The 224,354-nt window shown below is 60.6% G+C and carries 216 protein-coding genes, 1 other RNA gene and 1 riboswitch (2 of these 218 only partly in view); of the genes, 125 read left to right on the forward strand and 92 right to left on the reverse strand.

Annotation, left to right across the window (positions count from 1 at the left end; genetic code table 11):
• A protein-coding gene (locus tag HBO23_RS04890) for an FTR1 family protein (RefSeq protein ID WP_017135237.1) crosses the window boundary here: on the forward strand, positions 1-815 show its end. It extends 1,081 nt beyond the left edge of the window; the window shows 815 of its 1,896 coding nt (coding positions 1,082-1,896); its start codon lies off the left edge, out of view; it ends in the stop codon at positions 813-815.
• A gap of 2 nt (positions 816-817) precedes the next feature.
• On the forward strand, positions 818-1,273 hold the full coding sequence (locus HBO23_RS04895; RefSeq protein WP_017135238.1) for a YaiI/YqxD family protein: 456 nt from the start codon (positions 818-820) through the stop codon (positions 1,271-1,273).
• 187 nt (positions 1,274-1,460) lie between these two features.
• Here the strand turns inward: HBO23_RS04895 and elbB are convergent, their stop codons facing one another.
• Complete coding sequence (gene elbB / locus HBO23_RS04900) at positions 1,461-2,126, reverse strand: isoprenoid biosynthesis glyoxalase ElbB (RefSeq protein WP_017135239.1); 666 nt, start codon at positions 2,124-2,126, stop codon at positions 1,461-1,463.
• Positions 2,127-2,242: 116 nt separating this feature from the next.
• Here elbB and HBO23_RS04905 point away from each other — a divergent pair, with 116 nt between their 5' ends.
• Complete coding sequence (locus HBO23_RS04905) at positions 2,243-3,478, forward strand: sterol desaturase family protein (RefSeq protein ID WP_017135240.1); 1,236 nt, start codon at positions 2,243-2,245, stop codon at positions 3,476-3,478.
• Here the strand turns inward: HBO23_RS04905 and HBO23_RS04910 are convergent.
• Positions 3,459-4,094 (reverse strand): DedA family protein, encoded by a 636-nt coding sequence (locus tag HBO23_RS04910; protein WP_026013544.1) that lies wholly within the window; start codon positions 4,092-4,094, stop codon positions 3,459-3,461. The two genes, HBO23_RS04905 and HBO23_RS04910, sit on opposite strands and share 20 nt — an antisense overlap.
• Before the next feature lie 208 nt (positions 4,095-4,302).
• Between HBO23_RS04910 and hemB the strand changes: the two genes are divergently transcribed.
• Entirely contained in the window at positions 4,303-5,316 is a 1,014-nt protein-coding gene (gene hemB, locus HBO23_RS04915; RefSeq protein WP_138450130.1) for a porphobilinogen synthase, read from the forward strand.
• An 18-nt stretch (positions 5,317-5,334) separates the two neighbouring features.
• Positions 5,335-7,557, forward strand: coding sequence for a polyphosphate kinase 1 (gene ppk1 / locus HBO23_RS04920; RefSeq protein WP_017135242.1), 2,223 nt, complete (start codon positions 5,335-5,337; stop codon positions 7,555-7,557).
• A 164-nt stretch (positions 7,558-7,721) separates the two neighbouring features.
• Here ppk1 and ppx read toward each other — a convergent pair whose 3' ends face one another.
• Entirely contained in the window at positions 7,722-9,224 is a 1,503-nt protein-coding gene (gene ppx / locus HBO23_RS04925) for an exopolyphosphatase (protein WP_056860774.1), read from the reverse strand.
• Between the two features lie 477 nt (positions 9,225-9,701).
• Here ppx and HBO23_RS04930 point away from each other — a divergent pair, with 477 nt between their 5' ends.
• The 4 genes from HBO23_RS04930 to HBO23_RS04945 all read left to right on the forward strand — a co-directional run bounded on the left by HBO23_RS04930 (position 9,702) and on the right by HBO23_RS04945 (position 14,240).
• Complete coding sequence (locus HBO23_RS04930; protein WP_017135244.1) at positions 9,702-10,358, forward strand: DUF1120 domain-containing protein; 657 nt, start codon at positions 9,702-9,704, stop codon at positions 10,356-10,358.
• Positions 10,359-10,527: 169 nt separating this feature from the next.
• Positions 10,528-11,196: a fimbria/pilus chaperone family protein gene (locus tag HBO23_RS04935; protein WP_170037038.1), complete on the forward strand. Its 669-nt coding sequence runs from the start codon at positions 10,528-10,530 to the stop codon at positions 11,194-11,196.
• Between the two features lie 43 nt (positions 11,197-11,239).
• Positions 11,240-13,678, forward strand: a complete 2,439-nt coding sequence (locus HBO23_RS04940) for a fimbria/pilus outer membrane usher protein (RefSeq protein WP_099550288.1) — start codon at positions 11,240-11,242, stop codon at positions 13,676-13,678.
• The gene (locus tag HBO23_RS04945; RefSeq protein ID WP_017135247.1) at positions 13,644-14,240 is read left to right on the forward strand and encodes a hypothetical protein; all 597 of its coding nucleotides are present in this window, start codon (positions 13,644-13,646) and stop codon (positions 14,238-14,240) included. Before HBO23_RS04940 ends, HBO23_RS04945 begins: the two co-directional genes overlap by 35 nt.
• Before the next feature lie 4 nt (positions 14,241-14,244).
• On the opposite strand, the gene HBO23_RS04950 is transcribed toward HBO23_RS04945, so the two are convergent.
• From HBO23_RS04950 to HBO23_RS04965, 4 genes are read right to left on the reverse strand one after another with little or no spacing between them, the layout of a single operon-like run.
• Positions 14,245-14,982, reverse strand: coding sequence for an amino acid ABC transporter ATP-binding protein (locus HBO23_RS04950; protein WP_017135248.1), 738 nt, complete (start codon positions 14,980-14,982; stop codon positions 14,245-14,247).
• A complete protein-coding gene (locus tag HBO23_RS04955) occupies positions 14,969-15,619 on the reverse strand; it encodes an amino acid ABC transporter permease (protein WP_017135249.1) in 651 nt (216 codons plus the stop codon). Before HBO23_RS04955 ends, HBO23_RS04950 begins: the two co-directional genes overlap by 14 nt.
• Positions 15,616-16,284 (reverse strand): amino acid ABC transporter permease, encoded by a 669-nt coding sequence (locus tag HBO23_RS04960; protein WP_017135250.1) that lies wholly within the window; start codon positions 16,282-16,284, stop codon positions 15,616-15,618. The genes HBO23_RS04955 and HBO23_RS04960 overlap by 4 nt, the downstream gene beginning before the upstream one ends.
• Before the next feature lie 14 nt (positions 16,285-16,298).
• Positions 16,299-17,084, reverse strand: coding sequence for a transporter substrate-binding domain-containing protein (locus HBO23_RS04965; RefSeq protein WP_017135251.1), 786 nt, complete (start codon positions 17,082-17,084; stop codon positions 16,299-16,301).
• Between the two features lie 256 nt (positions 17,085-17,340).
• On the opposite strand from HBO23_RS04965, the gene HBO23_RS04970 reads away from it, so the two are divergent.
• The 6 genes from HBO23_RS04970 to HBO23_RS04995 all read left to right on the forward strand — a co-directional run bounded on the left by HBO23_RS04970 (position 17,341) and on the right by HBO23_RS04995 (position 24,634).
• Positions 17,341-18,036, forward strand: coding sequence for an FCD domain-containing protein (locus tag HBO23_RS04970; protein ID WP_169988007.1), 696 nt, complete (start codon positions 17,341-17,343; stop codon positions 18,034-18,036).
• Between the two features lie 120 nt (positions 18,037-18,156).
• Positions 18,157-18,486, forward strand: a complete 330-nt coding sequence (gene trxA / locus HBO23_RS04975; protein WP_003213989.1) for a thioredoxin TrxA — start codon at positions 18,157-18,159, stop codon at positions 18,484-18,486.
• A gap of 235 nt (positions 18,487-18,721) precedes the next feature.
• Complete coding sequence (rho, locus tag HBO23_RS04980) at positions 18,722-19,981, forward strand: transcription termination factor Rho (RefSeq protein WP_003176825.1); 1,260 nt, start codon at positions 18,722-18,724, stop codon at positions 19,979-19,981.
• Positions 19,982-20,136: 155 nt separating this feature from the next.
• The gene (locus HBO23_RS04985; protein WP_017135253.1) at positions 20,137-22,140 is read left to right on the forward strand and encodes an acyltransferase family protein; all 2,004 of its coding nucleotides are present in this window, start codon (positions 20,137-20,139) and stop codon (positions 22,138-22,140) included.
• Positions 22,141-22,199: 59 nt separating this feature from the next.
• Positions 22,200-23,666: a 4-hydroxy-3-polyprenylbenzoate decarboxylase gene (ubiD, locus tag HBO23_RS04990; protein ID WP_017135254.1), complete on the forward strand. Its 1,467-nt coding sequence runs from the start codon at positions 22,200-22,202 to the stop codon at positions 23,664-23,666.
• Positions 23,666-24,634: a CDP-6-deoxy-delta-3,4-glucoseen reductase gene (locus HBO23_RS04995; RefSeq protein WP_056860765.1), complete on the forward strand. Its 969-nt coding sequence runs from the start codon at positions 23,666-23,668 to the stop codon at positions 24,632-24,634. The genes ubiD and HBO23_RS04995 overlap by 1 nt, the downstream gene beginning before the upstream one ends.
• Before the next feature lie 123 nt (positions 24,635-24,757).
• Here the strand turns inward: HBO23_RS04995 and HBO23_RS05000 are convergent, their stop codons facing one another.
• The gene (locus HBO23_RS05000) at positions 24,758-25,234 is read right to left on the reverse strand and encodes a hypothetical protein (protein ID WP_017135256.1); all 477 of its coding nucleotides are present in this window, start codon (positions 25,232-25,234) and stop codon (positions 24,758-24,760) included.
• A gap of 301 nt (positions 25,235-25,535) precedes the next feature.
• Between HBO23_RS05000 and HBO23_RS05005 the strand changes: the two genes are divergently transcribed.
• Both HBO23_RS05005 and HBO23_RS05010 read left to right on the forward strand, forming a co-directional pair.
• Positions 25,536-27,917 (forward strand): TonB-dependent receptor, encoded by a 2,382-nt coding sequence (locus HBO23_RS05005; RefSeq protein WP_170036748.1) that lies wholly within the window; start codon positions 25,536-25,538, stop codon positions 27,915-27,917.
• A 26-nt stretch (positions 27,918-27,943) separates the two neighbouring features.
• Positions 27,944-28,597: a gamma-glutamylcyclotransferase gene (locus tag HBO23_RS05010; RefSeq protein WP_017135258.1), complete on the forward strand. Its 654-nt coding sequence runs from the start codon at positions 27,944-27,946 to the stop codon at positions 28,595-28,597.
• Here the strand turns inward: HBO23_RS05010 and glpT are convergent.
• Both glpT and HBO23_RS05020 read right to left on the reverse strand, forming a co-directional pair.
• Positions 28,594-29,931 (reverse strand): glycerol-3-phosphate transporter, encoded by a 1,338-nt coding sequence (gene glpT, locus HBO23_RS05015; RefSeq protein ID WP_017135259.1) that lies wholly within the window; start codon positions 29,929-29,931, stop codon positions 28,594-28,596. The genes HBO23_RS05010 and glpT overlap by 4 nt on opposite strands.
• A 280-nt stretch (positions 29,932-30,211) precedes the next feature.
• Entirely contained in the window at positions 30,212-31,189 is a 978-nt protein-coding gene (locus HBO23_RS05020; protein WP_017135260.1) for an NADPH:quinone oxidoreductase family protein, read from the reverse strand.
• 150 nt (positions 31,190-31,339) lie between these two features.
• Between HBO23_RS05020 and HBO23_RS05025 the strand changes: the two genes are divergently transcribed.
• The gene (locus HBO23_RS05025) at positions 31,340-31,747 is read left to right on the forward strand and encodes a flagellar basal body-associated protein FliL (RefSeq protein ID WP_017135261.1); all 408 of its coding nucleotides are present in this window, start codon (positions 31,340-31,342) and stop codon (positions 31,745-31,747) included.
• Between the two features lie 94 nt (positions 31,748-31,841).
• On the opposite strand, the gene HBO23_RS05030 is transcribed toward HBO23_RS05025, so the two are convergent.
• The 4 genes from HBO23_RS05030 to HBO23_RS05045 form a co-directional block, all read right to left on the reverse strand.
• Positions 31,842-32,960 (reverse strand): ABC transporter permease, encoded by a 1,119-nt coding sequence (locus HBO23_RS05030; RefSeq protein ID WP_017135262.1) that lies wholly within the window; start codon positions 32,958-32,960, stop codon positions 31,842-31,844.
• The gene (gene rbbA / locus HBO23_RS05035) at positions 32,960-35,677 is read right to left on the reverse strand and encodes a ribosome-associated ATPase/putative transporter RbbA (RefSeq protein WP_170036750.1); all 2,718 of its coding nucleotides are present in this window, start codon (positions 35,675-35,677) and stop codon (positions 32,960-32,962) included. Before rbbA ends, HBO23_RS05030 begins: the two co-directional genes overlap by 1 nt.
• Positions 35,674-36,639, reverse strand: a complete 966-nt coding sequence (locus HBO23_RS05040) for an efflux RND transporter periplasmic adaptor subunit (RefSeq protein ID WP_099550436.1) — start codon at positions 36,637-36,639, stop codon at positions 35,674-35,676. The genes rbbA and HBO23_RS05040 overlap by 4 nt, the downstream gene beginning before the upstream one ends.
• Before the next feature lie 140 nt (positions 36,640-36,779).
• The gene (locus HBO23_RS05045; RefSeq protein ID WP_099550293.1) at positions 36,780-37,229 is read right to left on the reverse strand and encodes an EVE domain-containing protein; all 450 of its coding nucleotides are present in this window, start codon (positions 37,227-37,229) and stop codon (positions 36,780-36,782) included.
• 194 nt (positions 37,230-37,423) lie between these two features.
• On the opposite strand from HBO23_RS05045, the gene HBO23_RS05050 reads away from it, so the two are divergent.
• Positions 37,424-37,573 (forward strand): hypothetical protein, encoded by a 150-nt coding sequence (locus HBO23_RS05050; RefSeq protein WP_010207387.1) that lies wholly within the window; start codon positions 37,424-37,426, stop codon positions 37,571-37,573.
• Between the two features lie 9 nt (positions 37,574-37,582).
• Here HBO23_RS05050 and HBO23_RS05055 read toward each other — a convergent pair whose 3' ends face one another.
• The 4 genes from HBO23_RS05055 to HBO23_RS05070 form a co-directional block, all read right to left on the reverse strand.
• Complete coding sequence (locus HBO23_RS05055; RefSeq protein WP_099550294.1) at positions 37,583-38,212, reverse strand: 5-formyltetrahydrofolate cyclo-ligase; 630 nt, start codon at positions 38,210-38,212, stop codon at positions 37,583-37,585.
• 58 nt (positions 38,213-38,270) lie between these two features.
• Positions 38,271-38,449: non-coding RNA, 6S RNA (gene ssrS, locus HBO23_RS05060), on the reverse strand.
• Positions 38,450-38,479: 30 nt separating this feature from the next.
• Positions 38,480-38,797, reverse strand: coding sequence for a cell division protein ZapA (locus HBO23_RS05065; RefSeq protein ID WP_017135267.1), 318 nt, complete (start codon positions 38,795-38,797; stop codon positions 38,480-38,482).
• Positions 38,794-39,003, reverse strand: a complete 210-nt coding sequence (locus tag HBO23_RS05070; RefSeq protein WP_003177365.1) for a TIGR02449 family protein — start codon at positions 39,001-39,003, stop codon at positions 38,794-38,796. The genes HBO23_RS05065 and HBO23_RS05070 overlap by 4 nt, the downstream gene beginning before the upstream one ends.
• A gap of 138 nt (positions 39,004-39,141) precedes the next feature.
• On the opposite strand from HBO23_RS05070, the gene HBO23_RS05075 reads away from it, so the two are divergent.
• From HBO23_RS05075 to gcvH, 9 genes are all read left to right on the forward strand, one after another.
• Positions 39,142-39,699 (forward strand): YecA family protein, encoded by a 558-nt coding sequence (locus tag HBO23_RS05075; protein ID WP_017135268.1) that lies wholly within the window; start codon positions 39,142-39,144, stop codon positions 39,697-39,699.
• Positions 39,700-39,719: 20 nt separating this feature from the next.
• Complete coding sequence (pepP, locus tag HBO23_RS05080; protein ID WP_170036752.1) at positions 39,720-41,042, forward strand: Xaa-Pro aminopeptidase; 1,323 nt, start codon at positions 39,720-39,722, stop codon at positions 41,040-41,042.
• Positions 41,039-42,226 (forward strand): 2-octaprenyl-6-methoxyphenyl hydroxylase, encoded by a 1,188-nt coding sequence (gene ubiH, locus HBO23_RS05085; protein WP_170036754.1) that lies wholly within the window; start codon positions 41,039-41,041, stop codon positions 42,224-42,226. The genes pepP and ubiH overlap by 4 nt, the downstream gene beginning before the upstream one ends.
• Positions 42,219-42,704, forward strand: a complete 486-nt coding sequence (locus HBO23_RS05090) for a DUF4442 domain-containing protein (RefSeq protein WP_017135271.1) — start codon at positions 42,219-42,221, stop codon at positions 42,702-42,704. Before ubiH ends, HBO23_RS05090 begins: the two co-directional genes overlap by 8 nt.
• Positions 42,705-42,713: 9 nt before the next feature.
• Positions 42,714-43,931: a 2-octaprenyl-3-methyl-6-methoxy-1,4-benzoquinol hydroxylase gene (locus HBO23_RS05095; RefSeq protein WP_170037053.1), complete on the forward strand. Its 1,218-nt coding sequence runs from the start codon at positions 42,714-42,716 to the stop codon at positions 43,929-43,931.
• A gap of 160 nt (positions 43,932-44,091) precedes the next feature.
• Positions 44,092-45,096 (forward strand): extracellular solute-binding protein, encoded by a 1,005-nt coding sequence (locus tag HBO23_RS05100; RefSeq protein ID WP_017135273.1) that lies wholly within the window; start codon positions 44,092-44,094, stop codon positions 45,094-45,096.
• A 180-nt stretch (positions 45,097-45,276) separates the two neighbouring features.
• A complete protein-coding gene (locus tag HBO23_RS05105) occupies positions 45,277-46,893 on the forward strand; it encodes an iron ABC transporter permease (RefSeq protein WP_170036756.1) in 1,617 nt (538 codons plus the stop codon).
• A 156-nt stretch (positions 46,894-47,049) separates the two neighbouring features.
• Positions 47,050-48,132, forward strand: coding sequence for a glycine cleavage system aminomethyltransferase GcvT (gcvT, locus tag HBO23_RS05110; RefSeq protein WP_099550298.1), 1,083 nt, complete (start codon positions 47,050-47,052; stop codon positions 48,130-48,132).
• Between the two features lie 52 nt (positions 48,133-48,184).
• Positions 48,185-48,568, forward strand: a complete 384-nt coding sequence (gene gcvH / locus HBO23_RS05115) for a glycine cleavage system protein GcvH (RefSeq protein ID WP_017135276.1) — start codon at positions 48,185-48,187, stop codon at positions 48,566-48,568.
• Between the two features lie 73 nt (positions 48,569-48,641).
• On the opposite strand, the gene HBO23_RS05120 is transcribed toward gcvH, so the two are convergent.
• The 6 genes from HBO23_RS05120 to HBO23_RS05145 all read right to left on the reverse strand — a co-directional run bounded on the left by HBO23_RS05120 (position 48,642) and on the right by HBO23_RS05145 (position 53,900).
• On the reverse strand, positions 48,642-49,784 hold the full coding sequence (locus tag HBO23_RS05120) for a DegT/DnrJ/EryC1/StrS aminotransferase family protein (RefSeq protein ID WP_056860748.1): 1,143 nt from the start codon (positions 49,782-49,784) through the stop codon (positions 48,642-48,644).
• A 161-nt stretch (positions 49,785-49,945) separates the two neighbouring features.
• The gene (locus HBO23_RS05125; protein WP_017135278.1) at positions 49,946-50,260 is read right to left on the reverse strand and encodes a DUF2388 domain-containing protein; all 315 of its coding nucleotides are present in this window, start codon (positions 50,258-50,260) and stop codon (positions 49,946-49,948) included.
• 69 nt (positions 50,261-50,329) lie between these two features.
• Positions 50,330-50,776, reverse strand: a complete 447-nt coding sequence (locus HBO23_RS05130; RefSeq protein ID WP_017135279.1) for an NfeD family protein — start codon at positions 50,774-50,776, stop codon at positions 50,330-50,332.
• 10 nt (positions 50,777-50,786) lie between these two features.
• A complete protein-coding gene (locus HBO23_RS05135) occupies positions 50,787-51,707 on the reverse strand; it encodes an SPFH domain-containing protein (protein WP_017135280.1) in 921 nt (306 codons plus the stop codon).
• A 77-nt stretch (positions 51,708-51,784) separates the two neighbouring features.
• Positions 51,785-53,479, reverse strand: a complete 1,695-nt coding sequence (locus tag HBO23_RS05140) for a GspE/PulE family protein (protein ID WP_170036758.1) — start codon at positions 53,477-53,479, stop codon at positions 51,785-51,787.
• A gap of 82 nt (positions 53,480-53,561) precedes the next feature.
• Positions 53,562-53,900: a hypothetical protein gene (locus HBO23_RS05145; RefSeq protein WP_017135282.1), complete on the reverse strand. Its 339-nt coding sequence runs from the start codon at positions 53,898-53,900 to the stop codon at positions 53,562-53,564.
• Between the two features lie 127 nt (positions 53,901-54,027).
• On the opposite strand from HBO23_RS05145, the gene HBO23_RS05150 reads away from it, so the two are divergent.
• On the forward strand, positions 54,028-54,498 hold the full coding sequence (locus HBO23_RS05150; RefSeq protein WP_003195279.1) for an Lrp/AsnC family transcriptional regulator: 471 nt from the start codon (positions 54,028-54,030) through the stop codon (positions 54,496-54,498).
• Positions 54,499-54,808: 310 nt separating this feature from the next.
• Here HBO23_RS05150 and HBO23_RS05155 read toward each other — a convergent pair whose 3' ends face one another.
• Positions 54,809-56,176 carry a CYTH domain-containing protein gene (locus tag HBO23_RS05155; protein ID WP_170036760.1) on the reverse strand — a complete coding sequence of 456 codons (1,368 nt, stop codon included), beginning with the start codon at positions 56,174-56,176 and terminating at the stop codon, positions 54,809-54,811.
• Between the two features lie 158 nt (positions 56,177-56,334).
• Between HBO23_RS05155 and argE the strand changes: the two genes are divergently transcribed.
• Together argE and argA are read left to right on the forward strand one after the other, a co-directional pair.
• A complete protein-coding gene (argE, locus tag HBO23_RS05160) occupies positions 56,335-57,483 on the forward strand; it encodes an acetylornithine deacetylase (RefSeq protein WP_170036762.1) in 1,149 nt (382 codons plus the stop codon).
• Positions 57,484-57,618: 135 nt separating this feature from the next.
• A complete protein-coding gene (argA, locus tag HBO23_RS05165) occupies positions 57,619-58,917 on the forward strand; it encodes an amino-acid N-acetyltransferase (protein ID WP_017139545.1) in 1,299 nt (432 codons plus the stop codon).
• Between the two features lie 132 nt (positions 58,918-59,049).
• Here argA and tauA read toward each other — a convergent pair whose 3' ends face one another.
• Positions 59,050-60,036: a taurine ABC transporter substrate-binding protein gene (gene tauA, locus HBO23_RS05170; protein WP_169987991.1), complete on the reverse strand. Its 987-nt coding sequence runs from the start codon at positions 60,034-60,036 to the stop codon at positions 59,050-59,052.
• 370 nt (positions 60,037-60,406) lie between these two features.
• On the opposite strand from tauA, the gene HBO23_RS05175 reads away from it, so the two are divergent.
• The 8 genes from HBO23_RS05175 (at position 60,407) to HBO23_RS05210 (ending at position 67,676) form a co-directional block, all read left to right on the forward strand.
• Positions 60,407-61,762 carry an OprD family porin gene (locus HBO23_RS05175; protein WP_017139543.1) on the forward strand — a complete coding sequence of 452 codons (1,356 nt, stop codon included), beginning with the start codon at positions 60,407-60,409 and terminating at the stop codon, positions 61,760-61,762.
• A 292-nt stretch (positions 61,763-62,054) separates the two neighbouring features.
• Entirely contained in the window at positions 62,055-62,693 is a 639-nt protein-coding gene (locus HBO23_RS05180) for a peroxiredoxin (protein WP_017139542.1), read from the forward strand.
• 316 nt (positions 62,694-63,009) lie between these two features.
• A complete protein-coding gene (gene ssuE / locus HBO23_RS05185) occupies positions 63,010-63,603 on the forward strand; it encodes an NADPH-dependent FMN reductase (protein ID WP_170036764.1) in 594 nt (197 codons plus the stop codon).
• A 94-nt stretch (positions 63,604-63,697) separates the two neighbouring features.
• The gene (locus tag HBO23_RS05190; protein WP_138454184.1) at positions 63,698-64,666 is read left to right on the forward strand and encodes a sulfonate ABC transporter substrate-binding protein; all 969 of its coding nucleotides are present in this window, start codon (positions 63,698-63,700) and stop codon (positions 64,664-64,666) included.
• 25 nt (positions 64,667-64,691) lie between these two features.
• Positions 64,692-65,840: an FMNH2-dependent alkanesulfonate monooxygenase gene (gene ssuD / locus HBO23_RS05195; RefSeq protein WP_017139539.1), complete on the forward strand. Its 1,149-nt coding sequence runs from the start codon at positions 64,692-64,694 to the stop codon at positions 65,838-65,840.
• 9 nt (positions 65,841-65,849) lie between these two features.
• Entirely contained in the window at positions 65,850-66,638 is a 789-nt protein-coding gene (gene ssuC, locus HBO23_RS05200; protein ID WP_017139538.1) for an aliphatic sulfonate ABC transporter permease SsuC, read from the forward strand.
• Positions 66,635-67,441 carry an aliphatic sulfonates ABC transporter ATP-binding protein gene (gene ssuB, locus HBO23_RS05205; protein ID WP_017139537.1) on the forward strand — a complete coding sequence of 269 codons (807 nt, stop codon included), beginning with the start codon at positions 66,635-66,637 and terminating at the stop codon, positions 67,439-67,441. Before ssuC ends, ssuB begins: the two co-directional genes overlap by 4 nt.
• A 19-nt stretch (positions 67,442-67,460) precedes the next feature.
• The gene (locus HBO23_RS05210; RefSeq protein WP_003213899.1) at positions 67,461-67,676 is read left to right on the forward strand and encodes a TOBE domain-containing protein; all 216 of its coding nucleotides are present in this window, start codon (positions 67,461-67,463) and stop codon (positions 67,674-67,676) included.
• A 122-nt stretch (positions 67,677-67,798) separates the two neighbouring features.
• Here HBO23_RS05210 and HBO23_RS05215 read toward each other — a convergent pair whose 3' ends face one another.
• The gene (locus HBO23_RS05215) at positions 67,799-68,428 is read right to left on the reverse strand and encodes a TetR/AcrR family transcriptional regulator (protein WP_169987989.1); all 630 of its coding nucleotides are present in this window, start codon (positions 68,426-68,428) and stop codon (positions 67,799-67,801) included.
• A gap of 219 nt (positions 68,429-68,647) precedes the next feature.
• A complete protein-coding gene (locus tag HBO23_RS05220) occupies positions 68,648-70,024 on the reverse strand; it encodes a glutamine synthetase family protein (RefSeq protein ID WP_003213894.1) in 1,377 nt (458 codons plus the stop codon).
• A 278-nt stretch (positions 70,025-70,302) separates the two neighbouring features.
• On the opposite strand from HBO23_RS05220, the gene HBO23_RS05225 reads away from it, so the two are divergent.
• The 8 genes from HBO23_RS05225 to HBO23_RS05260 all read left to right on the forward strand — a co-directional run bounded on the left by HBO23_RS05225 (position 70,303) and on the right by HBO23_RS05260 (position 79,458).
• The gene (locus HBO23_RS05225; RefSeq protein WP_017139535.1) at positions 70,303-71,082 is read left to right on the forward strand and encodes a gamma-glutamyl-gamma-aminobutyrate hydrolase family protein; all 780 of its coding nucleotides are present in this window, start codon (positions 70,303-70,305) and stop codon (positions 71,080-71,082) included.
• A gap of 39 nt (positions 71,083-71,121) precedes the next feature.
• On the forward strand, positions 71,122-72,480 hold the full coding sequence (locus HBO23_RS05230) for a glutamine synthetase family protein (RefSeq protein ID WP_017139534.1): 1,359 nt from the start codon (positions 71,122-71,124) through the stop codon (positions 72,478-72,480).
• 58 nt (positions 72,481-72,538) lie between these two features.
• The gene (locus HBO23_RS05235; protein WP_099550304.1) at positions 72,539-73,903 is read left to right on the forward strand and encodes an aspartate aminotransferase family protein; all 1,365 of its coding nucleotides are present in this window, start codon (positions 72,539-72,541) and stop codon (positions 73,901-73,903) included.
• A gap of 195 nt (positions 73,904-74,098) precedes the next feature.
• Entirely contained in the window at positions 74,099-75,193 is a 1,095-nt protein-coding gene (locus HBO23_RS05240) for a polyamine ABC transporter substrate-binding protein (protein ID WP_026013874.1), read from the forward strand.
• A gap of 164 nt (positions 75,194-75,357) precedes the next feature.
• Positions 75,358-76,452 carry a polyamine ABC transporter substrate-binding protein gene (locus HBO23_RS05245; RefSeq protein WP_017139531.1) on the forward strand — a complete coding sequence of 365 codons (1,095 nt, stop codon included), beginning with the start codon at positions 75,358-75,360 and terminating at the stop codon, positions 76,450-76,452.
• A gap of 65 nt (positions 76,453-76,517) precedes the next feature.
• Positions 76,518-77,660 (forward strand): polyamine ABC transporter ATP-binding protein, encoded by a 1,143-nt coding sequence (potA, locus tag HBO23_RS05250; RefSeq protein ID WP_003195240.1) that lies wholly within the window; start codon positions 76,518-76,520, stop codon positions 77,658-77,660.
• Complete coding sequence (locus tag HBO23_RS05255; protein WP_017139530.1) at positions 77,657-78,577, forward strand: ABC transporter permease subunit; 921 nt, start codon at positions 77,657-77,659, stop codon at positions 78,575-78,577. Before potA ends, HBO23_RS05255 begins: the two co-directional genes overlap by 4 nt.
• Positions 78,574-79,458, forward strand: coding sequence for an ABC transporter permease subunit (locus HBO23_RS05260; protein ID WP_056860728.1), 885 nt, complete (start codon positions 78,574-78,576; stop codon positions 79,456-79,458). Before HBO23_RS05255 ends, HBO23_RS05260 begins: the two co-directional genes overlap by 4 nt.
• A gap of 131 nt (positions 79,459-79,589) precedes the next feature.
• On the opposite strand, the gene HBO23_RS05265 is transcribed toward HBO23_RS05260, so the two are convergent.
• Positions 79,590-80,231: an HD domain-containing protein gene (locus HBO23_RS05265; RefSeq protein WP_053258547.1), complete on the reverse strand. Its 642-nt coding sequence runs from the start codon at positions 80,229-80,231 to the stop codon at positions 79,590-79,592.
• A 256-nt stretch (positions 80,232-80,487) separates the two neighbouring features.
• Between HBO23_RS05265 and HBO23_RS05270 the strand changes: the two genes are divergently transcribed.
• On the forward strand, positions 80,488-81,453 hold the full coding sequence (locus tag HBO23_RS05270) for a GlxA family transcriptional regulator (protein WP_170036766.1): 966 nt from the start codon (positions 80,488-80,490) through the stop codon (positions 81,451-81,453).
• On the opposite strand, the gene HBO23_RS05275 is transcribed toward HBO23_RS05270, so the two are convergent.
• Complete coding sequence (locus HBO23_RS05275) at positions 81,431-81,784, reverse strand: carboxymuconolactone decarboxylase family protein (protein ID WP_017139526.1); 354 nt, start codon at positions 81,782-81,784, stop codon at positions 81,431-81,433. The genes HBO23_RS05270 and HBO23_RS05275 overlap by 23 nt on opposite strands.
• 99 nt (positions 81,785-81,883) lie before the next feature.
• On the opposite strand from HBO23_RS05275, the gene HBO23_RS05280 reads away from it, so the two are divergent.
• Complete coding sequence (locus HBO23_RS05280) at positions 81,884-82,792, forward strand: AraC family transcriptional regulator (RefSeq protein WP_170036768.1); 909 nt, start codon at positions 81,884-81,886, stop codon at positions 82,790-82,792.
• Between the two features lie 106 nt (positions 82,793-82,898).
• Here the strand turns inward: HBO23_RS05280 and HBO23_RS05285 are convergent, their stop codons facing one another.
• Entirely contained in the window at positions 82,899-85,253 is a 2,355-nt protein-coding gene (locus HBO23_RS05285) for a penicillin acylase family protein (protein ID WP_170036770.1), read from the reverse strand.
• A gap of 158 nt (positions 85,254-85,411) precedes the next feature.
• Here HBO23_RS05285 and HBO23_RS05290 point away from each other — a divergent pair, with 158 nt between their 5' ends.
• Both HBO23_RS05290 and HBO23_RS05295 read left to right on the forward strand, forming a co-directional pair.
• The gene (locus HBO23_RS05290) at positions 85,412-86,518 is read left to right on the forward strand and encodes a GNAT family N-acetyltransferase (protein ID WP_170036772.1); all 1,107 of its coding nucleotides are present in this window, start codon (positions 85,412-85,414) and stop codon (positions 86,516-86,518) included.
• The gene (locus HBO23_RS05295; protein WP_017139522.1) at positions 86,515-87,393 is read left to right on the forward strand and encodes a hypothetical protein; all 879 of its coding nucleotides are present in this window, start codon (positions 86,515-86,517) and stop codon (positions 87,391-87,393) included. Before HBO23_RS05290 ends, HBO23_RS05295 begins: the two co-directional genes overlap by 4 nt.
• Here HBO23_RS05295 and HBO23_RS05300 read toward each other — a convergent pair.
• From HBO23_RS05300 to HBO23_RS05315, 4 genes are all read right to left on the reverse strand, one after another.
• The gene (locus HBO23_RS05300) at positions 87,371-88,588 is read right to left on the reverse strand and encodes a DegT/DnrJ/EryC1/StrS family aminotransferase (RefSeq protein ID WP_170036774.1); all 1,218 of its coding nucleotides are present in this window, start codon (positions 88,586-88,588) and stop codon (positions 87,371-87,373) included. The genes HBO23_RS05295 and HBO23_RS05300 overlap by 23 nt on opposite strands.
• Positions 88,585-88,998, reverse strand: a complete 414-nt coding sequence (locus HBO23_RS05305) for an EamA family transporter (protein WP_017139520.1) — start codon at positions 88,996-88,998, stop codon at positions 88,585-88,587. The genes HBO23_RS05300 and HBO23_RS05305 overlap by 4 nt, the downstream gene beginning before the upstream one ends.
• Positions 88,998-89,354 carry an EamA family transporter gene (locus tag HBO23_RS05310; RefSeq protein WP_026013873.1) on the reverse strand — a complete coding sequence of 119 codons (357 nt, stop codon included), beginning with the start codon at positions 89,352-89,354 and terminating at the stop codon, positions 88,998-89,000. The genes HBO23_RS05305 and HBO23_RS05310 overlap by 1 nt, the downstream gene beginning before the upstream one ends.
• Before the next feature lie 94 nt (positions 89,355-89,448).
• Positions 89,449-90,027: a DUF6436 domain-containing protein gene (locus HBO23_RS05315; protein ID WP_017139518.1), complete on the reverse strand. Its 579-nt coding sequence runs from the start codon at positions 90,025-90,027 to the stop codon at positions 89,449-89,451.
• Positions 90,028-90,126: 99 nt separating this feature from the next.
• Here HBO23_RS05315 and HBO23_RS05320 point away from each other — a divergent pair, with 99 nt between their 5' ends.
• Positions 90,127-91,068 (forward strand): alpha/beta hydrolase, encoded by a 942-nt coding sequence (locus tag HBO23_RS05320; protein WP_170037056.1) that lies wholly within the window; start codon positions 90,127-90,129, stop codon positions 91,066-91,068.
• Between the two features lie 103 nt (positions 91,069-91,171).
• Here HBO23_RS05320 and HBO23_RS05325 read toward each other — a convergent pair whose 3' ends face one another.
• Entirely contained in the window at positions 91,172-91,924 is a 753-nt protein-coding gene (locus tag HBO23_RS05325; protein WP_138449639.1) for a DUF2059 domain-containing protein, read from the reverse strand.
• A gap of 131 nt (positions 91,925-92,055) precedes the next feature.
• Between HBO23_RS05325 and HBO23_RS05330 the strand changes: the two genes are divergently transcribed.
• On the forward strand, positions 92,056-92,688 hold the full coding sequence (locus tag HBO23_RS05330; protein WP_170037059.1) for a 2OG-Fe(II) oxygenase: 633 nt from the start codon (positions 92,056-92,058) through the stop codon (positions 92,686-92,688).
• Positions 92,689-92,690: 2 nt separating this feature from the next.
• Positions 92,691-93,173 carry a DUF523 domain-containing protein gene (locus HBO23_RS05335; RefSeq protein WP_017139514.1) on the forward strand — a complete coding sequence of 161 codons (483 nt, stop codon included), beginning with the start codon at positions 92,691-92,693 and terminating at the stop codon, positions 93,171-93,173.
• 65 nt (positions 93,174-93,238) lie between these two features.
• On the opposite strand, the gene HBO23_RS05340 is transcribed toward HBO23_RS05335, so the two are convergent.
• Positions 93,239-93,712 carry a transporter substrate-binding domain-containing protein gene (locus HBO23_RS05340; RefSeq protein ID WP_017139513.1) on the reverse strand — a complete coding sequence of 158 codons (474 nt, stop codon included), beginning with the start codon at positions 93,710-93,712 and terminating at the stop codon, positions 93,239-93,241.
• Between the two features lie 133 nt (positions 93,713-93,845).
• Between HBO23_RS05340 and HBO23_RS05345 the strand changes: the two genes are divergently transcribed.
• Positions 93,846-94,286, forward strand: coding sequence for a DUF4399 domain-containing protein (locus HBO23_RS05345; protein WP_017139512.1), 441 nt, complete (start codon positions 93,846-93,848; stop codon positions 94,284-94,286).
• A gap of 62 nt (positions 94,287-94,348) precedes the next feature.
• Here the strand turns inward: HBO23_RS05345 and serA are convergent, their stop codons facing one another.
• Positions 94,349-95,578: a phosphoglycerate dehydrogenase gene (gene serA, locus HBO23_RS05350; protein WP_017139511.1), complete on the reverse strand. Its 1,230-nt coding sequence runs from the start codon at positions 95,576-95,578 to the stop codon at positions 94,349-94,351.
• 225 nt (positions 95,579-95,803) lie between these two features.
• On the opposite strand from serA, the gene HBO23_RS05355 reads away from it, so the two are divergent.
• The 4 genes from HBO23_RS05355 (at position 95,804) to HBO23_RS05370 (ending at position 100,079) form a co-directional block, all read left to right on the forward strand.
• A complete protein-coding gene (locus tag HBO23_RS05355; RefSeq protein WP_017139510.1) occupies positions 95,804-97,198 on the forward strand; it encodes an FAD-binding oxidoreductase in 1,395 nt (464 codons plus the stop codon).
• 21 nt (positions 97,199-97,219) lie between these two features.
• A complete protein-coding gene (locus HBO23_RS05360; protein WP_017139509.1) occupies positions 97,220-97,885 on the forward strand; it encodes a fumarylacetoacetate hydrolase family protein in 666 nt (221 codons plus the stop codon).
• 241 nt (positions 97,886-98,126) lie between these two features.
• Complete coding sequence (locus HBO23_RS05365) at positions 98,127-99,050, forward strand: SdiA-regulated domain-containing protein (protein WP_017139508.1); 924 nt, start codon at positions 98,127-98,129, stop codon at positions 99,048-99,050.
• Positions 99,051-99,170: 120 nt separating this feature from the next.
• Complete coding sequence (locus HBO23_RS05370; protein ID WP_017139507.1) at positions 99,171-100,079, forward strand: SdiA-regulated domain-containing protein; 909 nt, start codon at positions 99,171-99,173, stop codon at positions 100,077-100,079.
• Here the strand turns inward: HBO23_RS05370 and HBO23_RS05375 are convergent, their stop codons facing one another.
• Positions 100,080-102,026, reverse strand: a complete 1,947-nt coding sequence (locus tag HBO23_RS05375; protein ID WP_170036776.1) for an autotransporter domain-containing protein — start codon at positions 102,024-102,026, stop codon at positions 100,080-100,082. It abuts the gene before it with no gap.
• Positions 102,027-102,390: 364 nt separating this feature from the next.
• A complete protein-coding gene (gene rpiA / locus HBO23_RS05380; protein WP_005792336.1) occupies positions 102,391-103,062 on the reverse strand; it encodes a ribose-5-phosphate isomerase RpiA in 672 nt (223 codons plus the stop codon).
• 137 nt (positions 103,063-103,199) lie between these two features.
• Between rpiA and ilvA the strand changes: the two genes are divergently transcribed.
• From ilvA to HBO23_RS05400, 4 genes are read left to right on the forward strand one after another with little or no spacing between them, the layout of a single operon-like run.
• On the forward strand, positions 103,200-104,714 hold the full coding sequence (ilvA, locus tag HBO23_RS05385) for a threonine ammonia-lyase, biosynthetic (protein WP_017139505.1): 1,515 nt from the start codon (positions 103,200-103,202) through the stop codon (positions 104,712-104,714).
• A gap of 41 nt (positions 104,715-104,755) precedes the next feature.
• Positions 104,756-105,169, forward strand: coding sequence for a DUF2269 family protein (locus HBO23_RS05390; RefSeq protein WP_170036778.1), 414 nt, complete (start codon positions 104,756-104,758; stop codon positions 105,167-105,169).
• A 4-nt stretch (positions 105,170-105,173) separates the two neighbouring features.
• Positions 105,174-106,427 carry an SDR family oxidoreductase gene (locus HBO23_RS05395; protein ID WP_170036780.1) on the forward strand — a complete coding sequence of 418 codons (1,254 nt, stop codon included), beginning with the start codon at positions 105,174-105,176 and terminating at the stop codon, positions 106,425-106,427.
• A gap of 24 nt (positions 106,428-106,451) precedes the next feature.
• Positions 106,452-106,919, forward strand: coding sequence for a DUF2269 domain-containing protein (locus HBO23_RS05400; RefSeq protein ID WP_017139502.1), 468 nt, complete (start codon positions 106,452-106,454; stop codon positions 106,917-106,919).
• Positions 106,920-107,021: 102 nt separating this feature from the next.
• On the opposite strand, the gene HBO23_RS05405 is transcribed toward HBO23_RS05400, so the two are convergent.
• On the reverse strand, positions 107,022-107,678 hold the full coding sequence (locus HBO23_RS05405) for an HAD family hydrolase (RefSeq protein ID WP_017139501.1): 657 nt from the start codon (positions 107,676-107,678) through the stop codon (positions 107,022-107,024).
• A 143-nt stretch (positions 107,679-107,821) separates the two neighbouring features.
• Here HBO23_RS05405 and HBO23_RS05410 point away from each other — a divergent pair, with 143 nt between their 5' ends.
• Entirely contained in the window at positions 107,822-108,301 is a 480-nt protein-coding gene (locus HBO23_RS05410; protein WP_003176750.1) for an RNA pyrophosphohydrolase, read from the forward strand.
• A 22-nt stretch (positions 108,302-108,323) separates the two neighbouring features.
• Positions 108,324-110,603: a phosphoenolpyruvate--protein phosphotransferase gene (ptsP, locus tag HBO23_RS05415; protein ID WP_017139499.1), complete on the forward strand. Its 2,280-nt coding sequence runs from the start codon at positions 108,324-108,326 to the stop codon at positions 110,601-110,603.
• Between the two features lie 97 nt (positions 110,604-110,700).
• Here ptsP and HBO23_RS05420 read toward each other — a convergent pair whose 3' ends face one another.
• Positions 110,701-111,447, reverse strand: coding sequence for an NRDE family protein (locus HBO23_RS05420; RefSeq protein WP_170036782.1), 747 nt, complete (start codon positions 111,445-111,447; stop codon positions 110,701-110,703).
• A gap of 212 nt (positions 111,448-111,659) precedes the next feature.
• On the opposite strand from HBO23_RS05420, the gene lgt reads away from it, so the two are divergent.
• Together lgt and HBO23_RS05430 are read left to right on the forward strand one after the other, a co-directional pair.
• Positions 111,660-112,472: a prolipoprotein diacylglyceryl transferase gene (gene lgt / locus HBO23_RS05425; protein WP_056857664.1), complete on the forward strand. Its 813-nt coding sequence runs from the start codon at positions 111,660-111,662 to the stop codon at positions 112,470-112,472.
• 53 nt (positions 112,473-112,525) lie between these two features.
• Positions 112,526-113,359 (forward strand): thymidylate synthase, encoded by an 834-nt coding sequence (locus tag HBO23_RS05430; protein WP_138452860.1) that lies wholly within the window; start codon positions 112,526-112,528, stop codon positions 113,357-113,359.
• A gap of 141 nt (positions 113,360-113,500) precedes the next feature.
• On the opposite strand, the gene cadR is transcribed toward HBO23_RS05430, so the two are convergent.
• On the reverse strand, positions 113,501-113,950 hold the full coding sequence (gene cadR / locus HBO23_RS05435) for a Cd(II)/Pb(II)-responsive transcriptional regulator (protein WP_017139495.1): 450 nt from the start codon (positions 113,948-113,950) through the stop codon (positions 113,501-113,503).
• Between the two features lie 85 nt (positions 113,951-114,035).
• Here cadR and HBO23_RS05440 point away from each other — a divergent pair, with 85 nt between their 5' ends.
• The 9 genes from HBO23_RS05440 to HBO23_RS05480 all read left to right on the forward strand — a co-directional run bounded on the left by HBO23_RS05440 (position 114,036) and on the right by HBO23_RS05480 (position 124,575).
• Positions 114,036-116,330: a heavy metal translocating P-type ATPase gene (locus tag HBO23_RS05440; protein WP_138450121.1), complete on the forward strand. Its 2,295-nt coding sequence runs from the start codon at positions 114,036-114,038 to the stop codon at positions 116,328-116,330.
• Positions 116,331-116,346: 16 nt separating this feature from the next.
• The gene (locus HBO23_RS05445) at positions 116,347-117,210 is read left to right on the forward strand and encodes a LysR family transcriptional regulator (RefSeq protein WP_017139493.1); all 864 of its coding nucleotides are present in this window, start codon (positions 116,347-116,349) and stop codon (positions 117,208-117,210) included.
• 224 nt (positions 117,211-117,434) lie between these two features.
• Positions 117,435-118,499, forward strand: coding sequence for a putative 2-aminoethylphosphonate ABC transporter ATP-binding protein (locus HBO23_RS05450; protein WP_170036784.1), 1,065 nt, complete (start codon positions 117,435-117,437; stop codon positions 118,497-118,499).
• A gap of 1 nt (position 118,500) precedes the next feature.
• On the forward strand, positions 118,501-120,225 hold the full coding sequence (locus HBO23_RS05455; protein WP_170036786.1) for a putative 2-aminoethylphosphonate ABC transporter permease subunit: 1,725 nt from the start codon (positions 118,501-118,503) through the stop codon (positions 120,223-120,225).
• Positions 120,226-120,247: 22 nt separating this feature from the next.
• The gene (locus tag HBO23_RS05460) at positions 120,248-121,264 is read left to right on the forward strand and encodes a putative 2-aminoethylphosphonate ABC transporter substrate-binding protein (RefSeq protein WP_017139490.1); all 1,017 of its coding nucleotides are present in this window, start codon (positions 120,248-120,250) and stop codon (positions 121,262-121,264) included.
• Between the two features lie 126 nt (positions 121,265-121,390).
• The gene (locus tag HBO23_RS05465) at positions 121,391-122,521 is read left to right on the forward strand and encodes a TIGR03364 family FAD-dependent oxidoreductase (protein ID WP_170036788.1); all 1,131 of its coding nucleotides are present in this window, start codon (positions 121,391-121,393) and stop codon (positions 122,519-122,521) included.
• Positions 122,518-123,078, forward strand: coding sequence for a phosphonate degradation HD-domain oxygenase (locus tag HBO23_RS05470; protein WP_017139488.1), 561 nt, complete (start codon positions 122,518-122,520; stop codon positions 123,076-123,078). Before HBO23_RS05465 ends, HBO23_RS05470 begins: the two co-directional genes overlap by 4 nt.
• A gap of 97 nt (positions 123,079-123,175) precedes the next feature.
• On the forward strand, positions 123,176-123,706 hold the full coding sequence (locus HBO23_RS05475) for a hypothetical protein (protein WP_017139487.1): 531 nt from the start codon (positions 123,176-123,178) through the stop codon (positions 123,704-123,706).
• 314 nt (positions 123,707-124,020) lie between these two features.
• On the forward strand, positions 124,021-124,575 hold the full coding sequence (locus HBO23_RS05480; RefSeq protein ID WP_170036790.1) for a hypothetical protein: 555 nt from the start codon (positions 124,021-124,023) through the stop codon (positions 124,573-124,575).
• Here HBO23_RS05480 and HBO23_RS05485 read toward each other — a convergent pair.
• Complete coding sequence (locus tag HBO23_RS05485; protein WP_170036792.1) at positions 124,562-125,944, reverse strand: DUF3482 domain-containing protein; 1,383 nt, start codon at positions 125,942-125,944, stop codon at positions 124,562-124,564. The two genes, HBO23_RS05480 and HBO23_RS05485, sit on opposite strands and share 14 nt — an antisense overlap.
• Positions 125,937-127,316 carry a DUF2868 domain-containing protein gene (locus HBO23_RS05490; protein WP_170036794.1) on the reverse strand — a complete coding sequence of 460 codons (1,380 nt, stop codon included), beginning with the start codon at positions 127,314-127,316 and terminating at the stop codon, positions 125,937-125,939. The genes HBO23_RS05485 and HBO23_RS05490 overlap by 8 nt, the downstream gene beginning before the upstream one ends.
• A gap of 69 nt (positions 127,317-127,385) precedes the next feature.
• On the opposite strand from HBO23_RS05490, the gene HBO23_RS05495 reads away from it, so the two are divergent.
• Positions 127,386-127,898: a dihydrofolate reductase gene (locus HBO23_RS05495; RefSeq protein WP_017139482.1), complete on the forward strand. Its 513-nt coding sequence runs from the start codon at positions 127,386-127,388 to the stop codon at positions 127,896-127,898.
• A 95-nt stretch (positions 127,899-127,993) separates the two neighbouring features.
• Here HBO23_RS05495 and HBO23_RS05500 read toward each other — a convergent pair whose 3' ends face one another.
• A complete protein-coding gene (locus HBO23_RS05500) occupies positions 127,994-129,385 on the reverse strand; it encodes an L-cystine transporter (RefSeq protein WP_017139481.1) in 1,392 nt (463 codons plus the stop codon).
• 241 nt (positions 129,386-129,626) lie between these two features.
• On the opposite strand from HBO23_RS05500, the gene HBO23_RS05505 reads away from it, so the two are divergent.
• Positions 129,627-130,685: a hypothetical protein gene (locus HBO23_RS05505; protein WP_017139480.1), complete on the forward strand. Its 1,059-nt coding sequence runs from the start codon at positions 129,627-129,629 to the stop codon at positions 130,683-130,685.
• Between the two features lie 177 nt (positions 130,686-130,862).
• Here the strand turns inward: HBO23_RS05505 and ilvD are convergent, their stop codons facing one another.
• From ilvD to HBO23_RS05520, 3 genes are all read right to left on the reverse strand, one after another.
• Entirely contained in the window at positions 130,863-132,704 is a 1,842-nt protein-coding gene (ilvD, locus tag HBO23_RS05510) for a dihydroxy-acid dehydratase (RefSeq protein WP_017139479.1), read from the reverse strand.
• Between the two features lie 228 nt (positions 132,705-132,932).
• Positions 132,933-134,093 carry an MFS transporter gene (locus HBO23_RS05515; RefSeq protein WP_170036796.1) on the reverse strand — a complete coding sequence of 387 codons (1,161 nt, stop codon included), beginning with the start codon at positions 134,091-134,093 and terminating at the stop codon, positions 132,933-132,935.
• A 202-nt stretch (positions 134,094-134,295) separates the two neighbouring features.
• Positions 134,296-135,492, reverse strand: coding sequence for a class I SAM-dependent rRNA methyltransferase (locus HBO23_RS05520; protein WP_003213799.1), 1,197 nt, complete (start codon positions 135,490-135,492; stop codon positions 134,296-134,298).
• Between the two features lie 285 nt (positions 135,493-135,777).
• Here HBO23_RS05520 and HBO23_RS05525 point away from each other — a divergent pair, with 285 nt between their 5' ends.
• Both HBO23_RS05525 and mutM read left to right on the forward strand, forming a co-directional pair.
• Positions 135,778-136,590 carry an HDOD domain-containing protein gene (locus tag HBO23_RS05525; protein ID WP_169987622.1) on the forward strand — a complete coding sequence of 271 codons (813 nt, stop codon included), beginning with the start codon at positions 135,778-135,780 and terminating at the stop codon, positions 136,588-136,590.
• Between the two features lie 21 nt (positions 136,591-136,611).
• On the forward strand, positions 136,612-137,424 hold the full coding sequence (gene mutM / locus HBO23_RS05530; protein ID WP_099550323.1) for a bifunctional DNA-formamidopyrimidine glycosylase/DNA-(apurinic or apyrimidinic site) lyase: 813 nt from the start codon (positions 136,612-136,614) through the stop codon (positions 137,422-137,424).
• 123 nt (positions 137,425-137,547) lie between these two features.
• On the opposite strand, the gene HBO23_RS05535 is transcribed toward mutM, so the two are convergent.
• From HBO23_RS05535 to HBO23_RS05555, 5 genes are all read right to left on the reverse strand, one after another.
• A complete protein-coding gene (locus HBO23_RS05535; protein ID WP_017139475.1) occupies positions 137,548-137,799 on the reverse strand; it encodes a YfhL family 4Fe-4S dicluster ferredoxin in 252 nt (83 codons plus the stop codon).
• Between the two features lie 226 nt (positions 137,800-138,025).
• Entirely contained in the window at positions 138,026-138,505 is a 480-nt protein-coding gene (gene coaD / locus HBO23_RS05540; protein ID WP_003176711.1) for a pantetheine-phosphate adenylyltransferase, read from the reverse strand.
• A gap of 103 nt (positions 138,506-138,608) precedes the next feature.
• Positions 138,609-140,204: a GMC family oxidoreductase gene (locus HBO23_RS05545; protein WP_017139474.1), complete on the reverse strand. Its 1,596-nt coding sequence runs from the start codon at positions 140,202-140,204 to the stop codon at positions 138,609-138,611.
• Positions 140,205-140,351: 147 nt separating this feature from the next.
• The gene (locus HBO23_RS05550; protein WP_017139473.1) at positions 140,352-140,897 is read right to left on the reverse strand and encodes a hypothetical protein; all 546 of its coding nucleotides are present in this window, start codon (positions 140,895-140,897) and stop codon (positions 140,352-140,354) included.
• Positions 140,898-140,925: 28 nt separating this feature from the next.
• Positions 140,926-142,353: a coniferyl aldehyde dehydrogenase gene (locus HBO23_RS05555; protein WP_099550326.1), complete on the reverse strand. Its 1,428-nt coding sequence runs from the start codon at positions 142,351-142,353 to the stop codon at positions 140,926-140,928.
• A 146-nt stretch (positions 142,354-142,499) separates the two neighbouring features.
• On the opposite strand from HBO23_RS05555, the gene HBO23_RS05560 reads away from it, so the two are divergent.
• Positions 142,500-143,171 (forward strand): TetR/AcrR family transcriptional regulator, encoded by a 672-nt coding sequence (locus HBO23_RS05560; RefSeq protein WP_017139471.1) that lies wholly within the window; start codon positions 142,500-142,502, stop codon positions 143,169-143,171.
• Between the two features lie 33 nt (positions 143,172-143,204).
• Entirely contained in the window at positions 143,205-144,059 is an 855-nt protein-coding gene (locus HBO23_RS05565) for a sulfurtransferase (protein WP_138450773.1), read from the forward strand.
• A 92-nt stretch (positions 144,060-144,151) separates the two neighbouring features.
• Here the strand turns inward: HBO23_RS05565 and HBO23_RS05570 are convergent, their stop codons facing one another.
• The 4 genes from HBO23_RS05570 to HBO23_RS05585 all read right to left on the reverse strand — a co-directional run bounded on the left by HBO23_RS05570 (position 144,152) and on the right by HBO23_RS05585 (position 148,785).
• Entirely contained in the window at positions 144,152-145,147 is a 996-nt protein-coding gene (locus HBO23_RS05570) for a hydrolase (protein ID WP_169987582.1), read from the reverse strand.
• Between the two features lie 182 nt (positions 145,148-145,329).
• Positions 145,330-145,947, reverse strand: coding sequence for a 16S rRNA (guanine(966)-N(2))-methyltransferase RsmD (gene rsmD / locus HBO23_RS05575; RefSeq protein ID WP_056857682.1), 618 nt, complete (start codon positions 145,945-145,947; stop codon positions 145,330-145,332).
• Positions 145,947-147,437, reverse strand: a complete 1,491-nt coding sequence (locus tag HBO23_RS05580) for a pitrilysin family protein (protein ID WP_170036798.1) — start codon at positions 147,435-147,437, stop codon at positions 145,947-145,949. Before HBO23_RS05580 ends, rsmD begins: the two co-directional genes overlap by 1 nt.
• Positions 147,430-148,785, reverse strand: a complete 1,356-nt coding sequence (locus HBO23_RS05585) for a pitrilysin family protein (protein WP_017139467.1) — start codon at positions 148,783-148,785, stop codon at positions 147,430-147,432. Before HBO23_RS05585 ends, HBO23_RS05580 begins: the two co-directional genes overlap by 8 nt.
• Before the next feature lie 338 nt (positions 148,786-149,123).
• Here HBO23_RS05585 and ftsY point away from each other — a divergent pair, with 338 nt between their 5' ends.
• From ftsY to rpoH, 4 genes are all read left to right on the forward strand, one after another.
• Positions 149,124-150,548: a signal recognition particle-docking protein FtsY gene (gene ftsY / locus HBO23_RS05590; protein ID WP_099550331.1), complete on the forward strand. Its 1,425-nt coding sequence runs from the start codon at positions 149,124-149,126 to the stop codon at positions 150,546-150,548.
• On the forward strand, positions 150,545-151,216 hold the full coding sequence (gene ftsE / locus HBO23_RS05595) for a cell division ATP-binding protein FtsE (protein WP_003213784.1): 672 nt from the start codon (positions 150,545-150,547) through the stop codon (positions 151,214-151,216). The genes ftsY and ftsE overlap by 4 nt, the downstream gene beginning before the upstream one ends.
• A complete protein-coding gene (gene ftsX / locus HBO23_RS05600; protein ID WP_170036800.1) occupies positions 151,213-152,235 on the forward strand; it encodes a permease-like cell division protein FtsX in 1,023 nt (340 codons plus the stop codon). Before ftsE ends, ftsX begins: the two co-directional genes overlap by 4 nt.
• A 129-nt stretch (positions 152,236-152,364) precedes the next feature.
• The gene (rpoH, locus tag HBO23_RS05605; protein ID WP_017139465.1) at positions 152,365-153,219 is read left to right on the forward strand and encodes an RNA polymerase sigma factor RpoH; all 855 of its coding nucleotides are present in this window, start codon (positions 152,365-152,367) and stop codon (positions 153,217-153,219) included.
• A 195-nt stretch (positions 153,220-153,414) separates the two neighbouring features.
• Here rpoH and mtgA read toward each other — a convergent pair whose 3' ends face one another.
• Positions 153,415-154,137, reverse strand: a complete 723-nt coding sequence (gene mtgA, locus HBO23_RS05610) for a monofunctional biosynthetic peptidoglycan transglycosylase (RefSeq protein ID WP_099550332.1) — start codon at positions 154,135-154,137, stop codon at positions 153,415-153,417.
• A gap of 74 nt (positions 154,138-154,211) precedes the next feature.
• On the opposite strand from mtgA, the gene HBO23_RS05615 reads away from it, so the two are divergent.
• The 4 genes from HBO23_RS05615 to trmB all read left to right on the forward strand — a co-directional run bounded on the left by HBO23_RS05615 (position 154,212) and on the right by trmB (position 156,456).
• A complete protein-coding gene (locus HBO23_RS05615) occupies positions 154,212-154,589 on the forward strand; it encodes a DUF423 domain-containing protein (protein WP_056857688.1) in 378 nt (125 codons plus the stop codon).
• A gap of 71 nt (positions 154,590-154,660) precedes the next feature.
• Positions 154,661-154,861 carry a sulfur carrier protein ThiS gene (gene thiS / locus HBO23_RS05620; protein WP_032865944.1) on the forward strand — a complete coding sequence of 67 codons (201 nt, stop codon included), beginning with the start codon at positions 154,661-154,663 and terminating at the stop codon, positions 154,859-154,861.
• Positions 154,862-154,926: 65 nt separating this feature from the next.
• Positions 154,927-155,721 (forward strand): thiazole synthase, encoded by a 795-nt coding sequence (locus HBO23_RS05625; RefSeq protein WP_017139461.1) that lies wholly within the window; start codon positions 154,927-154,929, stop codon positions 155,719-155,721.
• 9 nt (positions 155,722-155,730) lie between these two features.
• On the forward strand, positions 155,731-156,456 hold the full coding sequence (gene trmB, locus HBO23_RS05630; RefSeq protein ID WP_017139460.1) for a tRNA (guanosine(46)-N7)-methyltransferase TrmB: 726 nt from the start codon (positions 155,731-155,733) through the stop codon (positions 156,454-156,456).
• A 143-nt stretch (positions 156,457-156,599) separates the two neighbouring features.
• Here the strand turns inward: trmB and HBO23_RS05635 are convergent, their stop codons facing one another.
• The 9 genes from HBO23_RS05635 to HBO23_RS05675 all read right to left on the reverse strand — a co-directional run bounded on the left by HBO23_RS05635 (position 156,600) and on the right by HBO23_RS05675 (position 163,301).
• Positions 156,600-156,923 (reverse strand): DUF3392 domain-containing protein, encoded by a 324-nt coding sequence (locus tag HBO23_RS05635; protein WP_017139459.1) that lies wholly within the window; start codon positions 156,921-156,923, stop codon positions 156,600-156,602.
• A gap of 17 nt (positions 156,924-156,940) precedes the next feature.
• A complete protein-coding gene (gene hemW, locus HBO23_RS05640; protein WP_138450792.1) occupies positions 156,941-158,143 on the reverse strand; it encodes a radical SAM family heme chaperone HemW in 1,203 nt (400 codons plus the stop codon).
• Positions 158,140-158,736: an RdgB/HAM1 family non-canonical purine NTP pyrophosphatase gene (gene rdgB, locus HBO23_RS05645; protein ID WP_049711104.1), complete on the reverse strand. Its 597-nt coding sequence runs from the start codon at positions 158,734-158,736 to the stop codon at positions 158,140-158,142. Before rdgB ends, hemW begins: the two co-directional genes overlap by 4 nt.
• Positions 158,733-159,167 (reverse strand): DUF4426 domain-containing protein, encoded by a 435-nt coding sequence (locus HBO23_RS05650; RefSeq protein WP_138813460.1) that lies wholly within the window; start codon positions 159,165-159,167, stop codon positions 158,733-158,735. Before HBO23_RS05650 ends, rdgB begins: the two co-directional genes overlap by 4 nt.
• Before the next feature lie 20 nt (positions 159,168-159,187).
• Positions 159,188-159,808 carry a methionine biosynthesis protein MetW gene (gene metW, locus HBO23_RS05655; protein WP_016972957.1) on the reverse strand — a complete coding sequence of 207 codons (621 nt, stop codon included), beginning with the start codon at positions 159,806-159,808 and terminating at the stop codon, positions 159,188-159,190.
• Positions 159,809-159,815: 7 nt separating this feature from the next.
• Positions 159,816-160,955 carry a homoserine O-acetyltransferase gene (locus HBO23_RS05660; RefSeq protein ID WP_170036803.1) on the reverse strand — a complete coding sequence of 380 codons (1,140 nt, stop codon included), beginning with the start codon at positions 160,953-160,955 and terminating at the stop codon, positions 159,816-159,818.
• Between the two features lie 194 nt (positions 160,956-161,149).
• Complete coding sequence (locus HBO23_RS05665) at positions 161,150-161,737, reverse strand: YggT family protein (RefSeq protein WP_017139454.1); 588 nt, start codon at positions 161,735-161,737, stop codon at positions 161,150-161,152.
• Between the two features lie 25 nt (positions 161,738-161,762).
• Positions 161,763-162,581 (reverse strand): pyrroline-5-carboxylate reductase, encoded by an 819-nt coding sequence (gene proC / locus HBO23_RS05670; protein WP_017139453.1) that lies wholly within the window; start codon positions 162,579-162,581, stop codon positions 161,763-161,765.
• A 33-nt stretch (positions 162,582-162,614) separates the two neighbouring features.
• Complete coding sequence (locus HBO23_RS05675) at positions 162,615-163,301, reverse strand: YggS family pyridoxal phosphate-dependent enzyme (RefSeq protein ID WP_099550335.1); 687 nt, start codon at positions 163,299-163,301, stop codon at positions 162,615-162,617.
• A gap of 57 nt (positions 163,302-163,358) precedes the next feature.
• Here HBO23_RS05675 and HBO23_RS05680 point away from each other — a divergent pair, with 57 nt between their 5' ends.
• Positions 163,359-164,393, forward strand: a complete 1,035-nt coding sequence (locus tag HBO23_RS05680) for a type IV pilus twitching motility protein PilT (protein WP_138454277.1) — start codon at positions 163,359-163,361, stop codon at positions 164,391-164,393.
• Between the two features lie 130 nt (positions 164,394-164,523).
• Here HBO23_RS05680 and HBO23_RS05685 read toward each other — a convergent pair whose 3' ends face one another.
• A complete protein-coding gene (locus HBO23_RS05685) occupies positions 164,524-165,159 on the reverse strand; it encodes a C40 family peptidase (protein WP_017139450.1) in 636 nt (211 codons plus the stop codon).
• Positions 165,160-165,408: 249 nt separating this feature from the next.
• Between HBO23_RS05685 and HBO23_RS05690 the strand changes: the two genes are divergently transcribed.
• Complete coding sequence (locus tag HBO23_RS05690; RefSeq protein ID WP_138454259.1) at positions 165,409-165,837, forward strand: TM2 domain-containing protein; 429 nt, start codon at positions 165,409-165,411, stop codon at positions 165,835-165,837.
• Positions 165,838-165,982: 145 nt separating this feature from the next.
• Here HBO23_RS05690 and HBO23_RS05695 read toward each other — a convergent pair whose 3' ends face one another.
• The 7 genes from HBO23_RS05695 to gshB form a co-directional block, all read right to left on the reverse strand.
• Positions 165,983-167,254, reverse strand: coding sequence for a dihydroorotase (locus HBO23_RS05695; protein ID WP_099550338.1), 1,272 nt, complete (start codon positions 167,252-167,254; stop codon positions 165,983-165,985).
• Positions 167,251-168,255, reverse strand: coding sequence for an aspartate carbamoyltransferase catalytic subunit (locus HBO23_RS05700; RefSeq protein ID WP_056857699.1), 1,005 nt, complete (start codon positions 168,253-168,255; stop codon positions 167,251-167,253). Before HBO23_RS05700 ends, HBO23_RS05695 begins: the two co-directional genes overlap by 4 nt.
• Positions 168,256-168,279: 24 nt before the next feature.
• Positions 168,280-168,786 (reverse strand): bifunctional pyr operon transcriptional regulator/uracil phosphoribosyltransferase PyrR, encoded by a 507-nt coding sequence (pyrR, locus tag HBO23_RS05705; RefSeq protein ID WP_170036805.1) that lies wholly within the window; start codon positions 168,784-168,786, stop codon positions 168,280-168,282.
• 82 nt (positions 168,787-168,868) lie between these two features.
• The gene (ruvX, locus tag HBO23_RS05710) at positions 168,869-169,306 is read right to left on the reverse strand and encodes a Holliday junction resolvase RuvX (RefSeq protein ID WP_003195067.1); all 438 of its coding nucleotides are present in this window, start codon (positions 169,304-169,306) and stop codon (positions 168,869-168,871) included.
• Positions 169,306-169,875, reverse strand: a complete 570-nt coding sequence (locus tag HBO23_RS05715) for a YqgE/AlgH family protein (RefSeq protein ID WP_017139445.1) — start codon at positions 169,873-169,875, stop codon at positions 169,306-169,308. The genes ruvX and HBO23_RS05715 overlap by 1 nt, the downstream gene beginning before the upstream one ends.
• Positions 169,876-170,054: 179 nt before the next feature.
• Positions 170,055-170,960, reverse strand: coding sequence for an energy transducer TonB (locus HBO23_RS05720; RefSeq protein WP_017139444.1), 906 nt, complete (start codon positions 170,958-170,960; stop codon positions 170,055-170,057).
• Positions 170,961-171,037: 77 nt separating this feature from the next.
• A complete protein-coding gene (gshB, locus tag HBO23_RS05725) occupies positions 171,038-171,991 on the reverse strand; it encodes a glutathione synthase (RefSeq protein ID WP_099550340.1) in 954 nt (317 codons plus the stop codon).
• Positions 171,992-172,230: 239 nt separating this feature from the next.
• Here gshB and pilG point away from each other — a divergent pair, with 239 nt between their 5' ends.
• The 20 genes from pilG to madM all read left to right on the forward strand — a co-directional run bounded on the left by pilG (position 172,231) and on the right by madM (position 192,872).
• Positions 172,231-172,638, forward strand: a complete 408-nt coding sequence (gene pilG / locus HBO23_RS05730; RefSeq protein ID WP_010564379.1) for a twitching motility response regulator PilG — start codon at positions 172,231-172,233, stop codon at positions 172,636-172,638.
• A 46-nt stretch (positions 172,639-172,684) separates the two neighbouring features.
• A complete protein-coding gene (gene pilH, locus HBO23_RS05735) occupies positions 172,685-173,050 on the forward strand; it encodes a twitching motility response regulator PilH (RefSeq protein WP_017139442.1) in 366 nt (121 codons plus the stop codon).
• 12 nt (positions 173,051-173,062) lie between these two features.
• Entirely contained in the window at positions 173,063-173,587 is a 525-nt protein-coding gene (locus HBO23_RS05740) for a chemotaxis protein CheW (protein WP_017139441.1), read from the forward strand.
• Entirely contained in the window at positions 173,584-175,635 is a 2,052-nt protein-coding gene (locus tag HBO23_RS05745) for a methyl-accepting chemotaxis protein (RefSeq protein ID WP_017139440.1), read from the forward strand. The genes HBO23_RS05740 and HBO23_RS05745 overlap by 4 nt, the downstream gene beginning before the upstream one ends.
• Positions 175,636-175,794: 159 nt before the next feature.
• Complete coding sequence (locus HBO23_RS05750; protein ID WP_170036807.1) at positions 175,795-181,614, forward strand: Hpt domain-containing protein; 5,820 nt, start codon at positions 175,795-175,797, stop codon at positions 181,612-181,614.
• A complete protein-coding gene (locus HBO23_RS05755; protein WP_017139437.1) occupies positions 181,607-182,062 on the forward strand; it encodes a chemotaxis protein CheW in 456 nt (151 codons plus the stop codon). Before HBO23_RS05750 ends, HBO23_RS05755 begins: the two co-directional genes overlap by 8 nt.
• A gap of 814 nt (positions 182,063-182,876) precedes the next feature.
• The gene (locus HBO23_RS05760) at positions 182,877-183,506 is read left to right on the forward strand and encodes a nucleotidyltransferase domain-containing protein (protein WP_169987570.1); all 630 of its coding nucleotides are present in this window, start codon (positions 182,877-182,879) and stop codon (positions 183,504-183,506) included.
• On the forward strand, positions 183,469-183,903 hold the full coding sequence (locus HBO23_RS05765) for a hypothetical protein (RefSeq protein ID WP_169987568.1): 435 nt from the start codon (positions 183,469-183,471) through the stop codon (positions 183,901-183,903). The genes HBO23_RS05760 and HBO23_RS05765 overlap by 38 nt, the downstream gene beginning before the upstream one ends.
• A 234-nt stretch (positions 183,904-184,137) precedes the next feature.
• Positions 184,138-184,521: a polymorphic toxin type 44 domain-containing protein gene (locus HBO23_RS05770; protein WP_170036809.1), complete on the forward strand. Its 384-nt coding sequence runs from the start codon at positions 184,138-184,140 to the stop codon at positions 184,519-184,521.
• Positions 184,499-184,918, forward strand: a complete 420-nt coding sequence (locus HBO23_RS05775) for a hypothetical protein (RefSeq protein ID WP_170036811.1) — start codon at positions 184,499-184,501, stop codon at positions 184,916-184,918. The genes HBO23_RS05770 and HBO23_RS05775 overlap by 23 nt, the downstream gene beginning before the upstream one ends.
• Positions 184,919-185,243: 325 nt before the next feature.
• Entirely contained in the window at positions 185,244-185,474 is a 231-nt protein-coding gene (locus HBO23_RS05780; protein ID WP_110620276.1) for a DUF6124 family protein, read from the forward strand.
• A gap of 276 nt (positions 185,475-185,750) precedes the next feature.
• Positions 185,751-187,421, forward strand: coding sequence for a malonate decarboxylase subunit alpha (mdcA, locus tag HBO23_RS05785; protein WP_170036813.1), 1,671 nt, complete (start codon positions 185,751-185,753; stop codon positions 187,419-187,421).
• Positions 187,422-188,255: a triphosphoribosyl-dephospho-CoA synthase gene (locus tag HBO23_RS05790; RefSeq protein ID WP_138452413.1), complete on the forward strand. Its 834-nt coding sequence runs from the start codon at positions 187,422-187,424 to the stop codon at positions 188,253-188,255.
• A complete protein-coding gene (locus HBO23_RS05795; RefSeq protein WP_017139433.1) occupies positions 188,255-188,554 on the forward strand; it encodes a malonate decarboxylase subunit delta in 300 nt (99 codons plus the stop codon). The genes HBO23_RS05790 and HBO23_RS05795 overlap by 1 nt, the downstream gene beginning before the upstream one ends.
• Positions 188,547-189,389 (forward strand): biotin-independent malonate decarboxylase subunit beta, encoded by an 843-nt coding sequence (locus tag HBO23_RS05800; protein ID WP_170036815.1) that lies wholly within the window; start codon positions 188,547-188,549, stop codon positions 189,387-189,389. The genes HBO23_RS05795 and HBO23_RS05800 overlap by 8 nt, the downstream gene beginning before the upstream one ends.
• Entirely contained in the window at positions 189,386-190,156 is a 771-nt protein-coding gene (gene mdcE / locus HBO23_RS05805) for a biotin-independent malonate decarboxylase subunit gamma (protein WP_170036817.1), read from the forward strand. The genes HBO23_RS05800 and mdcE overlap by 4 nt, the downstream gene beginning before the upstream one ends.
• Positions 190,150-190,746 carry a malonate decarboxylase holo-ACP synthase gene (locus HBO23_RS05810; RefSeq protein WP_170036819.1) on the forward strand — a complete coding sequence of 199 codons (597 nt, stop codon included), beginning with the start codon at positions 190,150-190,152 and terminating at the stop codon, positions 190,744-190,746. Before mdcE ends, HBO23_RS05810 begins: the two co-directional genes overlap by 7 nt.
• On the forward strand, positions 190,743-191,642 hold the full coding sequence (mdcH, locus tag HBO23_RS05815; RefSeq protein WP_170036821.1) for a malonate decarboxylase subunit epsilon: 900 nt from the start codon (positions 190,743-190,745) through the stop codon (positions 191,640-191,642). Before HBO23_RS05810 ends, mdcH begins: the two co-directional genes overlap by 4 nt.
• Positions 191,643-191,709: 67 nt before the next feature.
• Positions 191,710-192,102, forward strand: a complete 393-nt coding sequence (gene madL / locus HBO23_RS05820; RefSeq protein WP_017139428.1) for a malonate transporter subunit MadL — start codon at positions 191,710-191,712, stop codon at positions 192,100-192,102.
• A gap of 5 nt (positions 192,103-192,107) precedes the next feature.
• Complete coding sequence (gene madM / locus HBO23_RS05825; RefSeq protein ID WP_026013868.1) at positions 192,108-192,872, forward strand: malonate transporter subunit MadM; 765 nt, start codon at positions 192,108-192,110, stop codon at positions 192,870-192,872.
• Positions 192,873-193,009: 137 nt separating this feature from the next.
• On the opposite strand, the gene HBO23_RS05835 is transcribed toward madM, so the two are convergent.
• A complete protein-coding gene (locus HBO23_RS05835; RefSeq protein ID WP_017139426.1) occupies positions 193,010-193,924 on the reverse strand; it encodes a LysR substrate-binding domain-containing protein in 915 nt (304 codons plus the stop codon).
• Positions 193,925-194,335: 411 nt separating this feature from the next.
• Between HBO23_RS05835 and HBO23_RS05840 the strand changes: the two genes are divergently transcribed.
• A complete protein-coding gene (locus HBO23_RS05840) occupies positions 194,336-194,953 on the forward strand; it encodes a hemolysin III family protein (RefSeq protein ID WP_017139425.1) in 618 nt (205 codons plus the stop codon).
• Positions 194,954-195,059: 106 nt separating this feature from the next.
• Here the strand turns inward: HBO23_RS05840 and HBO23_RS05845 are convergent, their stop codons facing one another.
• On the reverse strand, positions 195,060-195,962 hold the full coding sequence (locus tag HBO23_RS05845) for a LysR substrate-binding domain-containing protein (RefSeq protein ID WP_170036823.1): 903 nt from the start codon (positions 195,960-195,962) through the stop codon (positions 195,060-195,062).
• A 108-nt stretch (positions 195,963-196,070) separates the two neighbouring features.
• On the opposite strand from HBO23_RS05845, the gene HBO23_RS05850 reads away from it, so the two are divergent.
• Both HBO23_RS05850 and HBO23_RS05855 read left to right on the forward strand, forming a co-directional pair.
• Entirely contained in the window at positions 196,071-197,312 is a 1,242-nt protein-coding gene (locus HBO23_RS05850) for a D-amino acid dehydrogenase (RefSeq protein ID WP_170036825.1), read from the forward strand.
• A gap of 31 nt (positions 197,313-197,343) precedes the next feature.
• The gene (locus HBO23_RS05855; RefSeq protein WP_170036827.1) at positions 197,344-198,246 is read left to right on the forward strand and encodes a transporter substrate-binding domain-containing protein; all 903 of its coding nucleotides are present in this window, start codon (positions 197,344-197,346) and stop codon (positions 198,244-198,246) included.
• A gap of 131 nt (positions 198,247-198,377) precedes the next feature.
• Here the strand turns inward: HBO23_RS05855 and HBO23_RS05860 are convergent, their stop codons facing one another.
• Together HBO23_RS05860 and HBO23_RS05865 are read right to left on the reverse strand one after the other, a co-directional pair.
• Positions 198,378-199,097 carry a 16S rRNA (uracil(1498)-N(3))-methyltransferase gene (locus HBO23_RS05860; RefSeq protein WP_170036829.1) on the reverse strand — a complete coding sequence of 240 codons (720 nt, stop codon included), beginning with the start codon at positions 199,095-199,097 and terminating at the stop codon, positions 198,378-198,380.
• Positions 199,098-199,223: 126 nt separating this feature from the next.
• Positions 199,224-200,630 (reverse strand): adenosylmethionine--8-amino-7-oxononanoate transaminase, encoded by a 1,407-nt coding sequence (locus tag HBO23_RS05865; protein ID WP_170036831.1) that lies wholly within the window; start codon positions 200,628-200,630, stop codon positions 199,224-199,226.
• A gap of 273 nt (positions 200,631-200,903) precedes the next feature.
• Between HBO23_RS05865 and HBO23_RS05870 the strand changes: the two genes are divergently transcribed.
• Both HBO23_RS05870 and HBO23_RS05875 read left to right on the forward strand, forming a co-directional pair.
• Positions 200,904-201,455 (forward strand): cytochrome b, encoded by a 552-nt coding sequence (locus HBO23_RS05870; protein WP_017139419.1) that lies wholly within the window; start codon positions 200,904-200,906, stop codon positions 201,453-201,455.
• A 32-nt stretch (positions 201,456-201,487) separates the two neighbouring features.
• Positions 201,488-202,084 (forward strand): YceI family protein, encoded by a 597-nt coding sequence (locus HBO23_RS05875; protein WP_026013867.1) that lies wholly within the window; start codon positions 201,488-201,490, stop codon positions 202,082-202,084.
• Positions 202,085-202,145: 61 nt separating this feature from the next.
• Here HBO23_RS05875 and HBO23_RS05880 read toward each other — a convergent pair whose 3' ends face one another.
• Positions 202,146-203,030 (reverse strand): LysR substrate-binding domain-containing protein, encoded by an 885-nt coding sequence (locus HBO23_RS05880; protein WP_017139417.1) that lies wholly within the window; start codon positions 203,028-203,030, stop codon positions 202,146-202,148.
• A 127-nt stretch (positions 203,031-203,157) separates the two neighbouring features.
• On the opposite strand from HBO23_RS05880, the gene HBO23_RS05885 reads away from it, so the two are divergent.
• Complete coding sequence (locus HBO23_RS05885) at positions 203,158-203,532, forward strand: nuclear transport factor 2 family protein (protein WP_056857726.1); 375 nt, start codon at positions 203,158-203,160, stop codon at positions 203,530-203,532.
• Between the two features lie 61 nt (positions 203,533-203,593).
• Here HBO23_RS05885 and HBO23_RS05890 read toward each other — a convergent pair whose 3' ends face one another.
• The 4 genes from HBO23_RS05890 to ahcY all read right to left on the reverse strand — a co-directional run bounded on the left by HBO23_RS05890 (position 203,594) and on the right by ahcY (position 209,053).
• Positions 203,594-205,486: a DEAD/DEAH box helicase gene (locus HBO23_RS05890; RefSeq protein WP_017139415.1), complete on the reverse strand. Its 1,893-nt coding sequence runs from the start codon at positions 205,484-205,486 to the stop codon at positions 203,594-203,596.
• 221 nt (positions 205,487-205,707) lie between these two features.
• Complete coding sequence (locus HBO23_RS05895; protein WP_017139414.1) at positions 205,708-206,499, reverse strand: transporter substrate-binding domain-containing protein; 792 nt, start codon at positions 206,497-206,499, stop codon at positions 205,708-205,710.
• 129 nt (positions 206,500-206,628) lie between these two features.
• Entirely contained in the window at positions 206,629-207,474 is an 846-nt protein-coding gene (gene metF, locus HBO23_RS05900; protein WP_170036833.1) for a methylenetetrahydrofolate reductase [NAD(P)H], read from the reverse strand.
• Between the two features lie 169 nt (positions 207,475-207,643).
• Positions 207,644-209,053: an adenosylhomocysteinase gene (gene ahcY / locus HBO23_RS05905; protein WP_017139412.1), complete on the reverse strand. Its 1,410-nt coding sequence runs from the start codon at positions 209,051-209,053 to the stop codon at positions 207,644-207,646.
• A gap of 21 nt (positions 209,054-209,074) precedes the next feature.
• Positions 209,075-209,180, reverse strand: a riboswitch (S-adenosyl-L-homocysteine riboswitch).
• Between the two features lie 198 nt (positions 209,181-209,378).
• On the opposite strand from ahcY, the gene HBO23_RS05910 reads away from it, so the two are divergent.
• From HBO23_RS05910 to HBO23_RS05920, 3 genes are all read left to right on the forward strand, one after another.
• Complete coding sequence (locus tag HBO23_RS05910; RefSeq protein WP_017139410.1) at positions 209,379-209,777, forward strand: hotdog domain-containing protein; 399 nt, start codon at positions 209,379-209,381, stop codon at positions 209,775-209,777.
• Positions 209,778-209,863: 86 nt separating this feature from the next.
• Positions 209,864-210,748, forward strand: a complete 885-nt coding sequence (locus HBO23_RS05915; protein ID WP_017139409.1) for a formate/nitrite transporter family protein — start codon at positions 209,864-209,866, stop codon at positions 210,746-210,748.
• Between the two features lie 66 nt (positions 210,749-210,814).
• Positions 210,815-212,677, forward strand: coding sequence for a DUF3857 domain-containing protein (locus HBO23_RS05920; RefSeq protein WP_170036835.1), 1,863 nt, complete (start codon positions 210,815-210,817; stop codon positions 212,675-212,677).
• A gap of 42 nt (positions 212,678-212,719) precedes the next feature.
• Here the strand turns inward: HBO23_RS05920 and HBO23_RS05925 are convergent, their stop codons facing one another.
• Entirely contained in the window at positions 212,720-213,979 is a 1,260-nt protein-coding gene (locus HBO23_RS05925; protein WP_170036837.1) for a sodium:proton antiporter, read from the reverse strand.
• Positions 213,980-214,171: 192 nt separating this feature from the next.
• Here HBO23_RS05925 and HBO23_RS05930 point away from each other — a divergent pair, with 192 nt between their 5' ends.
• Entirely contained in the window at positions 214,172-214,558 is a 387-nt protein-coding gene (locus tag HBO23_RS05930) for an MAPEG family protein (protein WP_017139406.1), read from the forward strand.
• Between the two features lie 86 nt (positions 214,559-214,644).
• On the opposite strand, the gene HBO23_RS05935 is transcribed toward HBO23_RS05930, so the two are convergent.
• On the reverse strand, positions 214,645-215,832 hold the full coding sequence (locus HBO23_RS05935; RefSeq protein ID WP_170036839.1) for an MltA domain-containing protein: 1,188 nt from the start codon (positions 215,830-215,832) through the stop codon (positions 214,645-214,647).
• A 129-nt stretch (positions 215,833-215,961) separates the two neighbouring features.
• Between HBO23_RS05935 and HBO23_RS05940 the strand changes: the two genes are divergently transcribed.
• Entirely contained in the window at positions 215,962-216,411 is a 450-nt protein-coding gene (locus HBO23_RS05940; RefSeq protein ID WP_170036841.1) for a cytochrome c, read from the forward strand.
• Positions 216,412-216,417: 6 nt separating this feature from the next.
• Here HBO23_RS05940 and HBO23_RS05945 read toward each other — a convergent pair whose 3' ends face one another.
• From HBO23_RS05945 to HBO23_RS05965, 5 genes are all read right to left on the reverse strand, one after another.
• Entirely contained in the window at positions 216,418-216,813 is a 396-nt protein-coding gene (locus HBO23_RS05945) for a DUF1090 domain-containing protein (protein ID WP_017139403.1), read from the reverse strand.
• A gap of 69 nt (positions 216,814-216,882) precedes the next feature.
• On the reverse strand, positions 216,883-218,547 hold the full coding sequence (ligB, locus tag HBO23_RS05950) for an NAD-dependent DNA ligase LigB (protein ID WP_170036843.1): 1,665 nt from the start codon (positions 218,545-218,547) through the stop codon (positions 216,883-216,885).
• 95 nt (positions 218,548-218,642) lie between these two features.
• On the reverse strand, positions 218,643-218,990 hold the full coding sequence (locus tag HBO23_RS05955; protein ID WP_170036845.1) for a hypothetical protein: 348 nt from the start codon (positions 218,988-218,990) through the stop codon (positions 218,643-218,645).
• A 213-nt stretch (positions 218,991-219,203) separates the two neighbouring features.
• Positions 219,204-220,394 (reverse strand): methionine adenosyltransferase, encoded by a 1,191-nt coding sequence (gene metK / locus HBO23_RS05960; protein ID WP_099550362.1) that lies wholly within the window; start codon positions 220,392-220,394, stop codon positions 219,204-219,206.
• A 19-nt stretch (positions 220,395-220,413) separates the two neighbouring features.
• On the reverse strand, positions 220,414-221,409 hold the full coding sequence (locus HBO23_RS05965; protein WP_017139399.1) for a metalloregulator ArsR/SmtB family transcription factor: 996 nt from the start codon (positions 221,407-221,409) through the stop codon (positions 220,414-220,416).
• 259 nt (positions 221,410-221,668) lie between these two features.
• On the opposite strand from HBO23_RS05965, the gene tkt reads away from it, so the two are divergent.
• Complete coding sequence (tkt, locus tag HBO23_RS05970) at positions 221,669-223,666, forward strand: transketolase (RefSeq protein ID WP_017139398.1); 1,998 nt, start codon at positions 221,669-221,671, stop codon at positions 223,664-223,666.
• Between the two features lie 138 nt (positions 223,667-223,804).
• A protein-coding gene (gene epd, locus HBO23_RS05975) for an erythrose-4-phosphate dehydrogenase (protein ID WP_017139397.1) crosses the window boundary here: on the forward strand, positions 223,805-224,354 show its 5' portion. It continues 506 nt past the right edge of the window; 550 of the gene's 1,056 nt are visible here — the first part of the coding sequence; the start codon lies at positions 223,805-223,807; its stop codon lies beyond the right edge, outside the window.

Raw genomic sequence — 224,354 nt, forward strand, 5'->3', positions numbered from 1 at the left:
CCGGATTGTTGGGCAGTGATGGCCTGAGCTGGTCGCTGAGCTACATCTCTGGTTTGCTGATTCTGCTGCGCGAAGGCCTTGAGGCGATCCTGGTACTGGCGGCGATCCTGGCGTTCCTGCGTAACACCGGCCAGCAATCGGCGGTGCGCAGTGTCAACGTCGGCTGGGGTTTGGCGCTGCTGGCTGGCTTGGCGACCTGGGCACTGGCGGCATATGTGATCGACGTGAGCGGCGCCCAGCGCGAATTGCTCGAAGGCTGCACGGCGTTGTTCGCCAGTGTGATGGTGTTGTGGCTGGGCGTATGGATGCATGACCGACGCCACGCGGCGGCCTGGCAGGATTACATCAAGAGCAGCCTGGTCGGTGGCGGTGGCCGTTTCGGTTTCGCGATGCTGGCGTTTTTCTCGGTATACCGCGAGCTGTTCGAGGTGATCCTGTTCTACGAAACCCTGTGGCTGCAGGCGGGTCCTGCCGGACACAACGCGGTACTGGCGGGCGGCGCCACGGCGCTGGTGCTACTGGTAGGGTTGGCGTGGGTGATCCTGCGCGGCTCGGCGAAACTGCCGCTGGCGTTGTTCTTCGGTATCAACGCGGCGCTGCTGTGCGCGCTGTCGGTGGTGTTCGCCGGGCACGGCGTCAAGGCCTTGCAGGAAGCGGGCATCTTCGGCACACGGCCGGTGGCGTTCTTTGATTTCGACTGGCTGGGCATTCACGCCGATGCGTACTCGTTGAGTGCGCAGGCTGTGGCGATCCTGGCGATTGTGGTGCTGTACGGCCGCAGTCGCCTGGCCGAGAAGCGTCGAGTGGTGGCATAAGCATGCGGGTGTGGATCGATGCAGACGCCTGCCCGCGAGCAGCCAAGGACCAAGTGGTGAAGTTCGCGCTCAAGCGCCAGTTCGAAGTGGTGCTGGTGGCGGGTCAGAGCCAGATCAAGCCGAGCTTTGCCTGTGTGAAGCTGATCGTGGTGCCCAGCGGCCCGGACGCGGCGGATGACTATCTGGTGGAGCACGCCGTGCCCGGTGAGTTGGTGATCTGCAGCGACGTGCCGTTGGCCGACCGCCTGGTGAAGAAGGGCGTCACAGCCCTCGACCCCCGCGGCAAGGAGTTCAGCCCGGCGAACATGAGTGAACGGCTGGCGGTGCGCAACCTGTTCACTGACCTGCGTGAGCAGGGCCAGATGGGCGGCGGCCCACCGCCCCATGGGGAAAAGGACAAGCAGGCGTTTGCCAATGCGCTGGATCGTATCCTCACCCGATTAATGCGCCAGGCCTGACCTTGCAGTGAGTGGGTTTGTTGTAGCAGCTGGGCTTGTTGTGGCGAGCAGGCTTGCCCTGCGTTGGGCTGCGCAGCAGCCCTAGACCCCACAACCTCGCCCAGCCTGACACACCGCGCGGCCTGAATTGGGGCGGCTTCGCCACCCAGCGCAGGGCAAGCCTGCTCGCCACCCCATTTATCGCGGGTTAATCATTCTCGTGGGTCAGTTCCAGCACGCGATCCACCAACTTGTTGATGCCTGACGCCACCTCGCTGATGCGCTTGCCGAGCATGTAGGCCGGCGTGGTCACCAGCTTGCGGGCCTTGTCCTCGACGATATCCTCGACAGCGCACTCCTGATGAGTGGCGCCCATCTTGTCCAGGGCCGCCGCCGTGTCGGGGCAGTTGCCGATGGTGCAGGTCACGCCGGGGCCGTAGATTTTTGCGGCCAGGGCTGGCGAGATGCAGATCAGTCCCACAGGCTTGCCGGCTTCGGCAAAGGCTTCGGCCAGCTCCAGCACTTGCGGGTTGACGCTGCAACCGGCGCCCTCCACGGCAAAGTTCGAGAGATTCTTCGCTGCGCCAAACCCGCCAGGCACGATCAGTGCGTCGAACTCGTCGGCGTTGGCTTCACGAATGTCTTTCACCTCACCTCGAGCGATGCGCGCCGACTCCACCAGCACATTGCGCGACTCGGGCATCTCTTCACCGGTAAGGTGGTTGATCACGTGCAGCTGCGCAATGTCTGGCGCAAAACATTGGACCTGAGCGCCGCGCTGATCCAGGCGCAGCAGCGTGATCACACTTTCATGAATCTCTGCGCCGTCGTACACGCCGCAGCCGGAAAGGATCACTGCAATCTTTTTGCTCATGGGCATCTCTCCTGTTTTTGTGGCGTTAAATGTCTACTAATTTGTCACCTGTTGCCAATGGGATCTCCTGCGGCTACACCTAATCTTGATGTAACAAAAATACATCGGACTAGCCCATGGACTTCGTGCCTTACGCGGTACCGTTTTTTATTGCCTTGATCGTGGTCGAGCTGCTGGCCGATCGCTGGCGCGGTGAACGCAATTATCGGGTGGCGGACGCCATCAACAGCCTCAGCACTGGTGTGCTGTCCACCACCACCGGGTTGTTGACCAAAGGCGTGGGCCTGCTGACCTACGCGTTTGCCCTCAAGCACCTGGCGCTGATTGAGCTGCCTGCCCAAAGCGTGTGGACCTGGGTGTTCGCCTTTGTGTTTTACGACTTCTGTTACTACTGGCTGCACCGCTGCGGCCATGAGCGCAACATCCTCTGGGCTGCGCACTCGGTGCATCACCAGAGCGAGGACTACAACCTCACCACCGCGTTGCGCCAGACCAGTACCGGCTTCCTGCTGAGCTGGATCTTCTACTTGCCCCTGGCCGTCGTGGGCGTGCCGCTGGTGGTGTTTATCAGCGTGGCCTCGCTCAATCTCCTGTATCAATTCTGGGTACACACCCGTCACGTGCCCAAGCTCGGCTGGTTCGAGTGGTTTTTCGTCACGCCGTCCAATCATCGTGCCCACCATGCGCAAAACGCTCTCTACATGGATCGCAACTACGGCGGGGTGTTCATTATTTGGGACCGCCTGTTCGGCAGCTTCCAGGAAGAAGACGATAACGAGCCGGTGATCTTCGGCGTAACCACGCCGTTGGCCAGTTGGAACCCGCTATGGGCCAACCTGCAGTTTTATGCACAGTTGTGGAGTGATGCGCGGCGCACTGAGAGCTGGTGGGACAAGCTGCGTATCTGGTTCATGCGCACCGGCTGGCGCCCGGCGGACGTGAAAGCCAAGTACCCGATGGCCAAGCCCGACTTGAGCCAGTTCCGTAAATTCGAGGTGCCGCTGGACGCGCGCCAGCAGGTATATATCGCCCTGCAATTTGCAGCGTATGTAGGGTTTGGCAGTTACCTGATGAATTTCGGCGAGGGGCTGCCCACGGCGGCGCTGGTGCTGGGCTGGAGTGCGATGGCGCTGGGGCTGTTCACCTTGGGCGTGGCCCTGGAGAATCGGCCGTGGGCGCTGAAAGCCGAGCTGGTGCGCCTGGGACTGAATGTGCCGTTGGTGTGGCTGGCGCCGCTGGTCGGCTTGTGGCCGGCCAGCAGCCTGGGCTGGCTGGGCCTGGTGAGTTACAGCTTGCTCAGTGCGATCGGCCTTTACTGTTGCAGAAGCCGGCTTACTCGACTGGCGTCTTAGGCGGTTGCTCCGGCGCCTGCTCGGCAGCCAGCCGGGCCTTGGCCTCAGCACAGGCTTCGCGGGCGATACGCGCGTTCTTGAAGCGCCGGCGCAGCCACAGGCCAAAGCCCAACAATAGCAACGCGCCCAGCACCCACAGCTCGTATTTCTTGACGCTGCCGAGCATGCCTTCCAGCACCGCACCGAAGTGGTAGGCCGCCGCGCCCAAGGCCGCGGCCCAGATGGCGGCGCCGATACCGTTGAGGATCAAGTAGCGGGCCGGCGGGTAGCCCGACAGGCCAATCGCCACCGGCATCACGGTGCGCAACCCATAAACGAAGCGGAAGCTCAGCACCCAGATATCCGGGTGCTTGCGGATATGTTCCAGGGCCTTGTCACCCATCAATTGCCAACGCGGTTTGCGCGCCAGCAGCTTGCGCCCGTGTTTGCGCCCCAGGAAATACCACAGCTGGTCGCCGGCATAGCTGCCAAAAAAGGCAACGACCACCACCAGGTTGATATCCATGTAGCCACGGAACGCCAGGAAGCCTGCGAGAACCAAAATGGTTTCGCCTTCAAAGAAGGTGCCCAGGAAGAGCGCAAAGTAGCCGAAGTCATGCAGAAATTGTTGAAGCATGGTCTGGGGTGCTGGCGAAATGAACGCGCAGCCTACGCCTTCGTGAACATTCATGAAAGTATCGAGATGTGTCACGAAGTGAACAATTCCTACATAAACGACGAATGCGACTACAGGTCGCATCGATAAGCACAACTGTCATTCCTTCGTCATAATGGCCGCTTATAACTGCAACGCTCGCCCGTAAACGCGGGCTCAGGAGTCTGTCGTGAGCTTTACCCCTGCCAATCGCCTGTTCCCCGCCACCCGTCTGCGACGCAATCGCCGTGATGATTTTTCTCGCCGCCTTGTACGTGAAAATGTACTGACGCCGAATGATCTGATCCTGCCGGTGTTTGTGCTGGACGGCGAAAATCGTCGGGAGGCTGTGGCGTCGATGCCGGGCGTGGAGCGCTTGACCATTGATTTGCTGCTTGAAGAGGCAGCCGGTTGGGTTGAACTGGGGATTCCGGCATTGGCGCTGTTCCCGGTGACACCGGCCGAGCTCAAGTCCCTCGACGCCGCCGAAGCCTGGAACCCGGATGGCATCGCCCAGCGCGCCACCCGGGCCTTGCGTGAGCGGTTCCCGGAACTGGGGGTGATCACCGACGTGGCGCTGGACCCGTTCACCACCCACGGCCAGGATGGCATTCTCGACGAAGACGGCTATGTTCAGAACGACATCACCGTCGATGCGCTGGTCAAGCAGGCCTTGTCCCATGCCGCAGCAGGCGCCCAGGTGGTGGCACCGTCGGACATGATGGACGGCCGCATCCAGGCGATCCGCGAAGCCCTGGAACTGGCCGGCCACGTCAATGTGCGCATCATGGCCTACTCGGCCAAGTACGCCAGCGCCTATTACGGCCCGTTCCGCGATGCGGTGGGTTCGGCGTTGAACCTGGGCAAGGCCAACAAGGCCTCGTACCAGATGGACCCGGCCAACAGCCATGAAGCGCTGCACGAAGTGGCGGCCGACCTGGCCGAAGGCGCCGACATGGTGATGGTCAAGCCCGGGATGCCTTACCTGGACATCCTTTATCGGGTCAAAGAGGAATTCAAGGTGCCGACCTTTGTCTATCAGGTCAGCGGTGAATACGCCATGCACATGGCCGCGATCCAGAATGGTTGGTTGAGTGAAGGGGTGATCCTCGAATCCCTGACTGCCTTTAAACGTGCGGGTGCTGATGGCATTCTGACCTACTTCGCCGCCCGCGCTGCCCAATTGCTTAGAGAGCAACAATAGCCCTCACAGGAACACTCGATGAATACCGAAGGACTCTCCGAAGTTGCTGTAAAAGACGCTCACCCGGTGGTTGAACAAATCGCCGAAACCCCACCGGAGCTGGAGCCGGCTGCGCCTGCTGTGGTGGCTGAAGCGCCCGCGCCGGCCCCGGTGGCAGCGGTGACCAACCTGGATGACAGCAGCCTGTACATCCATCGTGAGCTGTCACAACTGCAATTCAACATCCGCGTGCTGGAGCAGGCGCTGGATGAGTCCTACCCACTGCTGGAGCGGCTTAAATTCCTGCTGATCTTCTCCAGCAACCTGGACGAGTTCTTCGAGATCCGCGTTGCCGGCCTCAAAAAGCAAATCACCTTTGCCCGCGAACAAGCCGGTGCCGACGGCCTGCAGCCGCATCAGGCCCTGGCGCGCATCAGCGAGCTGGTGCACGGCCATGTGGACCGCCAATACGCGATCCTCAACGACATCCTGCTGCCGGAACTGGAAAAACATCAGGTCCGCTTCATCCGTCGTCGTCACTGGACCACCAAGATCAAGACCTGGGTGCGTCGCTACTTCCGTGACGAGATTTCACCGATCATCACCCCGATCGGCCTCGACCCGACGCACCCGTTCCCGTTGCTGGTGAACAAGAGCCTCAACTTTATTGTTGAGCTGGAAGGCATCGATGCCTTCGGTCGCGATTCTGGCCTGGCGATCATCCCGGCGCCGCGTCTGTTGCCACGGATCATCAAGGTACCGGAAGAAGTAGGGGGCGCTGGCGATAACTATGTATTCCTCTCGTCGATGATCCACGCGCATGCCGATGACCTGTTCCAGGGTATGAAGGTCAAGGGCTGCTATCAGTTCCGCCTGACCCGTAACGCCGACCTGGCGCTGGACTCCGAAGACGTCGAAGACTTGGCCCGCGCCCTGCGCGGCGAGCTGTTCTCGCGGCGCTATGGCGACGCGGTGCGCCTGGAAGTGGCTGACACCTGCCCCAAACACCTGTCGGACTACCTGCTCAAGCAGTTCAACCTGGCCGAGTCCGAGCTGTACCAGGTCAATGGCCCGGTGAACCTGACGCGTCTGTTCAGCATCACCGGCCTGGACAGCCACCCGGAGCTGCAATACACGCCGTTCACGCCGCAGATCCCGAAACTGCTGCAAAACAGCGAGAACATTTTCAGCGTGGTGAGCAAGCAGGACATTCTGCTGTTGCACCCGTTCGAGTCGTTCACGCCAGTGGTCGACCTGCTGCGCCAGGCCGCCAAGGACCCGCATGTGTTGGCTGTGCGCCAGACCCTGTACCGCTCTGGCGCCAACTCGGAAATCGTCGATGCGCTGGTAGACGCTGCGCGTAACGGCAAGGAAGTCACGGCGGTGATCGAGCTGCGTGCGCGGTTTGACGAAGAGTCCAACCTGCAACTGGCCAGCCGCCTGCAAGCGGCCGGTGCGGTGGTGATCTACGGCGTGGTCGGCTTCAAGACCCACGCCAAGATGATGCTTATCCTGCGTCGCGAAGCTGGTGAGATCGTGCGTTATGCCCACTTGGGCACCGGTAACTATCACGCCGGCAACGCCAAGCTCTACACCGACTACAGCTTGCTCACTTCTGACGACGCCTTGTGTGAAGACGTCGGCAAGTTGTTCAGCCAGTTGATCGGCATGGGCAAGACCTTGCGCATGAAGAAGCTGTTGCACGCGCCGTTTACGCTCAAGAAGGGCATGCTCGACATGATTGCCCGCGAAACCCAGTTCGCCCTCGACGGCAAGCCGGCGCACATCATCGCCAAGTTCAACTCGCTGACCGATCCGAAGATCATCCGCGCGCTGTACAAGGCCAGCCAGTCCGGGGTGCGCATCGACCTGGTGGTGCGTGGCATGTGCTGCCTGCGCCCTGGCATTGTGGGTGTGTCACATAACATCCATGTGCGCTCGATCATCGGCCGCTTCCTGGAGCACACGCGGGTGTTCTACTTCCTCAATGGCGGCGAGGAGCAGATGTTCCTCTCCAGTGCCGACTGGATGGAGCGCAACCTCGACAAGCGTGTGGAGACCTGCTTCCCGGTCGAAGGCAAGAAGCTGATCATGCGGGTCAAGAAAGAGCTGGAAAGCTACCTCACCGATAACACCCACAGCTGGAGCCTGCAATCGGACGGCCGCTACGTGCGCAATACGCCAACCGGCAACCAGAACCCGCGCAGTGCGCAGGCGACGTTGCTGGAGAAGCTGGGTAGCCCGATTCTTGCGGTGAACTAAAAGCCTGCACAAACCTAATGTGGGAGCGGGCTTGCTGTGGCGAGGGAGCTTGCTCCCGTTGACTGCGCAGCAGTCTCCGGCTTTTTGGGGGCGCTACGCACCCCAGCGCAAGCAAGCTTGCTCGCCACAGCAAGCGCGCTCACACCTGTGTTTTGCAGCGCGCTTTAGCGCAAGTTCAGGCTGAACCCCACCCGCGTCAACCACTCCGCTTCCTGGGCAAAGTCCGCCTGGGTCAGCTGGTTTTCATCCAGCCAGCCTTTGGGGAACACCACGTCCAGGCTGTCGCCATGCGCGCGCAGGGTGACTTGGGGCATTTCCTGGGTGCCACGGATGTGGTGGAACAGGATCGCAAAGCGCAGCAGCACGCACAGGCGGATCAGCTTGATGCCTTCGTCGCCGAACTCGGCAAATTTGTCCTTGGGAATGTTGCGGCGATGGCCACGCACCAGCAGGGCGAGCATCTGTTGGTCTTCGCGGGAGAAACCGGCGAGGTCCGAGTGCTCGATCAGGTAGGCGCCGTGCTTGTGGTAATGGTAGTGGGCGATGTCCAGGCCCACTTCATGCACCTTGGCGGCCCAGCCCAGCAGTTCGCGCCAGACGCCGTCTTCCAGGTCCCAGTCCTCGGCTACCTGGTCAAAGGCGTGCAGGGCTTTGCGTTCCACCCGGGCCGCTTGTTCCAGGTCGACGTGATAACGCTCCATCAACGAGGTGAGGGTGCGCTCACGCACGTCTTCGTGGTGATGGCGGCCCAGCAGGTCATACAGCACGCCTTCGCGCAGGGCGCCGTCGCAGTGGTCCATACGTTGCAGTTCGAGGGCGTCGAAAATCGCTTCGAGAATCGCAAGGCCAGCCGGGAAGATGGTACGACGGTCGGGCTTGATGCCGTCGAAGTCGATTTTCTCGGCATCGCCCAGCTTGAACAGTTTGCGCTTGAGCCATGCCAGGCCTTCGGCGTTGACCTCACCGGTGCCATGGCCGCCGGCTTTGAGGGCCAGGCCGATGGCGCGGATGGTGCCGGACGAGCCGATGGCTTCATCCCAGGTCAAGCGGTGCAGCGCATGCTCGATGCTCATGATCTCCAGCCGCGCGGCCGTGTAGGCCTGGGCATAGCGTGCCGGAGTGATCTTGCCGTCCTTGAAATAGCGCTGGGTAAAGCTCACGCAGCCCATTTGCAGGCTCTCGCGCAGCAATGGCTCGAATCTTTGCCCGATGATGAACTCGGTACTGCCGCCGCCGATATCCGCCACCAGGCGCTTGCCGGGCGTGTCGGCCAGGGTGTGGGACACGCCCAGGTAGATAAGGCGCGCTTCTTCCCGGCCGGAGATGACTTCTACCGGGTGCCCGAGGATTTCTTCGGCGCGGCGGATGAATTCGACACGGTTGCGCGCCTCACGCAGGGCGTTGGTGCCGACAATTCGCACGGCGCCCAATGGCATGCCGTTGATCAGTTGGGCAAAACGCTTGAGGCAGTCGAGGCCGCGCTGCATGGATTCTTCATTGAGCTGGCGCTGGTCGTCGATGCCGGCAGCCAGTTGAACTTTCTCGCCGAGCCGCTCAAGGATGCGGATTTCGCCGTTCTGGGCCTTGGCCACGACCATGTGAAAGCTGTTGGAGCCCAGGTCGATGGCGGCGATCAGGGACAAATTCTTGGCTTGGGATTGCGGCATGGTTTGGGGGTCTCGGTCGATAACCCGACCATCGTGCCACGATCGACCGCTGGCGCCAACGCGTTGTGCTTCAGGAATCTTCCTGTCGGTGCGGGAGGCAATGCCTGTTGGAGATGTAGGGCGATTCTCCTTTGCTCTAGCGAATAAACTTAAGGCTAGGTACGAGGTATTAAATTTATGCCTATAAAAACTCTCGGGACTTTCCTTACAAGGGTTTTGTATTTGTTCTGCTCGGTTTTTTAGTTATGACTACTGATGCAGTTGAAAAGGGTGGTCATATTTTTGTTGTATTCGGACAGCAGTTGACGTGCTCTCCTATTCTTTTTTAGGTCACTTACAAGCGAGACTGCCCGTCGGCAATGATGCCGTGGTGTTATTTGTTTATGGCGTTTTATGTCAGGGAATGTCGTGTTTTAGAAGCGGAGCTTTTCAGCCTTTAATAAGTAACGTCTGTTAACTTCTAATGACGGGTAAAAGATGAAAAAAGTATTTGGTTTGGCCGTGGGGATTGCGTGCCTGTTTGCCAGTGTAGGCGCCTATGCAACTACCAACCCGACCGGCAACCTGATCGTCAAGGGCACCATTATTCCGGCGGCTTGCAGTATGAGCGTTAGCGCCGGCGGGGTTATCGACTATGGCACGATTCGAGCCAATCAATTGTCCCAGACGAATTTCAACCCACTTGCGGAGCGTTCCACTTCGCTGGTCGTCAATTGCGGTACTACACCTGCCAGGTTTTTCTTGTCTGTCACTGACTTGCGGGCCTCCAGTAAAGTTACTGGCATATTGGGCGCTGGCTACACCGAAGCCCAAAACTATGGTCTCGGTACGTATGGTGGCAGGCGCACCGGCGGCTATTCGGTCACCCTCAGAAACCTGACGTCCAACGGTGTGGCGCTCAACCCGATTGTACGGTCGAGCAAGGACGCAGCCTGGCAAGCCAGCGACGGTAAGGTTTCCCAGACACCTAACCAGCATTCCTGGCGTAACGGCGCTGTCAATGCGCCAGCTTCGATCTCTCAGCTAACCGGTGTTATTGCCGTCAAAGCGGTGATCAATCGCGCAAGTGATCTGAACCTTACCGGCAATATTGCGTTGGATGGTCACGCGACGCTGGTTCTGGATTACATCTAAACGTTTGAGCAACAGTCGATAGCGAGGCAGAGTCAGTCAGGGGGACTCTTATTAGTTATCGGCTGTTTTCATGTAGCTGTGCAATTACACGTACTCATTTGTTTGTGAATGTTCCAGGGAGAACTCGGTGAACGGTCTTTCAAGAATAATTGGTTTCATATCGTGTTGTATGGCTTTGTTGCTGTATAGCGTAGCCCATGCCGACGGTATGTTGCCTGAAACAACGGTTGTCATTCTTTATGAGGAGAATGGCGAAGCCACGATCAATATAAAAAACACTGATCCAACCCCTGCGTTACTGCACTCCGTCATAGAAAATGTGCCCGAGGATCTTGAAACCCTGTTGATCGTCACCCCGCCCATTGCTCGCGTGGAGCCAGGGGAAACGCAACTGGTCCGTTTTATCAGCACCCTGAAGTCGCCGCTCAAGACTCAACGCCTCAAGCGCGTGTCCTTCGAGGGGATTCCCCAGGCGCGTGAGCCCGGTGGTGCGACCATTGGTATCACCCTGCGTCAAAACTTGCCGCTGATCCTGCACCCGGCAGGTTTGCCCCGGCACCAGGCACCTTGGGAACTGCTCAAGTGGAAGCGCCAGGGTGATCGCTTGAGCGTGCATAACGACAGTGCCTATGTGGTGCGCATGGGATTGGAAGTGCAGCTTAATCCGCTGAAACAAACCGGCTTGCTGCCCCGCACTTATATCCTGCCGGGTGAGGTGTTGACGCTCAATACCCAAGGGCCTGTGGCCGAGGTGTCCTCGGTGGTGCTGCAGCCGGCCACGACCTTCGGGTTTGCTGTCGATGACTACCAGGCAGATGTTCTGGGTCATGGGCGCTAAGCGTTCGATGACTGGACTGACGGTTCGCCGCCCGGGGCTTTTCATGGGGTTGGCAGCCTTGTGGGGTGCTCCCGGTTTTGCTTTGGCAGTCGAGTTGGGAGAGGGCTTTGACCTGGCTGTCCTGGCCAGCTATGGCATCGACCCGAAGGTCTCCGACTACTTTCGCAGTGCGGCGCGGTTTCGTGAGGGCAGGCAGATAGTGGGGCTGCGGGTCAACGGGAATTCCCTGGGGTTGGTCGAGGCCCGTTTCGATTATCAGGGGCAGCTGTGTTTTACCCAGGGTTTGCTGGAGAAAGCTGGCCTTAAAGTGCCCTTGGCGATCGTGCAATCGGGCATCTCGGCGGATCAGGCCTGTCACGATTTCGTGGGTGAGTTCCCCGCGACCATCGTCAGGTTGCAGCCGGGCAGCGAAGAAGTGGTGCTGGTTGTGCCTACCCAGTCCTTGCGTGAGCCTGAATGGGAAGTGGGAGGTTTTTCCGAGGGCGGTGCGGCGGCGTTGTTCAACTACGATGTGCTCGGGTTTCAGACCCAGTCGCGCAGTGGCCCCAGCCGGTTCGTTTCGGCTTATACCGAGGCGGGATTCAACCTGGGTAATTGGGTGGTCCGCAGCCGGCAGTTCTATATTTCTGATAACGGCAAAAGCAGCAGCGAGCATGTGCAGGCCTACGCCCAGCGTGATATCGCGGCGTTGCAGTCAACTTTCCAGGTGGGCCAGATCTCTACCCGAAGCCCGGTGTTCGGTGGGATTCAGCTATCGGGGTTACAGCTGTTTCCTGATGGTGTCTCCCGCGCCGGCGCCAATCATGGTGTGGTGGTGGAGGGTTTGGCTCACAGCCAGGCGCGTGTCGAGGTGCGCCAGTCCGGTGCGCTGATCCATACCACGTTAGTGCCCGAGGGGCCGTTCAGCCTGACAGGCTTGCCTTTGCTCAATGGCACCAGTGACCTGGAGGTCAGCGTTATCGGCACGCGGGGCGGCACCCGCAGTTTCGTGGTGCCGGCGGCTTCCTTTGGTGCGGCTATTGCCGTAACCCCAGGCTTTGACTTCGCCCTTGGCAAGGTACGTGAACAGCTGAGCGAAGGCCGCGAGGCGCCGACTGTCGTCATGGGCAGCGGCACCTGGGGGCTTGGCCGGCAGTCATCCCTGGGGTTCGGTTTATTGAGTACAGATGAGTACCAGTCGGCCGGCGGCACTATGAGCAGTGTGTTTTTCCAGCGGGTTACCGTCAGTGCTCGGCAAAACATCTCGCGCGATGGTGAGGCGGGTGTGAACGGCAGCCGCAGTGCCGTATCCCTGGGCAGCCCGTTGGTGGCGGGTGTTGAGATGAGCCTGAGTGCGACGACCCAAAGCCCAGGTTATCGCGATGTCCTCGAGGCAGGCCCGGGTTTGAAAAAAAATGATCTGCAGACCCGTTTCCAGAATCAGTACACGGTAGGGTTCAACTGGGCAGAACCGACCTTGGGGGCTTTTTCAGTCAGCTACTCACGCAGTACGCAGTTTGATGGGCAGCTTGCCGAACATGTATTTGCCTCGTGGAACAAGGGGTTCAGGCAGGTGGATGTAGCGTTGATCGCCGACTCGCAGGTGGGCGCTTCGCGGCGGCGCAAGACCGCAAGCCGTGAGCGAGAAACACGTGATGAGGTCACGCCAGAGGGGCTGTCCTTGCGCCTGCAGGTCACGGTGCCCTTTGGAGAAGATCGCCGCCTGACGTCCTACGCCAGTCGCCGCAATGGCCGTGCCGATATGGGCACGGCATTGTCCGAGCGGGTCAATGAGTATGTGAACTACGAAGTGGGGGTTGAGCGGGATCTGCAGGAGCGCCAGCAAGCGGTTCGCGCGAATGTTGACGTGATGCCGCGCTACACCCGTGTGGGCCTGGGCGTGAACCGCACGCCCACGAGCACCAGCTACAGCGGGCAACTGCAGGGTGCCGTGGTGGCTCACGCGCGCGGCCTGACCTTTTCCCCCTACGCAGTGCAGGACACCTTTGGTGTGCTTTCGGTGGGGGAAGTGTCAGCGGCCAAGGTTACGACCCCACAAGGCCCGGTGTGGACCGATTACCGTGGGCATGCGGTGATTCCCGGCTTGCCGGCCTATACCACCAGCCACCTGGAGGTGCAGACCCAGTCCTTGCCCAAGCGGGTCGATCTCAAGAACGGCACCAAAATCCTCGCCGTCGGGCGCGGATCATTCAATACCGTGGATTTCCAAGTGGTGAATGTTCGCCGGGTACTGCTTGAGGTGCGCGATGAGCAAGGTACACCTCTGCCCCAGGGCTCTGCCGTGTTTGGCCCGGACAACACCTACCTGACCAATGTGGTGGGTGAGGGCCTGATCTTTTTGAACAACATGGATGACGGGCAAATCCTCAGCGTTTCGCCGCCGGGCTCTGCCCGCGCGTGCCTGCTGCATCTGAACCTTGAGTCGCAATCCCCAGAGGACAAGCTCTATGAAACGGCTTCGGCGATATGTCGTGCCCAATGAATCGGCGCAATACACCCTGCGTCGACTGTGCCTGGGCGTTAGCTTGTTGTTCATGCTCGCGATAGCGGCCCCGGAGGCTTCGGCGAATGACTGCCGCCTTTCCCTCAGCCAGCCAAGGGTCGACCACGGCGTGCTCCGGCGCGCGGAGTTGTTGGGCGAGCCGCTCGCAAGCCAGCCCATCATCCTGGGCAGGCGAACGCTGCAGCTGAGTGTCGTATGTGCCGAACCAGGGGCTGTCGCCTTGCGCTTTACGGGTGTTCCGGCGGGGACGCAAGGCTATCGATTCGGCCGACAGGGCAGCTTCACCCTGGCCCTCAAGCATGCCCAGGTCGATGGTCGCGCCGTTGAACTGAGTACGTCACAGCCCACAGAAACGGCTACCAGCGGGCACTTACTGCCCGGTCACGTGCTGATAGCCAAAGCCGGTGGTTTGCCGCTGACCGGCACACGTTTTTCAGCACAAGTGCAGATCGACACGTATTTACCGCCCGATGCCTTTTCAGTGCGCCACGAGACCGTCTTCGAAGGTCAGGGGCACTTTGAATGGTTGCCCGGCGGTTAATCGATCAGCCCGGCTGCTCCACCGAGCCGATGAAATTGGCGAACTCCGGCGTCTTTGGGTTGGCGAACAAGGTCTTGGGGTCGCCCACTTCATGCACCTTGCCCTGGTGCATGAACACCAGCTTGTCCCCGACTTCCCGGGCAAAGCGCATTTCGTGGGTCACCATGATCAGGGTCATGCCGTCCTTGGCCAATTGGCGCACCACACTGAGCACTTCATTGACCAGCTCCGGGTCCAGTGCCGAGGTAATTTCATCGCACAGCAGCACCTTGGGCGACATGGCCAGCGCACGGGCTATGGCGACCCGTTGCTGCTGGCCGCCGGACAGACGATCAGGGAAGGCATCAAATTTTTCCCCCAGCCCCACCCGCTCCAGCATCTGCCGGGCAAGCTGGGCGGCTTTGGCCTTGGGCACTTTCTGCACCACTTGTGGCGCGAGCATGACGTTCTCGCCCACGGTCAGGTGTGGGAACAGGTTGAACTGCTGGAACACCATCCCGACTTTCTGCCGCAGGCTGCGCAGGTCGGCGCGGGCGGCGTCGAGGTATTCGCCGTCGACCTCAATCACCCCGTCGTTGATCGATTCAAGGCCATTGAGGGTACGCAGCAAGGTCGACTTGCCCGAGCCACTGCGGCCGATGATCGCCACCACCTGGCCTTCTTCAACGGTCAGGTCGATGCCTTTGAGTACATGGTGATCGCCGTAATACTTATGCAGGGCGGAAATTCTAAGCAGAGGCATGCAGTCTCCTTTCCAGGTAGCGCGCACTGAGGGACAAGGGGTAGCAGAGCAGGAAGTAGCCGAGCGCCACCAGGCCGTAGACCATAAAGGGCTCGAAGGTAGCGTTGGCGAGCATGCCGCCGGTTTTGGTCAGTTCGGTAAAACCGATGATCGAGGTCACGGCGGTGCCTTTGACCACCTGCACCGAAAAGCCCACGGTGGGCGCCACGGCAATGCGCAGGGCTTGCGGCAGGATCACGTAGCGCAGTTGTTCAAGCGGGTTAAGCGCCAGGCTGGCCGAGGCTTCCCATTGCCCGTGGGCAATCGACTCGACGCAGCCGCGCCAGATCTCGGCCAGGTAAGCACTGGTAAACAGGGTCAAGGCAATCGCCGCCGCCAGCCAGGGCGAGATATCCACACCCAGCAGCGCGATGCCAAAAAACACCAGGAACAGCTGCATCAACAGCGGCGTGCCCTGGAACAGTTCGATATAGGTGCGCGCGAGATTGCGCGGGAAGGCTTTGCGGCTGATGCGCATCGTCATCACCAGTAAACCGATAACGCCGCCACCGACAAACGCCACCAGCGACAGCAGCAAGGTCCATTGCAAGCCGGTGGCGAGGTTGCGCACGATGTCCCAGAAGGAGAAATCACTCATCGGCTGTTCCTCATCACGTAGCGACGGCCGATCCAGTTGAGCAACTGGCGAATCATCAGCGCCATGCACAGGTACACCAGGGTGGTCAGTGCGTAGGTTTCAAACGCGCGGAAGTTGCGTGACTGGATAAAGTTGGCGGCAAAGCTCAGCTCTTCGGTGGCGATCTGCGAGCACACCGCCGAGCCGAGCATCACGATGATGATCTGGCTGCTCAGGGCCGGCCACACCTTGCCCAGTGCCGGCAACAGCACCACATGGCGAAACGCCTCGAAACGCGTCATCGCCAATGCCGCTGCGGCTTCCAGCTGCCCGCTTGGGACCGCCTGGATGCCGGCGCGAATGATCTCGGTGGAGTACGCCCCCAGGTTGATCACCATCGCCAGTACGGCGGCTTGCCACTCGGTGATTTTCAGCCCCAGGGATGGCAGGCCGAAGAAGATGAAAAACAACTGCACCAGAAACGGCGTGTTGCGGATCAACTCGACATACACCCCGAAGACCCAGGAAAACGGCTGGATCTTCCATGCCCGCACCACAGCGCCGACGGTGCCCAGGGCCACGCCGAGGATCGCGCCGATAGCCGTCAGCTCAAGGGTGAACAGCGCGCCGCGTAGCAGCAGGTCGGTATTGGCCAGCACCGGCACAAAGTCAAATTGATACGCCATGAATCAGCTCCGCATCAAAGATCGGCAGGCAGTGGCTCTTTAAGCCACTGCATCGCGTTCTTTTCCAGGCTGCCATCGGCTTTGGCCGCGACCAGGATCTGGTTGACCTTCTCCAGCAGCGCCGGCTCGTTCTTGTTAACGCCCACGTACACCGGCGAATCCTTGAGTTTCACTTTCAGCTCCAGCCCACGTTTATTACTGCGCTCGCTGATCGCCACCATCACCACGTTGCCGCTGGCGATCAGGTCGACCTGGCCGGCCAGGTAGGCGGCGATGGTTGAGTTGTTGTCTTCGAAACGCTTGATCGTGGCTTCCTTGGGCGCGACGGCGGTCAACTCGATGTCTTCAATGGCGCCGCGGGTCACGCTGATGGTCTTGCCCTTGAGGTCATCGGTGGTGTGGATGGCCGCATCAGGTGGCCCGAACACGGCCAGGTAGAACGGCGCGTAGGCCTTGGAGAAGTCGATGACCTTTTCGCGCTCGGCGTTCTTGCCCAGGCTGGAAATCACCAGGTCGACCTTGCCGGTAGTGAGAAACGGGATACGGTTGGTGCTGTTCACCGGGGTCAGTTCCAGCTTGACCTTGAGCTGGTCGGCCAGCAGCTTGGCGGTGTCGACGTCCAGGCCACGGGGTTTCATGTCCGGGCCAACCGAGCCGAACGGCGGGAAGTCTTGGGGCACGGCAACCTTGAGGGTGCCGCGGGCGACGATATCGTCCAGACCGTTGGCATGGGCGGGCGCCTGGCTCAGCATCAGGCTGGCAAACAGGGCAGTGAGCAGGGCGCTGTAGCGCTTGGTCATGGCAACTCTCCGGGGAAGGGCGCGGGAATATTCTGTTTCGAGCCATTGCACGGCCCATGCCATCACGGCGCCAATGGCCTGGAACGCTGGTATTTGTTGAGTTCTGGTGGTCTTACTGGTCTGAACAGTGAGCGAGTTTTTCGCACCTTTTTCGAGCGCCGATAAAACCTCGCGAGCCCCTTTGGGGCGCGGCTTGCCGCCGGCTGCGAATAGCTTTACAACTAGCCGCTCCGTTGACTGCAACCTTGAGTTTTCTATGAATTCCATCGCCCAAGCCGTACCGGAAGCGGCCCTGCAGGCCATCCGCAAACTGATCAAGGAACAGGGCTTTGCAGCGGGTGACGCGTTGCCGTCCCAGCGCGACCTGGCGGTACAGTTGGGCGTGAGTCGGGCATCGTTGCGCGAGGCGTTGTCGTCTTTAAGTGCATTGGGCGTGGTGAGTGTGCAGCCGGGTAAAGGCGTGTTTGTGCAAGAGGTGCAAGAAACGCCGGGGTTCGCCTGGCCCTTCGCTGCCCAGGCCACGCCCCTGGATATCTTCCAGTTACGCTACGCCCTGGAAGGGTTCGCCGCGGGGTTGGCGGCAGTGACGTTGACTCTCGATGAACTGGACAGCCTGCAAGACAATGTCGAGGCCATGCGCAAAGTGCTCAAGGCTGGCGACTTCGAAGCCGCTGCCCGGCTGGACTTCGAGTTCCATCAGCGGATCCTGCTGGCCAGCGGTAACCAGGCGATGGTGAGCATCCTGAGTGCCAGTGCCGAGGTGTTCCTGGAGAGCCAGAAGCTACCGTTCATCCGACCGGAACGGGCCATGGAGACTTGGCAAGAGCACCGCAAGATCCTGCGTGCCCTGGCCAGGCGCGCCAGTGCTGCGGCGCAGAAAACCATGCAGGAACACGTGCGCAATGCGGCATTGCGCACGGGCATCGCCTTCGTGACTCCCGTGACGCCGTGAGTGGGCTATACCCAAACTCATGCGACGCCATAGCAAGACTCAATCAGAGGCGGCTTCCTGAACGGGGGAAGGGCGGCTATGATGGGCCACGTTTTTTTTGCTTACAATCCGGAGACATCCATGAGCAACGATCTTATCAAGCACGTCACCGACGCGACCTTTGAGGCCGAAGTACTCAAGGCTCAAGGCCCGGTACTGGTTGACTACTGGGCTGAATGGTGTGGCCCTTGCAAAATGATCGCCCCTGTTCTGGACGACATTGCGACCACTTACGAAGGCAAGCTGACCATTGCCAAGCTGAACATCGACGACAACCAGGAAACCCCGGCCAAGCACGGCGTGCGTGGTATCCCGACCCTGATGCTGTTTAAGAACGGCAACGTCGAAGCCACTAAAGTGGGCGCGCTGTCGAAGTCCCAGCTGCAAGCTTTCCTCGACGCGAACATCTAAGCGTCGTCAAAAAAGCCCCGCAAAATAGCGGGGCTTTTTCGTGAAACAGGGCTAGACGCTCCGAAATTCAGGTGGTACATTCGGCCCCGCACTGGTTTCTCCACTGCCCCCTGCAAGCCGTCGCCGACGCATTCCTTTTCGATTAGTACGCGATCCTGTCGCCTTCTCTGCGGCGCGGCCTCATTAAGCCAAAAGCTTAATTTCCCCCCTCCATAAATGATTACGTCATTCCTATATGAATCTGACTGAACTCAAGCAAAAGCCGATTACCGACCTGCTCCAATTGGCCGAAGAAATGGGCATAGAAAATATGGCCCGTTCGCGCAAGCAGGACGTGATTTTCTCCCTGCTCAAAAAGCACGCGAAAAGCGGCGAGGAAATCTCCGGTGATGGCGTGCTGGAGATTCTCCAGGACGGCTTCGGCTTCCTCCGCTCTGCAGACGCTTCCTATCTCGCCGGCCCAGACGATATTTACGTCTCGCCGAGCCAGATCCGTCGCTTCAACTTGCGCACCGGTGACACCATCGTCGGCAAGATCCGTCCTCCGAAGGAAGGCGAGCGTTATTTCGCCCTGCTCAAGGTCGACACGATCAACTTCGATCGTCCTGAGAACGCGAAGAACAAGATTCTCTTCGAGAACCTGACGCCGCTGTTCCCGACCGTGCGCATGAAGATGGAAGCCGGTAACGGCTCCACCGAAGACTTGACCGGTCGTGTCATCGACCTGTGCGCCCCGATCGGCAAAGGCCAGCGCGGCCTGATCGTCGCACCGCCGAAAGCCGGTAAGACCATCATGCTGCAGAACATTGCAGCGAACATCGCGCGTAACAACCCGGAAGTTCACCTGATCGTATTGCTGATCGATGAGCGCCCGGAAGAAGTAACCGAAATGCAGCGCACCGTGCGCGGCGAAGTGGTTGCCTCGACGTTCGATGAGCCGCCAACCCGCCACGTGCAGGTTGCCGAAATGGTGATCGAGAAGGCCAAGCGCCTGGTCGAACACAAGAAGGACGTGGTGATTCTGCTCGACTCCATCACCCGTCTGGCGCGTGCCTACAACACCGTGATCCCAAGCTCCGGCAAGGTACTCACCGGTGGTGTCGATGCCCACGCCCTGGAGAAACCAAAGCGTTTCTTCGGTGCTGCGCGCAACATCGAAGAAGGCGGCTCGCTGACCATTATCGCCACCGCGCTGGTTGAAACCGGCTCGAAGATGGATGAAGTGATCTACGAAGAGTTTAAAGGTACCGGTAACATGGAACTGCCTTTGGACCGTCGTATCGCTGAAAAGCGTGTGTTCCCTGCGATCAACATCAACCGCTCCGGCACCCGCCGTGAAGAGTTGCTGACCGCCGACGACGAACTGCAGCGCATGTGGATCCTGCGCAAGCTGCTGCACCCGATGGACGAAGTAGCCGCCATCGAGTTCCTCATCGACAAGCTGAAAACCACCAAGACCAACGACGAGTTCTTCCTGTCTATGAAGCGTAAGTAATACTACGTTTCAGGTCTGAGAAAATGGTGCCCTTGAAGGGTGCCATTTTTTTTGCGCCAAACAGGGAGGTTTGTGTGCCGAGAGTGTCAGTAAAGAAACAAAAATGGCGAGTACGCCTACGCTCTCTTCAATTTGTATCAGGCTGATTACGATTTATGACCGCTCTTGCTTACCGAAGAGACATTGATGGCCTGCGCGCCATTGCTGTCCTGGCTGTGGTTTTGTTCCATTTTGGGGTTCCCGGCGTTACTGGCGGTTTTGTCGGCGTTGATGTGTTCTTCGTGATTTCAGGCTTCCTGATTACCTCGATCATCTGGCGCGAGCGTGAAGCGGGGCGTTTCAGCTTCGTCGATTTCTGGGCGCGACGGGCACGGCGTATCCTGCCGGCTTTGCTGGTCATGATGTTTACGTCATTGGTGGCTGGCTGGTTCTTAATGGCGCCCAAAGACTATTCGGAATTGGGACGCTCGATACACAACCAAGTGGTGTTCATCTCCAATCTGTTCTTCATGCGCCAGGACGGCTATTTCGACACGGCCTCCGACATGAAGCCGATGTTGCACACCTGGTCGCTGTCGGTTGAAGAGCAGTTCTACATTGCCTTCCCACTCTTGCTGGCGCTGTTGTCGAGCTGGCTGAAGCAGTGGCGCAGCGCCTTGTTTGTGTTGCTGCTGGTGTCGTTTGCGGCGAGCGTGTGGGCGGTGGCCAATGAGCCGGACAAAGCCTTCTTCCTGCTGCCCATGCGTGCCTGGGAATTGTTGGCCGGGTCCATGCTGGCTGTGATGCCAGTGCGGGCAGGGCGGGCAAGTCCCCTGTTGGCGCAAGCTGTGAGTCTGTTCAGCCTGGGCCTGATTCTGGTGGCGGTATTGGGCTACAACGCCAACACCGCGTTCCCTGGGGCGGCGGCTTTGTTGCCTGTATTGGGTGTGGTGGGGTTGATTTGGGCTAACGGCCAACACCCAACCTGGGTAGGGCGCTTGCTGGGCAGTCGCGTGCTGGTGGGCATCGGGCTGATTTCCTATTCGTGGTACCTGTGGCACTGGCCGGTGCTGGTGTTTGGCAAGTACGCGAGTATTTTTGGCCTGCCCTCCTGGGCGCTGGCGGGTCTGTTCGTCTTGAGCCTGGTGCTGGGTTATGTGTCCTGGCGGTTCGTCGAGGGGCCGTTTCGTGAGCGGCGCCTGCTGGCGGGTCGTCGGTCGATTCTGATCGCGGGCGTGGTCGGGCTCGCCGGCCTGGGTCTGATCGGCAAAGGCCTGGTGTGGTCGGATGGGTTTGCATCGCGGCTGTCGCCCCAGGCACTACAGTTTGCCCAAGCGTATACCTGGAGCCCCACGCTGATTAAGTGCCTGTCGGATGACAAGAAAGACCCGAACCGCAAACTTTGCCATTTTGGCCCGCAGGCGAGTGCTGCCCGCGCATTGGTCTGGGGCGACAGCCATGCCTCGGCACTCATCCCGGCGTTGAACGACGGCTCGCGCAAGTACGACTTCGGCATCACTCAGGCCGGTTACGCCGGGTGCCTGCCGTTCGACCGCAAAGAAAACACCCCAGGCTGCCGAGCGTTCAACGAGCGTGTCACCCAGTTGTTGAGCAAGGAACAGTTCAGTGATGTGGTGTTGGTAGCCCGCTGGAGCCTTTACGTTTATGGCCAGCGCTCCGGCGACACCGGCGCTTCCCTTCATGACCCGCAAACGGGCAAGTACGACCGCGCCGTCGCTGAACGACTGTTTGCCGAGGGTGTGAGTGCGCTGGTGCAGCAACTGCGTGCCAGCGGGCACAGGGTGTGGCTGGTCAAGGAGGTACCGCTGCAGGCTTTCAACGTGCCTTACCGGCTCAGCCGCCTGGCGATGCTGGGACGCCCGACCGACCGCGAAGGCTTGCCCCTGGCCGAGCACGTCGAGCGCCAGGCCTATATCAGCAGCGTTTTTGAGCGCATCGCCGCGGCAGACCCCGGTGTGCAACTCATGGACCCCGCGCCCAAGCTGTGCGAGACGAATGGCTGGTGCCGGGTCGAGCGCGATGGCCAGTCGCTGTATACCGATGACAACCACCTCTCGGCCGTAGGCACGCGTTATGTGGAAGGGTTCCTTGAGCCCTTCTTCCACACCATGCGTAATGAGTCCGTTGAGTCGGGTGTGAGTCGCAATGACGTGCAATAAGCTGCCAGCGCTCTTAAGAGCAGGTAGGATGTACGCCTATTTTACGGGTGGCATGGTTAATGAAATTCAAGGATCTTCGGGATTTCGTGCAGCAACTTGAGCAGCGCGGAGAGTTGAAACGTATCCAGGTGCCGGTTTCCCCGGTGCTGGAAATGACTGAGATTTGCGACCGTACCTTGCGCAACAAGGGCCCGGCGCTGCTGTTCGAAAACCCGACCGGCTTTGATATTCCGGTGCTCGGCAACCTGTTCGGCACGCCCGACCGTGTTGCGTTTGGCATGGGCGCCGAGTCGGTCAGCGAGCTGCGCGAGATCGGCAAGTTGCTGGCCTTCCTCAAGGAGCCCGAGCCACCCAAGGGCCTCAAGGACGCCTGGTCGAAGCTGCCGATCTTTCGCAAGATCATTGCCATGGCGCCCAAAGTGGTCAAGGACGCGGTGTGCCAGGAAGTGGTCATCGAAGGCGATGACGTCGACCTGGCCATGTTGCCGGTGCAGACCTGCTGGCCGGGCGATGTCGGCCCGCTGATCACCTGGGGCCTGACCGTCACCAAAGGCCCGAACAAGGATCGCCAGAACCTGGGGATCTACCGTCAGCAAGTGATCGGCCGCAACAAGGTGATCATGCGTTGGCTGAGCCACCGTGGCGGCGCGCTGGACTTCCGTGAGTGGTGCGAAAAGCACCCAGGCAAGCCGTTTCCCGTGTCCGTGGCCCTGGGCGCCGACCCGGCGACCATCCTCGGCGCCGTGACGCCGGTGCCTGACAGCCTGTCCGAATATGCCTTCGCCGGCCTGCTGCGCGGCAACCGCACCGAGCTGGTGAAGTGTCGTGGCAATGACCTGCAAGTGCCGGCCACCGCCGAAATCATCCTCGAAGGCGTGATTCATCCGGGCGAAATGGCCGATGAAGGCCCTTACGGTGACCACACCGGTTACTACAACGAAGTCGACAGCTTCCCGGTGTTCACCGTCGAGCGCATCACCCACCGCATCAAACCGATCTACCACAGCACCTACACCGGCCGTCCGCCGGATGAGCCGGCCATCCTTGGTGTGGCGCTCAACGAAGTGTTCGTGCCGATCCTGCAAAAGCAGTTCCCGGAAATTACCGACTTCTACCTGCCGCCCGAGGGCTGCTCGTACCGCATGGCCATCGTGACCATGAAGAAGTCGTACCCAGGCCATGCCAAGCGGGTAATGCTCGGTGTGTGGTCGTTTTTGCGACAGTTCATGTACACCAAGTTCGTTATCGTCACTGACGACGACATCAATGCCCGGGACTGGAACGACGTGATCTGGGCCATCACCACGCGCATGGACCCCAAGCGCGACACGGTGATGATCGATAACACGCCGATCGACTACCTCGACTTTGCTTCGCCGGTATCGGGCCTGGGCTCGAAGATGGGCCTGGATGCCACCCACAAATGGCCGGGTGAGACCACCCGCGAGTGGGGTCGGGTGATCGTCAAGGATGACGCTGTGACCGCACGTGTTGATGCGATCTGGAAAGAATTGGGAATAGATTGATGCGTGTAACCCTGCAACCTTCCGGCGCCGTACTGGAGCTGGTCCCTGGTGAGCGAATCCTTGAAGGCGCGCGTCGCCTGGGCTACGAATGCCCACAGGCGTGTCGCAATGGCGTGTGCCATGTGTGCGCCGCGCTGCTGGTGGAAGGCCGGGTGCAACAAGCCGGAGAGGTGCGCGACCATGGTGAGTTCTACACCTGCATCGCCGAGCCGTTGGAAGATTGCATTGTGTTGTGGGATGGCGTGCTGGCGCCGGGAGAGTTGCCGTTGCGCAAGTTGTCGTGCCAATTGAGTGAGTGCGTGGACGTCGGTGGCGATGTATGGCGCGTGCGCTTGCGTGCGCCGGCCGGGAAGGCGGTGCGTTACCACGCCGGGCAATACCTGATGATCGAGCGTGACAACGGCGATAAATCGGCGTTTTCCCTGGCCTCGGCGCCCCATGCCGGGCGCGAGCTGGAACTGCATGTGCTGGTTCGCGAGGACAGTGCGCGCAATTTGATCGAGCAGTTGCAGCGTAACCAGATGGCCCGTGTTGAACTGCCGTTTGGTGATACTCACTTGGCCGAACTGCCGGACGGGCCGCTGGTGTTGATCGCTGCCGGCACCGGCATGGCGCAGATGCACAGCCTGATCGAACATTGCCGCGCCTCGGGCTTCAAGCACCCTGTGCACCTGTATTGGGGCGTGCGCCGCCCGGAAGACTTCTACGAAATCGAACACTGGGAGCAATGGCAGCAACTGCCCAACCTGTTCCTGCACAAAGTGGTCAGCGACCTGTGCGGTTGGGAAGGGCGCTGCGGGCTGCTGCATGAGGCCGTGTGTGAAGACATCAGCGACCTCAAGGCGGTGCACGTTTACGCCAGTGGTTCACCGGCGATGATCTACGGCACGCTGGACGCATTGGTCGACGCAGGTATGGATGCACACCAGATGCGCGCCGATGTGTTTGCCTACGCGCCACGCCCTTGAAGCCTTGAGCTGAACCAGTGTGGGAGCTGGCTTGCCTGCGATAGCGGTGTATCAGTTGCAGGTGTGTTAGCTGACCCGCCGCTATCGCAGGCAAGCCAGCTCCCACATGGGTAGGCGGCGTTCCTAGAAACGCACGCCTGCCGTCAGCATCGCCGCATTGAACCCCAGTAACACCAACTCACTGGCCACCGGGCCGAAGTGAACCCCCACAGACGGAATGATCGCCGGTGCAACGCCATAACGGTTGAGCGGGATTTTGTCGCGGTACTTACCGCGATAGCCCTGTAGCGCGCCCGCGGTCACCTTCATATAAAACGGTGAGTCGCCAATATCGTAACGCTTGCCGGCGTAGACGTAATACGAGCGCTGGCTGAACGAGTTGCGAAACGTCGCCCCGCCATACACCAACCCCGACGCCTCGTTACGTTCCAGGTTGATCAAGTCCTGATTGTTGTTGTGCTTTGGGTCCGGCGAAAAATGCTTGGTGTAGACACTGGTCTGGGCGTACCAGAAACCTTTGTCGTCATTGGCGGCGGCCTCGGAAGCCAGAGCAGTGGTGGTTTGCAGCAAAAGCAGCAGACCGGAAAAAAGGTATTTCATGGTTCGACCTCGATAGTCGTTTGAAGAAGCGGCTAATGTGGGTCGCTAAACATCTGCAGTTTGGCGGCTTATGTTGGGCATGACCTGAACCAGCGCTGAAAACACGGCCGCCTATGCTTATGCAATTAAGGTATTTTAGATGTAGGAATAATCTCATTAAGCTATAAGGCGACGGACTACCGCCTTATCGTCAATAACCAGTAACTGACCGCTACCGCCCGCCAGCCGGACCGATCGTGTGAACTCAGAGCATTGAAGCTTTGATTTTTTGATTGCCGGGCTTGAATGGCAGGGGAGCGGTATGGGGAGTTACAAGAAACATGCGTACACAGCTATTTTGTCGGCCAATTTGCTGACTGCTGTGGGATTCAATCCGGTCTGGGCGGACGCAACAGCCGCCGATGCACCAAAACTCGACACCGTGATCGTCACCGGCACCCGTGCCCAAGAGCGCACCGCCAGTGCCTCGTTGTCGCCGATCGATGTCATTTCCGGTGACACATTGCGCAGCACCGGCTCCGATGAGCTGGGCGCGGTATTGGCGCGCCTGATTCCTTCCATCAACTTCCCGCGCCCCAGTCTGGTGGACGGTGCCGAACTGGTACGCCCGGCGCAGTTGCGCGGTTTGTCGCCGGATCAGGTGTTGGTGCTGGTCAACGGTAAACGCCGCCACACCAGTGCTTTCGTCAACCTGGGCGGGGCCGTGGGGCGCGGTTCGGCGCCAGCGGATTTGAATGCGATCCCGCTGTCGGCGGTCGACCATATCGAAGTGCTACGCGACGGCGCGTCGGCGCGCTATGGCTCGGACGCGATTGCCGGGGTGATCAACGTGATCCTCAAGCACGACGACCACGGCGGCTCTGTCTCGACCAAATTTGGCGAGTACAAGAAGGGTGACGGCATCCAGCGCAACGTCAGCGGCAACACCGGGTTTGCCTTGGGCGAAAACGGCTTTATCAACGTTTCGGGCGAAGGCGCCGACAACGACTACACCAACCGCGCCGGCGACGATTTCCGCCCTGGCAGCGTGGGTTCCACCACCTATGGTCAGCGCGTGTTCCGTCAGGGCGAGCCGGCCACCAATGAAGGCAAATTCCAGTTCAACTCCGAATATTCCTTCAACGATGCAGCCGAGTTCTACACCTTCGGTGGGTATAGTAAGCGTCGTGGCGAAACGGCGGCGTTCTATCGGGCGAGCAACGCGTCCAACAACATCCCGGCGCTCAACCCCAATGGCTACCTGCCGCTGATCAAGGGCAATCTTGAAGACACGTCCTTGGTGGTCGGCCTGCGCGGCTTGCTGGCCTACGATTGGCATTACGACCTGTCGGCCAACTATGGCAAGAACCAGTACGAACTGGGCACCGAAACCATCAACACCTCACTCGGCCTGGTCACTCCGCGCAAATTTAACAACGGTACCCTGAGCAACGATCAGCGCCAGGTTAGCCTGGACCTGTCCCGTGAGTTCGACGTGGGCTTTTTGCCGTACCCGGTGTCGTTGGCTTTTGGCGGCGAATACCTGCGCCAGGGTTATCAAATTGAAGCGGGCGAGCCGGCGTCCTACTACCAGACCGGCAGTTCGGGCCTGGGTGGGTTCCGTGATGCCGACGCCGGTAGCACCTCGCGGCACAACTGGGCTCAGTATCTGGACCTGGAAACCAACTTCACCGAAAAACTCAGCGCCTCAGCCGCCGTACGTCATGAGGACTACAGCGACTTCGGCTCCAACGTCAGCGGCTCGCTGTCGGCGCGTTATGACTTCACCCCGCACGTCGCCTTGCGTGGCAGCATTTCCAATGGTTTCCGTGCGCCATCCCTGGCCCAGCAGAACTTTGCCTACACCTCGTCACAGCTGATCGGCAACACCATCCAGGAAGCTGGCACCTTCCCGGCCAACAGCCAGGTCGCCCGCCTGTTGGGCGCCGAAGACCTGAAGGCCGAGAAGTCGCGCAATTACAGTCTTGGCCTGGTGCTGGAGCCGGCCGATGACCTGACCGTGACGCTCGATGTGTACCGCATCGACATCCGCGACCGCATCAGCTTGTCATCCAACCTCAATCTCAACCCGGCGACTATCGCCTACCTGCAAGCCAATGGCGTCGGCAACATCAACTACACCAGCGCCCGTTACTTCACCAACGCCACCGACACCAGCACCGACGGTGTCGACCTGGTGGCCAACTATCGCTACCCGTTCGATAACGGCATCCGCTGGAACAGCACCGTGGGCTACAACTACAACCACACCAAAGTCACCGACGTGAAGCCCAACCCGGCGATTCTGGACAGCCTGGGCGCCAACCTGGTGCGGGTAGACCGCCGTGAGCGCATTGGTTTGCTGGGCGATACCACGCCGCAGCACAAGCTCAGCCTGGGCAACGACTTCACCTACGGTCGTTGGGCGCTGCACAGCAACCTGGTGCGCTATGGGGAATTCACCAGCTACCAGGCCGACAAGGTCAACGACCAGACCTTCAAGGCCGCCTGGGTGCTGGACCTGTCGGCAGACTATAAGTTGAAGAACTGGACCTTCACGTTGGGCGGCGACAACATCACCGATAAATACCCGGAGAAGGTCAATGCCTACGCCAGCAGCGGCGGCAACCTCGCCTACAGCACTTTTTCGCCGTACGGTTACAGCGGCGCGTTTTATTACGGTAAAGTTGCTTACAACTGGTAACACGCAGGGGACCTAAGCGATCCGCCATGACCGTTATTGAAACCGATCTGTTGCAATTGGCTTACCCTCCGCGGCTCGATCTGGGGCCGCAACTGACTCACGAGCAATTAATGAGTTCGATGCAGGCCACCATGGCCAGGCATAAGGGCGGGCCGGTCTGGCTATTCGCTTATGGTTCGCTGATCTGGCGCCCCGAATGCTCGTCGACCCAGCGCATGCGCGCACGGGTTCACGGTTATCACCGGGGTTTGTACCTGTGGTCACATGAGCATCGAGGCACGCCGGAGTCGCCGGGGTTGGTGTTCGGCCTGGATCGCGGCGGTTCTTGCAGCGGGTTTGCCTACCGCTTGCCGGAAGACCAGCTTGAGGCCTCGCTTTATGCCTTGTGGCAGCGCGAGATGCCTTACCCGTCGTACCGACCGCACTGGCTCAGCTGCCGCCTGGAAGATGGCAGCCAAGTGCAGGCGCTGGGGTTTGTGTTGGAGCGGCACTTGCCCAGCTATGCTGGCAACCTGCCCGATATCGTGCTTAACCACGTATTGGAAAGCGCTTGCGGGCGTTACGGCACCACTCGCGATTATGTCGAGCAGACCGTGAACGCCCTGCGTAGCCACGCCATGCCAGATAAAAACCTGGAGGCGCGGCTCAAGCGTTGTGCCAAAGACTGCGGCGGGAATTAACGCGCCGCGCTGACGCTGTTGGTGTGCCACAGCGTCGGGATCAGGAACGCGATCGCCAACAGGCATGCGCCCACCAGCAACACAAACCCACCGTCCCAGCCGAAATGGTCCACGGTGTAGCCCATGGCTGCACTCGCTGCCACCGAACCACCCAGGTAGCCGAACAAGCCCGTGAAACCAGCAGCGGTGCCCGCGGCTTTCTTCGGCGCCAGTTCCAGCGCCTGCAGGCCGATCAGCATCACCGGGCCGTAGATCAGGAAGCCGATGGAGAACAGCGCAATCATGTCGACCATTGGGTTGCCTGGCGGGTTGAGCCAGTAAACCAGGGTCGCCACGGTGACCAACGCCATGAACACGATGCCGGTCAGTCCACGGTTGCCACGGAAGATCTTGTCCGACATCCAGCCGCACAGCAGCGTGCCTGGAATGCCCGCCCACTCGTAGAAGAAGTACGCCCACGAGGTTTTATCCACGTCGAAGTGCTTGGCTTCTTTGAGGTAGGTCGGTGCCCAGTCCAGTACGCCGTAGCGCAGCAGGTAGACGAACACGTTGGCGAAGGCGATGTACCACAGCATTTTGTTGCGCAGCACGTACTTGACGAAGATTTCCTTGGCGCTGAACTCGTCTTCGTGGCTGGCGTTGTAGCCTTCCGGGTAGTCGTTCTTGTACTGCTCGATGGGCGGCAGGCCGACCGATTGCGGGGTGTCGCGCATGGTGATGAAGGCAAATGCCGCCACGGCCAATGCCACGGTCGCCGGCACATAGAACGCTGCGTGCCAGTCGTTGAACCACGCCATACCCAGCAGGAACAGCGGGCCGATCAGGCCACCGCCGACGTTATGCGCCACGTTCCACACCGACACCACGCCGCCGCGTTCTTTCTGCGACCACCAGTGCACCATGGTGCGCCCACTCGGCGGCCAGCCCATGCCCTGTGCCCAGCCGTTGATGAACAGCAAAATGAACATCATGGTTACGCTGGACGTCGCCCAAGGTGCGAAACCGAAAATGAACATCACACCGGCCGATATCAACAGGCCAAAGGGCAGGAAGTAGCGTGGGTTGGAGCGGTCGGACACCAGGCCCATCAGGAACTTGGACAAGCCGTAGGCAATCGCGATGGCTGACATTGCCAGGCCCAGCTCGCCACGGGTGTAACCCTCGTCGATCAGGTACGGCATGGCCAGCGAGAAGTTTTTGCGCAGCAGGTAGTAGCCCGCGTAACCGAAGAAAATACCGGCGAAGATCTGCCAGCGCAGCCGTCGATAGGTACTGTCTATTTTTTCTTCAGGCAGGGGCGCCTGGTGTGCGGCAGGACGAAAGAAAGCAAACATTCAAGAGCTCCAAATTTCTTGTTTTGACTGCGGATGCGAATGTTACAGTTTCGTTACCGAAAATAGCATCGCCTCTTATCTGCAAACACAGGAAATTGGAGCGATTGCATGTTCTCTTACGAACATGTCGCTAATAGATAAGTGTGGGTCGGTATCAGGTCTTAAGACCTAAAGAGATCAACTGTGGGAGCTGGCTTGCCTGCGATAGCGGTCTATCAATTGCAGCTGTGTGAGCTGACCCACCGCCATCGCAGGCAGCCAGCTCCCACATGAACCGCATTCAGCGGGTCTGGACGACAACCTTTCCCACAGCCCTGCGCTGCCCCAGGTCATTGATCGCCTGCGCAGCCTGCTCAAGCGGGTAAGTCTGCGACACCAACGGCTTCAACTTGCCCTCGCCATACCAGGTGAACAACTGCTGGAAGTTCGCCGCATTGTCCTGCGGCTGGCGCTGGGCGAACGAGCCCCAGAACACCCCGACCACCGACGCACCCTTGAGCAGCGCCAGGTTTACCGGCAGTTCGGGAATGCGCCCGCTGGCAAAGCCCACCACCAGCAGGCGTCCGTTCCAGGCAATGCCACGCACGGCCTGGTCAAACAGGTCGCCGCCGACGGGGTCGTAGATCACATCGACACCATTGCCGTCGGTCAGGCGCTTGATCTCGTCTTTGAGGCTGGCTTCGCTGTAGTTGATCAGCTCATCCGCACCGGCCGCCTTGGCCACGGCGAGTTTGTCGGCGCTGCTGGCGGCGGCAATCACCCGGGCGCCCATGGCTTTGCCGATTTCCACCGCCGCCAGGCCCACGCCGCCGGAAGCGCCGAGCACCAGCAGGGTTTCGCCAGGTTGCAGGTTGGCGCGTTGTTTCAGTGCATGCATCGAGGTGCCGTAGGTCATGCTGAAGGCGGCGGCGGTGGTGAAATCCATGCTCGGCGGGATCGGCAGCACGTTATAGCCCGGCACCGCGACCTGTTCGGCAAAGCTGCCCCAACCGGTCAGGGCCATGACCCGGTCGCCGACGTTGAGGTGACTGACCTTTTCACCCACTTCGCTGACCACGCCGGCCGCTTCGCCACCCGGCGAGAACGGGAAGGGCGGCTTGAACTGGTACTTGCCCTCGATGATCAAGGTGTCCGGGAAATTCACCCCGGCCGCGTGCACGTCCAGCAGGATTTCGTTCTTCTTGATCGCGGGGCTGGCGATCTCTTCCAGCACCAGGGTTTCGGCGGGGCCGAAGGCTTTGCACAGCACAGCTTTCATCGGACTATTCCTTTTGGCGTCGTGGCCGATAAGTGTAGGAGGGTACGCCCGTGGGTCAACGAGCATGCCTGGCCCTGATAAGTCGCCATAAGCTTGTACTCAGCCTTGCTAGCGTTATGCTACCCGGCAACCGAATTCGAGGAATGAACTGTGAAAGCGTGGATCCTGTTGATGCTCGCCCTGACCTTGCCGTTGGCAGCCCAGGCCGAAGAAGCGAAAGAAGGCGAGGCGCCGAAGGTCAGCTATATCAGCCTGACCCCACCCTTTGTGGGCAATTACGGCCTGGATGGCACGGCAAAACTGCGGGTCTACAAGGCCGACATCGCCCTGCGCGTGACCGGGCCTGAAGCGGCTGCGGCCGTCAAAGCCAACGACCCGTTGATTCGTAACCAACTGGTGGCGCTGTTTACCCAGCAGACCAACGAAGCCATGAGCACGGTCGAAGGCAAAGAAAAACTGCGCCAGGAAGCCCTGAAGCAAACCCAGCAAGTCATGAATGACGAGACCGGCAAGCCGGTGGTGGAAGACCTGTTGTTCAACAACTTGATCATCCAGTAAGTCGCTGCGCGACTATCGCGGGCAAGCCCGCTCCCACAGGTGAATGCATTCCAACGGTGGTGGGCTTGCCCGCGATGGCGCCAGTACAGACGCTTCAGGAAGCCAGGCTTTTACGAAACCTGGCCAACGCCACCGCAAAAAACACCAACCCAATCCCCACCAACGCCAGCAAATCCGGCCACACCACACCCACGCCCGCATCACGAAACAGTATGGCCGCACTCAAACTCACAAAGTGCGTCGACGGTGAGCCCTGCATCACCCATTGCAACCACTCGGGCATGCTGTCCAATGGCGTACTGCCGCCAGACAGAAGCAGCATCGGAATAATCACCGGAATCGCCAGCAAGCCAAACTGAGGCGTCGAACGCGCAAGGGTGGCGAGGAAGATCCCCAGTGCCGTACTCGCAAACAGGTACAGCGCCGTCACCAGCAAAAACAGGCTCAAAGACCCGGCCAGCGGCACACCGAGCAAGCCTTTGACTACCAGCTCCAGCGACAGCCACGTACACAGCACCACCACCAGCATGTTGCTCCAGATTTTTGCCAGCATGATTTCCAGCGCGGTCAGCGGCAGCACCAGCAAATGGTCGAGCGTGCCGTGCTCACGCTCGCGCAGCAGCGCTGTGCCGGTGAGCACAATGGCCAGGATGGTGATGTTATTGACGATCTGGATCACCGCCAAAAACCAGCCGCCTTCCAGGTTGGTGTTGAACAACGCCCGTGTGGTCAGCCGCGCAGGCGTCTTGCCAGCCGCGTCGGTTTGCCCGCCGTAGCTTTGTAACTCACGCTGGAAAATCCGGCCAATATAGCCTGCGCCCATAAATGCCTGGCTCATCGCTGTGGCATCGACGTTCACCTGCACACCCGGCTGGCGCCCGGCCAACAGGTCGGCCTGGAAGTTGGCTGGCACATTGATCACGAAGGTGTACTCGCCGCTGTCCATGACTTTGTCCAATTGGTCGTAGTCCAGTGGTGCAGGCGGTTGAAATTCGGGCGGCTGCAGCGCCTCGGCCATTTGCCGCGACAGCGCGCTGTGGTCCTCATCAACAAACGCCACGCTGGCGTTGTGCACACCAATGACCGAGCCAGCGGCGGGCATGTAGATCGCGACAGTGAAGGCGTAGAACAAAAACAGCAGCAACACGCTGTCGTGACGCAGGCTGGTCAATTCCTTGAAGCCCAGGCGCAGGATATGAGCGAGCTTGTGCATCAGGCCTCCTGCTTTTTGAGCATGATCAGGCTCAGCCCAGTGAACCCGACGAAAAACCCGAACAGCGCCAGGCATTGCGGCCACAACTGGCGCAGGTCCAGGGCCTTGGTGAAGGTGCCCACTGCGATATCCAGAAAGTGCCCGGCGGGGAATAACGTGCCCATCAGCGCGGCCGCGCCTTCCAGGGACGAGCGCGGTACGATCAGCCCGGAGAACTGGATGGTCGGCAGACTGGTGATGATCATGGTGCCGAGGATCGCCGCGATCTGGGTGCGGGTGAACGCGGAAATCAGCAGACCCATGCTCGTCGTTGCGAGTACATACAACAGGCCGCCTACCGCCAGCGCCACGCCGCTGCCCTTGAATGGCACGCCGAACAGCCAGCGGTTCATCGCCACCAGCAGTGCCAGGTTCACCAGGCTAACGGCCAGATACGGCGCCTGTTTGCCCAACAGGAACTCCAGGCGCGTCAGCGGCGTGGCGTAGAAGTTGGTGATCGACCCCAGCTCCTTTTCACGCACGATGCCCAACGCGGTGAGCATTGCCGGGATAAACGCCAGGATCAGCGCCATCACGCCAGGGCCGATGGCGTTCACACTGACTACATCCTGGTTGTAGCGAAAGCGTGTTTCCAGCTTGGCGGCGGCTTGTGTGCTGCCGGGCAGGCTGCTCAGTTCGGCCAGTTGCTGGAGATTGCCTTGGTGCACCGCTTCGACGTAGTTACGGCTGGTTTCGGCGCGAAACGGCATGCCGCCATCGATCCACGCAGCCACGGTGGGTTGGCGGCCGGCGTACAGGTCGCGGCCAAAACCGGGTGGAATTTCCAGCGCCAGTTTGATTTCTGAACGTTGCAGGCGCCGGTGCAGTTCGTTGGCATCGCGGATGGGGGCTTGTTCGGCGAAGTAGCGCGAGCTGCGGAAGGCTTCCAGGTAGGCGCGACTTTGCGGAGTCTGGTCCTGGTCGTAGACGGCGAAGGCAAGGTTTTCCACGTCCAGGGAAATGCCGTAACCGAAGATCACCATCATGAACATTGCACCGAGCAGGGCGAAGGCCATGCGCACTTTGTCGCGCAACAGCTCTTTGCCTTCGCGGCTGGCCACGGCCAGCAGTCGGGCGATGCTGAAGCCGCGTTTGCTGACGGGCGGCGTGCTGCTTTCGCTGACAGTTTTGTTCGGTGCGGCAGGTTCGGGTTCGCCTTGGGCCTGTTCCAGGCAGGTGACGAACGCAGCCTCCAATGTGTCGCCGTGGAATTGCTGCTGCAACGCGTCGGGGGTGTCGCAGGCCAGCACTTTGCCCGCGTGCATCAGCGAGATGCGGTCGCAGCGCTGGGCCTCGTTCATAAAGTGGGTGGACAGAAAGATCGTCACGCCTTGCTCGCGGGACAACTCAACCAATAGCCGCCAGAAATCATCCCGCGCCGCGGGGTCGACGCCCGAAGTGGGCTCATCGAGAATCAGCACTTCGGGGCGATGCAGCACCGCCACCGCCAGTGACAAGCGCTGGCGCAGGCCCAGGGGCAACTCGCCGGAGGGTTGCTCGGCCACTTCATCGAGGTCGAAGCGCTGGATCAGCTCGTCGATACGCGGGCCGCTGTCGGCCTTGGGCAAGTCGAACAGTTGCGCATGCAGCACCAGGTTCTGGCGCACGCTGAGTTCGCCGTACAGCGAAAAGCTTTGCGACATAAAGCCCACGCGCTTGCGAGTGGCCAAATCCTTGGCATTCACCGGGTTACCCAGCAGCGTGGCGCTGCCTTCGGTGGCCGGCATCAGCCCGGTGAGGACTTTCATGGTGGTCGTCTTGCCGCAGCCGTTGGAGCCGAGGAAGCCAAATATCTCGCCGCGACCAATCGCAAAGCTGACCTTGTTCACCGCCGTAAAATCCCCAAAGCGCAGCGTCAGGTCGTGGGCTTCGATGGCGATATCAGTGTTGCCACTTTCGCGCGGCGGGATCACCAGCGGCTGGTTGTTGTGGGCGCTGTCACCCTGGAAATGAGTAAAGGCTTCATCGAGTTTGCCGCTGGGTGTAACGGCTGCCAGTTCGCGGCTCAGGCCGTCGGCGATCAGCTTGCCGCGATCGAGCATCAGGCAATGTTCGAACTGCTCGGCCTCTTCCATGTAGGCGGTGGCTACCAGCAGCGTCAGCTGTGGGCGCTCGCTGCGCACGGTGTCGACCAGCTCCCAGAAACGCCGGCGCGACAGTGGGTCGACGCCCGTGGTGGGTTCGTCGAGGATCAACAAATCAGGGTCGTGGATCAGCGCGCAGCACAGGCCGAGCTTCTGCTTCATGCCGCCGGACAATTTCCCGGCCGGGCGCTCGGCGAAGCGTGCGAGGTCGGTGGCCAGCAGCAGGTTGTGCATGCGTTGCTCGCAATCGGCTTTGGACAAACCGAACAGCGTGGCGAAGAACCGGATGTTCTCGCTGATGGACAACTCAGGGTAAAGGTTGCCGCCCAGGCCTTGGGGCATAAAGGCGATGCGCGGGTACAGGCTATTGCGATGGCGGCGATCTTCGATGGAGCCGCCGAGCACCTCAAGCTGACCTGCCTGAAGTTTTTTGACCCCGGCGATCAGCCCCAGCAAACTCGACTTGCCCGCGCCATCCGGGCCGATCAACCCGCAACGGGTGCCCGCCGGCAGGCTGAAGGCAATGTCGATTAGCGCCTGTTGCTTGCCGTAACGGTGTTGGATGCCGGTGGCGTGCAGCGCCAGGTCGGTCATTGCAGGTTGGCCGGCCAGTCGATATCTGCCGTGCGCACATAACCCGCGCCAGGCATGCCCGGTTTGGCTTGTGGTACGGCGCTGGGTTGGGTCAGGCGCAGCTTGACGCGGAACACCAGTTTTTGGCGTTCGTCGCGGGTCTCAACCTCTTTTGGGGTGAATTGCGATTTGGCCGCGACAAAGCTGATTTTCGCCGGCAACGGTTGCTGGGGCAGGGCGTCGAGCAGGATGCGTGCGTCGCTGCCGACGGTGAGGCGGCCGGTGACGGAGGCGGGCAGGTACAGGTTCATGTATTGATCATTCGGGTCAATCAGCAGTAACACTCTGCCGCCCGCGCCGAGCACTTCACCCGGTTCGGCCAGGCGCAATTGAATGATGCCGTCAATGGGCGCGCGCAGGCTGCTGTCGTCGATTTCGCTGGTGAGCTGGGCCACCTGGGCCTGCGCCGCGCCGATGGCTGCTTTCACCGCGTTGACCTGAGCCTGCGCTGCGATCACGGCCGCATTGCCGGTGTTCTGGCGTGCTTGCTGCTGGTCGATCAACTGGCTGCTGGCAAAGCCGCGCTTGTACAGCTCCTGGGTGCGCTTGAGTTCCTGATGGGCCAGCAATTGTTCGCTTTGGCGCAGTTGTACGTTGGCCTCGGCGGCGGCGAAGTTTTCCTTGGCGCGCAGCACTTCGGCTTCGGCCTGGGTGCGCTGGGCTTCAAGGGTGCGGGTGTCCATGCGTGCGAGCAATTGACCTTTGAGCACCTTGTCGCCTTCATCTACGCGCACTTCGGCCAGGCGCCCGGGGATCTTGGCGGCGATCTGCACTTCGGTGGATTCCAGGCGGCCATTGCCCATGCTCAGGCCTTCGGGCAGGCGGTCCTGAGTCGATCGCCAATAACCGAAGCCGCCGGCACCCAGCAACAAGGTGATGAGCGCAACGGCGAAAAGGCGCGACATAGTGTGATTCGTAGACATGACGGCATCCTGCGGCATTAGCATCCTAGTTTGACCGAAACCGCCCGAAGGGTCTTGATACCGGTCAAATGAAGCGCAAGCCTAACCCGCTTGGCGTGCAGATGCATGCATCACAGGTGTGACCGCAGGGTTCTGCCTTTTCAGCGCAGGGCGAGTACCGCTGCCCATTGTTCGGCCGTCACCGGCATCACCGACAATCGGCTGCCTTTTTGCACCAGCGGCAATTCGGCGAGGGCGGTTTGTTGTTTCAGGTAGCCAAGGCCCAGCACCTTTGCAAAGGTCTCGACGTGGGCCACGTTGAGTGCAGTCCACGGGTTTTTCTCCGGCGTGGCTTTGGCATCGAAGTAGTGGCTTTCGGGTTCCAGCGCGGTCGGGTCCGGATAGGCCGCCTCGACAATTTTGCCGATACCGGCAATGCCCGGCTCAGGGCAACTGGAGTGGTAGAAGAAAAACTCATCACCAACGGCCATGGCGCGCAAAAAGTTGCGTGCCTGATAGTTGCGCACCCCGTCCCAGCGCGTTTCACCGAGCTTTTCCAGGCCTTTGATGGAGAGTTCATCGGGCTCGGATTTCATCAGCCAGTAGGCCATTTTTGGGCTCCTGAAAAAGGCATTGGATAAGTTGTCAGGCAATTCCATGACAAACCGACAGTCGGTTGGCGTCAAGGTTTGCGTGTTGGGTCACGTTACCGCAGAATGCCCGCTTTTAAGCTTGACGCAGCTGCAACGGACTACTTTGGAACGTTGTTGTCATCGTGTACGAGGTGCCTGAAGGGGGGCAATCGATGCAACGTAAACCGGATTTACTATGGATTTTGGTTATTTTGTTTGGCCTGGGCGTCGTGACCACCGGATATGCCCAGAGCTTGTGGTCGAACAAGACCGATGCACCGGTTGAACTGGCTCAGCAGCAGCCACAACCGTTCAAGCGCTAACACTGCTTTTTAAGGCGTCGCTGGTTCCAGCGACGTTTCTGCGACATACCATTTTTTATCGGTGACCGTGCCAGCCAATGGCACATCCCAGCTTGCCTGTGCCAGGCGCTCGACCTTCTGACATTCATGGGCCAGGCCCAGCAGCGTGGGTTTTCGCCAGTTTTTGCGCCGAGCCAGGTAGGCCAGGCTGCGGTCATAAAACCCACCGCCCATGCCCAGTCGCCCACCCACATCATCGAAGCCCACCAGCGGCAACAGCACCAGGTCCAGCGCCCAAACTTGGCGCTGGCGGTTGGCATTTACGTGCGGCTCAAGGATGCGAAAGCGGTTGGGCAACAACTTATCTCCAGGCCGCACACGCTGGAACACCATCTTGGTGCGCGGCCAGGCACTGAGTACCGGCAGATAAGTGGCCTTGCCCCGGCGCTGGGCAGCGCGCAGCAGCAGGCGCGGATCGATTTCACCGTCCGTGGGCAGATATAAAGAGATATGTTTGGCCCGGCGAAACAACGGGTGCTGTGCCAGTTGCCGATACAGGCCGTGAGCGGCCTTGCGCTGCTCGCTCGGCGTAAGCGCGCGGCGGGCTTTGCGCAACATGCGTCGAAGTTGCGGACGGGAAAGCGGCGCAGGTTCGGTCATGGTTGTTCGGCTCATAAAACAATGCCAGTCCTGGGACTGGCATTGAGTTTGGGAATTCAGGCTCCCCGACAGAGCCGCTGTCGACTTAGCCCTTGAACCCGAAAGTTCAAGGTGGAAGATGCAGTAGGCTTTAAGGCTTTCCGTCTAGCGGACATGCACACCAGCCCAACGTGCAACTTCCAGGGTAGTGCGAATCGGCTCAGGGACATCGCCGACTGGCAAACACGCCAGGGAGTGGGGCGAGTATACCTTAAACAGACGCGTCAATCAGCCCTTGGGTGGCTCTGGCTCGGTAGAAAGTGCCAGATCCACGCGTTCGAGCAGGTCACGCACTTGCTCACGCGTCGAGCCGCTGGCCTGCACGTCAGGCCGTTCCTGCTTATGCAGCAGATCGTGGGTAATGTTCAGTGCGGCCATCACGGCGATACGGTCGGCGCCGATGACTTTGCCGCTGCTGCGGATTTCACGCATCTTGCCGTCCAGATAGCGGGCAGCACTCACCAGATTGCTACGTTCTTCCTGGGGGCAGATGATCGAATATTCTTTGTCGAGGATCTGCACGGTAACGCTATTGCTTGAACTCATGAGTCTTGCTCCAGGGCCTTCAGGCGCGAAATCATCGATTCGACCTTACGCCGGGCGATTTCGTTTTTTTCAATGAGGTGAGCGCGTTCCTCGCGCCAGGTCTTTTCCTGAGCTAATAGGAGTCCGTTTTGACTCTTAAGTTGCTCGACCCGATCAATTAGCAGTTCGAGTCTGGCCATCAGCGCTTGCAGGTCGGTGTCTTCCATTGGGTTCCACTGGATTTGTCTGATGAATGGCAACTTCAGGATAAACGATCTGACGCCCTCGATAGTCTTGGTACGTCTGCCGGTGCTAGGATACAGCGCTTCATTCTAGACATTGCGCCGTCTGGCGCCTAGCTCACCATGCCTATTCAGAACTCCCCGTACGACGCTTTTTCCAAACTGCTGAGCTCCAGCGGTCATCCTTGCTCGCCTGCCGAACTGCACGGCGTGCTGTTGGGCCGCAGCTGCACGGGCGTTGGCTTCGATGCCGACAACTGGCTGGCCGATGTGGCCGAGCTGCTGGAAACCGAACCTACCGAGAACGTGCGTAACGCGCTGATCGGCCTGCAAGAGATGGTTAAAGGCGAGCTGACCGGTGATGACGTCACCGTCGTTCTGCTGCTGCCGACCGACGATGCACCGCTCACCGAACGCGCCGCCGCACTGGGCCAATGGTGCCAGGGCTTCCTGCACGGCTTTGGCGTGAACGCCGGCGGCCTAGAGCTGAGCACCGACGCCAAGGAAGTGTTGCAAGACCTGGCGGCCATCTCCCAGGTGCAAGATGCCCTGGAAGAATCCGAAGACGGCGAAGGCGACTATATGGAAGTGATGGAATACCTGCGTGTCGCGCCGCTGCTGTTGTTCACCGAGACCAAAAAATCCGCTGAGCCCGCCGCACCCAAGCCGTCGCTGCACTAAGTAAGGAAGCCCATCTGCCCATGATCCATATCCCGAAAGCGGAATACACCCGTCGCCGCAAGGCGCTCATGGCGCAGATGGAACCCAACAGCATCGCGATCCTGCCGGCCGCCGCCGTGGCCATCCGCAACCGTGATGTCGAGCACGTCTACCGCCAGGACAGCGACTTCCAGTACCTGAGCGGCTTCCCTGAACCTGAAGCTGTGATCGTGCTGATGCCCGGTCGCCAGCATGGCGAGTACGTGCTGTTCTGCCGCGAGCGCAACGTCGAACGCGAACTGTGGGACGGCCTGCGCGCCGGCACCGAAGGCGCCATTCGCGACTTTGGTGCTGACGATGCGTTCCCCATCACCGATATCGACGACATCCTGCCCGGCCTGATCGAAGGCCGCGACCGGGTGTATTCGGCCATGGGCAGCAACGCCGAATTCGACCGGCATCTGATGGAGTGGATCAACGTGATCCGTTCCAAGGCGCACCTGGGCGCCCAGCCGCCGAACGAATTTGTTGCCCTGGATCATCTGCTCCACGACATGCGCCTGTATAAATCGGCGGCAGAAGTGAAGGTGATGCGCGAGGCTGCGCGAATTTCCTGTGCGGCCCACGTCAAGGCGATGCAGGCCAGCCGCGCGGGGTTGTATGAGTTCAGCCTCGAAGCCGAGCTGGATTACGAGTTCCGCAAGGGCGGCGCGAAGATGCCGGCCTATGGCTCCATCGTCGCCGCCGGGCGCAACAGCTGCATCCTGCACTACCAGCAGAATGACGCGCTGCTCAAGGACGGCGACCTGGTGTTGATCGACGCCGGTTGCGAGATCGACTGCTACGCCAGCGATATCACGCGCACGTGGCCGGTCAGCGGCAAGTTTTCGCCAGAACAAAAGGCGATCTACGAGATTGTGCTGGCCTCCCAGGAAGCCGCCTTCGCCCAGATTGCGCCGAACAAACATTGGAACCAGGCCCACGAGGCGACCGTGCAGGTCATCACCGCCGGGCTGGTGAGGTTGGGGCTGTTGCAAGGTAACGTCGACGAGTTGATCGCCAGCGAAGCCTACCGTGCCTTTTATATGCACCGCGCCGGCCACTGGCTGGGCATGGATGTGCACGATGTGGGCGAATACAAAGTGGGCGGTGAATGGCGAGTGCTGGAAGTGGGCATGGCCTTGACCGTGGAGCCGGGGATTTATATTTCGCCGGACAACCAGAACGTGGCAAAGAAATGGCGTGGCATTGGCGTACGCATCGAGGATGACGTGGTAGTGACCAAGCAAGGCTGTGAAATTCTGACCGGTGGTGTGCCTAAAACTGTCGCTGAGATCGAAGCGCTGATGGCGGCTGCCCGATGAGCCGGGTCAACCTGGCGATTATCGGTGGTGGCCTGGTGGGTGCCAGCCTGGCGTTGGCCTTGCAGGCCGGCGCCAAGGCGCGGGGTTGGAAGATCGTGCTGATCGAGCCATTTGCCCCAGGCGACACTTACCAACCGAGCTACGATGCACGTTCTTCGGCGTTGTCTTACGGTGCCCGTCAGATCTATCAGCGCCTGGGTGTGTGGCAGGACATCTCCCGCCGCGCCGAGCCGATCAAGCAGATCCACGTGTCTGACCGTGGGCGTTTCTCCACTGCGCGCTTGTCCGCCATGGAGGAGGGCGTGCCGGCCCTCGGCTATGTGGTGGAAAACGCCTGGCTCGGACAGTGCCTGTGGCAAGGCCTGGACAAAGAGGTGGTGAGCTGGCGCTGCCCGGCGGAAGTCACACGTATGGAGCCGCTGCCCGACGGCTATCGCCTGACCCTCAACGATGAAACCGTGCTGGACTGCGACCTGGCGGTATTGGCCGATGGCGGCCGCTCCGGTTTGCGCGAGCAGTTAGGTATTGGCGTGAAAACCCGCCCTTACAACCAGAGCGCGCTGATCGCCAACATCACCCCAAGCGAAGCCCACAACGGCGAGGCCTTCGAGCGTTTTACCGATGAAGGCCCGATGGCCCTGTTGCCGTTGCCGGACAACCGCTGCGCGCTGGTGTGGACACGCATCGGCATGGACGCCCAGCGTTTGGCCAGCCTCGATGAGCGCAGTTTCTTGAGCGAACTGCAGGGCGTGTTCGGCTATCGCCTGGGCACCCTCAAGCAAGTCGGCGCACGGCACCTGTACCCGCTGACGCTGGTGGAGGCCGAAGAACAAGTGCGCTCGCACCTGGCGATCCTCGGCAATGCCGCCCACAGCCTGCACCCGATTGCCGGGCAGGGGTTCAACCTGTCCCTGCGCGATGCCAATGCCTTGGCCGAAGCCTTGTTGGCCGGGCCGCAGGTGCCGGGAGACTTGGCGACCTTGCAGCGCTACCGCGAAAGCCAGCACCTGGACCAGAAGCTCACAGTGGGCTTCTCCGATCAAGTCACACGCCTGTTTGGCAGTGCCCAGCCGTTAGTGGCTTTGGGCCGCAACATGGGCCTGCTTGGCCTGGACCTGCTACCGCCGGCCAAACGCTGGTTCGCCCGTCAGGCCATGGGCTTGGGTACGCGCCCCGATGCGTAAGTGGTTGATCCAACGTTTGGGTAAAGCGCGGCTGTTGCGTTGGGTCATGACCCTTTATCCGCCTTATCTCGGGGCGGGGATAAGCGTGCAGCACATGAGCGCTGACTTTCGTCATGTCAAAGTGCGCATGGGCCTGGGCTGGTACAACCGTAATTACGTCGGCACGCAATTTGGCGGCAGCCTGTATTCGATGGTTGACCCGTTCTACATGTTGCTGTTGATGGAGAACCTGGGCCGCGACTACATCGTGTGGGACAAGGCCGCGAGCATCGACTTTGTGTCGCCGGGCAAAGGCCCGGTGTACGCCGAGTTCTCCATCGACGACGCCTTGCTGGACGAGATTCGCCGGCAAACCGAAGGTGGCGAGAAGTACCTGCCCCACCTCAAGGTCGAGATTCATGACGGCTCCGGCACCCTGGTGGCGCGGGTCGACAAAACCCTTTACGTGCGGCGCAAGCCGCCAGCAAAGCAGGCTTAAAGCATGGACATGCGCGCAGATGTGCTGATTGTCGGGGCCGGAATGGTCGGAAGCGCCCTGGCGCTCGCGTTGCAGGGCAGTGGCCTGCAGGTGCTGCTGCTCGACGGCAGCCCGCTGAGCGTCAAGCCATTTGACCGTGAGGCTGCCTTCGAGCCACGGGTGAGCGCGTTGTCGGCCGCGAGCCAGCGCATCCTTGAGCGCCTCGGCGTGTGGGACGGCATTGTGTCGCGGCGCGCCAGCCCTTATGGCGAGATGCAAGTGTGGGACGGCAGCGGCACCGGGCAGATCCACTTCTCGGCGGCCAGTGTGCACGCCGAAGTGCTTGGGCATATCGTCGAGAACCGCGTGGTTCAGGACGCGCTGCTCGACCGCCTGCATGACTGCGACCTGGGCCTGCTGGCCAACGCCCGCTTGGAACAGATGCGCCGCTCCGGCGATGACTGGCTGCTGACCCTTGCCGACGGCCGCACATTGCGTGCACCGCTGGTGGTCGCCGCCGATGGCGCCAACTCCGCCGTACGCCGCCTGACCGGCACAGCGACCCGCGAGTGGGATTACTTGCATAACGCCATTGTCACCAGCGTTCGCAGCAGCCAGCCCCACCAGCGCACGGCGTGGCAGCGCTTTACCGACACTGGCCCGCTGGCGTTTCTGCCATTGGTGCGCGAGGGGCAGGAAGACTGGTGCTCGATCGTCTGGTCCACCACACCGGCCGAATCCGAGCGCCTGATGGCGCTGGATGATGAAAATTTCTGCCGTGAGCTGGAGCGCGCCTTTGAAGGGCGGCTCGGCACGGTGCTCAGCGCCGATCCACGTGTGTGCGTGCCATTGCGCCAACGACACGCCAAACGCTACGTGGCAGAAGGCCTGGCGTTGATCGGCGACGCGGCCCACGTGATCCACCCGTTGGCGGGGCAGGGCGTAAACCTGGGTTTCCTCGATGCGGCGGTGCTGGCCGAGGTGCTGCTGGCAGCCAATGAACGCGGTGAGCGCCTGGCTGATGTGAAAGTTTTGAGCCGCTACGAACGTCGGCGCATGCCGCATAACCTTGCGCTGATGGCGGCTATGGAAGGGTTTGAGCGCCTGTTCCAGGCCGACCAGTTGCCATTACGCTGGCTGCGCAACGCCGGGCTGAAAATGGTCGACCAGATGCCCGAAGCCAAGGCCATCTTCGTCCGCCAGGCCTTGGGCCTGACCGGCGACCTCCCGGAGCTGGCCAAACCCTGAGGGCGCCTGAGTACCCTGTGGGAGCCGGGCTTGCCCGCGATGGGGCCATTGGCCCCAGCACAAATCCCAGCCATGCAACATCTCGTAACGCCTCCACCAAGCGCTACCAAATGTGAGTCCTTATCATTTGCCCTCTTTTTGCAAATGAGAGACCGCACCCATGTTGGCACCCAAGCGCCTCCTGACTGCCCTGGCACTCACCCTTATCGGCAGCACCACCGTGCAGGCAGCCGACGAAGTCGTGGTCTACTCCTCGCGCATCGACGAACTGATCAAGCCGGTGTTCGATGCCTACACCAAAAAGACCGGCGTGCAGGTGAAGTTCATCACCGACAAGGAAGCCCCGCTGATGCAGCGCATCAAGGCCGAAGGCGAGAACGCCACGGCTGACCTGTTGCTCACCGTGGACGCCGGCAACCTTTGGCAGGCTGAGCAAATGGGCATCCTGCAGCCGTTCACCTCGGCGGTGATCGACAAGAATATTCCGCTGCAATATCGCTCCTCTAACCACGCCTGGACCGGCTTGAGCCTGCGTGCACGGACCATCGCCTATTCCACCGACCGGGTAAAACCCGGTGACCTGACCACTTACGAAGCCCTGGCCGACAAGCAATGGGAAGGCCGCTTGTGCCTGCGCACGGCGAAGAAGGTCTACAACCAGTCGCTGACCGCCACCCTGATCGAAACCCATGGCGCGGCCAAAACCGAGGAAATCGTCAAAGGCTGGGTCAACAACCTGTCCACCGACGTGTTCTCCGACGACATCGCGGTGCTGGAGGCGATCAACGCCGGGCAATGCGACGTGGGGATCGTCAACACCTACTACTACGGCCGCCTGCACAAGCAGAAGCCAGACCTGGCGGTAAAACTGTTCTGGCCGAACCAGGGCGACCGTGGCGTGCACGTGAACCTGTCGGGCATTGGCCTGACTAAGCACGCGCCGCATCCGGAAGCGGCCAAGGCATTGGTCGAGTGGATGACCACGCCTGAGGCGCAGCAGATCTTTGCCGATGTGAACCAGGAGTTCCCGGCCAACCCGGCGGTGCCGCCATCAGCAGAAGTGGCGACCTGGGGCAAGTTCGTGGCTGACACCTTGCCGGTGGAAGTGGCAGGCAAGCGCCAGGCTGAGGCTATCCGCCTGATGGATCGCGCCGGCTGGAACTAACTACAATTTGCAGGCAAGCGCCGAACTAAATGTGGGAGCGGGCTTGTGTGGGAGCTGGCTTGCCTGCGATAGCATCACCCAGGTGTAACTGACACACCGAGGTGCTGCTATCGCAGGCAAGCCAGCTCCCACATTGCTTTGTGTTCACCTTGAATTTTTTACCAACCTGAGAGCTAGCCCTTGGCCCACCCCGCCCAACGCCGCTGGTACCTGCCGGTCTTCAGCGTCGCCGCCCTGGTGCTGTTGCCGCTGAGTGTGCTGTTGCTGTCCTGGCAAAGCATTGATGCGCAAATCTGGTCGCACCTGTGGGACACCCAGATGCCGCGCTTGATGGGCAATACCCTTACTTTGGTGCTGGGCGTCGGTGTGGGCGTGACCCTGCTGGGCGTGAGCCTGGCCTGGTTGACCAGCCTCTGCGAGTTTCCTGGGCGGCGCTGGCTCGATTGGGCCTTGATGCTGCCTTTTGCCATTCCCGCCTACGTACTGGCCTTTGTGTTTGTCGGCCTGCTGGATTTCGCTGGCCCGGTGCAAAGCCTGCTGCGTGAATGGTTCGGCACCGGCCTGCGGCTGCCGCGCGTGCGCTCCACCAGCGGCGTGATTATCGTGTTGGTGCTGGTGTTCTACCCCTACGTCTACCTGCTGGCGCGCACGGCGTTTCTTGCCCAGGGCAAAGGGCTGATGGAGGCGGCACGTGTGCTCGGGCAATCGCCCTGGCAAGCGTTCTGGCGCGTCGCGCTGCCCATGGCACGGCCGGCGATTGGTGCCGGCGTGGCCCTGGCCTTGATGGAAACCCTGGCGGATTTCGGCGCGGTCTCGGTGTTCAATTTCGACACCTTCACCACCGCCATCTACAAGACCTGGTACGGCTTTTTCAGTCTTTCCAGCGCTGCCCAACTGGCCAGCCTGTTGCTGCTGGTGGTGATGCTGGTGCTGTACGGCGAACGGCGAGCCCGCGGTGCCAGCCGCCCAAGCAACGAGCGGCCACGGGGCCAGGCGTTGTATCACTTGCGAGGGTTCAAGGCGGCAGCGGCCAGCACGTGGTGCGGGTTGGTGTTCGCCTGCGCCTTTGTCATCCCCATGCTGCAACTGGTCGCCTGGTTCTTGCAGCGCGGCCGCTTCGACCTGGATGAGCGCTACACCGGCCTGATCGTTCACACCCTTTACTTAGGCGGTATCGCGGCGCTGATCACGGTCAGCGTGGCGTTGATACTCGCCTTCGCCAACCGGCTGGCGCCGACACGGGCGATTCGCTCTGGTATCAGCCTGGCTAACGTCGGCTATGCCTTGCCGGGTTCGGTGCTGGCGGTGTCGATCATGTTGGCATTCAGCTACCTGGACCGAGAGCTGGTGGTACCGCTCTCGGGGTGGCTCGGCGGCGCGGGCAAACCCTTGCTGCTTGGCAGCCTGTCGGCACTGGTGCTGGCCTATCTGGTGCGCTTTCTGGCGGTGGCCTACGGGCCGTTGGAAAACAGCCTGGCGCGAATCCGCCCGTCGTTGCCGGAAGCGGCACGCAGTCTCGGGGTAAGCGGGCCACGACTGTTTTGCAAAGTGTATCTGCCGTTATTGCTGCCGGGCACGTTGAGCGCAGCGTTGCTGGTGTTCGTCGATGTGCTCAAGGAAATGCCCGCAACTTTGCTGATGCGCCCATTTGGCTGGGACACCCTGGCGGTTCGCATCTTTGAAATGACCAGTGAAGGCGAATGGGCGCGAGCCTCGTTGCCGGCGCTGACCCTCGTACTGGTGGGGTTACTGCCGGTCATCGGCTTGATCCGACGCTCTGCGAGGCAAATCGGTTAGGTGCCAGTCCTACGGCTTGCGGCTACAATGCGCGGCATTCGGTGCGCTTCGTCTTTCGGAGCGAGTCGCTGGGCGTGGCTGCAGGCCTTGTAATTCAAGGTGTTCAGCGCAAACAGCAGCTCCGCGCACCTTCGCCAAGCCCGGAAGGAGAAACCCATGGGACAGCGTACGCCTCTGTATGACCTGCATCTCGCCCTCGGCGCGAAAATGGTCGATTTTGGCGGTTGGGATATGCCTCTGCACTACGGCTCGCAAGTTGAAGAACACCATCAGGTGCGACGCGACTGCGGGGTGTTCGATGTATCTCATATGACCGTGATCGATGTCACCGGCCCTCAGGCCAAGGAATGGCTCCAGCACCTGCTGGCCAATGATGTCGATCGTTTGCATGGCTGCGGCCGTGCGCTCTACAGCGCCATGCTCAATGAGCAGGGCGGCGTGGTGGACGACATGATCGTCTACCGCACCGAAGCCGGTTACCGGTTGGTGGTCAACGCAGCCACCCGCGACCAGGACATGGCCTGGATGCAGGCGCAACTGGGCAACTATTCGGTGCAACTGCAGGAGCGGCCCGAGTTGGCCATGCTCGCCATTCAGGGTCCCCATGCCCGGCAGAAAATCGCCGAACTGGTCACCCAGTCGCGCAGCAACCTGATTCATCAACTCAAGCCCTTTGAAGGCCAGGCCGACGGTGACTGGTTTATCGCCCGTACCGGCTATACCGGTGAAGACGGCCTGGAAATAGTCCTGCCTGCCGATCAGGCGCCAGGCTTTTTCAACGACCTGGTCGGCGCGGGTATTTCACCCATTGGTCTTGGCGCCCGCGATACCCTGCGCCTGGAAGCCGGCATGAACCTGTATGGTCAGGATATCCACCAGGATGTTTCGCCCTTGGCGGCTAACATGGCCTGGAGCATTGCCTGGGAACCTGCCGGTCGCAACTTCATTGGTCGCAGCGCGCTGCAAGCAGAGTTAGCGGCGGGTGTGCAGTACAAATTGGTCGGGCTGGTACTGGAGGAGCGTGGGGTTTTGCGCGCTCACCAAGTGGTTCGTATCGCCAATGTTGGCGAAGGAGAGATCACCAGTGGTAGTTTCTCTCCTACGCTGAGCAAATCCATTGCCCTGGCGCGCGTACCGACGGCCACCGCCGATCGGGCCGAAGTGGAAATCCGCGGCAAGTGGTACCCGGTTCGAGTGGTCAAGCCGACCTTCGTACGCCATGGCAAAACCTTGATCTAACTATTTCCGGCAGGCCGAAGGCCGCTGACATTTCTTCTTGAGGACACAGATTATGAGCGATATCCCAGCTGACCTGCGTTTTGCCGAAAGTCACGAATGGGCCCGTCTGGAAGCCGACGGCACTGTGACCGTCGGGATTTCCGACCATGCACAGGAAGCGTTGGGTGATGTGGTGTTTGTTGAGCTGGCGGAAGTTGGCGCCCAGTTTGAAGCTGAAGGCCAGGCTGGCGTGGTTGAGTCGGTGAAGGCTGCTTCGGATATCTACGCCCCGATTGCTGGCGAAGTGATTGCCGTCAACGAGGAACTGAGTGGCAGCCCTGAGCTGTTGAACACCGACCCTTACGGCGCCTGGATCTTCAAGCTCAAGCCAAGCAACCCGGCCGATCTGGAAAAACTGCTGGATGCTGCGGGTTACAAAGCTGCCATCGGCGAGTAAACACGACACAAATCAATGTGGGAGCAGGCAAGCCAGCTCCCACATTGATTGTTGCAAGCCAACGCTTTTTTGTTTAACCCGCTTTCAATACCGCTTTAACCGCCGCAACCGACCGCTCTACGTCCGCCTCTGTCATCGCCGTGAACATCGGCAACGACACGATCAAACGCCCAACACGTTCCGACACCGGGAACATGCCTTCCTTGAAACCCTGTGCCCGATACAGGCTCAGCAGGTGGATCGGCGGGTAGTGATAGCCAATGCCGACGCCATGCGCCTGCATCTGTTCCATGAAGGTGGCGCGTGCCGGCTTGCCATCCTGACGCTCCGGCAATACCAGTTGGAACAGGTGCCAGTTGCTGTTTTCGAAGTCTGCCGGTGGCAGTTGTGCGCCGTATTGCGCTTCGAAATCACTGCCGAAGCATTTGAAGTAGTGGCGCGCCAGGTTCTGGCGATGGGCAGTGATCTTCTCGATATGAGCGAACTGGCCCAGGCCGATGGCTGCGGCAATGTCGGTCATGTTGAACTTGCCGCCCAACACATCTACGTCCAGGCCATCGAAACCCGTGCGGGTAACGCCCTGCAAGCGATATTTCTCGGCCAGGCGGGCTTCTTCGGCATTGTTCAATACCAGGCAACCGCCCTCGGAAGAGGTGATGTTCTTGTTGGCCTGGAAGCTGAAGGATACAAAGTCGCCGGTTGCGCCAATGCGTTCGCCATCCCAGCTGGAACCCAGTGCCTGGGCGGCGTCTTCGACGATACGCAGGTTGTACTTGTTGGCCAGTGCATACAGCATCGGCATGTCCAGGGGCAGGCCCGCCAGGTACACCGGAATGATCGCCTTGGTACGTGGGGTGATTGCAGCTTCTACTTGGGCCAGGTCGATATTGCGGGTTACCGGGTCGATATCGGCAAATACCGGCGTGGCACCGACTTCCAGGATCACGTTGGCAGTGGCGACCCAGGAGATCGGCGTGGTGATGACTTCGTCCCCTGGGCCAATCCCGGCGATGCGCAGAGCAATTTCCATGGTGCAGGTGCCGGAGTTGAACGTCCGCACCGGCCGGCCGCCAAAGTATTCCGACAGCTGTGCTTCGAACGCCTGCACTTTTGGCCCGCTGGTGATCCAGCCCGAGCGCAGTACATCGCCGACCGCCGAGATGGTGGCTTCATCAATGGTAGGTTTGGAAAACGGCAGAAAGGGCTGTTGGCTCATAACGACGAAGGCATCCGTTTCAGATAGGCGATGAGTAATAAACGTATCAGTACCGCATGGTTGCACGGTTCGACTGAATATAGCCTGTCACACGTGAATGAATCGTCATGTTACGAGCAAAAAAATGCCGCTCCCAAAGAGCGGCATTTTTTATGGGCGCTTTACTCGGTCACAGCGTTTTTCGCGAGGATAGCGTTGGCCAATTCCATATCGGTGGCCTTGAGGCCTGGGTTGTCAGCGCGGACTTTCTGCATGGCGGCTTCCAGGTATGGACCGCGGATGCCGCCGTCGCTGGCAACAAAGCTGCCTGCGTCGTCTTGGGCGGCGACCACCAGCTTGTGGTCCTTGAAGGTCAGGTACGTCGAGCCGGTAGTAGCGCCCGATGAAATGACATTACGCCAAAAGCTGTCGGCCATGGCTGAACCGACAGGAAGGGAAAGCACAGCGAGGGTTGCGACAGCATATTTGAAACGCATGATGGGTGACTCCGACTGGGTTATCTGAACAGTTTGATTGTAGTTAGCTCAGTCGAGTTCCATCACTGACTAAACAGTTTCGACCTGTAAAACCACGCCGTCCTGACCAATGACACGTACTTGAGCGCCTATCGGGGTATCCGGGCCAGTGGCCATCCACACGCCATCACCGACTTTTATCTTGCCCCGGCCATCGACGATGGCCTGGTGCACCACAAACGTGCGGCCAACCAGCTCCGAGCCACGCATGTTCAGCCCCGGCTGGTCGCTGACCTTGGCGCTGCTGCGTTGGCGTTTCCACCAATAGACGGCGGTCAAAATCGACAGCACGGCGAACAGCAGCAGTTGCCATTCCAACCCCAGCGGCGGCACCACGAACTTGATCACGCCTACAGCGGCAGCGGCGATGCCCATCCACAGCAGGTAACCGCCGGCGCCGAACACTTCAAGAATCAACAGCACCGTGCCCAGTGCCAGCCAATCCCAGAACGACAGATGCTGCAGGAATTCCCACATGGCAGTTGCCTCAGCCTTTCTTGTTGTCGAAGGTTGCCTTGACGATTTCGCCGATGCCACCGACGGCGCCAATTACCTGGCTGGCTTCCAGCGGCATCAGGATGACTTTGCTGTTGTTGGCCGATGCCAGCTTGCCCAGGGCATCGATGTATTTTTGCGCGACGAAGTAGTTAACCGCCTGCACGTTGCCCGACGCGATGGCCTCGGAGACCACTTGTGTGGCACGGGCTTCGGCCTCGGCCTGACGCTCACGGGCTTCGGACTCCAGGAAAGCCGCCTGGCGACTGCCCTCGGCCTCAAGGATTTGCGCCTGTTTTTTACCTTCGGCCGTCAGGATCGCCGATGCCCGCAGGCCTTCGGCTTCCAGGATCTGCGCACGCTTGATCCGCTCGGCTTTCATCTGGCCGGACATGGCGGCCATCAGGTCGGCAGGCGGGCTGATGTCCTTGATCTCGATGCGGGTGATCTTGATGCCCCACGGCGCTGTGGCTTCATCCACGGTACGCAGCAGCTTTTCGTTGATGCCGTCACGCTGGCTCAGCATGGCATCCAGCTCCATGGAGCCAAGCACGGTGCGGATGTTGGTTTGCAGCAGGTTGCGGATGGCGTGCTCGAGGTTATTGACCTCGTAGGCGGCCTGGGCGGTGTTGACCACCTGGAAGAAGCACACGGCGTCGATCTGCACGGTGGCGTTGTCGGCGGTGATCACTTCCTGCGGTGGAATATCCAGCACGCTTTCCATCACGTTTATCTTGCGACCGATGCGGTCCATGATCGGAATAATGATGTTGAGGCCGGGCTTGAGTGTGTTGGTGTAGCGGCCGAAACGCTCGACAGTCCACTGGTAGCCCTGGGGCACCACTTTAAAGCCCATGAACAGGATGGCAACGGCCAAACCCACGAAAAGAAGCAGTACGGTTCCGATCTGCATAGCGATTCCCTATCTGATGGTGTCAGTGATGCGACGTGTGGCCGATTGTAACGGCCCAGTCACGGATAAGGACGGTTTCACGGGCGAACAATCAAATCATTTGTTTCTGAATCCCCAGGCGTTACCCGTAATACCTCTGCCAGGGTGGTCAGCCCGGCGTTCACTTTGTCGATACCAGCCATGCGCAGGCTGCGCATGCCTTGCTCCACTGAGGCCCGGCGTAGAGCCTGCACGTCGGCACCTGGGGTGATCAGCGCCTTGAGCGCCTCGCTCATCGGCATGATTTCGTAGAGCCCGGCGCGGCCTCGATAACCACTTTCGCGGCATCCTGCACAGCCGACAGCTTCATGCGCGGTGCCCGGCGCGCCCACCGCGCGTTTGCAGTGAGGGCATAAAAGCCGCACCAAACGCTGCGCCATCACCCCTATAAGGGTAGCCTTGATCAAATAATGAGCAATGCCAAGCTCCTGCAACCGGCTGATGGCGCTGGGCGCATCATTGGTGTGCAGCGTCGACAGCACCAGATGCCCGGTCAATGCGGCCTGAATCGCCATTTCTGCGGTTTCCCGGTCACGGATCTCACCGATCATGATGATGTCCGGGTCCTGGCGCAGCAGGGCGCGGACGCCGCTGGCGAAGGTCAGGTCGATGTTGTGCTGCACCTGCATCTGGTTGAAGGCCGGTTCAATCATTTCAATCGGGTCCTCTACCGTGCACAGGTTGACCTCGCGGGTTGCCAGTTGCTTGAGCGTGGCGTAGAGGGTGCTGGTCTTGCCGGAGCCGGTTGGCCCGGTGACGAGGATGATGCCGTTGGCCTGGCCGGTCATGGCGTGCCAGCGTTGTTGGTCGTCATCTGACAAACCAAGCTGGTCAAAATCTTTCAGCAGCACCTGTGGGTCGAAAATCCGCATCACCAGTTTTTCACCAAACGCTGTTGGCAAAGTCGAAAGGCGCAGTTCCACCTCTATGCCCGCCGGGCTTTTGGTCTTGACCCGGCCGTCCTGGGGTTTGCGTTTTTCCGCGACGTTCATCCGACCCAGGCTCTTGAGGCGGCTGACCACCGCCATCGTGACCTGAGGCGGAAACTGATACACATCGTGCAGCAGCCCGTCGATGCGAAAACGCACGCGGCCTTGGTCGCGACAGGGTTCGACATGGATATCACTGGCCCGCTGCCCAAAGGCGTACTGCAACAGCCAGTCGACGATAGTGACGATATGCGCGTCATTGGCATCCGGCTCCTGATCGCTGGCGCCGAGGCTGAGCAGTTCGACATTGCCGGCCACCGTCGCCTTTTGATCGGCGCCGCTGACGGATTTGGCCAAGCGGTAGAACTCGCCGATGCAGCGCTCAATAGCCTTGGGGTTGGCGACCACGCGCTTGATCGAGCGCTTGAGCACCTGTGCCAACCCGGCTTCCCAGTCGCGGACATGGGGCTGGGCGCTGGCGACGGTGACGGTCTGCGCATCCACGGCCACCGCCAGGATCCCGTGGCGCTGTGCAAAGGCGTGGGACATCAATGGCACTACCGTTGCCACGTCTATCTTGAGCGGGTCGATACGCAGATAAGGCTGCCCGACCTGCGTGGCCAGCCATTGCGTCAAGGTTTCCAGGCACAGCCCGTGGGCTGCGATGCATGCCAGAGGGTGTTGTTGGGTAGCGGGCGCCGCCGCCAGTGAATGTGCCACCTCTGCGGTTATCAGCCCTTGCTCGACCAGCGTCGGCAGCAACTGATGCAGTTCCAGGCGGTGAGTGTGCAAGGCGGTAGGCATGGGCATTTCCTGGCAGGCGTCGGGTGTAAACCCAGGCTAGCCTGCCCCCGAACATCCACCTTCCCATGAGTATTGCCGGCTTTTACAGGCTGGCCGCCGTCATCGCTGCAGGCCGCAGAGAGTCAGCTCGCCACACTTCCAGCGAGCAGACGCTGATCAGGTTTCTAATCTTTTCACCGATCACCTGGGCGCGGTGCCAGCTCAAACCGTCCATGACGATATCAATGTTCAACAGGTCGTCTTCACGGCTCACATTGACCTGTTGCGGGGTCAGGAACTGCAAAGCGAAATAGTTGAGCACCCGGCACAGCACGTCCGGCTCGGCCTCGGCGACGATCTGATAATGCGCCTGGCAATGGGCGCTGTTGACAGCCCAGGCGTCGACGCGTGCGGGAGTGTGGGTGGTTTCGACGGCGTGCATGCTGACTCTCCAAATTCGACTGGAGAAATTTTTACATTCGCGGGCGGAGATTTCTTATCTAAGATGGGCCCTATCTGCGATTTATTGAATAGAACAATTCAGGATAAGCACATTCAAAGGTATTTTTATGCACAGTGAGTTGGACGCCTACGACCGCCGTATCCTGGCGCTGCTGCAAGAGGATGCTTCGCTGTCCAGTGCTCAGATCGCCGAACAGGTGGGCCTGTCCCAGTCGCCGTGCTGGCGGCGTATCCAGCGGCTCAAGGAGGAAGGGGTGATTCGCGGCCAGGTCACATTGCTGGACCGCAAGAAGATCGGCCTTAACACGCAGATTTTTGCCGAGGTCAAACTCAACGCCCACGGCCGTTCCAACTTCACCGAGTTCACCGAAGCGATTCGCGGGTTTCCGGAAGTGCTGGAGTGTTATGTGCTGATGGGTGCGGTGGATTTTCTGCTGCGCATCGTCACCTCGGACATCGAGGCGTATGAGCGGTTTTTCTTCGAGAAGCTGTCGATGGTGCCGGGGATTCAGGAGGTGAACTCGATCGTGGCTTTATCGGAGATCAAGTCCACCACCAGCCTGCCAGTCTTGCGTTGATAAGGCCTGCCTCATCGCGGCATAGGTATCTACACAACCGGTTAGTGGCCAGTGGGCTGTTGTGGCGAGCAGGCTTGTCCTGCGTTGGGCCGCGAAACAGCCCCAAACCCAGACACTGAATTCTTTCAGGAAAATTGCAGTGCCTTTACTGGGGCCGCTTCGCGGCCCAACGCAGGACAAGCCTGCTCGCCACAGGAGAAATCGGCTGCCTTCAGAAGTTGTGTAGATACCTATGCTCATCGCGGGCAAGCCCGGCTCCCACATTGGAATGCATTCCCCTGTGGGAGCGGGCTTGCCCGCGATAGCGATCTTACAGGCGCAGCAGGGTCTTCCAGGCCCGGTTCTGATACACCGCAATCGCCTGATGCATGCGCGCATCCAGCGATTCATCGGTGATCGGCTGGTTGGCCAGCAGCGCCAACTTGTTCAGTTCGCCGTACAAACGGTCCAGTTCCGGGATGTCCACCACGTTACGTGCGTGGTGCAGCCAGGCCTGGATGCGCTCGATGCGCGGCAGTTGCTCGGCCAGGTCTTCCGGTTGCTGCTGGTAGCGCGGCAGTTGCAGGGCGACGGCGTCGTCAGCCAGCAGGCGTGGCAGCCAGTTGGTGATTTGCGCGGCGCCCTGGCGGTTGCCACGCACATTGCGGTCGGTGGTCCAGGCGCGGGCCAGCAGCCAGCGCGAGGTGTTCAGCGAGAACAGGCCCCAGCGCACGTCTTCGAGTTCTTCGGCGAACTGTTCCGGCGCGGCTTTGCGGATGTCTTCATCGTCATCGCCAGCCTGTACCAGTGGGCGCCAGTCTTCCAGCAGTGCGTCCAGTGCACTGCGCAGTTCGCTGGTGGATTGACGCGGCGCGGCCTGGCCGAGGCTGCCGACCAGGGCGCGCAGTTCACCGAGGTTGTCGACCCAGTCCTGCAGCAGACGCCAATGACCGTTGAAACGGTATTGCTCAGCCAGACGCTGGCTGCTGCCCAACAGGTGCCACATGATTGCGGCGAAGGCGTCGTCCAACGGCATTTCGGCGTGGATCTGCGGGGCTGGCAGGCTCAGCGAGTAGCTGCTGGCGTCGTACAGGCGGTAGCCGCGCTCGGCCTTGCTGATATCGCACGGCATCAGCGCCAGGGTCGCGGCCAGTTCGGCGGCCAGTTCCAGCAGGGCAGCCGGTTCGCCTTCGCGCAGTTCCAGTTCCAGCTCGCAGATTTCTTCTTTCTGCTTGCCGACCACCACATGGCCCAGGTCCAGGGCGGCTTCGATCACCACCTTGGCCTTGCCACGGCCCCAAGCGATTTCGGCGCGCTCACGCACGAAATCGGTGGTGAAGATTGGCTTGAGGGTCTTTTTGTCCAGCTCGGCCAATTGCTCGGGCCAGCACTCGCCGTCGAGTTTCTTCACATCGAGCTTGGCTTTGGGCAGGTCCCAGTTGTATTCATTGCGTTCCGACAAGCCGGCGACGCTTTGGCCGCGGGTCTTGAGGGTCTGGATGATGTCGTCACCGTCCTTGCGCAGGCGCAGGGCGACTTTGGCCTGGGCCAGGTCGCGTTCAGGGGTGTCGAAGTACTGGTTCATCAACTCACGGCGTTCCCAGCCACTTTTGTTGCGTTTTTTCAGTAGCGGGTGCTCACGTAGCGCGGCGAGGGTTTCGCGGCTGACGCGGAGCTTGATTTCGGTTTCTTTCTGCATGGCCGGAAAATCCAGGATCGGGAGCGCAGCCGGGGAAATGTGTGGCTGCCAAGGTCGTGCAGTGTACAGGACTGAGCCCGGCAACGTGCCGCAACGGTTTATTGTGTCGTGCAGATGGTTCTATAGTGGGGCTCATCCGGGAAGTTGAGAGGCCGCGCATGCCGTTACCGTCCATGAAAGAGCAATTCGCCGCGCTGATTGCCGCGCCGTCGGTCAGTTGCACCCAAGCGTCTCTCGACCAGACCAACCGCCCGGTCATCGACCTGCTCGCCAGTTGGCTGGGCGACCTGGGTTTTGCCATCGATATCCAGCAAGTCAGCCCCGGCAAGTTCAACTTGCTCGCCAGTTTCGGCAGTGGCCCCGGCGGGCTGGTGCTGGCCGGGCATAGCGATACCGTGCCGTATGACGCCGCGCTGTGGAAGACCGATCCGCTTAAACTGACGGAAGTCGACGGCCGCTGGGTAGGCTTGGGCAGCTGCGACATGAAGGGTTTTTTTGCCCTGGCCATCGAAGCCTTGCTGCCCTTGCTGGATCAGCCGTTCAAGCAACCTTTGCTGATCCTCGCCACCTGCGATGAAGAAAGCTCAATGTCCGGTGCTCGTGCACTGGCCGAGGCCGGACGCCCGTTGGGCCGTGCGGCGGTGATTGGTGAGCCGACGGGGCTCAAGCCGATCCGCCTGCACAAAGGCGTGATGATGGAGCGCATCGATATTCTGGGCCAAAGCGGCCATTCGTCGGACCCAAGCCTGGGTCATAGCGCCCTTGAAGCCATGCACGATGCTATTGGCGAACTGCGTGGCCTGCGCCTGGCCTGGCAGCGTGAGTACCGCAACCCGCAATTCAGCGTGCCGCAACCGACCATGAACTTTGGTTGTATTCACGGTGGCGACAACCCCAACCGCATCTGCGGCCAATGCTCGCTGGAATTCGACCTGCGGCCGTTGCCGGGCATGGACCCGCAGGTACTGCGCGCCGCCATTCGTCAGAAGCTCGAACCCTTGGCGGAGCGTCATAAAGTCAAGATCGACTACGCACCGTTGTTCCCCGAAGTGCCGCCGTTCGAGCAGGCCGAAGATGCCGAGCTGGTGCGGGTGGCGGAACGATTGACCGGTCATCGTGCGCAAGCAGTAGCGTTCGGCACCGAAGCGCCTTATCTTCAGCGCCTTGGTTGTGAAACCCTGGTGCTCGGCCCTGGCGATATCGCCTGTGCTCACCAACCGGGCGAGTACCTCGAAATGTCACGCTTGACGCCTACAGTGCGTCTATTGCGGGAACTGATCGAGCATTACTGCCTGAAACCTGCATAAATTAACCCCTGCCTATTCGTACATAGAAGGAGAGCGAGCGTGTCGCCAAGCCTGTTCCGACGATAACCATCAGCCCGCTGTGCGCTTTCACGATTCATCCTTTTTTGGCTGCTTTTTATTACAGGCCCAGGTTTTATGCCCGAATACGTCAATTGGCTTCGTCACGCTTCGCCTTACATCAACGCCCACCGCGACTGCACCTTTGTGGTCATGCTGCCCGGCGATGGCGTGGACCACCCTAACTTCGGCAATATCGTCCACGACCTGGTGCTGCTCCACAGCCTGGGTGTGCGGCTGGTGCTGGTGCACGGTTCGCGCCCGCAGATTGAAACCCGCCTTGAAGCACGCGGCCTCACCCCGGCTTACCACGAAGGTTTGCGCATCACTGATGCGGCGACCCTGGAATGTGTGATCGACGCGGTCGGGCATCTGCGCATTGCTATCGAGGCGCGGCTGTCCATGGACATGGCCTCGTCGCCGATGCAGGGCTCGCGCTTGCGCGTGGCCAGCGGCAATCTCGTTACTGCACGGCCGATCGGTGTACTCGAAGGCGTGGACTACCACCACACCGGCGAAGTGCGCCGGGTGGACCGCAAAGGCATCAATCGCCTGCTGGACGAGCGCTCCATCGTGCTGCTGTCGCCATTGGGTTATTCGCCCACCGGCGAGATCTTCAACCTGGCCTGCGAAGACGTCGCCACCCGCGCCGCCATCGACCTGGGCGCCGACAAGCTGCTGCTGTTTGGCGCCGACCTCGGTTTGCTCGATGAGCATGGTCGCCTGGTGCGTGAGTTGCGCCCGCAACAAGTGCCGGCGCACCTGCAGCGGCTGGGTAACAACTATCAGGCTGAGTTGCTGGATGCCGCCGCCGAGGCTTGCCGTGGCGGAGTAGGGCGCAGCCATATCGTCAGTTATGCCGAAGACGGCGCGTTGCTCACCGAGCTGTTCACCCGCGACGGTGGCGGCACGTTGGTGGCCCAGGAGCAATTCGAACTGGTGCGTGAAGCGGCGATTGAAGACGTCGGTGGCTTGCTCGACCTGATCAGCCCGCTGGAAGAGCAGGGCATTCTGGTGCGGCGTTCGCGTGAGGTGTTGGAGCGTGAGATCGAGCAGTTCAGCGTGGTCGAGCGCGAAGGCATGATCATCGCTTGTGCGGCGTTGTATCAGATCGCCGATTCGGATGCCGGTGAGCTGGCGTGCCTGGCAGTGAACCCGGAGTACCGTCACGGCGCACGCGGTGATGTATTGCTGGAGCGCATCGAGACCCGCGCGCGGGCCCAGGGTTTGAAGACTTTGTTTGTCCTCACCACGCGCACCGCCCACTGGTTCCGCGAGCGCGGGTTTGTGCCGAGCAGCGTGGACCGCCTGCCGTCGGCACGGGCCTCGCTGTACAACTATCAGCGTAATTCGAAGATTTTCGAGAAGGCGCTGTAAGCCCGTTCTTTCGGCCCAATACAGAGCTGGCTCATGTGGGAGCTGGCTTGCCTGCGATGCAGGCGACTCGGTTTTTCAGATAAACCGAGGTGATGCAATCGCAGGCAAGCCAGCTCCCACAGGGGACTGCATTTATTCTTTGATGAATTTATCGGTCACAAAGGCCGAGTAATCCGGCAGCACCGTTTCGACCTTCCCCTGTTCCTTCAAAAACTTCGCCGTCTCCCCAATCGCCTTCGCGGTGCCGCCTTTAAGCAGTGCCTCGGTCTGCTGTGCCTGGGCATCCGGGAAGGTGGTGCCGGCCAACAGTTCAGGAATATCGGCGGCATTCGCACCTGTCAATTTGGCGATTTTTTGCACAGGTTCGGAATCGACGGTCCAGCGGTCTTTATGGGCCGCATAGTCAGCAAACGAATCCAGCGTGACCTTGGCAAACTTGGCCACTACGTCAGGATGTTTTTGCGCGAAATCCTTGCGCGCCACCCACACTTCGAACGTCGGCGCGCCCCACTGACCCACCTGGGCCGCGTCGGTCAGGGTTTTTCCGGTCTTGCGGATCTCCCCCAGCGCCGGTGACCACACGAATGCGCCGTCGATATCGCCACGTTTCCACGCGGCGGCGATTTCTGCCGGTTGCAGGTTCACCACTTTGACTTTTTGAGTGTCCAGGCCCCAGTGCTTCAGCGCACCGAGCAGGCTGTAATGGGAGGTCGAGACGAACGGGGTGGCGATGGTTTTACCCACCAGGTCTGCGGGTTTGTCGATGCCACTACCGTTGCGTACCACCAGGGCTTCAGAAGTGTTGATCTGCGCCGATACGATAAACGCCACGATCGGTAGATTACGTGACGCCGCTGCTGCAAGGGGGCTGGAACCGAGATTGCCGATTTGCACATCGCCGGAGGCGATAGCGGTGACCACTTCAGGGCCGCTGTTGAAACGGCGCCAGGCGATGTTCTCGCCGATGGCCTTTTCATAGAGGCCGTCAGCCTGGGGGACTTTGCTGGGGTCGATGCCGGTTTGATAGCCGATGGTCAAATCGGCGGCTTTGACACCAAAAGAAAGTATTAGTGACACAAAAACTGTAACAAATTGACGGGAGGATGTGCGTTTGGCCATGATGGCGTCGCCTTTTTGATCGTGGGTGACGTATGCAACAGTACGATCACACTAATCGATCTAAAAAAAGGCTGGTAAATACCCTTTAGGAATTAGCTTATGGAGCGGTTGATCTATGCTGATCGACTCACTGCCTGCTGAGGCTTATTCCTGAATCGTATGAAAAAGAATGAAACAATTCTTTTTGGGTGTATGAAAAACTCATTACCCTGCAGGGACCAAATCAACTGCGGTTAGACGAAGGTAGTAGACACACAAGGTTACGATTGACTTGGTAGTCACTATCTGGCGCTAATCGCGCATCTGTGGATCGAGGGCGTCAGACCCGAGACCAAAGAAATACAAAAATTAGAAATGAGAGGAGCGGTACATGAAGAAGTCCACCTTGGCGTTGGCTGTGACCCTGGGCGCAATCGCTCAGCAAGCAGGCGCTGCCGGTTTTATCGAAGACAGTAAGGCCACACTGGGCCTGCGTAACTTCTACATCAACACGGATAACCGTGATGGTGCTGCAGACCCGTCCAGGAACGAAGAATGGGGCCAAGGCTTCGATCTGCGGTTCATTTCGGGCTATACCCAAGGCACGGTTCAGTTCGGCGTTGACGCAATCGGCCTGTACGGCGTGCGCCTCGATTCTGGCCGCGGCACCAGCGGTAACATCACCGGTACTTCGTCCGGCGGTACTGTGTTCCCAAGCGACGGCAATCGCGCGGTCAACGATTTCGCCAGCCTCGGTGTGACCGGTAAGGTGAAGATCTCCCAAACCGAACTGAAACTGGGTACGTTGCAGCCTAAGCTGCCAGTTATCGTGACCAACGATGGTCGTATGCTGCCGCAAACCTTCCAGGGTGGCCAGATCACTACCAACGACATCAAGGATTTGACCCTGGTTGCCGGTCAGATTGAGCATGCCAAAGGCCGTAACTCCAGCAACAACGAAGGTTTGTCGCTGGGTGGTGCCAACGGTGGCTCGAACTACACCGCAGGCAAGTTCGTCAACAAGTTCTACTATGCCGGTGGTGACTACAAGCTCACCAAAGATCTGACCGCACAGTACTACTACGGCAACCTGGAAGACTTCTACAAGCAGCACTTCCTGGGTCTGACCCATAACTGGTCGATCGGCCCGGGCGTATTGAAGTCTGACCTGCGTTATTTCAACAGTTCTGACGACGGCCTGAACGGTAATACGGCTGCCTACTACACCAGCGGTAACTACAACGGTTTCCGTGCCGGTAAGGGTAAAGTCGACAACAACCTGTACAGCGGACTTTTCCTGTACTCCGTGGCCGGCCACACCTTTGGTGGCGGTTACCAAGTCAGCAATGGCAGCAGCGACTTCCCTTGGCTGAACCAAGGTGACGGCTCGTCGGCTTACATCACTACCGACATGCAGATCCAGAAGTTCGCCCGTGCTGGCGAGCGTACCTGGCAAGCTCGTTACGCTTATGACTTCGCCAAGGTTGGCGTACCTGGCCTGACGGCTGGCGTTGTGTACCTCAAAGGTAGCAACATCGACACCATCGCGAACACTAACGCACGTACTGAAACCACTGGCCAGTCCGAGTGGGAACGCGACATCACCGTTGCCTACGTGATTCCAGAAGGCCCGCTGAAAAACCTCGGCGTGGCCTGGAAAAACGCGATGTGGCGTACCGACCTGGCGAACACCCGTTCCCAGGACGAAAACCGTCTGATCGTCAGCTACTCGCTGCCACTGTTCTAGTAGTGTGAAGCTGTTGTAAGACTGTAAACCTTGCCCGGCGCAACGCCGGGCAAGGTGTCTTGCTTTTCAAGTCGGGCTCAACCCCCGCAAGCCCTTCCTGAAACCCCTCTTTGTACAGCGTCTCAAGGCCTTCTCGAACCTTGTGATGGATGTTGATCCTCGCCCGTTCCCAAGTCCAATGAACAGATTTTTAATATTCCTTTATCGTCTAGATAAATCGATATTTATTCTTTTTAAATAATTCCTAACCCATGCACAGTGGGCTCCATAAGCACTCACCAGGAGCCACACCATGAGCCTAAGACTGGGCGACATCGCCCCCGACTTTGAACAGGATTCCAGCGCCGGCAAGATTCGTTTCCACGAATGGCTGGGCGATAGCTGGGGCGTGTTGTTTTCCCATCCCGCGGACTTCACTCCGGTGTGCACCACGGAGCTGGGCTTTACCGCCAAGCTCAAGGACGAATTCGCGCAGCGTGGCGTCAAGGCCATTGCCCTGTCGGTCGACCCGGTGGACTCGCACCACAAGTGGATCGAAGACATCAACGAAACCCAGAACACCGTCGTCAACTTCCCGATCCTGGCCGATGCCGATCGCAAGGTGTCGGACCTCTACGACCTGATCCACCCGAATGCCAGTGACACGCTCACCGTGCGTTCCTTGTTCGTGATCGACCCGAACAAGAAGATCCGCCTGACCATCACTTACCCGGCCAGCACCGGCCGTAACTTCCACGAAATCCTGCGGGTCATCGACTCGTTGCAGCTGACCGACAACCACAAGGTCGCCACGCCCGCCAACTGGCAGGACGGCGATGAAGTGGTGATTGTGCCGTCGCTCAAGGACGAGGAAGAGATCAAGCAGCGCTTTCCGAAGGGCTACCGTGCGGTGAAGCCGTACTTGCGGCTAACCCCACAGCCTAACCGTTAACGCAGAACTAAATGTGGGAGCGGGCTTGCTCGCGAAAGCGGTGTGTCATTCAAAGATGCATCAACTGAAAGTCAGCATTCGCGAGCAAGCCCGCTCCCACATTTGTCGGTATTTCCAGTCTCACATAGCAGGGGTTTTCAGGCCGTTTCGACGGCCTTTTTTTTCGTCTTGAGATTTATATTCTCCATATGCATTTATAGAATAAACAAATGAAAAAATAAGATTTTAAGATATATAAATATGCTGATAGGGTCTGTTCCATCTTGGCGACATCGCCACCCAGCGAACCGCCGACACTTGCCCAAGGAATACCTGCATGCTGGTCGTAACACTTGGAGGCAGCCCCAGCCAGCGTTCGCGCTCCGGGGTCTTGCTGGAAAAAACCCGTCAGTGGCTGCAAGACAAAGGCGTGGAAGTGGTGAGTTATCAGATACGGGACTTCCCCGCCGAAGACTTGCTGCACGCCCGCTTCGACAGCCCCAAAGTCATCGATCTGTTGCAGCAAATCGCCAATGCCGACGGCCTGGCCATCGCCACGCCGGTGTACAAGGCCTCGTTTTCCGGCGCGCTGAAAACCGTACTCGACCTGCTGCCCGAGCGCGCCCTGGCCCACAAGATCGTGTTGCCAATGGCCACCGGCGGCAGCATCGCCCACATGCTGGCGGTGGACTACGCCTTGAAGCCGGTGCTCTCGGCCCTCAAGGCCCAGGAACTGCTCCACGGCATCTTTGCCGAAGACAGCCAGATCGCTTACGCCGAAGGCAGTGCCCAGGCGCAACTGGTGCCGGTGCTTGAGCAGCGACTGCACGAGGCCCTGGAGACGCTTTATGGCGCCATGGCCCGTCGCCCCAAACCGCTGGACCCCAATGTGTTGAATGAACGTTTGTTGAGTGCTCGCTGGAGCATTTAAGCCGTACCGAAATTTGTAGTACTCACCTTACTCAGCCGCCAACGGCCAAGCAGGTGCAGCCAACCCCCTCATCGCATTATTTGGAGAGAGCGCCATGCGCACTGTCATCTTGCGTCGTGGTCTGGTCGCACTGTTTGCTGCGGCTGTGTCCTTCGGCGCCATTGTTCAAGCCCAGGCCGCCGAGACGTTGCGGATCGGTTATCAGAAGTACGGCACGCTGGTGCTGCTCAAAGCCAAGGGCTCGCTGGAAAAACGCCTGGCCGCCCAGGGCGTGCAAGTGCAATGGACCGAATTCCCCGGTGGCCCGCAGTTGCTCGAAGGCCTGAACGTCGGTGCGATCGACTTTGGTGTCACCGGCGAAACGCCGCCCGTGTTCGCCCAGGCGGCGGGTGCAGATTTGCTCTACGTCGCCTATGAGCCACCCGCGCCGACCAGTGAAGCGATCCTGGTGCCCAAGGATTCGACGATCAAATCGGTGGCCGAGCTCAAGGGCAAGAAAATCGTGCTCAACAAAGGCTCCAACGTGCACTACCTGTTGGTACGTGCCCTGGAAGATGCCGGCCTCAAATACACCGACGTGCACACCATCTTCCTGCCACCCGCCGATGCCCGCGCCGCGTTCGAGCGTGGCAGCGTCGATGCCTGGGTGATCTGGGACCCGTACCAGGCAGCCGCCGAGAAACAACTGCAAGCGCGCACCCTGCGTGACGGCACCGGCATTGCCGACAACCACCAGTTCTACCTGGCCACCAAGCCCTACGCCACGCAGCACCCGGACGTGATCAAGGCGCTGGTGGAAGAAGTGCGCGCAGTGGGCGAATGGTCCAAGGCCAACCCTCAGGAAGTAACCGAACAAGTCGCGCCACTGCTCGGCTTGCCGGCGGACATCACCCTGACCTCGGTCAAGCGCCAAGGCTACGGCGCGCTGTTCCTGACCCCGGAAGTGGTCGCCGCCCAGCAGAAAATCGCCGACACCTTCTACCAGCTCAAATTGATCCCCAAACCCTTGAGCATCAAGGACGTGATCTGGACTCCATCCGCCGCCGTCGCCACAGCGCCGTAATCCGACTTCTTCAGGAGACAACTCCATGAGCCTCAATATTTTCTGGTTCCTGCCTACCCACGGCGACGGCCATTACCTTGGCACCGCCGAAGGCGCCCGCGCCGTCGATCACGGTTATCTGCAGCAAGTGGCCCAGGCGGCTGACCGCCTGGGGTTCGGCGGGGTGCTGATTCCTACCGGCCGCTCCTGTGAAGACTCGTGGCTGGTCGCCGCCTCGCTGATCCCGGTAACCCAGCGACTGAAATTCCTTGTCGCGCTGCGCCCCGGCATCATCTCCCCGACGGTGGCGGCGCGTCAGGCCGCGACCCTGGACCGTTTGTCCGGCGGGCGGGCTTTGTTCAACCTGGTCACCGGCGGTGATCCGGAAGAGCTGGCTGGCGATGGCTTGTTCCTCAGCCACGAAGAGCGCTACCAGGCCTCGGTGGAATTCACCCGCATCTGGCGCCGTGTGCTGGAAGGCGAAACCGTGGATTACGACGGCGAACACATCAGTGTCAAAGGCGCCAAATTGCTTTACCCGCCGATCCAGCAGCCACGTCCGCCGCTGTACTTCGGTGGCTCGTCTGAAGCCGCCCAGGACCTGGCAGCCGAACAGGTGGAAATGGTGTTGACCTGGGGCGAACCACCGGCCGCCGTCGCGGAAAAGATCGAGCAGGTGCGGGCCAAGGCAGCAAAACTTGGGCGCACCGTGCGCTTCGGTATTCGCCTGCATGTCATCGTGCGCGAAACCAACGATGAAGCGTGGAAAGCCGCCGACAAACTGATTTCCCATCTGGATGACGAAACCATCGCCCGCGCCCAGGCATCCCTGGCGCGTTTCGACTCGGTTGGCCAGCAGCGTATGGCCGCTTTGCACGGTGGCAACCGCGACAACCTCGAAGTCAGCCCCAACCTGTGGGCCGGTGTCGGCCTGGTGCGCGGCGGTGCCGGCACCGCACTGGTGGGTGACGGCCCAACCGTTGCGGCGCGGGTCAAGGAATACGCCGCGCTGGGCATCGACACTTTTATCTTCTCCGGTTACCCACACCTGGAAGAGTCGTATCGGGTTGCCGAGCTGTTGTTCCCGCACCTGGATATCGAGCGTCCCGAGCTGCCAAAAAGCGCCGGTTACGTCAGCCCGTTCGGCGAAATGGTCGCCAACGACATTCTTCCCAAAGCTGCGTCGCAGAGCTGAGGCGCCATTATGGATTTTGAAAAATTAAGTCATCGTGTTGCGCCCTGGGTGCTGCCGATTTTACTGCTGGCGGTGTGGCAGTTGTCGGTGTCGGCGGGCTGGTTGTCGACGCGCATTCTGCCGGCGCCCAGCGCCGTGATCGAAGCGGGCGTCAACCTGGTACGCAGCGGCGAAATCTGGACGCACCTGGCCATCAGCGGCTGGCGTGCCGGGCTGGGCTTTGTGATCGGTGGCAGCATCGGTTTGGCCCTGGGCTTTATCACCGGCCTGTCGAAGTGGGGCGAGCGCCTGCTGGACAGCTCGGTGCAGATGATCCGCAACGTGCCGCACCTGGCGTTGATTCCGCTGGTGATTTTGTGGTTCGGCATTGACGAGACCGCGAAGATTTTCCTGGTCGCCCTCGGCACGCTGTTCCCGATTTACCTGAATACCTACCACGGCATCCGCAACGTCGACCCGGCGCTGGTGGAGATGTCGCGCAGCTACGGTTTGTCCGGTTTCAGCCTGTTCTGGCAAGTGATCCTGCCGGGCGCGTTGCCTTCGATTCTGGTGGGCGTGCGCTTCGCCCTGGGCTTTATGTGGCTGACGCTGATCGTGGCGGAAACCATCTCGGCCAGTTCCGGCATCGGTTACCTGGCGATGAACGCCCGCGAATTCCTGCAAACCGACGTGGTGGTACTGGCGATTGTGCTCTACGCCATCCTCGGCAAGCTCGCCGACCTCGCGGCGCGTGGCCTGGAACGTGTGTGGCTGCGCTGGCATCCGGCTTACCAAGTGAATAAAGGAGGTGCGGCATGACCGCTCAACAACCTCCGCGCCTGCTCAAGGGCATCCCGCTGGCGGTGCGCAAATTGCGCAAGGCCTTTGGTGCGCGGGAAGTACTCAAAGAGATTGATCTGCACATTCCGGCCGGTCAGTTCGTGGCCGTGGTCGGCCGCAGCGGCTGCGGCAAAAGTACCTTGCTGCGTCTGCTCGCAGGCCTGGATAAAGCCAGTGGCGGCGAGCTGCTGGCCGGCTCCGCGCCGTTGAGCGAGGCGATTGAAGACACGCGGTTGATGTTCCAGGAAGCGCGTTTGCTGCCGTGGAAAAAAATCATCGACAACGTGGGCCTGGGCCTTAAAGGCAACTGGCGTCCCAAGGCATTGGAAGCGTTGGAGGCAGTGGGTTTGGCCGAGCGCGCCAATGAGTGGCCGGCGGCCTTGTCCGGTGGCCAGAAGCAACGCGTGGCTTTGGCTCGCGCGTTGATTCACCAGCCGCGCCTGTTGCTGCTCGATGAGCCGTTGGGGGCGCTGGACGCCCTGACCCGCATCGAGATGCAGCAACTGATCGAAAATCTTTGGCAGAAGCACGGCTTCACCGTGTTGCTGGTCACCCATGATGTCAGCGAAGCCGTGGCGATTGCTGACCGCGTGATTCTGATTGAAGACGGCGAAATCGGCCTCGACCTGATCGTCGATCTGCCACGCCCGCGTGCCCGTGGCTCACATCGCCTGGCCGCGCTGGAAGCTGAAGTGCTTAACCGGGTGCTGTCGCTGCCAGGCTCACCGCCGGAACCTGAACCTGTTTCACCGCTGCCTACGCAATTGCGTTGGGCTCAATAACGCATAGAGGAAAACCATCATGACTATCAAAGCCATCAACGTACGTAACCAGTTCAAAGGCACCATCAAGGAAATCGTCGAAGGCGACGTGCTGTCGGAAATCGACGTGCAGACCGCGTCCGGCATCGTGACTTCGGTGATCACGACTCGCTCGGTCAAAGAGCTGGAACTGGTGATTGGCAGCGAAGTGATTGCCTTTGTGAAGTCCACCGAGGTGTCGATCGCCAAGTTGTGATCACTCCACTGATCGTTCCCACGCTCTGCGTGGTAATGCATCCCGTGACGCTCTGCGTCACCGCAATGCAGGCGGGACGCGGAGCGTCCCAGGCGGCATTCCCACGCAGAGCGTGGGAACGATCAGCGCTTGGGCAAATACGCCGGCAAATAAAGCCCCACATACGCATCAAACACCCGCATCCCTTCTTCGGCCATGCGCGGCGTAATCTGCCCATGCTGATGCACCGAGCGCGCGTACACGCGGTCGCTCAACTCCAGCGCCAACGCGAACACGTCCACGTCGGTGGGCAAGGTCGGCACTTCGAAGTGGCGGTTGAACACGTCAAGCATTAAATCCCCCAGCTCCAAATCATGCTGACGGTCCGCCTGGGTCACTTCGGCAAGCCCGTGCTGCGCCAGGATCAACTGGCGTGCGGCCGCGTCGTTGCTGTAGATGCTGAGCATGCGTTGCTCGACGATAGAGGACAGGTCGCGCCACACCTTGAGTGAATCATGCTCGATGGGGGCCTGGATCGCCGCGCGGAAAGCGGCATGGACATCGGCGGTCAATGCCTCCAGCAGCGCCGGCACGCTGGCGAAAAAGTGATACACCGACGACGGTGGGATCTGCGCCCGTTCGGCCACGCTGTAGATCGACAAGCTCGCCACGCCTTCGCTCGCCAGCAAGGTGCGGGCGGCGTCGAGGATCGCATCGATCCGGGCCTGGCTGCGGGCGCGGGGTTTGCGAGTGGCGGCGGGGCGGGTGGGCATGGAAGTCTCCTACAAGGCAGAGCGCATTGTATGAGCAGGAGGGTGTGTTGTCTGCCAGGGCCTCATCGCAGGCAAGCCAGCTCCCACACTTTGATCTGTGAACGCATTCAAGTGTGGGAGCTGGCTTGCCTGCGATGAATACAACGCGGTCTACCGGAATAAACTCAAAAAAATTCCGCAGGCCATAAAGCCTGCGGCATTTTTTAAAGCAGCAACGGCTTACACCGTATGCAGATACCAGTTGTACTCAAGGTCGGAGATGGAGTGTTCAAACTCTTCCAGCTCACTTTCCTTACAGGCGACGAAGATATCGATGTATTTAGGATCGATGTACTTGGCCATCACCTCGCTGTCGTCCAACTCACGCAATGCATCGCGCAGGTTGTTCGGCAGGCTCTGTTCGTTCTGCTCGTAGCTGTTGCCTTCCACTGGAGCGCCAGGCTCGATCTTGTTGGTAAGACCGTGGTGCACGCCCGCCAAGACCGAAGCCATCAGCAGGTACGGGTTGGCGTCGGCACCGGCCACGCGGTGTTCGATACGCACGGCATCGGACGAGCCGGTGGGTACGCGAATGGCCACAGTGCGGTTATCCAGGCCCCAGCACGGCGAGTTCGGCACGTAGAACTGTGCGCCGAAACGACGGTAGGAGTTGACGTTGGGGCACAGGAACGCCATTTGGGCGGGCAGGGTCTCGAGCACACCGCCGATCGCGTGACGCAATGCGGCGTTCTGCTCGGGATCCTCGCTGGCAAAAATATTCTTGCCGTCCTTGTCCAAAATGGAGATGTGTACGTGCAAACCGTTGCCTGCCTGGCCTGGGTAAGGCTTGGCCATGAAGGTGGTGTCCATCTCATGGTCGTAGGCGATGTTCTTGATCAGGCGCTTGAGCAGTACCGCGTAGTCGCAGGCCTTGATCGGGTCGGCGACGTGGTGCAGGTTCACTTCGAACTGCGCCGGGGCACTTTCCTTGACGATGGCGTCAGCCGGGATGCCTTGCTCTTTGGCACCTTCCAGAATGTCCTGGAGGCAGTCGACGTATTCGTCGAGGTCGTCGATCAGGTACACCTGTGTCGAGTGCGGGCGTTTGCCGGAGATCGGCGAGCGGGGCGGTTGTGGGCGGCCGTTCACGTTCTCCTGGTCGATCAGGTAGAACTCAAGCTCGAAGGCGGCGCAGATGGTCAGACCGAGGTCGTCAAATTTGCTTACAACTTGGCGGAGCACTTCGCGAGGATCGGCGAAGAAAGGTTCACCTTCAAGTTCGTGCATGGTCATCAGCAGTTGCGCGGTTGGGCGCTTTTGCCAGGGTTCATTGCACAGGGTGTCGGGGATTGGATAACAGATTCGGTCAGCATCACCGATGTCCAGACCCAGGCCGGTGCTTTCCACCGTCGAGCCGTTGATATCCAGGGCAAATAAAGAGGCAGGCAGGTTAATGCCCTTCTCGTAAACCTTGTGGAGGCTGGTGCGTTCGATGCGCTTACCGCGCACCACACCATTCATATCCGCAATTAGAAGGTCTACGTACAGAACCTCAGGATGATCCTTAAGGAACGCGTTCGCTTCGTTAAGCTGAACGGCACGCGGGGGTACCGACATGATGCAACACCTTTGTTGTTAAAAATATCAATCATTGATCTTTTCTGGTTTCAGTCAACCCGAACGGCATGCCGAAGTCAAGCGAGGCCTTTTTTGCCCTAAAAAAGCGCCTTGAGGCCTTTTTTGGGGCTTTTTGGGGCGGTTTTTTGGGTTTGAAGGGCTTGGGACTAGCAGGCTAAAGCGGGCCGTGTTGTATTTTTTACGGGGGTGTTGTGTAAAAAAATGAACAAGGCTAAGCTCGATTCAAACCCATAACAGCAATAATACCGGGGTGCTTCATGTCTCGCCTGCCGTTAATCGGCGTCACCGCCTGCTCCAAACAGGTCGGTTTGCATGCTTATCACATCAGTGGCGACAAATACGTCCGTGCAGTCGCAGTCGCTGCCAAGGGCTTGCCATTGATCATTCCATCCTTGGGTGATCTGCTCGACCCGGCCAATATTCTTGACGGCCTGGATGGCATTCTCTTTACCGGCTCCCCGTCCAATATCGAACCCTTTCACTACGATGGTCCGGCCAGCGCGCCCGGGACTGCTCATGATTCTGCACGCGACCAGACCACCCTGCCGTTGCTGCGCGCCGCGATTGCGGCCGGCGTGCCGGTGCTGGGCATCTGCCGTGGCTTTCAGGAAATGAACGTGGCGTTCGGCGGCAGCCTGCACCAGAAGGTTCATGAAGTACCGGGCATGATGGATCACCGCGAAGACGAGACCCAGCCGCTGGAAGTCCAGTACGGCCCGGCGCACGCCGTGGCGATTACCCCCAATGGGGTATTGGCAGGCCTGGGTTTGCCGCCGACGATCCAGGTCAACTCGATTCATAGCCAGGGCGTTGATCGCCTGGCGCCGGGTATGCAGGTCGAAGCGACCGCACCCGATGGGTTGATCGAAGCTTTTTCTTACACGTCGGGCAAGGCTTTTGCTTTAGGAGTGCAATGGCACCCCGAATGGCAGGTAAGCTCTAACCCGCACTACCTCGCGATCTTCCAGGCCTTTGGCTCGGCTTGTCGAAAGCGGGCGATGCAACGCGACGCGGATGCTGCGTCAACCAACGCCTGACCTTTAATGGATGTCAGGAAACACAGCCCAGAGGCATTTATGAGTAACAACCTCGACCAGCTCACCGATTGGTTGAAAGACCACAAGATCACAGAAGTCGAATGCATGATTGGCGACCTCACGGGCATCACCCGGGGCAAGATCTCGCCGACCAACAAGTTCATCGCCGAAAAAGGCATGCGCCTGCCCGAGAGCGTTCTGTTGCAGACCGTGACCGGCGACTATGTCGAAGACGACATCTATTACGAATTGCTCGACCCGGCCGACATCGACATGATCTGCCGCCCCGACCAGAACGCGGTATTCCTGGTGCCTTGGGCCATCGAGCCCACCGCCCAGGTGATCCACGACACCTACGACAAACAAGGCAACCCCATCGAGCTGTCGCCGCGCAACGTGCTCAAGAAGGTACTCAAGCTCTATTCCGACCGGGGCTGGCAGCCGATCGTGGCGCCGGAGATGGAGTTCTACCTGACCAAGCGCTGCGAAGACCCGGACTTCCCGTTGCAACCGCCGATTGGCCGTTCCGGTCGCCCGGAGACGGGCCGTCAATCCTTCTCTATAGAAGCCGCCAACGAATTCGACCCGTTGTTCGAAGACGTCTACGACTGGTGCGAACTGCAGGAGCTGGACCTCGACACGCTGATTCACGAGGACGGCACGGCGCAGATGGAAATCAACTTCCGTCACGGCGATGCTTTGTCCCTGGCCGACCAGATTCTGGTGTTCAAGCGCACCATGCGTGAAGCCGCGCTCAAGCACAACGTGGCCGCCACCTTTATGGCCAAGCCGATGACCGGCGAGCCGGGCAGCGCGATGCACTTGCACCAGAGCATCATCGACATCGCCACCGGCAAGAACGTCTTCTCTAATGAAGACGGGACCATGAGCCAGCTGTTCCTGAACCACATTGGCGGCCTGCAGAAATTCATCCCTGAATTGCTGCCGCTGTTTGCCCCCAACGTGAACTCGTTCCGCCGCTTCCTGCCCGACACCTCGGCGCCGGTTAACGTGGAGTGGGGCGAAGAGAACCGCACCGTGGGCCTGCGTGTACCGGATGCCGGCCCGCAGAACCGCCGTGTCGAAAACCGCCTGCCAGGCGCCGATGCCAACCCGTACCTGGCGATTGCCGCCAGCTTGCTGTGTGGCTACATCGGCATGGTCGAAGGCCATAACCCCAGCGCACCTGTAGTGGGTCGTGGTTACGAGCGCCGCAACCTGCGCCTGCCGTTGACCATCGAAGACGCCCTGGAGCGCATGGAAAACAGCAAGACCATCGAGAAGTACCTGGGGCAGAAATTCATCACAGGCTACGTCGCGGTCAAGCGGGCCGAGCATGAAAACTTCAAGCGCGTGATCAGTTCGTGGGAGCGGGAATTCCTGCTCTTCGCCGTCTGATGCGCCGGGCGCGCGGGGCAACCTGCGCGCCCTTCACCGAAAAGTCTAGGAGACCGGTATGTCCAGCAACAACCCGCAAACCCGTGAATGGCAAGCCTTGAGCAATGATCACCACCTGGCGCCGTTCAGCGACTTCAAGCAATTGAAAGAGAAAGGCCCACGGATCATCACCAAAGCCCACGGCGTTTACCTGTGGGACAGCGAAGGCAACAAGATCCTCGACGGCATGGCCGGCCTGTGGTGCGTGGCGATCGGTTACGGTCGCGATGAACTGGCTGACGCCGCCGCCAAGCAGATGAAAGAATTGCCGTACTACAACCTGTTCTTCCAGACCGCGCACCCGCCGGTGCTGGAGTTGGCCAAAGTCATTGCCGATGTCGCGCCTGCCGGCATGAACCACGTGTTCTTTACCGGTTCCGGCTCCGAAGGCAACGACACCATGCTGCGCATGGTCCGCCACTACTGGGCGGTCAAGGGCCAGCCGAACAAGAAAACCATCATCAGCCGCAAGAATGGCTACCACGGTTCCACCGTGGCCGGCGCGAGCCTGGGCGGCATGACCTATATGCATGAACAGGGCGACCTGCCGATTCCGGGCATCACCCACATCGCCCAGCCGTACTGGTATGGCGAAGGCGGCGACATGAGCCCGGAAGAGTTCGGGATCTGGGCTGCCAACCAGTTGGAAGAAAAGATTCTGGAGCTGGGCGTGGACAACGTCGGGGCCTTTATTGCCGAGCCGATCCAGGGTGCCGGTGGCGTGATCGTGCCGCCTGAGACCTACTGGCCGCGCATCAAGGAAATCCTCGCCAAGTACGACATCCTGTTCGTCGCCGACGAAGTGATCTGCGGTTTTGGCCGCACCGGTGAGTGGTTTGGCAGTGATTTCTACGACCTCAAGCCGCACATGATGACCATCGCCAAAGGCCTGACCTCGGGTTACATCCCCATGGGCGGCCTGATCGTGCACGACGACGTGGTTGCCGTGCTCAACGAAGGCGGCGATTTCAACCACGGCTTCACCTATTCCGGTCACCCGGTGGCCGCCGCCGTGGCCCTGGAAAACATCCGCATCATGCGCGATGAAAAAATCATTAAGCGTGTGCACGAAGAAGCGGCACCGTATTTGCAGAAACGTCTGAGGGAACTGGCTGATCACCCGCTGGTGGGTGAAGTGCGCGGTGTGGGCATGCTCGGGGCGATTGAGCTGGTGCAGGACAAGGCCACGCGCAAACGTTACGAAGGCCGTGGTGTGGGCATGATCTGCCGCACGTTCTGCTTCGAGAATGGCCTGATCATGCGCGCCGTGGGCGACACCATGATCATTTCGCCGCCGCTGGTGATCAGCAACGCGGAAATCGACGAGCTGGTGACCAAGGCTCGCCACTGCCTGGACCTGACTTTGGCGGCATTGCAGGGCTAAGTGCTAGGCTCAGAACGCAGCGGCTTTCGGGCGCTGCATTCTGAGCAGCTATAAATGAGGCTTTGGTTGAAAGCCGGCCTCGGAACTTGCCAGACTGTCGCCCTGTTTTGTTGCCCTTTAGACGGGCCGCTTAACACTGTAAGAACGTGGCCCAAAAAAGAAAAATTGGAGCATCACCAAATGAAGGCATTAGGTTTGAAGAACGCTGGCAAGACCCTCCTCGCCTTGTCCCTGTTGGGCGCAATGGCGGGCGCGGCCCAGGCAGACGATAAAGTCCTGCACGTGTACAACTGGTCCGACTACATTGCACCGGACACCATCGCCAACTTTGAAAAAGAGTCGGGCATCAAGGTGGTGTACGACGTTTTTGACAGCAACGAGACCCTCGAAGCCAAGTTGCTGGCAGGCAAGTCCGGTTACGACATCGTCGTGCCGTCGAACAACTTCCTCGCCAAGCAGATCAAGGCCGGTGTCTATCAGGAGCTGGACAAGTCCAAGCTGCCTAACTACGACAACCTGAACAAATCCCTGCTCAAAGCCGTGTCGATCAGCGACCCGGACAACAAGCACGCCTTCCCGTACATGTGGGGCTCGATCGGCATCGGCTACAACCCGGAGAAGGTCAAGGCTGCACTGGGTATCGACAAGATCGACTCGTGGGACGTGCTGCTCAAGCCTGAAAACATCGCCAAGCTGAAAAGCTGTGGTGTGAGCTTCCTTGATTCGCCAACCGAAATGCTCCCGGTGGCACTGCACTACCTGGGCCTGCCGACCGACACCCAGAAGAAAGCTGACCTCAAGCAAGCTGAAGACCTGTTCCTCAAGCTGCGTCCATCGATCGGCTACTTCCACTCGTCCAAGTACATCTCGGACCTGGCCAACGGCAACATCTGCGTAGCCGTGGGTTACTCGGGTGACATCCAGCAGGCCAAGTCCCGCGCGGCTGAAGCCGGTGGCAAGGTCAAAGTGGCCTACGACATTCCGAAAGAAGGCGCCGGCAGCTTCTTCGACATGGTCGCCATCCCTAAAGATGCCGAAAACGTCGACGCCGCCTACAAGTTCATGAACTACCTGCTCAAGCCGGAAGTCATGGCCTCGATCACCAACAGCGTGCGATTCCCGAACGGTAACGAGAAGGCTACCGCACTGGTCGACAAAGACATCACCAGCGACCCGGGCATCTACCCGCCAGCCGATGTGCAGGCCAAGCTCTACGCCATTGCTGACTTGCCGGCTGCAACCCAGCGTGAAATGACACGCAGCTGGACCAAGATCAAATCGGGTAAATAAACGTTGAAACCTGTGGGAGCGGGCTTGCCCGCTCCTGCACAAACCCGTTCACAAAAATTAAATGACAGAAAGTTTTGCCGGATCGGTTTATCGAGGGTAAGTTGCGCGCCGGTTTTGTTGCCGGGCAACAACTTTAAGGCCCAACTATTTAAGAGGACCTCCACTTGCCAATTTCTTTATTTCGCAAAGCCATGCTGGTGGGTGCAGGTATCACGCTGGCTGTGAGCGTGCAGGCCGCACCGACGGTGCATATTTATAACTGGTCGGACTACATTGGCCCGGACACCCTGGCCAACTTTGAAAAGGCGACAGGCATCAAGCCCGTGTATGACGTGTTTGATTCCAACGAAACCCTGGAAGGCAAGTTGCTCGCCGGTCGTACCGGTTACGACGTGGTGGTGCCGTCCAACCATTTTCTCGGCAAGCAGATCAAGGCTGGCGCGTTCCAGAAGCTCGATAAGTCATTGCTGACAAACTATGCCAACCTCGACCCGGCGCTGCTGAAGCGCCTGGAAAAGAACGATCCAGGTAACCAGTATTCCGTGCCGTACCTGTGGGGTACCAACGGCATTGGCTACAACGTCGATAAAGTCAAAGAAGTGCTGGGCGTCGACCATATCGACTCCTGGGCCGTGCTGTTCGAGCCGGAGAACATGAAGAAGCTCGCCACCTGTGGCGTTTCGTTCATGGACTCGGCCGATGAAATGCTGCCGGCGGTGCTCAACTACATGGGCCTGAACCCCAACAGCACCAACCCTGAAGACTACAAGAAGGCCGAAGAGAAGCTGCTCAAAGTGCGGCCCTACGTGACCTATTTCCATTCTTCCAAATACATCTCGGACCTGGCCAACGGCAACATTTGCGTGGCGGCCGGTTTCTCCGGTGATGTGTTCCAGGCCAAGGCCCGTGCGGCCGAGGCTGGCAAAGGCGTGAACATCGCCTACACGATTCCCAAAGAAGGCGGCAATTTGTGGTTTGACGTGCTGGCGATTCCCAAGGACGCCACCAACGTCAAAGAGGCCCACGCCTTCATCAACTATTTACTGCAACCTGAGGTGATCGCTCAGGTCAGTGATCAAGTCGGTTACGCCAACCCTAACCCAGGCGCGGACAAACTGATGGAGCAATCGATACGCACTGACGCAGCGGTTTACCCACCGCAGGCGGTTCTCGACCGGACGTTCGTCAACTTCGAGCTACCCCCGAAAGTGCAACGTTTAATGACCCGTAGCTGGACCAAGGTCAAGACGGGCAAGTAAAGCTCAAACTATCCAAGGTTTTGCCCGTCTTGGGCGAACCTCAAATTTTGTTGGGAGTTTCGTAAATGGCAGTTGCCTCCGGCGCCTATAAGAAAGCCCTCGAGGGCGACCAGACACCGAAAAAGGTGTTGGTCAAAATCGACCGGGTCACGAAGAAGTTCGACGAGACGATTGCCGTGGACGATGTGTCCCTGGAAATCAAAAAAGGCGAGATCTTCGCCTTGCTCGGCGGCTCGGGTTCGGGCAAATCCACCCTGCTGCGCATGCTCGCAGGCTTCGAGCGCCCAACGGAAGGTCGCATCTACCTCGACGGTGTGGACATCACCGACATGCCGCCCTACGAGCGGCCGATCAACATGATGTTCCAGTCCTACGCCTTGTTCCCACACATGACCGTGGCGCAGAACATCGCCTTCGGCCTGCAACAGGACAAGATCCCCAAGGCTGAAGTCGACGCCCGCGTGGCCGAGATGCTCAAGCTGGTGCAGATGAGCCAGTACGCCAAGCGCAAGCCGCACCAGCTGTCCGGTGGCCAGCGCCAGCGTGTGGCGTTGGCACGTTCCCTGGCCAAGCGCCCGAAACTGCTGCTGCTCGATGAGCCGATGGGCGCATTGGACAAAAAGCTGCGTTCGCAGATGCAGCTGGAACTGGTGGAAATCATCGAGCGCGTGGGCGTGACCTGCGTGATGGTGACCCACGACCAGGAAGAGGCCATGACCATGGCCGAGCGCATCGCGATCATGCATCTGGGCTGGATCGCGCAGATCGGCAGCCCGATCGACATCTACGAAACCCCAACCAGCCGCCTGGTGTGCGAGTTCATCGGCAACGTCAACATTTTCGACACCCAAGTGGTGGACGACGCCGAAGGCCACGCGGTGCTCAAGTGCCCGGACCTGGACCGCGACATCTACGTGGGCTACGGCATCGCCACTTCAGTGGAAGACAAGTCGGTGACCTACGCGATCCGCCCGGAAAAGCTGCTGGTCACCACCGAAATGCCGACCTGCGAGCACAACTGGTCCAGCGGCAAGGTGCACGACATCGCCTACCTGGGCGGCCATTCGGTGTTCTACGTGGAACTGCCAAGCGGCAAGCTGGTGCAGTCCTTCGTGGCCAACGCCGAACGCCGTGGCCAGCGCCCAACCTGGGGTGACCAGGTGTACGTGTGGTGGGAAGACGACAGCGGCGTGGTACTTCGCTCATGAACATGAAGAAGTTCAAACGCCAGCTGCAACGAATAACACCCGGTGGCCGGCATGTGGTCATCGGGATCCCTTTCCTCTGGCTGTTCCTGTTTTTTGCGCTGCCGTTCTTCATCGTCCTGAAGATCAGCTTTGCCGAAGCCGACGTGGCGATCCCGCCTTACACCGAGATCTACACCTTCGTTGAGCAAAAGCTGCAATTGGTGCTCAACCTGGGCAACTACGCGATGCTCGGCGACGATGAGCTGTACATCGCCGCCTACCTCGGCTCGCTGAAGATGGCGTTTTTCAGCACGATCTTGTGCCTGTTGATCGGCTACCCGATGGCCTACGCCATTGCCAGCGCGCGCAAAGAGATGCAGACCGTGCTGGTGCTGCTGATCATGATGCCGACCTGGACCGCGATCCTGATCCGCGTGTATGCGTGGATGGGCATCCTCAGCAACAACGGGTTGCTCAACGGCTTCCTGATGTCCATCGGGCTGATCAACGAGCCGCTGCAGATCCTCAACACCAACATTGCGGTGTATATCGGCGTGGTCTATTCGTACCTGCCGTTCATGATCCTGCCGCTGTACGCCAACCTGGTCAAACATGACCAGAGCCTGCTGGAAGCCGCATCGGACCTGGGTTCGAGCACCTTCAACAGCTTCTGGAAAATCACCGTGCCGCTGTCCAAGAACGGCATCATCGCCGGCTGCATGCTGGTGTTCATTCCGGTAGTGGGCGAGTTCGTGATTCCTGAACTGCTCGGCGGCCCGGAAACCCTGATGATCGGTAAAGTGCTGTGGCAAGAATTCTTCAACAACCGTGACTGGCCGGTGGCGTCTGCCCTGGCGGTGGTGATGCTGGCGATCCTGATCGTGCCGATCATCCTGTTTAACCGCAGCCAAGCCAAAGAGATGGAGGGCAAGATATGAAGCGCTTCAGTTTCTCGAGTTTCATGCTGGTGGCGGGGTTGCTGTTTATCTACCTGCCGATGCTGATCCTGGTGATCTACTCGTTCAACGAATCCAAACTGGTGACGGTGTGGGGCGGTTGGTCGATCAAGTGGTACGTGGGCTTGCTGGACAACACCCAGTTGATGGGCTCGGTGGCGCGCTCGCTGGAAATCGCCTGCTACACCGCCGTTGCGGCGGTGGCATTGGGTACGCTGGCGGCGTTCGTGCTGACCCGTATCAGTCACTTCAAGGGCCGCACGCTGTTCGGCGGCCTGGTGACCGCGCCATTGGTGATGCCCGAGGTGATCACCGGTCTGTCGCTGTTGCTGCTGTTCGTGGCGATGGCGCAGATGATTGGCTGGCCCCAGGAACGTGGCATCGTCACCATCTGGATCGCTCACACAACGTTCTGTGCCGCGTATGTGGCGGTCGTGGTGTCGGCGCGCTTGCGTGAGCTGGACCTGTCGATCGAAGAAGCGGCGATGGACTTGGGCGCTCGGCCATGGAAGGTGTTCTTCCTGATCACCATCCCGATGATCGCGCCGTCCCTGGCAGCGGGCGGCATGATGTCGTTCGCGCTGTCGCTGGACGACCTGGTACTGGCCAGCTTCGTGTCGGGGCCGGGTTCGACTACGTTGCCGATGGAAGTGTTCTCGGCAGTACGTCTGGGGGTTAAACCCGAGATCAACGCCGTGGCCAGTTTGATTCTGCTGGCGGTGTCGCTGGTGACCTTCCTGGTGTGGTTCTTCAGCCGTCGGGCCGAAGAGATGCGCAAGAAGGCGATCCAACAAGCCATCGAAGAAGCGGCGGCGGACGGTTGGCAGCAACCGGACAAGCGCCGGGCGCCTGCGCCGGTCTAACTGGCGCAACACGTAAACAATGTGGGAGCTGGCTTGCCTGCGATAGCGGTGTGTCAGTCGAAGGATGAGTCGACTGACATGGCCTTATCGCAGGCAAGCCAGCTCCCACATTTGATTGCATTTCAAGTCAGCTATGCAGCCCACGGCGACTTGCGAATCACCTCGACAAAATTCATCGGCTTGAACCCCGGCTCCTGATCCACCAGCACATCGGTCTTCACGTTGCCAAACGTGGTCTGCGGGCGATGACGCAAGCCGTCGGCAAACGCGCAGATGATGCATTCCTTGAACCCTTCGCCGCGTGGATGCGCATGCACCACGGCTTCGCGCTGCACGCTGGAAAAGGCGGCGTAGTCCATGCCCAGCACATCCATCTCGACACCAGCGGTCACCAGCGCCACGGTCGGGCGCAAGTGCTGCGGTACACCCGGCGTGGTGTGCAGGGCGATCGACAGCCAGACTTGTTCGATATCGTCATCGCTCAGCCCGTAAGGCTTGAGGAATGCGGCCGCCGCGTTGGCGCCGTCCACTTCGAAACGCTCGTTGTTACTGCGATGGCCTTCGACCAGGCCCAGGTCGTGGAACATCGCGCCGACGTAAAGCAGTTCCGGGTTGTAGGCCAGTTGCTTGCGCTCACCGCTCAACGCACCGAACAGAAACACCCGGCGCGAGTGGTGGTAAAGCAAGTCGGACTCGACGTCGCGGATGTATTCGGTGGTGGCCTTGGCCAGGGCGCTGTCCGGGATCTGGATGCCTGCGATGGAGTTGCTCATGGTCGTTCTCCTCAACAAAGCGCCGGGGGTGGCGCCGATGAGTGAAGTCTGGTCGCGTGCCCGCGATGGGGCTATCGCGGCGAGGGTGCGATGTCGGCCAATGTGGCTCGATATCAAGCCACATGCGGTCAAATGTGGGAGCCGGCTTGCCTGCGATGCTGACGACTCGGTCTGTCAGTTAGACTGAGGGGAGGCCATCGCAGGCAAGCCAGCTCCCACAGGGGTTTATGTTCCTCCAGTAGAAGGTGTGTTGTTCATGGGCAAAACCGTCGCCATCCTGATCTTCCCCGGCGTCCAGTCACTGGACGTGACCGGCCCCATGGATGTGTTCTGCGAGGCCAACCGTTTCCTGCTGCCCGAAGACCATTATCAGCTTGAAGTGATCGGCCTGGGCCACGGTACGATGGCCGCCTCTAACGGCCTTTCATTGCAGGCCCATCGGCATTACCCCGAAGCCCTGCAAGCCTACGACTTGCTGCTGGTCGCTGGTGGCCCTCAGCTGCCCTTCGAGGATTTCGGCGCCCAGTTTGATGATTGGCTGCGCGGTGCCGCCGCCCGCGCACGGCGCTTTGGCTCGATCTGCAATGGCGCCTTCATGCTGGCGCGCGCCGGGTTGCTCGATGGCAAAACCGTCACCACGCACTGGAACGATGCCGCCGACCTGGCGCGCCTGTGCCCCTCGGCCCAGGTGGATGCCGACCGTCTCTACGTGCAGGACGGTAATCTCTACACCTCGGCGGGCGTCACGGCCGGCATCGACCTGTCGCTGTACCTGCTGGCCCAGGATCACGGCCCGGAAGTTGCGCTGAGCGTGGCCAAGCGACTGGTGGTGTTCACCCAGCGCTCGGGCGGGCAGTCGCAGTTCAGCCCGTTCCTCACGCCTCACGCCGAAAGCACTTCGGCGGTGGCGTTGGTGCAGCTTTACGTACTGGCGAACTTGACCGGGGATTTGACCATTGCCGATCTGGCCAAGGCGGCCAACATGAGTGCGCGTAATTTCTCTCGGGTGTTTGCTCGTGAGGCGCGCATAACGCCTGCCGAGTTTGTCGAGCGGGCGCGAGTGGACGCGGCGCGGGTGATGCTCGAAAGCAGCCCCGCACCGCTCAAGACTGTGGCCTATCAATGCGGTTTCCGTGACGCCCAGCACATGCGCAGTGTGTTCAACCGCCGGCTGGGCGTGACGCCGCAACAGTTCCGGCTTAACTTTGCGGCGCCGGTGTGAGCGTGTCGTAGGCTTCCAGCGCGCGCAGCGAATAGATGTACGCAGCACCGGCATTCAGCGAGATGGCGGTGGCCAGGGTGGCGGCAACTTCTTCTCGGGTCGCGCCGGCCTTGATCGCCGCGTCGGCATGCGCGGCGATACAGCCGTCGCAGCGCGTGGTGATGGCCACGGCGATGGAAATCAGCTCACGGGTCTTGGCGTCGAGTACTTGGTTTTCCTCGGCAGCCTCGCCCAGCGCCATGTAGGCTTTGACCATCTTCGGGTTGCTCTTGCCCAGCGCGCCAAAGGTTTTGTTTACGTTAGCAAGCAAGTTGGACCAGTTATTGAACATTGCGGTAACTCCTGAACGGGTTGGGTGTGAAGCCAGTCTGCGCGGTTCAGGTTTGGCGCTTTTGTTCGATCCACTCACCTTTTTGACCGATGCTCGCAAATGAACTCTATCGACACCCTGATTGCGTTGGCCAACCTGCGCGGCAGCCTGGACCTGCGCTGCCAGTTCCAGGGCGCGTGGGCCATGGACCACGAGCCTGAGCCGCTGGGCGTGGCGCCGTATCACATTGTGCTGGCGGGCACCTGCCACGCCGAGTTGTCGGGCGGCCAGCAGGTGACGCTGGAGGAGGGCGACATCCTGTTGATGCCCGGTGGCGCGACGCACCTGGTACGCAGCCAGGGCGCGCGGGTCAAGCCGGTGGCGCAGACCGTCATCGAGGGCGGCCTGTTGCCGATCCACCGCCTGGGAGGAGAGCAGCCGGACGTGGATATGCTCTGCGGCAACTTTCACTACAACCGCCAGTCGTTGTTGTTCAGTGCGTTGCCGGACTACCTGGTGGTGTCCAGCCGTGAGTGGCAGGGCGATGGGCAGTTGGCCGCGTTGATTGCTTTACTGCGCAGCGAAGCGGACGGCCAGCAACTGGGCGCACGCTCGTTTATCGACGCGCTGTCGTCGGCCTTGTTCACTCTGATCCTGCGCACCTGGCTGACCCGCCAGGCGCCGGTGGCGGGCACCTTCGCTTTGCTCGCCGACAAGCGCCTGAGCAAAGCCTGGCAGGCGATGCTGGCCGAGCCCGGCCATGAGTGGACCATCGACAGCCTGGCGGCAGCCGCCACCATGTCGCGGGCCACCTTCATGCGGGCGTTTGTGAAAGTCGCGGGCGTGTCGCCGTGGGTGCTGCTGACGCAGCTGCGCATGGAGCTGGCATTCAACCTGCTGCGCCAGTCGCGCCTGAGCCTGCTGGATATCGCGGCGCAGGTGGGTTACCAGTCCCAGGCGGCGTTCAGCAAGAAGTTCAAGGAAACCTATGGCGAGGCGCCGGGGCGGATGCGGGCGAACACAGACTAACTGCGATAGCATCAACTCGGTCTGCCTGATGGACCGAGTTGATGCTATCGCAGGCAAGCCAGCTCCCACACAAGCCAGCTCCCACATTGATCGGGTTTACAGGCTGTTACCGGGCAGGCAACAGCTTCAGCGTGCCACGGGTATTCGCCGTCACCTCTTCCTCACTGAAATGCGCCTGCTCGTACCCACCCTCGATATAGGTTTCCGCCTGGTCGCCATAGTGCGAGTCAAACGGCACCCCGCTTTGCCCCACGGGGTTGATGGTCAATGCATGGGCCGGGTCGGCAAAGTCGATCAGGCGCCGGGTCGACGGGCCATAGGTCACGGGCCACGGCGCAGGGCCGATCATGGCCGATTGGTTATTCGGAACTTCGTGGGTGCCGGGCGCCGGGAATGGGCCGACGTTGAAAATCTTGTCCAGTGGCTTCTGCATGCCCAACGGATGCCCATGGGTCAGGGTATGGGCCTTGCCCCACTGCCATTGCGACGGGTCATCGCCAAAGGTGGCCTTGAGGTGCGCGAGGCTGTTGTCCCAGGCGAGTTTTACCGTGTCCGCGCGCTTGCCGTTCCACCATGGCGAGTCCGCCGAGGCGGCCAGGCGTGGCAGTACGGCGTCGATCACCCGCGTGGTGATCAGGGTTTTGAACATCGCGTCGCCCAGTTTCGGGTGGAAGGCCGCGTCGGTGAGGTTGAACAGAAACTGGTTGAACAGCGTGGCGCTGGTGGAGTCCAGCGGGTAGTCGCCTTTCCAGCTTGCAAGCTGCTCCACCAGTTTCAACTGTGCCGGGTCCTTGACCACTTCACGCAGCACCGGCAACAGCGGCGCCAATAAGCGTGGGCCGTAGGCGGTGGTGGTGCCCAATTGCAAGGCCTGGCTGTTGTTCACGTCCCACTTCACGCTTTTGTCGCTCAACTGCGTGTTCAACTGCTGGCCGCGGTCGGCGAGGTTGTAGTAACCAGGAATCTCCATGCCAGTGGGCGAGGCCGGCTGGGCGTTGGCCGACACCACATAGCCACGGGCCGGGTTTTCTTCCTGTGGGTTGGCGCTGAACGGGTAGAAGCCCAGCTTGTCGGCTTGGGCGGTGCTGCCGTCGAGAATGAATGCCGGGTTCACGCCGGCCGGGCGGATTGGCAACTGCGCCGCCGCCCACCAGCCGATATCGCCCTTGGCATTGGCCCACACGATATTCAGGCCCGGCGCTGAAACCTTGGCAGCGGCGGCGCGCACTTTGGCCAGGGTGTCGGCGCGGTTGAGTTCGTAGAAACCTTCGAGGATCGGGTTTTCGGTGTCGAGGAACGCCCACCACATGGCAATCGGCGTGCTGCCGGCATTCTCGCCCAGCACGTCATTGATGATCGGACCGTGGGGCGACTGACGCAGGGTGAGCGTCACCGGCGCCTGGCCCTTGACCGCAATCTGCTGTTCACTGCTGGTCATGTTGACCCATTGGCCGTGGTACCAGACCTGGTTGGGGTTGTCCGGGTTGACCTTTTCGGCGATCAGGTCGAGGTCATCGTTCTGGAACATGGTCAGGCTCCAGCCGAAATCCAGGTTATGTCCCAGGAACGCCACCGGCACCAGTGCGTTGTGATAGCCGTACAGCTCAAAACCCGGCGCCGACAATTGCGCCTCGTACCACACCGACGGCACCGAGAAACGGATATGCGGGTCACCGGCCAGCAACGGTTTGCCGCTTTTGGTGCGGCTGCCGCTGATGGCCCAGGCGTTGCTGCCTTCGAACTGCGGCAAGCCATTGTCAGCCAGGGCCTTGTCGCTCAATGCGGCGAGGGCGCCAAGGGATTTCCAGTCACTGGCGGCCAGGTTGAGGGCGCCCTTGGGTTGCCAGTCGAGGTCGAAGACTTTCAGGTAGTCGCTGCCGAGCTGGTCGCGCACGTAAGTCAGCAGCGGCTCGGTACGAAACGCGGCCGCAAAGCTGTAGGCCATATACCCGGCAACACTGATGGTGTCCTCGGCGGTAAACCGTCGTTTAGGAATGCCCAGCACGTCAAACTCCACGGGGCTGGCGTGGCTGTCCTGATATTGGTTGATGCCATCCAGGTAGGCTTGCAAGGCCTTCCAGGCTGCCGAGTCGTGGTCCATGTGCTCGACGTAACTCAAGGCGCGCTCGCGAATGCGCAGGCTGCGAAACAGCTTGTCGGTCTCCAGCACCTTCGGCCCCAGCACCTCGGCCAGCTCGCCACGGGCCAGGCGCCGCATGATTTCCATCTGGAACAGCCGGTCCTGGGCATGCACATAGCCCAGGGCGCGGTACAGGTCGGTCTCGTTCTCGGCGCGAATGTGCGGCACGCCACGGTCGTCATAGCGCACCGTGACCGCGCCTTGCAGGTTGGCCAGTGTCTCGGTGCCCTGGCGGGTCGGTTGCTTGCTGTACACATACCAGCCGGCGCCGGCCAAGAGGGCGGCAATCAGGATAGCGAGCACGGTCAGGCTGCGTTTCATGGACGGTCCTTGAGTCAGTCACCTTGAAGGTCAACGGAGTCTAATCGGTTTGGCGAGAACTGCGGGAAATGCTGATATGCCGCAGCGACAGCCGAGGTTCAAGTGCCGAATGTGTCGAATACGCTACTATTGCGCCGGTCATCTTTGAGCTTTTTTCCATGACTTGCGCCACGCAACCTACCCCAGACTCCAGCCGCCCCGAGGTTGCCTACGCGTGCTGCCTGGAAGCGCCCTCGTTGATCGGCCGGTTTTTGCAGCTCCCGCCGGAGGGCTTTGACGCCCGGCTGTCCGCCCAGGGCCTGCCGTACTTCTTCACGCCATTTGACCTGCTGACGACGGCTGAAGACGAGTTCGTGAACCGTGTGCGCGGCTGGCCCGGGTTTGGTCTTTGGAATGCGTGGCTGCGTATCGACAGCTGCTTTGTCGGCACCACGGTCAGCGAATATTCGCCATTGCCCCGCAACGTGCCACCCCAGGACCTCGCGCAGTGGCTGCAAGAAGAGTGCGCGCCGCAGCGCAAACTCACAGTCGTCAAAGATCTGCCCTGTGACTCGCCGCTGCTCAGCGATGCAGACAACCGCTACGCCCAAGCCTTGATCGAGGACTGTACCCGGCGCGGCTTTATCTGCCTCGAAGGCCAGGCGCTGGCCTATGTGCCGATCAACTTCAGCACCATCGACGAGTACCTGGCGCGTTTGTCCCACAGCCGTCGACGCAATATCCGACGCAAACTGCGCAGCCGCGAGGCGTTGCGGGTGGAAGTCCTGGACACTGGCGATGCGCGCTTCAACGATGAGGCGTGGCTTGCGCAGTTGTACAGCCTGTACAAGGCGGTGTACGACCAGAGCGAGATTCACTTTGACCTGCTGACCCCGGCGTTTTTCCGCAGCTTGTTGCAGGACGCCGCCAGCAACGGGCGGGTGTTCTGCTACTGGCACTGCGACGAACTGATCGGCTACAACCTGTGCTACGTAGAGGGCGACAAGCTGCTCGACAAGTACATCGGGCTCAACTACCCACAAGCGTTGGAATTCAACCTGTACTTCGTCAGCTGGTTTGTGAACCTGGAATACGCCGTGGCCAATGGGCTGAAATTTTATGTGGCGGGTTGGACCGACCCGCAGGTCAAGGCCAGCCTCGGCGCCGACTTTACCTTCACCCGTCATCTGGTCTGGATCCGCAACCCGCTGCTGCGCAAGCTCGGCAACCGTTTCCGTCATCACTTTGAAAGCGATGCACAGTGGCAGCAGGAGAAACCCGAATGAGCCAGGACCGCGCGCCGCTGATCCTCGATTTCGACAGTGCCGTGAGTGATATTCCCGGCGCGATCACCTTGCCCATGCAGGCCTGGCAGGAAAAAATCCGCTTCGGTTGCCGCTGGGCGCAGTTCAAGGAGCTGGAAACCGCCCTGCACGCGCAGATGCCCAGCGATTACGGCTGTGTGTTCACCGGCAGCGGCGATTATCACCACCTCAGCCAGCTGCTGTTGAACCGCCTGCCGACGCAGCAGAAATTCCAACTGATCATTTGCGACAACCACCCTGACAACATGCGCTACCCGTTCGGCATCCATTGTGGCTCATGGGTTTACTGGGCCAGCCGTTTGCCACAGGTCGAGCATGTGCATGTGTTGGGCATCGGTTCCCAGGATATCGGCCTGGGCCATGCCTGGGAGAATCACTGGTCGCCGCTGCTCAAGCGCAAGCTGACTTACTGGAACGTCAACGTCGACACGCGCTGGATGAACTGGATCGGCGCCGGGCGCAGCAACCGTGCGTTCGGCAACGCCGATGAGCTGATGCGTGCGTTCCTCGCGCAGTTCGACCGTTCACTGCCGGTTTACCTGTCCATCGACAAAGACGTGCTGAGCCCCGAAGTGGTCAACACCAATTGGGACCAGGGCGAGTTTCTGGAGCAGCATTTGAACGACCTGATCGACGCTTGCCAGGGCCGGATCATCGGAGCGGACATCACCGGCGATGTCTCGGCTTACCACTATGAGAGCAAGTTCAAACGCTGGTTGAGTGCCTCCGATGGCCAGGAAGAACTGCCGCCGGCGCAGGTGCAGATCTGGCAACAGCAGCAGAACGAGCTGAATGGCCGGCTGGTGGCGCGTATCAATCAGGGGTGGCGACAATAGCTTTTAGCTGGGCGAATACGCGTTCGAAGTGTTCGTCCGTCAGCCAATGGCTGTTGCTGATCGACAGTGTGCGGCTGGCAAATGCCTGGGCCTGGCTAATGTCGCCGCCCGGTTGCAGCAAAGGGGCGACGGCGGGGTAGTCCGGCAAGGTGTGGATAAACAGGCGCGTCACGCCCAGCCCGGCCGTCCACAATTTCGCCATGGCGGCATCACGCGCCTGTGCAGACGGCATCAGCACCATCAAAAACGGCCAGGTGCCTTGCTGCCCCAGCCGGTCCATGATCACCGCGACGCCGGGTAAGTCATTCAAGCGCGCCGCCCGGCGTAAGGCGCGGGTACGGCCTTGTTGCAAGTAGTCGGGCAAGCGCGCCAGTGCGGCGGCACCGACCTTTTGCCGATAACCGCCGAGGCGGTGCAGCGGGATATCGTTGACCGAAAAATCATCACCCACGGCGGCCACTTCATCACCCTGTGCCAGCGCCGTGCGCAACGCCTTGCCATACACGTAGTGCAAGCCGCGCGGTTGGTAAAGCAGCGCGTAACCCCAGAGTTCGGCACTGCGTTGCAGCTCCCAGCGCAGGCTCAAGGGCAGGTCCTGCGCGCACTGGCGGTGCAATGCCTGATGCAGCACCGGGTCGCGGCTGAACAGCACGCCGCCTTCGGCCGTGGTCAGGCCTTTGCCCAGCGCCAGGCTGAAAAACCCCACATCGCCTTTGAGCCCGACGCTGCGGCCATCGTCGAGGGCGCCGAGGGCTTGTGCGGCGTCTTCGATGACGGCGGCACCGACTGATTCGGCAATACGCTTGGCGGCGTCCACATCCGCCACGCGCCCGGCCAGGTGGGTGACCACCACGGCCAGGGTACTGTCGTCGCACAGCTGCTTGAGGTGTTGCTCGTCGAGGTCAATGCTGCCGGGCTGCAAATCACAGGGCACCACACGCAACGGCGGGCAGTAATGCGCGGCCAATGCCACCAGCGGGCAGGTGTACGCCGGCACAATCAGCCGGGTGCGGCCGGGCATGCGTTGCTGCAACACGCGCAGGGCGATGATCAGCGCGGCGGTGCCGGAGCAGGGCAGTGCAGGCCGTGGAATCGAAAACTGGCGGGCCAGCGACTGGGCGAGGTCGCCCGATAAACTGAGCAAATCCCGCCCGCGCAAGGGCAGGCCGGCGGTGGGCGGGATTTCTTTGTTCATGACACCAGAGGCTGCGAAGGTTCGGCCTCGACGGTTTTGCTCTCTTTGTCTTCACTGCGCGCCAGGCACAGGATGCCCGCGATGATCAGTGCGCCGCCGATGATTTTCGGCCAGGTCAGGGTGTCATCGAACAGCCAGACCGAGATCAGCGTCACGCTGATCAACTCCAGGTGCGAGGCCGCAAACGCCGGGCCTACCGGCGCGTATTTGAGCAAGGTCATCCAGGTAAAAAACGCGCCGATATAGCCGACAAAGGCGCCGTAGATCCACGGTGCGCCAAACACCCGGGCCAGCCACGCGACGTCCATGGTCAACGGTTCAGCATGCACTGAGGCAAACTTGAAACTGACCTGCGCCAAGGTGTCGAAAATGATCAGCGCGAGAAAACCCAGGATATAAAAACGTTTCATCATTCAAACCCTACGACGGTCACGCCACAGGCGATCAGCATGATGCCGATCAACCGCCATTTGCTCAGGCTTTCCTTGAACAGGAAACGCCCGGCAATCATGATCACCACGATGTTGATCGAACCCAGCATCACGCCGACCGACAACGGCACCAGCGTCAGGAACGCCAGCCACAACACGAATTCGAAGACATAGCAGATCACCCCCAGCCAGATCCACGGGCGCTTGAGCATGTGTTTCCAGTGGGCGAGGCCGTCATGCTCGGCGCTGGCCGAGGCGGCGGCTTTGAACGCCAGTTGGCCGGACGTATCGACGATAACGTTGAGCATCCAGAGGATGATGGTTAACTGGCTCATGGAGTCTCGCGTCTGCTTGCAATGTCACTGGACGCTTACAATACAGGAGCCTGCCGGCCAGGTTATCGGAGTTTGCCGGTCAAACAGCCAGCGTTCAGTTTGACGCCTTGCTCCACTGGCAGTAGCAGCCCACCGCCAGGGTGTGGGTGGCATCGACTTCGCGCCCGGCCTCCAGGGCTTTGAGGATAGGCTCGATAAAGCTGTTGCTCGAATTGCACGTCAGCCCTTCGCTGTACGGCCCGAAGTACGCGAGTTTGCCGCTGCGATCCCAAATGCCTACGGCCGGAGTCGCCGGCACTTGGTCGGCGCCGAGCAGGGCATTGAGCGGTTTCATTTTGCGCAAATTGTCGGGCAGTTGGCCGTGGCTGCCGGCTTTTTGCAGGGCATAGAACTCGACGCCCTGGGGAGCGTATTGCTCGATCAGTTCGCCCAGGTGCTGCTGGTTGCCGACGTTGCAGGGGCAGGCCGGGTCCCAGAAGTGCACCAGGCGAATCGGGCCTGGGCCTGCCAGTTCGGCGGGCAGGCGCAGGGCATCACCGGAAAACACCGCGGTGTGTTCGCTGAATGCGCGCAAATAGCGGCCCTGGAACCAGTCATAAGCCGCCCACAGCACGCCGGCGCAGATGACCAACAGCAGGCCGGCAAACAAGGCGGAGCGGTAGGGTTGTCGCATTCGGAACTATCCTCGAAGGTCGCGTAGCTTGCCATGCTTGCCCTGACAGATGAATATCGCAGCTCGATATTCATCTTCACCGTCAGTCTGGAAGCCTTTATGCCTGTGAGTTTTGACCCCGATCATCTGCGCGAGAGCTTGCGGCCACTGGTGGATGCGCAACCGCTCAGCGCCGAGGCGCGGGTCTACCAGCGTTTCTATGGGCTGGACCTGGCGGCGCGCAAAGTACCCGTCGTGAGCCGTTTGGGCCGTTTTGAAGTGGATGGCTTCCAGGTGGTAGCGCAGGTGTGGTGGCCGTCTGCGCCGGTGGCGACAATGTTCATGTACCACGGCTTCTACGACCATATGGGCCTGTACCGGCATGTGGTGGACTGGGCGCTGGATCAAGGTTTTGTGGTGATCGCCTGCGACTTGCCGGGCCACGGTCTTTCCAGTGGCGAGCGCGCCAGCATTGACGATTTTGCGGTGTACCAGGACGTGGTGCAGGCGCTGTTTGCGCAGGCCCACAGCTTGCAACTGCCGCAACCGTGGCACCTGTTCGGGCAAAGCACCGGCGGCGCGGTGGTGGTGGACCATTTGCTCAACCACGGCGCCGACAGCCCGGCCCAGGGCAAGACCTTCCTGCTCTCGCCCCTGGTACGGCCGCGTGCATGGGGTTGGTCGCAGGTCAGCTATTACCTGCTGCGCCCGTTCGTCAACGGCATTGCGCGGCGGTTCAGCGAGAACACCCACGATCCTGAATTCAAACCCTTTCTGGAAGCCGACCCGTTGCAGCCGCGCCAACTGCCGACCGCGTGGGTGGGCGCGCTGGCGCGTTGGATCAAACGCATCGAAGCTGCGCCGCAAAGCCCACGGCGGCCGGTGATCGTGCAGGGAGAGGAAGATATGACGGTGGACTGGCAGCACAACTTGCAGGTGCTGCGGAGCAAGTTCGACCAGCCGCAGGTGCTGATGCTGCCGCGTGGTCGGCATCACTTGGCCAATGAGATTCCCGAGATTCGCGAAGAGTACTTCAAATTCCTGACGGATCATCTGAAGTAACACCGTTCAAATGTGGGCGCTGGCTTGCCTGCGATAGCGGTGTTAACTGACACGCCGCCATTGCAGGCAAGCCAGCTCCCACACAAGCCTGTTTCCACATTACTTATTGCGTCAGGCTGGAAGTGCTTTGACCTACTGCAAGTCCGGCGCGAATCGCGGCCAGCGCCGCCTTGTAATACGCCCGACCTTCAGGTGACTCCGCAAACGTGGCGAATTCTTCCAGTTCCGGGTCGGACAAATCTCGGTAGACGTACAGCAGCGTGTTGTTCAGGTCATTGCCGATCTGCTGCATCAGCCGCTCACGTTGGCCGTTCAACATGCCTTGCGCCTGACCGCCGCCCAACAGGCCGGGAATCATCTGGCTCAAACTGTCGGCTGCTACGCCGGCAATCGCCAGGCTGACTTCTGCGCCGGCTTCACGGGCCGGCAGCGCCTGGGCCAGGTGGCCGATGATCAGGCTGCGGGTGGCGTCGGCTTCGATGTGCGGCAGGCCCTTGGCATTTTTTGCCAACTGGTCGCGGCGCGTGGCCAGCAATTCAGCTGCAACGATTTTGCGACCCAACGGCGACTGGAAAAACGCCAGGGCAGGTTTCGGGTCCGCCAGGTTTTTGCGCAATTGCGCCTCGGCCCGCTGGTCCACGGCCTGGGCGGCGAAGCGTTTATTGCTGTTATCCACCAGCGCCTGGTACACCGCCGGCGGCAGGCTATTGCGATAGCGTTGCTGTGCGGCACTCAGGGCGTCATTAAAATGCGCACGTTGTTCGGCCCAGCCGGCGACCTTGTACAACTGGTCATGGCCGTCTGCCCAGGCGGGCAAAACGCAGAACATCAGCAAGGAAAAAAACAAACGACGCATAGGGACTCCTGTCAGTCGGCCACTATTGTCCGTGTCGGGCGTAGGATTTGTCGAGAAATCCTATCAGTCACCTGACTAAAGTGTGTTCAGACGCTCGGCGGCTCTGTCGGATTCATAGGCGTATGGATACTATGCGCGCCATGCAAATATCCCTCGATCATCCGCTGCTGCAACGCATTGTCGACGACCTGGCCGAAAAAGGTTGGTCGCAGCAGAACGGCTTCCTGCCCCAGGCTCTGACCCTGGAGTTGGCGGCTGAGTGCCGTAAACGTGCGGCTGAGGGTGAATTGGCCCCGGCGGCTGTAGGACGCGGCCCGGCGCAGGAGATACGCGAGGGTATTCGCGGCGACCATATCCAGTGGCTGGAGGAGGGCGACGCCGCTGTCTGCGAGAGCTACATGAGCGTGATGGACAGCCTGCGCCTGGCCATGAACCGCAGCCTGTTCCTGGGCCTGGAAGATTTCGAAAGCCACTTCGCGATGTACCCGCCAGGGGCGTTTTACCTCAAGCACCTGGACCGTTTTCGCGACGATGACCGGCGCATGGTCTCGGCAGTGGTCTATTTGAATGACGCCTGGTTACCTGAGCATGGCGGCCAGTTGCGCATGTACCTCAAGGGCGGCGTGGAATACGATGTGGTGCCCACCGGCGGTAGCCTGGTGGTGTTTCTGTCCGGGGAGGTGCCCCACGAAGTCCTGCCCGCCACGCGCGAACGCCTGTCCCTGACCGGCTGGTTTCGCCGACGCGGTAACGAGCCGTTTTAACCATGCAAAAGATTCTGATCAGCCGCTGCCTGCTCGGGCACAAGGTGCGCTACGACGGTGGCGCCAGCGGCCCCTTCGATCAATTGGCGGCCTGGCAGGCCGAAGGCCGGGTGGTTGCGATTTGCCCGGAAGTATCAGGCGGTTTGCCGACACCGCGTCCCTCCGCCGAGATCCCGGGCGGGCAGGGCATTGATGTGTGGGAAGGGCGTGCGCAAGTGCTGACGGCCGAGGGCGAAGACTTCAGCGCCGCCTTCCTCGACGGCGCCCGCCAGGCACTGGCGTTGGCGCAGCGGCATAACATCCGCATCGCGATTCTCAAGGCCAATAGCCCGTCCTGCGGCAATCTGCTGACCTATGACGGCACCTTCAGCGGCGTGAAGGTCAGCGGCGAGGGCGTGACGGCGGCGCTGCTCAAGCGCCATGGCGTGCGGGTGTTCAGTGAGCTGGAGTTGCCTGAAGCGGCAATTGCCCTGGCACAACTTTGAGGTTCAACCCAGATCAAATGTGGGAGCTGGCTCCCACACAAGCCAGCTCCCACATCGACGGTGTTTCACTCAGGTGCAAACCACTTCTGCGTCAGCGCCTTCAAGCGACCATCGGCCTTCACCCGCTGTAATGCATTGTCCAGGCTGCTTTTGAATGCCGGGTTGCCTTTTTGGAATGGAATGGCCAGCTCAGGTGTTTGCTTATAGGCCTCACTGAAATCGAACCGATCCTGCAGCGCGGCAGTCATAGCGATATGGTTGATGGCCACGTCGAACTTGCCGCTTTCCACACCCGGCAACAGGTCGGCGTCATCGACAGTGATGAACGAGGGGCGAACCTCCATTTCCTTGGCTAATTGTTCACCCAGCTCCACTTCAAAACCGGTTAGCTTGTCACCGTCCTTGAAGTTGTACGGCGGGGTGTTGGCCTCCAGGGCGATGCGCAGTTCGCCGCGATCAAACACGTCATCGATCAGTTCGGCGTGAGCCAGTGGGCTCAACAGGGGCAGTAAAAGTACAAGGCCAGGCACAAAGCGCATGGTCGCTCCTAAAGAATTTGTGCGTGCGAGGCGCCATTGAGCATCGCTTGCTATGGTGTTGAGTGCCTTGGACAGCAATTTGTCGCGAAGTTGTCATAACCCTACAGATTTCACCGTAAAACTGGAGAAGCGAATGAAAGCCCTTTTGTCCCGTGCAACCCTGGCCAGCCTCTTGCTGGGTGCTTCGATGTTGGCCACAGCCGCTGACGGTATCCCGCGCAGCGCACCACCGGAAGGCGCCAAAGTCTTTATCGTGTCGCCAAAAGACGGCGCCACCGTCGATAAAACCTTCACTGTGAAGTTCGGTATGGAAGGCCTGAAACTGGCGCCAGCGACCAGCCAGGACCCAGGCACCGGCCACCACCACCTGCTGATCGACCAGAAAGAACTGCCGGACGCCAGTGTGCCGATCCCGGCCACCGACACCGTGATCCACTACGGCAAGGCCCAGACCGAGACCGAGCTGACCCTCACCCCAGGCAAGCACACCTTGCAACTGGTAGCTGGCGACAAACTGCACATGCAGTTCAACCCGACTGTAGCCTCGAAAGTCATCACGGTTAACGTCAAGTAAGATTTGTTCAGACAAAAAAAGGGAGCCCGAAAGGCTCCCTTTTTTGTGCAGCGTTCAAAGCGTTAGAACAACACGCGGCTACGAATGGTGCCGTTGATGTGCTGCAGCTTCTCTTGCGCCAGGTCCGAGTACTCGGCGTCGACGTCGATCACCACGTAGCCAACCTTCTCGTTGGTCTGCAGGAACTGACCTGAGATGTTGATGCCGTTTTCTGCGAAGACCTTGTTGATCTCCATCATCACGCCAGGGATGTTCTGGTGGATGTGCAGCAGACGGTGCTTGCCAGGGTGAGCCGGCAGCGCCACTTCGGGGAAGTTGACCGAAGACACCGAGGTACCGTTGTCGCTGTACTTGACCAGCTTTTCCGACACTTCCAGGCCGATGTTGGCCTGAGCTTCAGCGGTGGAGCCGCCGATGTGCGGAGTCAGGATCACGTTGTCCAGGCCACGCAGCGGGCTTTCGAAGATGTCGTCGTTAGAGCGTGGCTCTACCGGGAACACGTCGATAGCGGCGCCGATCAGGTGCTTGTCCTTGATCGCGTCGGCCAGGGCGTCCAGCTTAACCACGGTGCCGCGTGCCGCGTTGATCAGGATGCCGCCCTTCTTGATGGCGCGGATTTCCTTCTCGCCGATCATCCACTGGGTTTCAGCGGTTTCCGGTACGTGCAGGGTGACGATGTCGGACATGCCCAGCAGCTCGGTCAGGCTCGCCACTTGGGTGGCGTTGCCCAATGGCAGCTTGGTCAGGGTGTCGTAGAAGAACACCTGCATCCCCAAGCCTTCGGCCAGCACCGACAACTGCGTGCCGATCGAGCCGTAACCGACGATACCCAGCTTTTTGCCACGGATTTCGAAGGAGTTGGCCGCGCTTTTGATCCAGCCGCCACGGTGGCAGGAAGCGTTTTTCTCAGGAATGCCGCGCAGCAGCAGGATCGCCTCGGCCAGCACCAGCTCAGCAACGGAACGGGTGTTGGAGTACGGTGCGTTAAACACCGCGATACCGCGCTCGCGCGCAGCGTTAAGGTCGACCTGGTTGGTGCCGATGCAGAAACAGCCGACAGCCACGAGTTTCTTGGCGTGGTCGAAGATCTCTTCGGTCAGCTGAGTGCGGGAGCGAATGCCGATAAAGTGCGCGTCGGCGATCTTTTCCTTTAACTGGGCTTCCGGCAGAGAACTGGTGATGTACTCAATGCTGGAGTACCCAGCGGCTTTCAGTACGTCGACAGCCGATGGGTGGACGCCTTCCAGAAGAAGGAACTTGATCTTGCTCTTATCGAGAGAAGTCTTGCTCATCTGCGTAAACCTGTATCCCGGAGAAAAATGGCAGGGAATCGAGCAGTTAGTGCCTTGAATCAGTGCACAAGAGCTGACCCGGACGGCAGGAAAGCCGTCACCGCAGAACGCCCTTGGGCTCTGTCCTGCGGGGGCGGTATGCTAGCATACGTGCCCCGCTAAACACCCATTCCTGCGACGTGAAGCGTTCTCAGGATGACCATGAATTGTTCGAGAGTTCCGTCGATGACCCATCCTGCCCTGATTGATGAGCTGAAGACCCTGGTTGAGCCTGGCAAAGTGCTGACCGATGCAGACTCCCTGGAGGCTTACGGCAAGGATTGGACCAAGCACTTCGCCCCCGCGCCGACCGCTATCGTCTTTCCCAAGACCATCGAGCAGGTCCAAGCCATCGTCCGTTGGGCCAATGAACACAAGGTGGCGCTGGTGCCATCGGGTGGTCGTACCGGTTTGTCGGCCGCTGCGGTGGCGGCCAATGGCGAAGTGGTCGTCTCATTCGACTACATGAACCAGATTCTCGACGTGAACCTCACCGACCGCACCGCCGTGTGCCAGCCGGGTGTGGTCACCAAGCAATTGCAGAACGTCGCCGAAGAAAAAGGCCTGTACTACCCGGTGGACTTCGCTTCGTCGGGTTCGAGCCAGATCGGCGGCAACATCGGCACCAATGCCGGCGGGATCAAGGTGATTCGCTACGGCATGACCCGCAACTGGGTGGCCGGCATGAAAGTCGTCACCGGCAAGGGTGACGTGCTGGAACTGAACCGCGACCTGATCAAGAACGCCACCGGCTACGACATGCGCCAGCTGTTTATCGGTGCCGAAGGGACGTTGGGCTTTGTGGTCGAAGCCACCATGCGCCTGGACCGTGCGCCGAAAAATCTCACCGCGATGGTGCTCGGTACCACCGATTTCGATTCGATCATGCCGGTATTGCACGCGTTCCAGAGCAAGCTGGACCTGACCGCCTTCGAATTTTTCTCCGACAAAGCCCTGGCCAAGGTCATGGGCCGTGGCGATGTGCCAGCTCCCTTTGAAACCGAGTGCCCGTTCTACGCGCTGCTGGAATTCGAAGCCACCACCGAAGAAGTTGCCAACCACGCCCTGGAAACCTTCGAGCACTGCGTAGAGCAGGGCTGGGTGCTGGACGGCGTGATGAGCCAGAGCGAAACCCAGCTGCACAACCTGTGGAAACTGCGCGAGTACATCTCCGAGACCATTTCCCACTGGACGCCGTACAAGAACGACATTTCGGTAACTGTCTCCAAAGTGCCAGCGTTCTTGAAGGAAATTGATGCGATCGTCGGCGAACACTACCCGGACTTCGAAATCGTCTGGTTCGGCCATATCGGCGACGGCAACCTGCACCTGAACATCCTCAAGCCAGAAAACCTGAGCAAGGATGAGTTCTTCGCCAAGTGCGCCACCGTGAACAAGTGGGTGTTCGAGACCGTCCAGAAGTACAACGGCTCAATCTCTGCCGAACACGGCGTGGGCATGACCAAGCGCGATTACCTGACCTACAGCCGTTCCCCGGTTGAAATCGAATACATGAAAGCAGTGAAAGCGGTGTTCGACCCGAACGGGATCATGAACCCTGGCAAGATCTTCGCTGTTTAACCGCCCTGAAGGAGTCGTTTCATGAGCTACCAGCACAAGTATGTCGACGGCACCAACATCCACTTTCCCTTGGGCAAAGTGGTGTGCATCGGGCGTAACTACGCCGAACACGCCAAGGAACTGGACAACCCGGTGCCGACCGAGCCGTTGCTGTTCATCAAGCCGGGCAGTTGCGTGGTCGCGCTGGAAGGCGGTTTCGCCATTCCGACCGAGCGCGGTTCGGTGCACTACGAAGCGGAAATTGCGGTGTTGATCGGCAAACCGTTGTCGACCAAGCCCAGCCGTGAAGAAGTGCTGGATGCCATCTCCGGCTTCGCTCCGGCCCTGGATTTGACCCTGCGCGATAAGCAAGCCGAGCTGAAAGCCAAGGGCTTGCCGTGGGAAATCGCCAAGTCTTTTGACGGCGCCGCCGTGATTGCCCCCTTTGTGGTCAGCAGCACCTTTGCCGACGTGACCGACATCGGCATTCGCCTGACCATCAACGGCGAAGTGCGCCAGGACGGCAATAGCTCGCAGATGCTCAACCCGATCGTCCCGATGATCCAGCACATGGCCGGCTGCTTCTCGCTGCAGGCGGGTGATGTGATCCTCACCGGCACTCCAGCCGGTGTAGGCCCGTTGAATGTGGGCGATGAGCTGGTGCTGGAATTGGGTGGCGGTAGCCGTTTCGAAAGCGTCGTTCGCTAAAGGCTGCATGCAATCAACTGTGGGAGCTGGCTTGCCTGCGATAGCCTCGCCTCGGTCTAACTGAAAGACCGAGTCGTCTGCATCGCAGGCAAGCCAGCTCCCACACAAATCCCCACACTGGTTTACGCGCGCTTGGTTTTGCATTTTTTTCACACGCCATCCGGATAATCCCCAGCCTCCTGCGCGCGGGCCTGTTGATCCTGTGCTATCACCTAAAGCTGACTCTGCGGAAAAGCGCTCAATGGCCGTGTCCCTGCCTACCCTCACTTCCAAGCCCCGTTCACGTTTTGCCCTGCGCTGGTATTCCTGGCTGTTTCTGGTCGGGGCCATTGTGTATGGCGTTGCCTGGGCGATGCATTGGGACGACCGTGGGGTGCTGTGGATCGCTGAGCGGTTCGAAACCCCGGCCGAACGCCAGGCCAGCGTCTGGCTGCCGGATTACCACGCGGTGATCGATGGCAAATTGCTGCCCGGCATGGAAAAGGACGAGGCTTCGGACCTGTCCTACAACCCGCAGACCAAAACCCTGTTTTCCGTGATGGGCAAAAACCCTTTCCTGGTTGAGCTGAACCTGCAAGGCGATGTGTTGCGCAAGATGCCGCTCAACGGCTGGAACAACCCGGAAGGCGTGACAGTGATGGAAAACGGCCTGATGGCCATTGTCGACGAGCGCATGCACACCTTGAGCGTGGTGAACGTCGACGCCAGCACCCAGCAACTGAACTATGCCGACTTCAAGCACTATGACCTTGGCCCGTCCAAGGACCAGAACAAGGCATTTGAAGGTGTGACCTGGGACAAGCGCAACCAGCAGATCGTGCTCGGGGAAGAGCGCCCACCGGCGTTGTTCACCTGGAAAAGCGATGGCGCCACGCTGACCGGCGATAAGCAGAAGATCGCCAGCACCGAGCTGGACATGCGTAACCTCTCGGCCCTGGCCGTCGACCCGCGCACCGGGCATTTGCTGGTGCTGTCGGCCGATTCCCACCTGCTGCTGGAGCTGGACGCGCAGGGCGAGCAAGTCAGCTTCATGACCCTGCTCGGCGGCTTCAATGGCCTCAAACACACCATCCCGCGTGCCGAAGGCGTCACCATGGACGAAGCCGGCACCTTGTACATGGTCAGCGAACCCAACCTGTTCTATCGTTTCGAGAAGCAGAAATAGCCGACGATTACGTCGGATACTTCGCTATCAGCGGCATTCGCCAGACAGTCGACTGCGTTTAAGTTTAAATTCAGACGGGCGTGATACTTATTCGCCACTTTTTGACTTTGAGCTTGCCTGATGCGTCGACTCGCCCGCCCCAAACCCGCGTTTTTTATCCTGTTGCTGCTCGCCCTGGTGATTGCCGGGGCGGTCGCGCAGAACTTTCGCTTGTTCGAGCGGGCCTGGTTCAACCTTCAACACTGGCGCCATCCTGCCGATGAGCGCTCCATTGGCCTGAATGATTACCGGGTAAGCCTGGAAGCCAAGGTCATCGAAGGGCTCGACGATGATGTCTCGGCCCTCACTTACGACCCGATACGCAAAAGCCTGTTTACGGTGACTAACAAAAACGCCGAGCTGATTGAATTGTCGCTGGACGGCAGGATTTTGCGGCGTATCCCGTTGGTGGGCTTCGGTGATGCCGAGGCGGTGGAGTTCATCAGCGACAACATTTATGTAATCAGCGATGAAGCCCAGCAGCGGCTGATCAAGGTGCACGTGAATGACGACACCCAATTTCTCGACGCCGCCGATGCGGAGCAGATGACCTTGGGCGTACACCTTGGCGGCAATAAGGGTTTCGAAGGGCTGGCCTATGACTCGGTGGGCAAGCGCTTGTTCGTGGCCAAGGAGCGCGACCCGATGCTGATTTACGAGGTGCACGGGTTTCCCCATTTCAAGCCGGAAAAAACCTACTCGGTGCATGTGATCAACAACCCCAAGCGCGATGCCGGGCTGTTTGTGCGCGACCTGTCGAGCCTGCAATACGACGAGCGCAGCGGGCATTTGCTGGCGCTGTCGGATGAGTCGTTCCTGGTGTTGGAACTGGACATCGATGGTCGCCCGTTGAGCAGTCTTTCCCTGCTCAACGGGCGCCATGGCCTGAAAAAACGCGTGCCTCAGGCCGAAGGGATCGCCATGGATGACGAGGGCTCGCTGTACCTGGTCAGCGAGCCGAACCTGTTTTACGTGTTCAAAAAGCCCTGATCAAAACATCCATTGCACGCCCAGGGAGTAGCCGGTCTGGCTGCCCTCGGCGTGCCCAAGGCGGCTGTTGACCTCGGCGTACACACCCAACTGCGGGGTGATCGCCAACTGGCTGCCGATTTGCGCGCGGCCAAAGCTTTTGTCCACTGAACCCAGCTTGGCGGTGCGCGCCTGGCCATCGGCGCGGGCGGTCAATTGCAGGTCATCGAGACGGCCATCGGCCAGCTCCTTGACCCAGGCGATGTCGGCATATGGCAGCAGGCTCAAGCCATAGGGCAGGGCGACGGCACCGCGCACGCGCCAGCCGAGGCTGGCTTCCAGGGAGTCGAAAGACTGTTCTTCGTACTCCAGCGCGGTGCGCAGGTTCTGTTTCTCGTGGAACTTGTCGATACGCGAATGGCTGTAGTCCAGGCCGGCAAACGGCCCGCTTTTGATTGCGCCGAAGTCGAAGTCATAACCGCCGAGTACGCGTGCGCCTAGGGACAGTGCGTCGGTGTTGCCGCTCAGTTGTTGATTGAGCAGCACCGGGCCGCTATTGGCTTGGATCAGCAGGTTGCGCTTGGCCTCAAAACGCGTATGGCCAATGCTCAAATCGCCCGCCAGCCAGCTTGGGCCGCCATCGTTGAGCAAGGCATAGACCGCGGCCTGCCAGGTGTCGCTGTCGAGTTTTCCGCGCTGCTGCAGCTTGTCACGACCATTGAGGTAGCTGAGGCTGGCGCCGATATTCAGGCTGGAGGTGAGCTGATAGTCGCCCAAGGCGTGTACGCCCAGGCGTCGGGCATCGCGGTTGAGCGGGCTGTCGAAGCCGCTGTCCGGGGTGTATTCGCCGTCCATGCCGATTTCGCCATCGAAGCTTCCGACCTCGCGGCTGGCCGCTTGCAAGGTCAACCAACGGCGATCATGCAGGCGCACCATTGCCTGATGCTGGCGTTGCAGGTGGTCCTGCATGTTGCGCGCAACGGCGCCACCCGAAGCGGTCGAGGCCAGCAGGTCGGCGTTGGTCAGTTCCAACACCAGGCGGCTGAGCAGGCGCGAGTAATCGCGCAGGCGCTGGTCGATGCGTTCCTGGCCGAAGGCATTGGCCAGCACGGTTTTGTTGTCTTCTGCCGGGTCGTGCCAGGTGGAGCCGCCGGGGATTTTCGGGTTGTTGGTCTGGGTGTAGCCGTCCAGATCGCCCAGCTCCCAGTTGGTGGCTTCGATATACAGAATCGGGATCTTCAGCGGTTCGAACGGCTCGCCATCACTGCAGCAGCCGGTGCCCTTGGGGTATTGCGGGTCCAGGCCGGGGTTGGTGAACAACGGGATGTTCAATTCCCTGGCGATCTGGAAGGTGTGTTCGCGCAGCGATGCCAGCGCGGGGTTGGCGGTGCTGTTCTGGCCTGCGTGGGCGTACATCATGTCGCCGGTGATCAGGCTGTCGAGGTTGATCATCGCCAGCATATTCGCGCGTTGGCTGGCGCTGAGTGAATCGACAAAGGCTTTGGAGCCGCGCAGGCCTTCCTCTTCGGCGCCGAAGGCGACCACTTGCAGGCCGTTTTCCAGCTGCAAGCCGCCGAGGTTCTTCGCCACTTCGGTCAGCACGCTGGCGCCGGAGCCGTTATCGTCCAGGCCTTGCAAGGTCGGGCGGCCGAAGTAGGTGTCGAAGTGCGCGCCAATCACCACGTATTGCGGTTTAGTGCCCGCAGCATAGGCCACCACGTTTTGCGCAGCGCGAGTGCCGTTGTTCCAGGTGAAGTTCTGTCGACTGAGGCTGTAGGCCGAACCCATCTGGCTTTGCATCCAATCTGCCGCGCCGGCGAAATTGGCCGTGCCGCGATACCGGCCGGGGTAATCGTTGATCAGCTTTTCCAGGGTGGTATTGGCGTGCTGGCCGTAATCGTAGGCCTGGGTTTGCGCCGACAGCAGGCTGCCGACCACGCTGATCGCGAGGGCGAGGGGCTTTATCACAAGGTCTTCCTTGAGGTGATTGAAGTTTTTCAGCTCAGACCCTTTGCACAATGCGCGCCTCATTCCCTGGGCGAGCGCGAAGTGGCGCATTGTTAAACGCTTGGGTCGCCTGGCTGTCATTTGTAACGGATTTGATACCAATAACGGCGTGGGATGCCGTGACATGGCGCACGGTTTTGGGCGGGGGTGCTGCGAAAAGTAGCGGTTTTGTTACATGGATCTTCTAAACGATGAGGCCTCCTGTGGGAGCTGGCTTGTGTGGGAGCCGGGCTTGCCCGCGATGCAGACGCCTCGGTCTTTAAGTCAGACCGAGGTGATGCTATCGCAGGCAAGCCAGCTCCCACATAAAGCCAGGCCTTGAGTTTTAGGCCTTGAGGGTTTTAACGCCTTCAGAAGTACCCAGCAGCAACACATCCGCCGGGCGCGCCGCGAACAGGCCATTGGTCACCACGCCAACGATCGCATTGATCTGCGTCTCCAGCTCCACCGGGTTGGTGATCTGCATGTTGAACACATCAATGATGATATTGCCGTTGTCGGTCAACACGCCTTCGCGGTACACCGGGTCGCCGCCCAGTTTCACCAGCTCGCGGGCCACGTGGCTGCGGGCCATGGGGATGACTTCCACCGGCAGCGGGAAGGCGCCGAGCACCGGCACCAGCTTGCTGGCGTCGGCGATGCAGATAAAGGTCTTGGCCACGGCCGCAACGATCTTCTCGCGGGTCAGGGCTGCGCCGCCGCCTTTGATCAGGTTCAGGTGCTCGTCGCTTTCATCGGCGCCGTCGACGTAGAATTCCAGGTCGCTCACGGTGTTGAGCTCATACACTGGAATGCCATGGCCCTTGAGGCGCGCGGCGGTGGCTTCGGAGCTGGCTACGGCGCCGTCGAAGGCACCCTTGTGCTGGGCCAGTGCATCGATAAAGCAGTTGGCGGTGGAGCCGGTGCCGACACCGACGATGCTTTTGTCGTCGAGTTTAGGAAGGATTAAATCGACGGCGGCCTGGGCCACTGCCTGTTTGAGTTGATCCTGGGTCATGCGGGCTCCGGAACGGGCGGGGAATTATCGAGGGCGGCGAGTATAACCCAACAAAACCTCGGGATTCGTGTGGTCGCCCGGCTAAACGCTGGGTTAGACTCCTTGGCCCTGCCCAACCCGCCCAGTGATGCTTTCCGATGCTTGAACAGTACGTCAAAAAGATCCTCACCTCGCGCGTTTACGACGTTGCCGTAGAAACCCCCTTGCAGACCGCGCGCCAGCTCTCCGAGCGGCTGGGCAACAAGGTCTGGCTCAAGCGTGAAGACTTGCAGCCGGTGTTCTCGTTCAAGATTCGCGGTGCCTACAACAAGCTGACCCAACTGAGCGCCGAAGAACGCGCGCGCGGCGTGGTCACCGCTTCGGCGGGCAACCACGCCCAGGGCCTGGCCCTGGCGGCCAAGGTGCTGGGGGTGAAAGCCACCATCGTGATGCCCAAGACCACGCCGGAGATCAAGGTCGAAGGCGTGCGCTCGCGTGGCGGCAAAGTGGTGCTGCACGGTGATTCCTTTCCGGAAGCCCTGGCCTACTCGCTGAAACTGGTCGACGAAAAAGGCTACGTTTACATTCACCCTTACGATGATCCACACACCATTGCCGGGCAGGGCACCGTGGCGATGGAGATTCTGCGCCAGCACCCTGGGCCTTTGGACGCGATTTTTGTACCCGTGGGCGGCGGCGGGCTGATCGCCGGGATTGCGGCGTATGTGAAATACCTGCGCCCGGAAATCAAGATCATCGGCGTCGAGCCGGATGACTCCAACTGCCTGCAAGCCGCCATGGCCGCAGGCGAGCGCGTGGTGCTGCCAACGGTCGGCATCTTTGCTGATGGCGTGGCGGTGGCGCAGATCGGCCAGCACACCTTTGATATCTGCAAAGACTATGTAGACGAAGTGATCACCGTCAGCACCGACGAAATCTGCGCGGCCATCAAGGACATCTACGACGACACCCGCTCCATCACCGAGCCTGCGGGTGCGCTGGGCGTGGCGGGTATCAAGAAATACGTGGAGACCCGTGGCGTGACCGGGCAGACCCTGGTGGCCATCGACTCCGGCGCCAACGTCAACTTCGACCGCCTGCGCCATGTGGCCGAGCGCGCCGAGCTGGGTGAAGGCCGCGAAGCCATCATCGCCGTGACCATCCCCGAGCAACCGGGCAGCTTCAAGGCGTTCTGCGAGGCCGTGGGCAAGCGCCAGATCACCGAATTCAACTACCGCTACCACTCCGGCCGCGAGGCGCACATCTTCGTGGGTGTGCAGACTCACCCGGAAAACGACCCGCGCAGCGCGTTGATCGCCAGCCTCACAAGCCAGGGTTTCCCGGTGCTGGACCTGACCGAAAACGAGCTGGCCAAGTTGCACATTCGCCATATGGTGGGTGGCCATGCAGCCAAAGTCAGCGACGAGCTGGTGTTTCGCTTCGAGTTCCCCGAGCGTCCGGGCGCGTTGTTCAACTTTCTTAACAAATTAGGCGGGCGCTGGAACATCTCGATGTTCCACTATCGCAACCACGGCGCAGCCGACGGCCGTGTGGTCGCAGGCCTGCAAGTGCCGACAGACGAGCGCCACCTGGTGCCGGCCGCGTTGGCAGAAATCGGCTACCCGTATTGGGATGAAAGCGAAAACCCGGCTTACCAGCTGTTCCTCGGTTGAGCGACTACGCTGACTGGGCGGCCTTTTAAGGAATCAAGACCATGGAAACGCTGACCACCCTCAAGGTTATTCACATCACCGCCACCGTGTTGCTGTTGCTCAGCGGCCTCGGGCTGGCGGTACTGGCCTGGCGCAAACGCAGCGCCGGCCCGACGGTTACCGTGCAACGCCCCTGGGCGTTCGTGTGGTTGCTGATGGGGGTGTGCGTGGTGAGCATGCCGTTCACCGGCTGGTGGCTGGTGCATTTGCTCGGCTGGCCGCTGGGGCAAACCTGGATTTTGGGCTCCAGCATTCTCTACACCGTGGCGGCGCTGGCGTGGTTCTGGCTGGTGGCGCGGCTTAATCGCCTGCGATTGGGCGGTGGCGGCAACCTGAATTTCACCCTGGTGCTGGCGGTGGTCAGCCTGGTGGGGTTTGTAGCGATTGCCGGGTTGATGGGCGCCAAGCCGGTTTAACCGCATGAATATTCTGCTTGTCGGCGCCACCGGCTTTGTCGGTGGCCACTTGCTGCGTGCCCTGCAGCAGGCTGGGCACAGTGTGATCGCGACGTGTCGCAAGCCTCGAAGTCAGGGCTGGCCAGGGGTGCAATGGCAGGCGCTGGATTTGGGCCGGTTGGCTGCCGACCCAGGTTGCTGGGTGTTTCCTGAGTCGGTCGATTTAGTCATCAATGCGGCGGGGTTGTTGAGCGTGGATGCGGCCGAGCTGAGCCGCGTCCAGGATCAGGGCGCCCGCGCGCTGTTTGATCTGGCCGCCCATCACGGTGTGCGAGTGTTGCAGATCTCTGCCCTCGGCGCCTCAGCGCAATCGGATGTGCCATTTCTTGCCAGCAAAGGCGCTGCTGACGACTATCTGCTGAGCCTTGGCGTACCCGCCGTGGTGCTGCGGCCTTCGCTGGTGGTGGGCGAGGGGGGCGCCAGCAGTGCCTGGTTGGCGGGGCTGTCGCCCTGGCCGCTGATTCCATTGCTGGACCTCAACGCTCAACTGCAGCCGGTGCATATCGACGACCTGGTCGGCGCGGTGCTGGCCGTGTTGCGCCAGTGGCCTGCCGAATCATTGGTACTGCCGTTGGTGGGGCCAGCACCGATGCGGCTCGCTCAAGTCATTGATCACCTGCGCGTCGCTCAAGGCTGGCGCGCAGGCCGATACCTGCAAGCGCCATTGCTGGGGTTGGGCGGCTGGCTGGGTGATCGCCTGGGCTGGCGCGCCTTGAACTCACAAAGCATTGCCCTGGCTCAGCGGGATAACGTCGCCGACCCCGAGGTGCTGGCGTCGGTCTGCGGCTACACCGCCGCGCCGTTAGCCTCACGCCTGCAAGGCTGGCCCACGGCGGCCCAAAGCAGCCAGCGCACCATTCGCCCGCTGATGCTGGCGGTATTGGTGCTGATCTGGCTGGGGACGGCGGCGGTTTGCGTTGGGCCGGGTTACGCCTGGGGCCTGCGCATCATGGCCGAGGCCGGTGTGCAGGGCACTTGGGCGACAGTGGCCGTGATCGCCGGGGCGGTGTGTGATGGCCTGTTGGGCCTGGGGTTGCTGGTTGCGCGCTGGCGCAGGTCGGCGCTGATCCTGCAATTACTGTTGATGGGCGGCTATACCGTGATTATCAGCATAGTCCTGCCCCATTACTGGTTTGATCCTTACGCGGCGGTCGCCAAAAATCTGGTACTCATGGTGGCGACCCTTTGGCTCCTCTGGACTGAACCTTCTCTGGACTGAACCTTTTTCGACCGAGCCCCGCCGATGAACGCTTACCTGCTGTTGAAAACCCTGCATATCCTGTCCTCGACCATCCTGTTTGGCCTGGGTGCGGGCTCGGCGTATTACGCCTTGCGCGCCTGGCGCAGCGGCAAGGTGGAAGTGATCGCGGTCACCTTCAAACACTTGGTGTTCGCGGATTGGGCATTTACCACGACCACGGCGGTTTTTCAGCCGTTGAGTGGCATCGGCTTGATGTACTTGGCGGGCTGGTCGATGCAGCAGAGCTGGTTGCAGTGGACGTTCGCGTTGTATGTGCTGGCGGGTGTCTGCTGGCTGCCGGTGGTGTGGCTGCAGATTCGTGTGCACAAGATGGCGGAGCAGGCGCTGCGCGATGGCACGGCGATGCCGATCAAGGCCGCGACCTATATGCGCTGGTGGTTTGGCCTGGGCTGGCCGGCGTTTCTGGCGTTTCTGGTGATTTTCTATTTGATGGTGGCCAAGCCGGTTTAGGGCTTGGGACCGAGCCGGCTTCATCGCAGGCAAGCCAGCTCCCACATTTTGATCTGTGAATACATCTAAAGTGTGGGAGCTGGCTTGCCTGCGATAGCGTCATCAGCTACGCAGGGTAATCACCGGCCAGCCACGCTTCTCGGCTTCGGCACGCAAATTCGGGTCCGGGTCCACCGCCACCGCATGCGCTACCTGCTCCAGCAACGGCAAATCATTCATCGAATCGCTATAGAAGTAGCTGTCTTCCAGGCTGTACCCGGTTTCTTCCAGCCAACGATTCAAGCGCGTCACTTTGCCTTCACGGAAGCACGGGATATCCGTGCTGCGCCCGGTATATCGGCCGTTTTCCATCTCGCATTCAGTGGCGATCAAGGTTTCAACCCCCAGCAGCTCGGCGATCGGCGCGGTCACGAAGCGGTTGGTGGCGGTGATGATCACCAGCTTGTCGCCAGCGGCGCGGTGTTTGGCCAGCAGTTCCAGGGCGAGCGGCAGCATCAGTGGGGCGATGCAGTCGCGCATGAAGTCGCGGTGCCATTCGTCCAACTGGGCCATCTCGGTGCGGCCAAGGATTTCCAGGCTGAAGTTCAGGTAGGCGGCGTTATCCAGCTTGCCGGCCAGGTAATCCTGGTAAAACTCGTCGTTGCGGGCTTTGTAGGCCACCGGGTCAAGAATCCCACGCTCACAGAGGTAATCGCCCCACGCGTGATCGCTGTCACCGCCGAGAAGCGTGTTGTCCAAGTCGAATAAAGCCAGGCGCATTGCAGTTACTCGCTGAAAAGTCTGTAAAAAGGCGTCCAGAATACGGTCTTTTCACAAGAGTGCACATAAGGTAAGAAGCCTCGTTGCCGCTGGAACAACCTTTGTGGAACAATGCGGCGACATGCGTTTGCGAGGTTGTTGCCGTGATCGACCCCGATGGTTTCCGTCCTAATGTCGGGATTATTCTTACGAATGATGCCGGACAGGTGCTATGGGCTCGCCGAATCAACCAAGATGCCTGGCAGTTTCCTCAAGGCGGAATCAACCCCGACGAGACCCCTGAAGACGCCTTGTACCGTGAGTTGAATGAAGAAGTCGGCCTTGAGCGCGAAGATGTGCAAATTCTGGCCTGTACCCGTGGCTGGTTGCGCTATCGTTTGCCGCAACGCCTGGTGCGTACCCACAGCCAACCGCTGTGCATCGGCCAGAAGCAGAAATGGTTTCTTTTGCGCCTGATCTCCAACGAGCAGCGGGTGCGAATGGATTTGACCGGTAAACCGGAGTTCGATGGCTGGCGCTGGGTCAGCTATTGGTACCCGTTGGGCCAGGTGGTGACATTCAAGCGCGAGGTTTATCGTCGCGCTCTCAAAGAGCTTGCCCCGCGCCTTTTAGCGCGCGACTGACGACGGAGTTCGACCCCGAGCCATGCTCAATACGCTGCGCAAGATCGTCCAGGAAGTTAACTCCGCCAAGGATCTCAAGGCGGCGTTGGGGATTATTGTGTTGCGCGTCAAGGAAGCCATGGGCAGCCAGGTCTGCTCGGTTTACCTGCTGGACCCAGAGACCAACCGTTTTGTGCTGATGGCCACCGAGGGCTTGAACAAGCGCTCGATCGGCAAGGTCAGCATGGCGCCCAATGAAGGTCTGGTGGGCCTGGTGGGGACGCGTGAAGAACCCCTGAACCTTGAAAACGCGGCCGATCACCCGCGTTATCGCTACTTTGCCGAAACCGGCGAAGAGCGCTACGCCTCGTTCCTCGGCGCACCGATCATTCACCACCGCCGCGTTGTCGGCGTGTTGGTCATCCAGCAAAAAGAACGCCGCCAGTTCGATGAAGGCGAAGAAGCCTTCCTCGTGACCATGAGCGCGCAGCTCGCCGGGGTTATTGCCCATGCTGAGGCGACGGGTTCGATTCGTGGTCTGGGCCGTCAGGGCAAGGGCATCCAGGAAGCCAAGTTCGTCGGCGTGCCAGGTTCGCCGGGCGCTGCGGTCGGTACGGCCGTGGTCATGCTGCCGCCAGCCGACCTGGATGTGGTGCCGGACAAGACCGTCGATGACATCGACGCTGAAATCAAACTGTTCAAGACTGCCCTGGAAGGCGTGCGCGCCGACATGCGCAACCTGTCGACCAAGCTGGCCACGCAACTGCGCCCCGAAGAGCGCGCGCTGTTCGACGTGTACCAGATGATGCTCGACGACGCGTCCCTGGGTAACGAAGTCAAAACCGTGATCAAGACCGGCCAGTGGGCCCAGGGCGCGTTGCGCCAGGTGGTCACCGATCACGTCAACCGTTTCGAACTGATGGACGACGCCTACCTGCGTGAGCGCGCCTCGGATGTGCGCGACCTCGGCCGCCGTCTGCTGGCCTACTTGCAGGAAGACCGCACCACCAACCTGGTCTACCCCGACAACACCATCCTGATCAGTGAAGAACTGACCGCCACCATGCTCGGCGAAGTACCAGAGGGCAAGTTGGTGGGTTTGGTGTCGGTACTGGGTTCGGGTAACTCCCACGTCGCGATCCTGGCTCGGGCCATGGGTATTCCGACGGTAATGGGCCTGGTGGACCTGCCGTATTCCAAGGTCGACGGCATCGACATGATCGTCGACGGCCATCGTGGCGAAGTCTTTACCAACCCCAGCGAGCTGCTGCGCAAGCAATACGCCGAGGTGGTGGAAGAAGAGAAGCAACTGGCGCTGGGCCTCGATTCGCTGCGCGAGCTGCCATGCGTCACCCTCGATGGCCACCGTGTGCCGCTGCTGGTCAACACCGGCTTGCTGGCCGATGTGGCCCGAGCGCAACAGCGCGGCGCTGAAGGTGTGGGGCTGTACCGCACCGAAGTGCCGTTCATGATCAACCAACGTTTCCCGAGTGAGAAGGAGCAGCTGGCGATTTATCGCGAGCAACTGTCCGCCTTCCACCCGTTGCCGGTGACGATGCGCAGCCTGGACATCGGCGGCGACAAGTCACTGTCGTATTTCCCGATCAAGGAAGACAACCCCTTCCTTGGCTGGCGCGGTATTCGTGTAACCCTCGACCACCCTGAAATTTTCCTCGTCCAGACCCGCGCCATGCTCAAGGCCAGCGAAGGCCTGAACAACCTGCGTATCCTGCTGCCGATGATCTCCGGCACGCACGAGCTGGAAGAAGCGCTGCACCTGATCCACCGCGCCTGGGGCGAAGTACGCGACGAAGGCGCCGACGTGCCGATGCCACCGATTGGCGTGATGATCGAAATTCCGGCGGCGGTGTACCAGGCCAAAGAACTGGCGCGGCAAGTGGACTTCCTCTCGGTCGGCTCCAACGACCTGACCCAGTACCTGCTGGCCGTGGACCGCAACAACCCACGGGTGGCCGACCTCTACGATTACCTGCACCCGGCAGTGCTGCAAGCCCTGCAGCATGTGGTGCGCGACGCCCATGCCGAAGGCAAGCCGGTGAGCATCTGCGGTGAAATGGCCGGCGACCCGGCGGCAGCGGTGCTGTTGATGGCAATGGGCTTTGATAGCCTGTCGATGAACGCCACCAACTTGCCGAAGGTGAAGTGGATGTTGCGTCAGGTTGAGCTGAGCATGGCCAAGGACCTGCTGGCCGAGTTGATGACCATCGACAACCCGCAAGTTATCCACAGCTCGCTGCAACTGGCGCTGAAGAACCTGGGGCTGACGCGAATGATCAACCCGGCTTCTGCAAAAACCCTCTAGACCGCTATCGCAGGCAAGCCAGCTCCCACATTTGACTGTGTTCACAGTTCAAAATGTGGGAGCTGGCTTGCCTGCGATGACGGCAGCCCAAGCGCCATCAAATGTTCAGTTCGACCTCTCCCAGCCGCCCACCCAGTGGCCCAAAGCTGCGCTCCACCATCTGCCGCGTCCCATCGGCATTCACAATCAACGCCGTACTCGCCCGCGTCCCATAACTGGGGCTGGCGATAAACACGCTGGAGAGCAGGCTTTCGGTCGCCAAGCCCACGCCGGTGTCCGGCAAGTCGGCAAATGGTGCGGTCTGCGGGTCGCTCAAGATTTCCAGCAAGGCCTGCGGCTGTGGGTGTTCCAGCAATTCACCCAACGCCGCCCTGGCCTTGAGCAATTTGGGCCAGGGCGTATTCAGGCCGGCATTCGACAGGCCATAAACCCCAGCCTCCAACCGCGTCGGCTCGGTCTCATTGGCGTTGTAATGCCACAGCTCATCCCGCGTGCCTACCAGCAGGTTAAAACCGGAGTATTCAATCGAACGGCCGTTAACATCGGCCAAATATTCGTCAATTGGCAGCGATCCACTGAGAAATCGCGCCACCAACTCCCCTCGGGACTTACGTGCAGGCGGCTGGTGCGGGTCGCGAATATTGGTCAGGGCAGCAAACCGCCCCTCGGCGTTCACCCCAAGCCAGGTGCCACCGGCTTCCTGGTCGCGACCAGCGTAGACATGTGGCGCATCCGGCCACTGAGCCAGCGGCAGGCTGGGGCGGGCGTAGAACTCATCACGGTTGGCCGCGACGATCAGCGGCTGGGCGTGGCCCGGCCGCCAGGCGAAAACAATCAGGCACATAAGGCGTTCCCTTTGTGTTTTGTTCACTCTACCCATACAGCGGATGGCTATCCATCGTATCGAAGTTGGGCCGAGCGCCTTCCATCCGTTAACATGCCGGGCTATTGGGCGTGTCTAACCTTCTTAATTTGAAATTGCGGCTGTAACGCAGGCTTAATCCCACACCGGCATGGTCCGGTGCGCCATGACTAATGATTTAACGAGGAGTCGCAATGCTGCCTTACCCGCAGATCAACCCGGTGGCCGTGGCCATCGGTCCGCTGCAAATCCATTGGTACGGGTTGATGTACCTGATCGGCATCGGCGGTGCCTGGCTGCTGGCTTCCCGGCGCCTGAACCGTTTCGACCCGACCTGGACCAAGGAGAAGCTCTCCGACATGGTGTTCTGGATGTCGATGGGCGTGATCGTCGGCGGACGCCTGGGGTATGTGCTGTTCTACGATCTTCCGGCCTATATCGCCAACCCGACGCTGATTTTCGAAGTGTGGAAGGGCGGCATGGCGTTCCACGGTGGCTTTGTCGGCGTGATGATTGCCGCATGGTGGTTCGGCCGCCGCAACGGCAAGTCGTTCTTCCAACTGATGGACTTCGTCGCACCGTTCGTGCCGATTGGCCTGGGTGCCGGGCGTATCGGTAACTTCATCAATGCCGAGTTGTGGGGCAAGCCGACCGACGTGCCGTGGGCCATGGTGTTCCCACCCTTCAGCGACCCGGCGCAACTGCCACGCCACCCGTCGCAGCTCTACCAGTTCGCTCTGGAAGGTGTGGCACTGTTCCTGATTCTTTATATCTTCTCGCGCAAGCCACGCCCAACCATGGCGGTTTCCGGCATGTTTGCGTTGTTCTACGGGATCTTCCGCTTCATCGTCGAGTTCGTCCGCGTGCCGGATGCACAGCTGGGCTACCTGGCGTGGGGCTGGTTGACCATGGGGCAAATTCTCAGCATGCCGATGATCCTGGCGGGCCTGGGCCTGCTGTGGTGGGCTTACAATCGCCCGCAAGGCATCAAGAACGCCGCGCTTTAAATTCGAATGCCGAGGCTTTTGCGAGCCTCGGCTTCTTTGATACGGGTAAAAACATGAAGCAATATCTCGAACTACTGAACGACGTCGTGACCAATGGATTGACCAAGGGCGATCGCACCGGCACCGGCACCAAAGCCGTGTTTGCCCGTCAGTATCGGCATAACTTGGCCGACGGCTTCCCGCTGCTGACCACCAAGAAGCTTCATTTCAAAAGCATCGCCAACGAATTGATCTGGATGTTGAGCGGCAATACCAACATCCAGTGGCTGAACGAAAACGGCGTGAAAATCTGGGACGAATGGGCCACCGAAGACGGCGACCTCGGCCCGGTGTACGGCGAGCAGTGGACCGCCTGGCCAACCAAGGACGGCGGCACCATCAACCAGATCGACTACATGGTCGACACGTTGAAGAACAACCCCAACAGCCGTCGCATCCTGTTCCACGGCTGGAACGTCGAATACCTGCCGGACGAAACCAAGAGCCCGCAGGAAAACGCGCGCAACGGCAAGCAAGCCCTGCCGCCGTGCCACCTGCTGTACCAGGCGTTTGTGCATGACGGCCATCTGTCGATGCAGTTGTACATCCGCAGCTCCGACGTATTCCTCGGCCTGCCGTACAACACCGCCGCGCTGGCGTTGCTGACCCATATGCTGGCCCAGCAATGCGACCTGATCCCGCACGAGATCATCGTCACCACCGGCGACACCCATGCCTATAGCAACCATATGGAACAGATCCGTACGCAGCTGGCGCGCACGCCGAAGAAGCTGCCGGAACTGGTAATCAAGCGTAAGCCGGCGTCGATTTACGACTACAAGTTCGAAGATTTCGAGATTGTGGGCTACGACGCCGATCCGAGCATCAAGGCTGACGTCGCCATCTAAAGACCGCCTCGGTCAAAAATGTGGCAACTGGCTTATGTGGGAGCTGGCTTGCCTGCGATAGCGAAGTATCAGGCGATACAAATGCCTCTGATCCACCGCTATCGCAGGCAAGCCAGCTCCCACAGTTGTTTTGTATACACCTTAATGCCCGTGGCTTCTGCCCACATGCGAAGGCTCAGCCTCGCTGGCCGCCACACTGCCGCTGACCTCCAGCCGCTGCAAAATCCCGCACTGGTCCAGATCCGGCCCACCGCCGCAGCGTTGGCGCAGGTCGAGCAATTGCGCCTGCAACGCCAACAGCCCATCGATCCGCGCTTTCACATGGTGGATATGCTCGTCGATCAACGCATTCACACTCTCGCACTGGTCCTGCGGGCTGTCGCGCAGCCCCAGCAGGCTGCGGATTTCTTCAAGCGTCATGTCCAGGCTGCGGCAGTTGCGGATAAAGATCAGCCGCTCGGTGTGCGCCTGGGTGTACACGCGATAATTGGCATCGGTGCGCGCCGGGGGCGGCAGCAGGCCTTCTTTTTCGTAATAACGGATGGTTTCCACCTGACAATCGGTCAGTTTGGCCAATTCACCGATCTTCATCGCAGCAATCTCCAAATGGGTGCTTGACCCTATAGTGGCTACAGGGTCTTTACTTGGCAACAGGCACCTTTACGGACGCGACAGAATGAGCGATTCCATCCACACCCCGAAAAAACATGATCACAAGCACGACCATGATCATGACCATAGCCACGAACATAGCCACGACCACGGCGCCACGCTGACCCCGGTCAAAAAACATGAGCATGGCAGCCATGGCGATTCCTGCTGTTCCAGCAAGGTAGCGCCTGCTGTGGTTACGCTCAGCGAAGCGCCGACGGCCGGCTCGCGCCTGAGCACTTTCCGCATCGAAGCCATGGACTGCCCCACCGAACAGACGCTGATCCAGAACAAACTGGGCAAGCTTGCCGGTGTGCAGCAGCTGGAATTCAACCTGATCAACCGCATCCTCGGCGTCACCCATGACCTGCCGAGCACTGCGCCGATCATCGCGGCGATCAAATCCATCGGCATGCAAGCCGACCCTATCGAAGAGGGGACACCTGCTGCCGCGCCGCCTGCCAAGAAACATTGGTGGCCGTTGGCGGTGTCGGGCGTAGGTGCATTGGGCGCCGAAGTGTTGCATTTCACGGGCGTGGCACCGACCTGGGTAATTGCCTTGGTGGCGCTGGTATCGATCCTCAGCGGCGGCCTCACCACCTATAAAAAGGGCTGGATCGCCCTGAAAAACCTCAACCTGAACATCAACGCGCTGATGAGTATCGCGGTAACTGGTGCGATCCTGATCGGCCAGTGGCCGGAAGCGGCCATGGTGATGTTCCTGTTTACGGTGGCCGAGTTGATCGAAGCCAAGTCTCTGGACCGTGCGCGTAATGCCATCAGCGGCCTGATGCAAATGACGCCGGAACAGGCCACGGTGCAGCAGGCCGATGGTTCGTGGCTTGAACAGGAGGTAAAAAGTATTGAATTGGGCGCGATCGTGCGGGTAAAACCCGGCGAACGCATAGGCCTGGACGGTGAAGTTACTGCCGGCCAATCCACCATCGATCAGGCGCCGATCACCGGCGAAAGCCTGCCGATTGAAAAAACCGTAGGCGATAAGGTCTTCGCCGGCACCATCAACCAGGCCGGTTCCCTTGAGTACAAGGTCACCGCAGCGGCGAACAATTCGACCCTGGCGCGCATCATTCACGCGGTGGAACAGGCCCAGGGCGCACGGGCGCCGACCCAGCGCTTTGTCGACAGCTTCTCGAAGGTCTACACCCCGGCAGTCTTCCTGTTTGCCTTGGGCGTGGCGATTATCCCACCGTTGTTCATGGCCGGCGTGTGGTTCGACTGGATCTACCGCGCCCTCGTATTGCTGGTGGTCGCGTGCCCATGCGCCCTGGTGATTTCCACCCCGGTGACCATCGTCAGCGGCCTGGCGGCTGCGGCGCGCAAAGGCATCCTGATCAAGGGCGGCGTGTACCTGGAGGGTGGTTACAAGCTCGACTACCTGGCCCTCGACAAGACCGGCACCATCACCCACGGTAAACCGGTGCAAACCGATTACCTGGCGCTGTTCCCCAACGTCGAAGACAGCGCACCCGCCTTGGCGGCCAGCCTGGCCGGGCGCTCCGACCACCCGGTGTCGCTGGCCATCGCCAAGGCAGCTGTGGATAAAAACTTGCCAAGCCACGTTGTGGATAACTTCGAGGCCTTGCCAGGTCGCGGTGTGCGTGGCGACATCAACGGCGAAACCTACCACTTGGGCAACCACCGTCTGGTGGAAGACCTGGGCCTGTGCTCGCCGGCGCTGGAAGAAAAGCTGTTCGCCCTGGAAAAACAAGGCAAGTCCGTGGTGTTGCTGCTCGACAAGTCCGGCCCGCTGGCGTTGTTCGCCGTGGCTGACACGGTAAAAGACAGCAGCCGCGAAGCCATCCAGCAACTGCACGCGCTGGGCATCAAGACCCTGATGCTCACCGGCGACAACACCCACACCGCCCAGGCGATTGCGGCGCAGGTTGGCATCGATCAGGCCCAGGGCGATCTGTTGCCCACCGACAAGCTGCAAGCCATTGAAACCCTCTACGGCCAAGGCCGCCGGGTAGGCATGGTCGGCGACGGCATCAACGACGCCCCGGCCCTGGCCCGCGCCGAAATCGGCTTTGCCATGGCCGCAGCCGGCACTGACACGGCAATCGAGACTGCCGACGTGGCGCTGATGGACGATGATCTGCGCAAGATTCCGGCATTCATTCGTCTGTCGCGGCAAACGTCGAGTATCCTCAAGCAGAACATCGCCCTGGCGTTGGTGATCAAGGCGATCTTCCTGGCAGTCACCTTCCTGGGCATGGCGACCATGTGGATGGCGGTGTTCGCGGACATGGGCGTGAGCCTGCTGGTGGTATTCAACGGTCTGCGCCTGTTGCGCAAATAGAGGATGAGAGGGCGGTGTGCTGAGTGCTGAGTTAAAGGCGTTTTTTATGGTCGCCCGCCTGGGCAGCATTACCCAGGCGGCGAAAAAACTCGGCTTGAGCCAGCCCACCGTCACCACCCAGATTCGCAACCTGGAAAGCCAATACGGCGTTGAACTGTTCTACCGCGGCGGGCGGCGCCTCACCGTCAGTGACGACGGCGCGCGCCTGCTGCCGATGGTCAAGGCGCTGTTGCAGCAAGAGGCCGATATCGAGTTTTTCCTGCGCAATACTGGCCAGGTCCAGGGCGCTTTGAGGATTGCCGCCACGGCGCCGTATTACATCCTCGATCTGGTCAAAGCCTTTCGCGAACGCCTGCCCCATGTGGACGTCTCGGTGGAAATCGGCAATTCCCAACAAGTGCTCGAAGCACTGGACGATTACCGCGTCGATGTCGCGGCCTCCTCGCAACTGCTCGAAGACCCACGCCTGATCCGCCGCGTGCTGGGCACCGACCCGCTGGTACTGGCGGTGCATCGCAATCATCCCCTGGCCAAGCTTGAACATGTGCCACTGAGTGCGCTGGCCGGGCATACGCTGCTGATGCGCGAAGCCGGTTCCACCACGCGGCGGTTGACTGAAGAGATGTTGCAGGGCGCCGGCGTGAGTTACGGGCCGTTGCTGGAAATCGGCAGCCGTGAGTCGATTCGCGAGGCGGTGCTGCGCAACATCGGCATCAGCATCATTGCCCGCCAGGAAGTGCCCCATGACCCACAACTGCGGGTGCTGACCATCGAGAATGCACCGCAGATTCCCGAGTATTTGTACTGCCTCAAAGAGCGCAAAGGCGCGCGGTTGCCGGCGGCGTTTCTGGGGTTGGCGCAGGAAATGTCGCCGCTCTGATCGTTCCCACGCTCCGCGTGGGAATGCCGCCCTGGACGCTCCGCGTCTGCGCTTGAATGTCGTGACGCGGAGCGTCACAAGATGCATTCCCACGCAGAGCGTGGGAACGATCGCCTTACACCCAAATCCACCAATACCACTATCACTGCCTTTTGCCTTTCTGCCACAAGAGGGACGCATTGCCCGCCTAGCATGGCCTTCATCAGTTTGATGAGGTGCCTTGCATGAACACAGCCCTGACCCAACCCGGTGCGCCAATGAAGGTGCGCGGTATCCAGAAACGCTTCGGCGCATTCACCGCGCTGGACAACGTGTCCCTGGAGGTCGCGGCCGGCGAGCTGGTGTGCCTGCTAGGCCCGTCCGGCTGCGGCAAAACCACCTTGCTGCGCTGTATCGCCGGCCTGGAGCGCCAGGACAGCGGTGAGCTTTACCTGGGCAAACGCGATGTTTCCTTGCTACCGCCGCAGGCGCGGGACTACGGCATTCTGTTCCAGTCTTACGCGCTGTTTCCCAACCTGACCGTCGAAGCGAACATCGGCTACGGCCTCACCGGCAGTGGTCGCGACGAAGTGCGCAAGCGCGTCGGGCAGATGCTCGAACTGGTCGGCCTGGTCGGCAGTGAAAAAAAGTACCCCGGCCAACTCTCCGGCGGCCAACAACAGCGCGTGGCCCTGGCCCGTGCCCTGGCGCCGGCGCCGTCATTGCTGTTGCTGGACGAACCCATGTCGGCCCTCGACGCCCGCGTGCGTGAGCATCTGTGTACCGAGCTGCGCCAATTGCAACGGCGCCTGGGCATCACCACGCTGATGGTCACCCACAACCAGGACGAGGCCATGCTGATGGCCGACCGTATTGCCGTGATGAACAACGGCAAGGTCGAGCAGTACGCCACGCCCCAGGAAATCTACGACCGCCCGGCCACGCCGTTTGTGGCGGAATTTGTCGGCCAGGGCAACTGGCTGCCGTTCAGCCGCAGCAGCGACAGTCATGCCCAAGTCGGCGGCCTGCACATGCGCCTGGATGACAGCGCCAGCAAAGCCAAGTCCGGCCGCTTGTTCTGCCGCCCGGAAGCCATCAGCGTCAACCCGCTGGTGCATGAAGAAAACCTGTTCCCGGCCAAGGTCCGCGAGATCACTTTCCTCGGCAACCGCTGCCGCATGAGCTTTGAGCTGGAGCAATTGCCTGGCCACCCGCTGTTGGCCGAACTGGCCCCCGAAGCCATGCCGCGCCTGGGCGCGCAGGATATCTGGGTGGCTTTGCCGCCGCGCAGCCTGCAGGTGTTTGCCTGAGATGGCTGCCGATATGAGTCTGCCGATACCCGACCACGTGGCTCGCCATGTTTCCCGCGCTGAGCTTGGCGACCGCATTTTTGTGGTCGGCGGCAAACTGCTTTGGTTACTCCTGTTGGGCATTGCGGTGTTGTTGCCGTTGCTGGCGATCTTCTGGCGCGGCTTCAGCAGCGAAGCCGGGCAGGGCGGCGGGCTGGTCGCGGCGCGGGAGCTGGTAACCAGCGCCAACTTTCATTGGTTGTTGGGCAATAGCCTGAAAGTGTCCCTCAGTGTGGCGGCCATCGTCGTACCGCTGGCCTACCTGTTTGCCTACGCACTGCAACGCACGCTGATTCCCGGCAAGCCGATCTGGCGCGGCCTGTCGCTGCTGCCATTGATGGCCCCGTCGATGTTGCCGGGTATTGCGCTGGTCTATCTGTTCGGCAACCAGGGCATGTTGCGTGGTTTGCTCTCGGACAATATCTACGGCTTCTGGGGCATTGTGCTGGGTGAAGTGATCTACACCTTCCCACATGCCCTGATGATTCTGCTGTCGGCGCTGTCCCTGGCGGATGCGCGCCTGTTCGATGCCGCCTCCAGCATGGGCGCCAGCCCGGCCCGAGCGTTTCGCAGCATTACCTGGCCGGCCACGCGTCAGGCGGTATTCGCGGCGTTTTGCCTGGTGTTCACCCTGACCATCACCGACTTCGGCGTGCCCGTGGTGGTGGGTGGCGATTATCAGGTGTTGGCGCTGGAAGCCTACAAGGCGGTGGTCGGCCAGCAACAGTTCGGTCGCGGCGCCTTGATCGGCATGGTGTTGCTGCTGCCGGCGCTGTTCAGCTTTGCTGTGGATGCCTGGCTGCGCCGTCGTCATGGCGACGCCATGAGCGGCCGCGCCCAAGTGTTCCAGCCGGCGCCGTCGCGCTTAAGAGATGGCTGCTACCTGGCGATTGTGTTGTTGATCTGCGCCGTGTTGCTGCTGGTGTTCGGCATGGCGGTGTACTCCTCGCTGGTGAAGTTCTGGCCCTACAACCTGTCTTTGTCGCTCAATCACTACCAGTTTGAAGACACGGCCGGCGGCGGCTGGCTGGCCTATCGCAACAGCCTGACCATGGCCCTGTGCACCGCGCTGATCGGCAGTGTGCTGATCTTCACCGGCGCCTACCTGATGGAGAAGACCAAGGGCCAGAAAGGCCTGAACCTGGCGCTGCGCATGCTCAGCTTTGTGCCGATGGCTGTGCCGGGCTTGGTGCTGGGCCTGGGTTACGTGTTCTTCTTCAACCTCAACGGCAACCCGCTGCATGTGTTCTACGGCACCATGACGTTGCTGGTGGTGTGCACCATTGCGCACTACCTGACCACCGCGCAAATGACTGCAACCACCGCGCTGCGCCAGTTGGATGCCGAGTTCGAAGCTGCCGCGCTGTCCCTCAAGGCGCCGCTGTACCGCCACTATCTGCGTGTCACCGTGCCGATCTGCCTGCCCGCGCTGCTGGATATCGTGCGCTACCTGTTTGTGTCGGCGATGACCACCGTGTCCGCCGCGATCTTCCTCTACAGCCCCGACACCATCCTCGCCGCCGTCGCCGTGTTGAACATGGACGACGCCGGCAATGTGGGCGGCGCTGCGGCCATGTCGACCCTGATCCTGTTCACGTCGGCCGGCGTCTCGCTGCTGCTGGCGTGGGCCTCACGTGGCGCTTTACGCCGCTCTCAAGCCTGGCGCCAAACCGCGCCCGGCCAATAAAAGTCCCTGAAGGAGGTGCTCCATGTTCAAGCCCTTGGCCCTGGCCGCTGCTCTACTCAGCGCATTCAGCCTGAATGCCTTTGCCGCCAAAACCGAGTTGACGGTGTACACGGCCCTCGAAGCCGAGCAGTTGAAGACCTACAAACAGGCCTTCGAAAAAGCCAACCCGGATATCGATATCAAGTGGGTGCGCGACTCCACCGGCATCATCACTGCCAAACTGCTGGCCGAAAAAGCCCGCCCGCAGGCGGATGTGGTGTGGGGGCTGGCTGCCTCCAGCCTGGCGATTCTCGATCAGCAAGGCATGCTGGATAGCTACGCGCCCAAGGACTTGGACAAGATCGGCAAAAACTACCGTGACGCCGCCAACCCACCGGCCTGGGTCGGCATGGACGTGTGGGCTGCGACCATCTGCTTCAACACTGTCGAAGCCGAGAAACAAGGCCTGACCAAGCCGGTGAGCTGGCAAGACCTGACCAAGCCTGAGTACAAGGGCAAGATCGTGATGCCCAACCCGGCGTCGTCCGGCACCGGTTTCCTGGATGTGAGCGCCTGGCTGCAGACCTTCGGCGAGAAGCAGGGCTGGCAGTACATGGACGACCTGCACCAGAACATCGGCCAGTACGTTCACTCCGGCTCCAAGCCGTGCAAGCTGGCGGCTTCCGGGGAATTCCCGATTGGTATTTCGTTTGAGTACCCGGCCGTGCAGCTCAAACGCCAAGGCGCGCCGCTGGACATTATCTTGCCCAAAGAAGGCTTGGGCTGGGACATCGAAGCGACTGCCGTGATCAAGGGCACTGCTCACGCCGATGCGGCCAAAAAACTTGCCGACTTCTCCGCCAGCCCCGCTGCGATGGAGCTGTACAAGGACAACTTTGCCGTCCTCGCCCAGCCGGGTATCGCCAAGCCGCAGACCGAATTGCCGGCTGATTACGAACAACGCTTGATCAAGAACGACTTCGCCTGGGCCTCGAAAAACCGCGACAGCATCCTGACCGAATGGCGCAAGCGTTATGACGGAAAGTCGGAGAAGCAGTAACTGATCATCGTTCCCACGCTCCGCGTGGGAATGCTGCCCTGGACGCTCCGCGTCCGCTCTTGGAAGTCGTGACGCAAAGCGTCACTGGATGCATTCCCACGCAGAGCGTGGGAACGAGAGGAACACATGAGTAGCGATCTGTTAATCATCGGCGCCGGCATCCTCGGCCTGTCCCACGCCTACGCCGCCGCCAAACGCGGCCTAAAGGTCAAGGTCTTCGAGCGCAGCGCCACACCGCTGGGGGCCTCCGTGCGCAACTTCGGCCAGGCACTGGTCACCGGCCAACCCCCCGGGCCGATGCTTGATCTGGCGCAGGAAAGCCGTGATATCTGGGCGCACTGGGCACAGGTGGCCGGTATCCAGCTCAAGCGCAACGGCTCCTACCTGTTCGCCCGCACCGAAGCCGAAGAACATCTGCTGGAAGCCTTCTGCGCTGGCCGGGCGCAAGAACACGACTACAACGTCGAGCTGTTGCAAGGCGCGGCGATGAAAGACCTGTACGGCGGCCAGTTTCGCCATCACCGTGCCGCGCTGCATGGCAAGGATGATCAGCAACTGTATTCGCGCGAAGCGATCCCGGCGCTGATCAATTACCTGGCCCAGGAATTGAAGGTGCAGTTCTATTTCTCCACGCTGGTGCGCGACGTTGAGCCTGGTCAAGTACACACTACAGCGGGCAGCTTTCGCGGTGAGCAGGTCATCGTATGCTCCGGTCATGACTACCAAACCTTGTTGGCGGAGTCGATTGCCGGGCTCAACCCGAGCATCTGTCGCCTGCAAATGCTGCGCGCCCGGCCTGCGCTCAACCTGAACCTGCAACACGCATTGCTCACGGGCCTTAGTTGCGTGCACTACGGCGCGTTTGCCGACCTGCCGGAAGCTGCGCCAGTGCAGGCGCAGATCCTGCGCGAAGCGCCGCATTTGCAAGAGCACGGCATTCACTTGCTGATCAGCCCGACGCCCCATGGCGAGCTGATCATCGGCGACTCCCACGATTACGGCAGCGATGCATCACCGTTCAATGCCGAGCAAGTTGATGACTGGCTGATCGAGCTGGCGGAGCAGACGCTGGGCTGCAAAATCCAGGTGGTGGAACGCTGGCAGGGTGTGTATGGCTCACGCGGCCCGGCGCCGTTTTCATTCCTGCGTGCGGCGCCGGGCGTGAGCGCGGCGTTGATGCACTCCGGCGTAGGCATGAGCGTTGGCCCGGCGATGGCCGAGCGAAATATCACAGCATTGTGGGGAGACGCATCATGAATCCGGAACAGGCAATCGCCGAAGTCTTCGGCTTATACGAACAGCACGGCGCGGCCGATTACATCGGTGAGCCGGTGTCGCAGATCGAACATATGTCCCAGGCTGCGCAGCTCGCTATGGCCGAAGGCTTCGACGATGAGGTGGTGCTGGCGGCGTTTTTCCACGACATAGGGCATCTCTGCGGGCAGGGCGGTGAGAACATGGGCGGCTATGGCGTGGTCAGCCACGAACGCCTGGGTGCGGACTATTTGCGCCGCGCAGGCTTCAGCGAGCGCATGGCCAAACTGGTGGAGTACCACGTGCAAGCCAAACGCTACCTGACCTTCAGCCAGCCGGACTACTGCGCGCGCTTGAGTGAAGCCAGCCGCCGTACCCTGGGTTACCAGGGCGGTGTGATGACGGCCGAAGAGGCTCGGGCTTTTGAGCAAGATCCGCTTTGCGAGGTCAGCCTGCGCCTGCGTGATTGGGATGAGCAGGCCAAGCAAATGCACGTGCCTGTACTGGACTTGGAGGTATTAAAGTTCAAGGCTCGGCGGCTACTGACGTTGCCTTCATAAGAATGGCGTGATTCCGACCGATGACACGGACGCAGCGCATGGAGTCAATGTCCACGCACTCTGTAAGGTACGCCCTCTGATTAAGGGAGCGATTTAGATGCGTTATTTGAGAGTTGCCGTGAAGGATCAAAGTGCTAATGCTTTGGCGGATACCGTGGACCTTCTGTTTTTTCAACGCACGCCAAAGCTGCCGGATGAGCTGGTGCGCCAGGCCACAGCTGTCGACTTATCTGCGGATGGCCTGGTCGATTACCAGATCACCGGTGACATCGACGGCAATGGTGTCTCGGGGGAGAGGGACAGGGCGTTACTCAAGGATTTTGCCAATGCTGTATTGAAAGTGAATTGGCTCTGCCGTCCACCCATGCCCAACCGCTCGATCAACTTTTATGTGAGCCGTTTCACCGTCGCAGGCGACCCCGCCGAAGTTCGCTTGGATCTCTATCAGAACGAAAAACCCATGATTGAAAAACAGCGGCTGAAGTTCAGCGTCACCGCGTGCGATAGCCTCGGCATGGGCGTAATGCAACTGGATGACGAAGCGCTGCCTCTTGAGCTGTTCGACACCATGGATCTAAAGGCACTGCAATCAATGGCCAATCTGTATCTGAAGTTCAACTGGCGTTAAGGGGCGACACATGTCGAGCCTTCTTACAGCGGGCATCGACTGTGTGCGCTGGTGAGCGCACGAGGCATGAATTAGCTTTTCAGGAAACCTCCATGCGCTATTCACCCTTGCGATAACACCCCGGTGATATGGAACGCCGCCTATGACTTTGATAGTGACGGGGCGTTGGAGTGGAATATTCACTTCGATATTAACCGTGACGGCGTCACCAATGACGTCGACAAGGGCTTGGTGCAAGTGCTCGCCGATACGGTTTTGAAGTTCAATTGGTTTACTGACGACGAGGGATGTCCAGTATGAAGCGAGAGTCTGTGATGCGTTACTTGAAAGCCACCGCTCAGGACAGAAGCGGTAATGGCAAACCCGACATGGCGGTGTTGCAGTTTTTTCAGCGGGCCGACAACGACCCTGACGAGCTGGTGCATGAAGCCGTGGCCGTGGATATTACGGCTGACGGTGCTGCCGATATCCTGCTACCCGGCGATATCAACGCTGATGGCTATAAATCAGCGGAAGACAAAGTGTTGCTCAAGGCCTTTGTCGATACCTTTTTGAAGCAAGGCTGGTTTAACCCCGGCGATACCTGGCGGCGTTACTTGACGATGCACGTCAGTCACTGGGCGAAAGATGGTGTGCCCAATGCGATCAAGCTGAATTTTTACCAGTGCTGTTCACTACAGGGTAAACGCGCGCTGGTGTACAGCGCGGCTGGTTATGACGGCGACAGTGATGGGGTTCTGGAGTCATTTACCAACAGTGACTTGGATCGGGATGTTGTTGCTGACCACCGCGACAAACTTGCGATTAAGGTCTTGTGCAACGCTTTCCTCGCATTCGACTGGCATACACAACCCATCAAGACGGCTTAACCTCAGCCTCATTGAGTTTGGTCGCCAAGACTTCGACCTGCTCTTGGCGCTCGGCTTGGCTCAGCTTGGCGTGAGGGTTGAGCGACGACCATTGCGGATGGGCGCGCGCCTTATACAGCGCATCCGGCAACTTGCCTTCACGCCAGGTTTTGTCCTGCGGCGAGTCGACCTTGATGCTGTGCATCGCCGCATGGCCGCGCAGGTTCAGGGCCTTGAGCAATTGACGTTGGCGCAGGGCGAGCAGGCGCAGCACGCTGTCGTCGACGGTCAGCTCGCGCTGGCCCTTGAGCTTGCCCAGCAGGCGGCTGCCGTAACTGCGTGCAGTTTGCAGTGCGCCACCGGCAATGGCACCGGCGAGGGCGGCGGCGCCGAGGGTGAGACCGCCGACCAGCAGGTCCACACCCGCACCGGCTGCCGCGCCTGCGGCGATCCCGCCGCCGACCCGAACGCCGAGTTGTTTGAGGGTTTCGGGGTTGAACAGGTCATCGCCCCAGCGGCCATCCAGCAAGGGCAGGTCGCTGGCCGCGGCGTCCTGTGGTCGAAAACCGAATAGCTTGAGCAACGCCTCTACGCATTTCTGTTCGCGCTGGCGCACGGCTTTGCGCAAATCTGCGATGGCTTGCTGCTCATCTTCGGTGACCACACTGCGCCGGCATGCGGCGCAGTCGATCAATAATTCGGCGATCAAGCGCGCAGCGCTTTGCTGACGGGCCTGGCGTTGGGCTTGCTGATCGAGGATCAGGCGTTCCAATTGCGGCCGTGAGTTTTCCAGCAGCAGTGCCAGGCTTTCATACAAGCGGCGTTCGCCGTCTTCCGGCGGCGCCACGCTGTCGAAACGCACCAGCGCATGCAGGCCGAGGCGGGCCAGGGCTTCGCGCCAGTCCGGCTCGCGGTGGTCGTTGCTGCTGACGAAGTTGAGCACCGGCAGCAATGGCTTGCCGCAACTGGCCAGCACTTGCAGCTCGTCGCGGTACTTGGCCAGCACTGGTTCGCGGGCGTCGATCACGTACAAACCGGCGTCCGAGGCCAGCAGTTGCCGCAGCACTTTGGCCTCCTGTTCAAAACGCTGGCGGGCTTCGCTGCCTTCCAGGAACCGCGCCAGGCGAGCCGGGCCATCGAGGCGTTCGCCGGGTCGGTCCAGGCGTTCCAGGTAATCAAGCAACGCGATGGCATCTTCCAGGCCGGGCGTGTCGTACAGCTCCAGCAAGGCTTCGCCATCGACCGACAAACGCGCGCCTTCCACATGACGGGTGGTGCTGGGGCGATGGGAGACTTCGCCAAAGCCCACATCACGGGTCAACGTGCGCAGCAGCGAGGTTTTGCCGACGTTGGTGTGGCCGACCACGGCGAGCTTCAGCGGTTTAGTCATGACCGGTCTCCAGCCAGTTCAGCGGCGCACAGTCGGCGAACGGCAGCTCCAGCTGTTGCAGCGCGGCGTGCCAGTCGCCCAAGCGCTCGGCGTCCAGCGCCTGGCCGGGTGGCGCCTGCAACAGCCATACGCGGGTGGCAGTGGCGCTGCGGGCCAGCTCGGCGATCAACGCCAGGCTGCCACGATCCGGCGAGCGGCGCGGGTCACAGGCGATGGCCAGGCGTGCGGGCGGGAAGCGCGTGAGTTGTTCCAGCAGTTTGTTGCGCGATTCGCGGCTGTCGAGGATGCCAGCATTCTTGACGCTGCTTGGCAGCTTGGGCGGCCACGGGTGCTGATCGTCGAGTTCGATGGCCACCAGCAGGGCGCCGTGGCTTTCCAGTTCGCTGATGCCGCCTGTGACGTGATGCAACTGCTCGGGCGCGGCGTCATTCACGCCAAGTCGCTCGCTGCTCGGCATCAGGCGTTCGCGTAATTGGCTGTAGCCGGGCAGGTTGAGGTCCAGGCGCAATGCCGCGCGGCCGCGTTTCCAGCGCCACAGGCACAGCAGCGCGAGGAGCAATCGGGGCAGCAGGCCGTAAACCAGCAGCACGCCTACCAGCCACGCGGCCCAGGCCTGGCGGGCGCTTTCGATATTCAGGGCCGAGTCGCCGCTGGCGCGGATCATCTCCACCGTCGGCACATTAAAACCCAGCAAGGCGGGCAGGCTGCCGAGGGCTTGGGTGACGGCGACAAAAGTATCGGCGCCGAGGATGGTGGTTTCCCACACAAAACCGTAGCGCCGCGTGGCCAGCAGTGTCAGCAGAATCACCAAGGCGCTGAGCAATGCCAACAACCACAGGCTGTTGACCAGCACACCCACGGCCCAACGGTTGAGTTTCTGGCGCTGCAACAACAGCAACAAGGCTGGCGCCAATTGCGCGGCTTTGGCATCCCGGGCAAGTTTTTCGCTGAGCCACAACCACAGCCGCCCGAGGCTGGCGCTGTGTTCACCGGCAAACAGCAAGCCCAAGGCCCAGCTGATTAACAGGATCAGGTTCAAGCCGAGCAGGCTGCCCAAGGCCCAGAACACGTTCACCGGCGTCAGGCCGTTGCCCAAGGCGGCAAAGGCCAGCCCGGCGCCACTGATAACCGCGACCACCGCCAGCAGCACCAACGCCAAACGAGCGCCTTGCAGCCAGCGGGTGAGGGCGGCGGTCAGCCCATCGCGCTCGGCCAGGTGCAGGGCGCGCTGTTGGATGCGCGTCGCCAGGTCGCCACCGGCCGTGCGCGCCAGGCGGTTGGCTTCCAGGTCTTCCAAGGGGCCTGCGTGTTCTTCGCGCAGGCGCACGGTTTCGGTCAGCCAAAGTGTATGCAGCGGGTTCAGAGCAGTCACGCGCCGTCCTGTTGAGCAAGTGAGCTTGGAGCATAACCGCAGACTCGTGGCTCTGGTATTCTCGTCGGCATGAAAAAAACTCTCCCTTTAAGCCTGATCGCAGCCCTTGGTGAAAACCGGGTGATCGGCGTCGACAACAGCATGCCCTGGCATTTGCCGGGGGATTTTAAATATTTCAAGGCCACCACGCTCGGCAAGCCGATCATCATGGGGCGCAAGACCTGGGATTCCCTGGGCCGACCGTTGCCGGGGCGCTTGAACATTGTGGTCAGCCGTCAGACCGGCTTGGCGCTGGAAGGTGCGGAAGTTTTTCCGTCACTGGACGCGGCGGTTGAGCGGGCTGAAGCCTGGGCGCTGGAACAGGGCGTGGATGAGCTGATGCTGATCGGCGGTGCGCAGCTGTATGCGCAGGGGCTGGCGCAGGCGGATCGCCTGTATTTGACGCGGGTGGCGTTGAGCCCGGAAGGCGATGCATGGTTTCCGGCGTTTGATTTGAACCAGTGGAAGTTGGTGTCGAACGTCGAGAACCTGGCTGAAGGCGATAAGCCTGCCTACAACTTCGAAGTCTGGGAAAAAGCTTAAAAGCATCGCAGGCAAGCCAGCTCCCACAGTTGACCGATTTCTCCTGAGGAAACCGATTCAAGTGTGGGAGCTGGCTTACCTGCGATAGCGGTCTATCAGACCTGCGCTAATTCAGCATGCTCATCAGCATCCAGCAGCGCTTTATCCGTCTGCCCCATGATCTGGCTGGTAATCGCCCCGGCCGTCATCGAACCATTCACGTTCAACGCCGTGCGGCCCATGTCGATCAGCGGCTCCACGGAAATCAGCAGTGCTACCAGTGACACCGGCAAGCCCATCGCCGGCAGCACGATCAGCGCGGCAAAGGTCGCACCACCGCCCACGCCTGCCACACCGGCCGAACTCAAGGTCACAATCGCCACCAGCGTCGCGATCCACAGCGGGTCCAGCGGGTTGATGCCCACGGTCGGTGCAACCATCACCGCCAGCATGGCTGGGTAGAGACCGGCGCAACCGTTCTGGCCGATCGTCGCGCCAAACGAGGCGGCAAACCCGGCGATGGACTGCGGGATCCCCAGACGGCGGGTCTGCGCTTCAATGCTCAGCGGAATGGCTGCCGCACTGGAACGACTGGTGAAGGCAAACGTCAGTACCGGCCACACCTTGCGGAAGAACCGCAGCGGGTTGATCCCGGCCAGCGACAGCAATAGGCCGTGAACCACAAACATCAGCCCCAGAGCCAGATAAGACACCACTACAAAACTGCCGAGCTTGATGATGTCTTGCAGGTTGGAGCCGGCGACTACCTTGGTCATCAGCGCCAGCACGCCGTAGGGCGTCAGCTTCATCACCAGGCGCACCAGGCGCATGACCCAGGCTTGCAGGGTGTCGATGGCGTTGAGCACTTTCTGGCCTTTTTCCACGTCATCCTTGAGCAGTTGCAGCGCGGCAACCCCCAGGAATGCAGCGAAAATCACCACGCTGATGATCGACGTCGGCTTGGCGCGGGCCAGGTCGGCAAACGGGTTGGCCGGTACGAACGACAGCAGCAACTGCGGGATATTCAGGTCGGCCACCTTGCCTGCGTAATCACTCTGGATCACTTGCAGGCGTGCCATCTCCTGGGTGCCCGCCACCAGACCTTCGGCGGTCAAGCCGAACAGATTGGTCAGGCCGATACCGATCAGCGCCGCAATCGCGGTGGTGAACAGCAGCGTGCCGATGGTCAAAAAGCTGATCTTGCCCAGGGACGAGGCGTTATGCAGGCGCGCCACGGCACTGAGGATCGAGGCGAACACCAGCGGGATCACGATCATTTGCAGCAGTTGCACGTAGCCATTGCCGACCAGATCAAACCAACTGATCGAGGCCTTCAGCACCGGGTTGCCGTCGCCATAAATGGTGTGCAACACCGTGCCGAACACCACGCCCAATACGAGGGCAAACAGCACCTTCTTGGCGAGGCTCCAGTTCGTGCGACGGGTTTGTGCCAGGCCCAGCAACAGGGCCACGAACACCAGTAAGTTGAGAATCAGGGGCAGATTCATTGAAGCTCCGTTGAGAAGGCAGCCAATCGCGTGAGCCTGCGATTGCGAACCGGGAAGCCTAACAGTTTGAAATATATTGATTTAATACCAATATGGAATGGCGACTGTCGTTTTTGGAATAAGCATTTGGCGCTCAGGCACATGCCCTTGGCGTTATCACGACGCAAGCGGTCGTGCTCGGGCGATAACTGTCATACAGATTTGTTAGCGTCGGTGTCTTTCACTCAGGGAGAAAACGCTTATGAAGCTCGCGCCAAAACTACTTGCCGCCGCCTTCTGCCTCGGCCTCGTCAGCCAGGCATTTGCCGCCACAGAGTTGAAACACTGGCCGGCGCCGGCCGCCGAGCAACTGAACAAGATGATCGCCGCCAACGCCAACAAGGGTAACTTCGCGGTGTTCGACATGGACAACACCAGTTACCGCTACGACCTCGAAGAGTCCTTGCTGCCCTACATGGAAAACAAGGGCCTGATCACCCGCGAGAGCATGGACCCATCGCTGAAGCTGATGCCGTTCAAGGACACCGCCGACCACAAGGAAAGCCTGTTCAGCTACTACTACCGCCTTTGCGAAGTCGACGACATGGTCTGCTACCCATGGGTTGCGCAGATTTTCTCGGGCTTCACCCTCAAGGAACTCAAGGTCCAGGTGGACGAGCTGATGGCTTCCGGCAAGCCGGTGCCGGTCACCTACTTTGAAGGCGATGTGGTGAAGAAGTCTGAGGTGCAGCCGCCGAAAGTCTTCACCGGCCAGGCTGAGCTGTACAACAAGCTGATGGAAAACGGCATCGAGGTGTATGTGATGACCGCCGCCTCCGAGGAGTTGGTGCGTATGGTCGCCGCCGATCCGAAGTACGGCTACAACGTCAAACCCGAGAACGTCATCGGCGTGAGCACCTTGCTCAAGGATCGCAAGACCGGCGAACTGACCACTGCGCGTAAGCAGATCACTGCGGGCAAATATGACGAGAAGGCCAACCTCGGCCTGGAACTGACGCCGTACTTATGGACCCCGGCAACCTGGATGGCCGGCAAGCACGCAGCGATCCTGACCTACATCGACGAGTGGAAAAAACCGGTGATCGTCGGCGGTGACACACCGACCAGCGACGGTTACATGCTATTCCACGATGTGGACGTGGCCAAGGGTGGCATTCACTTGTGGATCAACCGCAAGGACAAATACATGACCCAGCTCAACGGCATGATGGCCAAGCACGCGGCTGCTCAGGCCAAGGAAGGCTTGCCGGTGACGGCGGACAAGAACTGGGTGATCGTCAAGCCGGACGAAATCCAGTAACGCGGTCAGTGTGGGAGCTGGCTTGCCTGCGATAGCGATCGGTCAGGCTCAGAGAGGCAAGCTGACACGCCGCCATCGCAGGCAAGCCAGCTCCCACAGTTGATCTCTGTTGTCTGGGGAGTTTTATTCAGGCAAAAAAATGCCCCGCACGTGGCGGGGCTTTTTTATGCGCGGGGCTTACAGGCCGTCGAGCATCGCCTTGTTACGCACAGCACCTTTGTCGGCACTGGTGGCCAGCAGGGCGTAAGCCTTCAACGCGGTGGTGACTTTGCGCGGACGCTTCTCCACCGGTTTCCAGCCTTTCTTGTCCTGCTCAACCCGGCGTGCCGCCAGTTCTTCGTCGCTGATCAACAGGTTGATCGAGCGGTTCGGAATGTCGATCAGCACCTTGTCGCCGTCCTGCACCAGACCAATCGCGCCACCGGCAGCGGCTTCTGGCGAAGCGTGGCCGATCGAGAGGCCCGAGGTGCCGCCAGAAAAGCGGCCGTCGGTCAGCAAGGCGCAAGCTTTGCCCAGGCCTTTGGATTTCAGGTAAGACGTCGGGTAGAGCATCTCCTGCATACCCGGGCCGCCTTTCGGGCCTTCGTAGCGGATGATCACGATGTCGCCTTCTTTCACTTCGTCGGCGAGGATGCCGCGTACCGAGCTGTCCTGGCTTTCGTAGATCTTGGCGCGGCCTTCGAACACGTGGATGGATTCATCCACACCGGCGGTTTTCACCACGCAGCCGTCCAGCGCGATGTTGCCGTACAGCACGGCCAGGCCGCCTTCTTGCGAGTAGGCGTGCTCGACACTGCGGATGCAGCCGTTTTCACGGTCGTCATCCAGGGTTTCCCAACGGGTCGACTGGCTGAACGCGGTCTGGGTCGGGATACCCGCCGGGCCAGCCTTGAAGAAGTGATGCACCGCTTCGTCGTCAGTCTGGGTGATGTCCCACTTGGCGATGCCTTCGGCCAGGGATTTGCTGTGCACAGTCGGCAGGTCGGTGTGCAACAGTCCGCCACGGGCCAGCGAGCCAAGAATCGAGAAGATCCCGCCGGCGCGGTGCACGTCTTCCATGTGGTACTTCTGGATATTCGGCGCGACTTTGCACAGTTGCGGCACATGACGGGACAGGCGGTCGATGTCGCGCAGGTCGAAGTCGATCTCGGCTTCTTGCGCTGCGGCCAGCAAGTGCAGGATGGTGTTGGTGGAACCGCCCATGGCGATGTCCAGGGTCATGGCGTTCTCGAACGCCTTGAAGTTGGCGATATTGCGCGGCAACACCGACTCATCGTTCTCGGTGTAGTAACGCTTGCACAGCTCGACGATGGTGCGGCCAGCCTGCAGGAACAGCTGTTCGCGGTCGCTGTGGGTGGCCAGGGTGGAACCGTTGCCCGGCAAGGCCAGGCCCAGGGCTTCGACCAGGCAGTTCATCGAGTTGGCGGTGAACATGCCGGAGCACGAACCGCAGGTCGGGCAGGCGCTGCGTTCGTATTCCGCGACCTTCTCGTCAGAAGCGCTGGAATCGGCGGCGATGACCATGGCGTCGACCAGGTCGAGGCCGTGGGAGGCGAGCTTGGTCTTGCCGGCTTCCATCGGGCCGCCGGAGACGAAGATCACCGGGATGTTCAGGCGCAGGGCGGCCATCAGCATGCCGGGGGTGATCTTGTCGCAGTTCGAGATGCAGACGATGGCGTCGGCGCAGTGGGCGTTGACCATGTATTCCACGGAGTCGGCAATGATCTCGCGGCTCGGCAGCGAATACAGCATGCCGTCATGGCCCATGGCGATGCCGTCATCCACGGCGATGGTGTTGAATTCCTTGGCGACGCCACCGGCGCGTTCGATCTCGCGGGCGACCAGCTGGCCCAGGTCCTTGAGGTGGACGTGGCCCGGTACGAACTGGGTAAAGGAGTTGGCAATCGCGATGATCGGCTTCTTGAAGTCGTCATCTTTCATCCCCGTGGCACGCCACAGTGCGCGCGCGCCGGCCATATTGCGGCCGTGGGTGGATGTTTTCGAGCGGTAATCTGGCATGGAGCACTCCGGGCGGCTAATCAAGTACTAAAGGGAAGTGAGCTTCTATTGACGTATGGAGCACTCAGAAAATGGCCGTGTGTCCAAACGTTGCCACTCGCGTCGCGGGATCGCCGCGTGCCTGGGCCTCGAGCTCATAAACCCGCCGGGGGATGACTGGCGATGAATAAGGCCGATTCTACACCGCTGGCGGCTGGAGGGAATGACCGTCTGTGGCGAGGGCGCTTGCTAGCGACCCACACGTGCATTCGCCACCCAACCCCACAGGCTGAAAACGATGAAGCTTACGGCGATGGTCATCAGCAAATGGTTGCCGGTCTGCGCGAGGGCGGCGCTGCTGATGGCCGCGGTCAGGAACATGATGCTGTTGCCCGCCGACGCCGCCGTGCCCGCGCTGCTGGAAAACAGCAGCATCGCCGCCGAAATCGCGGCAGGCCGCACAAGGGTGACGGCCAGGGCACTGATCAGCATCGGGATCAGCAGAGTCAGGGGGGTGATGGCCTCAACGCTGATAATCAGCGTTAACAAAATGCCGGCCACCAGCAGCAATCCCAGCCCGATATTGATTTGCCGGGACAGCGAGATGCGCTTCTGCAAGTACGATGCCGCGACGCCACCGAGCAGGTAGGCCACGCCGTACACCATCAACACCAGTGCGTATTGGTATTCGGACAGTTTCAACGCATCCATGAAAATCAGCGGCGTCACGCTGATCAAGGCGAAATAGCAGGCGAACACCAGCGCGGCGATCCACCAGTAGCGCAGGAAGTCGCGGTTGCCAGCGACGGCTCTGAGCGTACCGATGATTGATACCGGCGCGCGGTGCGGGCTGGCGGCCTTGGACGGCAGGATGCAGAGCGCATGGATCAACATGCCCAGTGCCATTAGCGCAAAGCCGTAGAAGCTGCCTTGCCAGTCGAAGGTGGTTTGCAGCCAGGAGCCGATCAGCGGCGAGAGCGCCACAAACGAACCGCTAAGGGTCATGTAATACAGGCGTACGCGGGCGCGGTCCTGTTCTTCGAACAGGTCTTCGACCAGCGCATGGCCCAGTACGAAAAAAACGCAGCCCATGGCCTGCACGCAGCGAAACAGCAGGAAGGTCAGGTAGTCGGACGCGAACGCGCAACCCATCGCGCCGAGGATCGACAGCGTAATGCAGCCGCTCAGCACTTCCTTGCGGCCCCATTTATCCGACAGCGGGCCTGCAATCAATTGGGAAATTGAAAACACCAGCGTGAACAGACTGATCGACAGTGCGATTTCTGCGGTAGGTGTGTCGAACCTGGCAGCCAGCGCAGGAAAAGAGGGCAGCAGAATGTTAATCGGGAAGAAACTGATCAGGGAAATGCAGGTGATGAGGATGAAGCGGGAGAGGTAGGGCCCAGACATTGTTTTTGTTTTCCGGAGTAATTCCAGAAACCGATACTAGTCTGCGAAATGTGGAATTCAATCAAAACCGTTGAAGGACGGTTTGTGTCGGAAAATGTGGGAGCGGGCTTGCCCGCGATGGCTGAGTGTCAGTCAACAAACTCGTCAACAGGTCCACCGCTATCGCAGGCAAGCCAGCTCCCACATTTGATCTGCGTGTTACTTAGCTATTAGGCAACAACCGGCAGGTAATGCTCTTGATGTAGCGCGTTTCGGCAATCGCCGGGTGCACCGGGTGATCCGGGCCCTGGCCGCCGCGTTCGAGCATCTGGATGTTGCGGTCCAGGTGACGGGCGCTGGTCAGCAGGATGTTCTGCAGGTCGTCTTCCGGCAGGTGCATGGAGCACGATGCGCTGACCAGAATGCCGTCCTTGCTGAGCAGGCGCATGGCTTGCTCGTTCAGGCGGCGGTAGGCGCCTTCGCCGTTTTTCATGTCTTTTTTGCGTTTGATGAAGGCCGGTGGGTCGGCGACGATCACGTCGAAACGTTCTTCGCTGGCTTTCAGCTCTTTGAGGGCTTCGAATACGTCGCCTTCGATGCAGGTCATTTTCTCGGCAACACCGTTCAGTGCGGCGTTGCGCTCTACGCCGTCGAGGGCGAAGGCGGAGGCGTCGACGCAGAACACTTCACTGGCGCCGAACGCTGCAGCTTGCACGCCCCAGCCGCCAATGTAGCTGTACAGGTCGAGTACGCGTTTGCCTTTGGCGTACGGGGCCAGGCGGGCGCGGTTCATGCGGTGGTCGTAGAACCAGCCGGTTTTCTGGCCCTGGATCACCGGGGCTTCGAATTTCACGCCGTTTTCTTCCAGCGCCACCCACTCCGGCACCAGGCCGAACACGGTTTCGACGTAGCGGTTGAGGCCTTCGGCGTCACGCGCGGCGGAGTCGTTCTTGAACAGGATGCCGCTTGGCTTGAGCACTTGGGTCAGGGCAGCGATCACGTCTTCTTTGTGCGCTTCCATGGTCGCCGAGGCGATTTGTACTACAAGGATGTCACCGAAACGGTCGACGACCAGGCCCGGCAACAGGTCGGAATCACCGTAGACCAGGCGGTAGAACGGCTTGTCGAACAGGCGATCACGCAGGGACAGGGCGACGTTGATGCGGTGCACCAGCAGCGATTTGTCCAGCGGCAACTTGATGTCGCGTGACAGCAGGCGGGCGCAGATCAGGTTGTTCGGGCTCATGGCCACGATGCCCAGGGTCTTGCCGCCAGCCGCTTCCAGGATAGCCTGGTCGCCTGCCTGGAAGCCGTGAAGAGGTGTGGCGGCCACATCGATTTCGTTGCTGTAGACCCACAGGTGGCCGTTGCGCAAACGACGATCGGCGTTGGCTTTGAGACGCAGGCTAGGCAGGGACATGACGTCGCTCCGGAAAAAAGAGCGGGAGTATACCCTGTTGCGCCGTTATTCATGTGGGAGCTGGCTTGCCTGCGATGCAGGCGATTCGGTGTATCTGACGTACGGTGGTGATGCAATCGCAGGCAAGCCAGCTCCCACACAAGCCCAGAGCCCACATTCAATCCGGTTTTTGAGGTGTCGGTCAGGTTCCCATAGAGGTTAGAATTCGCGCCTAGTCCAGAGTGTGTATTTATGTCCCCAGAGCTTTCCGCCGAGCAGATCCAGCAGGCCCTGCAAGGCATCAGCGTGCCGCCTCAACCGCAAATCATGGTGGATTTGCAGATGGAGCAATACATGCCCGACCCGGACCTGGAAGTGATCGCGCGGCTGATCTCCCAGGATCCAGGCCTGTCTGGTGCGCTGCTGAAGATCGTCAACTCGCCGTATTACGGCCTGAGCAACAAGATCGCCTCGATCCAGCGCGCGGTGAACCTGCTGGGCAGCCGCTCGATCATCAACCTGATCAACGCGCAGTCGATCAAGGGCGAGATGAGCGACGACACCATCGTCACCCTCAACCGCTTCTGGGACACCGCCCAGGACGTGGCCATGACCTGCCTGACCCTGGCCAAGCGCACCGGCTCGCAAACGGTCGACGAGGCCTATGCCTTGGGCCTGTTCCACGACTGCGGCGTGCCGCTGATGCTCAAGCGCTTCCCCAATTACATGGCGGTGCTGGAGCAGGCTTACGCCAATGCCGGCCCGGATTGCCGGGTGGTCGACACCGAGAACAACGCGTTCAACACCAACCATGCCGTGGTGGGTTACTACACCGCCAAATCCTGGCGCCTGCCGGAGCATGTGACCGACGCCATCGCCAACCACCACAACGCCCTGGCGATTTTCAGCGATGAGTCGTCGCGCAACCCGCAACTTAAAAACCTGTTGGCGATCCTCAAGATGGCCGAGCACATCTGCTCGTCCCACCGCGTGCTGGGCAACCAATCGGCGGACCATGAGTGGGATGCCATCGGGCATCTGGTGCTGGATTACGTGGGCCTGTCGGACTACGACTTTGAAAGCCTGAAGCTATCGATCCGCGAACTGGGCGCGCACTGACCCTTTAATCAAGAGGTACACATGCCCGAGTTACCCGAAGTCGAAACCACCCGGCGCGGGATTGCGCCGCATTTGGAAGGCCAACGCGTCAGCCGTGTGGTGGTGCGTGAACGGCGCCTGCGCTGGCCGATCCCGGAAGACCTGGATGTGCGCCTGTCCGGGCAGCGCATCGTGCTGGTGGAGCGGCGGGCTAAGTACCTGTTGATCAATGCCGAAGTGGGCACGTTGATCAGCCATTTGGGTATGTCGGGCAATTTGCGCCTGGTGGAAGTCGGCTTGCCAGCGCTCAAGCATGAGCATGTGGACATTGAGCTGGAGTCGGGCCTGGCGCTGCGCTATACCGACCCGCGGCGTTTTGGCGCGATGCTCTGGAGCCAGGACCCGCACAACCACGAACTGTTGCTGCGCCTGGGGCCGGAGCCGTTGACCGACCTGTTTGATGGCGAGCGTCTGTTCCAGCTGTCGCGTGGCAAGTCGATAGCGGTGAAGCCGTTCATCATGGACAACGCGGTGGTGGTGGGCGTGGGCAATATCTACGCGACCGAAGCTTTGTTTGCGGCAGGGATAGATCCGCGCCGGGCTGCGGGTGGTATCTCGCGCGGGCGTTATTTGAAGCTGGCGATCGAGATCAAGCGCGTGCTGGCGGCAGCTATCGAGCGTGGTGGCACCACGTTGCGGGACTTTATCGGCGGTGATGGGCAACCGGGGTATTTCCAGCAGGAGCTGTACGTCTACGGCCGGGGCGGTGAGGCGTGCAAGGTCTGCGGGAGCGAGTTGCGCAATGTGGTGCTGGGGCAGCGGGCGAGTGTGTTTTGCCCCAAGTGCCAGAGCTGAGTGTCGGGTGATGGCTGATGTCGCCATCGCAGGCAAGCCAGCTCCCACATTTGGATGTATTCACCACTCTAAATGTGGGAGCTGGCTTGCCTGCGATGAGGCCTTTACAGGCAATAAATAACTTCAGGCCTTGCCGGTAATCAACCGGTACTTGGCCATCAACTGCTCTTCCGTTTCCGGATGGGCTTCATCCAGCGGAATGCAATCCACCGGGCACACTTGCTGGCACTGAGGCTCGTCGTAGTGACCGACGCACTGGGTGCACAGGTTGGGGTCGATCACGTAGATCTCTTCGCCCTGGGAAATCGCAGCGTTCGGGCACTCGGGTTCGCAGACGTCGCAGTTGATGCAATCGTCGGTGATGATCAGGGACATGGAAACTCCTGCCAGGGCTGTCAGCCAGGGCATCTGAAAACTAATGCGTGCAATTGTGCCGCATTGGCGCCCGCAGTGCGAGCGTGTGGCAAGCCCGAATATCGGTCGCTGTCTCTGTGGCGAGGGAGCTTGCTCCCGTAGGGCCGCGCAGCGGCCCCGCTGTGCTGGAAACGATTGGGACTGCTGCGCAGTCCAGCGGGAGCAAGCTCCCTCGCCACAAAGAGCCTTACTTCTTGAAGCGCAGGGTCAGCGCATCGGCTACGGCCGGATGCACGAACTTGGTGATATCTCCGCCCAAAGCGGCAATTTCACGCACCAACGTCGAGGAAATGAACGAGTAACGTTCCGACGGCGTAAGAAACAGGCTTTCCACGTCCGGCGCCAGTTGGCGGTTCATGTTGGCCAGCTGGAATTCGTATTCGAAGTCCGACACAGCGCGCAGGCCACGCAGGAACACATTGGCGTTCTGCTCTTTGGCAAAGTGCGCCAGCAACGTCGAAAAGCCCACCACTTCCACGTTGGGCAGGTGCTTGGTGACCTCACGCGCCAGCTCTACGCGCTGTTCCAAGGGGAACAGTGGGTTTTTCTTGGGGCTGGCGGCGACCGCGATGATCACATGGTCGAACAAGCGAGACGCACGTTCGACCAGATCGCCATGGCCTTTGGTAATCGGGTCGAAGGTACCTGGGTACAACACTCGGTTCATCGCGTCGTCCTGGCGGAGTCCGTTGGGGAACCGGATGGTATCGCAGCATTCCCGGTGGGCCAAGTCGACTTATGTAGATAGATACCGTGAATACCCGGTTTTTTCATGCTGTTTTCAGACGTTCGGCCAATGCTGTCGCCAGTTGCGCGGTCAACCCGTACACCGATAATTGTGGGTTGGCGCCAATGCTGGTGGGGAACAGCGAGCCGTCGTGGATCGACAGGTTACGCAATTGATGATGACGGCCGAGGCTGTCGGCCACCGCGTTTTTCGGGTCCTCGCCCATGGCGCAACCGCCCATCACATGGGCGCTGCCCAGCGTGGTGCGGTGCAGTTCCAGGCTCAGCCCGTCGATCAGGCTGCGTGCTTCGGCCAGGGTATTTACGTAGCGTGCATCATGATGCAGCGGCTTGACCGACTTGGCGCCCGCCGCGAACTGAATCTCGGCCATGGTATGAAACGCACGGCGCAGGCCGTCCCAGGCGTAGTCCGAGACCTGATAGTCGAGCACCGGTGTGCCGTCGCCACGTAATTCCACCGTGCCGCCGGGGCTGTCGGGGTGAAAGCCGTCGCGCAGCAGGGCGAGCATGGCGTGGGTGTGGGGCAACTGACTCATGTCCAGCGCATTCCCGGTGCCATAGCCTCCGAACAGGGTGCTGGCCAGGCCTGGATGCAGCGGCGGCGCCTCCAATTTGTAAGACATCTTGCCGGTGGTGCCGTCCTGCCACTGGAAGTGGTCGGAATAGATCGACTGCGGAGCGCCATAGAACGGATTGATCACCTCGTCGAACTGCCCCGCGGAGAAATTCACCAGGTGCAGGAAGGTACGCTTGCCCAGCCGCGAATGCGGGTCGGGCGCGTCCGAGCGCATCAACAGCGCCGGGCTGTTGATGCCACCACCCGCGAGCACGTAATGCTTGGCCTTGACCGTGATCTTGCGCCCGGTAGGCGCCACGCAACGCTCATCCATGGCCACGCATTCAAGGCTGCTGATGGTGTCGCCGCTGTATTTCAGGTGTTCGGCGCGGGCGAGGTAGAGCAGTTCGCCGCCCTTTTCCAGGGTGGAGGGAATGGTGGTCACCAACATCGATTGCTTGGCGTTGACCGGGCACCCCATGCCGCAGTAACCCAGGTTGAAGCAGCCGCGCACGTTGCGCGGGATCACGTGCCAGCTATAGCCGAGCTTTTCGCAGCCTTTGCGGATCACATCATTGTTGGCATTCGGTGGAATGGCCCAAGGGGCGATGCCCAGGCGCTGTTCCATTTTTTCGAACCACGGCGCCATTTCTGCGCTGCTGTGGCCCTTGACTGCATATTCACTGGCCCAGTGGGCGAGGGTGGCATCGGGTGTGCGAAAGCTCGAGGTCCAGTTGATCAGCGTGGTGCCACCGACGGCACGGCCCTGCAGGATAGTAATCGCGCCGTCCTTGCTCATGCGGCCGATGCCTTCCTGGTAGAGGCTGGCGTAGGCTTCGTCTTCGAGCAGCTTGAAGTCGCTGCTGGTCTTGAGCGGGCCTTCTTCGATCAGCAGCACTTTGTAGCCCGCAGCACTGAGGATCTCGGCAGTGGTGCCGCCACCCGCGCCACTGCCGATAATGGCCACATCGGCTTCCAGGGTCAGGTCATTGCTGAGGGCGGCGCCATTGTGGGTTTTCCAGCCACGGGCCAGGCCATCGCGGAACAGATCGGGTACGGGCATAGAAGTGCACTCTTATTTTTATACGAAGTTGCATTCAGTGTGGGAGCTGGCTTGCCTGCGATGGCGGTCTGCCTGCCTTTCATTTCTGGCTGATACACCGCTATCGCAGGCGAGCCAGCTCCCACATGTTTGATTGGGTTGCCAGGGCTAGATCTTCGGTGGGCCGGGGTAGCCGCAATGCGCCCAGGATTGTGGCCGGAAGTACCAGGCCATGATCACCAGCTTGAGCAGCGAGCCCTGGCCCATGCGCAGCAGGTTCAGGTAGCTGTTCTCCCAGCGGTGCAGGAAGTTGCGGATCTGATCGCTGCTGGCGTTTTCCCAACTGCCCCAAATGCCGGTCAACGGGCCACGGGTGATGCCCATGCTCAGCACGTCGAACAGTTGCTGGGTGAGCTTGAACATCTCCGGCGACAGGTTTTGCAGGCTGTAGTCGAGTTTTTTCAGGGTGTCTTCGATACCGGCGACCACGTCCTGGGCGCTGGCCGCGCCTTCGAGCAACACCGGGATGATTGCGCGCAAAAACGGCAAGTCGCTGCTGCGCAGCATGGCAAAGCCACTGGCCGGGGTGCTGCTGGAGCAGCCGCTGAGGCTGGCCCCCAAGCCGGCGGTGGCCAGGAATGCGCTGGCGCACAGGCCGATTTTCAGAACGCCGCGCCGTGACAGCGCGGGTGTTTCAGTCAGGCTAGGGTTCATTGTTATTGTTATCCCGAGGGTGGCGGAATCAGCGGATAAACAGCTTCTGGATCAACTTCTGGATGGCTTTGCCGTAAGGCGGGTAGATCAGTTTCGCCGCGTTCAGGCGCTGTTTGACCAGCACCCCTTTGGCCTTGCTGAACGTGAGGAAGCCTTCATGGCCGTGGTAATGGCCCATGCCCGACGGGCCGATGCCGCCAAAGGGCATATCGTCCTGGGCCACATGCAGCAGCGTGTCGTTGAGGCAAACACCGCCGGAATGGGTTTCGTGGAGCACGCGGTTCTGTTCGCCCTTGTTGTAGCCGAAGTAATACAGGGCCAGTGGGCGAGGGCGCTGGTTGATGTAGGCAAACGCTTGGTCGAGGCCGCGATAAGGCACGATCGGCAGCACCGGGCCGAAGATTTCGTCCTGCATCACCGTCATCTCGTCGCTGACATTCAGCAACAGGCTATGGGCCATACGCCGTGCCTGGCCCTGGTCATACAGCGGTATCAGGGTGGCGCCCTTGTCGGTGGCGTCTTTGACGTAGGCATTGAGCCGGGCCTGTTGCCGCTCATTGATGATGGCGGTGTAGTCCGGGTTGTCGGCCAGGGTCGGATAAAACCCGCGAACGGCGTTGCTGTAGGCCTCGACGAAACCTTCAACGCGGTCTTCCGGCACCAACACGTAATCCGGTGCCACGCAGGTTTGCCCGGCATTCAGGCATTTACCGAAGGCAATGCGCTCGGCGGCGTCTTTGAGTGGCACGTCCGCGGAAACAATGGCTGGCGACTTGCCACCGAGCTCCAGGGTAACCGGTGTCAGGTGCTCGGCCGCTGCGCGCATCACGTGTTTGCCGATGCTGGTGGCGCCGGTGAACAGCAGGTGATCGAAGCGCAATTTGGAAAATGCCATGCCCACTTCGGCCTCGCCCAGCACCACGCACACCAGGTCTTCGGGGAAGATTTTGGCCAGCAGCGCCTTCAGCAGTTCGCCCGTGGCGGGCGTGGATTCGCTGAGTTTGAGCATCACCCGGTTTCCCGCCGCCAAAGCCCCGACCAGCGGCCCAATGGCCAGGTACAACGGGTAGTTCCAGGGGACAATCACCCCGACCACACCCAGCGGCTGGTAGATGACTTTGGCTGACGCTGGTTGGAAGGCAATGCCTACCGCACGCCGGGAAGGTTTCATCCAGCCTTTGAGGTGTTTGCTGGCGTAGTGAATGCCATGCAGGCTGGGCATCAACTCGGCGAACAGGGTTTCGTCTGCGCTGCGGTGGCTGAAGTCCTGGCTGATCGCGGTGATCAGCGCCTGGCGTTCGTCGCTGAGCACGTCGCGTAAAGCCTTTAGCCACTGCTGGCGCTGTGCAGCTGGCGGCATCGGGTTGGCCGCATAGGCGCGACGTTGGGCGTCGAACAGGTCCTGGAGTTGATCCAGCGCCTGGGAATCTTGCAGGTAGGCAACGTTGGCAGACATGGCGCAGTTCCCGATTGTTATAGGTCTGCCTGGATTTTTAGAGTTATTGCTCTAAATTGTCAAATGTCATTGCAGCAACATGCGGATTTATCCTGACAAGGATAGGCCGTAAGATGCCCCATCCCGTGTTCAGAAGCTGATCCCCTATGGCACCACGAGTAAAGACCAGCGAGCGCATTGTGCAAACCAGCCTGGAGCTTTTTAACCAGCAGGGTGAGCGCAGCGTCAGTACCAACCATATCGCCGCCCATATGGAAATTTCCCCGGGCAACCTGTACTACCACTTCCCCAACAAGCAGGCGATCATCGCCGTGCTGTTTCGTGAGTACGAAGCGCTGGTGGACAGTTTCCTGCGCCCGCCACAGGGCCGTGCGGTGACTGTCGAAGACAAGCGCTTTTACCTGCAGGCCGTGCTGGCCGGCATGTGGCGCTACCGTTTCCTGCACCGAGACCTCGAACACCTGCTGGAAAGCGACCCGGAACTGGCCACCGGCTACCGGCGGTTTTCCCAGCGCTGCCTGATCCAGGGCGGGGCCATTTACCAAGGGTTTGTCGACGCTGGCATCCTCAGTATGGACCCGGTGCAAACCGAGGCACTGACCCTTAATGCCTGGATCATCCTCACCTCGTGGGTGCGGTTCCTGTGCACCACCAATGAGAACTCCGCGCACTTGAGCGCCGAAGCGATCAAGCGCGGTGTGTATCAGGTGCTGGTGCTGGAGGCGGGGTTTGTCACGCCCCAGGCGAAAGAGGCGGTGGATGCCTTGTTCAAAGAGTTTTACGTGCCGTTGAACCAGGCACTGGAAGAAGTGAAGTAGGACCTTTCCCGAATCTGTTCACAGGAGCCCGTCATGTCGCTTGCCCAACTGATCAGCCCCCAGCAATTGGCCGAACGCCAAAAGGCCGCGGGGCTGGTGATCCTGGATTGTCGTTTTGCCCTCGAAGACCCGGACTACGGGCTGTGCAGCTATGCCGAAGGGCATATCGAAGGCGCGCAATATGCCGACTTGGAGCGTCATCTCAGTGGGCCGGTGACCAAAGGCGTGACCGGCCGCCACCCGTTACCGGCGGCGGACACTTTGGTTGCGCAACTGCGGGCCTGGGGCATCCATGCCAACACCGACATCGTCCTGTACGACGACGGCCCTGGCGCCTATGCCGCCCGCGCCTGGTGGTTGCTGGCCTGGCTGGGTAAGCGCGACGGGGTGTTTATCCTGGACGGTGGCCTCAAGGCCTGGCACGCCGCCGGTTTCCCGTTGAGCCTCGATGCACCGGTGGTGGAGCCGGGAGCGTTTGCCGGTAAGCCGGACAACCGCCTGCTGCTGGACGCCGAGCATTTGCAAAAACGCCTGGGTGAGCCGGGCCTCACCTTGATCGACGCCCGTGCAGCGGTGCGTTTTCGCGGCGAGGTAGAGCCGATTGATCCGATTGCCGGGCACATTCCCGGTGCGCAATGTGCAGCGTTCACCGAAAACCTGGGCAGTGATGGCCGCTTTCTACCGGCCGATCAGCTCAAGCAGCGCTTCGCCGCACAGTTGCAGGGCCGGTCACCGGATGAACTGGTGGCGTACTGCGGTTCGGGCGTGACGGCGTGCCACAACTTGTTTGCCTTGAGTTTGGCCGGTTACCCGTTGGGCAAGTTGTATGCGGGGTCGTGGAGTGAGTGGATTACCGACCCCACGCGGCAGATTGCAACCGGCGACTGATTGAATAGCCATGTAAACCCAATAAAACTGTGGTAACTGGTTTGTGTGGGAGCAGGCAAGCCAGCTCCCACACAAACCAGCTCCCACATTTTTTAACTGTGTTGTGTCAGTAACCACTGCGGAATACGGCGCTCCAGGTAGTAACTGGGGCGTTTCAACGTCCCATCCACAAACCCCACATGCCCACCCTTGGCCAACAACTCAAACTCGGTGCAATCCGACAGTTCACTGGCCTCGGGCAGGCTGTGAGCAAACACGAACGGGTCATCGGCGGCCTGGATAATCAGGGTTGGCGTGCGGATTTCGCCCAAGTAGTAACGGCTCGAGGCGCGACGATAATAGTCCTCGGCACTGAGGAACCCGTGCAACGGTGCGGTCACCCGGCCGTCGAAGTCCCAGAACGTGCGCATTTTCTCCAATGAGCCCAGGGCTTCCAGGGTTTTCAGCCCTTCGGCCCGGCCATCTTTCACAAAGCGGCTTTGCTTGACGCGGATATACGCCAACATCTCGCGCATGAAGTGCTTCTGGTACACCCGCGAAAAGCCCAGCCCGATACGGTCAGCGCACTGGTCCAGTCGAAACGGCACCGACACCGCCGCTGCGCCTTGCAGCCCGGACGTCTCGCCGGTTTCGCCCAGGTGCTTGAGCAGCACATTTGCGCCCAACGAATAACCCACCGCATACAGCGGCGCCAAGGGTCGTTTGGCATGCAGATGTGCAATCGCCGCCGCCAGGTCTTCACTGGCACCGGAGTGATAGCTGCGTGCCAACAGGTTTGGCTCGCCCGAGCACCCACGCCAATTCAAGGCGGCGCTGGCCCAGCCTTGAGCTGCGAGGGCTTTTTGCAGCCCGGCCACATAAGGCGAGTTGGACGAGCCGGTCAGCCCGTGCAGCACCAGCACCAATGGCGCTTGCGCGTCATGGGGCCCATGCCAGTCGAGGTCGAGAAAGTCGCCGTCGTCCAGCCACAGGCGTTCGCGTTGGCGTTCGATATGGGTGGTAGGGCGCCACAGCGGGCCCCACAGGGTTTGCAAGTGGGGGTTGCCGAGGCCGAAGGCGGGTTTGAACAGCTCAGAGGACGGGATCATGAAACTCTCGGTAGCAAGCGAGCTTACTGTGGCATGCGAGCTTGTTGTGGCGAGCAGGCTTGCCCTGCGTTGGGCTGCGAAGCGGCCCCAGTAAAGTCGCCGCATTCTATTTGTAGGATCGCGGTGCCTTTAAAAGGGGCTGCTTCGCAGAAAAGCCCGCTCACTACAACATTTACCTAAGGTTAAGCGGCGCTTTCAACCAACCGATGCCACAACGCGTAATACACGCGACCGGACTTCTGCTCCCGGTGCAGGCGCCAGCTGCCCGGCAGGCCGAGGGTAGACGGCGCGGTCTCGCTTTCAGTGTAGATCCACGCATCGGGTGCCAGCCACTGGCGCTCTTCCAGCAGCGCACACACCGTCGGCAACAGGTTCTGGTTGAACGGCGGGTCGAGGAACACCACGTCGTATTCGCTGGCCGCCTGGGTTTCCAGGTAGCGCAGCGCATCGGCTGTCTGCACCTGGCCGGTGGTGCAGCGCAGTGTGCCCAGGTGTTCCTTGAGGCTGGACACCGCCACATTGCTGGCATCCAGCGCCTGGCCCTGGGCGGCGCCACGGGACAGCGCTTCGAGGAACAGCGCGCCGCTGCCGGCGAACGGGTCCAGTACCTTGGCGCCGCCGATATACGGCGCGAGCCAGTTGAACAGGGTTTCACGCACGCGATCCGGCGTTGGGCGCAGGCCCACGACGTCAGGGAAACTCAGCTTGCGGCTGCCCCATTCACCGCCAATGATGCGCAGTTGGCCCACACCGTTATGCACGTTGTGGACAGGTTTTTTCGGGCGAGATGAACTGGCCATTAATGCTCCGGAACCCCGAGCGGCTGCTCGGCGGGTTTATCAGTGGGGGGCGGTAGTGGCTTTTGCGCAATCGTCGGGCCGGCGGTCACGATGACCATCTTGTCGGCGCTCAAGTGTTTATTCATTGCAGCCTTGACCTGCTCTACGGTCAGGGCCTGGGATTGTTTCATGAAATCCTCAAGATAGCTCAGCGGCAGGTTATAGAAACCCATGGCGCCCAGCTGCCCGACGATATCGGCGTTGCTTGCGGTAGACAGCGGGAAGCTACCGGCCAGCTCACGCTTGGCGTCGTCCAGTTCCTTTTGCGTCGGGCCGGTCTTGAGGTAGTCGGCCAGCACGTCTTCAACCAGGCGCAGGGTGCCGCCGCTCATTTCGGCGCGGGTCTGCAGGTTGATCATGAACGGACCACGTACCTGCATCGGCGAGAAACCGGAGTAAACGCCGTAGGTCAGGCCGCGCTTCTCACGCACTTCGCTCATCAAGCGGGTGCCGAAACCACCACCGCCGAGGATCTGGTTGCCCAGGGACAAGGCGGCGTAGTCCGGGTCGGCGCGGTCGATGCCCAGTTGCGCGAACAGTAAATGGGTTTGCTTGGACGGGAACTCGATATGGCTCAGGCCAGCTTTCGGCTCGGTCGGCTGGGCGATCTTGGCCAGGGCCGGGCCTTTGGGCAGCGATGCGGAGACCTTGGCCGTCATGGCCTCAGCGTCGGCGCGAGTCAGATCGCCCACCACGGCAATCACCGCATTGCCCGCTGCATATGCTTTGGCGTGGAACGCCTGCAACTGCGCCAGGGTAATCGCCGGAATGCTCTCAGGCGAGCCTTCGCTCGAGTGCGCGTAAGGGTGGTCGCCGTACAACCGCTTGAACAACTCAAGGCTGGCCAGCTTGCCTGGGTTCTGTTTCTGGTACTCAAAACCGGCCAGAATCTGGTTCTTGATGCGCGCCAGGGAGTCGGCCGGGAAAGTCGGCTTGCCGATCACTTGGTCAAACAGCGTCAGGGCCGCGTCGCGCTTGTCGCTGTCGCTCAGGCTGCGCAGGGACACCAACGCCATGTCGCGATAAGCGCCGTTGCCGAAGTCGGCACCCAGGCCTTCAAAGCCGCTGGCGATCTGGCTGACATCCTTGCCCGGTATGCCTTCGTTGAGCATGGCGTTGGTCAGCAACGCAACGCCTGGGGTATTGCCGTCCTGGCTGCTGCCGGCGGCGAACAGGATGCGCATGTCGAACATTGGCAGTTCGTGGGCTTCGACGAACAGCACCTTGGCGCCCTCGGCGGTGGTCCAGGTTTGCACGTCGAGCTTGCGGTTGGTCGGCGCCTTGCCGTCCAGTTCTGCCAAAGATTGCAGTTTGTTGGCCGATTGCGCCTTGTCCAGCGCCTGGCTGGCCACCGATTCACTCGGGCGCAGGAAGTACACGGCGCTGGCGGCGATCAGGGTGACGACGACCAGGCCGGGGAAGATCAGGCGGCTGCTTTTGCGATTACTCATGAGCGGTCTCCTCGGGCAAAACATGGGCGACGCTCAAACGTTCGCGGGTGAAGTAGGTGCGCGCGGCTTTCTGGATATCTTCCGGGGTCACGCTTTGCAGGTCGGCAAGCTCGGTGTCCATGAGTTTCCAGGACAGGCCAACGGTTTCCAGCGAGCCGATGGCCGTGGCCTGGCTGGTGATGGAATCACGTTGGTAAACCACGCCGGCAATTACTTGGGCGCGGATACGCTCCAGTTCTTCGGTGGTCGGCGGCTTGGCTTTCAACTCGTCCAGCAGGCGCCACAGGCCGGCTTCGGCCTGGGCAATGGTCTTTTTCTTCTGCTGATTCGGCGTGGCGCTCAATGTGAACAGGCTGTCACCACGGGTATAGGCGTCGTAGCTGGTGGACGCGCCGGAGACCAGTTCTTCACCGCGCTCCAGCTGTTCCGAGATACGCGCGCTGTAGCCGCCATCGAGCAGGGCCGAGAGCAGGCGCAGGGCTTGCACCGAGCGCTTGTCTTCGGCAGTCGCCAGGCCCGGCACGTTGAAACCGAGGATCACGCTCGGCAGTTGGGTCTGCACGTGCAGGGTCAGCAAGCGCTCGCCAGGTTCGGCCAGTTCCAGCGGGATCTTGGCGGGTGGCACATCACGCTTGGGGATTGGGCCGAAGTAACGTTCGGCGAGTTTCTTGACCTCGTCCGGCGTCACGTCGCCGACCACCACCAGCGTGGCGTTGTTCGGCACATACCAGGACTGGTACCAGTGGCGCAGTTCTTCAACCTTCATGCGCTCAAGGTCGGCCATCCAGCCGATGGTCGGCGTGTGATAGCCGCTGGCCGGGTAGGCCATCGCCTTGAAGCGCTCGTAGGCCTTGGACATCGGGTTGTCGTCGGTGCGCAGGCGGCGTTCTTCCTTGATCACCTCGATTTCGCGGCTGAACTCATCGGCCGGCAGGCGCAGGCTGGCCATGCGGTCGGCTTCCAGCTCGAAAGCGACGCCCAGGCGGTCACGCGCCAGTACCTGGTAATACGCGGTGTAGTCATCGCTGGTGAAGGCGTTTTCTTCAGCGCCCAGGTCACGCAGGATCAGCGAGGCTTCGCCGGGACCGACTTTGGCGCTGCCCTTGAACATCATGTGTTCCAGGGCATGGGACAAACCGGTCTGGCCCGGGGTTTCGTAGCTCGAACCGACCTTGTACCAGACCTGGGAAACCACCACCGGCGCGCGATGGTCTTCGCGCACGACCACTTTAAGGCCGTTATCGAGGGTGAATTCATGGGTGGGTTGTGGGTCGGCAGCCAAGGCTGAAAGAGGCAGACAAACTGTGCTGAGCAGCAGGCCTGCGGCGCGGCGGGCTAGAGCAATCATTCGTGTTTTAACCTGTTGGGCTACCCGCTTGGTCTTAGCGTCGGCGGGCGAGGAGGTGCTAGGATACTGATCCGGTTTGGACAGGGCCACTGTGGCAGTCATCTTGTCCCGGTTTCAGTCGTAGGAATGTAGGAATTGGCGCTGGGTTTCCCCGACGATCTTCTACTTTTCGCCGATTTTGTCGCTTCAGTCCTTTATTGAAACGATTTGTTGAGGCCTTTATTTACGCCTTACAAAATGTTGCGCATGAACAAGCGAGCGTTAAAGCAGTCTGTTCTGCATCGAATTTATTTACCGAGGCGCCCTGGCGCATCGCTACTTTGAGATAGCCGTCCTCCATGTTTGGTTCCAACGACGACAAGAAGAGTCCAGCTGCGGCTGGCGAGAAAAAAGGCCTGTTCGGATGGCTGCGCAAAAAGCCGCAGGAAACCGTCGTCGAACAGCCACAGGTTCAGCCTGAGCCGATTCCAGAGCCTGTATTAGAAGCCGAACCGGTCGCTGAAACCCCGGCGCCGGTGGTGTTGCCGATGGCTGAGCCCGTATTGCAGCCAGCGGCACAGGTTGAGCCAGAGCCAGAGCACAAGTCGTGGCTGGAACTGCCGGTGGCCGAAGAGCCTGTGGCGCTGGTTGAAGACGTGCAGGCTGAGCACGTGACGCCGCCGATTCCGGTCGTGGTTGAGCCGGTGGCGGTTGTGGTCGAAGCGCCGCCAGTGATCGAAACGCCTGCGCCGGTGGTTGTGGAGCCAGCGCCGGCACCTGTGGTGGTTGCCGCCCCCGCCATTATCGAGCCGCCGGTCGCCCCGGAGCCCGTTGTTGCTCCCGCTGAAACCAGCAAAACCGGCTTCTTCGCCCGCCTCAAGCAAGGCCTGAGCAAAACCAGCGCCAGTATCGGCGAAGGCATGGCCAGCCTGTTCCTGGGCAAGAAGGTTATTGATGACGAGCTGCTGGAAGACATCGAAACCCGTCTGTTGACCGCCGACGTGGGCGTCGAAGCCACTGCCGTGATCATCCAGAGCCTGACCCAGAAGGTTGCGCGCAAGCAGTTGACCGACGCCGATGCGCTCTACAAATCCCTTCAGGCCGAACTGGCTGCGATGCTCAAGCCGGTGGAAGCGCCGCTGGTGATCACGCCGAACAAGCCGTTCGTGATCCTGGTCGTCGGCGTCAACGGCGCCGGCAAAACCACCACCATCGGCAAGTTGGCCAAGAAGCTGCAGTCGGAAGGCAAAAAAGTCATGCTCGCCGCCGGTGACACCTTCCGCGCCGCTGCCGTGGAGCAGTTGCAGGTCTGGGGTGAGCGCAACAAGATCCCGGTCATCGCCCAGCACACCGGCGCCGATTCCGCCTCGGTGATTTTCGATGCCGTGCAGGCTGCCAAGGCCCGTAACATCGATGTGTTGATCGCTGATACCGCCGGTCGCCTGCACACCAAAGACAACCTGATGGAAGAGCTGAAGAAAGTGCGCCGCGTAATTGGCAAGCTCGACGCCGACGCCCCGCACGAAGTGCTGCTGGTGCTCGACGCCGGCACTGGCCAGAACGCCATCAGCCAGGCCAAACAATTCAACCAGACGGTGCAACTGACCGGCCTGGCATTGACTAAGCTCGACGGCACGGCCAAGGGTGGTGTGATCTTCGCCCTGGCCAAACAGTTCGGGTTGCCGATTCGTTATATCGGTGTCGGTGAAGGTATCGACGACCTGCGCACCTTTGAAGCCGAACCCTTTGTACAGGCACTTTTCGCCGAGCGGGAGCGTTCATGATTCGATTCGAACAGGTCGGTAAACGCTACGCCAACGGGCATGTGGGCTTGCATGAGCTGAGCTTTCGAGTGCGGCGTGGCGAGTTTCTATTTGTAACCGGCCATTCGGGTGCCGGTAAAAGTACGCTGTTGCGGCTGTTGCTGGCGATGGAGCGCCCGACCACCGGCAAGCTGCTGCTGGCCGGCCAGGATCTGGCCACCATCAGCAATGCACAGATCCCGTTCCTGCGCCGCCAGATCGGCGTGGTGTTCCAGAACCACCAGTTGCTGTTCGATCGTACGGTGTTCAACAACATTGCTTTGCCGCTGCAGATTCTCGGCTTGTCCAAGGCTGAAATCGTCAAGCGTGTGGATTCGGCCCTGGAGCGCGTGGCACTGTCGGACAAGACCGACCTGTACCCGGGCGACCTGTCCACCGGCCAGCAACAGCGCGTCGGCATTGCCCGCGCCATCGTCCACCGCCCGGCCTTGCTGCTGGCGGACGAACCTACCGGTAACCTCGACCCGCGCCTGGCGGCTGAGATCATGGGCGTGTTCGAAGACATCAACCGCCTGGGCACCAGCGTATTGATCGCCAGTCACGACCTGGCACTGATCGCCCGTATGCGCCACCGCATGCTGACCCTGCAACGCGGCCGCCTGATCGGCGACGGGGAGGCTGGCGTATGAGTGCGACTCGCAGCCCCAAGGTTTCCGAGCGTGTGGCGCCAAAAGCCGCCGACCCGCAACCGCCGAAGAAAAAACGCGACGAAGATGATGGCCCGGATTTCGCCACGCTGCTGCGCGCCTGGATCGAAAGCCATCGTGCCAGCTTGGTCGACAGCCTGCGCCGCCTGGGCAAGCAGCCGATCGGCAGCTTTTTCACCTGCCTGGTAATGGCCGTGGCACTGAGCCTGCCGATGGGTTTGTCGCTGCTGCTTAATAATGTGGAGCGCCTGGGCGGTTCCTGGCAGCGCGCGGCGCAGATTTCGCTGTACCTGGACCTCGACACCAGCGCCAAAGATGGCGAGAACCTGCGCAACGACATCAAGAACCTGCCGGGCGTGGCGGATGCCGAATACATCAGCCGCGATCAGGCCCTTGAAGAGTTCCAGCAGCAATCAGGCCTGGGTGAGGCGCTTAAAGAGCTGCCGCAGAACCCGCTGCCGGGCGTGGTGCTGGTGACGCCGAACGAAGTCGACAAGCCAGCGCTTGAGGCCCTGCGACAAAAACTCGCAGAGATGCCCAAGGTACAACAGGCACAACTTGATCTAGTCTGGGTAGAGCGTCTGGCGGCCATTCTCAAGCTGGGCGACCGCTTTGTGTTCGGTCTCACGGTGTTGTTGGTGTCTGCATTACTTTTGGTGATAGGTAATACCATTCGTCTTCATATTGAAAACCGCCGCACCGAGATAGAAGTGATTAAACTGGTCGGCGGCACAGACAGCTATGTGCGTAGGCCTTTTCTGTACATGGGCGCGCTTTATGGCTTCGGTGCCGGGATTTTGTCCTGGGGCGTTTTGGCTTTTGGCTTGAACTGGCTCAACGACGCGGTAGTAGGGCTGGCCGGTTTGTACGGCAGCGATTTTGCCCTGGCCGGCGTGCCGGTCGCCGACGGTCTGAGTCTCTTGCTTGGTGCCGTCTTGTTGGGGTATATCGGTGCCTGGATTGCGGTCGCTCGTCATTTACGTGAGCTGGCACCGAAGTAGTTAATGTCAGATTAATGTGGTTTCGTTTGTATTGACCGTATTGGTGGTTTAGGGAACTTGTCCTACGGTTCCCGGTCAATTTTCGCAGTGCTGAACTGCACGAGTTATGTGAGTCGGAGGTTTTTTCGTATGACCACTTCTTTGCAACCTGCTTATGCTCTGGTCCCGGGTGCGAACCTGGAGGCCTATGTGCACACGGTCAACAGCATTCCATTGCTGACGCCCGAGCAGGAGCGTGAACTGGCCGAGAGTCTCTACTATGAGCAGGATTTGGGGGCGGCTCGGCAGATGGTGCTCGCCCACCTGCGTTTTGTCGTACATATCGCCCGTAGCTATAGCGGCTACGGGTTGGCCCAGGCTGACCTGATCCAGGAAGGCAACGTCGGCCTGATGAAGGCTGTAAAGCGCTTCAACCCTGAGATGGGCGTGCGCCTGGTATCGTTTGCCGTGCACTGGATCAAGGCGGAAATCCACGAGTTCATCCTGCGCAACTGGCGCATCGTGAAAGTCGCGACCACCAAGGCCCAGCGCAAGCTGTTCTTCAACCTGCGCAGCCAGAAAAAACGCCTGGCGTGGCTGAATAACGAGGAAGTCCACCGCGTGGCCGAAAGCCTCGGCGTGGAGCCGCGTGAGGTGCGCGAGATGGAAAGTCGCCTGACCGGCCATGATATGGCCTTCGACCCGGCCGCTGAAGCGGACGACGACAGCGCCTTCCAATCGCCGGCCAACTACCTGGAAGACCACCGGTACGACCCGGCGCGTCAACTGGAAGACGCCGACTGGAGCGACAACTCCAACCAGAACCTGCACGAAGCGCTGGAAGTGCTGGACGACCGTAGCCGTGACATCCTCTATCAGCGCTGGCTGGCTGAAGAAAAAGCCACGCTGCACGACCTGGCACAGAAGTACAACGTGTCGGCCGAGCGGATTCGTCAGCTTGAGAAAAGCGCGATGAACAAGCTGAAGTTGTCGATCGCCGCTTAAGACGCTGCGATAAGACAAAAAAATGCCCCGATCGAAAGATTGGGGCATTTTTGTTTGCAGTCGAAAATCTCAAGTTCAACTCGGTCCACTGTGGGAGCAGGCTTGCCTGCGATGAGGCAGTATCAGCTAACACATGGGTAGTTTGACCCACCGCTATCGCAGGCAAGCCAGCTCCCACATGGGTAGTGCAGTGTGTCAATCGGACCAGGGGGCTTTGCGGGAGTTATTCAACTCCACCAAGTAACCATCCCCGCCCAACTGGCTCATCTGCTGCCGAATCCATGCCGCTCGCCGTGCCACATAGGCTGTTGGATGGCTGGCACTCCACACTCGAGGGTTGGGCAAAACCGCCGCCAGATAGCTGGCCTGCTGACGGGAAAGCGCTTTGGCACTCACGCCAAAGTGATGCCGCGCGGCGGCCTCTGCGCCAAACACGCCTTCATCCCACTCCACGCTATTGAGGTACACCTCAAGAATCCGCTGCTTGGGCCACAACACTTCGATCAGTGCGGTAAACCAGGCTTCCAGGCCTTTGCGCAGATAACTGCGACCGGTCCACAAAAACAGGTTCTTTGACACTTGCTGGCTCAGAGTGCTGGCGCCGCGAATCGAACCGCCGCGCTCGTTGTGCAGCAGCGCCGCCTGGATCGCGCCGAAGTCAAAACCCCAATGCTGCGGGAAACGCTGGTCTTCACCCGCCATTACCGCCACTTTCAGTTCGTCGGATATCTCATCCCACGGCACCCAGGTGCGCTGCACATCGATCGGCTCGCCGTCGATCCAGGATTCGATCTTGCGCTCCACCATCAACGCGGTGAACGGCGGCGGCACCACACGAAACAGCAGCACCAGCAGCACACTGCCGATGGCAAACCATTTAATGACTTTAAGAAAGCGCTTGAAGAGGAGACGCAGCATAGAGATGGCTTGGCCGAACCCGTTGAGCGGGCCATTATACAGACCCTGCCCCTCGAGTCTGACTGGAGTTCCTCATGCTGCGTAGCTTTCTGATGCTGGCTGCCTTTTTCGGCTTTACCGGCGTCGCCCTGGGCGCCTTTGCCGCCCACGGCCTGAAAAACCGCCTGAGCGCCGAGTACCTGGCGATCTTCCATACGGGCGTCACCTACCAGTTGGTGCACGCCCTGGCGCTGTTCGGCGTAGCGTTGCTGGCCGCGCATATTCCTGGCCGATTGGTCAGCTGGGCGGGCATCTCCTTTACCGTCGGCATCCTGCTGTTCTCGGGCAGTCTGTATGCGCTGACCCTGACCGGCATCAGCAAGCTCGGCATCATCACGCCGTTTGGTGGTCTGGCCTTCTTGCTCGGCTGGTTCTTCCTCGGTTTGACTGCGTGGCGTCTACAGGTAGCCTGACCAAGGGACTTGGGTCAGCCACGCTGATCGGGCTAGAATGCTGGCCCCTAAAAACGATGGCGGCCCGTGGCATGCGCATTCAGTTGAACGGCGAATCCTTTGAACTGCCCGACGGTGAAACCGTTGCGGCCCTGCTGACCCGTCTGGACCTGACCGGACGCCGAGTCGCAGTGGAGCTCAACCTGGATATCGTCCCGCGTAGCCAGCATGCCGAAACCGCGCTCACCGAAGGTGATCAGGTCGAAGTGGTCCACGCCATCGGCGGCGGCTAGCCGCCCGGCGCTCAAGGGCGTCAACCCGCATTCTGCAGAACCTCACCCCAATTCGAGGATTTCCCATGAGCATCGTTCGTAGCGACAAGCCCTTCGTCCTGGCCGGTCGTACCTACCAGTCCCGCCTGCTGGTTGGCACCGGCAAGTACCGCGACATGGAAGAAACCCGTCTGGCCATCGAAGCCTCGGGTGCCGAGATCGTGACGTTTGCCGTGCGCCGCACCAACCTCGGCCAGATCGAAGGCGAGCCGAACCTGCTCGAAGTGTTGTCGCCGGATCGCTACACCTTCCTGCCGAACACTGCCGGTTGCTACGATGCCATCGAAGCCGTGCGCACCTGCCGCCTGGCCCGTGAGCTGCTCGACGGCCACAACCTGGTGAAACTGGAAGTGCTGGCCGACCAGAAAACCCTGTTCCCCAACGTGATCGAAACCCTCAAGGCTGCCGAAACCCTGGTCAAGGAAGGCTTCGACGTGATGGTCTACACCAGTGATGACCCGATCATCGCTCGCCAATTGGCCGAAATCGGCTGCATCGCCGTGATGCCGCTGGCCGGCCTGATCGGTTCTGGCCTGGGCATCTGCAACCCGTACAACCTGCAAATCATCCTCGAAGAAGCCAGGATTCCGGTGCTGGTGGACGCGGGCGTGGGCACTGCCTCCGACGCTACCATCGCCATGGAGCTGGGTTGCGACGCGGTGCTGATGAACTCGGCCATCGCCCATGCCCAGCAGCCGGTCATGATGGCCCAAGCCATGCAACACGCAATCGTCGCGGGCCGCTTGGCCTACCTCGCCGGTCGCATGCCGAAAAAACTGTACGCCAGCGCCTCCTCGCCGCTGGATGGTCTGATCAAGTAAGAGCCATTGATGACTGAATCAAACGAAACGCCGAACACCGTGGAAGAAGGCGACGAGTCCAAGCACCGCCGCATCAAGAGTTTTGTGATGCGCGCCGGCCGCATGACCGAAGGCCAGCAAAAGGGCCTGGAGCAAGGTACGCCGCTGTTCGTGTTGCCATTGGCCGACGCGCCGGTGGACTACGACCAGGTGTTCGGCCGTTCGGCCCCGCGTTCCCTGGAAATCGGTTTCGGCATGGGCCACTCCCTGCTGGAAATGGCCGCGGCCGCGCCGGACCAGGACTTTATCGGGGTGGAAGTGCACCGCCCAGGTGTCGGCGCGCTGCTTAACGGCGTACTGACCCAAGGCCTGACCAACCTGCGAGTCTACGACTGCGACGCGATTGAAGTACTCAACCGCTGCATCGCCGACAACAGCCTCGACCGCCTGATGCTGTTCTTCCCGGACCCATGGCACAAATCGCGTCACCACAAACGCCGTATCGTCCAGGCTTCCTTCGCGGAGCTGGTGCGCAGCAAGCTGAAAGTCGGTGGCATTCTGCACATGGCCACAGACTGGGAGCCGTACGCCGAATACATGCTGGAAGTGATGGACGTAGCGCCTGGCTACCGCAACCTGGCCGAAGACGGCAAATGCGTGCCGCGCCCGGCCGAGCGCCCGATCACCAAGTTCGAACGCCGCGGCGAGCGACTGGGGCATGGGGTTTGGGATTTGAAGTTCGAGAAGGTTGACTGACAAGCCAATAGCCGGCTTGGAATGCAATCAGCTGTGGGAGCTGGCTTGCCTGCGATAGCATCACCTCAGTATCACAGATACACCGAGGTGCCTGCATCGCAGGCAAGCCAGCTCCCACAGTTGTTTTGTGTTGGGCTTTGGAATCAGCGGCGGTCGGCGACTACGCCAATCAACACCAGCACCACCACCAACACCGGCGCCAAACTGTAGTTATTAAACTGGCTCAGTCCCCGCACAATCCAAGGCGTGGCATACAGCAAGGCTGCGCCGCTGCCGATCATGCATACCAGCGCCATCAACGGTACGCGCAATGCTCCGGCGATGCTGCCCAAGCGGCCTTCGATCCAGCCTTTGATATCCGCGCCAAACAACACCAGCAAACAGCCGACAAGGGCCAGGGAGATTTCCGACAGGTTGCTACGGCTCCAGCGGGACACGGTGGCGAGCAGGTCGAGTACCAAATCCATGTGATTTCCTTAGAGCGTCAGCTCAAAAACTTCTGCAACAGGTCATTGAGAAAGAGTTGCCCACGGTCGGTGGCCGCCAGGCGTGACGGTTCGACCTGCATTAAGCCACTTTGTTCTGCCTCCTGGCGGCCTTCGTCGAGGCTGGCCAGGTCGAGGCCGGTGCGTTCGGCGTACAGCTTGGATTCAACGCCTTCGGTGAGGCGCAAAGCGTTCATCAGGAACTCGAACGGCAGCTCCTCATTGGTCAGTTCTTTCGCCCCGGCCTGGAAACTTTTTGCCGGGTTGAGGTAGTCCTTTGGCGCCCGGGTTTTCCAGGTGCGCACGATGCGCCCGTCCGGATGGCTGAGCTTGCCGTGGGCGCCCGCGCCGATGCCGATAAAGTCGCCGAAGCTCCAGTAATTCAGGTTATGCCGTGCCGGGCGGCCCGGTTGGGCATAGGCCGACACTTCATATTGCGCGTAACCGTGTTCGGCCAGCAGTGCCTGGCCAGCTTCCTGAATGTCCCACAGCGTGTCGTCTTCCGGCAGCGCGGGCGGCTGGTTCCAAAATACGGTGTTGGGTTCCAGCGTCAGCTGATACCAGGACAAGTGCGTTGGCTTCAATGCGATGGCCTGGCGCAAGTCGCTCAGGGCATCGTCCAGTGACTGATCGGGCAAGCCGTGCATCAAGTCCAGGTTGAAATTATCGAACCCGGCCTGGCGTGCCATGCCGGCGGCGCGTACGGCTTCATCGCCATTGTGGATACGGCCCAGGGCTTCAAGCTTTTCCTGCTGAAAGCTCTGGATGCCGATGGACAGGCGATTGATCCCCAGCTTGCGGTACGCCACGAACTTCTCTTGCTCGAAGGTGCCAGGGTTGGCTTCCAGGGTGATTTCGATGTCGTTGGCAAACGGGATACGGGCTTGCACGCCTTTGAGCAGGCGCCCCAGCGCGGCGGCGCTGAACAGGCTGGGCGTGCCGCCACCGAAGAAAATCGAGCTTAGTTCACGGCCGTAAACCGCATGCAGGTCTTGATCAAGGTCGGCCAGCAATGCGTCTACGTACTCTTCTTCCGGCAGCACTTTGCTGGCGGTGTGGGAGTTGAAGTCGCAATACGGGCATTTGCGCACGCACCACGGGATGTGGATGTACAGCGCCAGGGGCGGCAGCACCGACAAGGCCGCCCGAGGCGTTTGCGCGCCGCCGTGGATCAGCGGCTGCGCAGAGGTGTTTTGGGTCATTTCAGGCTCAGGCGTTGGCGCAGCAAATCCATTGCGCGGGCGCGGTGGCTGATCTGGTTCTTGTCGGCCGGGCTCAGTTCGGCGCTGGAGACATTGCGCTCCGGCACCCAGAACAGCGGGTCATAGCCAAAGCCATGCTCGCCACTGGCGGCATGCAGGATGCGCCCGTGCCACAGGCCTTCGCACAGAATCGGCAACGGGTCATCAGCGTGGCGAACCAGCGCCAGCACGCAGACAAACTGTGCGCCGCGCATCGCGTCCGGCACGTCCTTGAGGGCGTCCAGCAGTTTGGCGTTGTTGGCCGCGTCGCCTTTGCCATCGGCATACCGCGCCGAGTAGATGCCCGGTGCGCCGCCGAGGAAGTCCACGGCCAGGCCCGAGTCGTCCGCGAGTGCCGGCAGGCCGGAGATGCGTGCGGCATTGCGGGCCTTGAGGATGGCGTTTTCAACAAACGACAGGCCGGTCTCTTCCGGCTCTACCTGGCTGAACTCTCCGATCGAGCGCAGTTGCACGGAGTCGCCGAGCATGGCCTGGAGTTCTTTGAGTTTGCCGGCGTTATGGCTGGCCAGTACGAGTTGGGTGAGGTTCATTATTCGGCCGGGAAAAGTTCTTGGACAAAACTGAAACCGTGGGCCTTGCCGCCAGTTTCAACATTGATAGTGAAGGTCTTGAATTCTTGTTGCGGCACTGAGTAAGGGGCCAGGTAATTGGTCACGCCTTTTTCGGTGATTTGCTTAAACGTCAGCACTTCACTCTTACCGCTCAAGTCCTTGATGGTGCCGGTGACTTGCGCCACCACAGGCGTCACGCCTTTGAACACCGACACATTGATCAAGCCTTTGTTCTTGCTGCGTACCACGCCCACCGCTTGAGCGGTTTCGGGTTGCAGGAAGCTGGAGGTAAAGGTGTTGTAACGCACGGTGATATCACCAAATTCTTTGGTGCGATTAGGGTCGATAACATCGGCGGCCATGGCGTTGGCGCCCAGCAGTGCAGTCAATAAAAAAATAGCCAAACGACTCATAAGCGTCCCTCTTGAAATAATTAGACGGCAATCTTGTGGTCGGTCAGGCCAGGGCTGCTGACCCGGTAGATACCAATTTCGCCCAACAGATTAGGCCATAGCTTACTCGCCCACCCATGGCGGTGCTGTTGATCGACGGCAAGGCGGTTGATCACCTTGGCTTCACGCTCGCCGCACAGGGCTTCGAAGTCTTCAAACGTACAGAAGTGGATGTTCGGTGTGTTGTACCAGGTGTATGGCAGGAAGTCCGAGACCGGCATGCGGCCCTTGGTCGCCAGGTACCAACGGCAGCGCCAGTGGCCGAAGTTGGGGAAGGTAATGATGCACTGACGGCCCACGCGCAGCATCTCGTCGAGGATGCGGTCCGGGTAATGCACCGCTTGCAGGGCCTGGGTCATCACCACGATATCGAAACTGTTGCTGGCAAAGTTGCCCAGGCCCTTGTCCAGGTCCTGCTCGATCACGTTGATGCCCTTGGCCACGCACTGGGCGATGTTGTCCGGGTCGTTTTCCAGGCCATACCCGGTGACTTGCTTGTTGTCGCGCAGCCAGCTGAGCAGTTCGCCATCACCGCAGCCCAGGTCGAGCACGCGGCTGCCGGCGGGGATCCAGTCTTGGATGATTTCCAGGTCGGCTCTCATGGCGTTCTCACAAAGTAATGCGGTTCATGTAGTTGCTGAAAGCCTGCAGGTAGCGTGGGATCGGAATCAGGAAGGCGTCATGGCCTTGCGGAGCATCGATCTCGAGGTAGCAGACGTCTTTGCGTGCGGCCATCAAGGCGTCCACCAGTTCACGCGAACGCGCTGGCGAGAAGCGCCAATCGGTGGTGAATGACATCACGCAGAACTTGGCCGTGGCGTGCTCGAAGGTTTTCGCCAGGTCGTCGTCGTGGTTGGCGGCCGGGTCGAAGTAGTCCAGCGCCTTGGTCATCAGCAAGTAAGTGTTGGCGTCGAAGCGCCCCGAGAACTCCTCGCCCTGGTAACGCAGGTAGCTTTCGACCTGGAACTCGACACTGTGGAAGTCGTAGTTGAGCTTTTCGCTCTTGAGCCCACGGCCGAATTTTTCGCCCATGGAGTCATCGGACAGGTAGGTGATATGCCCGACCATCCGCGCCAGCATCAAGCCGCGCTTGGGGATCACACCGGCTTCCTGGAACGAACCGCCGTGGAACTCGGGGTCGGTGAGGATGGCCTGGCGTGCCACTTCGTTGAACGCGATGTTCTGCGCCGACAGTTTTGGGGCCGAGGCGATGGCCAGGCAATGGCGCACGCGATCCGGATAGGAGATGGTCCATTGCAGCGCCTGCATGCCGCCCAGGCTGCCGCCGATCACAGCGGCCCATTGGTAGATGCCCAGCAAGTCGGCAAGGCGCGCCTGGCTGTGCACCCAGTCTTCCACGGTCAGCACCGGGAAGTCGGCGCCGAACGGCTTGCCGGTTTCCGGGTTGAGGCTGCTCGGGCCGGTGGAACCATTGCAGCCGCCGAGGTTGTTCAGGCTGACCACAAAGAATTTGTTGGTGTCGATGGGCTTGCCGGGGCCGATGCAGCTGTCCCACCAGCCGGGCTTGCGCTCGTCGGCACTGTGAAAGCCAGCGGCGTGATGATGGCCGGACAGGGCGTGGCAGATCAGCACGGCGTTGCTCGCCGTGGCGTTCAACTGGCCGTAGGTTTCATAGATCAGGTCGTAGGCAGGCAGCGAACGGCCGCAGGCCAGGGCCAGCGGTTCGCTGAAGTGCGCCACTTGGGGCACGACCAGTCCAACAGAATCGGGGGGGAAGGCAGCTGGCATCGACCCTGCTCTCGTTTAAATGAGGCGTAAGTCTAAAGAGCGGTGACCCCAGCGGCAAGCAAAGGCCTGCACCAGTACGCAGATACAGATATCAGCACTGGCTTGTGTGGGAGCTGGCTTGCCTGCGATTGCATCACCAAGGTGAGACTGACACACCGAGGAGCCTGCATCGCAGGCAAGCCAGCTCCCACCTATCAGATCAGGCCGAACAGCTCTTTAGGCATGAACGCATAGTAGGCCAAGCGCGGAATCACCCAGCTTTGCAGCAGCTGGATCGCGATAAACGCGAAGATTGGCGAGATATCCAGGCCGCCCAGGTTCGGGATCAGGCGACGGAACGGTGCCAGCACCGGTTCGGTGATCTGGGCTACCAACTCAGCACCCGGGCTGCGGCTGCCGGGTGCGACCCACGACAGAATCACGCTGATGATCATCGACCAGAAAATGATCTTCAAAAACAGCGAGAAGATTCCGATCAAGCCCCATGGCAACAGCAGCACGGTGAACGCCTGGTAGCCGTTGAGCATCAGGATCACCACAAACAACAGGATTTGCAGCAGCAGTGCCAGCACCAGCGAGGACATGTCCAGGCCGAACATGCTCGGCACTACCCGGCGCAGTGGCTTGAGCAGCGGTTGGGTGGCCTTGACCACGAATTGGCACAGCGGGTTGTAGAAGTTCGCCCGCACAAGTTGCAGGATAAAACGCATCAGCACGATCAGCAGGTACAGGCTGCCCAGGGTCTGGATGATGAAAATGGCAGCGTCATTGATTCCGAGCATGTTTGATTACCTTGGTAAGGGATGACTATTTGCCCAGTTGCTCAGCCATCTCGGCTGAACGGTGTGCTGCGGCACCCAGTGCTTTTTCCACCAGGGCTTCAAAGCCCCCGGCCTGGAAGGATTCGATGGCGGCCTGCGTGGTACCGCCTGGCGAGGTCACGCGACGGCGCAACTCGGCAGCGTCTACATCACTGTCGACCGCCATGTTCGCGGCGCCCAAAGCAGTTTGCTCGGCCAGTTGCTCGGCGACTTCATGGGGCAGGCCGAGTTTGACGCCGGCGGCGGTCATGGCTTCGATCAGCAGGAAGAAGTAAGCCGGGCCGCTGCCGGACACGGCGGTGACCGCGTCCAACTGCTGCTCCTGTTCCAGCCACACGGCCAGGCCCACGGCAGACAGCAGTTCCTGAGCCTGGTCGCGCTGCTCGGCAGTCACCTCGGAGGTGGCGTACAAGCCGCTGACGCCCTTGCGCAGCAGTGCCGGAGTGTTGGGCATGCAACGCACGATCGGCTGGGCACCGAGCCAGGTGTTCATGCTGGCGCAGGTGATGCCGGCGGCGATCGACACCACCAGTTGGTGCGGTTGCAGGCTCGGGCGCAGGCTTTCGCACACGGCCTTCATGGCTTGCGGTTTTACCGCCAGCACGATCACGTCGACGCCCTGGATGGCCTCGGCGTTATCGGCAAAGGTTTCGATACCGTGCTCGGCGCTGACGCGGGTGCGGGTCTCGGCGCCGGGGTCGCTGGCGCGGATCTGCGTGGTTTCCAGGCCCTTGGCCCGCAGGCCGCCGATCAGGCTGGCCGCCATGTTGCCGGCGCCGATAAAGGCTATACGCGTGTTGCTCATGACAGGTCCTTACTTAGAGGGATGTCAGCCATTTTACGGCTGGCCGTAGTCGCGGGCGCCAAACAGGGCGGTACCGATCCGCACCCAGGTGGCCCCTTGGGCGATGGCCGACTCAAGGTCGTGGCTCATGCCCATGGAAAGTGTGTCCAGCGGCAGGTTCAGGCTGGCTTGCAGGTCTTTTACCGCAGCGAAGGCTGCATCTTGTGCAGCGCGATCTTCAGTCGGCTCGGGGATCGCCATCAAGCCACGCAGCTTCAAACGCGGCAGGGCGCTGATTGCAGCGGCCAGGGCCGGCAGGTCGGCGGGTGTACAGCCGGACTTGCTGGCTTCGCCACTCACGTTGACCTGAATGCAGATATTCAGCGGCGGCAGGTCAGTCGGGCGTTGTTCAGACAGGCGTTGCGCGATTTTCAGGCGGTCCACGGAATGCACCCAGGCGAAGTGCTCGGCGATCGCACGAGTCTTGTTCGATTGAATGGGGCCGATGAAGTGCCAACTCAAGGGCAGGTCGGTTAATTCAGCCTGTTTGCCCAAGGCTTCTTGCAGGTAGTTCTCGCCAAAATCTCTCATCCCGGCGGCATAGGCTTCGCGCACGGCCTGGGCCGGTTTGGTCTTGCTCACGGCCAGCAGGTGGATGCTGCTTTCGTCACGTTGCACGGCGTGGGCCGCGGCGCGGATGCGCTGGCTAACCTGGCCAATGTTGTCTGCTATCGTCGACATTCAAGATGCACCCGTGGATATGGAGTCCGCGGCATTCTACTGGAAATGGAAAGCCCTATGGATATCACTGAACTGCTGACGGCCAGCGTGCGCCGTGGCGCCTCCGACCTGCATTTATCGGCTGGCCTGGCGCCAATGCTGCGTGTCGATGGCGAAATCTGGCCATTGGAGGGGCCGGTGCTTTCGCCTACGCAAGTTGCGGACTTATTAAGCCCTTTGCTCAACCAGCACCAACAAAAGGATTTCGAAACATCTCTTGAAACGGATTTTGCGTTCGCGCTGCCGGGCCTGGCGCGGTTCCGCGCAAATGTGTTCCGCCAGGATCGCGGCATGGGCGCAGTGTTTCGCACTATCCCGACCGAAGTGCAAAGCCTGGAAGACCTCGGATTAGGCGAGGTCTTCCGCCGTATCGCGCAGTTGCCGCGCGGCCTGGTACTGGTGACTGGGGCAACCGGCTCCGGCAAGTCGACGACCCTGGCGGCGATGATTGACCACCTCAACCAGCACCGGCGCCAGCACATTCTCACGCTGGAAGACCCGATCGAATTTATCCACAGGCCGAAAATGGCCCTGATCAACCAGCGCCAGGTACACCGCGACACTCATAGTTTTTCGGCGGCGCTGCGCTCGGCCCTGCGTGAAGACCCGGATGTGATTCTGGTGGGCGAGCTGCGTGACCTGGAAACCATCCGCCTGGCACTGACGGCGGCAGAGACCGGGCACTTGGTATTGGGCACGCTGCACACCACTTCAGCGGCAAAGAGCGTGGATCGGCTGGTGGATGTGTTCCCTGCGGGGGAAAAAGCCATGGTGCGCGCCATGCTGTCGGAGTCGCTGCAGGCGGTGGTGTCCCAGGTGCTGGTTAAGAAAATCGGCGGCGGCCGGGTGGCGGCGCACGAGATCATGCTGGGCACGCCAGCTATCCGTAACCTGATCCGCGAGGACAAGGTGGCGCAGATGGTCTCGGCGATTCAAACCGGCGGGGCGTTGGGGATGAAAACGCTGGATATGAGCTTGAAGGCGTTGGTCAGCGCAGGGCTGATCAGCCGGGAGGATGCGCGGGGGCTGGCGCGGGTGCCGACAGATATCTGAACGCCGATGAAATCAGTGTGGGAGCTGGCTTGCCTGCGATGACGGTGTGCCAGTCGACAGAGATGTCGCCTGGCAGTTCGCTATCGCAGGCAAGCCAGCTCCCACATTTTGTAGTGCATTCAGCCTGGGATCAGCGCTGAACAACCCGCAGGTTATTCTGCTCTTTAGGCAGAACACGCTTGGCAATCACGTAGTTCTTGTCCCAGAACGGCTTTTTCAGTGTGTCGATGCTCACCGACTTGCCACGGCGCGGTGCGTGGATAAAGCGGTCGTTGCCCAGGTAGATGGCAACGTGGTTGACCTGGCGGCTCTTGAGTTTGAAGAACAACAGGTCGCCCGGTTTTAAATCCTTGCGATCAACCTTCAAGCCGTGGCCGGCAGCCATGGCGTTGGAGGTGCGGGGCAAATCCACCGCTTTTACATCATTAAACGCATATTTCACCAAACCGCTGCAGTCGAACCCTTTACTTGGGCTGCTGCCGCCCCAACGATAAGGAGTACCGAGCACGTTAACGGCACGGCTGAGGACATTGCTGCTTTGTTTGGTGTTGACGGCCAGTTGGGTGTGGATCGCTTTACCGTGGGCCTTGCTCACTTGAGTCGGGCGGTTGACGGTCAGCTTTACCGACTTGGCAGTGCTGGGTGTGCTGTGAACTTTAGGGGTGAAACCGTTAACGTTAGGAAGACGTTGCTCACGATTGGTGGCGTGGGCGGCCAGTGGCATTAATAGGCAAATGGTTAGCCATGTCTTGAAAAATGGTCGCATTAGGCGTGGCTCTTTTAGGTTTGCGCGCAACTTTATAACAGCTTTTTGTGTCGTTCTCAGGCCGTTTGTCGACTGAACTCTGGGGTCAAACTCAGGAAAAACGCGACGAATTGCCGCTATTGTCCTACAGAAGTCAGGTGGCATAAGGCTTTGCGGGAGGGAAGATACCATTTGCCGTGCGTCGGGCGCCCGTAAAAAAGTCACAAAGAAAATGAAAAAATTTATCTATCGAGGCAAAAGAGGTACTCCATGAACACCTATCGACAGGATGTTACGCAGCAAGACACCCACAGCAAGGTGATCGGTTACCTGCTTTGGATTTTTGGTTTTACCGGGGCACATCGCTTCTATTACGGCAAACCCGTGACCGGGACGATCTGGTTTTTCACCTTCGGCCTGTTCGGTATCGGTTGGCTGATCGACTTGTTCCTGATCCCGGCCATGGACCGTGAAGCAGACCTGCGTTTTACCGCTGGCCCGATCGAATACAACGTGGCCTGGATTCTGTTGGCGTTCCTGGGTGTATTCGGTTTGCACCGCATGTACCAGGGCAAATGGATCACCGGCCTGATCTACCTGCTGACCGGCGGTTTGTTCCTGATCGGGGTGCTGTATGACTTCTGGACGTTGAATACGCAGATTTCGATCCGCAATGCCGAGCGCAGTGCTGGACGATAAAGCACTTAAGTCATGTAGAGATGCAAATGTGGGAGCTGGCTTGCCTGCGATAGCATCACCTCGGTAGGGATGAAAGACCGAGGTGTCCGCATCGCAGGCAAGCCAGCTCCCACATTGACCGTGCCTACACTAGCTGTGTGATCTATCAGGCCTGGTAAGTAATCCGCCCATCCACCAAGGTGTAGCGCACCGTCGCCGGCAGGCTATGGCCGATGAACGGGCAGTTCTCGCCCTTGGACAGCCAGTGTTCCCCGGCAACCGTGGAACTGGCCGGGTCAAACAGCACCAGATCCGCCGCCGAACCCACCGCCAACTTGCCCGCCGGAAGGCGTAGGGCCTCGGCAGGGCCAGCGCTCAGGCGGGCGAGCAGTGTCGGCAAGTCCAGCAAGCCGTCTTCCACCAGCGTCATCGCCAGTGGCAACAACAGCTCTACGCTGCTGATGCCCGGCTCTGTTGCGCCAAACGGTGCCAGCTTGGCATCCCGTTCGTGGGGCTGGTGATGGCTGGAAATCGCCGAAACCACACCCGACTTCACCGCCGCCCGCAAACCTTCACGGTCGGCCAGGGTGCGCAGCGGTGGCTGCACGTGATACAGGCTGGAGAAGTCGATCAGCGCCTCATCGGTCAAAATCAGCTGATACAACGCCACATCCGCCGTCACCGGCAGGCCACGTGCCTGGGCCTGAGCGATCAAGGCCACACCGCGTGCGCTGGTGAGCTGACTGAAGTGCGCGCGCACGCCGCTTTGTTCCACCAACAACAGGTCACGGGCCAGGGCCACGGTCTCGGCAGTTTCCGGAATGCCCGGCAGGCCGAGGAAGCTGGCCACGGCGCCTTCATGAGCCAGGCCACCTTCGGCCAGGTCGCGGTCCTGGGAGTGGAAGATCACGGTCAGATCGAACGTGGCCGCATATTCCAGCGCACGGCACAGCGTGCGGGTGCTGCGAAAACTCTCCAGGCCATTGCCGAACGCCACGCAACCGGCGTCACGCAGGGCGATCAGCTCGGCAAGTTGTTCGCCTTCCAGGCCTTTGCTCAGGGCGCCGATGGGGAACACCTTGCAATTACCGGCTTCACGGGCGCGGTCGAGGATCAACTCGGTCACCGCCGAAGTGTCCAGGATCGGCTTGGTGTGTGGCGGGCAGCACAGGCTGGTGACGCCACCGGCCGCAGCGGCACGGGTTTCGCTGGCGATGCTGCCTTTGCGGCTGTAACCCGGCTCGCGCAGGGCGACGTTCAGGTCCACCAGGCCAGGCGCGGCCACCAGGCCGTTGGCATCGATACTCTGGCTGGCGCTGAAGCCGGCGGGCGCGGCGCCAATGGCGATGAGCTTGCCGGCTTCCAGGTGAAGGTCGGTGACTTGATCCAGCCCGCTGGCTGGATCGATAACGCGAGCGCCTAGAATGCTGAGCTTCACTGGGCGTTCTCCTGCTCGAATTGACGTTGCGCGGTTTGCCCGCTCATGGCCATGGACAACACGGCCATGCGGATGGCGATGCCATAAGTCACCTGGTTGAGGATCACCGACTGCGGGCCATCGGCCACCGCCGATTCAATCTCCACGCCACGGTTGATCGGGCCTGGGTGCATCACGATGGCATCCGGCTTGGCGCCGGCCAAACGCGCGGTAGTCAGCCCGAACAGGCGGTAGAACTCGCCTTCGCTCGGCAGCAGGCCACCGGACATGCGCTCACGTTGCAGGCGCAGCATGATCACCACGTCCACATCCTTGAGGCCTTCGGTCATGTCGGTGTAGACCTTCACGCCGTATTGTTCGATGCCGATCGGCAGCAGGGTTTTCGGCGCGATCACGCGAATGTCCGGGCAGCCGAGGGTTTTCAGGGCCAGCATGTTCGAGCGCGCCACCCGCGAGTGCAGGATGTCGCCGACGATGGCCACCGAGAGGTTTTCAAAGCTGCCCTTGTGCCGACGAATAGTGAGCATGTCCAGCATGCCCTGGGTCGGGTGGGCGTGGCGGCCGTCGCCGCCGTTGATGATTGCCACCTGCGGGCACACATGCTCGGCGATGAAATGCGCGGCGCCGGAGTCGCCGTGGCGTACCACGAACATGTCGGCGGCCATGGCTTCCAGGTTGCGCAGGGTGTCGAGCAGGGTTTCGCCCTTGCTCGCCGACGAGGTGGACACGTTCAGCGTGATCACGTCGGCCGACAGCCGCTGGGCCGCCAGTTCAAAGGTGGTGCGGGTGCGCGTGGAGTTTTCGAAGAACACATTGCAGATGGTTTTGCCACGCAGCAGCGGGACTTTCTTCACCGCCCGGCCACCGACTTCGAGGAACGAGTCGGCGGTGTCGAGGATTTCGGTGAGCAGTTCGCGGGGCAAACCGTCGAGGGACAAGAAGTGTTGCAACTGGCCCTGAGCATTGAGCTGCAGCGGGCGCTTGGCATCTAGAGGCGTCATCGCGGGGACTCTGTACAAGGCGGTTTAAAGGGCAAGGTCTTGCAGTTCGAGTTCGAGCGGCGTGGGACCGGACAATTTTACCCGTTGATGGGCTTGCAGCGACAGCGTTGCGCCAACCACGTCCGGGCTGATCGGCAATTCGCCGGCGTCCAGGTCCAGCAGGCATACGAGGGTCACACTGGCCGGGCGGCCGTAGTCGAACAGCTCGTTAAGGGCGGCGCGGATGGTGCGGCCGCTCATCAGCACGTCGTCGATCAGCACCAGATGCTGGCCTTCGACCTCAAACGGCAGCGCCGAGGGCTGCACTTGCGGGTGCAGGCCATTCTGGCTGAAGTCGTCGCGGTAAAAGGACACGTCCAGGGTGCCCAGCGGCGAATCGCTGCCCAGCTCTTCCAGTAGCGCCTGGGCCACCCACACACCACCAGTGCGGATGCCGATAAAACGCGGCTCGCTGATGGCGCGGTGTTGCAGATGGGCGGTGAGGTTCGTCGCCATCTGGCTGATCAGTTCGGTGGGATTGGGCAGGCTCATGGTGGCTCCTTCTAGGCCTTGCGCAGCGAGGTGCGCACAAGGTCCGGGCTCAAACGTAAAAAGACGCGGCAAGCCGCGTCAGTCAGGATTCAAATAAAGCAGTGTTTTCATCCAGCCAACCCTGCAACAACAGGGCGGCGGCGATGGCGTCCACGGGGTTGTCGCGGTAGCTGCCTTTTTGCCCGCCACGGTCGCGGCGCTCACCCTTGGCTTCAAAGGTGGTCAGGCGTTCATCGTGGGTATAGAAGGGCAGGTTGTAGCGGCCATTGAGGCGGCGGGCGAATTTTTCCGCGCGCAGGCACATGTCGCTGGGGGTGCCGTCCATGTTCAACGGCAGGCCGACCACCACAGCATCGGGCTTCCACTCTTTAATGAGGGCTTCGACCTGGTTCCAGTCCGGCACGCCGTTCTGGGCTTTCAAGGTACACAGCTCGCGGGCCTGGCCGGTAATCACCTGGCCGACCGCTACGCCGATCTGTTTGGTGCCGTAGTCAAAACCGAGGATCAAGCGCAAAGCCATCAGGCGTGCCCCGCCTGGCTGGTCAGCAGGCTGAGGTTGACCCGAAGCTTGGCGGCAGCTGCTTCCAGGCGCAGCTCACTGGCGGTGTTGAACAGGATGTCGGCGTCAAACGGGCAGGTCAGCCAGGCATTGCTGGCCAGTTCGGCTTCCAGTTGCCCGGCTTCCCAACCGGCATAGCCGAGGGTGATCACGCTTTGCTCGGGGCCGACGCCGTCGGCGATGGCAAACAACACGTCCTGGGAGGTCGACAGTGACACGCCTTCAAGGTCTACCGTGGCCTGAAACTTCGGCCCGGTGGGGTGCAGCACAAAGCCACGATCGGTCTGCACCGGCCCGCCGATGTAGATCGGCACGCCCTGGCAACGCGCCGGTGGGTCGATCTCGGGGCGCAGTTGCTCAAGGATATCGGCCAGGTTCAGCTCTTGCGGGCGGTTGACCACCAACCCCATTGCACCATTGGCCGTGTGCTCGACGATGTAGGTCAAGGTCTGCGCAAAGTTCGGGTCGGCCATATGGGGCATGGCGATCAGGAATTGGTGCTTGAGGTAGGTCGGGCTGACATTTTTCATGCCCACTAGTGTGGCGTTGGAGGGGCGAACTGACAAGCTGGAGTTAGTGATCACTCCGCGTCGCGCTCTTAAAAGTGGACGCGGAGCGTCCTGAGATGCATTCCCACGCAGAGCGTGGGAACGATCCTTATCCTGCATTAAAGGATGTACTTCGTACCTGTGGCGAGGGGGAACGATCCTCAGTTGCTCGACAGCCGATCGCCCCTGGCAAACTTCCAGGTGCGGATGATTTCCAGGCGGTCGATGTCGTTCAAGTCACCGGTAAACGGCGCGAAAGGCGCAGCCAGGCGCACGATGCGCTGGGCGGCCTGGTCCAGCAGTGGCTGGCCGGAGGACTCCAGCACCTGCACTTCATAAAGCGAGCCGTCGCGGTTGATCGACACCAGAAGACGCAAATTGCCGTAAATCTGCTGACGCCGCGCCTCATCCGGGTAGTTGAGGTTACCGATGCGCTCGACCTTCTTGCGCCACTCGTCCTTATACCAGGCGCCTTTGTCGCGCATGGTTGACGCGGCATTCAGGCGGTAGATGCGCGGGCGCTTGGCATACAGCTGTTGCTCATTGGCCAGTTCCGCTTCGAGGCTGGAGATCTGGTCAGAGAGCTGCGAACTGTCGAACGTCGGCGCAGGCTTCACCGGCTCAGGCGTAGGTTCGGTCTTGGCTTTCTCGCGCTGGGTCGCAGCTTTTTGCGGTTTGGGCGCAACGGTGGTCACGGCGGCCTTGGGTGCGGCCTGCTTGACCTCGGGCTTGGGGGCGGGTGGGGGCGTGACTTTATTGACCTTGTTGTCCTGGAAAGGCGCCACTTCGGTGGTCTTGGGCACGGCTTTCTTGTCGAGGGTGCCGCTGCCTTGCTGGTTGTCCTGGGCAAGAAAATCGGCCTTTTCGGGCTTCTTTTCGCTCTTGAACGTGGCGAGGGTGATTTCCAGGGTTTTGCTGATCTGCTTGGGCTCGACGTAGGTGAAGCCCAGGCCGAGCAGTAGGGCAAGGTGGATCAAGGCGGCCAGGAACAGGGTAAATCCGAGCCGATCAGCCGGGCGCACGCCGCTGTGGGAGAGTTCGTAGGGCAGATCGGACGGGAGTGTCATGACAAAAAAACCAACATCGCGCGTTTCACAGGTGGCGCATGATAACGCAATGTTGGTTTATGTCCGGCTGTTCTATGTCACTTGGCTTGTAGCTTGCGCTCAATGGCCGCCATCAGCATTTCGCCGATGTTCGTGCCAAATGCATTGTCGATCTCGCGAATACAGGTCGGGCTGGTGACGTTGATTTCGGTGAGGTTCTCACCAATTACGTCTAGTCCTACAAATAGCAGGCCTTTTTCCCGCAGGGTTGGGCCAACCTGAGAGGCGATCCAACGGTCTTTGTCCGACAACGGGCGTGCTTCACCGCGACCACCGGCCGCCAGGTTGCCACGGGTCTCGCCGGCTGCCGGAATACGCGCCAGGCAGTAATCCACCGGTTCGCCGTCGATCATCAGGATGCGCTTGTCGCCATCCTTGATCGCCGGAATATAAGCCTGGCCCATGATCTGCTGGGTGCCCAGCGCGGTCAGGGTTTCCAGGATCACCGACAGGTTCGGGTCACCGGCGCGGTGACGGAAGATCGACGTGCCGCCCATGCCGTCCAGCGGTTTGAGGATCACATCACCGTGTTTGGCGGCGAATTCACGCAGCACGTCGGCGCGGCGGCTGACCACGGTCGGCGGCGTGCACTGCGGAAACAGCGTGGCGAACAGCTTTTCATTGCAGTCGCGCAGGCTCTGCGGCTTGTTGACGATCAGCACGCCGGCGCGCTCGGCCTGTTCCAGCAGGTAAGTGGAGTAGACGAATTCCATGTCGAACGGCGGGTCCTTGCGCATCAGGATCACGTCCAGATCGCTCAACGGGCTGTCGATCTCGTCCGCCAGCTCAAACCACTTCTCAGGGTTGGCAAACACCTGCAGCGGGCGCATGCGCGCGCGGGCCTCGCCGTCGCCCTGGTAAAGATCGCGCTGCTCCATATAGAACAGGGTCCAGCCGCGGGCCTGGGCGGCCAGGAGCATGGCCAGCGAGCTGTCCTTTTTATAGGAAATGCTGGCGATAGGGTCCATGACAATGCCGACGCGAACGCTCATGGGGGATTTCCTCTAGCAAATTAGGGCGCATAAAAGTGGCGTCAGAGTGGCGCTGCGGCTGTTGTGGGTCAAGGAAAAACCACCTGGCCGGTTGCTCGATAGATTGCGCCCGGAGACTGTGCTAAAAAGACTGCCACGGCGCAGCAGCCCTTGAATTCCAAGGCTTGCGGCGCTCATCCTGTGCAACATCAGGCAGTACACACCGAAAACCGATTCGCTGTGGCGATGGTAGAGCAGATATGGAACAGCATTCCAACGCCTTGAGAGTGATGGTGATCGATGATTCAAAAACGATCCGCCGCACCGCCGAGACGCTGTTGAAGAACGTGGGCTGCGATGTGATCACGGCTATCGACGGTTTCGATGCCCTGGCCCGGATTGTTGATCATCACCCGCACATTATCTTTGTCGACATCATGATGCCGCGCCTGGATGGCTATCAGACCTGCGCCCTGGTGAAGAACAACCCGGCGTTCAAGTCGATCCCGGTGATCATGCTGTCTTCTAAAGACGGCCTGTTCGACAAGGCCAAGGGGCGCATCGTTGGTGTCGATCAGTTTTTGACCAAGCCTTTCAGCAAGGAAGAACTGCTGGGCGCAATCAAGGCTTACGTGCCTGGGTTTGCCGCAGTAGAACAAGCACACTGACGCCGCCTCACAAGGGCCGGCGCCGACCAATGTAGTGGGGAAAACCATGGCACGCGTTCTGATCGTCGACGATTCGCCGACTGAAATGTACAAACTCACCGGCATGCTGGAAAAGCACGGCCACGTGGTGCTCAAGGCCGAAAACGGCGCGGACGGCGTGGCCCTGGCCCGCCAGGAAAAACCCGACGCCGTGCTGATGGACATCGTGATGCCGGGCCTCAACGGCTTCCAGGCTACCCGCCAACTGTCCAAGGAGCCGGAAACCAACGGCATTCCGATCATCATCATCACCACCAAGGATCAGGAAACCGACAAAATCTGGGGCGCGCGCCAGGGTGCCAAGGATTACCTGACCAAGCCTGTGGACGAAGACACCCTGATCGCCACCTTGAACAAGGTACTGGCCGGCTAAAGGCTCGCGATCATGACCGAGTCGCAAACCGCCTTCGAGCTGCTGCTGGACATCGACCGCCGCTGCCGCCTGCTGGCCGCCGACCTGCCGTCCCAGGAAGCTCGCCTGCAACGCTGGAGCGGGATCGGCTTTCGCCTGGGGCCACACTGGTACGTGGCGCCGATGGGCGAAGTCGCCGAAGTGCTGCATGAGCCGCGTTGCACCTTGATGCCCGGTGTCAAACCGTGGGTCAAGGGCGTGGCCAACCTGCGTGGGCGTTTGCTGCCGGTAATGGACTTGGGCGGCTTTCTTGGCCTTGAATTGTCCAAGGCACGCAAGCAACGGCGGGTGCTGGTGGTCGAGTACAACGACCTGTTTGTCGGGCTGCTGGTAGACGAGGTGGTGGGCATGCAGCATTTCGCACAAGACGCTTTGTTGACCAGCGCCGCACCCGGCGCGCCGTTTATCCTCGGCCAGTTCGACGGCGACCCGCTGTGGCAGGTCTTCAGCCCCTTCGCTCTGGCCCAGGCCCCAGGCTTCATGGATGTTGCCGCATGACCACCGTCACCACGCCCAAACCCCAGGCCGCATCGCGCAGCCGCTCACAGATCATCGTGCTGTTTATTGCGCTGATCGTGTTCATCATGCTGTTGTTCGCCAACTTCGCGTACCTCAACACTCAGTCCACCTATGACAAGCAGTACATCGGCCACGCCGGTGAGCTGCGTGTGCTGTCCCAACGCATCGCCAAAAACGCCACCGAGGCCGCTGCCGGCAAGGCCGCCGCGTTCAAATTGCTGGGCGATGCGCGCAACGACTTTGCCCAGCGCTGGGGCTACCTGAAAAAAGGTGATACCGAAACCGGTCTGCCCGCCGCGCCCAGTGCGGTTCGTGCGGAAATGCGCGCGGTGCAGACCGACTGGGAAGCGCTGCTGAAAAACACCGACGCGATCCTCGCCAGCGAACAAACCGTGTTGTCCCTGCATCAAGTGGCCGCGACCCTCGCCGAAACCGTGCCGCAATTGCAGATGGAATCGGAAAAGGTCGTCGATATCCTGCTGCAACGTGGCGCACCGGCCAGCCAGGTAGCGTTGGCTCAACGCCAATCGCTGTTGGCCGAACGTATTCTCGGCGCGGTCAACACCGTGCTGGCGGGCGACGAAACCGCCGTGCAAGCCGCCGATGCCTTTGGCCGCGATGCCAGCCGCTTCGGTGTGGTGCTCAACGGCATGCTCAATGGCAATCCGGGCTTGCGCATTACCCAGGTCGAAGACCATGACGCGCGCGCGCGGCTGGCGGAAATTTCGGAGCTGTTCGAGTTTGTCTCCGGCTCCGTGGATGAAATCCTCGAAACCTCGCCGCAGCTGTTCCAGGTACGGGCCTCGGCGAGCAATATCTTCAACCTGTCGCAAACCCTGCTCGATGAGGCCTCGCACCTGGCCACCGGTTTTGAAAACCTCGCCAGCGGGCGAAGTTTCGACACCATTGGTGGCTACGTGCTGGGTTTGCTGGCACTGGCCTCGATCATTCTGATCGGCCTGGTGATGGTGCGCGAAACCAACCGCCAACTGCATGAAACCGCCGAGAAGAACGAGCGCAATCAGAACGCGATCATGCGCCTGCTCGATGAAATCGAAGACCTGGCCGATGGCGACCTCACCGTGACCGCCTCGGTCACCGAGGACTTCACCGGCACCATCGCCGACTCCATCAACTACTCCGTCGACCAACTGCGCGATCTGGTCGCCACCATCAACCTCACCGCCGGGCAAGTGGCCGGTGCGGTGCAGGACACCCAGGCCACCGCCATGCATCTGGCCCAGGCTTCGGAGCATCAAGCCCAGCAGATCGCCGAAGCTTCCACGGCGATCAACCAGATGGCCCAGTCCATCGATCAAGTGTCGGCCAACGCTGCCGAATCTTCGGCCGTGGCGGAGCGCTCGGTGGAAATCGCCAACAAGGGCAACGAGGTGGTGCACAACACCATCCATGGCATGGACAACATCCGCGAACAGATCCAGGACACCGCCAAGCGCATCAAACGCCTGGGCGAGTCTTCCCAGGAGATTGGCGATATCGTCAGCCTGATCGACGACATTGCCGACCAGACCAACATCCTCGCCCTCAACGCCGCCATCCAGGCGAGCATGGCCGGTGACGCCGGGCGCGGTTTTGCGGTGGTGGCCGACGAAGTACAGCGGCTGGCCGAGCGCTCATCCGCCGCCACCCGGCAAATCGAAACCCTGGTGCGGGCGATTCAGGCCGACACCAACGAAGCGGTTATCTCCATGGAGCAGACCACCACCGAAGTGGTGCGCGGCGCGCGGCTGGCCCAGGACGCCGGGGTGGCGCTGGAAGAGATCGAAGGCGTGTCGAAAACCCTGGCGGCGTTGATTCAGAGCATCTCCAATGCGGCGCAGCAACAGACCTCATCGGCGGGGCAGATTTCGCTGACGATGAATGTGATTCAGCAGATCACCACGCAGACGTCGTCGGGTTCCACGGCCACGGCGGAAAGCATCGGCAATTTGGCAAAAATGGCCAGCCAGTTGCGCCGGTCGGTGTCGGGTTTCACCCTGCCGCCGCCTAAACAGGCCGATGATTGAAATGCTATCTGATGTGGGAGCTGGCTTGCCTGCGATAGCGGTGGGTCAGTTGCACAGGTATCACCTGACAGTCCGCCATCGCAGGCAAGCCAGCTCCCACAGGTGATCTCGATTGTTCTTGGCAACACCAGCAACTCATAAATTTTAAGCGGAGCAGTTATGGTTGATCGGCACGACTACGTGGCCCTTGAATGGGTCAAGGGCGACATTGCCGAAACCCTGAAGCAGGCCCGTTCGGCGCTGGATGCGTTTGTCGAAACCCACGACAGCGACGCCATCGCCGAGTGCCTGGCCGCCATCCACCAAGTGCATGGCGCGCTGCAAATGGTCGAGTTCTACGGTGCGGCGTTGCTCGCCGAAGAAATCGAAGAATTGACCCTGGCCCTGCAAGCCGAGCGCGTCGGCCAGCGCGATGAAAGCATCCGCCTGCTGCAACAGGCCCTCAGCCAATTGCCGTTGTATCTGGACCGCGTACACAGCGCCCGCCGCGACCTGCCGTTGGTGGTGTTGCCGCTGCTCAACGACCTGCGCAGCGCCCGCGGCGAAAGCCTGTTGTCGGAAACCAGTCTGTTCAGCCCGCAACTGCTGTCGATTGCACCGTTGCCCGACGAAGCCCTGGCCCAGCGCGCAGTGCCAGAACTGCACGAACAATTGCACCAGTGGCACAAATTGCTCCAACAAGCCTTGGCCGGCCTGCTGCGCGAAGACCATGGCCCGAGCAACCTGGAAGACATGGCGCGGGTGTTTGCGCGCCTCGAAGCGCTGTGCCAGGGCGCGCCGCTGTTGCCGTTGTGGCAAGTCACCTCGGCGCTGGTCGAAGGCATGCTCACCGGCGTGATCGCCAACAGCCCGGCGCTGCGCAGCCTGCTCAAGGCCAGCGACAAGCAACTCAAGCGCCTGCTGGCCCAGGGCATCGGCGGTATCAACCAGCCGGCGCCCGACGAACTGCTCAAGAGCCTGCTGTTTTATGTGGCCAAGGTCACTCGTCCGACGCCGCGCATGCAAAGTCTCAAGGAACGCTACGGCCTGGATGAGGCCTTGCCCGACAGTGCCGTGGTCGATGCCGAACGGGCGCGGCTGGCGGGACCGGATCGCAATGCCATGGGGTCGGTGCTTGGCGCATTGTGTGAGGAACTGGTGCGGGTCAAGGAGCGCCTCGACTTGTTCGTGCGCAGCGACCGCCAACACACCGACGACCTGGATGCGCTGCTGGCGCCATTGCGGCAGATCGCCGATACCTTGGCCGTGCTGGGCTTCGGCCAGCCGCGCAAGGTGATCATCGACCAGCTCGCCGTGGTGTTGAGCCTGGTGCAAGGTCACCGCGAACCCAACGACGCCGTACTGATGGACGTCGCCGGCGCCTTGCTCTACGTCGAGGCCACGCTGGCCGGCATGGTCGGCACCGTCGAACCGGAAAGCCGCGAAGAAAGCCGCCTGCCCACCACCGACCTGACGCAGATTCATCAACTGGTGATCCGCGAGTCCTGCCAATGCCTGCGCCAAGCCAAAGAGCTGGTGATCGACTGCATTGAAGCCGACTGGGACCGCCAACGCCTGGAATCCCTGCCGGAGCTGCTCAGCCAGGTGCGCGGCGCCTTGGCGATGATTCCACTGCCACGCGCAGCGAGCCTGATGCGGGGTTGCACCGATTACGTCGACGAACAGTTGATGGTCAACGACGCGCCGCCGACCCAGGCGCAGTTGGCGCATTTCGCCGACGTGATCAGCAGCCTTGAGTATTACCTGGAACGCATGCTCCAGGACCCTGACGCCGCTGGTGAACGCGTGCTGGAACTGGCCACCCAAGGCTTGGCCGCGCTCGGTTACCTGCCCGCCGAAAAGCCCTGGCGTCAGGCGCTGGTTGCGCCGGATGGCGCATTGTCGGCCGACAGCACGCCGAGCCAGTCCCAGTTCGATGCCTTGGCCAGCCCGATCACGCGCCTGAACCCGCCGGCGCTGCATCGCCCCGGCAGTTTGCTGCCGCCGCCGGCCGATGAAGAACCTATCGACGATGAGCTGCGCGAAGTCTTCCTCGAAGAAACCGACGAAGTCCTCGACGTGCTGCACCGGAACCTGCCCAACAGCGCCGACAAAACTGCTCAAGGCGAAATGCGCCGGGCTTTTCACACGCTCAAAGGCAGCGGCCGCATGGTCCGTGCCCTGGTGCTGGCCGAACTGGCCTGGGCGGTGGAAAACCTGCTCAATCGCGTGCTCGAACGCAGCGTGGCCCTCAGCTCCGATGTGCAACACGTACTGGATGAAGCGGTGGCCCTGCTGCCCGAATTGATCGCCGACTTCGCCACCGACGACCAACACCAGCGCGATGAAGTTGACGCCCTGGCCGCCCGTGCCCATGCCCTAGCCAGTGGCACTGCAACAGCCACCGCCGAGCCGCACGATCCAATGCTGCTGGAGATCTTCCGCAACGAAGCCCAGAGCCACCTGGAGAGCATCAACCACTTCCTGCAACAGGCCGCCGAGCATGTGCCGCTGCAAGTCAGCGATGAGCTGCAACGTGCCCTGCACACCCTCAAAGGCAGTGCCTACATGGCCGGTGTGCTGCCGATTGCCGAACTGGCGCGGCCGCTGGATCACCTGACCCGCGAATACAAGGCTCACCGCCTGCCGCTGGACCTGGACGAAGTGGAGCTGTTGCTGGAAGCCGAAGGCTTGTTCCAGCGCGGCCTGCACCAACTGGACAGTGACCCGCTGGTGCCAATCAAGGGCGCGCCGGACCTGATCAGCCGCACCCAAAGCCTGCTCGACCAACAACTGCAAGCCTTGCTCGACGCGCCGAACACGGGCCTGCGTATCAAACGCGACCCGCAGTTGATCGCCAACTTCCTGGCCCAAGGCATGGACATTCTGCTCGACGCCGAAAGCCTGTTGCGCCGCTGGCAGCAGCACCCCGGTGAGCGTCAGGAACTCACCGCACTGCTGGACGAGTTGACCACCTTGGGCGAGGGCGCGCATATCGCCGACCTGCACAGCATCGACGAACTCTGTGAAGCTTTGCTTGACCTGTACGGGGCGGTGGAGGAGAGCAGCCTGGCGGTCAGCGAGCGGTTTTTCCAAGAAGCCGAACAGGCCCATGACGCGCTGATCAACATGCTCGACCAGTTGGCTGCGGGGCAGGAAATCAGCCCGGCGCCGGCGCGGGTGCAGGCCCTGCGCGAATTGCTCGATGAAGCCCTCGACCCGTCGGCCACCGGCCTGATCAAAAGCGACGGCAGCCGTGCCCTCAGCATCGCTGAATTGGGCGCGGCCACGGCGCAGTTGAACCAGGACACGGCAATGGACGATGAGATCGTCGAGATTTTCCTCGAAGAAGCCGTGGACATCCTCGACAGCGCCGGCCAGTCGCTCAAACGTTGGCTGCTGGAGCCCGGCAGCGCAGCGCCGTTGTCTTCGTTGCAGCGCGACTTGCACACCCTCAAGGGTGGCGCGCGCATGGCCGAAATCGGCCCGATTGGCGACCTGGCCCATGAGCTGGAAGGCCTCTACGAAGGCCTGGTAGACCGCCGTTACAGCTACTCCACCGAGTTGTCCCAAGTGTTGATGGCCAGTCACGAGCGGCTGGCCTTGCAACTGGATCAACTGCAAGACCAGCAACCGCTGAGTGACTCCAGCGACTTGATCGCGCAACTGCGCGAGTTGCGCCACAGCAGCACGCCCGCAGCCGCGGCCACAGCACCCGAAGTGGCGACCGCCGACCCCGAGTTGCTGGAAATTTTCCTCGAAGAAGCCGCCGATATTCTCGACAGCTCCGGCAGCGCGCTGGTGCGTTGGCAGGCCGAGCCGAACAATCGCCAGGAAGTGGAAACCCTGCTGCGCGACCTGCACACCCTCAAGGGCGGTGCACGCATGGTCGAGATCGGGGCGATTGGCGATCTGGCCCATGAGCTGGAGTTTCTCTACGAAGGGCTGTCCGCTGGTTTGCTCGCGCCGTCGCCGGAACTGTTTTCGCTGCTGCAAGGTTGCCACGACCGCTTGGCGCAGATGATCGACGCGGTGGCAGACGGTTTACCGGTGGGCTCGGTGGACAAGCTGATCGAGCGGATCAAGAGCCTGGTACACCCGAGCGATGAGCCGCTGGCGCCGGTTGCACTGCCCGCCGGTAAGGCCGAAGCGGCTATGGACCCGGCTGCGGACATGGTGAAAATCTCCGCCGACTTGCTCGATGACCTGGTCAACCTGGCCGGTGAAACCTCGATTTTCCGGGGGCGCATCGAGCAGCAGGTCAACGATGCGCGCACGGCCCTCAGCGAGGTCGAAACCACTATCGAGCGCATGCGCGACCAACTGCGCCGCCTCGACAGCGAAACCCAGGGTCGTATCCTCAGCCGCCAGCAAGCCGAGGCCGAGCGCCTGGGTTATGAAGAGTTTGACCCGCTGGAAATGGACCGCCATTCGCAGTTGCAGCAACTGTCCCGTGCGCTGTCCGAGTCCGCTTCCGACCTGCTGGACCTCAAGGAAACCCTCGACCGCCGCAACCAGGATGCGCACAACCTGTTGCAGCAACAGGCGCGCATCAACACCGAGTTGCAAGAAGGCCTGATGCGCACGCGCATGGTGCCGTTTGAGCGCATGCTGCCGCGCCTCAAGCGCATCGTGCGGCAGGTGGCAGAGGAATTGGGCAAGGACGTGGAGTTCGTGGTCGGCAATGCCGAAGGCGAGATGGACCGCAACGTGCTCGAACGCATGGTCGCGCCGTTGGAACACATGCTGCGCAACGCCGTCGACCATGGCCTGGAGTCGCGCGAAGCACGTGTGCTGGCGGGCAAACCGGAGAAGGGTCGTATCACCTTGGACCTGACCCACGAAGGCGGCGATATCGTGTTCGATATGCGCGACGACGGCGCCGGCGTGCCGCTGGACGCAGTGCGGCGCAAGGCGATCAAGCGCGGCCTGCTCGACCCCCATCAAGAGATCAGCGACCGTGACGTGTTGCAGTTCATCCTGCAGCCGGGCTTTTCGACGGCGGAAAAGATCACCCAGATATCCGGACGCGGCGTGGGCATGGACGTGGTGCACGAAGAAGTGCGCCAGCTTGGCGGCTCGATGGTGATTGACTCCACGCCCGGTGCGGGCGTGCACTTTCGCATTCGCCTGCCGTTTACCGTGTCGGTTAACCGGGCGCTGATGGTGCAGTGCGCGGACGATCAATATGCGATCCCGCTCAACACCATCGAAGGCGTGGTGCGTGTGCTGCCCCACGAGTTGGCTGGGCACTATCAGCAAGACCCGCCGCGCTATGAATATGGCGGCCAGCGTTATGAGTTGTTCTACCTTGGCGACCTGCTGCATACCGTCAGCCGCCCGAAATTGCTCGGCCAATACCAGCCCGTGCCGGTGCTGCTGGTGCAATGCAACGAGCGGCGCGTGGCGGTGCATGTGGATGCCATGGCCGGTACTCGGGAGATTGTAGTGAAGGGCCTGGGGCCGCAGTTCGCGGGCGTGCAGGGGCTGTCCGGCGCGACCATCCTGGGTGATGGCCGCGTGGTGCTGATCATCGATCTGCTTGCGCACATCCGGGCACGTCAACCCGTGTCGCCGGCCCAGGCGGTTGACGCGCCGCTGATCCTCAACGACCCGCTGAAAAAACGCCCGCTGCTGGTGCTGGTGGTGGACGATTCGGTCACCGTGCGCAAAGTTACCAGCCGCCTGTTGGAGCGCAACGGCATGAACGTGCTCACCGCCAAAGACGGCATCGACGCCATCGCCGTACTCGAAGAGCACACCCCGGACCTGATGCTGCTCGACATCGAAATGCCGCGCATGGACGGCTTCGAGGTGGCGATTCAGGTGCGTAACGACCCACGGCTGATGCGGCTGCCGATCATCATGATCACCTCGCGCACCGGCCAGAAACACCGCGACCGTGCCATGGCCATCGGCGTCAACGACTACCTCGGCAAGCCGTACCAGGAGTCGGTGCTGCTGGAAAGCATCGCCTACTGGAGCAAGTCCCATGCTTGACCACCGCACCAGCCAACTCACTGGCCTGTTGTTGCCCTTGGCTGACCGCCATCTGCTGCTGCCCAATGTGGCCGTGGCCGAGCTGATCGACTTCCAGCGCGGCGAACCGGCCAGCGATGCGCCGCCGTGGTACCTGCGGCAAGTGACCTGGCGTGACCGGCAAATACCCCTGATCAGCTTTGAAGCCGTGTGCGGCGAGGCGATCTTGACCGCCGAGCGCTCGCGCATCGTGGTGCTGAATGCGCTGGGCGGGCGGCCGACGTTGAAGTTTATTGCGCTGGTGATCCAGGGCATTCCCCGCTCGTACAAGCTCGACAGCGAATTGAGCTACGTGGACGTGCCACTCTGCCCGCTGGAACTCGCGGCCGTGCAGGTGGGCGAGCACGTGGCGAAGGTGCCGGATTTGATGGGGTTGGAAGCGTTGTTGGTCGAGTCCGGCCTGGCCTGACGGCGATGATCGTTCCCACGCTCCGCGTGGGCATGCATCCCGTGACGCTGGTCTTGAGTCTTGTGCTGCCTGGCGGGACGCGGAGCGTCCCAGGCGGCATTCCCACGCAGAGCGTGGGAACGATCCAAATGGCAGAGCTGAGTCAGCTGTTGGTCGACAGAGCACTGGAACACGTCAGCCCTGCCTGAGTAGTCCCAAAAGGGGACCGCTATCTAACTAGCATCACCGAACACATGTGGGAGCTGGCTTGCCTGCGATAGCAGACTGTCAGCCCACAACTTCATTGCTGACCCACCGCCATCGCAGGCAAGCCAGCTCCCACAGGGGCTCTGTGCGGCAGCCTGAAAGTAGCCGCAGGTCGCGGATTACTTGAGATGATCGTTCCCACGCTCCGCGTGGGCATGCATCCCGTGACGCTCCGCGTAACCCTTGCGCTGGTCTTGAGTCTTGTGCTGCCTGGCGGGACGCGGAGCGTCCCAGGCGGCATTCCCACGCAGAGCGTGGGAACGATCCAAATGGCAGAGCTGAGTCAGCTGTTGGTCGACAGAGCACTGGAACACGTCAGCCCTGCCTGAGTAGTCCCAAAAGGGGACTGCTATCTAACTAGCATCACCGAACACATGTGGGAGCTGGCTTGCCTGCGATAGCAGACTGTCAGCCGACACCTTCGTAGCTGACCCACCGCCATCGCAGGCAAGCCAGCTCCCACAGGGGCTCTGTGCGGCAGCCTGAAAGTAGCCGCAGGTCGGGGATGACTTGATCGTTCCCAAAAAGGGACCTATCGTTCCCTTTTTGGGACTCTTTGGCCGCTGCCATGCAAACCTTGCCGCTTAGCACCGCACTCTTCACCAACACCCAGCAAAAAGTGCTGGGCCTGCTGTTCGGCAAGCCTGGTCAAAGTTTCTACACCAATGAAATCGCACGCTCGGCTCAAGTGGGCAAAGGCAGCCTCACCCGCGAGCTGGAGCGTTTGCAGTTGGCGGGCATCTTGAGCATGACGCGCCAAGGCAATCAGACCCACTACCAGGCCAACCCCCAATGCCCGATTTACTCGGAGTTGTTGGCCATCGTGCGCAAAACCCTCAGTCTGGACGAACCCTTGCGCAATGCATTGGCACCGTTCGCGGAGCAGATAACCTGGGCCTTTATCTACGGCTCCATCGCCAAGGGCGAGGCGCACTCATCCAGTGACATAGATCTGATGCTGATCGGCCAAAGCCTCAACTACAGTGAAGTCATGGAACAGCTCATGCCGCTGGAAGAGCAACTGGGCCGCACCATCAACCCGACGCTTTACACCCCTGACGACTGGACCAGCAAATGGAATGCCGGGAACAGTTTTGTGCAGCGGGTCGTGCAGCAGGACAAGATCAATCTGATGGGGGGCAACCCTCAGGAGTCCATGGATGGACAGCAAGGCAAACCTGGAGAACCTGCAACGTAGCGGTGGCTTGAAGGCTGAGCCGCCGGATCGCAAAGAGTGTGATGGGCTGATGCGCTCGGCGCGAGATCGGTTGAGGGATGCAGGTAACCCGCAATTAGCCTTCGCCAGTCGTTTCGACTTGGCATACAACGCCGCCCACGCTATCTCGCTCACAGCTCTGCGCCTGCGCGGTTATCGCTCGGACAAACGCTATTTGGTTTTTCAATGCCTGATCCACACCGTCGACGCGAACAAGGTGCAGGTGAGGTTATTGGCGCTGTGTCATGAGCGCCGCAACCTGGCGGAATATGAAGGATATATGGATGAGGATGAGGCGTTGCTTGGACAGTTGATGGACGGCGCGACGATGCTGCTGGGCAAAGTGGAAGAAGTGTTGGCTATTCATCGGTGGGAATGACGCGAGTCCTCGCAGCACCGTCAATCCAATGTGGGAGCTGGCTTGACTAAAAATTGTTTTTGATGACCGTATCTTTTCGCCGTTTCGGATCTGCTAATGATGCGGATTGACCGCTCACATGTCGGAATGGGCTGTAGTTGTTGTAGGTCGGTTCTGCATTTGGATTAAGCGGGTTTTCAGGCCTGAGGGGAGTGGCTAGTTTCTGAGCTCCTCACTGCCAGCAAGGATCCGCAAATGGCTGTTCCGCTAATGCCGCCGGGTGTTTCAATTTTTGAAAACATGGCGATTTCTCGATGTAAACGCACCCACCTAAAACCCGGCTCGGCATTCGCCTACTCATGGTTTTACTCTCAGGTTCGGGCAGCCGGACCTTGGAACTACAAGAAGAGAGGGAGCGAGTACGAAGCGTTTGGTAACTTCAATTACGGTGCTACGGGTACGGTGTTGGGCATTCCCGAGCATGTGTTGCTGCGGGCTGCCGGCGTGGCGCAAACCGTTGCAAAAACGACACTCCCGGATTTCGATACATGGTGGGGCGGTGAGCCTTTTGGTGATGATCCACGGGACCAATATTGGATAAGAAGAGGGATTGAATATGCAATTTCCCAAGGCCACTAAACGCCTCGGACCGTTACTGCGCAATTGCCTGCTCATCGTCTGCCTTCTCTATATCGGCGCCAGTTGGATCATGTCTGCCGGAACACCGGATCTGGATGAAGTGGTGTTGAAGCATTCCTTGGGCAACGGTACCTCCATCTATGGTGCTCGAGACGGTCAGGGTGGAGCGACGGTGGGTTTTTCCTATAGGTACTTCGTCCATGAGGATTTGGGGAGTGATAAGGAAATACTCGCTGCATTGGTGTCTGCTCATCCTTTTCTGAAAACAAAGAAACCTGATGTTCAGATGAGTGATGAGGGAAGCGCTCTACTTCTTCATATTCAAGGAGAGGTCTACGAGTACCACAGCTTTGCCCTGGAAGGCTTGGGGTCGGTCAAGGTGGTGATGGCGCTTTGAGGAGGCAGCCTTCGGAATTTTCCTGCAAGATTTCGAGCTGTGCATGAACTTGTTGTGGGTAGTCATGGCGGCTAGTCTTCGTCCCGTCATCGAAAAACGGTGACACGGACGTGCAAGTCCGACGAAACTGTTTAGGCGTACAAACGCCCAGCCAACCACGGGCGTTTTTTGTGCTTGCTGCTTTATGGCGGCTGCGCGCAGGAGGTCTTCGGACCTGCTGGGTGTCCTAAACAGGCCCGGTCTTGCACACCTGCGCACGGTCGCCACCCTCATTCGCGTGCAAGCGAACGGTGGTGCTCCTTACTAACTGTTTAGGAGCTTCATCATGATCAAACCTACCCCTAATCCGCCCCTCTTCACCGTAAACCCCCACCAAAACACCGAAGCTCTGCTGGCCAACGCCAGTGAAACCCTGTGCTCCCTCAACGCACTGACCTGCAACTTGGCCTTCGACCTGGACCCGGCCCAGCGTGCGAGCATGTTGGCGATCCAGCAAATGGCAGAGCTGAGTCAACTGTTGGTCGATAGAGCACTGGAACAAGTCAGCCCTGCTTAAGCGGTCCCTGATTGGAACCGCTATCTAACACACACCACCGAACACATGTGGGAGCTGGCTTGCCTGCGATAGCGGACTGTCAGCCCACAACTTCATTGCTGACCCACCGCTATCGCAGGCAAGCCAGCTCCCACCTTTGATTTTCATTTGGCTTGAATCCAGCATTCACTGATGTTCCGTTACTCCAGCCGTAACGATCCACCGCCGGGCTTGATTGATGCCCCCTACATTCACTCCTAAGGTACAGCCCACGACAGCAAACCCCGTGGAGCGACCATGACAACAACCATCACCCCCGATTCGCGCTGGACGCGGCGGCGCGACGAGAAGCAGCGGCGGCTCGGGCTGGTCAAAAAGTACGCAGACGGGGCAGTGTTGCCCAGTGACAAAATCGTCGAGGCGTTGGAAGCGCTGATCCTCCCCGGCGACCGGGTGGTGCTGGAGGGCAATAACCAGAAGCAAGCCGATTTTCTCTCGCGCTCACTGGCCAAGGCCGACCCGACCAAGCTCCACGATTTGCACATGATCATGCCCAGTGTCGGCCGTTCCGAGCACCTGGACCTGTTTGAAAAGGGCATCGCGCGCAAGCTGGATTTCTCCTTCGCCGGCACCCAATCCCTGCGCATCAGCCAGTTGCTCGAAGATGGCCTGCTGGAAATCGGCGCGATCCACACCTACATCGAACTCTACGCACGGCTGGTGGTTGACCTGATCCCCAACGTGGTGCTTTCGGCCGGTTTCATGGCCGACCGCGCCGGCAATATCTACACCGGCGCCAGTACCGAAGACACTCCGGCGCTGATCGAACCCGCTGCGTTCAGCGATGGCATCGTCATCGTGCAGGTCAACCAGTTGGTCGACGATGTCACCGACTTGCCCCGTGTCGACATCCCGGCGAGCTGGGTGGATTTTGTGGTGGTGGCCGACAAGCCGTTCTACATCGAACCGCTGTTTACCCGCGACCCGCGTCATATCAAGCCGGTGCATGTGCTGATGGCGATGATGGCGATCCGTGGCATCTACGAAAAACACAATGTGCAGTCGCTCAACCACGGCATTGGTTTCAACACCGCCGCCATTGAGTTGATCCTGCCGACCTACGGCGAGTCCCTGGGCCTCAAGGGCAAGATCTGCCGCAACTGGACCCTCAACCCGCACCCAACTCTGATCCCCGCGATTGAAAGCGGCTGGGTGGAAAGCGTGCATTGCTTCGGCACCGAACTGGGCATGGAAAACTACATCGCCGCCCGCCCGGATGTGTTCTTTACCGGCCGCGACGGCTCGATGCGTTCCAACCGGATGTTCTGCCAACTGGCCGGCCAATACGCGGTGGACCTGTTTATCGGCGCCACGCTGCAAGTGGATGGCGACGGGCATTCCAGCACCGTGACCCGTGGCCGTCTCGCCGGTTTTGGTGGCGCGCCGAATATGGGCCACGACCCACGCGGCCGCCGTCACGGTACGCCTGCCTGGCTCGATATGCGCCACGACGACGCGCCGGAGGCCTTGCTGGAACGCGGCAAAAAGCTCGTGGTGCAAATGGTCGAGACCTTCCAGGAAGGTGGCAAACCCACCTTCGTCGAAACCCTCGACGCCGTGGAAGTCGCGCGCAAAAGCGGCATGCCGCTGGCGCCGATCATGATCTACGGCGACGACGTGACTCACCTGCTCACCGAAGAAGGCATCGCCTATCTGTATAAGGCACGCTCGCTGGAAGAGCGCCAGGCGATGATCGCCGCCGTTGCAGGCGTCACCGCCATCGGCATGCGCCACAACCCCAAGGACACTGCGCGCATGCGCCGCGAAGGCTTGATCGCCTTGCCCGAAGACCTCGGCATCCGCCGCACCGACGCCACCCGCGAGCTGCTCGCCGCCAAGAGCGTGGCCGATTTGGTGGACTGGTCCGGTGGCCTGTATAACCCGCCCGCCAAGTTCAGGAGCTGGTAAATGCGCGCCCTCAAACTGCATGAACTGAGCCTCGCCGATCGCCTGGCGGATATGGCTGTGGATGCCTTGATTGATGAGGCTGACCTGTCACCCAAACCCGCATTGGTAGACCGTCGCGGCAATGGCGCCCATAGCGATTTGCACCTGGGCCTGATGCACGCCTCGGCGCTGTCGTTGTGGCCGATGTTCAAGGAAATGGCCGAAGCGGCGCTTGAGTTCGGTGAAGTGGGTTTGCCCTTGCGCGAAGCCCTCGGGCGTATCGGGCGCGAAGGTGAGCAAGCCATGCTCGCCACCACCCAAGGCGTGAATACCCATCGCGGCGCGATCTGGGCCCTCGGTTTGCTCACTGCCGCAGCGGCTCTGGAGCCACGCGCTGTCACGCTCACCGCCGCCAAACTGGCCTTGCTCAACGACCGTTTCGCCCCGCAACCGCTAAGCCATGGCGCGCAAGTCGCGCAACGCTACGGCGCACGCGGTGCCCGTGAAGAAGCGCAATTGGGCTTCCCTGCCGTGGTGCAACGCGGCCTGCCGCAGTTGCACAAAAGCCGCCGGCAAAACGCCGGTGAACAGAATGCGCGCCTGGACGCCTTGCTCGCGATCATGACCGACCTGGCCGACACCTGCGTGCTCTACCGAGCCGGCACCGAAGGCCTGCGCGCCATGCAACGCGGCGCCCAGGCGGTGCTGGACGCTGGCGGTAGCGCAAGCCTCGCCGGGCGCCGCCAACTGCACGACCTTGACCAGCAACTCCTGGCCCTGAATGCCTCCCCCGGCGGCGCCGCCGACCTGTTGGCCGCCTGCCTGTTTATCGACCGCCTCGACGGAGCGTTGTGATGGAAACCTTATCCTTTGAATTCCCCGCCGGGCAGCCGCCCAAAGGCCGTGCGCTGGTGGGTTGCGTCGGCTCCGGCGACCTGGAAGTGCTGCTGGAACCGGGCACGCCCGGCACGCTGACCATTCAAGTGCAGACTTCGGTGAATGGCGCCGAGCAACGCTGGCAGCATCTGTTCGAACGGATCTTCCAGGAGCAGACGCCACCGGCCTTGAAGATTGACATCCACGACTTCGGCGCCACGCCCGGCGTGGTGCGTTTGCGCCTGGAACAGGGTTTCGAGGAGATCGGCCATGACTGATTTACTCAACAAGCACAGCTTCGTCGAACTCGGTGCGCGGCAGCGAGCCAAGGCGTTGCTGGACAGCGGCACTTACCGCGAACTGATCGACCCGTTCCAACGCGTGATGTCGCCGTGGCTCAGCCGCCAAGGCGTGGTGCCGCAAGCGGATGACGGCGTGGTGATTGCCAAGGGCAGTATTGCCGGGTTGCCAGTGGTAGTGGCCGCAATTGAAGGCAATTTCCAGGGCGGCAGCCTCGGTGAAGTGGGCGGCGCCAAAATCGCCGGTGCCCTTGAACTGGCTGCCGAAGATAACCGCAACGGTGTTGCCACCCGTGCCGTGCTGTTGCTGGAAACCGGCGGCGTGCGCTTGCAGGAAGCCAACCTTGGGCTGGCGGCGATTGCCGATATCCATGCGGCGATTGTCGACCTGCGCCAGTACCAGCCGGTGATTGGTGTGGTGGCGGGCAGCGTCGGTTGCTTTGGTGGCATGTCCATCGCCGCCGGGTTGTGCAGTTATCTGGTGGTCACCCGCGAAGCACGCCTGGGCTTGAATGGCCCACAAGTGATCGAGCAGGAAGCGGGGTTGGAAGAGTACGACTCCCGCGACCGGCCGTTTATCTGGAGCCTTACCGGCGGCGAGCAACGCTTCAACAGCGGCCTGGCCGACCGTTATGTGGCGGACGATGTGGCGCACATCCAACAGACCGTCAGCGCCTTGTTGCAACAGGGTTTGCCCGAGCAGCAGCGCAGCCGTCAGATCGACTTCTACCTGGCGCGCCTTACCGAGCTGGACGCAACGCCGCAAATAGACCCCGCGACGGTGCGCGACCTGTATCAAGGAGAACGTCCATGAGAGGCTTGCAGTGGTTCAACGCATTGAGCGTCGGCGCAACGCCTGTCGAAGGGTTGCCCGACTCATTGAAGGTTGCAGACGGCGTAGTGGGTGAACAGGCCGTGCGCTTTATTGCCGTGGTCACCGATGCGCAAAATCGTTTCCCGCGTGCGCGCAACGGCGAAGTCGGTTTACTGGAGGGCTGGGGTCTTGCCAAGGCTGTCGACGAAGCCATCGAGAAGGGCGACAAACGCCCCATCATCGCTATCGTCGATGTACCCAGCCAAGCCTACGGCCGTCGCGAAGAAGCCCTCGGCATCCATCAGGCCCTGGCCGCCGCCGCCGACAGCTATGCCCGCGCTCGCTTGGCCGGGCACCCGGTGATTGCGCTGCTGGTGGGCAAAGCCATGTCCGGTGCATTCCTTGCTCACGGTTATCAGGCCAACCGCATGATCGCCCTGCGTGACCCTGGCGTGATGGTGCACGCCATGGGCAAGGCCTCGGCGGCGCGGGTGACCTTGCGCAGTGTTGAAGAACTCGAGGCCCTGGCCGCCAGCGTGCCGCCCATGGCCTATGACATTGACAGCTATGCCAGCCTGGGTTTGCTCTGGGAAACCCTGTCGGTCAGCCAGATTGAACAGCCCACCGCGGACGACGTGACGCGGGTCAGCGATTGCCTGCTGCGCGCCATTGAAGATATCCACAGCCCGGATCTGAAAGGGCGCCTCGGTGCGAGCAATCGCGCCGCCTCAAGCCACGTACGCCAACTGCTGCGGGAGCAATGGTGAACGCCCACGACTTGCTCTGGGGCATGACCCCGGCGCATCTGCCCGCTGATGCGCCGGCCTGGGTGCTGGAGGTGATCAGCGCCGGTCACCCGGTGGTGGTGCGTCGCGCCACGGTCGAGCCGGGTGACGTGGCTGTGGGTGTGCGCGGGCGCTTGCGTGAGCAGCGCTTTGCGGCGCTGATGCCCCTTGTGGCAGTGCAACGACGCGTGACGCCGCAAGATTTGCGCGGTGTGGTCTCGTCGCGGGATCTACCGGCATTGCGCGCGCTTGATCAACTGCGCCCAGTGCTGGCGCAGCAGGACTGGGGCGTCACCGGCAGTGCAGGGTTCGAGCTGGCCAGCGGCATTGAAGCACTGCATGCCCAAAGCGATCTGGATTTGATGCTGTGCACACCCGAGCCATTTGAGCGCAACGCCGCACGCAATCTGTTGGCGTTGTTGGACTCGGCCGAATGCGCTGTCGACCTGCAACTGCAAACCCCGTTTGGCGCTGTCGCCTTGCGTGAATGGGCTGGCGAATCACACCGGGTTCTGCTTAAAACCACCCACGGCGCGCACCTGGTACTTGACCCTTGGCAGGCCGTGGCATGAGCAGCCTTCTGGTATTTCCGGGGCAGGGTGCCCAACGCGCGGGCATGCTTCAAGCGTTGCCTGATCACGTCCTGGAAGAAGCCAGTGATGCATTGGGCGAAGACGTAAGCCAGCTCGATTCAGTCCAAGCCCTGGCCAACACTCGCGCTGTGCAACTCTGCCTGTTGATCACCGGTGTGGCCCACGCCCGCCAATTGCAACGCACGCCTGATTACGTGGCGGGCCTGTCCATCGGCGCCTACCCTGCAGCCGTCATCGCTGGTGCGCTGGAGTTTGCTGACGCGGTTAAGCTGGTGAGCCTGCGCGGCGAACTGATGCAAAACGCTTATCCACAAGGCTTTGGCATGACCGCGATCATCGGCCCGCAGTTATCCACAGTCGAAACGCTGCTGGCTGAAATCCACAGCCCGCAAACCCCGGTGTACCTGGCCAACATCAACGCCGACAACCAGACCGTCATCGCCGGCAGTGACGAAGCCATGCAGCGTGTCGCGCAACGGATCAAAGGCAACGGCGTGGCCAAGCGCCTGGCCGTGAGCGTGCCATCCCATTGCGTGCTGCTGAACGAACCCGCCGAGGCATTGGCGCAGGCGTTTGTAACGCTTAAGGCGCCGCGCATCACCTACCTGAGCAGCACCCGCGCGCGGCCGATCCACAACCCCGAGCAACTGCGCGACGACCTGGCTTTCAACATGTGCCGCATCGTCGACTGGCGCGGCACCGTGCAAAGCGCCTACGAGCGTGGTGTGCGCCTGCAAATCGAATTGCCGCCTGGCGCGGTACTCACCGGCCTGTCCCGCCGTGTCTTCGAGCAAGGCAGCGTAATCGCCTATGAAGGCGCACGCCTGGACACCTTGCAGGCCCTGCTGCAAGAGGAGGAGCGCCGCCACCGATAAAGCACCACCCAAGGCTTTCGAAGCACAAAAACAACAATTTCGATGAAGCACTTCGAGGACAACAACAATGATTATTTACGGTGTGGCGTTTCTGGCGCTGTGTACGTTGATCGGCCTGTTTATCGGTGAGTTGCTGGGCAAGTGGATGGGTATTCCGGCCAACGTCGGCGGGGTGGGTATCGCCATGTTGCTGTTGATCGGCCTGGGCAGTTACCTCAGTAAACGTGGGCTGTTTACCGGCAAGTCGGAGCAGGGCGTGAGCTTCTGGGCGGCGGTGTATATCCCTATTGTGGTAGCGATGGCGGCCCAACAAAACGTGTACGGCGCAATCAAGGGCGGGCCGATGGCGATTCTGGCCGGCACGCTCGCTGTAGTGCTGGGTTTTGCCCTGGTACCGGTGTTAGTGCGCATCGGCAACCGCAAGCCTGTTGCGGTTGTTCCCACTAAAGAAGCCGGGTGATCGCCATGTACGAATCCATGATGAAAGTGATCACCGGCTACGGCCTGATCAGTGGTTTTGCCGTGATCGGCTTGACCATGTGGGTGTCCTATTGGATCTCCGACACCTTCACCAAAGGCCGGCTGCACGGTTCGGCCATCGCCATTTTGCTCGGGCTGGTGCTGTCGTATGTGGGCGGCGCGTTTACCGGCGGCGCCAAGGGTGTTGTGGATATTCCGTTGCTGTCGGGCATCGGCTTGCTGGGCGGCGCGATGCTGCGGGACTTTGCCATTGTTGCCACGGCGTTTGGCGTGAGTGTGGATGAACTCAAGCGCGCCGGTTATGTGGGCGTGCTGGCGCTGTTTGTCGGCGTGGGTTCCTCGTTCGTGGCTGGCGTTGGAGTGGCGCTGGCGTTTGGTTATACCGATGCCGTAAGCCTCACCACTATTGGTGCGGGCGCCGTGACCTACATCGTTGGCCCGGTGACGGGCGCGGCGATTGGTGCCAGCTCCGAGGTCATGGCGCTGTCGATTGCCGCAGGGTTGATCAAGGCCATTCTGGTGATGGTGATGACGCCGTTTGTAGCGCCGTTAATCGGGCTGAATAACCCACGCAGTGCGGTGATTTTCGGCGGGCTGATGGGCACGTCCAGCGGCGTGGCCGGTGGTTTGGCAGCGACCGATCCGAAGCTGGTGCCATATGGTTGCCTGACGGCGGCGTTTTACACGGCGCTGGGCTGTCTGCTGGGACCGTCGTTGCTGTTTTTGCTGATGCGCGGGTTGGTGGGCTGACCTGAGCCGGCCTCATCAATGATCGTTCCCACGCTCCGCGTGGGAATGCCTCATGTGACGCTCCGCGTCACGCCTTTAAGAGCAGACGCGGAGCGTCCAGGGCTGCATTACCACGCAGAGCGTGGGAACGATCGGTGTCAGGTTTGGCGGTTGGCATACATCCGACACTCCGCCAGCAACGCCAGCAAGTTCGGATCACGCTCCTTGGCCTTCAAAAACACCACGCCAATATGCTGCTGCAACCGATACCGCGGTTGCAGCGGTATGAGCTTCACGCGGTTCTCATACACCGCTGCAATCCGCCCTGGCAGCAACGCATAACCCACGCCTGAACTGACCATGCTCAGCAGCGTGAAAATGTCATTGACCTGCATCGCCACCTTCGGCTCAAAGCCCGCCTGCTTGAACACCCGATTGCCGTCCTGATGGGTGGCGAAGCCTTGGGTGAGGGTAATGAAAGTAGCGTCGCGCACATCCGCCAAGTCGATTTGCTGCTCACGGTCGAAGGGTGAATCGGCTGGAGTGGCGAGGAAGATGTCGTCGGAAAACAGCGCGATCTGTTCGCAGTCGGGGTCGTTGGCGTGGTCATCGAGGGAGATGAGGATCGCGTCGACTTCCATGTTCTTGAGTTTGTAGAGCAAGTCAAAGTTGGAACCCAGGATCAGGTCGATATTGAGTTCGCTGCGCCTGATTTTAAGGCCCATGATCAATTGCGGCACGGTTTTGACCGTCAGCGAATACAGCGAGCCCAGCTTGAAGCGCTCGGCGGAAAACCCGGCGGCTTCGCGGGTCAGGCGCACGCTGTCGACCACATCGGCGACCAGTTTCTGCGCGCGTTCTTCGAGCACGTAGGCACTTTCCAGCGGCGTGAGGTTGCGCCCTTCGTGTTTGAACAACGGGCAGCGCAGCGCATTTTCCAGCGAGTGAATAGCGCGGTGCACGCTGACGTTGCTGGTTTGCAGCTCGGCAGCGGCGCGGGCCAGGTTGCCGGTGCGCATGAACGCCAGGAAGATTTCCAGTTTCTTGAGGGTGAACTCTTCGTCGATCAGCATGGCCGTGGCTCGGGTTCGAATGCTGTCGATTGTGCCCCTAAAACCCGTTCACTCCCAGCGATGCGCTGCACAGGCCCAGCACCAGGCGGGTGTACCGAAGGGAACAGGTACAGCCCGCGCACGGTCACAATCGCACCCGGCAAGCCATGCAGGTGGCGATATTGGGGCCGGGCCATGGAGATTGCCGTATGTGGGAGCTGGCTTGCCTGCGATGAGGTCTGTCAATTATTGAATGATGGGCTGACACACCGCTATCGCAGGCAAGCCAGCTCCCACAGGACTCAGTGAGTGATCCATCGGCACGGGGTCGTTGGGCAAAGGCAGAAATGCGTGTTACCTGTAACAGTGCCGGTAGCGTCACAATGGTCCTGGCACAACCATGTGGTAACGGTTATTCGAGGTGAGTGACACATGTATCACGGGGAACGATTCAACGCCTGGAGCCATTTGGCCGGGGCGGTCGCCGCGTTTGTCGGCGCAGTGTGGATGTTGGTGGTGGCGAGCCTGGACGGCAGCCCCTGGAAGATCGTCAGCGTGGCGATTTATGGTTTTACCCTGCTGGTGCTGTACAGCGCGTCCACCGTGTACCACAGCGTGCAGGGGCGGCGAAAAGAGATCATGCAGAAGGTTGATCACTTTTCGATCTACCTGCTGATTGCCGGCAGCTACACCCCCTTTTGCCTGGTGACGCTGCGCGGGCCGTGGGGCTGGACGCTGTTTGGAATCGTGTGGGGGCTGGCGGTGATCGGCATTTTGCAGGAGATCAAGCCGCGTTCCGAGGCGCGGATTCTGTCGATTGTGATCTACGCGGTGATGGGCTGGATTGTGCTGGTGGCGGTCAAGCCACTGATTGCCGCGCTGGGCACGGCGGGGTTTATCTGGCTGGCGTCGGGCGGGGTGTTGTACACCGTCGGCATCATCTTTTTTGCCCTGGAGGATCGCCTGCGGCATTCCCATGGGATCTGGCATTTGTTTGTGATCGGCGGCAGTTTGCTGCACTTTGTGGCGATCATGCACTACGTGCTCTGACCTGTGGGAGCTGGTATTTTTGGGAGCTGGCTTGTGTGGGAGCTGGCTTGCCTGCGATAGCGTCGGCACATTCAATACCGCTATCGCAGGCAAGCCAGCTCCGACATTACAAGCGTTCCAGCAGCTCTCGCGCTCGGTTGCCGAAAATGTCCAACAGGTTCGCCAACATATGTGGCGGTGGCTCATCAGCGCGGGTCAGGGCGTACAGGGTGATCGGCAACGGCGGCGTGAGCGGGCGAATGCAGGTGGTCGCCGTTGACGCGCCGAGGGCGGTAAACGGGTCGATGACCGTCAACCCGGCACCTGACTCTACCATCGCCCGGGCCAGGGAATAGGTCTGTACGGCAATGCTCACCCGTGGCGGTGGGTCGACGTTTTCCAGGTAGCTGTCGAGCTTGGCGGCCAACGGGTCGGCACTCGACAGGCCAATCAACGGCGCACCCGCCAGGTCCGCCAATGGCAGGGGCTTGCTCAGCTCGGCATCCGACCAATAACCCTTTGACGCCAGCGCCACCAACACGCCATTGGCCAGCACCTGCGTGGTCAGCCCCGGATGGCCGGAGAAGTTCAGCGTCAGCGCCAGGTCAATCTCACGCATCAACAGCTTCTGCACCAGCTCGCGGCTGTGGTCGCTGGACAGCTCACAGGCAATGTCCGGGTAGTCGCGCTTCCATTCCAGAATCGCCGGCGGCAGCAGCGACAGGGCCAGTGCCGGAATCGCACCAATACGCACACTTTGGCCCGGCTCACGGCGCAGGCTCTTGGCCAGGCGCCGCACGCCTTGCAGGCTTTCGGTGACTTTCTCGACTTCGCTTTCCAGCGCCAGCGCTTCCGGTGTGGGCTGCAGTTTGCCGCGCACCCGTAAAAACAGCGCAAAGCCCAACTGCAACTCGGCGTGCTGCAGCACCTTGGTCACCGCCGGTTGCGAGACGTGCAACAGCTGCGCGGCGGCGCTGACGGAGCCGGTCTGGCGGATGGCCTGGAAGATTTCGATATGACGCAGGCGCATGGCAAGTCCATAACCTTTGTTTATAGATGACCTATCTTTATTCATTGTCGGCGACCTGTCACCTGGCCCTAGGCTTGGTGCCAGTCAATTCAATAGCGGGTGGCAGCAATGGCCAAGCGGGTTTGCATCATCGGTGGTGGCGTTATCGGCTTGGCAAGCGCCTATGCCCTGGTGCGTGCAGGCCATGAGGTGACAGTGATCGACACGCGGGACAGCCTCGGCAGCGAGACCAGTTTCGCCAATGGCGGGCAACTGTCCTACCGCTATGTCGCGCCGTTGGCCGACAAAGGTGTGCCGCTGCAAGCCATCGGCTGGTTGCTGCGCGGTGATTCGCCGCTGAAGCTGCGCCCGCGTCTCGACCCGCAGCAATGGCGCTGGATGGCGGCCTTTATCTGCGCCTGCCGTGGCTCGGTGAACACGCGCAATGCCGCGCACCTGCTGCGCCTGGCGTCCTTGAGCCAGGCCACGCTGGAGCAATGGCGCGAAGGCGATCGCCTGGAAGGTTTCGACTGGCGCCGCAACGGCAAACTGGTGACGTTTCGTAACGCTGCCTCCTTTGAGCATGCGCGCAGCAAGGTCAGCAATAACGTGCAGCAGCAAGTGTTGTCCGTGGCCGATTGTGCGCACTTGGAGCCAGCGTTAATGGGCGCCGACTTTCTCGGTGGCATCTACACGCCGAACGAGGAGGTGGCTGACTGTCACGCCTTCTGCCAACGGCTGGCGGCCTGGCTTGAAGCCTCGGGGCGCTGCAGGTTTTTGCTGGGCCGCAAGGTCACTCGCATACGCCACGCCGACGGCTCGGTGCAGGCCATCGAGTTGGGTGACGAGGTGATGGCGGTGGATCAACTGGTGCTGGCGGCCGGGCATCGCAGCGCGCAATTGGGTTTGCCAGGGTTGTCATTGCCACTGTATCCGCTCAAGGGCTACAGCCTGAACGTGCCGATTGGAGCGCATCACCAGGCGCCGAACGTGAGTGTCACCGACTATGACCGCAAGATCGTGTATGCGCGCATCGGCGAGCAACTGCGGGTCGCGGCCATGGTGGATATCGTCGGCTTTGATGCAGGCCTTGAGCCCAAGCGCCTGGCGCTGATGAAACGCCAGGCCATGGAGACATTCCCAACGGCCGGCGATTACACCCACGCGGTCGAATGGGCCGGCATGCGCCCGGCAACGCCCACCGGCGTGCCGCTGATCGGCGCCAGCGCCTATCGAAACCTGTGGTTGAACCTGGGCCACGGTGCCCTGGGTTTTACCCTGGCCTGCGGCAGCGGGCAATTGCTGGCCGAACTGATCAGCGAGCACGCGCCTTCCATTGATATGCAGGGCCTCACGCCCCGCGCTGCATAATTGGATTCATCACCAGCAACGGAGAATAACAATGAAAAAAATCCTGTTGACCGGCTGCACTCTGGGGCTGCTGTTTGGCGCACAGGTTCAGGCCAATGAAGCCCCGCTGGACGGCACCTTGAGCAAGATCGCGAATGCCAAGTCGATCACCTTGGGTTATCGCGATGCCTCGGTGCCGTTTTCCTATGTGGGCGACAACAGTGGCAAGCCCATGGGCTATTCGGTGGAGTTGGCGAGCAAGATCGTTGAGCGCATCCAGCAGAAAATCGGGGTGGCCAAGCTGAATGTTAAGTACAACCTGGTGACCTCTCAGACCCGTATTCCGCTGGTGCAAAACGGCACCGTCGACCTGGAATGCGGTTCCACCGGTGTCACCGCCGAGCGGCAGAGGCAGGTGGCGTTTTCCTACGGGTTTATCTATGTGAAGGGCCAACTGCTGACCGCCAAGGACAGTGGCATCCAGGGTTTTGAAGACCTCAAGGGCAAGAATGTGGTGACCACGGCCGGCACCACCAATGAACGCTTTCTCAAGCGCTACAACGCCGACCACAAAGCCAATATGTTTGTGATCAGCGCCAAGGACCATGGCGAAGCGTTCAAAATGCTCGAGACCGGCCGCGCAGTGGCGTTCTACATGGACGATGCGTTGCTCTACGGTGAGCGCGCCAAGGCCCGAGACCCGCACCACTGGGTGGTGGTGGGCAAGGAACAGTCGCGGGAGATTTACAGCTGCATGCTGCGCAAGGACGACCCGCAGTTTCTAGCGGTGGTCAACGAAACGCTCGCCGACCTGTACCGCTCCGGGGAGATCAACGGGATTTACCAGCGTTGGTTTGAACAGCCGATTCCGCCCAAGGGCCTGAACCTGGAGTTTCCGATGACCAGCGAGTTGAAAGCGATTATTGCCAAGCCGGTGAGTGACCCGGTGGAGTGATAGCCGCAATGATCGTTCCCACGCTCCGCGTGGGAATGCAGCCTTGGACGCTCTGCGTCCCAATTTGAGGTCGTGACGCAGAGCGTCACAGGAGGCTTTCCCACGCAGAGCGTGGGAACGATCGGGCGAGGTTAGAAGTCGCCCCAGAGTTGCTGGGCCACGCTCAATGCCACGACCGGCGCGGTTTCGGTGCGCAGCACCCGCGGGCCGAGGCGGGCGGCGTGGAAGCCGGCAGCTTGGGCGGTTGCGACTTCTGCGTCGGTCAACCCACCTTCGGGCCCGATCAGGAACGCCAGGCTCGATGGCTTGGCGTGGCTGACCATCGGCTCGGCCACCGGGTGCAGCACCAGCTTCAAATCCGCCTCGGCTTGCTTCAACCAGTCGGCCAGTAACAGCGGCGGGTGAATCATCGGCACTGTCGAACGCCCACATTGCTCGCAGGCGCTGATCGCCACTTGGCGCCAGTGCAGCAGGCGTTTGTCGGCGCGTTCGTCCTTGAGGCGTACTTCGCAGCGGTCGCTGAAGATCGGCGTGATTTCATTCACACCCAGTTCGGTGGCTTTCTGGATCGCCCAATCCATGCGCTCGCCCCGGGACAGCCCTTGGCCGAGGTGGATGTGCAGCGGTGATTCGGTCTGGCCCGCAAAGCGTTCCGTGAGTTGCACGGTAACGCGTTTTTTCCCGACTTCCAGCAAGGTGCCGAGGAATTCCTGGCCGGAGCCGTCGAACAGTTGTACGGCGTCGCCTTCACCCATGCGCAATACGCGGCTGATGTAATGCGCCTGGGCTTCGGGCAATTCATGGTCGCCGATGCTGAGCGGGGTGTCGGTGAAAAAGCGGGACAGTCTCATTTCTGTTCTCTGGAAGTGGTGTGCAGAGCGGACGCGGAGCGTGGGAACGATCATACAAAACCTGTGGGAGCCGGGCTTGCCCGCGATGGCGGTGGACCCGACGCCCGATCAGTTGAGTGAACTCAATTAACCCGGATCCCGAAAGCCTGGGTGAAAATCTTTTGGCACCGCAACACTGACAGTGCTGTTGGTGGCGATATCAATCCCTTCGCTGGCGACTTCAGCCAGGAAGTCGATCTGTTCCGGCGTTATCACATACGGCGGCAGGAAATACACCACGCTGCCCAGCGGCCGCAGCAGCGCACCGCGCTCCAGGGCATGCTCGAACACCTTCAAGCCACGGCGTTCCTGCCACGGGTAGGCGGTTTTGGTGGCTTTGTCCTGAACCATCTCGATGGCCAGCACCATGCCGGTCTGGCGCACTTCCGACACGTGCGGGTGGTCCACCAGGTGCGCGGTGGCGGTGGCCATGCGCTGGGCCAGGGCCTTGTTGTTTTCGATGACGTTATCTTCTTCGAAAATATCCAAAGTCGCCAAGGCTGCCGCGCACGCCAGCGGGTTGCCGGTGTAGCTGTGGGAATGCAGGAAGGCGCGCAACGTCGGGTAGTCGTCGTAGAAGGCGTCGTACACATCGTCGGTGGTGACGACCGCCGCCAATGGCAGGTAACCGCCGGTGAGGGCTTTGGACAAGCACAAAAAGTCCGGGCGGATGCCGGCTTGCTCACAAGCGAACATGCTGCCGGTGCGGCCGAAGCCGACGGCGATTTCGTCGTGAATCAGGTGCACGCCATATTTGTCGCAGGCTTCACGCAGCAGCTTGAGGTACACCGGGTGGTACATGCGCATGCCGCCGGCGCCCTGGATCAGCGGCTCGACGATCACGGCGGCGACGCTGTCGTGGTTTTCGGCCAGGGTCTGTTCCATGGCCAGGAACATGTTGCGTGAGTGCTCTTCCCAGCTCATGCCCTCGGGGCGCAGGTAGCAATCCGGGCTTGGCACCTTGATGGTGTCGAGCAGCAAGGCTTTATAGGTTTCGGTAAATAATGGCACATCGCCCACGGACATCGCGGCAATGGTTTCGCCGTGGTAGCTGTTGGTCAGGGTGACGAAGCGCTTCTTGTTCGGCAGGCCATGGTTGAGCCAGTAGTGAAAGCTCATCTTCAGCGCGACTTCGATGCACGACGAGCCGTTGTCGGCATAGAAACAGCGGGTCAAACCTTCAGGCGTCATCGCCACCAGGCGTTCGGACAATTCGATCACCGGCTGGTGGCTGAAACCGGCGAGGATCACGTGTTCCAGCTGATCCACCTGGTCCTTGATGCGCTGGTTGATGCGCGGGTTGGCGTGGCCGAACACATTGACCCACCAGGAACTGACGGCATCGAGGTAGCGCTTGCCTTCGAAGTCTTCCAGCCATACGCCTTCGCCACGTTTGATCGGGATCAGCGGCAGTTGCTGGTGGTCTTTCATCTGGGTGCAGGGATGCCACAGCACCGCGAGGTCGCGTTGCATCCACTGGTTATTCAAGCCCATCGGTTATCTCCTCGAAGCGGCCCTGCGCCCGGCGCAGGCGAAACAATCGCGCAAGCCTATGCAATGCCAGGCGGCGTCACAACCCATTACGGATGAATTGGCAGTAAAGGCAGGACGATCTGTCACGTTTATCAGGAATAGTCCTTAATCCATTGTTAACGTACTGTGCATACTCTCTTGATCGTATTTCTCGATATTTCAAAGCGAAATTTTCCGCTTTAATTCGATAGGTAAATCGCTAGTCTTGGGCACAGTTCTTACGGGATTTGGGACATGCAGCTACGTAATTCATCGGCCCGTTATGGCTGGGTCAGCATTGTTTTGCACTGGGGCGTAGCCCTGGTGGTGTTCGGTTTGTTCGCGCTGGGCCTGTGGATGGTCGGCCTCGACTACTACAGCGCCTGGCGCAAAGACGCGCCCGACCTGCACAAGAGCATTGGCATCACGCTGTTCGCCATCATGCTGGTGCGTATCGTCTGGCGCATTGTCAGCCCGCCGCCACCACCGTTGGCCAGCTACAGCCGAATGACGCGTATTGGCGCTGCGTTTGGCCACGCGTTCCTGTATCTCGGGCTGTTTGCCGTGATGATCGCCGGTTACCTGATTTCCACCGCAGACGGTGTCGGTATCCCGGTGTTTGGCCTGTTTGAGATTCCTGCTGTGGTTTCCGGGCTACCGGACCAGGCAGACAACGCCGGCTTGGTGCATTTGTACCTGGCCTGGGTGTTGGTGGTCTTCGCCGGTTTGCATGGCGTGGCCGCGTTTAAACACCACTTTATCGATCGTGATGCGACCCTGACACGAATGCTGGGACGCAAAGCCTGATGTTCAACCTCGACTCACAAGGAATAGAAAGCATGTTGAAAAAGACTCTCGCCGCTCTGGCAATCGGTTCCGCACTGCTGTCCGCAGGTTCGGCGATGGCCGCTGATTATGTTGTCGACAAGGAAGGCCAGCACGCCTTCGTTGACTTCAAGATCAGCCACTTGGGCTATAGCTTCATCACCGGTACTTTCAAGGATCTGGACGGCAAGTTCAGCTTTGACGCCGCCAAGCCTGAAGACAGCAAAATCGAGTTCAACGTCCGTACCGCCAGCGTATTCACCAACCACGCCGAACGTGACAAGCACATCGCCAGCAAAGACTTCCTGGACGTTGGCAAGTTTGCCGATGCCAAGTTCGTCTCCACCAGTGTCAAAACCACCGGTAAAAATGCTGCAGGCCAAGTCACTGCCGACGTGACCGGCGACCTGACCTTCCACGGCGTGACCAAGCCGATCGTGGTCAAGGCCACGTTCCTGGGCGAAGGCAAGGATCCATGGGGCGGCTACCGTGCCGGCTTTGAAGGCACCACCAGCTTCAACCGTCAGGACTTCGGCAAGCAGATGGACCTGGGCCCAGCGTCCAACACTGTTGAGCTGTACGTGACTTTTGAAGGCGTAAAAGCGAAGTAATTATTTCGCTGTTTCAAACGCCAAGCGCCGACCTCAGGGTCGGCGTTTTGCTGTGCGCTGTTCAAAGGCTTTCTTGATACATCGTCACTTGGCCCTTGAGCCAAGTGTGCAACAAGGTCAACTGCGCCGACGGTTTGCTGCCCGCAGGCCAGACTATGTAATAGCGTGAGGTGTGCGCCGGTTCAATGTCGGTGAGCCGGACCAGCTCCCCGCGTTGAATCAGTGCATGGGCAATCGAGCGGCGTGTCAGCGCGACGCCGTGCCCGAGCCGCACGGCTTCGAGCATCAACGTGGAATCGGTGAACTCCAGCGGCGCTTGCGGACGTTGCCCCTCGATACCTGCGGCGCCCAGCCAGATCGGCCAGCTCTCACTGGCGTGCAGCAACGGCTGCTCAAGGACGGCTTGCGCCGTGTCCGGCAGCACGCCGTGGTTGAAGTCGCGCGCGGCGACCACCAGCAATGAGTCACCCATCAGCGTTTCGCAATGCACATCCGGCCACTGGCCATGACCGAAGCGAATCGCGCAATCAAGCGGGCCTTGCTCGAAGCTGGCGAACTCCATGCTCGACTCCAGCCGCAAGTGCAGCTCGGGGTGAGCCGCCCTGAAATCATGCAGGCGCGGCAACAACCAATGCATGGCGTAGGAAGGCAGCACCGAAGCGGTCAGCTGTGGGTGCCTGGTTTTTGCCATCAGTTTTTCGGTGATCCCGGCGATTTCGCCCAGCCCCTGCCTGATCTGGTAGGCATACACGCGGCCTTCATCCGTCAGCATCAGCGTGCGCTTGTTGCGCATGACCAAAGCGAGGCCCAGGTACTCTTCAAGGGCGCGAATCTGATGGCTGACGGCACTGTGGGTCACGTGCAGTTCGAGGGCGGCCAGGTTCACTTTGCCCAGTCGGGCCAAGGCCTCGAAAGCACGCAGCGCGGCAAGGGGAGGCAGTTTCAAAGTGTGAATTCCTTTCACAGAAAAGCCTAATAATAGCCGCTATACGTGAAATGAGTGGACTATCAATAATGGCGGCAAGTTATTTATTCAAATAACACCGTGTTGAAACTGTCGGGAGTTGTGCGCCATGATTGATGAGATTCAAGCGTTTCTGAACGATTACTTTAGTGTGTTGCAAACTCAGGATTTGAATACGTTCGATCAAGTCTTTCATCGTGGCTGCGTGTTATACAGCGCACAGAACTCGACCGTGGTCGTGCGGCCGTTCGATGAGTACCGGACCATGGTTCAAGGCCGAAAGTCGCCGCAGGAAGGCGGTTTTCCGCAGCTTGATGAGGTATTGATGATTGACGTGATGTCGCCGGAAATGGCCATCGTCAAAGTGCGCTTGCGCTTGTTCAATAACGTGATGGTTGATTATTTGAACCTGATGAAAGTTGACGGTCGCTGGATGATCTTTGCCAAGCTTTTTCATAAGGCCGGTGAAGTGGCTGATCAATAAGCTAACGCCTGGATGCAAAAACGCCCCGATTAATCGGGGCGTTTTTGTTAGCGTCGAAAACTCAGCGGTTGCGGGTCAGCAGCGCTGGTTTTTCACCACGAGGGCGGCCTGGCAGTTGATCCAGCTGCTCAGGTGTCGGGAAGCGATCCGCTTTCGACTCCTTGTGGATGATCTTCGGCGCCGGACCACCGCGCGGGTTCTGCACGGCGGGTTCCGACAAGCGTGGCTGGTCGTCACGGGCCGGACGGCGGTTGTTGCTGCGCGAGTCTTCACGACGGGCCTGGCCGTCACGGGGGGCGCCATTACGCGGGCCGTTGCGCTTGGCAGGTGGCGTACCGGTGGTACCGCCGCTGCTGTTGCGCGGGCCATTTTGACGACCGCCCTGTGGCTGGCCGCCACGTGGAGCACCCGTGCCTGCGCCCGCACCTTGTGCCGGGGCACCAGGACGGCGGCCACGGCCCTGGGCCGGCTTGGCCTGAGGCACGTAGTCAACGCGGTTACCGAAGTTATCCACATCGTCGTCGAGGAACTCGTCCGGGGCGCGGTCGGCAGCGGCACGTGGCGGCTGGCTCGGCTGGCGCTGTTCGCGGGCCGGGGTGCCTTCACGGGGCTTCTGCTCACGGGCTGGGCGTTCGCCACGGCCGTTGGTAGGCGCTTTTTCCTTGCCGCCTTTGTCTTTGCCCTTGTCGCGACGGCCACCGCCACCACCGCCGCCGTTCGGGCCATCGCCCTTCGGACCGCGTGGGTTGCGTGGGTTACGCACGTCCGGACGCTCGCGCGCTTCAGGCTTTTCGGCCTCCACGGCGCTGGAGTCGAAGCCCATCAGGTCGCCGTCGGCGATTTTCTGCTTGGTCATGCGCTCGATGCTTTTCAGCAGCTTTTCTTCGTCCGGAGCGACCAGGGAAATGGCCTCGCCCGAACGACCGGCACGGCCGGTACGGCCGATACGGTGCACGTAATCTTCATCGACGTTCGGCAGCTCGAAGTTGACCACGTGTGGCAATTGGTCGATATCCAGGCCGCGCGCGGCGATATCGGTGGCGACCAGGATGCGCACAGTGCCGGCCTTGAAATCGGCCAGGGCTTTGGTGCGCGCGTTCTGGCTCTTGTTACCGTGGATGGCGACGGCGGTGAGGCCGTGCTTGTCCAGGTACTCGGCCAGGCGGTTGGCGCCGTGCTTGGTGCGGGTAAACACCAGCACCTGCTCCCACGCGCCGTGGGTGATCAGGTGCGCCAGCAGCGAACGCTTGTGGCTGGCTGCCAGGCGGAATACGCGTTGCTCGATACGCTCGACCGTGGTGTTCGGCGGCGTGACTTCGATGCGTTCCGGGTTGTGCAGCAGCTTGCCGGCCAGGGCGGTGATGTCTTGGGAGAACGTTGCCGAGAACAGCAGGTTCTGACGTTTGGCCGGCAGGCGGGCGAGGACCTTTTTCACGTCATGGACAAAGCCCATGTCGAGCATGCGGTCGGCTTCGTCCAGCACGAGGATTTCCACGTGGGACAAATCGACGCTGCCTTGGCCGCACAGGTCGAGCAAACGACCCGGGCAGGCTACCAGCACGTCAACACCACGGGACATGGCCTGAACCTGTGGGTTCATGCCGACGCCGCCGAAGATGCAGGCGCTGACGAACTTCAAGTCGCGGGCGTACAGCTTGAAGCTGTCGTGCACTTGGGCGGCGAGTTCGCGGGTTGGGGTCAGGACCAGTACGCGCGGTTGGCGCGGGCCGTGACGCTGGGATTTGTCCGGGTGACCGTTGGGGAACAACCGCTCCAGAATCGGGAGGGCGAAACCACCGGTTTTACCAGTACCTGTCTGCGCCGCAACCATCAGGTCGCGACCTTGCAACACGGCGGGAATGGCCCGCTGTTGCACCGGAGTAGGCTCGGTATAGCCCGCTGCCTCGATGGCGCGGACTAAAGCCTCGGAGAGACCGAGGGAAGCAAAGGACATGAGTAATCCTGTTTTAGTTAGGGCTTGGCCCAAAGGGATAATCTTGCCGGGCGTGAATGGCGCTTAGGGGAGCGCAACCCCGTCCGGTCCTGCTGCGTCTGGCGGGCACTCCACCGGCTCGCGCGGGCTGAAAGCTGCGCAGTAGCTGGGTTAGGTGCCTTTTTCAAGACCTCAGCGGCCGGGCGTGAGCCTGGCGGAAAGGCCGGAGTATAACAGAGCAATCACGGCGCGCCGCTTTCCTGCTGCTCAACGGTGTGTTCAGGGGCTGTATTGGCTTGGATTCCGCCATATTTGGCGCTTAAGGCTGCGTAGGCAGGCTCTTGCTTGAAGCGCTTGAGCTCGGCGGCAAAGCGTTGCACCAGCAGGTCCATGCCGGCGCCACGGCGCACGGCTAAAAATTGCGGCTGGCGGCTGACCACCAGCGGCGCCTGGCTGACCTTGCCTTCCAGGCCCATGGCCTTGATCACATGCTGGCCGACTCGACGGTCCGTAATCACCAGGTCAATGCGGCCCAGCGACAGTTTGCCGAAGTTGGCCTCATGGCTGGGCGCCGGCTCGCGGTCGAACAGGCTGGATTCGCTGAAGGCCTCGCCATACAGATAGCCTGGTGACGTGCCGACCGTCAGCCCGCGCAGGTCATCCAGGGTCTGGGCCGGATGAGGGCGGTCGTTGGCATAGAACAGCACGAACTCGACAGCCGACAACGGTTCGCTGGGGTAAAGCAGCAAAGCATCGCGCTCATGGCTGTGGAAAATATCCAGTGCGCCATCGGCGTGGCCCTGGTCCAGCATGGCCAGGCAACGTTTCCAGGGCAGGAATTGCCACTCCACCTCCACCCCCAGGCGTTGGAACACGATCATCGTGGTTTCGTAATCCAGGCCGCGCATGCTGCCGTTGTCGTCGTACACATAAGGTGCCCAAGGCTCGGTGACAACGCGCAATTTCTCGCCGTAAGCGGTGAAGCTCAGGCAAGCAAAAAGCACAGCGGTCAACAGCTTGAGAATGACGGGCATCCCCTGAGGTTACGATGCTCCTGCGCTAAAGAGAAGCTCTGGCACACGCATTCGCGGGCAAGTTGATGTGGCGCATTAAAAGCAAAAGGCCCTCGTATAAACGAGGGCCTTGGCATTACCAAACAAGCCTTAGCGTGGCAGCTTGAGGTTGTTCCAGATGGCCAGGCTGGGTTCAGTCTGGTTCAGGGTGTAGAAGTGCAACCCTGGTGCGCCACCTTGCAGCAATTGTTCACACATCTGTGTGATCACCTGCTCGCCGAACGCCTGGATGCTCTTGACGTCATCGCGATAAGCTTCCAGTTGCTTGCGCACCCAGCGTGGGATTTCAGCACCGCAGGCGTCGGAGAAACGCGCCAGCTTGCTGTAGTTGGTGATCGGCATGATGCCCGGCACGATAGGGATATTCACACCCATGGCCCGTACGCGCTCGACAAAGTAGAAGTAGCTGTCGGCGTTGAAGAAGTACTGGGTGATCGCACTGTCGGCACCGGCATTGGCCTTGCGCACGAAGTTCTGCAAATCGTCTTCGAAATTACGCGCCTGTGGGTGCATCTCCGGGTAAGCCGCCACTTCGATATGGAAGTGATCGCCGCTTTCTTCACGGATGAAGCTCACCAGGTCATTGGCGTAGCGCAGCTCGCCGCTGGCCATGCCCATGCCGGACGGCAGGTCGCCACGCAGGGCGACGATGCGCTTGATGCCGGCTTGTTTGTATTGGGTCAGCAGGCTGCGCAGGTCGGCCTTGCTGTCGCCCACGCACGATAAGTGCGGAGCGGCGGGAACTTTGACTTCGCTTTCGAGCTGCAGCACGGTGTTGATCGTGCGGTCACGGGTCGAGCCGCCGGCGCCGTAGGTACAGGAGAAGAAGTCGGGGTTGTAGCTGGCCAACTGCTTGGCAGTCGCCATCAGTTTTTCATGCCCAGCATCGGTCTTGGTCGGGAAAAACTCGAAGCTGTAGCGACGGTCTTGGGACATGGTCGTACCTATGGAAACTCAGAATACCGGTGTGGGAGCGGGCTTGCCCGCGATGCAGGCACCTCGGTTTTTCAGCAATACCGAGGCTATGCTATCGCAGCGGTGCGGCGATCCGACAAGCCAGCTCCTACAAAAGCCAGCTCCCCTATGGCAGCTGGCACTGGGCCGATCAGTAACGGTAAGCGTGCGGCTTGAACGGACCTTCGACGGTCACGCCGATGTAGTCGGCCTGGGTCTTGGTCAGTTGAGTCACCACGCCGCCGAAGCCGCGGACCATTTCCAGGGCCACTTCTTCGTCGAGTTTCTTCGGCAGTACTTCCACGGTCAGACGCTCGGCTTTCTGGGCCGGCGACAGGTCGGCGTACTTCTGGCCGAACAGGAAGATCTGCGCCAGTACCTGGTTGGCGAACGAGCCATCCATGATGCGGCTTGGGTGGCCGGTGGCGTTGCCCAGGTTAACCAGGCGGCCTTCAGCCAGCAGGATCAGGTAGTCGTCATTCTGCGGGTCGAAATCGCCAGCGCCGGTACGGTGAACCTTGTGTACCTGCGGCTTCACTTCTTCCCATGCCCAGTTCTTGCGCATGAAAGCGGTGTCGATTTCGTTGTCGAAGTGGCCGATGTTGCAGACTACAGCGCGCTTCTTCAGGGCTTTGAGCATGTTTGCGTCGCAAACATTCACGTTACCGGTGGTGGTCACGATCAGGTCGATCTTGCCCAGCAGGGCTTTGTCGATGCTCGCTTCGGTGCCGTCGTTCTGGCCGTTGATGAACGGCGAAACCACTTCGAAACCGTCCATGCACGCTTGCATGGCGCAGATCGGGTCAACTTCGGAGACTTTAACGATCATGCCTTCCTGACGCAGAGACTGGGACGAACCCTTGCCCACGTCGCCGTAGCCGATTACCAGGGCTTGCTTGCCCGACAGCAGGTGGTCGGTGCCGCGCTTGATGGCATCGTTGAGGCTGTGACGGCAGCCGTACTTGTTGTCGTTCTTGCTCTTGGTCACCGAGTCGTTGACGTTGATGGCCGGGATTTTCAGCTCGCCCTTGGCCAGCATGTCCAGCAGGCGGTGTACGCCAGTGGTGGTTTCTTCGGTCACACCGTGAACGCGGTCCAGAATCTGCGGGTATTTCTTGTGCAGCAGCTCGGTCAGGTCACCGCCGTCGTCGAGGATCATGTTGGCATCCCATGGCGCGCCATCTTTGAGGATGGTTTGCTCCAGGCACCACTCGTACTCTTCTTCGGTCTCGCCTTTCCAGGCGTAAACCGCGATACCGGCAGCAGCGATAGCAGCAGCGGCCTGGTCCTGAGTCGAGAAAATGTTGCAGGACGACCAGCGTACTTCGGCGCCCAGGGCAACCAGGGTTTCGATCAGCACAGCAGTCTGAATGGTCATGTGGATGCAGCCGAGGATCTTCGCGCCTTTGAGCGGCTGCTCAGCGGCGTACTTGCGGCGCAGGCCCATCAGGGCTGGCATTTCGGATTCGGCGATAAAGGTTTCGCGACGGCCCCAGGCAGCGAGGGACATGTCGGCGACTTTGTAGTCGGTAAAACCTGCAGGCGTGATTACAGCGCTCATGAAGAGCCTCCATTCGTAGTGTGCGAATGGGCGCCGTTGTGCGTTTAGTATCCAGCTGGCTAACCAGGCCGAACAACGCCCCATCCGAGCCTGACAGGTTGAACCTGCTGCAGCGCCCCTCGGACAGGTGGCGGGAGAACGGTATCAATCGAAGATGACCGTTTTGAAGCGGTGGCGATTATAGCCGTGTGCGCGGCACTTCCCAAGCCTTTCTGTCGGCCACATGCAGATCGTGCATGGGCATGATAGGCAATGGTGCATAGAGCTTGGGCGCGGGCTCTGCCATGATGTTGCCCATCATTCGGCAAGACGCTTTGGAGTGACCATGAACTTTCACACCCGCAAATGGGTAAAACCCGAAGACCTCAACCCCAACGGCACCCTGTTCGGCGGCAGCCTGCTGCGCTGGATCGACGAAGAAGCGGCGATCTACGCGATTGTTCAACTGGGCAACCAACGCGTGGTGACCAAGTACATCTCCGAAATCAACTTCGTCAGTGCCTCGCGCCAGGGTGACATCATCGAACTGGGCATCACCGCCACCGAGTTCGGCCGCACCTCGATCACCCTGACCTGTGAAGTGCGCAACAAGATCACCCGCAAAAGTATCCTCACCGTAGAGAAAATGGTGTTCGTCAACCTGGGCGAAGATGGTTTGCCGGCACCGCACGGGCGTACAGAAATCAGGTACGTCAAAGACCAGTTCAAAGACGAAACCGAGTAACTGCGAACCCAGCGGCGGCGGGCATTGAACGCTGGCGGCTGGCGACAGGTCGTACCTGAACAACACCCACCTGTTCAGGTACACCCATGGCGACTCAAGCAGACGGCAAAACCCCCAACCTGTCGCAGGAAGAGCAACAGGACGTCGACAACAACCAGCCGCCCCGCGCGGCGGTGCTGCACGAAATCATCCGCACCCAGGGCGATCAGGAACTGGAACGCAATGTGGCTGCGTTGTGGTGGTCGGCGTTGGCGGCCGGCCTGACCATGGGCCTGTCGCTGATGGGCATGGGGTTGCTCAACTCGCGCCTGCCGGATGGCGAAGCTTTCAAGGTGATCGCCAGCTTTGGCTATTGCGCGGGCTTTCTCGCGGTCATCCTCGCGCGCCAGCAACTGTTCACCGAAAACACCCTGACCGCCGTGCTGCCGGTGATGAGCAAGCCGACGCTGGCCAATGCCGGCCGCCTGTTGCGGTTGTGGACGGTGGTGCTGGTGGGCAACCTGTGCGGCACCTTGCTGGTGGCCTACGTGATGCTGCACCTGCCGATCTTCGACACCAAGACCGACATGGCCTTTCTCGAAATCGGCCGCAAGGTCATGGAAAACGACCCCGGCCAGATGTTCGCCAAGGGCATTATTTCCGGCTGGATGATCGCCACCATGGTGTGGATGATCCCGTCCATGGAAAGCGCGAAGATGTTCATCATCATCCTGATCACTTACCTGATGGCGCTGGGAGACTTCACCCACATCGTCGTCGGTTCGGCGGAAGTGTCGTACCTGGTGTTTGCCGGCGAACTGCCGTGGAAGGACTTCTGGCTGGTGTTCGCCGGGCCGACCCTGGCAGGCAATATCATCGGCGGCAGTTTCATTTTTGCGCTGATCAGCCATGCGCAGATTCGCAGTGAGAGCAGCTTGCCGGGCAAGCCCGCAGACCCGCGCCATCCCCAGCGGGTGAACAAGGACGAGTAAGCTGATTCGTCATAAATGAATGGCAAAGTCGCTGCGCGGTTTTCCATTCATGAAAGAAGGATCTTTATGCGGACTTTCCCTTTTTTGCGGGGGCGCAGTTGGTGCGCGCTGGTATTGGCGGTGGGCGTTTTCGGCGTGGCACAGGCCAAGGATGATGCTGCGGATCGCTCCGTGACCATCGAAAAGCAAACTCAGCGCTACGTGATCAATACCGACGGCAGCTATGTGGTGGATGCCGATAAGGTCGTGCTGATCAACGAAGAGCGGGCCATCAGGTCCAGTGCCCAGCAAGCGGTCAGTTACAACCGCTCATTGGATAGCCTGGAGATTATCGAGGCGTTCACGCTCAAGCCCGATGGGCGCAGGGTAATGGTCACCGCGCCACAGATCAGGGAACAACAGGAGCAGGCCTCGGCCAATGCTCCGATGTTTCAGGATTCGCGGGTCAAGGTGGTGATTTTTCCTGAGGTGGCAGTGGGTGATCGTCTGAGCTTGCGTTACAAGCGAATACGCCACACGGCGCTGTTTCCTGGCGAGTTTACCGACTTCTCCACGGCGAGCTTGAGCCCCACGCTGGATTACTCCCTGATCTACGACTTGCCGGCCGACAAGCCTTTGTACGCCGAGGCCCGGGGTTTCAAAGCCTCCACTTCGGCCGCAGCGGTTGGGCGTAAGGTGTACCGATGGGACTACGTGCCGGCCGACAAAACCCGGCCCGAACAAGGCGCGGTGGCCTACACCGACTATGGCCAACTCCTCGCTGTTTCGACCTTTGCAACCTACAAAGACCTGGCCAGGGCTTACGAGGCACGTGCCAAGGTTGAGGTCACACCGCAAATCACCGAATTGGCGCACAGGCTCACCGCCGACCAGCCAACGCCTCGGGCCAAGGCCCTGGTGCTCAGCGATTGGGTGCGCAAGAACATCCGTTATGTGGCGGTGTACATCGACGCCGGCGGCGTGGTGCCGCACCCGGCGCAATCGGTGCTGGACAACCGTTACGGCGACTGCAAGGACCATGTGGCCCTGCTGGAAGCCATGCTCAAGGCCGTTGGCATCGACAGCTCACCGGTGTTGATCAACGCCGGCAATGCCTATGTTTTGCCCAAGGTGGCGGCGTTACGCGTGCTCAACCATGCGATCACCTATGTGCCAAGCCTGGACCTCTACCTGGACTCCACCGCCAGTTTCATCGCTGCCGGTTACTTGCCACTGCAGGACTTGGACAAGCCGGTGTTGTTGACGCGTACTGGCGAGATGGCACGTACCCCGGCCACTCAACCGAGCAAGCTATCGAGTGAACTGGTGTTCAAGGTCGATGACAAGGGCGCGGCAGACTTTACGCAAACGTCCCTCGCCGAGGGTTGGCGTACCGAAGCGACGCGTTTTTGGATCAGGTCTCAGCAGCCGGCGGAGCGTGATCAGATGATCCAGAAAATGCTGCGCAGCTCAGGCCAGGCGGGCAACGGCACCCTGCAAACAGATGCGCTGGAAGGTACTGCGTCCGGCTTCAACACCACGTTGGCCGGGCGCACGGAAAACCTCGTCAACGTGCCTGGGCCGATCGGTGTACCGGCACTCAGTCGCCTGGGAAGCTATATCGCCCAGGATGTGCAGGCCCTGTCGGTAGAAAAGAAGCGGGTGCAGAACTTCACCTGCTTTGCCGGCGAGAGCGTTGAAAAGGCCCGCTTCGAGTTCCCCGCGTCGTTGACTATTCTGGCGCTGCCCAAGACCGTTTCGCTCAAGGGCGCGGATGTAACCTACGACGCCAGTTATGAGCGCAGCGGCAATACCGTGCTGGTTTCCCGCACGCTTGCCTTTAACCACCCCGAAGCGGTGTGCAGCCCTGAGTGGTTCAAGAGTATGCAGCCGATGATCGAGGCGATGTTCAATGACCTCAAAAGCCAGATCATCGTGCAGACCCATTGATCGCAGGCGCCGGCGGCGAAATGAATCCGCCGCCGGCCTCAATCAGTGAGCCTCGGTTGGCGGTGCAGGCTCATCTTTGGTCACATGCTTGACCAGCTTGCCGATGCTCAAACCCTGCAACAGGATCGACGACAGCACCACGATGTAGGTGATGCTCAACAGCAAGTCGCGTTCCGGGCCAAGCGGCAGGGCTAGCGCCAGTGCTACCGAGACGCCACCGCGCAAACCACCCCAGGTGAGAATGCGGATAGTGCCGCGTGGCACCGTGCGCCAGCGGCGCAGCAACAGGATCGCCGGGGCCACGGTCAGCAGGCGTGAGGCCAGGATCGCCACGGCCAGCAAGCTGGCGGCCAGTACGTGCAGCCAGTTGAACGGCAACAGCAGCAGTTCCATGCCGATCAGTGCAAACAGCAGGGCGTTGAGCATGTCATCGAGCAACTCCCAGAAGCCGTCGAGGTAGCGGCGGGTCATGTCGTTCATGGCCAGCTTGCGCCCCAGGTTGCCGATGATCAGCCCGGCCACCACCATCGCAATCGGCGCCGAGACGTGCAGTTCGGTCGCCATTGCCGAGCCGCCGATCACCAGCGCCAGGGTCAGCATCACTTCGATCTGATGCTGCTCGATGCTCTTGATCATCAGGTACACCAGGTAGCCGATCAGCCCGCCGAACAGCACGCCGCCAATCGCTTCATGGGCGAATAGCATGGCCGTGGCGCCGACGGTCGGTGTTTCACCCAACTGTGCGATGCCCAGCAGCACGGTAAACACCACCACCGCCGTGCCATCGTTGAACAGCGATTCGCCGACGATGGTGGTTTTCAGTGGTTTGGAGGCGTTGGCGGTTCGCAGCACGCCCAACACCGCAATGGGGTCGGTGGGCGAAATCAATGCACCGAACAGCAGGCAGTAGAGGAAGCTGACGTGCCAGCCGAACAGGGCAAAGATGTAGTACGCCAGGCTGCCGATGACCACGGTGGCGATCAATACGCCGAAGGTCGCCAGCAGGCCGATGGGCCAGCGATAGCTGCGCAGGTCGTTGAGGTTGACGTGCAAGGCACCGGCGAACAGCAGGAACGACAGCATCCAGTTCATCAGCAAGTCGCCGAAGTCGATCTGGCCGATTAACTGCTGGATACGTTCTTCGAGGCCTGGGTAGCCGATAAGGCTCAGGCCTTGCAAAATCAGGGAGAACACCAGGGCCGTGACCATCACACCGATCGTGGGCGGCAGCCCAATAAATCGGTAGTTCACATAGGTGAGCAGGGTGGTAAGGCAAATAAAGGCGGCGACAAGTTCAAGCATCCGAGGTCCTTGGAAGTGAGGGAAGGTCGTTATTGCTGGGATGGACCGCAACAGCTGCGGGATGTTTCAAGGCACCGGCTAAAAGCCTGATAGAACCTTTCGGCGCGCCTCGGTTCATAGCCGGTGAGTGCGATATTGCAGTTATAGTGCTAAAACTCTAATTTCTATTTAAAACAAAAAAAGGAATCCATCATGACGGCCGCTTTCTGGTGTGTGTTGATCGCAATATTCCTGCCTTACCTGTGCACGGGGGTGGCCAAGTTCAGCGGTGGCAAGTTCGGCCCGCGGCAGAACCACGACCCGCGTGCCTTCCTGGATACCGTCGAAGGCGTCGCCAAGCGCGCCCACAATGCCCAGCTCAACAGCTTTGAAGTGACGCCTGCGTTTGCAGCGGCGGTAATCATCGCGCACCTGGCCGGTACGGCGTCGCTGGTGACCATCAATGTACTGGCGGTGCTGTTTATCACCAGTCGGCTGCTGTACATCATTTGCTACCTGGCCGACTGGGCGATGCTGCGTTCGCTGGTGTGGGCGGTGGGGATGGCGTTGATTGCGAGTTTCTTTTTTGTGTCGATCTAGAGGTTTGACGTAATCCCCTGTGGGAGCCAGCTCCCACACAAGCCAGCTCCCACACAAGCCCGCACACATGGGTTCTTCAGCGTTATTCAGGTGCCGGCAGGCGCATCCGGCACGTGGGGCAACGCCGCGCCCTTGGGCCACAGCATCCAGATCTGCCCCTGCTGCTTCATATTCCCCGCCAGCTCACCCGCCGCGTCACCGGTGCCCCAGAACAAGTCTGCGCGCACTTCGCCGGTGATCGCGCCGCCGGTGTCCTGCGCGGCGACGGGCCGTGCGATGGGCGAGCCATCGGGTTTGGTGGTCGACAGCCACAACAGGCTGCCCAGCGGAATCACCTTGCGGTCCACCGCCACGCTGTAACCCGCCGTCAGCGGCACATTCAGTGAGCCGCGCGGGCCTTCGTTGCTGTCCGGGCGGGCGCTGAAAAACACGTAGCTGGGGTTGCTCGCCAACAATTGCGGAATGCGCTGCGGGTTGGCCTTGGCCCAGGCGCTGATGGCGCCCATGGTCACGTCTTCTTTTTTCAGTTCGCCTTGCTCCACCAGCCAGCGGCCGATCGGGCGGTACGGGTAACCATTCTGGTCGCCATAGCCCACGCGCAATTGGCGCCCACCGGCCAGTTGAATACGCCCCGAGCCTTGAATCTGCAGGAATTGCAGGTCCATCGGGTTGGTCAGCCAGGCAATCGGCTTGGCAGTGGAGCCTTGGCCGTTGATGGTGCTGGCGTCGTCATACGGCTTGAGTACACGGCCCTCGAGGCGGCCGCGCAGGCGCTTGCCCTTGAGTTCCGGGTAGATGCTTTCCAGGTTGACGATGATCAGGTCGTCCGGCACGCCGTACACCGGCACATGGGCGGTGGCGGTTTCGGTCAGGCTGCCGGGGTAGACCGGCTCGTAGTAGCCGGTGATCAGGCCATTGGGTGTGTTGTCGGCCGAGCGCAGGCCGAACACATCCAGGCGCTCCTTGAGAAAACCGCGCACGGCTACGGCATCGCCCGGTACGGTGGCGGCGGCGGCACAGGTTGCGCCCCACACCGGATCAGCTTTTAGGCGCTGGCAGGCACTGCGCCAGGATTCAAACCCGGCCAGCAGGTCGCTGTCGGAAACCGCCGGCAGCGCTTCCCACGGTGCACTGACATAGGTGGCGACGGCATGGGGCTTGGCCGCTTCATCTTTTTTGCCGGTGTCTTTGCCGCCATCGCAACCGGCCAGCAGCGCAACTATCGGCAGAGCCCATGCCATTCGGCGGCTCCAGCGTTTCAAGGTGACATTCATACACGTAATTCCTGAAGCGGTTGCCTGCGCCGCAGCGCATTCGGGCAACCCTTATTATTAATAGGGCTATTGGTCTTTGCGGGCGGGGCGAGGATACTGGCCGCCGTTTCCCGTGACCCTGAAGCCATCATGACTTTTAAAAAACTGACCGTGGCATTGCTGGCCTGCCTGACCTTGTCCGCCTGCGGCGGTGTCGATCCTAATTCGCCGCTGGGCCAACGCAAGGCCATCTTCAAACAGATGCTCAAGACCGGCGAAGACCTGGGCGGCATGCTGCGTGGGCGTATCCCGTTCGACGGCGCGAAGTTCGCCGAAGGCGCGGTCAAGCTCGATGCGTTGTCCCACGAACCGTGGAAGCATTTCCCGAGTGTGCGTGAGGAAGATCACACCAGCGCCAAGGATACTGTGTGGCAACAGCAGGCACGCTTCCAGGAGCTGGCCCGAAACCTTGAAACGGCTACCGGTGAATTGGTAATCGCAAGCCAGGTGCAGCCCTACAAGGCCAGCAACCTGGGGCCTGCGGTGCAGAAAGTCGAAGATGCCTGCACGGCCTGCCATAAACAGTTTCGCGACCACTGACCGGTTTTATTTGTCGAGTTCGTCGACAGCCTCCTGCAGTTCTTTGCGCGACTGAGCCAGCTTGTCTTTGCGTTTGTTGATCTTGTCGGCATCGCCTTTTTTCATCGCCTTGTCGAGGTCGGCCTGACGGCGGGTGACTTCGTGCTTGGCGTCGAGCACTTTGTTCTCGCGTTCTTTGCGCAAGGACGCATCGGTGCAGTGGGCGGTGACTTCGCTCAGGGCTTTTTCCAGGCCGGCTTGTTGTTCGCTGTTGCCATGGGTCTTGGCTTGTTCGATTTGTGCGCTGATGGCCTGGCGCTTGGCGGCGCAGCCGGTGAGTTCTGGCACTTCTTCGGCGGCCAGCAGCGGCATGCTCGCCAGGCTTACGGTGGCCAACAAGGCAAGTGGGGCTAGAAATTTCATGTGAGGCTCCAAGGTCGCAATCGGATGGCAGGGTGAATTCTGCCGGGAGTAAAAGTGGCCGGGTTGGGCTTAAAACCCGTCAATTCCAGCCACGCGTAATGTTTCAGCTAACGCTTGTACTTGCGGGTCGCGAAAAAAAGCGCTCAATTGCGCCGCGCGGCCCGGGCCAATGCCGTCGGTGGCCAGCCAGGCTTGCGTGTCTTTGGCTGCCAGGGCCTGCCAGCCACCCTCCAGATCGTTGCGCGCCGAAGGCGGTACGCCCAGGGCTTTTAGCCATTGTGCAAAGGGCCGTTGCCGCGCGCTTTGCAGGCTGTCGAGCACCCGGGCACGGCGGCGATCACCGAAGCCGTCAATGTTAGCAAGCTCTGCCGCATCCAGGGTTAACCAATCGAGAATGCCTGCGATTAGACCGGCCTGGATCAATGCGTTCCAGGTCTCGCGGCCCATATAAGGCAGGGCCAGTCCCTGGTTGCTGCTCAGCCAGGTCAGGCGCGCGAGCAATTGCTCTTCGCAGCCAGGGTCAAGTTGCCAACAACTCAAGGCGTGGAAGTTGCGCGCATCCGGTACTTGCACCGCCACCCTGGTCTCGTTGCGCAGGATCACTTGCTCCAACCGAGGAATCACTTGGCCGGCAAGGCTGATGGAGACCTGATCGCCGGGGCGGATATCCAGTGCATGCCAGTGTTTCAAGGAGCCGACGCTGACGCGGCGGATTTGCCGGTCGTCCAGTCGCACCGACTCCAGTTCCAGAATGGGCGTGATACGCCCCGTGCGGCCGATCTTGAACTGCACCTTGCGTACCAGCGCCAAAGCCCTGGTTATCGGGTATTTCCAGGCGACCGCCCAATACGGCGCGCTGACCTGCCAGCGCTTGGCAGGTGCGTGCCGGGCCTGGTGCAGCACCACGCCATCGCTGGCAAAGGGCAGCGGATGGTTGTACCAGTACCTGCGCCAATGCGCGGCTTCAGTGAGGTTTTGCACGGGATGGCTGTAGCGGCGGCTATCGGTGAACCCCCAGCGCGCCAGGGTGGCCAGGCGCGTGCTGAAGTCTGTCGGGCCGTCGGGCCAGGCCCAGACGAATAGCCCGATCCTGGAGGTCTCGGCATCGCTTAACTGTCGGCGATTCATCAGCCCCGCCACTTTGCTGCGGGCACTGAGCCCGCCGTGTTCGGACTGCACATGATCGTCAAGACGCCAATAGAGTTCGCCTTGCAGCACCAGGTCGATGGGCTCTGGCAGTTGCTGGACAATGCCCTGGATCTTGCGCGCGGCGGCTGTCCAGTCCTGACCGAGCAGGCCGTCGCCACGGCTGATGAGCTGGCTCAGGCGACCTTTGCGATACACCAGCGTCACCGCAACGCCGTCGACCTTGGGCTGGATCCAGACGTCCTGGCGTGTCTTGAGCCACTCACCCACGGCCCCTTCATCCACCAGCTTTTCCAGGCCGGTATGAGCGACTGGATGAGGCTGCGTACCGCGTGCACCTGCCAGCGGGTTATCAGCCGTCGACTGCGTTTGCGCAAAACAGGCCTGCCACCGCGCCAGGCGCTGTCGGGCCTGGTCGTACAGCTCGTCGCTGACCGGGGACTGACCGAGCCGGTGGTAACTGTCATCCCAGAGCTTGAGCTGTTCAGCCAGGGTGCCGACCTGTGAGCGTGCCTCTTCGGGGCAGTCTTCGGCCCAGGCTGGAAACGCCAGGGCGCTGAGTAGAAGGGCAATCAGTAAATGCATCATGAGCATCCTTGCTCGGAAGGGACGCTCAGCCTAAGTGATCCAGGCAGCCACAAAAAAGCCCCGGCAGTGCGGGGCTTTTTACCGGGTGTTACCAGTTACTTGAACAGGCCGCCCAACGCCTTCACGGCATCGTTCTTTTCCATCTTGGCTTCCTGTGTTTGTTGCTTGGCATCGACCTTGGCCTGGGATTCTGCCAGTTTGTTACAACCTTTGTTGAGCTGCTCCTGAGCCGCTTTAAACGCCTGGACGCTCAGCAGGTCGTTCTTGGCTTGCGCCGCATCGATCTTGGCTTGCAGGTCTTTGGCTTGCTGCTGACAGTCGCCGGTTTTGCCGCCTAGCTGAGTGCTCAAGGCGCCACCCAATGCACTCAGGTCGGCGGCATGGGCCGGCAGGGCGAACAGGCAGAACAGCGGGGCGGCAGGAGCGAGCGTGGAAATGCGCATGAAAAACCTCAATGTTCGATTGCTTGCGCGCTGGTCTATCCCGGGCTGGCGCAAGGCAATATCCAAATAAGGTGAGAGGCCCGAGAGGGCGCGGATTCTAGAGGGCCATTATTTGGCCTGCAAGCATTGGATCCAAAAAATACGAAAGTCATCGCGCAGACAATAAAAAGCCCCGCCGGGCGAACCCGGCGGGGCTTTTGGTGCAACGCGTGCTTACAGGCCGGCGGCAGTGCGCAGGTCGTTGGCGCGGTCGGTTTTTTCCCAGGTGAAGGTGGTGAAGGTGTCGTCGCCGACAGTCTTCTGCGCAGGGGTACGGCCGAAGTGGCCATAGGCTGCAGTGTCCTGGTACATCGGGTGCAGCAGGTCGAGCATGGTGGTGATTGCGTAAGGGCGCAGGTCGAAGATCTCACGCACCAGCTTGACGATCTTGTCATCGCTGATCTTGCCGGTGCCGAAGGTGTTCAGCGAGATCGACGTAGGCTGGGCCACACCGATCGCGTAGGAAACCTGGATTTCGCAACGCTCGGCCAGGCCGGCCGCGACGATGTTCTTGGCCACGTAACGACCGGCGTAGGCCGCCGAGCGGTCAACCTTGGATGGGTCTTTACCCGAGAACGCACCACCGCCATGACGGGCCATGCCGCCGTAGCTGTCGACGATGATCTTGCGACCGGTCAGGCCGCAGTCGCCCACTGGGCCGCCGATGATGAACTGGCCGGTCGGGTTGATGTGGAACTGGGTGTCTTTGGTCAGCAGTTCGGCAGGCAGCACGTGCTTGACGATCAGCTCCATCACGCCTTCACGCAGGTCGGCGTAGGACACGTCCGGGTTGTGTTGGGTCGACAGTACAACGGCGTCGATGCCCACCACTTTGCCGCCTTCGTAACGGCAGGTGACCTGGGACTTGGCGTCCGGGCGCAGCCATGGCAGCACGCCGGATTTACGTGCTTGCGCCTGGCGCTGTACCAGCTGGTGCGAGAAGGTGATCGGTGCCGGCATCAGCACGTCGGTTTCGTTGCTGGCGTAGCCGAACATCAGGCCCTGGTCGCCGGCGCCCTGATCTTCAGGCTTGGCGCGGTCCACACCCTGGTTGATGTCGGGGGACTGCTTGCCGATGATGTTCATCACGCCGCAGGTCGCGCCGTCGAAGCCGACGTCGGAGCTGTTGTAGCCAATGTCGGTGATCACGTCACGAACGATCTGCTCCAGGTCGACCCAGGCCGTGGTGGTGACTTCACCGGCGATGATCGCCACGCCCGTTTTCACCAGAGTCTCGCACGCCACGCGGGCGAACTTGTCTTCAGCAATGATGGCGTCCAGCACCGCGTCAGAAATCTGGTCGGCGATTTTGTCCGGATGCCCTTCAGACACGGACTCGGAGGTGAAAAGGGAGTATTCGCTCATCTCGATGTTTTCCTGATATTTACCGATGGTGAGTGTCGCCAGTCGGTCGCTGAAAGTGGCGGACCTGGATCTGGAAACCATTACGTAAACCTACATAGAGGCTTTCCCCGGGAACGAGTCCCGCAGCGGTGGCCCAACGGGCCAGATCGTCCTGTTCAAAACCCAACCAGAGATCACCGCAGGCCTCCTTGGCCCAATTCTGGTTGTGGCTGCATAAATCTGTGACCAGCAGGCTGCCGCCCGGTTGCAGCAAATTCGCCATCTGCTTGAGGGCTTCGGCGGGGGCCGCAAAATGGTGCAAGACCATGTTCAGCACCACGCAATCGGCCAGCAGGCTGGTGTCATTCAACGCGTCGGCCAACTGCAGGCTGACGTTGCCCAGCGCTTCGCGCTCGCACAGCTGGCGCGCCAGTTCAAGCATCGCCGGGCTGTTGTCGAGCGCGGTCACCTGCTTGAAGCGACGTGCCAGTTCCGGCAGGAAGCCACCGTCGCCGGGGCCAACTTCCAACGCCGTCGCCTCATCACTGAAGCTCAGCTTGTCCAACAGCGCCAGTACGCTTTCGCGGTATTGGGGCAAACCGGCGATCAAGTCCTGCTGGGCGCGAAACTTCTCGGCTACCCGTGAGAAAAAGTCCTGGCTGGCGGCGGCGCGTTGCCCGTGGACCTGGCTGATGCGCGACTGCACGTCGCTGGGCAGGCCCAAACTGTCTACCTCTTCGAGCAGGGCAGCGTGCAGCTTGCCGCCGAGCAGCTCGGTGTGGGGCAGGGCGCGGCGATAGAAAATCGCATTGCCTTCGCGGCGCGTAGCCACCAGCTCGGCCTGGGCCAGCACCTTGAGGTGGTGGCTCATGCCGGATTGGCCGATGGCGAAGATCTGCGCCAGCTCCAGCACCCCAAAAGAGTCGTTGGCCAGTGCGCGCAACACGTTCAGGCGCAACGGATCACCAGCGGCCTTGCATAAGGCAGCCAGCTCATCGCCGTCGTCGGGACGCAGGGAGGGCACGGGTAGGTTCATAAGGCCAGCAGTCTAGTGACGGGTGGAAATCCCCGCAAGGCCAATATCAAAAAGTTTTGATATTGGTCGATAATCGGTAGTTATAAGCAGCCGCTATAACCTTTAGACGAACCGGTGGGCTGTTTCTGCAAGCCAATGCCGGGTAAACCGCAGGAAAAACACCTACAAGTGACTATCTGTCATTGCCCGCAGGCGGTGGCTGAGGGAAAATGCCGGTCCTTTTTTCCGTTTCTTCTACTCAAACTCCAGGAGATCAGCGATGCCCAGCCGTCGTGAGCGTGCCAACGCCATTCGTGCCCTCAGCATGGATGCCGTGCAAAAAGCCAACAGCGGCCATCCCGGTGCCCCGATGGGCATGGCGGATATCGCCGAGGTACTTTGGCGTGACTACCTGAAGCACAACCCGAGCAACCCGTCGTTCGCTGACCGTGACCGGTTCGTGCTGTCCAACGGCCACGGCTCGATGCTGATCTACTCGCTGCTGCACCTGACCGGCTACGACGTCACCATCGATGACCTCAAGAGCTTCCGCCAGCTGCACAGCCGCACCCCGGGCCACCCGGAATTCGGCTACACCCCAGGCGTCGAGACCACCACTGGCCCGCTGGGCCAGGGCCTGGCCAACGCCGTGGGTTTTGCGCTGGCGGAAAAAGTATTGGGCGCGCAGTTCAACCGCCCTGGCCACAACATTGTCGACCACCACACCTACGTGTTCCTGGGTGATGGCTGCATGATGGAAGGTATTTCCCACGAAGTCGCGTCCCTGGCCGGCACCCTGGGCCTGGGCAAGCTGATTGCCTTCTACGATGACAACGGCATCTCCATCGACGGCGAAGTCGAAGGCTGGTTCACCGACGACACGCCAAAGCGTTTCGAAGCCTACAACTGGCAGGTGATCCGCAACGTTGACGGTCACGATCCGGAAGAGATCAAGACCGCCATCGACACCGCGCGCAAGAGCGAGCAGCCGACCCTGATCTGCTGCAAGACCATCATCGGTTTCGGCTCGCCGAACAAGCAAGGTAAAGAAGACTGCCACGGCGCCCCACTGGGTGACGCGGAAATCGCCTTGGCTCGTGAAGCGCTGAAGTGGAACCATGGCCCGTTCGAAATCCCGGCTGACATCTACGCCGAGTGGAGCGCCAAGGAAAAAGGCCTGGCCGCCGAAGCCGAGTGGGACCAGCGTTTTGCTGCCTACTCCGCCGAATTCCCGGAATTGGCCAACGAGCTGGTGCGCCGCCTGGCCGGTGACCTGCCTGCCGACTTCTCGGAAAAAGCCTCGGCCTACATCGCCGAAGTCGCGGCCAAGGGCGAGACCATTGCCAGCCGTAAAGCCAGCCAGAACACCCTGAACGCCTTTGGCCCATTGCTGCCTGAGATCCTCGGCGGTTCGGCTGACCTGGCCGGTTCCAACCTGACCCTGTGGAAAGGTTGCAAAGGTGTCTCGGCCGAAGACGCCAGCGGCAACTACATGTACTACGGTGTGCGCGAGTTCGGCATGAGCGCCATCATGAACGGCGTGTCCCTGCACGGCGGCCTGGTGCCTTACGGCGCGACCTTCCTGATGTTCATGGAATACGCGCGTAATGCGGTACGTATGGCCGCGCTGATGAAGAAGCGGGTGATCCATGTGTACACCCACGACTCCATCGGCCTGGGCGAAGACGGCCCGACGCACCAGCCGGTCGAGCAACTGACCAGCCTGCGTACCACGCCGAACCTGGATTGCTGGCGCCCAGCCGACGCGGTGGAATCCGCGGTGGCCTGGAAGCACGCGATCGAGCGTAAGGACGGCCCTTCGGCGCTGATCTTCTCGCGTCAGAACCTGCAACACCAAGTGCGTACCGACGCGCAGATCGCCAACATTAGCCGTGGCGGTTATGTGCTCAAAGACTGCATCGGCGAGCCGGAGTTGATCCTGATCTCCACCGGTTCCGAAGTCGGCCTGACTGTTCAAGCCTACGACAAGCTGACCGAGCAGGGCCGCAACGTTCGCGTGGTGTCCATGCCGTGCACCAGCCTGTTTGAAGCCCAGGATGCCGACTACAAGCAATCGGTATTGCCGTTGCAGGTCAGCGCGCGTATCGCCATCGAAGCGGCGCACGCCGACTACTGGTACAAGTACGTGGGCCTGGAAGGCCGCGTGATCGGCATGACCACCTACGGTGAGTCGGCGCCGGCGCCAGCGTTGTTCGAAGAATTCGGTTTCACCTTGGAAAACATCCTGGGTCAGGCTGAAGAGCTGCTGGAAGACTAAGTCAGTCTGCGTTGTCTGTACTGGCGCCATCGCGGGCAAGCCCGCTCCCACATTTGGATCACGGTCTAATGTGGGAGCGGGCTTGCCCGCGATGGCGTCAGAACATTCAGCACCGAACTCACCTTGATCGAGAACCCCATGCCTCAACCGCGTCCCTACAAAGTTGCACTCAACGGCTACGGCCGCATTGGTCGTTGCGTCTTGCGTGCTCTGTTCGAGCGAGGGGCGGCGGCCGGGTTTGAAATTGTGGCGATCAACGATTTGGCTGACATGGCCAGCATCGAATACCTGACACGCTTTGACTCCACCCACGGCCGCTTCCCCGGCGAAGTGCGGGTCGAGGGCGATTGTCTGCATATTAATGGCACCTGCGTGAAGGTCTTGCGCAGTGCCACCCCCGAAGGCATCGACTGGAAAGCACTGGGCGTTGACCTGGTGCTGGAATGTTCCGGTGTCTATCACACCCGTGCCGATGGCCAGCGTTTTCTCGACGCCGGCGCACCGCGTGTGCTGTTTTCCCAGCCGATGGCCAGCGAGGCGGATGTGGACGCCACCATCGTCTACGGTATCAACCAGGATTGCCTGACCGGCGATGAACTGCTGGTGTCCAACGCCTCCTGCACCACCAACTGCAGCGTGCCGCTGTTGCGCCTGCTGGATCAGGCGATCGGTATCGATTATGTGTCGA

The organism is Pseudomonas sp. WS 5532, assembly GCF_012985445.1.
GTDB lineage: Bacteria > Pseudomonadota > Gammaproteobacteria > Pseudomonadales > Pseudomonadaceae > Aquipseudomonas > Aquipseudomonas edaphica.

Excerpts from the sequence above, each read along its gene's own strand:
- HBO23_RS04895 (WP_017135238.1), top strand. The coding sequence starts at position 818 with ATGCGGGTGTGGATCGATGCAGACGCCTGCCCGCGAGCAGCCAAGGAC.
- elbB (WP_017135239.1), bottom strand. The coding sequence starts at position 2,126 with ATGAGCAAAAAGATTGCAGTGATCCTTTCCGGCTGCGGCGTGTACGAC.
- HBO23_RS04905 (WP_017135240.1), top strand. The coding sequence starts at position 2,243 with ATGGACTTCGTGCCTTACGCGGTACCGTTTTTTATTGCCTTGATCGTG.
- HBO23_RS04910 (WP_026013544.1), bottom strand. The coding sequence starts at position 4,094 with ATGCTTCAACAATTTCTGCATGACTTCGGCTACTTTGCGCTCTTCCTG.
- ppk1 (WP_017135242.1), top strand. The coding sequence starts at position 5,335 with ATGAATACCGAAGGACTCTCCGAAGTTGCTGTAAAAGACGCTCACCCG.
- ppx (WP_056860774.1), bottom strand. The coding sequence starts at position 9,224 with ATGCCGCAATCCCAAGCCAAGAATTTGTCCCTGATCGCCGCCATCGAC.
- HBO23_RS04930 (WP_017135244.1), top strand. The coding sequence starts at position 9,702 with ATGAAAAAAGTATTTGGTTTGGCCGTGGGGATTGCGTGCCTGTTTGCC.
- HBO23_RS04935 (WP_170037038.1), top strand. The coding sequence starts at position 10,528 with ATGGCTTTGTTGCTGTATAGCGTAGCCCATGCCGACGGTATGTTGCCT.
- HBO23_RS04940 (WP_099550288.1), top strand. The coding sequence starts at position 11,240 with ATGGGGTTGGCAGCCTTGTGGGGTGCTCCCGGTTTTGCTTTGGCAGTC.
- HBO23_RS04945 (WP_017135247.1), top strand. The coding sequence starts at position 13,644 with ATGAAACGGCTTCGGCGATATGTCGTGCCCAATGAATCGGCGCAATAC.
- HBO23_RS04950 (WP_017135248.1), bottom strand. The coding sequence starts at position 14,982 with ATGCCTCTGCTTAGAATTTCCGCCCTGCATAAGTATTACGGCGATCAC.
- HBO23_RS04955 (WP_017135249.1), bottom strand. The coding sequence starts at position 15,619 with ATGAGTGATTTCTCCTTCTGGGACATCGTGCGCAACCTCGCCACCGGC.
- HBO23_RS04960 (WP_017135250.1), bottom strand. The coding sequence starts at position 16,284 with ATGGCGTATCAATTTGACTTTGTGCCGGTGCTGGCCAATACCGACCTG.
- HBO23_RS04965 (WP_017135251.1), bottom strand. The coding sequence starts at position 17,084 with ATGACCAAGCGCTACAGCGCCCTGCTCACTGCCCTGTTTGCCAGCCTG.
- HBO23_RS04970 (WP_169988007.1), top strand. The coding sequence starts at position 17,341 with ATGAATTCCATCGCCCAAGCCGTACCGGAAGCGGCCCTGCAGGCCATC.
- trxA (WP_003213989.1), top strand. The coding sequence starts at position 18,157 with ATGAGCAACGATCTTATCAAGCACGTCACCGACGCGACCTTTGAGGCC.
- rho (WP_003176825.1), top strand. The coding sequence starts at position 18,722 with ATGAATCTGACTGAACTCAAGCAAAAGCCGATTACCGACCTGCTCCAA.
- HBO23_RS04985 (WP_017135253.1), top strand. The coding sequence starts at position 20,137 with ATGACCGCTCTTGCTTACCGAAGAGACATTGATGGCCTGCGCGCCATT.
- ubiD (WP_017135254.1), top strand. The coding sequence starts at position 22,200 with ATGAAATTCAAGGATCTTCGGGATTTCGTGCAGCAACTTGAGCAGCGC.
- HBO23_RS04995 (WP_056860765.1), top strand. The coding sequence starts at position 23,666 with ATGCGTGTAACCCTGCAACCTTCCGGCGCCGTACTGGAGCTGGTCCCT.
- HBO23_RS05000 (WP_017135256.1), bottom strand. The coding sequence starts at position 25,234 with ATGAAATACCTTTTTTCCGGTCTGCTGCTTTTGCTGCAAACCACCACT.
- HBO23_RS05005 (WP_170036748.1), top strand. The coding sequence starts at position 25,536 with ATGGGGAGTTACAAGAAACATGCGTACACAGCTATTTTGTCGGCCAAT.
- HBO23_RS05010 (WP_017135258.1), top strand. The coding sequence starts at position 27,944 with ATGACCGTTATTGAAACCGATCTGTTGCAATTGGCTTACCCTCCGCGG.
- glpT (WP_017135259.1), bottom strand. The coding sequence starts at position 29,931 with ATGTTTGCTTTCTTTCGTCCTGCCGCACACCAGGCGCCCCTGCCTGAA.
- HBO23_RS05020 (WP_017135260.1), bottom strand. The coding sequence starts at position 31,189 with ATGAAAGCTGTGCTGTGCAAAGCCTTCGGCCCCGCCGAAACCCTGGTG.
- HBO23_RS05030 (WP_017135262.1), bottom strand. The coding sequence starts at position 32,960 with ATGCACAAGCTCGCTCATATCCTGCGCCTGGGCTTCAAGGAATTGACC.
- rbbA (WP_170036750.1), bottom strand. The coding sequence starts at position 35,677 with ATGACCGACCTGGCGCTGCACGCCACCGGCATCCAACACCGTTACGGC.
- HBO23_RS05040 (WP_099550436.1), bottom strand. The coding sequence starts at position 36,639 with ATGTCTACGAATCACACTATGTCGCGCCTTTTCGCCGTTGCGCTCATC.
- HBO23_RS05045 (WP_099550293.1), bottom strand. The coding sequence starts at position 37,229 with ATGGCCTACTGGCTGATGAAATCCGAGCCCGATGAACTCTCCATCAAA.
- HBO23_RS05050 (WP_010207387.1), top strand. The coding sequence starts at position 37,424 with ATGCAACGTAAACCGGATTTACTATGGATTTTGGTTATTTTGTTTGGC.
- HBO23_RS05055 (WP_099550294.1), bottom strand. The coding sequence starts at position 38,212 with ATGACCGAACCTGCGCCGCTTTCCCGTCCGCAACTTCGACGCATGTTG.
- HBO23_RS05065 (WP_017135267.1), bottom strand. The coding sequence starts at position 38,797 with ATGAGTTCAAGCAATAGCGTTACCGTGCAGATCCTCGACAAAGAATAT.
- HBO23_RS05070 (WP_003177365.1), bottom strand. The coding sequence starts at position 39,003 with ATGGAAGACACCGACCTGCAAGCGCTGATGGCCAGACTCGAACTGCTA.
- HBO23_RS05075 (WP_017135268.1), top strand. The coding sequence starts at position 39,142 with ATGCCTATTCAGAACTCCCCGTACGACGCTTTTTCCAAACTGCTGAGC.
- pepP (WP_170036752.1), top strand. The coding sequence starts at position 39,720 with ATGATCCATATCCCGAAAGCGGAATACACCCGTCGCCGCAAGGCGCTC.
- ubiH (WP_170036754.1), top strand. The coding sequence starts at position 41,039 with ATGAGCCGGGTCAACCTGGCGATTATCGGTGGTGGCCTGGTGGGTGCC.
- HBO23_RS05090 (WP_017135271.1), top strand. The coding sequence starts at position 42,219 with ATGCGTAAGTGGTTGATCCAACGTTTGGGTAAAGCGCGGCTGTTGCGT.
- HBO23_RS05095 (WP_170037053.1), top strand. The coding sequence starts at position 42,714 with ATGCGCGCAGATGTGCTGATTGTCGGGGCCGGAATGGTCGGAAGCGCC.
- HBO23_RS05100 (WP_017135273.1), top strand. The coding sequence starts at position 44,092 with ATGTTGGCACCCAAGCGCCTCCTGACTGCCCTGGCACTCACCCTTATC.
- gcvT (WP_099550298.1), top strand. The coding sequence starts at position 47,050 with ATGGGACAGCGTACGCCTCTGTATGACCTGCATCTCGCCCTCGGCGCG.
- gcvH (WP_017135276.1), top strand. The coding sequence starts at position 48,185 with ATGAGCGATATCCCAGCTGACCTGCGTTTTGCCGAAAGTCACGAATGG.
- HBO23_RS05120 (WP_056860748.1), bottom strand. The coding sequence starts at position 49,784 with ATGAGCCAACAGCCCTTTCTGCCGTTTTCCAAACCTACCATTGATGAA.
- HBO23_RS05125 (WP_017135278.1), bottom strand. The coding sequence starts at position 50,260 with ATGCGTTTCAAATATGCTGTCGCAACCCTCGCTGTGCTTTCCCTTCCT.
- HBO23_RS05130 (WP_017135279.1), bottom strand. The coding sequence starts at position 50,776 with ATGTGGGAATTCCTGCAGCATCTGTCGTTCTGGGATTGGCTGGCACTG.
- HBO23_RS05135 (WP_017135280.1), bottom strand. The coding sequence starts at position 51,707 with ATGCAGATCGGAACCGTACTGCTTCTTTTCGTGGGTTTGGCCGTTGCC.
- HBO23_RS05140 (WP_170036758.1), bottom strand. The coding sequence starts at position 53,479 with ATGCCTACCGCCTTGCACACTCACCGCCTGGAACTGCATCAGTTGCTG.
- HBO23_RS05145 (WP_017135282.1), bottom strand. The coding sequence starts at position 53,900 with ATGCACGCCGTCGAAACCACCCACACTCCCGCACGCGTCGACGCCTGG.
- HBO23_RS05150 (WP_003195279.1), top strand. The coding sequence starts at position 54,028 with ATGCACAGTGAGTTGGACGCCTACGACCGCCGTATCCTGGCGCTGCTG.
- HBO23_RS05155 (WP_170036760.1), bottom strand. The coding sequence starts at position 56,176 with ATGCAGAAAGAAACCGAAATCAAGCTCCGCGTCAGCCGCGAAACCCTC.
- argE (WP_170036762.1), top strand. The coding sequence starts at position 56,335 with ATGCCGTTACCGTCCATGAAAGAGCAATTCGCCGCGCTGATTGCCGCG.
- argA (WP_017139545.1), top strand. The coding sequence starts at position 57,619 with ATGCCCGAATACGTCAATTGGCTTCGTCACGCTTCGCCTTACATCAAC.
- tauA (WP_169987991.1), bottom strand. The coding sequence starts at position 60,036 with ATGGCCAAACGCACATCCTCCCGTCAATTTGTTACAGTTTTTGTGTCA.
- HBO23_RS05175 (WP_017139543.1), top strand. The coding sequence starts at position 60,407 with ATGAAGAAGTCCACCTTGGCGTTGGCTGTGACCCTGGGCGCAATCGCT.
- HBO23_RS05180 (WP_017139542.1), top strand. The coding sequence starts at position 62,055 with ATGAGCCTAAGACTGGGCGACATCGCCCCCGACTTTGAACAGGATTCC.
- ssuE (WP_170036764.1), top strand. The coding sequence starts at position 63,010 with ATGCTGGTCGTAACACTTGGAGGCAGCCCCAGCCAGCGTTCGCGCTCC.
- HBO23_RS05190 (WP_138454184.1), top strand. The coding sequence starts at position 63,698 with ATGCGCACTGTCATCTTGCGTCGTGGTCTGGTCGCACTGTTTGCTGCG.
- ssuD (WP_017139539.1), top strand. The coding sequence starts at position 64,692 with ATGAGCCTCAATATTTTCTGGTTCCTGCCTACCCACGGCGACGGCCAT.
- ssuC (WP_017139538.1), top strand. The coding sequence starts at position 65,850 with ATGGATTTTGAAAAATTAAGTCATCGTGTTGCGCCCTGGGTGCTGCCG.
- ssuB (WP_017139537.1), top strand. The coding sequence starts at position 66,635 with ATGACCGCTCAACAACCTCCGCGCCTGCTCAAGGGCATCCCGCTGGCG.
- HBO23_RS05210 (WP_003213899.1), top strand. The coding sequence starts at position 67,461 with ATGACTATCAAAGCCATCAACGTACGTAACCAGTTCAAAGGCACCATC.
- HBO23_RS05215 (WP_169987989.1), bottom strand. The coding sequence starts at position 68,428 with ATGCCCACCCGCCCCGCCGCCACTCGCAAACCCCGCGCCCGCAGCCAG.
- HBO23_RS05220 (WP_003213894.1), bottom strand. The coding sequence starts at position 70,024 with ATGTCGGTACCCCCGCGTGCCGTTCAGCTTAACGAAGCGAACGCGTTC.
- HBO23_RS05225 (WP_017139535.1), top strand. The coding sequence starts at position 70,303 with ATGTCTCGCCTGCCGTTAATCGGCGTCACCGCCTGCTCCAAACAGGTC.
- HBO23_RS05230 (WP_017139534.1), top strand. The coding sequence starts at position 71,122 with ATGAGTAACAACCTCGACCAGCTCACCGATTGGTTGAAAGACCACAAG.
- HBO23_RS05235 (WP_099550304.1), top strand. The coding sequence starts at position 72,539 with ATGTCCAGCAACAACCCGCAAACCCGTGAATGGCAAGCCTTGAGCAAT.
- potA (WP_003195240.1), top strand. The coding sequence starts at position 76,518 with ATGGCAGTTGCCTCCGGCGCCTATAAGAAAGCCCTCGAGGGCGACCAG.
- HBO23_RS05255 (WP_017139530.1), top strand. The coding sequence starts at position 77,657 with ATGAACATGAAGAAGTTCAAACGCCAGCTGCAACGAATAACACCCGGT.
- HBO23_RS05260 (WP_056860728.1), top strand. The coding sequence starts at position 78,574 with ATGAAGCGCTTCAGTTTCTCGAGTTTCATGCTGGTGGCGGGGTTGCTG.
- HBO23_RS05265 (WP_053258547.1), bottom strand. The coding sequence starts at position 80,231 with ATGAGCAACTCCATCGCAGGCATCCAGATCCCGGACAGCGCCCTGGCC.
- HBO23_RS05270 (WP_170036766.1), top strand. The coding sequence starts at position 80,488 with ATGGGCAAAACCGTCGCCATCCTGATCTTCCCCGGCGTCCAGTCACTG.
- HBO23_RS05275 (WP_017139526.1), bottom strand. The coding sequence starts at position 81,784 with ATGTTCAATAACTGGTCCAACTTGCTTGCTAACGTAAACAAAACCTTT.
- HBO23_RS05280 (WP_170036768.1), top strand. The coding sequence starts at position 81,884 with ATGAACTCTATCGACACCCTGATTGCGTTGGCCAACCTGCGCGGCAGC.
- HBO23_RS05285 (WP_170036770.1), bottom strand. The coding sequence starts at position 85,253 with ATGAAACGCAGCCTGACCGTGCTCGCTATCCTGATTGCCGCCCTCTTG.
- HBO23_RS05290 (WP_170036772.1), top strand. The coding sequence starts at position 85,412 with ATGACTTGCGCCACGCAACCTACCCCAGACTCCAGCCGCCCCGAGGTT.
- HBO23_RS05295 (WP_017139522.1), top strand. The coding sequence starts at position 86,515 with ATGAGCCAGGACCGCGCGCCGCTGATCCTCGATTTCGACAGTGCCGTG.
- HBO23_RS05300 (WP_170036774.1), bottom strand. The coding sequence starts at position 88,588 with ATGAACAAAGAAATCCCGCCCACCGCCGGCCTGCCCTTGCGCGGGCGG.
- HBO23_RS05305 (WP_017139520.1), bottom strand. The coding sequence starts at position 88,998 with ATGAAACGTTTTTATATCCTGGGTTTTCTCGCGCTGATCATTTTCGAC.
- HBO23_RS05310 (WP_026013873.1), bottom strand. The coding sequence starts at position 89,354 with ATGAGCCAGTTAACCATCATCCTCTGGATGCTCAACGTTATCGTCGAT.
- HBO23_RS05315 (WP_017139518.1), bottom strand. The coding sequence starts at position 90,027 with ATGCGACAACCCTACCGCTCCGCCTTGTTTGCCGGCCTGCTGTTGGTC.
- HBO23_RS05320 (WP_170037056.1), top strand. The coding sequence starts at position 90,127 with ATGCCTGTGAGTTTTGACCCCGATCATCTGCGCGAGAGCTTGCGGCCA.
- HBO23_RS05325 (WP_138449639.1), bottom strand. The coding sequence starts at position 91,924 with ATGCGTCGTTTGTTTTTTTCCTTGCTGATGTTCTGCGTTTTGCCCGCC.
- HBO23_RS05330 (WP_170037059.1), top strand. The coding sequence starts at position 92,056 with ATGCGCGCCATGCAAATATCCCTCGATCATCCGCTGCTGCAACGCATT.
- HBO23_RS05335 (WP_017139514.1), top strand. The coding sequence starts at position 92,691 with ATGCAAAAGATTCTGATCAGCCGCTGCCTGCTCGGGCACAAGGTGCGC.
- HBO23_RS05340 (WP_017139513.1), bottom strand. The coding sequence starts at position 93,712 with ATGCGCTTTGTGCCTGGCCTTGTACTTTTACTGCCCCTGTTGAGCCCA.
- HBO23_RS05345 (WP_017139512.1), top strand. The coding sequence starts at position 93,846 with ATGAAAGCCCTTTTGTCCCGTGCAACCCTGGCCAGCCTCTTGCTGGGT.
- serA (WP_017139511.1), bottom strand. The coding sequence starts at position 95,578 with ATGAGCAAGACTTCTCTCGATAAGAGCAAGATCAAGTTCCTTCTTCTG.
- HBO23_RS05355 (WP_017139510.1), top strand. The coding sequence starts at position 95,804 with ATGACCCATCCTGCCCTGATTGATGAGCTGAAGACCCTGGTTGAGCCT.
- HBO23_RS05360 (WP_017139509.1), top strand. The coding sequence starts at position 97,220 with ATGAGCTACCAGCACAAGTATGTCGACGGCACCAACATCCACTTTCCC.
- HBO23_RS05365 (WP_017139508.1), top strand. The coding sequence starts at position 98,127 with ATGGCCGTGTCCCTGCCTACCCTCACTTCCAAGCCCCGTTCACGTTTT.
- HBO23_RS05370 (WP_017139507.1), top strand. The coding sequence starts at position 99,171 with ATGCGTCGACTCGCCCGCCCCAAACCCGCGTTTTTTATCCTGTTGCTG.
- rpiA (WP_005792336.1), bottom strand. The coding sequence starts at position 103,062 with ATGACCCAGGATCAACTCAAACAGGCAGTGGCCCAGGCCGCCGTCGAT.
- ilvA (WP_017139505.1), top strand. The coding sequence starts at position 103,200 with ATGCTTGAACAGTACGTCAAAAAGATCCTCACCTCGCGCGTTTACGAC.
- HBO23_RS05390 (WP_170036778.1), top strand. The coding sequence starts at position 104,756 with ATGGAAACGCTGACCACCCTCAAGGTTATTCACATCACCGCCACCGTG.
- HBO23_RS05395 (WP_170036780.1), top strand. The coding sequence starts at position 105,174 with ATGAATATTCTGCTTGTCGGCGCCACCGGCTTTGTCGGTGGCCACTTG.
- HBO23_RS05400 (WP_017139502.1), top strand. The coding sequence starts at position 106,452 with ATGAACGCTTACCTGCTGTTGAAAACCCTGCATATCCTGTCCTCGACC.
- HBO23_RS05405 (WP_017139501.1), bottom strand. The coding sequence starts at position 107,678 with ATGCGCCTGGCTTTATTCGACTTGGACAACACGCTTCTCGGCGGTGAC.
- ptsP (WP_017139499.1), top strand. The coding sequence starts at position 108,324 with ATGCTCAATACGCTGCGCAAGATCGTCCAGGAAGTTAACTCCGCCAAG.
- HBO23_RS05420 (WP_170036782.1), bottom strand. The coding sequence starts at position 111,447 with ATGTGCCTGATTGTTTTCGCCTGGCGGCCGGGCCACGCCCAGCCGCTG.
- lgt (WP_056857664.1), top strand. The coding sequence starts at position 111,660 with ATGCTGCCTTACCCGCAGATCAACCCGGTGGCCGTGGCCATCGGTCCG.
- HBO23_RS05430 (WP_138452860.1), top strand. The coding sequence starts at position 112,526 with ATGAAGCAATATCTCGAACTACTGAACGACGTCGTGACCAATGGATTG.
- cadR (WP_017139495.1), bottom strand. The coding sequence starts at position 113,950 with ATGAAGATCGGTGAATTGGCCAAACTGACCGATTGTCAGGTGGAAACC.
- HBO23_RS05440 (WP_138450121.1), top strand. The coding sequence starts at position 114,036 with ATGAGCGATTCCATCCACACCCCGAAAAAACATGATCACAAGCACGAC.
- HBO23_RS05450 (WP_170036784.1), top strand. The coding sequence starts at position 117,435 with ATGAACACAGCCCTGACCCAACCCGGTGCGCCAATGAAGGTGCGCGGT.
- HBO23_RS05455 (WP_170036786.1), top strand. The coding sequence starts at position 118,501 with ATGGCTGCCGATATGAGTCTGCCGATACCCGACCACGTGGCTCGCCAT.
- HBO23_RS05460 (WP_017139490.1), top strand. The coding sequence starts at position 120,248 with ATGTTCAAGCCCTTGGCCCTGGCCGCTGCTCTACTCAGCGCATTCAGC.
- HBO23_RS05465 (WP_170036788.1), top strand. The coding sequence starts at position 121,391 with ATGAGTAGCGATCTGTTAATCATCGGCGCCGGCATCCTCGGCCTGTCC.
- HBO23_RS05470 (WP_017139488.1), top strand. The coding sequence starts at position 122,518 with ATGAATCCGGAACAGGCAATCGCCGAAGTCTTCGGCTTATACGAACAG.
- HBO23_RS05475 (WP_017139487.1), top strand. The coding sequence starts at position 123,176 with ATGCGTTATTTGAGAGTTGCCGTGAAGGATCAAAGTGCTAATGCTTTG.
- HBO23_RS05480 (WP_170036790.1), top strand. The coding sequence starts at position 124,021 with ATGCGTTACTTGAAAGCCACCGCTCAGGACAGAAGCGGTAATGGCAAA.
- HBO23_RS05485 (WP_170036792.1), bottom strand. The coding sequence starts at position 125,944 with ATGACTAAACCGCTGAAGCTCGCCGTGGTCGGCCACACCAACGTCGGC.
- HBO23_RS05495 (WP_017139482.1), top strand. The coding sequence starts at position 127,386 with ATGAAAAAAACTCTCCCTTTAAGCCTGATCGCAGCCCTTGGTGAAAAC.
- HBO23_RS05500 (WP_017139481.1), bottom strand. The coding sequence starts at position 129,385 with ATGAATCTGCCCCTGATTCTCAACTTACTGGTGTTCGTGGCCCTGTTG.
- HBO23_RS05505 (WP_017139480.1), top strand. The coding sequence starts at position 129,627 with ATGAAGCTCGCGCCAAAACTACTTGCCGCCGCCTTCTGCCTCGGCCTC.
- ilvD (WP_017139479.1), bottom strand. The coding sequence starts at position 132,704 with ATGCCAGATTACCGCTCGAAAACATCCACCCACGGCCGCAATATGGCC.
- HBO23_RS05515 (WP_170036796.1), bottom strand. The coding sequence starts at position 134,093 with ATGTCTGGGCCCTACCTCTCCCGCTTCATCCTCATCACCTGCATTTCC.
- HBO23_RS05520 (WP_003213799.1), bottom strand. The coding sequence starts at position 135,492 with ATGTCCCTGCCTAGCCTGCGTCTCAAAGCCAACGCCGATCGTCGTTTG.
- mutM (WP_099550323.1), top strand. The coding sequence starts at position 136,612 with ATGCCCGAGTTACCCGAAGTCGAAACCACCCGGCGCGGGATTGCGCCG.
- HBO23_RS05535 (WP_017139475.1), bottom strand. The coding sequence starts at position 137,799 with ATGTCCCTGATCATCACCGACGATTGCATCAACTGCGACGTCTGCGAA.
- coaD (WP_003176711.1), bottom strand. The coding sequence starts at position 138,505 with ATGAACCGAGTGTTGTACCCAGGTACCTTCGACCCGATTACCAAAGGC.
- HBO23_RS05545 (WP_017139474.1), bottom strand. The coding sequence starts at position 140,204 with ATGCCCGTACCCGATCTGTTCCGCGATGGCCTGGCCCGTGGCTGGAAA.
- HBO23_RS05550 (WP_017139473.1), bottom strand. The coding sequence starts at position 140,897 with ATGAACCCTAGCCTGACTGAAACACCCGCGCTGTCACGGCGCGGCGTT.
- HBO23_RS05555 (WP_099550326.1), bottom strand. The coding sequence starts at position 142,353 with ATGTCTGCCAACGTTGCCTACCTGCAAGATTCCCAGGCGCTGGATCAA.
- HBO23_RS05560 (WP_017139471.1), top strand. The coding sequence starts at position 142,500 with ATGGCACCACGAGTAAAGACCAGCGAGCGCATTGTGCAAACCAGCCTG.
- HBO23_RS05565 (WP_138450773.1), top strand. The coding sequence starts at position 143,205 with ATGTCGCTTGCCCAACTGATCAGCCCCCAGCAATTGGCCGAACGCCAA.
- HBO23_RS05570 (WP_169987582.1), bottom strand. The coding sequence starts at position 145,147 with ATGATCCCGTCCTCTGAGCTGTTCAAACCCGCCTTCGGCCTCGGCAAC.
- rsmD (WP_056857682.1), bottom strand. The coding sequence starts at position 145,947 with ATGGCCAGTTCATCTCGCCCGAAAAAACCTGTCCACAACGTGCATAAC.
- HBO23_RS05580 (WP_170036798.1), bottom strand. The coding sequence starts at position 147,437 with ATGAGTAATCGCAAAAGCAGCCGCCTGATCTTCCCCGGCCTGGTCGTC.
- HBO23_RS05585 (WP_017139467.1), bottom strand. The coding sequence starts at position 148,785 with ATGATTGCTCTAGCCCGCCGCGCCGCAGGCCTGCTGCTCAGCACAGTT.
- ftsY (WP_099550331.1), top strand. The coding sequence starts at position 149,124 with ATGTTTGGTTCCAACGACGACAAGAAGAGTCCAGCTGCGGCTGGCGAG.
- ftsE (WP_003213784.1), top strand. The coding sequence starts at position 150,545 with ATGATTCGATTCGAACAGGTCGGTAAACGCTACGCCAACGGGCATGTG.
- ftsX (WP_170036800.1), top strand. The coding sequence starts at position 151,213 with ATGAGTGCGACTCGCAGCCCCAAGGTTTCCGAGCGTGTGGCGCCAAAA.
- rpoH (WP_017139465.1), top strand. The coding sequence starts at position 152,365 with ATGACCACTTCTTTGCAACCTGCTTATGCTCTGGTCCCGGGTGCGAAC.
- mtgA (WP_099550332.1), bottom strand. The coding sequence starts at position 154,137 with ATGCTGCGTCTCCTCTTCAAGCGCTTTCTTAAAGTCATTAAATGGTTT.
- HBO23_RS05615 (WP_056857688.1), top strand. The coding sequence starts at position 154,212 with ATGCTGCGTAGCTTTCTGATGCTGGCTGCCTTTTTCGGCTTTACCGGC.
- thiS (WP_032865944.1), top strand. The coding sequence starts at position 154,661 with ATGCGCATTCAGTTGAACGGCGAATCCTTTGAACTGCCCGACGGTGAA.
- HBO23_RS05625 (WP_017139461.1), top strand. The coding sequence starts at position 154,927 with ATGAGCATCGTTCGTAGCGACAAGCCCTTCGTCCTGGCCGGTCGTACC.
- trmB (WP_017139460.1), top strand. The coding sequence starts at position 155,731 with ATGACTGAATCAAACGAAACGCCGAACACCGTGGAAGAAGGCGACGAG.
- HBO23_RS05635 (WP_017139459.1), bottom strand. The coding sequence starts at position 156,923 with ATGGATTTGGTACTCGACCTGCTCGCCACCGTGTCCCGCTGGAGCCGT.
- hemW (WP_138450792.1), bottom strand. The coding sequence starts at position 158,143 with ATGACCCAAAACACCTCTGCGCAGCCGCTGATCCACGGCGGCGCGCAA.
- HBO23_RS05650 (WP_138813460.1), bottom strand. The coding sequence starts at position 159,167 with ATGAGTCGTTTGGCTATTTTTTTATTGACTGCACTGCTGGGCGCCAAC.
- metW (WP_016972957.1), bottom strand. The coding sequence starts at position 159,808 with ATGAGAGCCGACCTGGAAATCATCCAAGACTGGATCCCCGCCGGCAGC.
- HBO23_RS05660 (WP_170036803.1), bottom strand. The coding sequence starts at position 160,955 with ATGCCAGCTGCCTTCCCCCCCGATTCTGTTGGACTGGTCGTGCCCCAA.
- HBO23_RS05665 (WP_017139454.1), bottom strand. The coding sequence starts at position 161,737 with ATGCTCGGAATCAATGACGCTGCCATTTTCATCATCCAGACCCTGGGC.
- proC (WP_017139453.1), bottom strand. The coding sequence starts at position 162,581 with ATGAGCAACACGCGTATAGCCTTTATCGGCGCCGGCAACATGGCGGCC.
- HBO23_RS05675 (WP_099550335.1), bottom strand. The coding sequence starts at position 163,301 with ATGTCGACGATAGCAGACAACATTGGCCAGGTTAGCCAGCGCATCCGC.
- HBO23_RS05680 (WP_138454277.1), top strand. The coding sequence starts at position 163,359 with ATGGATATCACTGAACTGCTGACGGCCAGCGTGCGCCGTGGCGCCTCC.
- HBO23_RS05685 (WP_017139450.1), bottom strand. The coding sequence starts at position 165,159 with ATGCGACCATTTTTCAAGACATGGCTAACCATTTGCCTATTAATGCCA.
- HBO23_RS05690 (WP_138454259.1), top strand. The coding sequence starts at position 165,409 with ATGAACACCTATCGACAGGATGTTACGCAGCAAGACACCCACAGCAAG.
- HBO23_RS05700 (WP_056857699.1), bottom strand. The coding sequence starts at position 168,255 with ATGACGCCTCTAGATGCCAAGCGCCCGCTGCAGCTCAATGCTCAGGGC.
- pyrR (WP_170036805.1), bottom strand. The coding sequence starts at position 168,786 with ATGAGCCTGCCCAATCCCACCGAACTGATCAGCCAGATGGCGACGAAC.
- ruvX (WP_003195067.1), bottom strand. The coding sequence starts at position 169,306 with ATGGCTTTGCGCTTGATCCTCGGTTTTGACTACGGCACCAAACAGATC.
- HBO23_RS05715 (WP_017139445.1), bottom strand. The coding sequence starts at position 169,875 with ATGAAAAATGTCAGCCCGACCTACCTCAAGCACCAATTCCTGATCGCC.
- HBO23_RS05720 (WP_017139444.1), bottom strand. The coding sequence starts at position 170,960 with ATGACACTCCCGTCCGATCTGCCCTACGAACTCTCCCACAGCGGCGTG.
- gshB (WP_099550340.1), bottom strand. The coding sequence starts at position 171,991 with ATGAGCGTTCGCGTCGGCATTGTCATGGACCCTATCGCCAGCATTTCC.
- pilG (WP_010564379.1), top strand. The coding sequence starts at position 172,231 with ATGGAACAGCATTCCAACGCCTTGAGAGTGATGGTGATCGATGATTCA.
- pilH (WP_017139442.1), top strand. The coding sequence starts at position 172,685 with ATGGCACGCGTTCTGATCGTCGACGATTCGCCGACTGAAATGTACAAA.
- HBO23_RS05740 (WP_017139441.1), top strand. The coding sequence starts at position 173,063 with ATGACCGAGTCGCAAACCGCCTTCGAGCTGCTGCTGGACATCGACCGC.
- HBO23_RS05745 (WP_017139440.1), top strand. The coding sequence starts at position 173,584 with ATGACCACCGTCACCACGCCCAAACCCCAGGCCGCATCGCGCAGCCGC.
- HBO23_RS05750 (WP_170036807.1), top strand. The coding sequence starts at position 175,795 with ATGGTTGATCGGCACGACTACGTGGCCCTTGAATGGGTCAAGGGCGAC.
- HBO23_RS05755 (WP_017139437.1), top strand. The coding sequence starts at position 181,607 with ATGCTTGACCACCGCACCAGCCAACTCACTGGCCTGTTGTTGCCCTTG.
- HBO23_RS05760 (WP_169987570.1), top strand. The coding sequence starts at position 182,877 with ATGCAAACCTTGCCGCTTAGCACCGCACTCTTCACCAACACCCAGCAA.
- HBO23_RS05765 (WP_169987568.1), top strand. The coding sequence starts at position 183,469 with ATGGACAGCAAGGCAAACCTGGAGAACCTGCAACGTAGCGGTGGCTTG.
- HBO23_RS05770 (WP_170036809.1), top strand. The coding sequence starts at position 184,138 with ATGGCTGTTCCGCTAATGCCGCCGGGTGTTTCAATTTTTGAAAACATG.
- HBO23_RS05775 (WP_170036811.1), top strand. The coding sequence starts at position 184,499 with ATGCAATTTCCCAAGGCCACTAAACGCCTCGGACCGTTACTGCGCAAT.
- HBO23_RS05780 (WP_110620276.1), top strand. The coding sequence starts at position 185,244 with ATGATCAAACCTACCCCTAATCCGCCCCTCTTCACCGTAAACCCCCAC.
- mdcA (WP_170036813.1), top strand. The coding sequence starts at position 185,751 with ATGACAACAACCATCACCCCCGATTCGCGCTGGACGCGGCGGCGCGAC.
- HBO23_RS05790 (WP_138452413.1), top strand. The coding sequence starts at position 187,422 with ATGCGCGCCCTCAAACTGCATGAACTGAGCCTCGCCGATCGCCTGGCG.
- HBO23_RS05795 (WP_017139433.1), top strand. The coding sequence starts at position 188,255 with ATGGAAACCTTATCCTTTGAATTCCCCGCCGGGCAGCCGCCCAAAGGC.
- HBO23_RS05800 (WP_170036815.1), top strand. The coding sequence starts at position 188,547 with ATGACTGATTTACTCAACAAGCACAGCTTCGTCGAACTCGGTGCGCGG.
- mdcE (WP_170036817.1), top strand. The coding sequence starts at position 189,386 with ATGAGAGGCTTGCAGTGGTTCAACGCATTGAGCGTCGGCGCAACGCCT.
- HBO23_RS05810 (WP_170036819.1), top strand. The coding sequence starts at position 190,150 with ATGGTGAACGCCCACGACTTGCTCTGGGGCATGACCCCGGCGCATCTG.
- mdcH (WP_170036821.1), top strand. The coding sequence starts at position 190,743 with ATGAGCAGCCTTCTGGTATTTCCGGGGCAGGGTGCCCAACGCGCGGGC.
- madL (WP_017139428.1), top strand. The coding sequence starts at position 191,710 with ATGATTATTTACGGTGTGGCGTTTCTGGCGCTGTGTACGTTGATCGGC.
- madM (WP_026013868.1), top strand. The coding sequence starts at position 192,108 with ATGTACGAATCCATGATGAAAGTGATCACCGGCTACGGCCTGATCAGT.
- HBO23_RS05835 (WP_017139426.1), bottom strand. The coding sequence starts at position 193,924 with ATGCTGATCGACGAAGAGTTCACCCTCAAGAAACTGGAAATCTTCCTG.
- HBO23_RS05840 (WP_017139425.1), top strand. The coding sequence starts at position 194,336 with ATGTATCACGGGGAACGATTCAACGCCTGGAGCCATTTGGCCGGGGCG.
- HBO23_RS05845 (WP_170036823.1), bottom strand. The coding sequence starts at position 195,962 with ATGCGCCTGCGTCATATCGAAATCTTCCAGGCCATCCGCCAGACCGGC.
- HBO23_RS05850 (WP_170036825.1), top strand. The coding sequence starts at position 196,071 with ATGGCCAAGCGGGTTTGCATCATCGGTGGTGGCGTTATCGGCTTGGCA.
- HBO23_RS05855 (WP_170036827.1), top strand. The coding sequence starts at position 197,344 with ATGAAAAAAATCCTGTTGACCGGCTGCACTCTGGGGCTGCTGTTTGGC.
- HBO23_RS05860 (WP_170036829.1), bottom strand. The coding sequence starts at position 199,097 with ATGAGACTGTCCCGCTTTTTCACCGACACCCCGCTCAGCATCGGCGAC.
- HBO23_RS05865 (WP_170036831.1), bottom strand. The coding sequence starts at position 200,630 with ATGGGCTTGAATAACCAGTGGATGCAACGCGACCTCGCGGTGCTGTGG.
- HBO23_RS05870 (WP_017139419.1), top strand. The coding sequence starts at position 200,904 with ATGCAGCTACGTAATTCATCGGCCCGTTATGGCTGGGTCAGCATTGTT.
- HBO23_RS05875 (WP_026013867.1), top strand. The coding sequence starts at position 201,488 with ATGTTGAAAAAGACTCTCGCCGCTCTGGCAATCGGTTCCGCACTGCTG.
- HBO23_RS05885 (WP_056857726.1), top strand. The coding sequence starts at position 203,158 with ATGATTGATGAGATTCAAGCGTTTCTGAACGATTACTTTAGTGTGTTG.
- HBO23_RS05890 (WP_017139415.1), bottom strand. The coding sequence starts at position 205,486 with ATGTCCTTTGCTTCCCTCGGTCTCTCCGAGGCTTTAGTCCGCGCCATC.
- HBO23_RS05895 (WP_017139414.1), bottom strand. The coding sequence starts at position 206,499 with ATGCCCGTCATTCTCAAGCTGTTGACCGCTGTGCTTTTTGCTTGCCTG.
- metF (WP_170036833.1), bottom strand. The coding sequence starts at position 207,474 with ATGTCCCAAGACCGTCGCTACAGCTTCGAGTTTTTCCCGACCAAGACC.
- ahcY (WP_017139412.1), bottom strand. The coding sequence starts at position 209,053 with ATGAGCGCTGTAATCACGCCTGCAGGTTTTACCGACTACAAAGTCGCC.
- HBO23_RS05910 (WP_017139410.1), top strand. The coding sequence starts at position 209,379 with ATGAACTTTCACACCCGCAAATGGGTAAAACCCGAAGACCTCAACCCC.
- HBO23_RS05915 (WP_017139409.1), top strand. The coding sequence starts at position 209,864 with ATGGCGACTCAAGCAGACGGCAAAACCCCCAACCTGTCGCAGGAAGAG.
- HBO23_RS05920 (WP_170036835.1), top strand. The coding sequence starts at position 210,815 with ATGCGGACTTTCCCTTTTTTGCGGGGGCGCAGTTGGTGCGCGCTGGTA.
- HBO23_RS05925 (WP_170036837.1), bottom strand. The coding sequence starts at position 213,979 with ATGCTTGAACTTGTCGCCGCCTTTATTTGCCTTACCACCCTGCTCACC.
- HBO23_RS05930 (WP_017139406.1), top strand. The coding sequence starts at position 214,172 with ATGACGGCCGCTTTCTGGTGTGTGTTGATCGCAATATTCCTGCCTTAC.
- HBO23_RS05935 (WP_170036839.1), bottom strand. The coding sequence starts at position 215,832 with ATGAATGTCACCTTGAAACGCTGGAGCCGCCGAATGGCATGGGCTCTG.
- HBO23_RS05940 (WP_170036841.1), top strand. The coding sequence starts at position 215,962 with ATGACTTTTAAAAAACTGACCGTGGCATTGCTGGCCTGCCTGACCTTG.
- HBO23_RS05945 (WP_017139403.1), bottom strand. The coding sequence starts at position 216,813 with ATGAAATTTCTAGCCCCACTTGCCTTGTTGGCCACCGTAAGCCTGGCG.
- ligB (WP_170036843.1), bottom strand. The coding sequence starts at position 218,547 with ATGATGCATTTACTGATTGCCCTTCTACTCAGCGCCCTGGCGTTTCCA.
- HBO23_RS05955 (WP_170036845.1), bottom strand. The coding sequence starts at position 218,990 with ATGCGCATTTCCACGCTCGCTCCTGCCGCCCCGCTGTTCTGCCTGTTC.
- metK (WP_099550362.1), bottom strand. The coding sequence starts at position 220,394 with ATGAGCGAATACTCCCTTTTCACCTCCGAGTCCGTGTCTGAAGGGCAT.
- HBO23_RS05965 (WP_017139399.1), bottom strand. The coding sequence starts at position 221,409 with ATGAACCTACCCGTGCCCTCCCTGCGTCCCGACGACGGCGATGAGCTG.
- tkt (WP_017139398.1), top strand. The coding sequence starts at position 221,669 with ATGCCCAGCCGTCGTGAGCGTGCCAACGCCATTCGTGCCCTCAGCATG.